The sequence below is a fragment of the Chryseobacterium sp. II3a genome, assembly GCF_057815135.1.
Genome location: NZ_JBYPZJ010000005.1, coordinates 115,343 through 346,028, shown reverse-complemented (window position 1 = coordinate 346,028; position 230,686 = coordinate 115,343). Strand labels below are relative to the sequence as shown.

Genomic DNA, 230,686 nt, shown 5'->3' with positions numbered 1-230,686 from the left:
TGTTGCTGCTTTATGACTTCAATAGGTTCTGTGTATAGGTTTGCTATGGACGATCAAAGATTATTGTGCAATGAATAATGAAAATTTTAGATTTATTTATTGGTATTCAATTATTTAATTATATTTAATATCACAAATAAATCACACAATGATGAGAATACTACTTCTGTTGCTCCTTTTCGGAGCAATAACGCCTGTTAGTTCCCAGATTGGAATTAACACACAGAAACCTACCGAAACACTAGATGTAAACGGTTCGGTACGCATACGAAACATCAAACAAACTGGTCCCGGTACTTCAGCAAAAGATTCTATTGTTGCATTTGACAATGGTGGTGTACTTAAAAGAGTAACCGCTGCACAGATTGTTGCTGAGGGAAATGGATTAGTTTCTGTCGTAACGGCAAGCCCGCTTACAGGAAATGGAACAGCTGCCAATCCTGTTATTCTAGGACAAAATGGAGCATCCAACGAACAACTTCTTCAATGGAACGGAACCACATGGGTTCCTGTTTCTGCTTCTGCTTTAGGAACTATATCATTGAATCTGGGAACTTCCGGCAGCAATATCAATGTTTCTGGTTCACCAGCTTCTTTAGGAGGAAGTGTAACGCTTAATATTCCGGATGCAAGTCCCACGGCAAGGGGAGTAGTTACTACAGCCAATCAGTCGTTTGCTGGGACAAAAATATTCTCAGCAGTAGGTGTAAATACTGCCGTCCCTAATGCATCTTCTAGATTAGATGTTAATGGTGCCTATAAGCTGGGAAATACAGGAACAGTTCATAAAAATATGATTAGTTTCTCAACAACAGTCAATAATTCCATTTCTTCTGGAGATTCAACATTCTTAGGCAATTTTAATTCTTCTGGAGTATTGGATGTCAATGTGACTATTCCTGCAGCAAACAGACCAGGTTCTTCACAGGCAGTAGTCGCTGTATCTCCAAGTTTTGACCTGCCCGGAGCTGTTTCAATAGCTTCCGCAAGACTTACTTCACCGTCCAATGTAAGAGTTCGCTTTATCAATACAGATAGAAATAATGCGCAGACCATATCCGGGACATTGCTTATTACGATCAGTGAATTTTAATTTGACTTTTTAATTATTCCCAGATAATTAGGGAGCTTTTCTTATCATCTTCCTCTTGGGAAATAACTTGTAAAAGTATGATCCTTCTGAGAGGAAGATGAATTTTTCTTTTCTATACATAAAAAATGCCCCTAAAAAGTGTCTAACTTTTTGGGGGCAGTCCATACAATGGATTTTTAAATTCTAATGAGAATCTTGATTAGGAATATTATTGTTTTTCTTCTTTTTATAGAAATAGTATCCAATACCTCCAATCAGAAATACAGGCCATAATGGAAGAAGAAAAAGAAAAATAGAAGTAATCACATCCCAGCCTGATTCAATAGCGGCCAATGATTTTCCGCCAAAAGTTTTAGGCTCTTTTTCTGCTTCTGTTTTATCGGTGATGTTGATATCAATGCTACAGATGGTATTGTCTGTATAATTACGTCCACTAACCTGAATATCTCTGGTTTCAATCTCTCCAATATTAGTACTCAGAGCTTCTATTAAGCCATCGAAATGCTGGATAGGAACTTTAATATTCAGACTGTAAACCTTTTGATTTTCATCACGTGGATTGGCTGATTCAATATAAGATTGGTTTTCACTTTTAACATATCCATTGTTTTTGATAGCCTCTTCTCGGATGATTTCTTTTACCGTTTCAGCATTATCTGCTTTTACAACAAGATATCCTGTTTTTACCATTTTATCTTTTGGCATATTCAGTTCATAGCTGTCATTCTTAGGCTTCTCTTTGTATATGATTTTAGTTTCCTTGATAACTTTAGGAGCTGGGACATTGGTCGCAATTTTCTCAGATTTCTTGGTGGCAGAATCCTTTTTTTCAACCTTTGATTCCAGTTTGGTAGACGCAATCTTATCAGATAATGAATCTACCATTTTGGAGGTACTTTCTATTTTATCCTGAATATCGTTTTTGGTTCCTTCAATATCTTTTATTCTTATACTTGCTGAATCAAGAGCCTTGTTTGCTATTTTGCTCGCATTATCAATAGCATCTGAAGCAACAGAAGCTGTGCTGTCTATACTGTTAACAGTTTCTTCCATTTTAGATTGAGAAACTCCTCCTTTTTTACAGGCAATAAAAGAACCTGAAATAGCAATAAGTAAGATGAACTTTTTCATAATATTATTTTTTTGATGAAGTAAAATTAGAAGAGAAGTTCTTGTAAAGATTGTAAAGGAGTTGTTTTGCTTGTGTAAATTTATAATGGATTGATTTGTAGTTTTTTGTAAAATAGAAATAAGGTGATTTTACAATTGTTTTTGTAGTGAATTGAGTGGTGTTTTCTGATTCAATATGATAAACCGAACTATTATTTTACGAAAAAGACCTCTTTTAATGGAGGTTAAAAAAGGTCTTTTAAATTATGGATAGTATTTGGAAATGTAATAGGGTTTATTTCTTCCAGTCTTGATTGAACCGTAGATCAAACAACAGACTATAGATTCTGTCCAAACCATAGGTTCCAATCAGTCCGTAGTCGTTTATTTCTTTTACCTTTCCGTTATTATAAGTTATTTTCAATCTTGATGAATGATCATCAGTCCAATTTACAGAGTACTGATCTTGCAGTTTCGGAAAATCAATATAATTTAAAAGATGTATGATTTCATCGTAATTATTTTTTGTGACTAGAGTTTTGAATGTACCCACGATCTCTTTGTTGCTTTTAGCTTTATTGGTATTATAGTACTCTGCTTTAAATAATCCATTCCTGTTTTGATCAATTGAAATATAAAATTTTGGGCAGGTTCCGAAACATGCACCTGTCTCATATTCAATTTTTTCAATACTATAAGAATTGGGATTTGAATTGTATTCGATAAAGTCTCCAAATTTAAGAACCAGATCCTTTTTCATTAGTTTGGGCTTCTCTATATCATCTGAATCCAAATCAGGTTCCGACATATAATAGTATTGGATTATGGAGTCGTTTTTAATCTTTGGAAAAGTGCAGTTTTGAAAAGATCTTCGGGTGAGCCTATTGACCTTTAATGAGTCTTTACCGTAATTCATAACGATAAAAATGCTAAAGTCATAATGATCCCCGAAAGCCATTAAGTCTGTATAGCCATTGTGGTCAAAGTCTGCTGTATAAAATGACTGTTTAATATCTAAGGAATCTGCAATTCTTTTGCAAAAATTATTGGATCCATTTTCTTCCTGAAAGTCAGCTATTTTTTTTATTGTGATAGGTTTCTGCTCATTCATTATTGAATTGATGAGGTTTTCAACCTCTTTCTCTGTTTTCAGAGAATCGATGCGGGAAGGAAATTTTTGAGAAAAAGAATTTTGATGAATCAATAGGATGAGAAGAATAAAAAATAATTTTTTCATTTGGAAAAAAGCTATGGTTAAAAGTTTACTGAAAATGGGGATCAAATATAATAAGTTTTTAGAATAACAAAAATACATTAATTGAATTTTGAAGATGTCCGAAATTAAAAAATCCGCAGAAATTTTTCTGCGGATCTATTATATTTTAGCTGTTTCAGTTTTTAATTATATTTCTCTGAACTCACTGATGAAGTGAAGCTTCACATTCGGGAATTTCTCCTGAGTCATGTGAATCGTGAAAGAAGAATCCGCTAAAAATACCAGTTGATTATATTTATCTCTGGCAAGGAATCTTTGCTTTAATCTTGCAAACTCCTTAAACTCTTCTGATTTCTCATCAGCTTCCACCCAGCAAGCTTTGTGCATGGATAGAGGCTCATAGGTACATTTTGCACCATACTCGTGCTCTAAACGGTATTGGATAACCTCGTACTGAAGGGCTCCTACAGTTCCGATGATCTTTCTTCCGTTCATTTCTAAGGTAAATAGCTGGGCAACTCCTTCATCCATCAACTGATCAATACCTTTTGCCAATTGCTTAGCTTTAAGAGGATCGTTGTTGTTGATATAACGGAAATGCTCCGGAGAGAAGCTAGGAATTCCTTTAAAGCTTAGTTTTTCACCACCGGTCAAAGTATCACCAATCCTAAAACTTCCAGTATCGTGCAGACCAACAATATCACCAGGGAAACTTTCCTCTACCACCTCTTTTTTATCAGCAAAGAAAGCATTCGGAGAAGAGAACTTCATTTTTTTGCCTTCTCTTACCAATAGATAGTTTTCATTTCTTTTGAAAGTTCCGGAAACGATCTTTACGAAAGCAAGTCTGTCTCTGTGCTTAGGGTCCATGTTAGCATGGATTTTGAAAATAAATCCTGTGAAAGTACTTTCTTCAGGTTTTACTAGACGGGTATCACTTTCTTTAGGCTGTGGCATCGGAGCGATATCGATGAACGCATTCAATAACTCACGAACTCCAAAATTATTCAATGCAGAACCAAAGAATACTGGCTGCAGATCACCTTTCATATAATCTTCACGATTAAATTCAGGATAAACAGACTGGATCAGATCAAGCTCTTCTCTTAAAGTAGTGGCTGCTTTCTCACCAATAACATCATCTATTGAAGTATCGTTAATATCATCAAATTTGATAGAATCTCCAACTTTTTGCTTTTTCTCTTCTAAGAACAATTGGATATTGTTTTCCCAGATATTATAAATTCCCTGGAAATCACTTCCCATACCAATCGGTAAAGAAAGTGGGCAAACTGTTAGTCCTAGTTTCTGTTCCACTTCATCCAAAAGATCGAAGGCATCTTTACCTTCACGGTCAAGCTTGTTGATAAATACCAACATCGGAATGTTTCTCATTCTACAAACCTGAACCAACTTTTCAGTTTGTTCCTCAACCCCTTTAGCAACGTCAATCACAACAATTACTGAATCTACAGCCGTTAATGTTCTGTAAGTATCTTCAGCAAAATCCTTGTGACCTGGAGTATCAAGAATATTGATTTTGTGGTCTCTATATTCAAATGCCAATACGGAAGTCGCTACCGAGATCCCTCTCTGTCTTTCGATTTCCATAAAGTCGGAGGTAGCTCCTTTTTTTATTTTGTTGGATTTTACCGCACCTGCTTCCTGAATTGCACCCCCAAAAAGAAGTAGTTTTTCTGTAAGGGTAGTTTTTCCAGCATCCGGGTGGGAAATGATCCCGAAGGTCTTTCTTTTTTGTATTTCTTTGATTAAGTCTGACATATCGTATTTTGAAGTTGCAAAAATCGTGATTTTTTGCGAGGTTTTCAAATTTAAATTGCGACAATATGGATCAGTTGTAAAGAGACTTTTGATAATTGATAAATAAAAGATGAAATCACAAACAAATTTCTCATTTGGTGATGGTTTGTTTTATTTTGTAATTAGAAGGTGTAATAGATAATTCAATATCATTTTATTAACGCAATACGAGTATTGAAACAGAATAAATTAATGCAAGAATAGCAAAAGTGACAAGAAATGCGATAAGATATTCTAATAGACGGGGATCTTTTACCGGCGGAAAGTCTGGAGTAAGACTATATTGCTCAATTGTTTGTGGGTTTATCCTCAGATCAGGCCGAAAACACTGGATTCCTCTTAAAAACTGACGGTACATTTCAAATTGATTACTCAGAATAACATACTCAAAATTGAAATCTATACGGTTCATTGCAGTTTCACCTGATGGATTTTTAAGATGTATATTCAAATATGTTTTGGGATACTTTCCACCTGTGCTGTATATATAGGTGTCATATGATCCGTTTTTAACCCGTTGCAGGTCATGATATGAAATGGTATTAATAATATTACCCAAATTACTATAAAAAGTAACCCCTCGTTTATCTATAACAGCAGTCCGAATATGTTCTTTTTTTCGATCTGTTAAAGACATAAACATAGCTACAAAACAGAACGCTAATAAAAACTGGGCAAAAATAAGAATGAAAAAAGTCCCGAGGTCATTTAGTAAATAGTCTTTAAAGTGGCTGTACATATTTTCGAAAATAACTCCGATAATGACAACAATAATGAGGACGACTACCCACATCAGCCCCATCAAAAGATAAGTGATGGGTTTATTCACTTTAGAAGTAACGGTTTGAAACTTTTCTGTCATATCAGTTTGCTATTTAGGTAATAAAAATGAGATTCCTATAATAACACCACTTATAATAAGTGCTGTCAGAATTAGAAGCCAGCCGCCTAATGAAACTCCTTTTCTATTGTTAATATGCCAGGTATTTGGGTCAATGGAAAAGCTTTTAAGAGCTATTGGATCTATTTTTAAATCTTGACGAAAAACCGAAACTCCATGCATGAAGTGGGCATATAAAGTAAATTTATTCTTTAGAACATGAAGAGGAAGATTCATATCAAGACGTCTGGTTTCTTCACCTTTTTTCTCTTGCTGTACAATGACTTCTAATAACGGAGCCATACTTGAACCTACGGGTGTTACTGTGTAGATATCAAAATTTTGTTTTGAAGGCTGAAGCTCTGTATATAGTACCTGCTGTACGATTTCATTTTTTGAATTGTAAAATAAAAGCCCGGTATTATCAACAACGATCTTTCTAGAGAGATTCTTCCTTTTTATGATATAGTAACGAATAACAGGGATCAAAATCAGCAGTGAAAGAGTCCAGCACACTAAAGCCGCCGAGAGCATGGCATCCCATCCTCTTTTATAAATCCCGTAAACAGGACCAAGAACAAAAAGACAGAAAAAGAACAAAAGGATTCCAAAAAATGCTATCTGCAGAATGGAAGTAGCCCACCAGTTGATCTTAGATTCAACGCTGGGGAAAGGAATTTCTGTATTTGTTTTGGTAATATTCATGGCAATGGGGCTAAATTAAGTATTTTCTTTTTTAGTTGCCTGTGGCATTCAAAAAAATTATCTTTGTTTCCATAAACTTTTACAGAGAAAAAGAATGGAAAATAGCAGGTATCCGAAGTTTACTTTCACATGGCTGGGCGCTGTTACTTTAGTGGTTGGATTGTTTGTGGGAACGATGGCTGTGTCTTTATTCAGTACCTTTTGGAAAGTAGTTTTCAAGGAGAATCTGGAATTAAAAGATTGGTTTCTGATGGTTGCCAATTCTGTAGGATTTGTTACAGCTATTGCCTTCTTTGATTTCTTTATTGTAAGACGAACGACTCAAAGGAAACTGAGTTTTAATCTTTCCTCTGTTAACTTATCTACTTATCTCCTTATTTTCCCTATGATGGCTGGGATGATGTTTATTTCAGAGTTTACCACCACATTGATCCCTACATCAGGACCCTTTTTCGGAGATTTCTATGAATATTTTACTCAGCTTATGAGCCAGTTAACCGATAATCCTGTAGTGATGATTATTATGACAGTGATTATGGCTCCTATTTTTGAAGAAATTATTTTCAGAGGAATTATTCAGAAAGGATTAATTAATAAAGGAGTAACACCTTGGAAAGCCATCTTATATGCGTCCATTATTTTTGGGGTTGTTCATGGGAATCCGTGGCAGTTTATCAGTGCAGTAATGCTGGGATGTGTTTTAGGATTAGTATATCATAAAACCAAGTCTTTATTGATGCCCATATTGTTACATGCATTTAATAACCTAACGCTGTCCTTATTGGTGCTGTATGCTAAAGAGGAAAGTTTTGCAAAAGTTTTTCATGTTTCAGAATGGCTGATTTTGGTGGTAGGGATTGTACTTTTTTCTTTGTTCTACTATCTTTTTATGAAGAAATATAAAGTACATTATGCTGAAATGTAATCAACAGCAGTTAAAAAGTAAAATTGAAAATGAATATAGAAATGGAATTATTGGTAGCTACGCACAACGAGCATAAAAAAGAAGAGATTCAGCAGATTTTAGGAAATGACTGTATCGTTAAAAGTCTTACAGATTATAATATTCACGAAGAAATTATAGAAGATGGAGATTCTTTTCACGCCAATGCTTTGATCAAAGCTAAATACTGCTTTGAGAAAACTGGAGTTCCAAGTTTGGGAGATGACAGCGGACTTGTGGTAGAGTCTTTAGACGGAAGACCTGGGATATTTTCTGCCCGTTATGCCGGAGATCATGATTTTGCTAAAAATATTGAAAAAGTATTGGAAGAAATGCAGGGAATAGAAAACAGAAAAGCTTATTTTGTTACGGTTTTATGTTATTATGATGAAAATGGAGCCCAGTATTTTGAAGGAAGAGTTCACGGAAATCTATTGACAGAAAATAAAGGTTATAAAGGATTCGGATATGATCCGATCTTCGTTCCTGAAGGATATGACAGAACTTTTGCAGAAATGGAGCCGGCAGATAAAAATAAGATCAGCCACCGTAAGCAGGCACTGGATCTGTTCATGGGCTTTTTAAAAGTGAAGTAAGCCATACTGTAGATACGTATAAAACCATTTCTCTCTTATGAAGAAGTGGTTTTTTTATGCTTTTCGTGCTTAAATTTAGAAGCAAAATATACGTTTTAAAATTTCTGTCGTACATTTGTTACAATAAATAATTGATTTGAGTACTTATTTAACAATATTAGGTTTTAATTCAGCGATCCCTACTATCAATACCTCACCCACAGCCCAGCTGCTGGAAATGGAAGAAAGGCACTTCCTGATCGATTGTGGAGAAGGAACGCAGGTGCAGCTCAGAAAGGCAAAAGCCAGATTTTCAAAAATCAACCATATTTTTATTTCTCATCTTCATGGAGACCATTGTTTTGGGCTTCCGGGGCTTATTGCTTCTTTTCGTCTTTTGGGAAGAGAAAACCCATTGCATGTCTATGGTCCGAAAGGAATCAAAAAGATGCTGGAAACTATTTTTCAGATTACAGAAACACATCGTGGTTTTGAGGTGGTGTATCATGAATTGGATAAAGATTATTCCGAAAAAATCTATGAAGACAATAGGGTAGAGGTCTATACAATTCCTCTGGATCACAGAATTTACTGTAATGGTTATCTTTTTAAAGAAAAACCAAAAGACAGGCATTTGAATATGAAGGAAATTGCAAAGTACAGTGAAATTGAAAGTTGTGATTATCACAACATAAAAGCAGGAAAAGATTTCGTACTAAGCGATGGTTATGTTCTAAAAAACGAAGTGTTGACTGTTGATCCGGCTCCATCAGTGTCGTATGCATTCTGTAGTGATACACGCTACCTTGAAAGCGTAATTCCGATCATTAAGAATGTAACGGTTTTATATCATGAATCCACTTTCCTGCATGATCTTAAGGAAATGGCCGATTATACCGGACATACTACTGCGTTAGAGGCTGCAACCATTGCACAAAAAGCACAGGTTGGGAAATTGATTTTAGGACATTTCTCTAACCGATATGCAGATTTAACTGTATTTACCGATGAAGCCAGAAACATTTTCCCCAATTCTTTCCTTCCAAAAGCTCTGGAAAGTGTAAAAATTTAAAAAAATATGTTGAAGTTTGAAGAGCTTAGAAGCTTTCTGGATGAAAAGGCAGATCAGTATAATGCTCCTGATTTTATAGAAAATGACCCGATACAGATTCCGCATCGTTTCTCATTAAAACAAGATATTGAAATTGCGGGATTCCTGGCGGCAACTATTTCCTGGGGGAACAGAAAATCAATCATTAATTCTGCTAATAAAATGCTGGATATTATGGGAAATTCTCCCTATGATTTTGTGATGAATTATTCCGAAAAAGATTTAAAAGATATTCAGGATAAAAGTATTCACAGAACATTTAATGGAGAAGATTTTTCTTATTTTATTAAGCAGTTCAACAGAGTTTATAAAGAAAATGAAAGCCTGGAAGCCTTGTTTAAGGTAAAAAAAACTGAAACCAATTTTCAGCATGCAATAGAACGTTTCAGAAGCGGTTTTCTCGAAACGGAAAAACATAGAACTCATAAACATATCAGTTCACCTTATAAGAATTCTTCAGCCAAAAGAATTATTATGTTTCTGAGATGGATGGTACGTAAAGATAAACGCGGAGTAGACTTTGGAATCTGGAAAGATATTGATCAGAAATACCTGTCTATCCCTTTAGATGTGCATACCGGAAATATTTCAAGAAAATTAGGATTACTGGAAAGAACACAGAATGACTGGAAAACAGTGGAAGAATTGGATATAGCCATCAGAAAATTTGATGCTAAAGATCCTGCAAAATATGACTTTGCCCTGTTTGGATTAGGGGTAACGAAAGAACTGTTGTAAAAAAATAAAGGATGAAAAAATATAATGAAAAAACAGAAGTTCTTGAGAGAATAGCAGACAGTATTACCTCATGGATAGGATCTATTCAGTCTCTGATTGTGCATACTCTGTTGTTTGTTACTTCGTTTTTGCTTCCCATGCTGAATATCGTTGACTTTGATAAAATGCTTCTGATTCTGACTACGGTCCTTTCGCTGGAAGCTATTTATCTGGCTATATTCATTCAGATGTCTGTGAATAAAAGTCACGAAAAAATTGAAGATATTCAGGAAGACATTGAAGAGATCAGTGAAGATATCGAAGACATTCAGGAAGATATTGAAGAAATCAGTGAAGACATTGAAGAGATTAGCGAGGATATTGAGGAAATTAATGAAGATATCGAAGATATCCAGGAAGATATTGAGGAAATCAATGAAGACGAAGATGATGAAGATCACAATGAAAAGGCCAAAAATGTCATACTCAAAAGCAATGTAAGTTCAAATAAAAATGAAATTAAAGCATTGAAAGACATTATTGCTCAGTTAAAAGACGAGATTGATCAATTAAAAAAAGAAGAGTAAATAATCTTTGAAGAAAAGTAAATAAATATATACAATTTGAAATTGATTGTAATCAATCGGAGATGATCTCCTTTCGGTTATTGAATGGTATTTCGGCATAGCCAATGACAGCAATGTAAAGTAGTATATAGTTCCAGATATTATAAAGACAGGTCAATATGTATTGATCTGTTTTTTTATGCTCGAATTTCTGATTATTTACAATTAGTTTAAAAATAAAATGTATTTATTATTGATTTTTATGAAAAAGAGAAGAATAAGTGTCTGGAATGCTGATTTGATATCGTTATTTTTGCTACATTTGAACAAAATCAAATAAAAATGTTGTATTATAGATTTAAACACTACTTTTTTCTTTTAACGTTTTTACTGACTTCTACTTCTGCATTCTCACAGGTGAGTCCTGATAGAAAGCAGACGAAAATAAAACCTACTGGAGCAAGTGCAAAGGCAGGGAACTTTATAGATGTAAATGTTCCACCTTATCCGGCTACAGGTTTTTTTCCAGAACAGTTGGTAAAAGACATCCTGATTAATGGGGGAAGTACCTGTACAACGGCAAATATTTCCAATGTTACAGTATCTCCTAACCATACAATATTTGACACCAATAGATTTTGGGGGTATTTTAACAGAGGAACAGCCAATTTTCCTTTTAAGGATGGGATTGTACTCACTACCGGCTATGCAAAAGATGCAGGGAATGCTTTTAATAGTGATATGAGTAAAGAGCCGGCTGGTGCAGGGAGTGATCCTGATCTTGTGGCGGCTACTAATGCTACTGTAGAATTGAAAGATGCAGTTGCACTTGAATTTGATTTCGTTCCTAATTCTACTCAGGTAAGATTTAATTATATATTTGCTTCTGAAGAATATTCTGGTGGATATCCATGTACAGGTTTCTCAGATGCTTTTGCACTCTTACTGAAAAAAGTAGGTGATCCTACCTATACGAACTTAGCAGTATTACCTGGGAATGCTGGTCCTGTGAGTGCTACAAATATTGTTCCTAGTGGATCTGGATTTTCTTGTGGACCTATTAATGAAGCATATTTTGGCGGGATTAATGTGCCGCATCTGGGAATTAATTATGCAGGGAGAACTATCCCTTTGACAGCTATTGCGACAGTAATTCCTGGAGAAACTTATCATTTCAAAATGGTTATTGCAGATGCTAAAGATCATAGCTTAGATTCTGCTGTTTTCCTGGAGGGCGGGTCATTTGATATTGGAGTTAAAATTGTAGATGAAACCGGGGCAAACCTGCCATCTACTATTAATATGTGTGATAATGCTCCTAAGACATTAAAAGCACAGCTGGAGCTGGTTCCGGGGATGACCTTTCAGTGGTACAAAGATGGTGTTGTAATTCCAGGAGCAACTAATGTCGCTTATGTTGCCACTGAGCCGGGAGTGTATTCCATAAAAGTAATGGTGCCGGGAAGCCAGTGTCCGGGAGAAGCTAAAATTACCGTTATAGGAGGAACAAGTCCTACGGTACAGGATGCTGTCCTTAAGCTTTGTACAACACCTACGGTGACTACTTTTAATTTAGATGCTGCAAAACCTATGATTACGACTACACCAGGTGCTGTAGTTAGTTTTTATACCAAGCTGTCAGATGCACAGGCTCAAAATAATAATAATATTAAAAATACTACCAGTTATACCGGAAATGATGGTGATGTTTTACATGTTCTTGTTACTAACGGAGGATTCTGCAGCAGGATCGCTACTTTGACTTTGAATAAGGAAGCAACACCTACTGCTGGTCTTAATGTAGCAAAACTGAAAATATGTTTGGGAGAGTCTGTATTGATGACTGCGACTGGTGGAGTAACATATCAATGGAAAGATACAGCTTCTGTGACAGATGGAACAAGAACTGTAACTCCAACCAAAACAACAACCTATTCTGTATATGCTATTGGTACACAAGGATGTAAGTCTCTAGTTCCGGCAGAAGTTACTGTAGAGGTAGTACCTGCTATTGTTTCTACATTGAAAGGAGGTCATATTTGTGAAGGAGATAGAATCACTTTAGATGCAGGTTCTGGTCCTTCATATACTTACGAATGGAGTACTGGTGAGACTACACAGACTATTTCAGTTAATAAACCGGGAGAATATACAGTAACTATCAATAATGGAGTGTGTTCTAAAGAATTTAAAACACAGGTTATTAAGGCTGTTGTTCCTGAGATTATCAAGGTTGATTATAATGATAGAGGAACTATGATTCTTACAGCAAGCAATCCTAGTAATGGAGTGCTGGAATATTCTGTAGATAATGGGCTTACATGGCAGGCTTCCAATACATTTACAAACGTGCCTAAAAACGAAATAATTTCTATTCGTGTAAGAGTGAAGAAAACAAGTTGTGTAGGATTCCTTGAATACTTTACTTTTGTAATGAAAAATGTAATTACTCCAAATGGTGATAATATCAATGATATTATTGATTTCAGAGGAATTGTAGGATATAAAGGCTTTAGTGGAAGTATCTATGACCGTTACGGAAAAGAAGTCTTCAAAGCTGAGAGATTTAGACCTTATTGGGATGGTTACTTCCAGGGTAAACGATTACCATCTTCATCATATTGGTATCAGGTTACTTTTGAAGATCCTGCGAGCAAATTGCCAACAGTGAAAACAGGTTGGATCCTTCTTAAGAATATAGAATAATTAAAATCATAATTGAAAGACTGGCTGTTTTGTCAGTCTTTTTTTATGATATTAAAATAAATAAAGTTGATATTCTACGATTAATAAGTTTGAATTAGTAATAATGTAAATAATGTTAAATTGAATTTCAATCAAAAAAAATAGTATTTTTGTTTAAAATAATATAAAATGTTAAATAGGAGGAAAGGAAGTTTATTTTTAGTGTTATTTTTTGTTTTTATAGGAAGCTTTATTTTTGCCCAGAATAGAGTGGTGAAAAAAAGCATGCCCTCAAAAAATACCGGTGCAGCGGCAAAAGCTGGTGCTTTTATAAATATAAATACTTCTAATTATCCTGAGTCTTCTTACAGTATTACTCAGTTGGTGAAAGATGTTCTTATATCAGGCGGAGGATGTGCCAGTAATAACGTAAGCAATGTCGTGGTATATCCGAATTTACCACCAACCAATCAGAACCGTAGCTGGGGATACTTTAACAAGGGAACGACAAACTTTCCATTCAGTAAAGGAGTAATTCTTTCTACCGGATTTGCTAAAAATGCTGGAAATTCTTTTATAGCCGATCTCAATGATGATTTGGGAACAGGAGGAGACAATGATCTGGCTGCTGCTTTGAATATACCTAATGACAAGCTGGCTAATGCAACTTATATAGAATTCGATTTTGTGGCAGTTTCTTCTGAAATAACTTTCAACTATTTATTTGCTTCGAAAGAATATCAGGATAATTTTCCGTGTAATATCACAGACGGTTTTGCTTTGTTATTAAAGAAAGCTGGGGATCCTACTTATACCAATATGGCGGTGCTTCCAGGAGGAGCAGGACCAGTAAGTGTAACGAATATCCGTCCAGCATATCCTAATTGTGGGCCTAAAAACGAGATTTATTATGGCGGAACAAATACAGCTCAGATCGAAACCAATTTTAATGGCCGTACCATTCCTTTAACAGCAAAAGCAACGGTAATTCCTGGGCAGACTTATCATTTTAAAATGGTGCTGGCTGATTTTCAGGATCCTAATTATGATTCAGCTGTATTCTTAGATGCTGGGTCATTTGATTTAGGAGTAAGCATTCTTGGGCCTGGTGGAGTGAAGCTGCCAAACTCCGTGAATATGTGTGATAATACACCTCAGACTTTTACAGCTTCTGTTCAGGTTCCTAATGTAACCTATCAGTGGTTTTTAAATAATAACCCTATATCAGGGGCAACTAATGCCAGTTATACGGCAACACAACCAGGTGTGTATACTGTTAAAGTGTATATACAAGGAAGTTCGTGCCCCGGAGAAGCAACAATCACCGTAGTAGGAGGAACTTCACCTACTGTGCAGAATGCTACATTAACAGCTTGTTATGTTGCTGGAAATGCTACATTTAATTTACCTGTCGCACAGCCTGCAATAAGTACAACAGCAGGAGCCGCTTTTGCTTATTATACCACTTTAGCAGATGCAAATGCTGGAAATGCCAATACAATTCCTAATCCGGCTGCTTATCAAAGTGCAGGAGGAACAGTATATGTGAGAGTGAGTAATGGTTTCTGTGCTAAAGTGGCTGAGCTGACACTAGTGAAAGCTCCACAAATGACTGCATCTATTGTACCTCCTTCGGTATTGACATGTGCTAACTCTCAAATTACACTAGATGCTTCTGCTTCAGTGTATCTAACAGGAGCCACATTTAATTGGACTACCACCGGAGGAAATATTGTTTCAGGAGGAACGACTCTAAATCCTGTAATCAATGCACCCGGAACATATACATTAACGATATCACAAGTATATCAGCCTGGAAATATTAGTTGTACAACAGCGGCAACAGTAACGGTTACAGGAAATAGTGCACCCCCTAACCCATCTCTTACAGCTCCTAAATTAAAAATTTGTAAAGGAGAAGCAATAGTATTGACCGCTTCAGGAGGAGCGACTTACAATTGGGGAGGAGGACTTCCAGGAAACGGAAATACTCAAACAGTTTCCCCTACAGTGACTACTACCTATTCTGTTACTGCTATTGGTGCTAACGGATGTGCTTCTGCTACACCAGCTACAATCACTATTGAGGTATCAGAGCCATTTACAGCTAAAGATGCCATTCTTCATAAATGTTATCAACCAGGATTAACCTATAATCTTAAAGAATCAGAAGGACAGATTACTACAGCTGCGGGAGTTACATTTACCTATTACGTAAATCAGGCTGATGCTAATGCTGGTAATGCTAGCTTTATTGCAACTCCTACTTCCTATACCCCTATTTCAGCCAATCAGATAGTTTATGTAAGAGTAAGCAATGGAGGATGTACTTATGTTGTATCTCTGCAATTGTTGAGAACAGCAGAAATAACTTTAACCATTGCTGCACCACAGACGATTACCTGTACAACTCCTCAGATTACACTTAATGCATCGGCATCGGTAATCCCGGCAGGTTCTACTATTGTATGGACCACAGTAGGTGGAACTATTGTTTCAGGAGGTAATACTCTTACCCCTGTAGTGAGTGCAGGGGGGACATATACATTAACTGTTACCAATGTGTTTCAGCCTGGAAATCTGCAGTGTTCATATCCTGCAACGGTAACGGTAGTTCAGGATACAGTAAAACCAGTAGCAGGACTTGTGTCATCCGAACCTCGTATCTGTGAAGGAGAATCAGTGACTCTGACGGCTTCTGGCGGGGTTACGTATGTTTGGGGGAATGGGCTTACAGGAACTGGAAATACCCAGACGGTATCTCCAACAAGTACTACCGTGTATACCGTAACAGCTATAGGAGCAAATGGATGTGCTTCTGCTACACCAGCAACTGTTACTGTGTTAGTAGGGCCTCCAATAGCAGGCGTTTCGGCAGATAAAGTGAAAATATGTGCTGGGGAGTCTGTTACTCTTACTGCGACGGGGGGAGTTACTTATAATTGGGTAGGTCTTACCGGAAACGGGGACACACAGGTAGTGACCCCTACGGTTAGTACAGAATATTCTGTATTTGCATTGGGTGGCAACGGATGCAGCTCTCTTGCTCCGGCTAAGATAAAAATTGAAGTAGTCCCTGCTATTGTTTCTACATTGGAAAATGTATATGTATGTGCAGGTGATGATGGAATACTCGATGCAGGAGCAGGACCTAATTATACCTATTTATGGAGTACTGGAGCTACTACACAGACCATTACTACAAAAATTACAGGAACTTATTCTGTAACCATTAGTAATGGAGTGTGTTCTAAAGTATTTACTGCACAGCTTATTAATCCTGATCTTCCTGAAATTACCAATGTTGTATATAATAAAGATATTTTGACACTTACGGCAAGTAATCCGACAGGAGGCGCCTTAGAATATTCTATCAATAATGGAGTAACCTGGCAGGAATCTAATGTATTCAATGGGGTTATGGAGAACACAATGTATCATTTAATGGTCAGAGTAAAAAATGCTAAATGTGGAACCTCAATAGATTATTTCACGTTTGTACTTAGTAATGCTATTACTCCTAATATGGATGGGATAAATGATACAATAGACTTTAGCGGAATCAGCGGATATAAAGATTTTGCGGCTTCTATTTTTGATAGATATGGAGCGGAAGTCTTTAAAGCATCAAAAGGAGATGTTATATGGCGCGGGTCTTTAAAAGGAATTAATTTACCTACAGGGACGTATTGGTATAGAGTTCAGTGGGAAAATCCGGCAAACAAGAAATTGGAACAACGTTCAGGCTGGATTCTGTTGAAAAATAGAAACTAAAATTATTTTAAATATAAAGTAAACAACAAAACTCTTCAGAAATGAAGAGTTTTGTTGTTTATAATCTTTTATGTTGTGGGTGTTTTTGAAATATTATTAAGGAGTAGAGAATTTTATAAATTGTATTTTGAATTTGTATTATCATTTTATTAAAAACATTTTAATTACTGGTAAATGCGTATTGTTGGTTAAAATGTTATAGTTTTTTTATAAAAAATATAAATATGTGTATTGTATATTTAAAAAAAAATTAAATTTGTTGAAACAAAAATATTATGATAAGATACCTACCGATTTGTTTATTATTTTTATTTATCTCGAATTTTTCGTTTTCTCAAAATCACCAACCCAGACCTATCATAAAAAGCCAGGCAAGTGCCCAGTCTAAAAAAGCAGGAGCCTTTATTGATGTGAATGCTCCCGGGTATCCGGAATCCAATTTTACGATTGAAAAATTGGTGAAAGATGTTTTAATTTCATCAGGAACCAATACTTGCGTTACTCCTAACGTAACCAACGTAAAAATTACTCCAAATCATGCTGTAGGAGAAGCTGACAGAGCTTGGGGTTATTTTCATAAGGCAACAACTAATTTTCCGTTTAAAGATGGAATTGTACTTTCTACAGGGTATGCAAGAAAAGCCGGGAATAGTTTTGAAGCCAGTAATAGTGATGTCAATGGAGGAGGAACAGATTCTGATCTGGCACAAGTTATTGGAGTACCAGCAGATGATTTAAATGATGCAGTACTTTTGGAGTTTGACTTTGTACCTACCACTTCTCAAATCAAATTTAATTATTTAATTGCATCTGAGGAATATACAGGGACTTATCCTTGTAAATATGCAGATGCGTTTATTATATTATTGAAACCTACAGCAGGTGGCCCTTATACGAATATGGCCGTATTGCCTGGAGGAGCCGGACCAGTAAGTATCACTAATATTCACCCGGCAATCGGAACCACTTGCGGAGCGGTTAACGAACAGTATTTCGGAGGGTATAATAATCCTAGTGTTGTAACCAATTTTAATGGAAGAACAGTACCGCTTACGGCAGTTGCTGATGTAGTAGCTGGACAGGAGTACCATTTTAAAATGGTGATTGCAGATTATCTTGACCATGGTTTCGATTCTGCAGTATTTTTGGAGGGAGGATCTTTCAATATAGGAGTAGATCTTTTAGGTCCTGGTGGAACCAAATTGCCTAGTGATATTAACGTCTGTGATAACGTACCTCAGGTACTTACCGCCTCTGTAAATGATCCAAACTTATTATACCAATGGTATTATAACGGAACTTTGATTCCTAATGCGACCACCAATGTAGTGACTGCTACACAGCCTGGGACCTATACCATCGAAGTAAGTGTTCCTGGAAACCCATGTCCAGGTAAAGCTTCTATAGAAATTCATGGTGGATTCACTCCTGAAGCACACGATGCCACATTGTTGCTTTGTAGTACACCGGATATTACCACTTTTGATTTAAGTACAATTAAGCCTACTATTAGTACAACTCCGGGAGCTGTATTTAAATTTTATGAAAATCAGGCTGATGCTTTAGCGGAAAATAATAATTATATCCAAAATATTCTGAACTATGATGGGACTGATGGGCAGATTCTACATGTAGTTGTTTCAAATGGAGGGTTCTGTAGAAAAATAGTTGAATTAAAATTATTTAAAGAAGAGACACCTGTTGCTAAACTTAAAACATCAGCGATACAAATATGTCCGGGAGAAAGTGTAACGCTTACGGCTGAGGGAGGAGATACCTATCTATGGAGCAATTTCCCGGGGACTGGCAATATGCAAACCGTTACCCTGCATCAAACCACTGTATTTACGGTATATGCAATAGGAGCAAAAGGATGTAAATCTCTTAATCCTGCAACCATAAGAATTGAAGTGGTTCCTGAAATTAAAAGCCCACTGGCAGACGTTGAAATGTGTGATGGAGACCGTGTAACCCTGGATGCCGGAGCCGGACCTAAATATAAATACAAATGGAGTACAGGAGCAACCACTCAAAAAATAGAGGTGGAGAAATGGGGAATCTATACTGTTGAAATTGATAATGGATTCTGTAAACAAATCTTCTCGGCTAAAGTATTGGGAGCAGCCATTCCTTATGTAACCGGAGTAGATTATCAAACATCTAAAAAAACTTTGACAATTACTGCCGTAAACCCTCCGATGAATAATACTCCAAGCAGTCTTGAATATTCTATTGATGAAGGGATTACATGGCAGGATTCTAATGTGTTTTCAGGGCTTTTAGATAATACGAACTATACCATTTTGGTAAGAAGAGTAGGAACTCATTGTATAGGAACTTTTGACTTCTTTACATTACAGATCAGTAATTTTATTACGCCTAATAATGATGGAATCAATGATGTTTTGGATCTGAAGTCTTTGGGACAATTTAAAAACTTTACAGGTTCTGTCTATGACAGATATGGAGTAGAGATGTTCAGGTTTACTAAAGAAACTCCAACTTGGGATGGTACATTGGTTGGTAAGAGATTACCTTCTGCAACCTATTGGTATAAGTTTACTTACGAATATCCGAAATCTAAAACTCAAATGAGCTGGTCCGGTTGGATCATGTTGAAAAACAGAGAATAATAAAGAAAGCCTTTCATCTGAAAGGCTTTCTTTTTTTGAATACTATCAAAACTCTTTTGATAAATAGCTTTTGTTATATATCTTATTGGTTTTCTTTCCAAAGATTGGCGAAGTGGATGAAATCAGATACGCTGAGCTCTTCCGCTCTTTTATCTAAAAACTCATGACCTTTTAAAGCTTCAGGAATATTTAAAGTTTTCAAAGCATTGGACAGCTTTTTTCTTCTTTGGTTGAAACCGGTCTTTACAATCTGTTTAAAAAGAACCTCATTACCGGCTAAACCTTCTTTAGGGTTTCTTGTAAGACGGATAACCCCTGATTTTACTTTTGGTGGTGGGTTGAAGACATTCTCATGTACCGTAAACATATAGGATACATCATAATAAGCCTGAATAAGAACAGACAGAATTCCATAATCTTTAGTTCTTGGAACTGCAGCAGTCCTTTCAGCTACTTCTTTCTGGAACATACCTACCATTTCAGGAATCATCTCATAATGATCAACGATCTGAAATAATATCTGAGATGAAATATTATACGGGAAGTTTCCAATAATGGCAATCTGCTCATCTTTGATAAAATTAAAGTCCTGTTTCAGGAAATCTCCTACAAAAGTATTTTCCGTAACCTTAGAATAGTTGTTTTTCAGATATTCTATAGATTCCGTATCAATTTCGGCAAGATAAATATTCTGATCTTTTTCAAGAAGATATTTGGTCAGAACTCCCATTCCAGGACCTACTTCCATGATGTTATTATAGTTCTCAAAACTAAGACCTTCTACAATTTTTCTTGCGATGTTTTCATCTGTCAAAAAGTGTTGACCAAGATGCTTTTTTGCTTTTACACTCAATGTTTTTTATGATTTTATTAACAGTGATTTTCTCTTTTTCGTTCCCAAATTTCGGAAGATTTTTTCTATTTTAGCCAAAAATTTTAATATTAATGGCTAAATCTGTAGATGAGTTTAATAAGAAAAGGCTTCGGTCCAGCAATATTACAGTAGTGATAAGTATTGCCTTAGTGTTATTTTTGTTAGGATTAATGGGGCTTATTTTAATTAATGCCCAAAAGTATTCTGACTATATCAAAGAGCAGTTGGTGGTGAACGCCTACTTTGATGAAAACTATGACGCTAAAGATTCTGTAAAAATTGCAAAACTAGAGGAAGAAACTTTTAAAAAGGTACAGACGTTAGCTCCTGTAAAAAAAGCAACCTATATTTCAAGAAGCATGGCTGCCAAGGAAGCTAAGAAGAGTATGGGGATTGATAGTGATGCATTGTTTGAAGAAAATATCTTCCCGTCATCTATTGAAATTGCTTTAAAACCTGAATATGTAGATCCTGCGAAAATTGATGAAGCAATCAAAGTCATAAAATCAGTTCCGGGCATCATTGATGTGAAGAATGACAGTACTTTGATGGTAGATGTTTATAATAACCTAAGCAGAATTCTAAAATGGATTTTTGGATTTTCATTGTTGTTCTTAGTATTGGCTGTAGTGTTAATCAACAACTCCATCCGTCTGAAAATTTTCTCCAAAAGATTTATTATCAAAACAATGCAGCTGGTAGGGGCAAAAAGAAGATTTATTCTTAAACCTTTTATCATTGAAGCTGTTGTTTTAGGGGCTATTGGTTCTGTTATTGGTCTTCTTGCTTTAGGAGGAGTGTGGTATTATTTCACAAGCCAGATCGGATCAGCTTTTGTACAGGATAATAATCAGTATTTCTGGTTGGTAATTTTAGTATTGGGAGTAGGAATATTTATTTCCGTATTAAGTACTATTTTTGCAACATGGAGATTCTTAAAATCAAACGTTGACGACTTATATTACTCTTAACAATGAGCAAAAAAACAAATAAATTTTCTGCTTCAGACTTCGGAAGTGAAGCAGAAGTACCACAAGAAAACGCATTCTATTTCGGAAAGCAAAACTTTAAATGGATGCTGATCGGGCTGGCATTTATTGTGGTTGGATTTCTTTTGATGATGGGACCTGATGCCAATACAGTAGATGGTAAGTTTGATCCCAACTCATGGAATGACGATATCTTTTCCATCAGAAGGATCAGAATTGCTCCGTTATTTGTTGTGATTGGCTTTGTCATAGAAGTCTACGCTATTTTAAAAAGAAAATAAATAAAAATTTATATTTAGAGATTAAGAGATTAAGGCATTTAAAGTCCCGTACTTTAAATATCTCAATCTCTTAATCTTTTAATTTTTGTAAAAGAATATGGATTTAATTAAAGCAATTATTATTGCCATTGTAGAGGGATTAACGGAGTATCTTCCTATTTCATCTACCGCACACATGGGATTCACTGCCAATCTATTGGGAATGCCAGATGATGAATTTTTAAAAATGTTTCAGGTTTCCATTCAGTTTGGAGCAATCTTATCGGTTGTAGTAGCTTACTGGAAGAAATTTTTTGATCTGAATAATATTCAGTTTTATTTTAAACTTGCTTTTGCAGTAGTTCCTGCACTGGTATTGGGGTATTTATTCGATGATAAAATTGAAGCTGTTCTGGGAAACCAGATTGCTATTTCCTCAGTATTGGTATTAGGCGGAGTGGTTTTATTATTTGCCGATAAATGGTTTAAAAACCCTACGATTGACGATGAAAAGGGAATTACGATAAAAAAAGCTGTAACTATTGGGTTCTGGCAGTGTCTGGCAATGATGCCGGGGACCAGCCGTAGTGCTGCTTCCATTATTGGAGGGATGGCACAGGGACTTACAAGAAAAGCGGCTGCCGAATTTTCTTTCTTCCTTGCAGTACCTACAATGCTGGCAGTAACAGTGTATTCTGTTTTTGTAAAAACATGGGGTAAGGAAACTCCAAATCCTCAGAAAGGATATGAAATGATTATGGCTTCACAGGATCACATTATGATCTTTGTGATTGGGAATGTAGTGGCATTTATTGTGGCACTTATCGCGATCAAAGCATTCATTGGAGTACTTAATAAATATGGTTTCAAACCTTGGGGATGGTACCGTATTTTTGTTGGAATTGCCTTATTAATCTATTTTTATTTCTTTAAATAGTGAAAGATAAATTATTTAAAAATAAGTTTGTTGATACACTTTGTTTGATGTTTTTTATCATTGGTGGCTTCATATTTATTCCTTTAAATATTCATCCTTTTGCTTATAATATTGGTTTGGAACATGATATTTTTGTAATAAGTATTCTCATTTTTGCAATTATAATTCTCATTTTCTTAATTAATAAAAAAAGAATAACAATACGACTAATAAATTTTTATCTCATACTAGTTTTATTAATAAATATTAAATCTTTTATAGCTTTATTTTTTAATAAGTATTATGATTACTCTCATTATTATTATAAAGCTGTAATAACTATATTTTTAATAATTCTTCTTTATATCGTAAATAAATATAAAGTAAGTTTAAAACAAGTGGGAGAAATAAACAATATCGGAAAAGAATGACGGCAGAAGAACTGAAATCAGGATACATATTTTTATTGGACAAACCTTTGGACTGGACTTCCTTCCAGGCGGTCAATAAAATGAAATATAAGTTGAAAAGGGAGTTTGATCTTCCTAAAAAATTTAAAATCGGACATGCAGGAACCCTGGATCCAAGAGCAACAGGGCTTCTGATTGTATGTTGCGGAAAATTTACCAAGAAAATCCCTGAAATTCAGGATGCACCAAAAGAATATTGGACAGAAATCAAAATAGGAGTTCAGACAGAATCCTATGATACTGAAAAACCGGAAATTCTTCAGCAGGATATCTCGCATATCACAGAGGAGCAGGTAAAAGAAGCCTTGGAGAAATTCGTTGGAGAAATTGAACAGAAACCACCTGTTTACTCTGCTATAAAAATTGATGGTGAAAGAGCCTACAATCTGGCCAGAGCAGGAGAGGAAGTAGAAATGAAATCAAGAAAAACTACGATTCATTATCTCAATGATATCAAAATAGATTTTCCTTTGGTAAGTTTCACCGTTGGATGTTCAAAAGGAACCTACATCAGAAGCCTTGCTCATGATATAGGACAGGAATTGGGAGTAGGAGCTTATTTGACTCAATTGAGAAGAACAAAGATTGGAGATTATAAAATCGAGGATGCTACAGATCAGTTTTTAAATAATGATTTTAGATTTCAAGGTGAATGAAAAATCATACCAACTATGGTAGAAACAAATGGAAAAGACACGTATTAATAAATATTTATCGGAAGTAGGTTACTGTTCAAGAAGAGCAGCAGATAAGCTGTTAGAAGAAGGAAGAATTAAGATTAACGGTAAAATTCCTGAATTGGGAACCAAAGTTTCTGATGAAGACTTGGTAGAAGTAGATGGGAAACCTATCAGAGAACCACAGGAAAAACCAGTTTATATTGCTTTCAATAAGCCTGTAGGAATTGTATGTACTACAGATACCAAACGTGAAAAGAACAATATTGTAGACTATATCAATCATCCCAAAAGAATTTTTCCCATTGGAAGACTTGATAAACCTAGTGAAGGGCTTATTCTTTTAACCAGTGATGGTGATATTGTCAATAAAATTCTTCGCGCAAGAAATAACCACGAAAAAGAGTACCTGGTCCGCGTAGACAAGCCGCTCACTCCAAGATTTCTTGAAAAAATGAGAAACGGAGTTCCTATTTTGGATACCGTTACTAAAAAATGTGAAGTAGAGAAAATTGATGAAATGAATTTCAGAATTATTCTTACTCAGGGACTTAACAGACAGATCCGCAGAATGTGCGAATATCTGGGCTACGAAGTAAAAAAGTTGAAAAGAATTCGTATCATGAATATCAAACTTGATCTTCCAATCGGAAAATGGAGGGATCTTACTGAAGATGAGCTTAATGCATTAAATGATCTGCTAGCAGATTCAAGCAAAACAATCGATTAAATACTATTTTTATAATACACTAAAAAGGCAAGTAGAGAATTTTTCCCTGCTTGCCTTTTTAATAAGTGAGTGTTTTTATTAATATTCACATATTAGTGTAATATTTTCGGTTTTTATTGTAAATTATGTTATATTTATAATGTAAATAATTAAATAACTGAAAATCATGAAATTAAAATTTAATCAAGTTCCCTTATTTATTGGTATTCTGATGATATTTTCGCATTGTCAGGATGATAATCATTCAGAGATTCCACACGATACAGCCTTTTATATTGACTATAGAAGTCTGAATGGGCAACCAGATGGGATTGCAGTGATAGAACTCGACCCTGAAGCTCCCAATTTTGGAAATATCAGCAGCAAAATTGAGTTAGGTGTTGGTGTTTTGCCTCATCATCTTTATTACAACCAGAGTGCCAACAAATTATATTCAACGGCGTTGGGAGGAAGCTATCTCTATCAGGTAAAAACGGCAAAAGATAAAAACGGTCAGCCTATATTAGTTGGCGCAACACCTATTGATACAGGAGAGAATACAGTGGGTGAAAATTTATTCTTTACCAACGATGGAAGATTTTTTATGACCTTTATGGGAGGGGCAGGAGGACCAAAAGATGGCAGTATAGGTGTTTTTAATGCGAATACCAATCAGCTCATTAAGACCATTAAGGCTCCAATTCAGGATAATCCCAATAAATTTATCATGTATCCACACGGTATCTCTGTAAATGAAGAAAAAGGACTTATGATGGTTACTTCAACCATTCACCCGGATCTTACCAGTGGTTTTGGAAATACCTGTACTTTATTAGATCTCAACACTTACGAATTAAAAGAAACTTATCAGGTTGCAGATTCACCAACGGATTTATCGAGCCCTGTTGAGGTTTTACTGCTTCGTGGTAAATTTCCACAATATGCTCTAGCTACAACGATGCTTGGAGGAGATATCTGGATAGCACCATACAATACTGCAACTAAGAAATACGATGCTTTTACTAAAATATTTGATGGGAGTACGCAAGGTCTTGGCTGGACTCTGGAAATGTACATTGATGATAACAATAGGCTGTATGTGAGTTTTGCAGATCCGGGAAAAGTTCTTGTTTTTGACATTAGCAATCTTCCTCAGCTCAAACTTTTAAAAACACTTACCGCAGATAAAGGTGCTCATCATATGGTTTTCTTTAAAACTAAAAAAGGAAAAGAAGTCGTAGCTGTACAAAATAATCTGCTGGATCTCCCTAATATCAATTCAGGAACCATTAGTGTCATTGAAATTGAGACCGGAAAAACCCTGGGAACCGTTAATTTACGCTCCAAATATGGAATTCTTCCTGAATCTATTGAAGGAACCAATGGACCAAGCAATTATATGCATCACTAAATTGTAAGTAATCTTTCAGATAAGAAACAATCCAGAATAGGAGATTCTGTTTTGGATTGTTTTTAGGCACCTACATACAATGTTACACCAACTATTTTTCAATTTTTTGACTTCTTTCAATATTGTATTATAAGCATCCGAAACAGAAATTTTGTTATCAAAATATTGATGTAATAATACAGTATTAAAACCATTTGATATTTCTTGTGATTGAGTTTTAACATATAAATATAGTCGGAAATAATCTGCATATTTTTCAAAAGTTTCAGGATTACTTTCAAAATCTGAAAACTCTTGTAAAAACTCCATTAAATTTTGGTCATTTATTATTAAATAGGCAATTTATTTATGTAGAGTTAATGTTTTTTTAGTCAATTTTTAATTATTTATATATAACAATAAAATATTCAGAAAATGGAAAATAACGAAAGACTTATAACAGTAGATATAAGGGATGAAAATGACAATATCAAAGCAAAATGTTGTTTATTTAATACTGTTGAAGAATTAATCAAAGAAATTAATGACTACATTGTAAATGAGTTAAAATTGCAAAGTGTAGAGATTTACATTGACTAATATAATGAAATTTTTTCTGATGAAGAGAAAAAGATTTTAACTGATAATACTATCATTTTGAGTAAATGTAATCTATTCTTGATCTTCGATATATTTATTGCATATAGTCTTCCCAATGGAAGACTATTTTTAATCATGAGCAAATCCATTAAAATCTTTTTCATCAGTACCAATATCAGCACATACAAATGAGTGTGTTAAAGTCTTATTTGTAATAATGATATTGTCTTTTTTAAATAAGATACCCTGCATGCCTGTTCCACATATATTATTACTATTTTCTGCACCAAATGTTTTTCTATCATCTTTTGTTGCCATGTTTCCAAGAATAACTAAAGTATGCTTTACTCCTACATCTGGATAAGAGTAGTTCTCAATTTTATTTTTCTCCCGTCTTAAAAAATAACATGGAGGATTAATTTTTATATCACCGGATAAATTATATTCTTTGGAATTAATCTTTAATTTAGCTTTTCCATTGTCATTTATTAACTCCAATAATACTCCATCAATATTAGTTGTATCAGTCACTATCACTGTACTTTTTTTAGTAATTAGTTGAGTGTCTCCTTTTTCTTGATTCTTTTTACAAGAAAAAGATATTAATGATATTATTATTATAAAACAAGTATTTTTCATAGTAGTTAAATTAAAGCCCAAAACCAAATTTCTGTACCTCTCCCTAAATAATCAAAAGCATCCCCACCTTTTAAAGACATCCCATTCCAAATATCTATGTGATCTGTACCTTCAGACCATCCATCTTTAATAAAAATTATTCCTTTCCCATTTTTGAAGGATTTGTGGTCCATTTTTGGGTATTTTTTTCTCTCAAGCTTTAGTCGATTTCCAAATATTTCGGGATGCATATGCATCCAATCAGCTAGTTCTTGAGCTCTTAATATATGCCTAAATCCATCTTCATGTTTCTCCCAACATCTTACTTTCTTAAAGGACATCAAATCAACACCTGATTTATGAAGAGCTTCACTCATTCTGATAGCACACTGGTTTGGAAATAACGCTGCATTACAGGGCTGAGATCCTTTTCCAGGATGATTTTTCCACAATTCGTCAAATCTTACCATAATAAAAAACATTTGATTTAATATCAAATATAGAAATATAAATCAAACATTGGAGATAAATTTTTATATTTATAGGTGGGTGCGTTTTTATTATTTTAAATATAGCTTCATCCTTTCTTCATATTCAGGTTTTAATTTCAAAAACTTCCAGATCTTCTTGTCATCAGGGTAAGTGATCCGGTAGAAGATAATCTTATCTGCAGAATATTTAAAATAGGGATGATCTTTCAGCCATTCTTCAGGAGCATCTGCTAATGTATATTTGGGAACATTGGAAGTATCCAATGGAGCAATAGATATTAATTTCTGAACTAGTTCTTTATCAATATTATAAGTGTCCAGAATCTGTTGCTTATTGACAAAACCTCTCAGTTTTTTCCTGAAACCAATCATAGAGCCGGCACTTTTTTCATCCAGTCCAAACTCTATAAGCTGCTTGAAAGTAATGCTATTGAGATCTGTTTTTGAAAAATCTGTTTTTTCCTGCTGCTTCTCTTCTTTCTTTAGAATTTCGGGATCGAGTTTGATAAAGGGTTTCATCTCTTGAAATTTCTCTGTGGAAATAACAAAACATTTTTGAATGTCCTCAATTACTTTAAAACTGCCTTTAAGATTTCGGTCGCGGTAATTGACAATAGTCTGAGCCTGTTTCTCTGAAAAACCAAGCGCCTTCCATCCTTCAACATCCAAACGGTTAGGATCGAATGTACGGTATTGTACTTTTATTTTTTCCGGGTAACTGGTTCTGACTGTCCTAAAATTTTCAGGAGTTTTGGCAGGTAATAGTAAATAAGGCTCCAGTTTATTGTAATTTTCCGGGGAAATGATAAAACATTCTTTAAATTTCTCCTTGCTGATAAAACTTCCGCCAAGGTAATTTTTATATTTCATAATTGCTTCAGACTGTTTTTCACTGAATCCCATTTGAGCCCAGTCATAAGCCGTTTTTACATCAGGGTTGAATTTTCCGGAAATTCTGATTTCTTTCTTATCAAAGCTGTTAAATTGTTTGACAGTATTTTTTTCAGCTGCTTCAGGAAGTAGGATGAAAGGTTTCAGATCTTCAAATTTTTCATCAGAAATAGCATAACATTTTTTCAGCTGTTCTTTTGAGGTAAAACTTCCGCCTACAATGTCTTTATATTTAAGAATTGTAGAGACCTGTTTTTCAGAAAAGCCGAGCATTTGCCACTGTTTCGAAGTTAAAACATTCGGATCAAAATCTGTTAGATTAGCTGTACTTGAGGACGTGGCAATAAATTTTATTTCAGGAAAAGGTTCCCTATTCCTGCTTGTATATTGCTGGAAGATCAATAGAATAGCCAGTAAAATGACCATAAAGGCCAGTTTTTGGTAATAGTTTTTTCTCATCATGTGTATAAACATATTGATAAAAACCATACATGGCAATAGCGAAGATTGAAATGGTTGATTTTAGAATATAAAAAGTTATAATCTTTTAAAAATTAAGATTTTATATCTCTTTGTATAGAAATATTTAAATAAAAACTGAAGAGATTATTCAGTATCCTTGTCTCCCAAAGATTCTTTTAGTTTTAAAAGCTCAGCTTTTACAAATTCTAGACGGTCTATAATCGTAATGGTTTCTGAAATTTTGCTATTGGTTGTCAACGCAACACGAGCTCCATCAAGTGTGTAACCCTTTTCTTTTACCAGGTGATAGATCATCTGCAGATTCTTGATGTCCTCGGGAGTAAAGTAACGGTTTCCTTTTTTATTCTTTTTAGGTTTAATGATAGGAAATTCCTGTTCCCAATAACGTATTAATGAAGTGTTTACATCGAATGCTTTAGCAACTTCTCCTATAGAATAATACAGTTTGTCAGGTAAATTTATTTTCATTTTACAGCTCCTAAACTTCAAAGATAAAAATTTTTTAAAGTTTCATCCAAATATATCTTGCAAAGTACTGTCATTACATGAATTTTTTTTAATAGTAAGAAAATATCATAGTATTGTGAAAAAAATAAAAAACAAAAGTATTTTTTTATAACTTAGTGAAACACAAAAACCTATAATGATATGAAACATTATTTCTTTATTATCGCACTGATGATTCCTTTCCTGGGATTTTCACAGTGGAAAAAAACCGAGCTTAGAGCTCAAAAAGTTAAAAAATCTCAAGAAAAGCTTGAATTTTCAGGACTTTATTCACTTGACGCTAATCAGCTTCGTCAATTGTTAAAAAATGCTCCAGCCCGCTTTTCAAGTCAAAAAGGAGCGGTCATCTCTCTTCCTACTGCTAAAGGAAAGATAGAAAAATTTCAGGTCTGGGAATATTCCAATATGGCGCCAGAGTTACAGGCAAAATATCCTGATATTAAATCCTATGTAGGGACGGCATTAGAAGATCCCAGTGTGTATTTAAGATTTAGCTTATCACCAGTCGGGTTTTCTTCGATGATAAACCGTTCCGGGATGTCAGAATTTATAGAACCTTACACTGAAGATAGAACAGTATATGCTGTATTTGATTCCAATGCAAGAAGAGGACAGGATAAAGAGCCTTTTGAATGTTCTACAATGGATAAAGCTATGGATGATCATATTGAAAAAAAAAACAATGCTGTAAATAAAAAAACGGCAGGATTTAATACTTTCAGGCTGGCTATTGCTTGTACCCATGAATATGCAGAGTATCATATAACTGGAGCTGGTCTTCCTGGTACAGCTACAGAAGCTCAAAAAAAAGCAGCAGTACTGGCTGCAATGAACGCGAGTCTTACCCGTATGAATGGTGTTTTTGAAAAAGATTTATCTCTTCATTTCAATTTGGTTGCCAATAATGATCTGATTATTTATACAAGTGCGGCTACAGATCCTTTTACGCAAGGTGACGAAATATCAGGTATACAAAACGATATTGATACCAAGATAGGTTCCGAAAATTATGATATGGGACATATCTTTGATAAAGAAGATGGAAACGGCTATGCTCCGGGGGATATTTGTGATAATACTTCAAAAGCCGAGGGATGGACTGCCAGCAACTATCCTGAGGGAGATAATTTTGATATAGATTATGTCGCTCATGAAATGGGGCATCAATTAGGAGCTAATCACTCGTACAGCTACCAAAACGGATCCAATGATCCAAACTCTTTAGTAGAACCGGGAAGTGGTTCAACGATTATGGCTTATACCGGAATTACAAATCGTTATGATGTACAGTTTAATTCTGATGCTTATTATCACTCTTTTAATGTTACTGAAATAAAAAATAGAATCAACAGCATTACATGTGGTGTTAATACCCCTTTTACGGGAGCTGCTCCCTCTGTAAATGCAGGAGCAGATTATAAAATCCCTAAATCCACAGCTTTTGTATTAAAGGGAACAACAACGGATGCAAATAATGCTTCATATACATACACATGGGAACAAATGGATCCGGCCGGAGGCCAGTTTGCAAGTAACTCGATTCCTTACGCTGCAAAACCTTCCGGACCTACTTTTAGATCTGTGAAACCTATGAGCTCGCCCACCAGATATTTTCCAGATTTTAATACGGTGTTGGCAGGAGTTTTAACTACAAAATGGGAAACAGTATCCAGTGTAGGAAGAAATCTTAATTTTGATCTTATTGTTAGAAACAATAATCCTCTAGACCCACAAACAAGTAAAGATGCAGTGGTTGTAACAGTGGATGCAGCTTCAGGTCCATTTAAGGTGACTGCTCCTATATTTGGACAATCATTGGCTTCGGGAAGTATATTTACTATAACTTGGGATGTTGCCAATACCAATCAGGCTCCTATTAATACAGAAAATGTTAATATTAAACTATCTAAGGATGGTGGGCAGACCTTTACTGTTATCTCGGCCAATACACCCAATGATGGTACTGAACAAATCACAATTCCTGCAGGTTCTACCTCAGCCAATGCATTTATTATGGTAGAAGCCGTTAATAATATCTATTATGCAGTAAGTCCTAGCTTTGTAATTGATTATGCTGTGACAGGAGAAACTTGTACAACCTATACTTATAGTGGAGGTCCGGTAGCAATTACAGACGGTCCTGGTGGAGAGGCTGCTATTGCATCTCCTATGGTTTCAGTTCCTTTAATGGTTAATAATACAGGAATCATTACCAAAATTAAAGTTACTCCTTCTATTACACACCCTTATGTAAAAGATCTGTCATTAGGAATAGAAGGACCAATGGGTACCTCTGCTCTTTTTTGGAACAGACAATGTGGCTCTCAAGATAATATTTTAGCTACTTTCAGTGATGCAGGAGCAGCAGCTACATGCACAACTCCAATCCAAGGAGAAGTAAAGTCTAACGAAACATTAGGAATTTTTGTTGGGCATCCCGCACAGGGCCAATGGAAATTATTTGCATCTGATAACTTTACTGGTGATGCGGGAACTATCAATGGATGGAGCCTTCAGGTTTGTACCCGCCAGACAGGAACTTTGTCAACCAAAGAAATATCTTCATCTCCATTAGCGGATGATATTAAAGTATATCCTAACCCAAGTGATGGTAATTTCTTTATCAAATCTCAGAATATAAAAGGGGAAGTGAAAGTTACTTTATTTGATTCAAGCGGAAGACTAATCCATTCATCAGCTTATCAAAGCGAAGGAAATAATACCAAAGAGATGAATGTTAATGTACCTAAAGGAGTGTATGTAATCAACATCAGCTCTTCAAAAGGAGTATACAACAGTAAACTGGTTATAAAATAGTAATCATTAAATAAGATGAAAAGGATCGGCAATAGTCGGTCCTTTTTTATATTGAATTTGTGGCTTGGCTTTATTTATAGTACTTTTATCATCCATTTATTTATAGGATGAATTCTATTTCCGTACTTCATATTGATCTTTTTCAGGGTAAAAATCCTTCGGATTTTTATTTTAATACCATGAAAAACCATTTGATCGTGGGGCATCAGCATATAGAAAAACCTCACAGGCATGATTTTTATGCTACGGTTCTTTTTACCAAAGGAAGCGGTATTCATGAAATTGATTTCCAAAGATATGAAGTTTCAGAAGGAAGTTTGTTTTTTCTTTCACCAGGACAAATTCACAGCTGGGAGCTTTCAGAAGATATAGATGGGTATATTTTCTTTTGTTCTCAGGAATTTTATGAAATGCACTATGTGAACCAGAAACTCAGAAATTTTCCTTTTTTCGGATCAGTGTCTTTTCCAAGGAAACTGCAGCTAGATGCTGTGGAATTAGAAAAAAATATCTATTTGTTTCAGGAATTAGGAAGAGAGCATCTGTCTAATAATCTGATGAAAAACGGACTTATCTTATCTTTAATGTCTCAGGTTTTTATCAACTCAACCCGTTTGTTTTCAAAAGATTTTGATACGCTGACCTCTTCTGCTGGACTTTCCTATTTTAAGCACTATCAGGATTTTGAAAGCCTTGTTGAACAGTATTTTACAGCACACAAATCAATTGCTTACTATTCTTCTTTGTTGGGTATTTCGTCAAAGCATCTTAACAGAACTGTGCAGGCTGTAGTACAGAAAACGGCTACAGAAGTTATTACAGAAAGGGTGGTGCTGGAAGCTAAAAGAATGCTGATGTATCTGAATGAAAATCTCGTAGAAATTGCTTTCAGATTAGGCTACGAAGAATATTCTTACTTTGTAAGAGTATTCCGGAAAAATTCCGGAATGACTCCTACTCAATTTATGAGGAAATATAAGGCCTAATTTGGTTTGATATTCAAAGTTTAAAGTTCGAGGTTTGAATTTAATAGCGATGGTTATCAGTTAAAGATTGTATAATATCTAATCAAACCCCGAATCTCCTATTACATTATTACAGTGCTAACTTAAATGGTCCTTCAAAAGTGGTCTCAAATGAATCTACCATTTTTCCTTCTTCATCAAAAACACCAATGACCATATTTTGTTTAGAGAATTTGATTCTATCTTCCGGGAAAGAAATGTTGATATTTCCTTTTAAGATCTGGTCTCCCTTCAGGATAATTTTTTCAGATCCGAAGTAAGTGATTTCAGCATCTTCAGGGCTCACGACTTTAATAGTAAGTATCTTTTTCTCATTCGATTTATTCAGAAGGGTGTAAATGAATGTATTAGTTATTTTCCCATCTTTAATAAAGAATGTAGAACCGGCTGGTTTGATAAACTTTGCTTCCATAGAACCACGGTCATACATTAAAAAGCCAAGGAAACCAACTAACAGAGCCAGAATGACCGTGGTAGCTTTCATTCTCGAAGTAAATTTGAATTTCTCACGATTTTCAATTTCAGATTCAGTGGCATAACGGATCAAACCTTTAGGTAGGCCTACTTTATCCATTACTTCATCACAGGCATCAATACATGCTGTACAGTTTACGCATTCCAATTGCTGTCCGTTTCTGATGTCAATTCCCGTAGGGCAGACTACAACGCATTGATTACAATCTATACAATCTCCTTTACCAGCCGCTTTTCTGTCTTCATTATTTCTCCATTTTGAACGGCCTTCGCCTCTTTTAAAATCGTAATATACGTTGATCGTCTGCTTATCAATTAGAACTCCCTGAAGTCTTCCGTAAGGACAAACCAGAGTACATACCTGCTCACGAAGCCATGCAAAAACAAAATAGAAAGTCATCGTAAAAAAGATCATCGTAATAAACTTTAAAGGATGTTCTGCAGGTCCCTCAATCATAATCTGGAATACTTGTTCATAACCTACGATATACATGAACATAAAAGTAGAGATGATCATAGAAATCAAAATAAATACAGACCATTTTGTAACCCTTTTTCTGATCTTTTCAGCGTCCCAGTCCTGTCTGTCGAGCTTCATTTGTTTGTTTCGGTCACCTTCAATCAAGTATTCTATTTTACGGAAAACCATTTCCATGAATAAAGTTTGCGGACATAGCCATCCACAGAAGATTCTTCCGAAAACTACGGTAAACAGCATAACAAAGATAACAGAGGTAACCGCTCCAAGAGCTAGGATAAAAAAGTCCTGAAGATAGAATGGTTGTCCGATAATAAAGAATTTCCTGTCGATAACATTAAATAGGAAAAAAGGATTATTATTAATCTTTAGAAAGGGCAACCCAAAGAAAAGAGCAAGTAATGCATAGCTGGTATAGTTCCTGTAATTGGTATATTTTCCTTTTGGTTTTCTGGGAAAGATCCATTTTCTTTTTCCAGTCTCATCCATTGTTCCTACCGAATTTCTAAAATCTTCATTTTCAATTTCCAGGGATTTGATGTTGTTGGACTCTGCGCTCATTATCGTATGCTATAAAAGTATTTTGGTAATATTTTTCATCCGGATCAACACCTGTTTGTCAAACTTATTTTCTATAGATAAACGGTATTGATTCCTCTACTGCAAAGCTCTGAATTATATCCATCGGCTCCTAATATGATCTGCTTCAAAAATAGGACAATTGGGACATTTTGAATTCCGGATAATAATGTATCAAAATGGGAAAATATTTTTGAAACAGCCAATTCAAGTTGTAAATTGCAGATCTAAAAATGAAGTATGAAGAATATCAGTAAAGCAGGTCTGATTGGTTTGGTTTTCGCATTAGTAAACTGTCAATCAGTAAATAGTAGTAAAATGTTTTATGAAGGTGTAAAACCTCAGATGGTTTCTGATAAGTTTAGCTTTACAGAAGGTCCGTCAACAGATCAAGAAGGAAATGTATATTTTACCGACCAGCCTAATGATAAGATTTATTACTGGGACTGGAAAAGCAATCAGGTCATAGAATTCTTAGATAAAACGGGAAGGGCAAACGGAACTCACTTTGATAAAGATGGTTTCCTGATTACCTGTTCTGATGATAACGGAGAGATGTGGAAGATCTCAAAAGATAAAAAAGTAGAAGTTCTGTTCAAAGATTTTGAAGGAAAAAGGTTGAATGGGCCTAATGATGTGTGGAACGATATTTTTGGCGGAATGTATTTTACAGACCCTTTATATGAAAGAGATTATTGGATAGATTTCAAGCAGGAATTACCTAATAAAAGCCTTTATTACAGAAATAAGAATGGAAAGATTAATCAATTAGATACCTTCACCCAACCCAATGGGATTGTAGGAAGTGAAAAGTTGAAAAAATTATACCTTTCAGACATTGATGCAGGAAAAACCTATGTCTATGATATTCTGGGTGAAGGAAAACTTTCTGAGAAAAAATTATTCTGTGAAATGGGTTCAGATGGGATGACTCTCGATAAACATGGAAACCTTTATTTAACCGGAGATGGAGTACATGTTTTTAATCGTGAAGGAAAGAAGATTTATCATATTTCCATTCCTGAAAAATGGACATCCAATGTAACATTTGGAGGAGAAAATAATGATGTTTTATTCATTACCGCTTCAAAATCGGTGTATACTTTTCCAACAAGAGTAAGAGGAATAAAATAATTTTTGTGTCATTGCGAGGAGCATAGCGACGAAGCAATCTCTTATCATTAAACATGATTATAAGGGTGAGATTGCTTCACTTCGTTCGCAATGACATAATATTGAGCAGAAATTTAGTAAGCAACTTCCATCTTCACTTTTTTCCCTTTCAGTTTTTCATTCTGAAGTTTTCTTAGGACAGCATTCACTTTATTTCTGGAAACCGCAACATAAGAAGTAGTGTCTTTTACTTCAATAACCCCTACATCTTCTTTTTGTAATTCTCCTTTTTTAATGAGATATCCAACAATATCTACTTTGTTTACTTTATCTTTCTTTCCAGCGCTGATATAGATAGTCTGGAAAGGTGTTTTTTGAGGAACTTTAGTAAATCCGACAACACTTTCTTCAGGTACATCATTTTTGATGAAAGGGAAGTTATCATCTTCATTCATGATCAGGTACACAAAACCTTTGGCATTCATCCTTGCAGTACGTCCGTTTCTGTGAATGAAAGCATCTTCTTTTGGAGGCAGTTGATAATGTACAATAGATTCCACTTCAGGAATATCAAGTCCTCGGGCAGCAAGATCGGTTGTGATAAGGATTCTTGCAGAATCATTTCTGAATTTAAGTAATGCACGTTCTCTTTCGTCTTGTTCCATTCCACCATGGAAGGTTTCTCTGTCGATTCCCATTTGGTGAAGAAGCTCAGAAATGCGGTCTACCGCATCACGGTGATTACAGAAAATCAAAGTTCTTTTGTTCCCGATTTTGCAAACCAGGTTAAATAACGTATCTAGCTTTTCTTCGGGAATTGTCATTACTTTTCTCAGCTGAAGATCCGGTTTTACGTCATTTTCTTTAAGGAAACTGATGATCTTTTCATCTTTTAAGCCTGTAAATGCAGGAATCTCATCCATTGCTGTTGCAGAAGTTAAAACCCTTTGGGAAAGTCCTTTTAAAGAATTACAGATGAACTCCATATCATCATGGAAACCCAATTCCAAAGCTTTATCAAACTCATCCAGAACCAAAGTCTTAATTGTCTTCGGATCAAAATTATTATTTCTTACATGATAAGTAACCCTTCCCGGAGTTCCGATTAAAACTGCGGGAGCTTCAATTAAATTATTGACTTCAATCTTTTTATCATGCCCACCATAACAAACGGAAACCTTAAAATCTGTTCCCATCGATTTGAAAACCTGTTCAATCTGTAATGCCAGTTCTCTGGCGGGAACCAATATTAATGCCTGAACGCCCTGAACATCTTTTTTTAGATTTCTGAGAACTGGAAATAAAAAGGCAAGGGTTTTTCCTGAGCCGGTAGGAGAGAGCAGGACAATATCTGTATTGTTTTCAGACGCTTTATAAGTAGATTTCTGCATCTGATTCATATCCTGAATCTGCAGCTTTTGATAAATTGATTGTAGTTCCATGGGTGCAAAGGTAGTGAATTTTAGGGTTTGAGAGTTCTAGAGTTGGAGGGTTTGAGAATGATAGAGTTTGAGAGTGAGAATGAATTATTCCTGTTCTTTTAATTTGGAGTTGCTGTCATTCTGAACAGAGCGTAGCGAAGTGAAGAATCTCAATTTTTAATAAAGCGAGATGCTTCGACTCCGCTTAGCATGACAACTCTAATATTGTGTTGTTAATCTATATACTGTCAGGCTGAGCGGAGTCGAAGCCTTTTTACTATAGATTCAACAGATTTTAAAAGATGAATAGTTAACTTACTGAACTGGTGATTTTTCATACTATGCTAAGTGATGATTCTTAATTATTCAATGTGTATTGAAAATCAATTGTTTACAAGGTAAATGGATTAAAGAGTAACTATTGCTTATCTCAAATAAAAATCATATCTTTGCACCCACTTTTTGTGGTAAAGGTCTAAGAAAGTAAAATATTAAATATTAATAACTTCCGTATTTTTCAGTCACATTGATTAAGACCGTTGGAAGAGAAGGAATACAAATTTATTTAGAATTATGTCAAAAGAGACAAATTCAGCAGAATTATTATTAAACCAAAACGTAGCACCTGAACAATTTGACTGGGATTCTTTCGAATCTGGTCTTGACGCTGATGCTAGAAAAGAGAAAAGCGATTTAGAAGAGATCTACAACGGATCATTAAACAACCTAGACGATAATGACGTTTTAGTTGGTAAAGTTGTAAGATTAACTGATAAAGAAGCTATCGTAGACATCAACTTCAAATCTGAAGGTGTTATTTCTCTTAACGAATTCCGTTACAACCAAGGCCTAAAAGTAGGTGACGAGGTAGAAGTAATGGTTGACAAGAGAGAAGACAAAACTGGTCAGTTACAATTATCTCACAGAAAAGCTAGAACGCTTAAAGCTTGGGATAAAGTAAACGAACTTCACGAAACTGGAGAAATCGTTAACGGTTTTGTTAAATCTAGAACTAAAGGAGGTATGATCGTTGACGTTCACGGAATCGAAGCATTCTTACCTGGTTCTCAAATTGACGTTAAGCCAATTAAAGATTACGATCAGTTCGTAGGAAAAACTATGGAGTTCAAAGTTGTGAAAATCAACCCTGAGTTCAAAAACGTAGTTGTATCTCACAAAGCATTGATCGAAGCAGATATCGAAGGTCAGAAAAAAGAAATCATCGCTCAACTTGAAAAAGGTCAAGTTCTTGAAGGTACTGTTAAGAACATCACTTCTTACGGTGTATTCATTGACTTAGGTGGTGTAGATGGATTGATCCACATTACAGACCTTTCTTGGTCTAGAGTGAACCACCCATCTGAAATCCTTGAGGACGGACAAACTGTAAAAGTGGTTATCCTTGATTTCGATGACGAGAAAACAAGAATCCAATTAGGTATGAAGCAATTAGAAGCTCATCCTTGGGATGCTCTTTCTGCTGACTTAAAAGTAGGTGATAAAGTAAAAGGAAAAGTAGTAGTTCTTGCTGACTATGGTGCATTCGTAGAAATCGCTCCAGGTGTTGAAGGATTAATCCACGTTTCTGAAATGTCTTGGTCTACTCACTTAAGATCTGCTGGAGATTTCGTAAAAGTAGGTGATGAAGTTGAAGCTGAAGTATTAACTTTAGACAGAGAAGAAAGAAAAATTTCTCTTGGTATCAAGCAATTATCTAAAGATCCATGGGAAAACATCGAAGCTAAGTATCCGGTAGGATCTCAGCATGTAGGAACTGTAAGAAACTTCACTAACTTTGGTGTATTCGTAGAGTTAGAAGAAGGTATCGACGGATTAATCTACATCTCTGATCTTTCTTGGACTAAGAAAATCAAGCACCCATCTGAGTTCTGTGCAGTAGGTGATAAATTAGATGTTGTAGTTCTTGAATTAGATATCCAAGCTAGAAGATTATCTCTAGGTCACAAGCAATTGACTGAAAACCCATGGGATAAATTCGAAACTAAATATGCTGAAGGAACGATCCACGCTGGTAAAGCTGTAGAAGTTCACGATAAAGGAGCTTCTGTACAATTCGAAGATGCTGAGGTTGAAGCTTTCTGCCCTTCAAGATTATTAGAGAAAGAAGATGGATCCAAAATCAAGAAAGGTGAAGATGCTCAATTCAAAGTAATTGAATTCAACAAAGAATTCAAGAGAGTTGTAGTTTCTCACACAGGTATCTTCAGAGACGAAGAAAAGAAAAACGTTAAAGAATCTGCTTCTAGAAACGTATCTTCTTCTTCAAACAACGAAGAAAGATCTACTCTTGGAGACATCGATGCATTAGCAGAGTTGAAAAGAAAAATGGAAGAAGGTAAATAATCTTTGAACCATTGATAAATAAGGAGCCGCTCATTTGAGCGGCTTTTTTTGTGCTTAATTTTCAGGAGCTATTTCCCGCTATCCACTCATACTCCTCGCGCCATACCCTCCAACGCTTAAACCTTCCGGCTCTCCAGCTCTTGCTGTGGGGTAACGTTCCTATCGGGGCTAGGAATGTGATCATAATAAGAAAAAGTTTGTTGTAATATAACAGTAACCGGGAATAAACCTAACAGGTTTCTAAAACCTGTTAGGTTTTGTTTTTTTTATGTATGTTTTTCTTTAATTTAATTAATTTTGTTAAAATATTTCACATAATAAAGAAAAAGTGTTATTTTCATCACACTAAATTTAAAATATTTAACCATGAAAAAAACATTTTTATTTTTCTTCATGACCTTTCTGATGTCATGGACTTCTTTTAAAGCACAGCAACCCCATGATTATATTATCATGTTGGATAACGGAGCTTCTACTACTGAGCAGGAATATGCTTATATGAAGCGTGGAGCCATTAAACTGATGGAACAGCTGCTGGCATGTAATAACAGAAATAGAATAGCGGTAGTGCAGTATGGGGTAGGTAAGTATGGGAGCAATCCTAGTGTATACGAACCTTTAATCTATATTGAAAATGATTTTACGAATGATCACTATGCACTTACTATAGAAAACCTGACAAGACGTCTGGATTACGGAGATCTTTTTAATGAGTCTTTAGGAATGGTGGGTAATGCTTTGGATGGTAATTCCAATGCAGGTATTATAAGTCCTCAGACAACATTAAATAGCTTTCAGCCGCTGAAGGTTATTGTATTTACTGATGCGGAACGAAATACAGGTGGACTTAATGGGTCTTATCTTGTAAATTATACTTATCCTGCCCCAAATCTTAATGAGACTTTTCATAATGTAATGAATTTTAAAATTGGAAGAGGTGCAGAATTTACCATACTTCATACTAATACAAATACTTTGGCAAAAGAGGCTGCTGCATGTATTGCCAGTTCGGGTACTTCATACTCAGGGAATGTAGAATATAATTTTGTTGATCCAGATGTAAATGCTCCAAGTAGATCATATTACAATAGGCCGAATGGTTTTTTTATTGGTCAGCCGGATATGGATTATTGGCAAAATATGGCTGCAGGTATTTGTAATTCTAATGATCAGGGGACTTTTAATTTTTGGTACGAAAAAAGTTGTCAGAATCTGGTAAATATTGGTGGATATTATAATCTTCCGCAAGGAGCAACTTTGCAGGGGATAAAAGCAGAGCTGATAAGCTTAACGAATGGAGCAGTATATCAGGTAGGATTTAATCCGGTGTGGTGGCCTAATAACTTCTTTAATTATAATTTTCAGCCTTCGGATTTAAGTGATTTGACTAATGCAGGGGCAACAGGAGATTTTAAATTCAAATTAACTATGTTTTATCAGTATAATGGCCAGAATTTCCGTGCATTCAGCTGGAATAATTATCCATTTTTTGATTATGATTTTACTACAAAATGTCCAGCACTAAGGAATACTCAATCATTGGCAGAAGAAAAACTCTTCAAACTGACGCCAAATCCTACTAACGGATTATTTAAAGTAATAATGAATAAAGAAATGAAATCAGGAACATTGGAAATCAGAGACCTTATTGGAAATACAGTATATAATAAAGTGCTTCGTGGAGAAAAAGAAATAGAAGTGGATCTGAGCTCCCGAAAAGAAGGAGTGTATATTGTCAATATATCAACAGGTAAAAACGAATTCTATTCAGAAAAAATTATCAAAAAATAGATAAGAGGCTGTCTCAAAAGTAACCCCTCTCTTGGACTCCTGTCTGACAACTTTTGTCATTTAGAAGATTCTCAGAGCATTAGTTTACCTTTTGAGACAGCCTCGTTTTTATATCAATATTATTTTAACAGAGCTAAAGTTAAAACTTTTAACTATGAAAAAAACATGTTTATTATTACTCATGGCATTCATCATGTCATGGAGTGAATTTAGAGCACAACAGGGGATCGACTATATTGTAATGCTGGATAATGGAAGTTCAGTTACAGAGAAAGAATATGGTAGGATGAAACGAGGTGCAGTAAAGTTAATGGAGCAGCTTTTGGCCTGTAATCCATCACACAGAGTAGCTGTTGTACAATATGGAACAGGGAAGTATGGGGAGACTAGCAGTATGAATAAACCGATAATTTATATTGAGTCTGATTTTACCAGTGATCAGTTTACTGCTCAGAATTTTGAAAGACGGCTTGATTTCGCAGATCATTTGCATGGGTCATTGGGAATAGTGGGGGATGCTTTAGATGGAAACCCAAATACAGATATTATAAGTAATCAAACAACATTAAAGCTTTTGCAGCCTTTAAGAGTGATAGTATTTACTAATGCAGAAAGAGGGACGGGAGGTATTGATGATTCGTATCTTGTAAATATTAATAATTCGACCTATGGTTCTTATGAGGCATTTTCTAATATGATGAAGTTTAAATATCAAAGATATGCTAGATTTACCATGATTCACGTTAATACAAGTCCCTCAGCTATACAAGCTGCAGCAGCTATAGCTAGTCATGGAAATGGAAACTATTCAGGCCAGATAGAACCTGTTTTGGCAGATCCTAATAATAGCATGGTCCCAAGAACATATTATAACAGACCTAATAGTTTTGAAATTATCTCAGGTGAAATGAATTATTGGAAAGATATGGCGATGGAAATATGTGATTATTATGATCATTCGGGATTTGTAGATTTCCTGTATGAACCTCATGACTGTATATATACTCCTTCTAATATTACTGGTCATTATCAACTTCCTACTTATGCTACTTTGATAGACTTTAAATTGGAACTGGTCAATTTGCAGACAGGAGATGCATATCCTGTTACATTTAATCCAACCCTTGGAAGTGGTAATACTTTCAGTTCTCAATTCCAGCTTTCAGATTTTGATACGATAGTGAATGCGGGAGCAACGGGATTGCATAAATTTAGGATAACGATGAATTATCTGGATGGTAATGATGTTAAAGTAGCTTATAGCTGGAACAATTATCCATTTTTTGACCATGATATTGATATGGATTGTCAGCCATTCTTTGCTGCAAAATCTTCACAGGAAGTAAAAAATATGAAATTAACCCCAAATCCTTCCAACGGACTGTTTAAAGTAATTCTGAACAAAGAGGTTAAATCAGGAATATTGGAAATCAGAGATCTGGTTGGGAATACTGTTTACAATAAAATATTACGTGGAGAGAAAGAAATAGTGGTAGATTTGAGTTCCCGAAAAGAAGGGGTATATATTGTTAATGTAACAACGGATAAAAATGAAATCTATTCAGAAAAGATGATTAAGAAATAACTAAGATTAAAACTGCTCGAAAGAGCGGTTTTTTTTATATCAAATTTAATGTTGGAAAATTTTTGGATGATGCTGAATATAATTTATTGAGAAATAGATAATATTAATCTAATGATTTTTTTAAAAAAAATATATTGAAATACTTTTATGTTTTATTTTGTTTTTTGTTATTTTATTTGTGAAATATTTGTATATTCGCGTCTTTAATAATGGATATGAAAAATAAAACTCTACCTATTTTGTTTGCGGTGTTTTCTGTATTTCCCACTATTGCATTCGGATAAGATAATGAAAAACTTATTAAAGATTATATTTCTCAAAATAAATTAAGAGAATATAAGAAATCTGATCTCAATAATTTTATTGTAGATAATGTGGATCCTTCAAAATCTTTAAATGGTAATGTTGTGAAATTTTTACAGACTTATAAAGGCTTGCCAATATATAATTCTGTAGGAACTGCGCTTATTAAAGATAATAAAGTAGCTTATTATACGGATAATTTTGTAAAAGATTATACTATATCTTCATAAGGAAATGCTGTTGTCAGCAAAACTGCAGCGTTGCATACCATTGCTGATGATCTGAAGAAAAATGATGTTAAAGACTTCTTTATTCGTGATTTTTCCGGAGAATCTACTGATAGCAAAAAGGTTGCAAAACAAAGACTTGTATATGTAGATCATAAAGGAAGTTTGAAACTTGCTTATGAATATCTATTAAGAGAACCAAAATCACCAAGTTATTGGAATTATCTGATTGATGCCAATACAGGTGAAATTCTAAATAAAACAGACCTGAATGTATCTTGTAGTTTTCATCCGGGAGCTTATTCTCATAGCCATACAGACATGGACTTTGTTCAGAATGATCTGATGGGGCCGTCTAAAGCTAATACTTATTTTACCCCTTTCCTGGTACCGGATAATGCCAGTTATAATGTTTTCCCTTTACCTGTAGAGGCTCCAACATTTGGCTCAAGACAAACTATTTCTAACCCATGGTATTTACCAGCCTCACCGGAAGGATGGCATTCTGATGGAGAGAATCATTATACCATTACAAGAGGGAATAATGTATATGCTTATGAAGATACAGCTGATATGGATCAGCCTGGCCTTTCACCGGATGGCGGAGCTGCTAGGAATTTTAATTTTCCATTCAGTATCAACGGAACCCCAGCCGCTAATCAGAATGCTTCTATTACCAACTTGTTTTATTTGAATAATAAAATTCATGATGTATTTTATAAGTTTGGATTTACAGAATCAGCTAAAAATTTTCAACAGAATAATTTTGGAAATGGAGGAGCAGGTAATGATTATGTAGAGGCAGAAGGACAAGATGGAGGCGGGCTTAATAATGCAAACTTTGGTACTCCTGCAGATGGTAGTAAACCATATATGCAGATGTATTTATGGTCTGCGGTAAATCAGCTGTTTTTTTATAATACGCCAGGAGCTGCAGTGGCTCGTACCCCGATTACCGGGACTGCTGAATTTGGTCCTGCATTAACGGGTACCGGAATAACGGGAAATGTACAGCTTGCATCAAACGTAAATGGCTGTACAGCATTACCAGCCGGATCACTTACTGGTAAAATAGGACTTATTGAAAGAGGAGGCGGAGCGAACTGCGGATTTGCTGTTAAAACAAAAAATGCTCAGGATGCAGGAGCTATAGCTGTAGTGATCTATAATAATGCAGCAGCTACAAATTTCCCATCAGGAATGGGCGGTACAGATCCTTCTATCACAATTCCTACGGTTTCCATTGAAAATTCGGAAGGAGAATATATCAAAACTCAGCTTGCAGGTAATACAACAGTAAATATTACGCTTAAAAATGATCCTGTTACAAGTGTTACTCCGGACGGAAGTTTTGATAACGGAATTGTAACTCACGAATATGGACATGGAATATCAAATAGATTAACAGGGACAGGATATGGATGTTTATCTACTTCTGCAAGTAAAGAACAAATGGGTGAAGGATGGTCTGATTTCTTTGCTTTGATGCTTACCAGCAGACCTGGAGATAATGCTTCTGTAGCAAGAGGTATGGGAACTTATGCAGGTGGAGAACAAATAACAGGTGGTGGTATTCGACCAGCAAAGTATTCTCCTGATTTTACAGTGAATCCTTTTACTTACGGAGCTACAAACCAAATGCAGTATACCAATGCAAACGGTGTTTTGGCTACCGATTCTCATTCTATTGGTTTCGTTTGGGCAACGATGTTATGGGATCTTCACTGGAATTATGTAGAAAAATATGGATATTCTTCAGATGTAATGTCAACTACACCGAATGGAAGTTCAAAAGTATTGCAACTAGTAACCGATGCTCTAAAGCTTCAAGGATGTAATCCTAGCTTTATTGATGGAAGAAATGCAATATTGGCAGCCGATGTAGCAACTACAAATGGACAGGATAAATGTCTGATCTGGAAGGTCTTTGCAAAAAGAGGACTTGGTGTAGGAGCTTCAGCAGGAGTTAAGAGTGTTATTACGGATCAGGTAGAGAACTTTAATATACCAGAAGACTGTGCTTCACTAGGTACTGATGAAGTTACTTCATTAAAAGACAATAAAATCTCCATTTATCCAAACCCTGCTAGAGATGAGTTTTATATTGATTTCCCAAGCAAAACTCTTGGTAAAGTAAGTGTAGAACTATATGATATGTCTGGAAAATTGGTTTCTTCGGAAGATAAAATTTCACCTGAAAATAAAAAAGCAATTTCTACAAGTCGTCTGATAAACGGTACTTATATCGTAAAAGTGAAAGGACTTGGTTTTGAAGCTAATTCAAAAGTGATTGTTAAAAAATAACTGACTATATAATCAATTGGAGAGATCGCCGCAAGCAAAGCTTGCGGCGATCTCATTTATCTATCATATCAATACTTCAAAATAATTTAATTTATATATTGTACCTTTGCAGGCTGTTAAAAAAATTATGAAGAAGAAAAATATACTAAAAGGTGTTTTATTTGTAGGGATTGGTGCTAGTATATACGGAATGTTAGCCACTTTTGTGAAAATGGCTTATCATGATGGTTTTACAACGTCTGAAGTGACGACCTCCCAATTTGTATTAGGTTTGACAGGACTTTTGATCCTGAATTTGATCCAAACCTTAACCTCGAAAAAGAAATTATCAATGCCCAGCTCCAAAGAGGTCAGAATGCTGATGCTTGCCGGAACTTCATTGGGGGGAACAAGTTTGTTTTATTATATAGCAGTTCAGTATATCAATGTTTCCATTGCTATTGTATTACTGATGCAGTCGGTGTGGTTTAGTGTAGTGGTAGAAAGTATTATTACTAAAAAGCTTCCGAATGCAAGGAAAATTGTGGCTGTAATTATTGTATTGCTGGGAACAGTTTTAGCGACCAATCTTATCAATATGGAGATCGAACTGGACTGGCATGGAGTATTCTGGGGACTAATGGCAGCCGCTTCATATACATTAACGATGTTTACTTCTAATACATTGGCTACCCATTTACCTGTTTTCAGAAAAAGTATTATTATGTTGGCAGGAGGTTCCATTGTGGTTTTTGCATTCCTGTTTTTTGCACAGATCGGACCTATGTATTTTGATGGATTAAAAGCTTTTTATTTGAATTTTACAGAAAATACAGAGCATATCCACTCTTTTAATTATTCGATATTTTTAACATATGGTTTTGTTCTGGCTTTATTTGGAACGATTATTCCTCCAATTCTGTTCAATGTTGGTTTTCCCAATGCAGGATTAGGGCTGGGAAGTATTGTTTCTTCCCTGGAACTTCCGGTTTCTGTAACCATGGCCTTCGTTTTATTAGGTGAACAGGTATTCTTAATACAGTGGGTGGGAATTGCATTAATTCTTTTTGCTATTGTTTTAATGAATCTTCCTTCCAAAAAAGAAAAAGAAGTTTCGATGGCAGAAGTATCTTAAAAAATAATATTTAACTAAAAATAACAGTTGAAAACCGTTCCTTTTGGAGCGGTTTTTTTAATTTTAAAAGCTTAAAGTAAAAGTACCATGAGATATTTCAGAAATATAGCAGCCGCGATACTATTGGTGACCGTGTCTGGAGAATTATTTTCACAAATCAAACCATTAGATGCCATGCTGTCGGATTATCAATATCCTTACGAAGTACATTTCAAGGATTTAAAATCACAGGATAACAATCTCAAGATGGCTTATATGGACGTAAAGCCTCAAAAAGCCAATGGAAAAACTATTCTGCTCCTTCATGGGAAAAACTTTAACGGAGCCTATTGGGAAAAGACGGCCAAAGATCTTTCTGCCAAAGGATTCAGAGTGATTATTCCGGACCAGATCGGATTTGGAAAATCATCAAAACCACACAGTTATCAGTTTTCCTTTTCGCAGCTGGCTGAAAATACAAAAGCTGTTCTTGATGAATTGGGTATAGATAAAATTATTGTCCTGGGACATTCAATGGGAGGTATGGTTGCGGCAAGGTTTACTTTGCTTTATCCTGAAAAAGTTCAAAAATTAATCCTTGAAAACCCTATCGGACTTGAAGATTATAAAACGTTTGCAGGGTATCAGAATATAGATCAGGCTTATCAGTCAGAGCTTAAAAATACAGCAGAAACTTACAAAAATTATCAGCTGAAATTCTATTATGACAACAAATGGAAGGCGGAATACCAGCCATGGCTAGACCTTATTGCCGGATGGACTCTCCATAAAGATTATCCGCAAGTAGCATGGAATGCCGCACTAACATCTGATATGATTTATAACCAGCCTGTTTGCTATGAATTTAAAAATATAAAAACGCCTACTTTATTGATCATAGGAACCAGAGACAGAACTGCAATAGGAAAGGACAGAGCTCCAAAAGATCTTCAGCCTAAAATGGGGCAGTATCAGGAATTAGGAAAGAAAACCCAAAGTGAAATCACCGGATCTAAACTGGTAGAACTAGATAATGTAGGACATCTGCCACATATTGAAGTCTATCCTAAATTTTTTGAGGCTTTATATGATTTTATTAAATAGTCAATACACGTTTTTTCGAAATGAATTAATGATGTCGGAGTTAAGATTATCCAACGATGTTCCTGTTTATTCATCATAATGTTGATAGAACTGCACTTCGATTGCCTGTCAGTTGTTTTATTCCAAAAGTGGAAATCAGGGAATTTCTTTGAAAATGATGAATGCACAAAGGGAGAGGCTAGTTGACTTTTCAAAATATAAGCAATTGACAAGATGATCGATGATTCACTGGTGTTGGGATTATAACTGATTAAATATAATATCAAACTAATAATCGGTGAAAAATAATAATTTACTTTTTAATATGAGCGAAAATAAAAGTTCCGGTTTTTTTATTAACACATTTTACATCTCTTTTATCTTTATCCTTCTTACATTAAGTACAGGAGGAATTTTTTATAGTGTCCAGAAATTAGGGGAAAATCTCAGTTTAGTGGTCTTTGGAAATAAAACACAAGGTAAGATTGTAGGTTATGAGGGAAGTTATTCCACTAATAGCAAAGGAGGCTCTACAAAAATGTATACACCGCTCATACAATATGAGGACAATAAAGGTATCATAAGAGAATATCGTTCAGATTATAGTAGCAGTAGTCAAGAAAATAATGATGAGGTAACAATATATTATAACCCTGAAAAACCTTTAAAAGCCACAAGAGGCAGTTTTCTGAATCTTTTCCTCTGGCCTTTTTTAATATTGGGGATTTCCGTTTTAATATTCTCCGTAGGTTGTTATTTCGGACAACCGATATTTGTTGTGATAAAAAAGTTTATGAAAAAAACCTTTAATTTATAATGAGAATCTAATAGCTAATGTATGTTTTATAAATACTCTTTGGAGGATAATTATTTAGTTCTTGAAAACCTTTTTCTTAAAGAAAAAATAGCCCTGAACTCAATTGATGATATTGTGATTTCTAGTCAGTTTCCTTCCAGAAAATATTCCCTGTATATGTTCTTTTTACAGCCTGTACAATATGAGCAAAAGAAAGGCTGGTGGAATAAACTGATCTGTGCAATCATTAATAATAACAATAATCCCTGTCAGATCAAGAAAACATATTATGATCATGAGATTGAACCTTTGCTTGCGTTGATAAAGAAAGGCTTGCCGGAAACTGAATCTATCAATCTGAAAGATAGTTTATTCTGGAGGACGGATCATGGAACAAATATCTTTTCGAAAATGAAGGTGATGTACAGCAGGCAAAGAATTCCATTAGCTGATATCCTTAGAAAGCATGGGATGATGAGAGAGTGATGTATTGTATTTAAACCACCAAAGCAAATGATAAAAACTTTTACAAAGAAAAATTTAAAGACTTAAAAAAAGAGTATGAAAAGAAATGATGCAGTAAATCAATACCGAATAGAAAAAAAAAGAGATAATCGTTTCATTGTTATTCTCGCTACTATATTTATACTTTTATTCCTGGCAATGGGGGTTGTAGGAGTCTATTACAATGGGAGCAAATTGTACAGACATATCAATTTAGTATCTGATGGAGTCAAAACGGAAGCAAGGATTACAGGATATAAAGAAAGCTGGTCGAAGGATGGTGACGAGATTAATTATACCAAAATGTATTCTCCGATTATCACTTATTATGATTCTTCCAATCATTCGTATATTCTTCATGCTGATTATAGCAGTAACAGCAAAGAATGGTCCAATGATGTAACCGTGTATTTTGATAAAAAAAACCCTTCCAAAGCCATTCTTGGTGGGCTTTGGAATCTTTGGTTCGGTCCATTTATATTCCTGTGTCTTTACATGATCCCATTAGTAATTGGATTGTTTGTTCTAATATATTACATTGGAACATTAAAAAAGAAAAAACCGTTTATAACTTAAACGGTCTTGTCTTTTGATTTGAATACCAGTAAAGTAATTACTCCAATTCCTGAAAAAACAACACATGAAATTCCCAGATTCTGAATAAACCCTATACTTACCAAACCACTTCCTATCAGTACATAATAAATAAGCCCCAGCAAGGCTCCCGCACTTCCGGTTTCATTTTTATAATGGATTAAAGCTGTGCTCAGGATATTTGGAATAGCCATACTGAAAGCCATTACAATAAAGAAGTAAGGAATAAGAAAATATATTCCATAACCTGTTAAGATCCATACAAAAATAGAAGCAGCAAATGAACCGATCACACTTGTTGTTACTAAAACCTTAGAAGCAATATTCCTTAAAAGCAGAAATCTGTTTAGTTTTGCTCCTGCAAAAGTTCCTGCAGCCAATATAATACTACTATATCCAAAAATATAAGATGAATACTGCTGCTCTTTGAAAATAAAAGGAGCCAGTGAATAATAAGAAAATAGCAGAACATTAAAACTCATCACCAATAAACAGCATCTGATAATATCACGGTCTCTCAACATTCGCATCAATAAACTGGACAAGATTTTAAAATTGATCTCTTTTCCAGAATGGTGAGTTTCAGAAACATTTCTTCTGGAAAGAATATAAAATACCACAGCTGTCAGATATAAAGTGATAAAAACTCCCTGATGACCTGCTGAAGAAGCCAAAACAGAACCCGTAGTCATTCCTATGATAGGACTTACGGACAAGCCAATCCCGATCCAGGAAAACACTTTGCTGATATGGTCCTTGTCATAAGTATCACGCAGAATCGTCTGTGTAACAATAGAACCTACAGCAATTCCAAAAGCGGAAATAATTCTTGCAGCAAGTAAAACCATTAAAGTAGGAGCGAAAATAGCAGCAAAAGTCCCAATTCCATAAGTAATTAATCCATACTCCAATGACTTTTTTCTCCCGATTCTGTCACACTGTACACCCCAGAATGCCACTCCTACAGCAAAAGCAATAAAATACACACTTATTGTTAAAGTTGCATATTCTTCATTCACTCCAAATGTTTCCTGAACCATTGGCAAAACAGGACTGTAAATGGTTTCTACAAACTGAGGCAGCATTACCAGAAGCGTCAATAGCCAAAGAGGATTTGTCTTTTTCATTTTTTCTGCAAAGTTTTGAAAAATTCCGTGTATATTTATAATGATATAAAAACAAGAAACATCAAAAATAGGACATGGCTATATTGAAACAGGAAGAAGAGTTTAATGCAGATGCTCTTCAAGAAAAAGTGATTGGAATCGCTTCCGATATGGTCATGCATGATTCCGGATTTCATAGGCATAAAACCAAAGCCCAGCTGCTTTACGCGCCTTCAGGGTGTATGACAGTAACGACTTCTGACAAACAGTTTGTATTGCCGCCATTCAGAATGTTGTGGATTCCGGCTCATGAAATTCATCGGGTCAATTTTCGGAATATTGTAGCCTACAGATCTATTTATTTTGATAGTGAGCATGCTGAAAAGCATATGAATTCCAGCCTTAAGGTTTTACATGTAAACTCTTTATTAAAGCAAATTATTGAAAGAATCTGTTTCTGGGAATGGACTGCTCCAAATACTGCTCAAGAGAATATTTTAAAAGTTTTTTGGGATGAAATTGGAAAAGCTCCTGAAGAAAAGCTGGAACTTAAAATGCCAGAGGACAGACGTTTTAGGAGAATAGTGGAAGATTGGACAACAAGAATATCTACACCTCCTATGTTAAAGGACCTGGCAGAAGAAATCGGCGCTGTTGAAAAAACGATCACTCGTATTTTTAAAAAAGAAACCCATCTTTCTTATCAGGAATGGAGGCAGCAATGGCGTCTTCAGCGATCCATTGAACTTTTGGTAGAAGGGAACTCAATAGGAGAGGTATCCCATATTTTAGATTTTTCCTCAGACAGTGCTTTTATTGAATTCTTTAAAAAACATACCGGCTCTACACCGTTGCAATACCTTATAAAGAATGAGTAAACTTATCATCTACTCCCAATAGCTCAGTTGAAGGGCTGTACATTCCCCTCCGCCAGGGGGGGCAAAAATTCAAAAATTTTTGACGGGGTGGTCAAACACATTTTATTTCTTGTCCTATGCAAAGCTTGTTGGTATTTAATTTCCGTAAAATTGTATAACCAAACTAAAGCAAATACCATGGATAATTACACCAACACAATAGAAGTAAAAGCCACTGCAGATAAAATATACAACGCTCTTACTAATCAGGTTCCGCTTTGGTGGACTGAAATGTTTGAAGGATCTTCCGCTCAAACTGGAGAGGGATTCACAATAAGATTCGGAGAAAACATTCACAAAACAATGCGGGTGAAAGAAGCAGTCCCTGCAGCAAAAATAATCTGGTATGTAGAAGATTCATTAATTGCTCTTCCGGAATTAAAGAACCAGACAGAATGGATTGGTACAACCATTATTTGGGAAATTCAGCAAACTGGAGAAAGTTCTCAAATAAAAGTTACTCATCTCGGACTAAATCCGGATATTGAATGCTATGATATATGTTCCAATGGTTGGGTAAAGTTCTTAGGCAGTTTAAAACTCTTCCTTGAAACTGGTAAAGGAACACCCTACAAAGAATAGCATGCACTGAATTTCTAGGAATATAGGAAATCTGTACATCTTATTACTTATTGTTCATTATGTATTACTTTTATTATTTCCCACAGACAGTACAGATTTTCACAGATTTGGATGGATAGATAGAAACTGAAATTTGTGACTGACCTAGGAATTAGGAGCGTTAAGAAAATTTCAATGTAATCCGTTAAAAAATTTCCACTGTCTGAGCATGGCTATTATTTTGAATCGAAGCAGCACCGAATGATCCATGCGAGTTTGGAAATTTTAGGAGTACATTTAAATTTTTAGTGGATAATTCCAGTCTTGAACTTTTGCATACTTTTGTTTCAAGACAAAAGTATAAATAAGAATCACCCATAAAAAAAGAAGCTGTTTACTCGTAAACAGCTTCCTTTTGCATTTATTGTTGTCTGAATTATTTCTTCTTGTAAGCAGCGTCTTTAATTCTCGCTTTTTTACCTCTAAGATCTCTGAAGTAGTAGATTCTAGCTCTTCTAACTCTACCTCTTCTGTCAACCTCGATTTTTTGAAGTGCAGGCATGTTGATAGGGAATACTCTTTCTACACCTACATCACCAGACATTTTTCTGATGGTGAAAGTTTTTGTAGAACCAGTACCTCTTAATTGGATAACTGTCCCTTTGAAGAACTGAGTTCTAGTCTTTTGTCCTTCTTTAATTTCGTAATACACAGTAATTGTATCACCTGCTTTGAATTCAGGGAATTCTTTTTTCGCAATGTACTTGTCTTGTACGTACTTTAATAAATCCATTATTAATAAAATAAAATGTTAAAGCTAAGCAACTTACACGTTGATCGTCAGAGGTTGAATAACAGGTTGCAAATGTACAAAATAGTTTTTGAATACACCAAATATTTAATGTACTAAAAACTATAATTTTTTCATTCCGGTTTCATCAAAAAATTAACAGATTCTTTAAGATTCCATCAGACTGAGTTTATATGGGACTTCTACTTTTGCCCGAAATAAAAATCAGAATGCTGGTTTTTTAAATTATTGATTCACAAATTAAAACTCTATATGTCATTTTAAAATTAAGCGATTATGAAACACTATTTCTTCTTTTTTTGTTTCGCGGCGCAAATGGCGTTTGGACAGGTTTTGTTCCCATATCTGCAAAATCCGACTCCGAATTCTATGATCGTCAACTGGAAGACTGCTTCCGACAACGAAACAACTGTGATCTACGGGGATTCCCCAACCAATCTGAATGTAACGGTAACCGGTACTACCAACATTTTTTCAGATACAGGATACAATAATAATTACTACTATCACACGGCAAAAATTGGAAACCTGCAACCGAATACTAAGTATTATTACAAGATAAAAACCGGAACTAATGAATCTGCGGTCTATAATTTCAGAACACTTCCTTTACCGGGGCAGCCTGTAACACCCAATGGAAAGATCCGCTTCCTGATTATGGGGGATAACCAGATCAAAGCAGAGCCGAGATATGACAGTCTTACTTTGAATGCTTTTAAAAAATTAAAAGAAAAATTCGGGGCCAATTCAGATCCATCAGATAATATTGCCCTTACTTTTATGGTGGGAGATCAGGTGGATGTGGGAACACTGGATCATTATGAGAATGTTCACTTTAAAAAGAATATCAAATTATCCCCGTATCTGCCAATTCAGACTACTGTAGGAAATCATGAAACGTATGGAAGCCTTGGGATGAGCTCTTACTATGCTCATTTTTATATTGATGAGATTAAATACAAAAACATTACTTCAGGAAACGAAAATTATTATGCTCAGCAGGCAGGGAACGTATTGTTTATCAGTTTAAGTTCTGAACATACAGGATCTGCTCAGCAAACATGGCTTCAGCAGATTTTAAATGAAGCAAATAATGATCCTACAGTAGATTGGATTATCTCATTAAGCCACAGACCTTATCAGGCGGAACAATATGTAGGAGACATTTCTACTTGGGTAAGAAATAATGCAGTACCACTTTTGGTGACATCTGACAAATATTTGATGCATGTTGGGGCACATCATCATTTATATCATAGAGGACAGTTGAAAAACACCCCTAATTACCAGATTATTTCAGGAGGAACGGCTTGGGATCAATATTGGGGAATGTCTACTGAACAGGATTTTGATGATGTTCAAAAGACACTGACGGACTGGACCTATCAGATCGTTGAAGTAGATATTCCAACAGGAAAAGTAGATATCGAATGTTATTCTATTGGGGGAAAGTATACGAAAAAGAATAATGAATTGGTAGACTCATTCCACAGATATAAAAATCAGCCGAAGCCGGCAAAACCATCGGTTACCAATACTTTCTCAGGGCCAATTACTTTGCCTTTAACGCTCAATGGAAGCGCCTTTTCATCATCTAATGGAGAACTTTTAAATACCACTCAGTTCTTAATCAGTAAAGCAGCAGATTTTTCTGTGATTGAAAAAGAATTCTACCGCGATTTTGAAAACTGGTTCGGAAAAGATGGTAATGGAACTCCGGATAAAACCAAGAATTTAAATGAAGGGATAGACATTACAAAAGCAACTTTAACTGCAAATTCAATCCCAAACGGAATTTACTATGTGAAAACCCGTTACAGAGACAGAAATCTGGAGTGGAGCGACTGGAGCGATGTAAAACAATTTGAAATTACAGGAAGTGTGGTTTCGAATCCTACACTTGCTTTAGATAAAACAGAATATGCACAAAATGAACCTATTGTGGCTACTTTCACCGGTGGTCCTGGAAATCAGCAGGATTGGGTAGGAATCTATAAAAAAGGGCAGACACCGGGAGGAGGTGCAACTGCACAGACGTATGTTTATACCAACGGACAAACAGCTGGAACAGCTACTTTCAATAATGGCCTGCCTAATAAAGGTCAATATTTTGCAGGATTTTTTGCCAACAACGGATATACGGATATTACTTCAAGAAAAAGTTTCTATGTGGGTCCAAAAGTACAATTGCAGGCTACAGCAGATACTTATCCGGTAGGAGGGACAGTAACCATCAATTTTACAAATGCTCCAAGTTTACAGAAAGACTGGATCGGAATTTATAAAATGGGTCAGACTCCGGGAACCACAAATTCCATAAAATGGAGCTATGTAACTACAGCATCCGGAACTCTTAATTTTACAGGACTTCCAAAAGGATATTATTATGCACAGTATTTACTGGAAGACGGATATAATGGAATTGGGGAAAAAGTATTCTTTAAAGTAGGGGATATCGTTACAGAGTTATGGATCAACAAGCCGGTGTATTCATTAGGTGAAAATATCACTGCTTCATGGACGGATTCTCCAGGAATTATTAAAGACTGGTTAGGAATCTATCCTCAGAATATCCAGACACCGGATGATAATTTTGTTTCTTATACTTATTTTGATGGAGTCACGCAGGGTACTCAGACTATTAAAGGAAATGTAAATGGCGTACCAGCCACACCAGGGAATTATTATATGGTAATGTTTACCAACGATTCTTATACTGAGGTTTCAAACAGGGTACAGTTCCAGGTGAGTTCGGGGTCTTTAGGTGTAGAAGAAGCGAAAAGTACAGAGAAAAACGTAATTCTATATCCAAATCCTACAAAACCGGGAGAACCTACCTTTATCAAGAGTGACTATCCGATCGAAAAAATAGAATTGGTGTCAGCAGCAGGAGAACTCCTGTATGAATCAAAAAATATTCATAACCAGCGTTTCTCTTTAGTGAATGAAAACCTTCCAAAAGGAGTATACTTTGTAAAAGTTCACGCAAGAAAACTATTTACTTTAAAACTGATTATCCAATAACAGAATTAAAGTAACCATAAAAAACAGGCTGTCAGAAATGACAGCCTGTTTTGCATTTGTAATAGAAAGGTTCCTGTAGATTCTTGCCTTATTTTATGTGATAATTTTAAATAGTATTTTTAATTCGGGTACTTAATATATAACTTTATCCTATTGGGATTTCTGAGCGAGGTTTACAAATCTGAAGTTTGTATCAGAAATTGAAAATTCGGCCTAGCCAATGACAGGGCGAAATAAGTAAATAACAATTTAATGTAAAGTTGTATATAATTACTTTAATTTAGATAAAAATTTTTATGAAGCTTGCTCTACTTATATTTTTTACCCTAAATTTTATGGGAAAAGCACAATCAAATGAGACTTATGAGCATCTGATTGGAAAGGCTGGTTTGTTTCATTTACAAGGGAATTCAAAGGCTGCAATAGATTGTTACGAAAAGGCTTTTAGGCTACAGTCCCCCGATTTTTTGCAGGCATATAAAGCTGCGGGAGCATATGCATTAAATAATAATTCAGGAAGAGCATTTAAATATTTGATAATGTCAATTAAATCTGGATGGACAGAGACAGCCTGGCTGATGTCTGATCCATATTTTGATAAGCTGAAAGCTGATCATCCGCAGAAATGGGAAAAGGTTGTACAGACTGCTATTCGGAAGGAAGAACAGTATACCACAACATTGGAAATGCCAAAATTGAGAAGTGAGATTAATTTAATGGCGTTGAAAGATCAAAGGCTAAGATATAAGAGGGCAAATAGCGATGGTATTTTAAACAATATTCAAAACGAAATTGAAAAAGCAGACTCCAACAATGTAATCAGGGTTAAAGAAATTATTAAACTATATAATTGGCCTAAAATTTCTCAAATAGGAAAAGACGGACAAAATAATTTATGGCTTATTGTCCAGCATGCGGATCATGATGTGCTTTTTCAAAGAGATGTTTTAGACAGGATGGAAAAATTATATGGTACCAATGAGATCAATACAGAGAATTATGTCTTTTTATTAGATCGTGTTCGCTGTAATTTAAATTATAAACAAATCTATGGAACACAGGTAATATGGAAGGATAAAGGGACGGCAGAAGGCTTCAGACCTATCGAAAATGAAGATACAGTTGATGATAGGAGAAAAATAAATGGATTGAATTCATTGGAAATATATTCACTAAGCTATGGTTTTGATTATAAAAAATTATCGAAACCAGAAATAAAAGATAGAGATTTGAATGAAAAAATAAAAGTAAAATCACTCATTGATAATGCGAAACAAGCTTTTTTAAAAAATGATTATCTTCAAACATATGATTTGTACAATACTGCCTCTACATTTCTGGGTGGGATGAGTAATGATGAAAATCTTGAAGCAGCGGTTATATTTTCAAGGATTGCAACAGTAGATAAAAATGCAATGTATAAAAATATAGCATTAGATTTCTTAAACTTATTATATCTTAGAAAAGAAGTGACAAAATCCCAATTGCTTAAAATTTCAGATTTTCAGATTCTTTATAATGAAAAGAGATGGGCTGATATAATTGGAAAACTGTAACTAGAGAATCTGTTTATATGTCAATTTGATACTATAAAAGCAATTCCAAAAATGAAACTGCTCTATATTCAAATGATTTGTTAATTAATCAACATCACTATACAACTGATCTTCCTGAATAACAGTATTGCTGTCACTAGATAAGTAATTATCACCGGTATCAGCCAGAATTTTAGAATCCTGAACAAGTTTTCCTTCTGCGTTATAAACCTTTAATAAGATCCATTTTCCATTACGTTCAAGTTCTTTTGCTCCATAATAGTCTTTTATTCTGATTTTTCCACTTTGAAGAATGCCGCTTTTTACAGAAGCCTTGTTGGCGGGTTTACCTTTTATATACTGCACAATCTGAGCAGTAAAGCTGTAGTCGTACTCTTCTTCATTTGCAGGTTGGTTATAAGTATATAAAATAGCTCCTTTATTGTCATAAATTGTAGCATCGTATGCGTTTTGTTTGGAATTCAATTTTTTCTCAGACTTCAGCTTATGATCTTCAAAATAGTTTTTGGTGTTCACTAAAACTCCCTCCTTATACTGCATTTCGGTAAGACCTTCATAGGAAATACCAGTGTAAGGCATATCATCCTTATAAGTTAATGTAGATTTTAGTTTTCCATCCGGAGTATAATATTTAATCTCCTGAGTTGAACCGTCTTTTAGAATCTTTTCAGTAGTCAGTTTTCCATCCTCATTAAATTCTTTATTAAGAACCTGTAATCCGCCTTTATAAATATCTATAGTTGAGATATGGCTGTAATCATAGGCGAACTGATAGTCTTCACCATCCATAGGTTTGTAGGTGTCATTCTCTTTATCATATTGATAAATAAGATCTGCTATTTTTTTTCCGGATTCGTCATAAGTAGTTTTAGAGCCATCTTTTTTACCTCTTTTCTGTTCCTGAAGAACTTTTCCATTTTTAGAGTAAATTATACTTTCTTTGATGCTTCCGTCACTTTTATACTTTTCAATTTTAGAAACCCTCATCGGATTATAGTAATAATCTACCTGAGTACTTTCGCTATTGGATTCAGAGTTACCACTGCCGATATATTTACCTTTTTCACCATAGTATTTACTTTCGTATCTGCCGTCTTTACCTATAATACTTTCGGTTCTGATTCCTTTGATATCTTCATCATAAATGATTGTTTGGGTAGGAGTAGAGTTTTCATATATGGTAAGGGTATTGTAATAATACTCGTTTTCCGGATCTTTATAACTGAATGATTTTCCTGAAAAAGTACCGTCAGCCTTATAAACCAGGTCTTCAATTAATTTCCCCTTAGTATCATAATTCTGAGAAACTCCAACTTGTTTACCGTTAGAATAGTTCACCACGCTCATTACTTTTCCTTCAGGAGTATACCAGGTTACTTTACCGTCAAAAACTTCGTTACTTGGAGTGGTATCAGAAGCCAGACCTTCCATTTGAAGGGTTCCGTTTTTATAAAAGTCTTTAATGAGTGTAAGTTTACCTTTAGGAGATGTTTCGCGGTAATACTCCATCTTTTCTTGGGTGGTTTTCTCCCAGTTTTCATCAAAATAAGTTTTTTCCTGCGCATATACGTTAATGCTGAGTACTAAGGCTAGCAACGCGGACGTAAATAGTTTTTTCATGTTGTATATTAAGTTCTGATTCTAAGTTTGTGATAATTTGCTTTAGTATACCATCCGAAGTAAGAGGTGAAAGCGTTGGAGAGGCAGCAGTTAAGCTGTCTGAAATAATTTTATACTAATATTGTGTTGATATCCGAAGATTAAAAATATGATGTTTTTTGATTTTAGAACCCCAAATATAACTCAATTTTACGAGATATATAGAAAAATGAACCGATTTGTTCGCTTTTAGCTGTAAAAATCTGACTGTGATATTTTTAAAGTGAAAAATAGATATTCAGATGGGATAGGGATTAGGATCTTTTTCCAATCATCGCAGATACGATAAATTTTTATTAAATTTAGCCAACAGAAAAATCTAATATTTCATGATAGATAAAAGAGTAAAAAATGCAAATGAAGCCATCGAAGGAATTAAAGATGGAATGACGCTGATGCTGGGCGGATTTGGACTTTGTGGGATTCCTGAAAATTCAATCAATGCTTTAGTGGAAAGTGATGTGAAAGATTTGACCTGCATTTCAAACAATGCCGGAGTAGATGACTTTGGCTTGGGGCTACTGCTTCATAAAAGACAAATAAAGAAGATGATCTCTTCTTATGTGGGAGAAAATGCTGAATTTGAAAGACAAATGCTTTCCGGAGAATTGGAAGTAGAGCTTACTCCACAGGGAACTTTAGCAGAAAAATGCAGAGCTGCTCAGGCAGGAATTCCTGCTTTCTACACGCCTGCGGGTTATGGAACTGAAGTAGCAGAAGGAAAGGAAGTAAAAGAATTCAAAGGAAAACCTCATATTCTGGAACATGCTTTTGATGCAGATTTTTCTATTGTAAAAGCATGGAAAGGAGATCATGCAGGAAACCTTATTTTTAAAGGATCTGCAAGAAATTTTAATCATCCGATGGCTGGTGCAGGAAAAATTACCATTGCTGAGGTAGAAGAGCTGGTAGAACCGGGAGAATTAGATCCCAACGAAATTCATATTCCGGGCATTATGATTCAAAGAATTTTCCAGGGAGAGAAATTCGAAAAAAGAATCGAGCAAAGAACAGTTAGAACTAAAGAATAAATTTCTGAAGAATACGATTGATAATAAAAAAGCGCTGAATATATTTTCAGCGCTTTATTTTTTATTGTTGTAGATTGTTTTATAATAACCTTTTTAGTGTCTATTTGATGCATTGTCATTCTGAATGAAGCAAAGCGAAATGAAGAATCTCAATATAAAATTTTCCGCAAATTCCCGCAGACCTTTATGCATAATCATCCGTGAAAATTTGTGCTATCTATAGGAGAAAAACCTGCCAGATAATGAAAAAATAAGCCTAGCCTTATTATCCAAATGAAATGGATGAAAAATTGTATCAGCCAATTATTACTATGGTTGTGGGATAGTAGGTTTTCTTTCTCCAATCTGCTGTCTCCACATCGCATAATAAAGACCTTTTTCGGCAATCAGATCATTGTGGGATCCTGTTTCTACGATTTGTCCGCGTTCCAATACATAGATTTTATCCGCATGCATGATGGTACTCAGTCGGTGGGCAATCAGTACTGTAATTTGTTCCCTTTCTTCTGAAATGCCTTTAATAGTAGAGGTGATTTCTTCCTCTGTAATACTGTCTAAAGCAGAAGTAGCTTCATCAAAAATCAATAGATGAGGTTTTCTTAAAAGAGCTCTTGCAATGGCAATCCTTTGTTTTTCCCCACCACTCAGTTTTAATCCACCTTCACCAATAACGGTTTCTATTCCTTTCTCAGCTCTTTCCAGTAATGCCGTACAGCTCGATTTTTGCAAAGCAATAGCAAGTTCCTGCTCTGTAGCATGAGGATTCACAAAGAGAAGGTTTTCTTTGATGGTTCCTGCGAAAAGCTGAGTGTCTTGGGTAACAAAACCAATCTGATTTCTCAGTTCATCAAAATCAAATTCCTTTCCATTAATCTCATTGTAAAAAATGTTCCCTTCCTGAGGTCTGTAAAGCCCAACCAATAGCTTCACCAAAGTACTTTTTCCAGATCCGCTTGGTCCTACAAAAGCAATGGTTTCTCCATTTTTTACATCAAAAGAAATATTATTCAATGCTTTATACTGAGCAGACTGATGCTTGAAAGAAACATGTCTGAATTCCAGTTCTTCAATAGCTCCGATTTGCTTCGGATGAAGGGGTTTTTCTTCCACGTCTTTTTTCATCAGACGGTCAAAATTCTGAAGAGATGCCTCTGCTTCACGATAGGAGATAATAATGTTTCCGATTTCCTGCATCGGCCCGAAAATAAAGAACCCATAAAACATCAGCGAAAGGTATTGTCCCGGAGTCACAATATTTTTAAAGATCAAATATAAAAGTGTCAGAGTAATCATCTGTTGAAGAAAATTAACCATCGTTCCCTGAATAAAGCTTAAAGAACGGATGCTTTTTACTTTTCTAAGCTCAAGTCCCAGGATTTTATAAGTATTGTTATTCAAACGGATAACTTCCTGGTTCGTTAAACCTAAACTCTTAACGATTTCTATATTCCTAAGGCTTTCTGTTGTACTTCCGGCTAATGCAGTCGTTTCTGAAACAATATTTTTCTGAATAACTTTGATTCTTTTACTCAATAAATTAGTGATAAAAGCAATCAGAAAAATTCCACAAATATACACAGGCATAATCGACCAGTGCAGGCGGATCGCATAGACTGAAACGAAAATGATACTTACCAGAATCCCGAAGAATATATTGATGAAATTGGTAATGAACTTCACAGAATCCTCTCTTACTTTTGTTAAAATAGATAAAGTTTCACCACTTCTTTGGTCCTCAAACTCCTGATAAGGTAACGCCATTGAATGCTTGAGACCGTCTGTAAAGATTTTAGCACCAAATTTCTGAGTAATAACACTCACTACATAATCCTGAAAAGCTTTGGCAATTCTACTCACCATCGCAGTTCCAATAAGTAAGCCTAAGAAATAGAAGGCTCCATGATACACTGAAGTTCCATAAAGATATTCATCTATATTTCTGGGCAAAAGTTTTTCCTTATCGAAAAAATTAGGATGGGTAACCAATTGGTCTAGGATATTCCCTGTAATAGCCGGAGCAAATAGAGAGAAAACCTGATTAATAGTGGCCAATAGTAAAGAAATAATAATTAGCCATTGATAAGGTTTAAGATATCTTAAAAGTATTTTCATTCTGTTAAATAAGGATACAAAATTAATGATATTATTTTTACTAACGATGTTAATTTTGAACGTTAACTCAGTATAATAATCTGGCGGTGAGTAAGATTAAAAATTATAGTTCAAGAGAATAAAACTATACAATACATAAGCTGTATAATCTTTTTTTAGCCTGTATCGAAAGATCAGCAATGTTTTTTCAGTCTAAAATGTATTCCAACTTTCAACCTTTTACCCTTAATTTCCTCTCCGAAAGCTCAATCTCAGAAATCCCTTTTGTATTCGGCTGAAAATAATTAAATTGCAATCTAAGTTTTAATTATGCTTACAAAAGAACAAATTGCCAAAAGAATTTCAAAAGAACTGAGAGATCGTTATTATGTAAACCTGGGAATCGGGATTCCTACTTTGGTTGCCAACTATGTTCCGGAAGGTATTTCCGTAGAATTCCAGAGTGAAAACGGAGTTTTGGGGATGGGGCCTTTCCCTTTCGAAGGAGAAGAAGATGCAGATGTCATCAATGCCGGAAAACAAACCATTACGATATTAGAAGGAGGTTCATTCTTTGATTCAGCTTTTAGTTTCGGGATGATCCGCGGACAGAAAGTAGATCTTACCATCCTTGGAGCAATGGAAGTTTCAGAAAACGGAGATATTGCCAACTGGAAGATTCCAGGAAAAATGGTAAAAGGAATGGGCGGAGCAATGGATTTGGTAGCTTCAGCAGAAAATATTATCGTTGCGATGATGCACGTAAATAAAGCAGGAGAAAGTAAAATCCTTAAAAAATGTACACTTCCTTTAACTGGAGTGAACTGTGTGAAAAAAGTAGTAACTGAATTAGCTGTACTGGAAGTCACTCCAAAAGGTTTCAAACTGCTGGAAAGAGCACCGGGCGTTTCAGTAGAAGACATTATCAAAGCAACAGAAGCAGACCTTATCATTGAAGGTGAAATTCCTGAAATGCAATTCTAAATACAATACAAACCTTGCAACCGCAAGGTTTTTTTATTTCAATTTCCATCATATTCCAGGAATAAAAGAGAATTTGAATTAGGAATATTTCTGTCATTCTGAATGAAGCAATGCAGAGTGGAGAATCTCTTAAAATCACATTTTTATCCCGCAGATTTTGGAGATTACGCAGATTTTTAATCGCCATGGATGCACAAATAACCTTATTCTATGTGACTATGTGGTGAAAAAAATTAAACCACATAGGTTTCACATAGGCTTGTCAAATATCTGTAATTGTTTTATTCGTGCATTGGTAGCCAAAGAGATCAAAAACAAAAAAGGTTGTTTCGTTTGTGAAACAACCTTTTTAGTATTTAGAGTTAACTTTTGATCTATCTATTAGCATCCTGCGCTCCGAAAACCTTCTGTAAAATACTTGTAGTTCTCATAGCCGGTGTATTTCTGATTCCGCTTTCCTTATCCGCAACCATTTTGAATACCCCATTAATGGTTTCTGTAGTTACATATTCATTAAGATCAGTGGTTACAGATTGTCCTGTAAATGTGTTGTATTTTGAAATCAGGTTTTTCCATACTGTGTCAGCCCCTACTTTTCCTAAAGATGCTTTTACTTTGGGCTGGAAAGCGGTAAATAGCTGAGATTGGGTTTTGCCCTGTAAATAACTTGTTGCAGCATTATTGCTTCCTAAAAGGATATTTTTAGCATCTGTGATGGTCATGGAAGTGATGGCGTTAGTAAAGATAGGTGCAGCTTCTGTTACAGCGTCTTCAGCAGCTCTATTAAGTAATTTTACCCCTTCATCAGCAAGGCTTCCCAATCCTACAGAACGTAAGGTAGCATCAACTTTTCTTAATTTTTCAGGCATTAAGATTTTTACAGCTTCATTTTTCAAAAAACCATCTGTTAAAGCCAGTTTCTTCACTCCATCCGTTACTCCAAGACTTAATGCTTCTTTCAATCCGGAAGAAATCTGAGAAGAAGTAAGATTTCCAACATTAAGAGGTGATGTTTTAGTTGAAGTAGAAGTGGGAACCGTAGTAGTGGTGTTCGTATTTGTCGTAGTAGTGGCAGTGGAACCTTTAGTTGCCTGTGGATTGTTGAGATCTATTCCAGTCTTGTCTTTAACTGTTGATTTTAAAATATCAAGAAGTTGTGCCTGAGTAGAAATGGAAAGGAATAATCCTGCTGCTATAAAAATGCTTTTTCTCATTGTATTTTTTTTACAAATTTAGATGTTTAATCTTTTGGTGACGTATGCTTATCAAAAAATAAACCATTATTTTTTTTCGATTTTGAAAAAGGTAATATTGTTTATTTAAGTATTTGATTTTTAGATTGTTTTAAAGTTAAAAAAACTACACATTAATTGAGTTATTAAAAACAGTTCAGAAAAAGCAATTGTATTTTTTTAGTGTAATTTTTAGTAATTAAATATAGAATCTGAACCATTTAAAAGTATTGGAAAATAAGTATATTAGCTAAAACTTTAACCCCTTCCAATGGTACGAAACCTTTTAGTATTTTTTGTATTGCTTTCAAACGTAATTTTTGGCCAGAATAAATTAAACTTAATTCCTTATCCCCAAAAAGTTCAAATTTTGCAGGGTGAATTTGTAATCCCTAAAACTTTCGTATTAAGTGGTGATCTGCCAAAAGAAGAGACTGAGTATTTCAAAAAAAGAATAGGCTCGCAGTTACAATTTCAATATGCTCAGAAAGGGAGTGAGATATATTTAACAAACTCTATCATTTCTCCTACTTCAGGGACAGATGCTGAACAGAAGAAGGAATATTATTCAATAGAAATTTCGCCAAAGCAAATTCATATTGAATCTTATACTAAACAAGGATATTTTCTGGCGCTTCAAACTTTAATTCAGATTATTGAGCAGTATAAAATGGAAAAGAAAATTCCTGCCATGAAGATTGAAGATCAGCCAAAATTTGCATGGAGAGGAATGCACCTCGATGTTTGCCGTCATTTTTTCACAGTAGATGAGGTAAAACAATACATTGATTATCTGGCGATGTATAAACTGAATACTTTTCACTGGCATTTAACCGATGACCAGGGGTGGAGAATTGAAATCAAAAAATATCCTAAGCTTACACAGGTTGGTTCCAAACGAAAAGAATCAATGATTGGAGCTTATGTAGACAATACCTTCGATGGAAAGCCTTATGGACCATATTTTTATACCCAGGAGCAAATCAAAGACGTTGTAAAATATGCTCAGGAAAGACATATAACAGTAGTTCCCGAGATTGAAATGCCGGGACATGCTTTGGCAGCCTTATCTGCTTATCCTGAATTGGCATGTACCAAAGGACCTTTTGAATCTGCTACCAAGTGGGGTGTTTTTGATGATGTGTTCTGTCCTAAAGACGAAACTTTTACATTTCTGGAAAATGTTTTGGATGAAGTTATGAAGTTATTTCCATCTCAGTATATTCATATCGGTGGAGATGAGTGCCCTAAAACAAGATGGAAAGAATGTGCTCATTGCCAGGAATTAATCAAAAAGAATAATTTAAAAGATGAACATGGACTGCAAAGCTATTTCATTCATAGAATTGAAAAGTATATTAATGGCAAAGGACGAAAAATTATAGGCTGGGATGAAATTTTAGAAGGCGGGCTGGCTCCTAATGCTGCTGTAATGAGCTGGACAGGAGTAAATGGAGGGATTGAAGCTGCCAAAGCAAAACACTTTGCTGTGATGACACCTGGAGCATACTGTTATTTTGACCATTATCAAGGAGATCCGCAATCTGAACCTAATGCATTCGGTGGGTTTACACCATTGGATAAGGTATATTCTTATTATCCGATCCCTGCTGAATTGAATGCTGATCAGGCGAAATACATCATGGGAGTTCAGGCTAATTTATGGACGGAATATATTCTGGATTTCAAGCAGGTACAGTACATGATTTTTCCAAGACTGATGGCACTGGCTGAAGTAGGCTGGGGAACTTCAGATTCCAAAAACTATAAAGATTTTGAAAATAGGGTCATCAACCATTTCAAAATTCTGGATAGGATGAATATTAATTATGCTAAAAGTATTTATAATATTTCAGGAAAAGTAATTCCTTCAAACAACGGCATTGCCTATGAACTTTCTACTTCACAAAATTCAGCAGGAATTCGATATACTCTGGATGGAACTGTTCCAACAATAAATTCTAGAATTTATCAGGGACCTATTTCCACATCCAATTCTTTAACAGTTAAATCGGCTTACTTTGAAGACGGACAATTGAAAAGTGCTGTTTCATCCCAACAATTTACCGTGTCAAAATCAACAGGTAAAGCAATTACTCTTGAGCAGCAGCCTAGTGAAAACTATTCTTTCGGCGGAGCTTTTACCTTAGTAGATGGCATTATTGGGAATGTAAAACAATTGGGTAAAACCTGGCTTGGGTTTCAGGGAAAAGATGTGATGGCAACGATAGATTTCGGGCAGAAAACAGATTTTTCGGAAATTTATTTTAATACCCTGGAAAATAAAGGAAGCTGGATTCATCTTGCGAAATCTGCTAAAATTTTTGTTTCTGATGATAATAAAGATTTTAAAATGATCAAAGAAATAGGAAAGGAAGAAATTCAAAATACCAAAGGAAAAATAAAATTGAACCTGGGGAGGCAAAATGCAAGATATTTGAAAGTGATCATTGAAAATGCAGGAATTATTCCGGCTGGAAATCCTGGTGCAGATTCAAAAGCGTGGTTGTTTGTTGATGAAATTGGCGTAAATTAGCCTTATTCAATCTTACACAATGCAGGATACGATACTTTCTTCAGAATTTTCTTCTTCACCAGATCTGGTTGAAAAGTTATATCAGTATGGAATCACAAAAAACTATCATGAAGGAGACATTATTTTAGACGAAAATGCCTCCATACGATCTATTCCCATTGTAATGAAAGGAATGCTTAAAGTAATCCGAACAGAAGAAGATGGGCGGGAAATTCTGCTGTATTACATCAAAGCAGGAGAAAGCTGTATTATGTCTTTTCTAGGAGGAATGCATAACGAAAAAAGTATTGTAAAAGCAGAGATAGAAGAAGATGCAGAGATTCTTTTCCTTCCCGTGGATAAAGTTTCTTTATTCATCAAAGAACATCCGGAATGGCTGGATTATATCTTTAGACTTTATCACAAACGTTTTGAAGAATTACTGGATATTATCAATGCAATCGCTTTCAAAAAAGTAGACGAAAGATTACTGAATCTTCTCCAGAAAAAATCAGAACTTACTAATTCCGATATCATACAGACCACACACGAACAGCTTGCTAATGAATTAGGAACAGCTAGAGTAGTAGTGTCCAGACTTCTCAAACAGCTTGAAGAAGATGGAAGAGTAAAACTAGGAAGAAATAAAATCACCCTTCTGAAAACTACCAATTAAATCAATTTCTCCTTGTATTTAATAAAAAACGCTCACATTCCCCTCCTCAGGAGGGGTGGCAAAGTTCAATGAATTTTTGACGGGGTGGTTAAAAAAGTAAACATAACAATATCTGCATTCAAAATTCTACTATGTAACAAAAGTAGCTGTACTTCTCTTCAAACAATTCCATTTTTGCATCAGAATAATTTGAATAATGGAAATCATAGGATATGCAGCATCTGTTTTAATTGGTGTTTCTTTAGGTTTAATTGGTGGTGGTGGAAGTATTCTGACGGTTCCTGTATTAGTGTACCTTTTCGGAATTGATGCTTTGCTGGCCACAGAATATTCGCTTTTTATTGTGGGGTTAAGCAGTGCCGTAGGTTCAATAAGTTATTTTAAAAAAGGACTGGTTAATTTCAAAGTGGCTTTGATATTCGGAATACCTTCCATTATCTCCATTTTTTTAACCAGAATGTATCTTCTCCCGCTGATTCCGGAAGAGCTGCTCAGTATAAAAGGGTTTACAGTAACCAAAAACATGTTTCTGCTGTTTATTTTTGCCTTTTTAATGATTCTGGCTTCTTATAAAATGATTAAGAATCCAACTTCTGAAGAAGTGAATGGTAATGATTTGAATAAAAATAAATCTTTACTGGCTGCCGGAGAAGGGACGATAGTAGGAATAGTAACCGGATTGGTAGGTGCTGGAGGAGGCTTTATGATTATCCCAGCATTGGTGAATCTCTTGAAAGTCCCGGTAAAAACGGCAATAGGAACTTCGCTGGTTATTATTTCTTTAAACTCTCTGATTGGTTTTTCGTCCTCTATCAACAATACAAGAATAGAATGGAGGTTACTTATATCCATTGCTGCTATTGCCATTATTGGAATTATCATAGGTTCACAAATCTCGAAAAAGATTGATGGCAAGAAACTAAAACCTGTCTTTGGATGGTTTATCCTGGTGATGGGAATCTATATTATTATCAAAGAAATATTTCTCTAAGCTTATAGAGTAAAGTAGAAAATATACTAAAATTTAAGTAATGCATAAGTTATTATGCAGTGCGCTTAAGTTTTTTATGAAGCGTGAAGTATATGTTAGTTACAATCAACTAAAGTGTTTAAAAAAATGTGCCTTTTGTGTTTAGAAAAAATAAATACTAGCCTGCACTCAAAGTTTTGTTATGTAACAAAAGTAGCTGTAGGGAAAAACAGAAACAAGGAAATTTGTATCAGAAAATAAAATATATAAGATGAAAATAGAACAGATATATACAGGATGTTTGGCTCAGGGTGCTTACTATATTACCTCAGCCGGAGAAGCCGCTATTATAGACCCTTTGAGAGAAACTCAGCCTTATTTGTATAGGTTAGAAAAAGACGAAGTAGAATTAAAATTCATTTTTGAAACTCATTTTCATGCTGATTTTGTGAGTGGGCATATTGATTTAAGCCAGAAAACAAACGCTCCCATCGTCTATGGACCTACAGCGAACCCTGAATTTGAAGCTGTCATTGCTGAAGACGGCCAGGTTTTTGAGATCGGAGATATTAAAATAAAGTTGATTCATACTCCAGGACATACTTTGGAGAGTTCTTGTTATGTGTTGATTGATGAACAAGGGAATGAAAAAGCCCTTTTCAGTGGAGATACTTTATTTCTGGGGGATGTAGGTCGTCCCGATCTTGCTCAAAAAGCAGCAGATATGACGCAGGAAGAACTCGCAGGACTACTGTATGATAGTTTGTATACTAAGATTTTACCCTTACATGATGACATTACGGTATATCCGGCTCATGGAGCAGGTTCTGCCTGTGGTAAAAATATGCAGAAGGAGACTGTTGATACATTAGGGAACCAAAAGAAAATAAATTACGCGCTTAATCAGAATAGTAAGGAAGGCTTTATTAATGCTGTAACGGAAGGCCTTTTTCCACCACCTGCCTATTTTGGAATGAATGTGATGATGAATAAAAAAGGATATCACAGCTTTGATGAAGTATTATCGAAAGGAATGCAGGCTTTTACTCCGGATCAGTTTGAGAAAATCGCAGAAACTTCCGGAGCCTTGATGCTTGATGTTCGAAATAATGGCGAATTTGCCAAAGGATTTATCCCGCAATCGGTCAATATAGGATTAGATGGGGATTTTGCACCTTGGGTAGGAGCGTTGATTGCAGATGTGAACCAACCTATCCTATTAATCACAAAACCTGGCGATGAAGAAGAAGCGGTAACCCGATTAAGCAGGGTAGGATTTGATCATATTTTAGGCTTTTTAAAAGGAAGTTTTGAATCTTGGAAGAGCATTGGAAAGGAAACAGATGCCGTGAATCGCATTTCTGCTGAACAGTTTGAAAAAGAAATAGCAGGCAGCGGTGTGAAAATTATTGATGTAAGGAAAGAAAATGAATATGCAGCAGAACATGTCAATGAAGCCTATAGCAAGCCTTTGGCTTATATTAATGAATGGATTAATGAAATTCATGCCGAGGAACATTTCTACCTGCATTGTGCTGGAGGATATAGAAGTATGATGGCAGCCAGTATACTTCAGGCAAGAGGATTCAGAAACTTTACAGAAATTGAAGGAGGTTTTAAAGCCATTGCTTCTACAGGGGTTCGCAAAAGCGATTTTGTATGCCAGACTAAAGTTTTAAAATAAAAGTATAAAAATATGTTGGAGATTATAAAAGAACCATGGCCGTGGTACATAGCAGGCCCTTTGATTGGATTAACTGTTCCTGCTTTATTGATATTGGGAAATAAATCCTTTGGAATCAGTTCTTCATTGAGGCATATCTGCGCTGCCTGTATACCAGCTAATATCAATTTTTTTAAATATGATTGGAAAAAAGAAGCCTGGAACCTGTTTTTTGTATTAGGAATTTTTATCGGAGGAATGATTGCCGCTAATTTTATGCTTAACCCGGCTGAAATTACAGTCAATCCCACTCTGAAAGCTGAGCTGGCAGGCTACGGAATTACAGATTATACCCATCTTGTTCCGGTACAGCTTATGAACTTTGAGAGTCTTTTGACTGTAAGAGGATTTGTCATGATGGTTGTGGGTGGATTTCTGGTGGGTTTTGGAACCCGGTATGCCGGAGGATGTACCAGTGGTCATGCTATTATGGGACTTTCCAATTTGCAGTGGCCATCTTTGGTGGCTACCATTTGCTTTATGATCGGTGGATTTTTCATGGCCAATCTTATTTTGCCTATGATCCTTTCTCTGTAGTATAATTGTTAAGAATAAAATCAATGATAAAAGAACAAGAACAAAATATCAGGCATCAGGATGCAGTTTGTACCAATGAAAGTACACTAAAACATTCCTGGTATCACAACTTAAAATATCTGGCAGCAGGAATTATATTTGGAATCATTTTCGTAAAAGCTGAGGTCATCAGCTGGTTCAGAATTCAGGAAATGTTTCGTCTGCAGTCATTTCATATGTATGGAATTATTGGGAGTGCTGTTTTAGTAGGCATGATTTCTGTGTGGTTGATTAAAAAATTCAAGATCAAAACAATTTATGGTGAACCTATAACGCTGGCTCCTAAGAAATTCAATAAAGGGCAGATTTATGGAGGATTGATCTTTGGTTTTGGTTGGGCCATTACCGGAGCCTGCCCCGGACCGCTTTTTGCCCAGATTGGAACAGGAGCTTTAGTGGTATCTGTCACCCTTTTAAGCGCAATTACCGGAACCTGGTTATATGGCTATTTTAGAGATAAACTGCCTCATTAATATTGAGTTATAAAACAATAAAGACTGCTGAAATAGAATCAGCAGTCTTTATTCAGTATAAAATTATGAAAATATGAAGTCTTTTGCTCCCAGGGCCATATAGAGGTTGATGCGTTCCATTCTGTTCTGAAGTTCCAGATTGATGAGATTCATCTCATTTTTTAGAAGATCCCGTTGCTTCCGGATCAAAACAAAACTGTTATTGGTTCCCACTTTTATTTGTTTTTGAGTGAGGCTAATATTATTGTTCAATTCATGAATAGCCTTTTGGTTGAAATTACTTTGCTTTTCAATAGAATTCAGATTAGCTGATGAGGATTCCACTTCATTCAACGCATTCAAGACAGCCCTTGAATACTCTTCAACAAGCTGCTTTTGCTGTGAATTTTTGATTTCCACATTCTTTTTAAGCTTTCCATTATTGAAGAGAGGAGAAACCAATCCACCGCCTACTCTAAGCAATGGGTTTGAGAATAAAGAGTTGATTGCTTCTACATTACTTCCCGCAGTCCCTAAAGAAGTATTTATATTAAGAGAAGGAAGCCTTGCTGCTTTAGCCTGTTGTACTTCATAAAAAGATTTTTCTATCTGAAAATGATATGCCTGTATATCAGACCTGTTTTCCAAAAGCTCTAATGGAAAAGAAGAAGGAATATTATTTTGTACAGGATTGAAAAAATTCTGTGTTTCCAGCTTTCCTTCAGGATATCTTCCAGTTAGAAGTTCAAGAGATCTTCTAGATTGGATATTGGCATTTCTGATCTTTTCAAGATATCCTTCCAGAGAAATAATTTCGGCAGAGATATTAGATAGATCCAATGCGTTAGCTGTTCCTACTTTTTTCTGAACCATATACAATTTCTCAAGTTCTTTTGTTTTCTGAATATAACCTTCAATCATATCCTTCTGAATGTTTCCGGCAATATTGAGATAATAGGCTTTAGCAATCATTGCAGCAATAGACTGATGCAACAGAGTATTTTTATGTTTGGCAGAAAAATAATCACTTGTACTCGCCATTTGTGCTGATTTATTTTTACCCCATAAATCAATTTCCCAATTGGCTTTCAACCCAATGCGCCGGATTTGGCTTTCGCTTACCAGATTATTAGATGTATTGGCAATCGCATTTACGCTTGGATAAAGATTACTTCCTGCAATTTCCATTGCCAGTTCAATTTGGTTAAGCTTTTCTTTAGCAATAATAATATCCGCATTATATACCATTCCTTCATGGATAAGTGCATCCAGTTGAGGCGTTTTAAGATCTTTAATCCATTCATAAGAAAGAGACCTTGCATTAGCATTTCTGTCAAAAATCCAGTCATCAGGAATGGTAATATGAGAGACCACTTCACTTTTTTCCTTGAGTTGATCAATATTCTCTTTCGTAGGCTCCTTATAACCTATGCATGAACCTAAACTTAAAGAAAGAATCCCTGCCAGTATTAATCTTTTATACATATTAATGAAGTTTAGGGATAATGAAGTTGATTTTACTGTTGATTCTTACCATTACCTTTCGGATAAGATGTAAAGGTTTGATATGATCTGAATAAATTACAGCCGTTCCTCTGGCTCCCACGGTCAATTGTTTTTGATCATCTTCCAGTATAAATTTAGCAATCAGTTTTCCATCTGTTTCCGGAAGCTGTCTTGCTGTATCCGGAAGTCCTGCTGTAGAGCCATTTCCACCCAGCATTCCACCTGCATTATTCATGATTCCCTGGCTGGTAGCATCAATCACATATTCAAGTTTCGCTTTAACGACTTTTCCCGGTTCTGTTTTAAGAGCAAGCTCCACTTCATCTCCGTTTTTTACAGACTCCAGTTCATTTTGTGCAAAAAATCCAATAACAGATTGTTGTTTCTGGATCAGGACAAAAGCAGATTTAAAAGGAGCCATGATAGCCCCTTCATTAAGCTGTACATTGGGAATAATACCATCTGTAGGAGCCAAAACTACAGTTTGAGACAGATTCCATTTCGCCTGATCAAGTTTTGCCTGAATCTCAGATACAGAAGAATTTTCTCCATTATAAGACGCATTAGATTTAGTTTCCAAAGATTGCCGCTGTGCTTGAGCTGCACTGATTCTAGACTGAAGGTCATTGACATTAGTTATTGCCTGTTCAAGATCAAACCTGTTAGCAGCACCAGCATCTACTAGTTCCTTATATTGAGCCATTCTTTTATTAGCGAGAGCCAACTGTGATTGCAATCCTGCAATATTTTTCTGATAGGCAGAAATATCCGCATTGTAAGAGCTTACAGTAGCTTTCATATTGCTGAGTTTTGCTTCCAGTGACTTAATTTCCTGTAGATAAGGCTCTCTGTCTAATACAAATAAAGTATCACCTTTTTTTACTTCCTGGTTGGTCTTCACATATACTTTTTTTACCTTTCCCAGCACCTGAGTGGTAATATCCACACTTCTGTTCCCAACTTTTACATCGGAAGTAATAGGACAATAGTAGTTTAGGCTTAATATTAAAGCAATAGATCCAAAAATAGGGAGAGAGTATACCACAACCTGAGTGGTGAATGTCCAGGGAATTAGTTTTAATTTTTTAATAAGCAGCCAGCAAATTCCGGCATATATAGCGATGAGTAATTCTAGCATAGGAGGTTAATTTTCAATTGTGTTAAGTGCTTCTTCAGATTCAGTATCATCTGAATCTTTTTTCTGTTCATTTTGATTGCCGTAATCATAATTCGCCCAGATTAAGGCAACCGGCCATAAAAGGCCTCCAAAAACAAGGGAAAGGAGGCACATACTTTTTATGGCGTTGAGCTGAGGATGCTTCTTTTTTTCGGCTACTTTCTCCGGATAAATGTGAACTTTCCAGAAAAGGTAAATCCCGGCAAAAGGTAAAACAAGTAGAATGAGCCAGGATGCAACATCAGCTATATGGTCTTCCATTCTGCCTGTAGATGCCTGAACAAAATTGCATGAAAGGAACAGGCAGAGAAGTACGGTTATTCTTTGCATAGTATAATTGTAATAGGATATAATAAAATGTAAAACAAGGTTGTAGCCAAGTCATTAATGAATGTTGGTCAGCCACTTTAGATTAAAAATAATTCTATACTCGTCAATTTTTTGTGAGTGATATTTTTCTCATTTTTGCTTTTAATTATTTGTGTAACAGTATTTTGAGTAAGCAAAAATAGACCGAATAAAGTGAGGAAAAGTATTCCTAAGTTATTTTTTTCTTTCGTTTCTTTTTTTATGAACTCTTGCAGTCATCCTTGAAAGAGAGTTGGGAGTAATACCCAGAAAATTAGCAATATACTTTCTATTGGCATTTTGAGAAGTGAAAGGGCGGGTTTCCAGAAAATCTTCATACCGTGAATGAGGAGAAGTGGAGCAAAATTGTTCAGTACGTACCTTTAGTGTGTTAATAATCTGTTTTAAAGATTTCAGATAGGCATTATAAATTCCTCTGTGCTGGAATGCCGCTTCTTCAAATTCAGTTTTGTTGAATAAGAAAATCTGTGATTCTATAACAGCTTCGATTGTATACTTTCTTTCACTTTCTCCTGAGAATGATTCCGGACTTTCCATAATGGCAGCCTCTTTTTCTGAGGGTAAAAAAAGATTCGTTTCAATACCGTTTTCATCATCAAAGAAAAACCTTAGTAATCCGTTGGAAAGGATAAATAATTGATTAAAAGACTGTCCTGGTCCTGCTAGTGTTTCTTTTTTTCGAAGAAGTCTGGGAGTGCTGATGCTTACCAAAACATTAATTTCCTCATCAGATAAATCCTGAAAGAAAACAATATTCCTGAAAGTTTTAAACGCATCCATTACAGCAGTAAAGATAACTAAAAATAGGATATCAATATTCGTTAAGCCAGACTAAGGATTTCAGAGAAGTTTTTTTTAGATTTGTTCATACTATAATTTTGATATACAATGAACAATAACCGAAGAACTTTTATCAAAAAACTGGGAATCGCTACAGCAGCACTGGCTGTAAATCCTTTGGACCTGATGGCTAAAGAATTACCTGAAAACAATACAGTTACCAATCAGCCTATCGTTCTGTCAACCTGGAATTTTGGACTCAAAGCGAATGAAGAAGCATGGACTATCCTTGGAAAGGGAGGAAAAGCATTGGACGCGGTTGAAAAAGGAGTTCGCCTTGTAGAACTTGATCCCAAAGAGAGAAGTGTTGGTTACGGTGGACGCCCAGACAGAGATGGTAGAGTAACATTGGATGCCTGTATCATGGATGATAATTACAATATCGGTTCAGTAGCTTGCCTTGAACATATAAAAAATCCTATTTCCGTAGCCAGAGCAGTAATGGAAAAAACACCTCATGTAATGCTCGTAGGAGATGGTGCTTTACAATTTGCCCTTTCTCAAGGCTTCAAAAAAGAAAATCTTCTTACCGAGGAATCTGAAAAAGAATGGAAAGAATGGTTGAAAACAAGTCAATATAAACCCATTGCCAACATCGAAAATCATGATACCATAGGAATGATTGCTCTTGATGCTCACGGAAATCTTTCCGGAGCTTGTACTACCAGCGGAATGGCTTTTAAAATGCATGGACGGGTAGGCGATTCTCCTATTATCGGAGCTGGTTTATTTGTAGATAATGAAGTGGGAGCAGCAACAGCAACCGGACATGGCGAAGAAGTGATCAGAACAGTAGGAACACATCTTGTAGTGGAATTGATGAGACAAGGAAGAAGTCCACAACAAGCCTGTAAAGAAGCGGTAGACAGAATTGTAAAGATCAACCAGAGAAGAAATAAAAACCTTAAAGATATTCAGGTAGGTTTTATCGCCATCAATAAAAAAGGAGAATACGGAGCATATTGTATCCAGGATGGATTTAACTTTGCCGTATACGACCAGAAAGGAAACCGCCTGGAAAAACCTGAATTTGCAGTGAAATAATAGGTATAGAAATAGAATATGAAAAGAATGATGATCGCCTCCCTGTTTTTAATAATAGGGTGTAAAGAAGAAAAGAAAGATGCACTAGCAACTCAACCAGAACCTGAAGTGAAGGAAAATGTTGTTACGGAAGCTAAACTCCAGGCAAATGAAGCAGAAGAAGTGGAAAAATGGCTGGAAAAAAGCATTGAAGACTACTTTAAATCAGATCTTGGTAACCTGGATAAGAATATGCAGAAAATAACCACCAAAGAATATTACGATTATAAAGGTGATGCCATGGGTGTTGATATGGACGTTGATGGAAGTCTTACAGAACAAGAGTTCAATGATAAATGGAAAGGAAAGTTTGATGCCAAAAAGGCAGGTGTAGGAGTAGGGTTCTTAATTGCAGGTCAGGATTGGGATAAAGTACAGGTAACAAAATGCCAGCTGATTTTTCAAAATGAAAATAGCTATTTGTTTGATGTAGTTCTTAATGATAAAGCACTAAAAGCTGTATATCCTATCAAAGTTAAGGTGAGTAAGGATCATAACTCTTTCTTGATTGCCGATGTGCTGCAAGATACTCCGGAGTTTAATTAAAATATAAGAAGAATGTCAAAAGTAGAAATAGCATGCTTTAATCCAGAATCAGCAATAATTGCCTTTGAAAATGGAGCGGATAGAATAGAACTTTGTTCAGGATTAAGTGAAGGAGGAACTACTCCTGATTTTAAAATTACAAAAGAACTAAGAGAGAAAATAAATATTCCAATATTTGTTATGATCCGCCCAAGAGGAGGTGATTTTACCTATTCGGATACTGAATTTGAGCAGATGAAAACCGACTTAACTACATTGAAATCATTGAATATTGATGGCTTCGTATTTGGTATTTTAGATGAAAATGATGAGGTGAATAAGGAGCAGAATAAGACCTTAGTTGAATTGGCTTCACCACTTCCTTGTACATTCCATCGTGCATTCGACAGGGCAAAAGGCCTGGAAGAATCTTTGGAAAAAGTTATTGAATGCGGTTTCACAACCATTCTCACTTCAGGTCAGAAGCCTAATGTATCTGAAGGAAAAGAAAATCTAAAAAAGTTAGTTGCTCTTTCCAATGGAAGAATTGAAATTCTTGTAGGTGGCGGGCTGAGGTCTTCAAACGTTGAAGGTATCAGAGAGGCTACAAAAGCGGGTTATTTTCACTCTTCAGCAATTACAGATGGTGGATCTTTTGCAAACCCTGATGAGGTGGTAGCCTTGAAGAATAAATAATTATGATGTACTTCATTTGTCGTTTCTCGGAATTACAAAATGATTGTTTTATAGAAATTAATTAAACGCAAAGTTTTTATCTAATAGGCTGTTATATTTTAAGGATGCTAAGTAAGGCGGCAAAGCCGCTGAATAAGCAGGTGGATAACATTCGCTTCATCAAAATCGATTGCAAATCGATTTCCTCTTAGCTCACTTAAAAGTAACACGTAATCAATATGAAAACTTTGCGTTTCAATAAAAATAAAACACACAAATGACCGAAAAACGAATTATCCTACAAAATAATAGGAGCGGCTATAGAAGTTCATAAAAACTTAGGTGTTGGCCTATTAGAAAGTGCATATGAAACAGCTTTAGCTTACGAATTAAGAACTTTAAACCTTAACGTAAAACAACAAGTTGCTTTACCATTACAATATAAAGAAATCTCGATAGAAAATGCATATAAAATTGATTTGATTGTAGAAGATAAAGTAATCATCGAAGTTAAGGCTGTCTTGGAATTACATTCTATTTTTAAGGCTCAGCTATTGACTTATTTAAAACAAACTAATATAAAACTCGGACTTCTTATTAATTTCAATAGTGAACTTATTAAATATGGAATCCACAGAATTGTAAACAAAATCATTGATGCGTAAAACTTTACTTTTTGCTTTCCTTTTTATTCAGAATATTCTTTTTGCACAGTACTCTGAAAGAAGCTTGTCTTCAGAAAACTGGCAGTTCAAAAACTCAAAAGATAAAAACTGGCTTCCGGCTAAGATTCCCGGGACGGTTCATCTGGATCTGATGAACCATAAGCTTATTCCGGATCCTTTTAAGGACGAAAATGAAAAAAAAGTTCAATGGGTGGAAAATGAAGATTGGGATTATCAAACCAATTTTGATATTTCATTCAAAGAATTTGATTACGACAATATTGATCTTGTTTTTAATGGATTAGATACCTTTTCGGAGATTTATCTTAATGGGAAATTGCTGAAGAAAACAGATAATATGTTCAGAACCTGGGAAATTCCAGTGAAAGAATATTTGAAACAGGGAACAAATTTATTACAGGTAAAGTTTAAATCTGCGGTCAATGAAGGAAAAGAGCTGGCAAAAAAGGTTCCGTTCGCTATGCCGGAATCACCGCGAAGCTTTGTAAGAAAAGCACAATATCAGTTTGGCTGGGATTGGGGTCCAAGATTAGTAACAGCTGGAATTTGGAAAGATGTAAAACTGGCATTCTGGAGAAATGCAAAGGTTAATCATATTCAGGTTGAGCAAAAGTCATTTACTGATTCTTTGGCTCAGGTATCATTTAATATGAACATTTTCGCTGAAGAAGAAGGAGAGTACTTTACATGGTTTAACCTCAATAGAGGCATGCATAAATTTCATCTTAATAAAGGTTTTAACACAATTAGACTTCCTTATAATATCAAAAATCCCAAGAGATGGGAGCCTAATGGAAGAGGAAAACCTACTGTATATGCCACGAAGATTTCCTTATACAAGAAAGGAGGACGAATCATTAGAGATATCAATGTTACGTATGGTTTGAGAGATATTGAACTTATTCAGGAAAAAGATGAAAAAGGTAAATCTTTTTATTTTAAAGTTAACGGAAACCCATTATATATCAAAGGAACAAACTGGATACCTGCAGACAGTTTCTCTCCGAGGATTACGAAGGAAAAATATCAAAAACTAATTAAGGCTGCCAAAGAAGCGAATATGAATATGATCCGGATTTGGGGCGGCGGGATTTATGAAGATGAAGAGTTTTACAAAGCCTGCGATGAAAATGGGATTTTGGTGTGGCAGGATTTTATGTTTGCAGGAAGTTTTTATCCGGCAGATAATGAATTTCTGGAAAATGTAAAGGAAGAAGTGAAAGACCAGGTCAAAAGGCTTCAAAATCACCCGTCCATTGCATTATGGTGTGGAAATAATGAAATTGATGAAGCCATTGTCAATTGGGGATATCAGAAACAGTTTAAATACTCAAAAGCAGATTCTTTGCAGGTCTGGAAAGATTATAAAAAGCTTTTTCATGAAGTTATTCCTAATACATTGAAGGAAAATCTTACTTCAGATAAAAATAAATACTGGCCAAGTTCTCCATCCATAGGATGGGGGCATAAAGAAAGTCTTACAGAAGGAGATTCTCATTACTGGGGCGTTTGGTGGGGTGAGCAGCCTTTCGAAATGTATAATGAAAAAGTAGGTCGCTTCATGTCTGAATATGGTTTTCAGGGAATGCCAACTTTAAGCACTACAAAGTCAATGTTTTCCGGAGTTTCTGATTTGGATTTACAAAACCCGACTATTAAAGCCCATGAAAAACATGCAAGAGGTTGGGAGATCATCAATAAATATATGGAGCGGGACTATCCAATACCAACAGGTTTTGTGAAGTACAATTATATTTCCCAATTGCTACAGGCGAAAGGAATGCAGATAGCAATAGAAGCCCACCGTAGGGCAAAACCCTATAATATGGGAACATTGTATTGGCAGCTTAATGATTGTTGGCCAGTAGTATCATGGTCGTCCATTGATTATTTGGGGAATTGGAAAGCTTTTCACTATCAGGCAAAAAGAAGTTTTGAGCCTATATTGATCTCTGTTGCTGAAAATAGTAAAGCTTATGAAATCTATCTGATTAATGATGTATTGAAAGAGATAAAAGCTGATATAAAATTTGAGCTCATTGATTTTGAAGGAAAACAGCTATGGAAATCTTATATTAATAAAGAGTTGAAGGCTGATGTAAGTGAGAAAATTTTGAGTATTAAGAAAGCTGATCTGGTAAAATTTGATGTATCGAAATCTGTTTTGAAAATAAGTTCAGACAGTGAAGATGTGAAGCTTGAAAAGCTTTTCTTTCTCGCAAGACCTAAAGATTTGAAACTCTCAAAACCTAATATTACCATTAAAAAGATATCCTCAACAGAAATTGAAATCTCAACAGATGTTTTGGCAAAGGACGTATACCTGATCGGGGATACTCATTTCAGTGATAACTTCTTTGATTTGTTACCAGGTGCTTCAAAAAGAATTATCCTTTCGAAATCTTTGGATAAGGTTGAGGTAATGAGTTTGTTTGATACCTTTTAAAATATAGGAGAATAAATTATCCAAAAGAGGATATAAGTACATGAGTTTTACTATTGTGATTAAATATCTGCGAAATCCGAACAATCTGCGAGAGATTTTTTTACTTCTTTAGATTCGTATCTGGCAGAAACTCTACTCAAAAAAATATAAATTTTCCTATTCCCAACTCAAAAATCAGCCGTAACTTTGCAGCATATTTCTTTATAGTTATGGTAAATTTTGTTCTGATTGCAGTGTGCATTATTGCAGGAATGATATTCAAAGCAACAAAATCTATCCACCCGGATGCCCACAAGGGGATCAATACCTGGATTCTTTATCTTGCTCTACCGGCAGTTTCATTCAAATATCTGCCGAAGGTACAATGGACAACGGAAATGCTTTTTCCAATTGCAGCTACTTTCTTAGTCTCTGTATTTTGTTTCTTTTATGTAATGTTTTATAGTAAAAGTAGGGGATATTCAAGGCGTTCCAGAAGTACTTTAGAATTGGCCAGCGGTTACAGCAATACCTCTTTCATCGGATTTCCCTTGATCAGTGCTTTTTATGGTGAAAGCCTTTTAAGTATTGCTATTATTTGTGATCAAACCATGTTTTTTGCTCTTTCCACATTGGGTATTATTGCTGCAGTGAAAGGAGGAAGTAAGTCTGGAAAGGTGAGTGCTGCATTTATTTTTAAAAGATTAATTACATTTCCACCTTTAATTGGTTGTATTTCTGCTTTAGCGCTGTCTCAATTTATAGATCTAACCGTTGCAGAACCGCTTTTTGATAAACTGGCAGCTACTGTGAGTCCGCTAGCCTTATTTTCAGTCGGATTGCAGCTAAAGTTTAATGGCTGGAAAAAACTGATTCCGCAAATGTCAGCCTCTATGCTTTATAAACTGATTCTGGCTCCGGCAATTGTATTAGGAATGGCTTTATTATTTGGAATAAAAGGAAATGTCGCAAAAATTACCATATTTGAAGCGGCAATGCCAACATTAGTAACTTCAAGTATTATTGCAGAACAGTTCAGGCTGAATACGAAGTTAACCAATCTGATTATCGGTGTTAGTATTATTGTTGGGTTCTTTACCTCTGCGATGTGGTATGAGATAATAGATACTATATTCTAACTATAGATTTCAACTAAAAAAAGTTTTAATAAAGAAAACGATGGTGATCAGAAAATTGAAGAATATAATTCCGTTTCTTAACTTTACCGGATCAAGTTTTTTGGTGAAATGAGCGCCAAAGTATCCTCCTAGAATTGTAGCGACCATCATGGTACAGGTTTCCGGCCAATATATTTTACCTGCTGAAATAAATAAAATAACTGCCGCAGCATTAGCTATTCCTGTAAAAAGTGTTTTATTAGCATTGATAATTTTAATGTCTGATAGGCCGAATAATGACCATACAGCCATCATCATAATTCCTACTGCACCGCCAAAGTAACCACCATATATTCCTAAAATAAACTGAGCACCTAAAACCAATCCGGAACCAATCCTAATTCTTTTTCTAAGCCAGTTACCGGCTTGTTTCCCAAATGCAAATGCGAGAGAACCTAATAAAAGAAGCCATGGAACTATTAGCTTAAAATCTCCTGATGGCGTATATAAAAGAAGCAGGCCTCCTGCACATCCCCCCAAAAGAGTAAAAATAATCATTGCCGTTATTGAAATATTGGGAAAAGGCTGAATATACTCTTTGAATTTCCAGGCACTGGCTAAACTTCCGGGAAATAATGCTACAGTACTGGATGCATTAGCCTGAATCGGCGGAACACCCGCATAGATAAAAGCTGGAAAAGTAATGAATGATCCACCACCAGCTGCCGCATTCAGAGCACCAGCTATAAGCCCTATCAAAAATAATAAAATGTAATTTTCCATGAAAAAAATGGTGACTAAAGATAAGACAAAATAGGGGTAATCAATAACAAAAAATTGCAGTTCTCTTCAGAAAAATCTAATTTTACACTTTAAATATTTCCCTTGTCATACGCTCAAATTGTTTTACCGCTGAATTTAAAAGGTTCCTTTACGTATAAGGTTCCAGAAGAACTTATATCCGAAATTCAGTTGGGGATGAGGGTTTTGGTGCCATTTGGAGGAAAGAAGATCTATACCGGAATTGTTTTTGAACTTCATGACAATGCTCCGGATAATTTTGTAGCGAAAGAAGTGATCAGTATTCTGGATGAAAAACCGATTCTTCCTGAAGAACAACTCCGCTTCTGGAATTGGCTTTCCGATTATTATCTGTGTAACCTTGGTGAAATTTACAGGTTAGCGTTTCCATCTTCATTGAAGCTGGAGAGTGAAACGTATCTAAAATTAAAACCGGGAGTAGTCGTTGATTTTGAAAACCTGGATGTCAATGAAATGTATCTGGTTCAGGCGCTGGAAGTAAGACAGCTGGTTAATCTTACAGACATTGAAGCCTTTATTCCTAAAAAAGAAATTATTAAAACCATCAATTCTCTGATTGACTTGCAGTATATTGAGATTGATGAGAAAATTGCAGAAAAATATAAGGCGAAGGAAGTAGCTTATGTAAGAATTAATGAAAGTGTTTTAAACAATCAAAATCTTACAGAAATTCTTTTAAAGCTGAATAAAGCCCCTAAGCAAAAAGATCTGTTTCTTTTCATTTTAGAAAAGCAGACTGAAAATCCTGATCTTCATATTAAAAAAGCTGAATTGTTTGAAGACGGCTATTTTGGAAGTTCTCATTTCAAGGCATTGGCAGACAAAGGTCTTGTAGAGGAATATTATATGCAGAAAGATAGGATTGAAAGTTATGAAGGAGAAATTGAAGAAATTGAAGAACTTTCAGAAGAGCAGAAAATTGCAAAATCCGAGATTGATGAAGCCTTTGAGGAAGGGAAAAACGTACTGCTTCATGGCGTAACATCATCAGGAAAAACTCATATTTATCTAGAGAAAATTGAAGAATGCATCAAGGAAGGGAAAAATGTCTTGTTTTTACTTCCTGAAATTTCTTTGACAAAACAAATTACTCAGAGACTGGAGAAAAAATATGGCAGACAATTAGGTTTTTATCATCAGAAACTCACAGATTTTGAGAGAGTAGAAGTGTGGCGAAGAATCAAGCAGAATGATATCCGTATCCTTGTAGGAACCAGAAATGCTTTGTTTTTACCATACCAGAATCTGGGATTGGTTGTAGTAGATGAAGAGCATGATTCAGCCTATAAACCAAGAGAAGTTACTCCTTATTTTAATGCTAAAGATGCTGCATTAGTCTTGGGAGGTTTGTATAAATCCGGAGTTATTCTAGGGTCTGCAACGCCTTCTGTTGAAAGCTATTACAGAGCCAGAAAAGATAAAATGAAATACATTTTCCTGAATGAAAGATTCGGGAATGTGAACCTTCCTGAATATGAATTGATAAATTTCAAAGAAGCTCAGGAATCTAAAAATGTATCCGGAAATTTTTCTACAAGGCTTATTGAGGCCATTAAGCATACAATTGATGAAAAGAACCAGGCCATAGTTCTTCACAACAGGCGTGGTTATGCCAATGTCATAGAGTGTGAAACCTGTGGTTATGTTAATTATTGTTCCAATTGTGATGTGGTCATGACGTATCACAAGGCTGCCAATGAAATGAAATGCCACTACTGCGGACAAAGAGCTTCAAAGCCAAGAACCTGTCCGAAGTGTAATTCTGAAAATCTAAACGAAAGAGGAGTAGGAGTAGAGCAGATTCACGAGGAAGTTTCCAAACTGTTTCCTGAAAATGAAGTAGACAGAATGGATGTAGACTCCATGCGTAAGAAATTTGCCTACGAGAAACTGTATGAGAAAATTGAAGATGGTGAAACGGATATTGTGGTAGGCACACAAATGATTTCCAAAGGACTCGATTTTGACCATATAGAATTGGTTGCCATTCCTAAAGCTGATTCCTTATTATATGTACAGGATTTCAGAGCAGAAGAAAGAGCATATCAATTAATTACTCAGGTTTCAGGAAGAGCAGGAAGAGTTTCAGGAAAAGGCAAGATCCTGATTCAGACCTATAATCCGGATCATTCCGTATTCCAGCTGATTAAAATGAATAATCCTGCGAAGATCTATAAATATATCCTTACTGAACGCCAGAAATTCCATTACCCGCCGTTTACTAAACTTATTATGATCGAGCTGAAGCATCGAAGAGATGATAAAGTAGATCGCGCTTCTCAGTTTTTAGGTTCTATCCTGAGAAAATATCTTCCTGAAGAATGTATTTTAGGTCCGGAAAGAGCTCAGATTGCCAGGTTAAATAATTTATATCAGTTCCAGATTTTACTGAAATTACCTCGTGGGAAAAACTATGAGAAGTTCAAAAGTCTGGTTTTGATAAGTTTGAAAGAATTCGATGAAATTACTGCTTATCAAAGCATTAAAAAGGATGTTTTTGTTGATTTTTAACAATTTTTAACAAACTTTACACTCTTTTATAAGACGTCTGTGGTCTGTTTTATGACAATAATTTCTACTTTTGGTCGTTGATTAAGTGTTTGGCTTTTTAATTGAATGATTTAACTTATCATTTTTTATAGGCTCAAACTATAGAACAAAAAAAAGGATAGATGGTAAATTTCAGAAAATATGTTTCAAGTGCAGCGGTGTTGGCTTCCGGTTTTTTCCTGGCTCAATCTACCGTTTCTACTGTTCTTTACTCTCAGAATTACGACAATCAGAAAAACAGCTTAAATCTTCCGTCGCCAGCAAGCTCGATGGAGAGAAGCGTTTTGTCGGCTAAAGAACTTGTAGACATTAATGTAAACACAATGATGGCGGATCCTGTGCTGAAAAATGCAACCTGGGGATTCGTTGTGTATGATCCTAAAACGAAGAAGGTCATTTCTTCGTATAATGAAAACTCGCCGCTGGTTCCGGCTTCTACCACAAAATTACTGACTACTGAAACAGCATTGAATCTGCTGGGTGAAAACTACCGTTGGATTACTCAGCTTGAGTATGCAGGTACAGTGGATGAAAATGGTACTTTAAATGGAAATTTGTATATCGTAGGAAGTGGAGATCCTTCTTTAGGAACGAATAAAGCAGGAGCAGGATCTTATAGAGATATTATTTCAGATTTCATAGGTGGACTTTCACGTGAGGGAATCAGAAAGGTAAATGGTGATATTATCATTCAAACAGCGCTTTTCAAAGGCAATATTGCAATGCTTCCGGAAAATGTTGTATGGTTGGAAAACAATAACTATTATTTACCTGCAGGAACTACTCGCGCTATTAATCCGGCTAATGAAAAGCTGATTGTAAAGAAATCCGGCTTTTCTACAGAAAAGAAGTTCTTCTACGTTTCACCTTATGCTCACCAAATGGTATATGCTGAAAAGTATGACGGAGACGGAATTTTAACAACAAAACTTCCTGATGCACCAGCATATCTTGCCAATTCTTTCAGAACAACACTGGTAAAAAGTGGAATTCCTGTTACCGGAAAAGTATCTGCAAAAATGACAGATCCCACTCCGGAAAACAGAAAAATGATCTCAGCTTACAAATCACCAACATTAAGTGATATTGTGTATTATACCAATCAGCACAGCGATAATTCTTTAGCAGAAGCTTTATTAAGAACAGTTGGATTTCAGAAATTGGGAGATCAGACTTCAGAATCTGGAAGAATTGTAGTGACAGATCACTTAAAGGATGCAGGTTTTGATATGTTGGGACTTACTTATATGGACGGAAGTGGACTTTCAAGAAGCAATAATGTAACTCCCATTTCCCAGGTGAAATTTTTAACATCTTTAATGGATGAAAAATATTACAGATCTTATTTAACGTCATTACCTATCGGCGGACAATCCGGGACATTGAAAAGAATGTTCCTTGGGACTGGAAACGGACAGGTTTTTGCGAAAACAGGAACTTTAAATAAAGTGAAAACATTAGCGGGCTATCTGAAAACAAATTCCGGTAAAACCTTAGTTTTTTCTCTGATGGTGAATAACTATTCAGGATCAGTGGATATGGTGAAGAAAAGAATGGAAAAGATTCTTGAGCCGGCTCTGGATCTTTAGAATCTGTTTGTTTTATATATTATAAAAACCTTTTAATCAATGATTAAGAGGTTTTTTTTTATATTTGAATACTGCAATATTTCTAATATATGAAAAAAATTTACCTTCTGATGCTGTGTTTTTTAATTACTCAGCAGGTTTATAGTCAAAAACAGGATCATCAGTATATTGAAATGAAAGGATTGGCTGAAAAAGAAATGAAATCTTTCACCCAAAAAATGGGAATTGGAAGTGTGAATCCGAATACTCTGAATTATGATTTACAATATCAGAGAATGGACATAGATATTGATCCTGCGGTATATTATATTTCCGGATCTGTGACTTCGCATTTCAAACCCAATCAGAATATGGGAAGTATTTATTTTGATCTTACCAATCTTCTAACGGTTTCCCAGGTACAATACCATGGCAGTAATATCCCATTTCAGCAGCTTTCTAGCCAGGAGATTAAAATTGATTTTCCGGCTTCTCTATCAGCCAATGTTTTGGATTCATTAACCATTCATTATTCCGGGGCTCCTGCAAACAATACAGTGAAGATTGGAACTCAGGGACCTAATATACCTGTTTTCTCCACTTTAAATGAACCTTATGGGGCACAGGATTGGTTTCCTACCAAACAAAGTCTAAATGATAAGATAGAGAAATTTGATTTTAAAATCACCACACCATCACAATATAGTGTAGCAGCCAATGGAAAATTGATGTCTGAAATCATTTCGACAACAACCGGAAAAAAACTGACTTTCTGGAGAACAATGTATCCTACTACTGCTTATCTTGTCGCGCTATCTATTACAAACTTTGCAAAAATGAATAGCACGATTGGAAACCCTCCTTTTCCATTTGTTAATTATATTTATCCATCAACAGCCGGAGATCCGATAAAAATATCCAATATTGAATGGACAAAACAGATCATGGATATTTTTGAAACGTATTTGGGACCTTATCCTTTCCGAAACGAAAAATATGGGCACATGGAATACCTTAATGGGGGTGGAATGGAGCATCAAACGATGTCTTCTATGAGTGGTTGGACTAAGTCTCTGATTGCCCATGAACTTGCTCATCAATGGTTTGGAGATAAAGTAACTTGTGGAGCATGGAATGATATATGGCTGAATGAAGGTTTCGCAACCTTTGGTGAACATATTGCCAATGAAAAATTGATTATGACTCATGATGAGTTTATGGATTATCTTGTCAATCAAACAAATTTAATTACCAATACTGTAGATGGAGCTATTTATGTTCCCGATTCGGGATTAAATAATATCTACAGAATTTTTGACAGCAGGTTGTCCTATGCAAAAGGAGGTTATGCTTTAAGAATGATAAAATGGATAGTAGGTGATGATGTTTTTTATCAGGCTCTTAAAGATTATCATGGAAGACCTTCTTTGGCCTACAACTATGTGAGAACGGCAGATTTTAATAGTTCCTTACTTCAGTCTACCGGAAAAGATTTTACAGAATTTTTTAAAGACTGGATTTATGGAGAAGGATATCCAACCTATATGATAAAGTGGAAGCAAGCGGGAAATCAGATAGGGTTTGTTGTTTCCCAGACACAGAGCAGTCCTACAGTCAGCTTTTTTGAGATGCCACTTCCTGTAAAAGTAACAGGAACAGGAGGACAAACTGCTTATTTAGTTCTTAATAATACTTTTAATAACCAATATTTTGTTGAAAATATATCGTTTCCTATAGCGAATGTTGAGTTTAATTATGAACATCAAATTCTGGAAAATAATTCTACTGTGGTTCTGGATAATACTTTACATGTATCTTCTGTAGAAAAGGAAGGTTTTGGATTATACCCTAACCCTGCCAAAAATGAGCTTTATCTCAAAGGTATTGATAAAGAAACAGAATATTCTATTCATGGCATTGATGGCAGGCTGATAAAGAAATCAGTATTCAAACCGGGAAAAGCGATACAAATCGGAGAACTTATTCCCGGATCTTATGTGATTACTGTGCATGAAAAACATATTAAGTTCATTAAAGATTAAGTTTATACATAACAGAATATAAAAAAGCTTTCATATGAGAAAGCTTTTTTGTTTTTTGAAAGCTTTTGTACCCCTTCTCTTTGCTGCTTTGACCTTATACCTGAACCATTTTTCTTTAAAGATATTTCGCATGATATTATCAAAATTTCTTGTAATAACAAGGTTTTTAAAACCACGCCATTTTTCAAGAAAACTTGAAGGTAATGCCCTTACCGAAACAGAATATCCTCCGGTTTCATACTGTATATAATGCCACCATCCGGACGGAATATAAAGTGTTTCACCAGGATGTAGGACTGCTTCATATCCATTTAAATAGAGTAACGCAGGATATTGTCTGTAGTCTGGAGTCTTTATATTAGGCAGACTATGGAAATTATAGGGTAATTTATACATCAGATCAGATTGTTCCCAAGGGAAAAGCCAGATTCTTTTAATTCCCTCGAACTGGGTGATGAAAACATGAGACATGTCAATATCAATATGATTTCGGGTAGCAGAACCCTGTCCCCCAAAGAACATAAAAGGCAGCCATTTTACTATTTTACCATTGGTAACATCATTATAGATGAGATCATTTTTCAGTTCAGGCTTTATGCTGAGTAAATTAAATAGAAATAATCGATGTTCAGTAGGAGTGGAGTCTATCAGGTCAAGATATTCAGAGAAAGTAGTCTGTGCAATAGGCTGGCTGGCCACTCTGTCCATAGAATCCATTTCATTGCCGTATATATCAACCTTTTGACTGCCTGCTATTTGCTTGAAGTATTCATAGTCCCACTTTTTGAAAGCCGGGCTTTCAGGATCTATAAAGTCTTCGATAATAATAGGAATATGAGGTTTCATATGGTTGTTTATAAAGCTTCTTGAAATGAGTTTCTTTGTTTTCTTTACCGGAATCAATTGCATATTCAGAAATTTTAAACAAATATAAATATTATCCTACTAAATTAGTAGACTAATAATGTTAAAAATGAAATTAAAGATCAAATTTTAGAATTAAGGAGAGAAAAGGTTTTATTTTACTGCCTTTTTAGTAAATTAGCACATCTAAAAAATTACTAAAAATGATTTCTGAAAAATATCTTCAACATTTACAGAACGAACTTCAAAATATTGAGAATGACGGTCTTTTCAAAAGAGAAAGAATCATCACTTCTCAACAAAGTGCAGAAATTGAAGCCAACGGGAAAAAGCTTTTGAACTTTTGTGCCAATAATTATCTTGGGTTATCCAACAATCCGGAGGTAATGAAGGCTTCTCAGGATATGATCCAGTCTCACGGTTACGGAATGTCATCTGTACGTTTTATCTGTGGAACTCAGGATATCCACAAAGAGTTGGAGAAAAAAATCGCTGATTTCTTAGGACTTGAAGATACTATCCTTTATGCAGCGGCTTTTGATGCTAATGGAGGTGTTTTTGAACCTTTATTTACAGAAGAAGATGCTATTATTTCAGATGAACTGAACCATGCTTCAATTATTGATGGTGTGCGTCTTTGTAAAGCGGCAAGATATCGTTATAAGAATAATAACATGGCTGATCTTGAAGCTCAGTTAATTGCTGCTTCAGAAAAAAATCACCGTTTCAAAATTATCGTAACGGATGGGGTTTTCTCAATGGATGGTATTGTTGCAGATTTGAAAGGAGTTTGTGACCTTGCGGATAAGTATGATGCTTTGGTAATGGTTGATGATTCTCATGCCACAGGATTTATTGGAAAAACAGGAAGAGGAACTCATGAGGCTAATGAAGTAATGGGGAGAGTAGATATTATTACGTCTACATTAGGAAAAGCTTTAGGTGGAGCTTTAGGAGGATTCACTTCCGGTAAAAAAGAGATCATGGATATGCTGAGACAGCGTTCTCGTCCTTATTTATTTTCCAATTCATTGGCACCAGGAATCGTGGGTGCTGCTTTGAAGGTGTTAAATATGATTTCTGATGATACTTCACTTCGTGATAAGGTCATGGAAAATGCAGAGTATTTCAGAACAGAAATGAAAGCAAAAGGCTTTGATATTCCTGATGGAGATGCTGCTATTGTTCCGGTAATGCTGTATGACGCACCGCTTTCTCAGAAAATGGCAGAAAAATTAATGGACGAAGGAATCTACGTAATTGGATTCTTCTATCCGGTAGTACCAAAAGGAAAAGCAAGAATCAGAGTTCAGTTATCTGCCGCTCATACTAAAGAACATTTGGATAAAGCAATTGCTGCTTTTGAAAAGGTAGGAAAAGAATTGGGAGTGATCTCTTAATTTCTGAATTGAATACGATCAATGAAATATAGGCTTCGGCTCGGGCGGCTTTGCCGCCCCGAGCCGAAGCATTTTTTTATATAACTGTATTTTTTTAAGAATTTTGATCTGAATAGTAGCTTTTCCTGATCAAAAGAAAATTATTTTTAAAAATTATATAATAAGCTTATCTTTGCTGTTAATTTTTTCTGAATGCTTTACACAATCATCAAAGCGCTGCACATTATTTTTATGGTAAGTTATTTTGCGGGAATTTTTTATCTCGTAAGGCTCTTTGTTTACTATAAGGATACCGATGAATTTCCTGAAGAAAAAAAGAAAATTCTGAGGGAGCAGTATACATTTATGGCCAGAAGGCTGTGGAATATTATCACCGTACCTGCGGGAGTTATCATGGCAGTATGCGGACTGGTTATGATCTTTCTGAATCCGGGGCTAATGAAAATGGGATGGTTCCATTTGAAGCTGACTTTCCTGATTGGGCTTGCCATGTATCACTATTGGTGCTGGAAAAAGGTGTTGAAACTAAAAGCATTGAACGGAAATACTTTGGAAACAGCCAATATCAAACTTAGACAGGCCAATGAAATTGCTACATTTATTTTGTTTCTTGTAGTGTTTACCGTAATCCTGAAATCTATGGCAATTGAATATTGGTGGCAATTAATTGCAGGATTTTTCGTTCTTGTATTTCTGATTATGATGACTGTAAAACTTGTTAATAAGAATAAAAAAAATAAATAATTGTTAAAGTAAAAGAATAAGTGTGCCTTATACTTTGTTACTTTTTACATTTTACTAAAAAACTATGATTGCAATTTTAAAGAAAGAACTTTGGAGTTACTTTGGAAACTGGAGTGCATGGGTGATTATTGCCGCTTTCAGTTTAATAGGGACTCTGTTTCTGTTCTTTTTCGACAACGATTCCAATATTTTTGAGATCGGGGCAGCTTCGCTGCAAAGCTATTTTGTGTTGGTTCCATGGCTTTTAATGTTTATTATTCCGGCACTTTCCATGAAAACTTTTGCTGAAGAGCAACAAACAGGAACTCTAAACTGGTTGTTTTCACAGCCATTAAAAGTCTCAGAACTGGTAACAGGAAAATTCCTGTCTGTATGGATTGTTGGTATTTTATGCCTGATTCCATCACTAGTATACCTTTATACTGTATATGTTCTTGGAGTTCCGGAAGGCAATATTGACCTGGGAATGACTTTCGGAAGTTATATTGGGCTGATTATTTTAATCGCAGCTTTTTCGGGAATTGGAATTTTAGCTTCTTCATTATCACAGAATCAGATTATGGCTTATCTGCTAGGTGTTTTCATGTGCTTTATTATGTATTTTGGAATCGAACAGCTGGCTAGCTATAAATTATTAGGCGGAGCAGATTTTATCCTCCAGAATATAGGGTTTTACCAACATTTCCTTGGGTTTACAAGAGGTCTTATAGATCTGAAAGATGTTGCTTATTTTATTCTGGTCATCAGTGCGTCATTAGTATTGTCTAATCATTTTATTAACAAAAAGAAGTAGAGTATGAAGAAGATCAATGCTAAATCTCCGTTGGGAATTTTCTTAATTGCGATTATCCCTTTGGTTATTATTCTTACCTATTCAGGAATAAGACTAGACCTAACAAAAGAAAAAAGATATACTCTTTCTGAAAGTACCATTAAAGTACTGGAATCCGTTAAAAAGCCTTTGACTGTAGAGGTTTATCTGGAAGGTGATTTCCCGGCAAGCTTTAAACAGCTCCAGGGAGAAACGAAATTCATGTTGGAAGAATTCAGAAAAATTAATCCAAAAATTGATTTCAAATTCATCGATCCATTAAGACCTAAAATCCCGGAAGACAGTTTAGCTGCAATGGGAATGCAAGCATCTTATCTGCCGGATTCTAAGGATGGGAAATTCACTCAGATCACGATTTATCCGTATGCGGTAATCAGGTACAATAAAACAGGAGTTTCTCTTCCTTTGATTGTACAGCAGACAGGGATAGATGCAGATCAGCAGCTTACTAGATCTATTGAAGGATTGGAATACAATCTGGTTTCAAATATCAAAAATATTGCTGCCGATAAAAGGAAAAAAGTAGGAGTTCTGATCAATCAGGATGAATTAAGTCCGGATGAGTTCCAGGGTTTTATGCAATTAGCATTAGAGAATTATGATGCAGGTCCTATTATTCCTAAGAACCAGGTGGAACTTAGTATTGAAGACGTGCCTTTATTGAAGCAGATGAGCGCTTTAGTGATTGCAAAACCAAGAAAAGCCTTCACGGATAACGAGAAAGTAATCCTTGACCAATATATCATGAATGGCGGGAAAACGCTTTGGATGATTGATGCTGTAAATGCTGAAATGGATACCCTGACAAGATCTAAAAAAGTAATGCCTTTCCCGGTGGATATCAATATGACTGATTTCTTTTTCAATTACGGATTAAGAATCAATAATGCATTGGTGAAGGATGTAAAGAAATATGCATTGCTGAAGCTGGTAACAGGAGAAGTAAGTGGAAACCCTCAGTTTACAAGCCTGCCTTGGCCTTATTTTCCTCTTGGAATTGCTGAAAATAATAACCCGATCACCAGAAATATCAACCCGGTAAAATTCGAATTTCCGACTTCTATTGATACATTGGGTGGAAGAAAGAATATTAAAACAAAAGTTCTTTTCGAATCCAGTGAAAGAACATTGCTGAAGCAGGTTCCAAATTATGTTGATCTGAAAGAAATTGCCACTGTAGACAGTCTTGGACAAATGGAGAAACCAAGCACTCCGAAGATCTTTGCCGTAGCATTGGAAGGGAAATTTAATTCAGCATACGCTTCAAGAATTGAAAGAAAATCGTATCCCGGCTTTAAAGCAGAAAGTCCTGAAAACAAAATGATTGTGATTGCAGACGGAGATATAGGACGAAATAAAGTCATCAAAGGAAAACCGCTTCCATTAGGAGTAGATATGCTGACCAATGAACAGTTTGGAAATGAACAGTTCCTTAGAAACGCTTTGGATTATCTGTTGGATGACAGTAATCTGATGGAATTGAGAAACAGAAACATCGAAGAAAGACTTCTTGACAGACACAGAATAGAAGAAGAGAAAACCAACTGGCAATGGCTGAATTTATTGCTCCCATTAGTAGTTATTGGTCTTATCGGAGGATTATTCTTCTGGCTAAGAAAGAAGAAATTCGGATAACATAAAAGAGAAGTATTTTGCTTCTCTTTTTTATTTGATACCTATTGCAGTTTATCATTCATAATGCCAATATCTACATTTTTTCCTCTTTCATTTGCCTTCCATCCATTCAAAATTCCATATTCAATAACTTTTCTTACAACTTCCGGAGTGATTTGCGTATTTTTTCATTTTCTGTGATGGTCCAATAGTCGAAATGAGCAAATAGTTTTTGTCCGGAATTTTCTTTTAAAGTAATAATCAGATTGATAATGTCATCATTTCCTGATGCTATCCAGGAATATTCAATATCATCGACTACGATATTTCTTGAAGTCTTTTTTGGAAGTCCCATTCTAATTATTTTTTCTTATTTAAATGTAATTGATATTTTTCCAAGACATTCCAAATTCCATAAAAAGCATCATTCCCTTTCTTATCTGAAAAATTAGTATTGAAAATCATAATTCTCCCCAGATTATTTTTAGGATCGAAAAACATCATCGACATGACTCCCGGATCTCCGCCTGTATGACCTATATATCCTGTATAGCCAAATCCCATGAATATTCCCACATTATAAGATTCACTGTAAGGGTTTTGTGTATTTCTTTCAGTAAAATTAGCGGCACTCAATTGAGGAGTAAAGTATTCCTTATAGCTTTTCTGACTCAAAATTCTGCCTTTTCCATTGTATCCTTTGATTAATTCAGTTAAATATTTACTTAAATCAGTAATGTTGGTGATAAACCCGCCGTCAGGGTAAGTAGCAGAAAGGTAATAAGGCAGAACCGTTTTAGGATTTTCATAAAGCTTTGAGAATTTAGAAAACTGAATCTCTTCAAATTTCCATCCTGAATCATTCATTTGTAAAGGTTTCAGAATATATTCTTTGGTAAACATACTAAACTCCTGTCCGGTTGCTCGTTCAACAATAAAAGCGGCTAAAGCAGTTCCTACATTGGAATATTCATACATAGTTCCCGGTGAATGAGTGGAAAAACTATTTTTATTCCATTTTCCGTGTTCTGCAAGAACATTTTCTAAGAAAGCAGACATTGTAATGATAGAATCTGACGGGTTGAATATCTGTTCATCATCAAAATTAAGCTTTATTCCACTCAGATTTTGATTGGGCTTTAGAAAATAGTTTTTAGATAAATAAAACTCATTATCCAGAATAGAAGAGGTGTGAGAAGCCAGTTGACGAATGGTTATGGAGTTCTGAGGAAAATTAGGATTCACAATTTTAAATGGTAAATACTTCTGTATGGGATCATCCAATTTCAGTTTACCCAATTCCTGTGCTTTCAAAAGAGCGATTCCAACCAATGTTTTAGAAACAGAAGCAATATTTTGAATAGTATTAATAGTGTAGGGCTTCTTTTCTGCAACAGCTGAAAAACCAAATCCTTTTTGGTAAAGAGTGGATTGATCATTAACTATAGCCACTGAAAAACCATTGAAATTCCCTTGTTGGTATATTGTATTGATTTCCCTGTCTAAAGAATCCCTTACCTCATGAGAAACAGAAGGTGAATTGTTTTTCACAATTTGGCCAGAAATCAACAAAATAGAACCTATAAAAAAGAGCAATGTTTTTCTCATAAGATTTTAATAATAAGACATTTGAATCATATCTTTTGTTACACTATGATTTGGAAATAATGAGAGAAGTTAGGAAAAATATTAGTCTTATTATCAAAATTAAGTAAATATACCCGAATTCAAAAACAAGTATTTATACGCTATGAATGCCCTTTAATTCTATATAATTTTGTCTGGCAGGATAGAGAAATCTATTGCTTTTTTATAAAATATTAAATTAAATCACCATATCATGCCAACAAAACAACACAACAGGTTTCTTCTCCAGATGATGGATGGAGTAAGTAATTTAAGAATGGTCATTACAGATCACAGCATCTCTTCGGGACAGCCTTGGGAAAATACACCGGATATTATTCAGAAATCAGGGAATACCTGGGAAATAGACGTTCAGGCTGGAAGACATGGGACAGATACAGTTGCTCAATGGTTCAAAAGTAAAATATCGGGAGGCGATGCCATAGGCTGTAGCTCCAATGATGCTTTGCCGGGGAAACTGAACTTTGCATTTACCTGTACCTTATCATTTGATTATCACAATAGACACTGCGAACTTCACGATGTACAGATTGGACAGGGACATAATTCAAAATCAGAGAACAACTGGTGGATCGGAAGCCGGAATCTTAAAAAAATATCGGGAACCTATGTCTTAAAAACTGATGCAAATACACATTTTAACTGTAATGTTTCAGTATCTGGTGTAAACCAGTTTTATCTTAAATTAAATGGCTCAGAGTGGATGAGCAAATTGGAACCCAATGTTTCGCTGAAAGCTTTAAGCATACCGGGAACACATGATTCAGGAACGTATAAAATTTCTTCTGCCTCATTTGGAGCAAGATGTCAGAATTATGACATTAGACAACAGTTGGAAAATGGGATTCGTTTCCTGGATATCAGGCTCGTGAATTCATCTAATTCTTCTGATCCGTTAGATCTTTACCACGGTATTATTTCCTGTGGAGTTACTTTCGGAAATGTATTGGATGCTTGCCAGTCATTTTTAAGAGATCATCCGTCTGAAACTGTTTTAATGTCTGTAAACAATGAAAAAAGCGGACAGGATATTTCTGATAATTTTATCAAATATCTTAAAAAATACAATACTCTTTATTTTCAGGGAAATGCCCTTCCTAATTTAAATGAAACCAAAGGAAAAGTACTCTTTTTATACAGATTTGATCTGAATGTGGGAAATTCAGGGATTGATAAAAACAAAGTAGGAGTGAGGTTTGGAACATGGCAGGATAATACTACTTTTGAAACGACGAATGCCAATGGGCAGAAATTCTATCTCGAAGACAATTACGAAAGTTATGATACTCACAAAAAGGTAAAGTACGTACAGGAGAATTTGGAACGCGCTATGCAGAAAAATGCTGATAATGGTGCTGTTCTGTATGTTAGCTTTAACAGTATTGCCTATGGAGTATTTCACCATACGCCTTACCAATATGCGTGGGGAGGTTCGGGAGTTGATCCGGCCATGAATCCTTGGCTGAAACAGTATACGCAGTATTCAGGAAAGAAAAGATTGGGAATCATTCCGCTTGATTTTTATAATAATGGAGGAGGAAATCCCATTGAAAATGGTTTGGTTGACAATATCATTCAATCCAATCATTAATTTTTTGAAACACAAAAAATATACAATAAAAAGAGAAACTTTATGGCTTCTCTTTTTATTGTATGTAGTATTCTTCTAAGTTTTTACTCTTATTTATTATGAATAATTTTCCAGTACCGGAATAATATGTTCCCAATTCAGTTGTTTTGCATAATCCAGAGCGGTCTTTCCAGCTTTAGACTGCACTGTTTTATCAGCTCCGGCTTCCAGGGCAGCTTGTACTGTAGTTAGGTTTCCTGCAATGGTTTCCCGGTGCAAAAGAGACTGGCCGTTTTCATCAATAAGCTTAATTTCATCCGGATATTCCTGTAAGAATTTAGCAAAATCTTCTTTCATATTTCTGCTCATCGGATGTTCGATAAGGTTTTGAGGTTCTTCTTTTTGGTTATTAACCACTAGAATGTCGTTAAAATCCCCGAAATCCAGCTGCCAGGCATTGTCATGATCTTTTCTTTCTGATGATGACATATCCGAGCGCATCTTTTGTATGGTAAACCCACCATATGCTTTTGGAAGAGGTTCAGCTGATGAAGAGAATAGCTTGGAAAGTCCTGTTGGTTTCTTTATACTAGGGGTGATGGCAAAAAGCCAGTCACTGATTTCAGTAAGAGGAATGTCAATGTAATCGCCTACCTGAACATTTCTTAATATATTAGGCTCGTTGATCAGATATCCTGTTACCCTGCTGCCATCAAAACCAATATCATTGATCCACATATGTTCAACATTGGTTTCTCCTGTTTCTGTCTGCTCTGAAAACATCACTTTTACACATGAAACATTAAGCCCCGGGATTATTCTTCTGTATTCCCAGGATTGCTCACGCCAAAAATATTTGAATGTTTCCTGTGCTTTTCTGTAGGCTTCAATCATTTGCGGATCATCCCCATCCGCCCAAAATATAGGATTGTCTTCCATATCAATAAATTGTGGTTGTTTGATGTATTGTTGATTTTTTTTAGCTCTGATAGGCTTCCTTTGGAAGTAGTGCAGCAGTTTTGTAATAGCTTATGTCCACCGGAAATCGTTTCTGAAGCTCCTGAAATGTTTCATAATCATAATGGGCCCAGTTCTGTTCATGCTCAGGATCTGTTGTTTTATCTACAGCAAGCTCCAGCTTTCCATCTTCCTGGTAGCTGCATTCTATAGCGGCATATTTTTCTCCTTTTTCATCAGAAGTATACCAGCATTTCACTGTTCTTTCAAGTTGCGGTTCCTGGGTTTCATTGTCAATGACCTGTGAGCATATAAAATTTTCGGGGTCGTCAGTTTTAAAGACGGTTTTAGAAATTAAGGGGAGATCATCTACAGATAATGAATACAATTTATTGGTGGTAATAATAAATCCGTCAGCGGTTTCCTTTTTTTCAATATCAAAAAAATCAGATTTTTCTTTCAGATATTCTATAATTTCATCTTCATTGTCACCTTCATCTAAAAAATAATTGATGTTATATATATTTTCTTCATTGATGAACTCAATCTCTTTTAGTATATCAGAATCACTTTTGTAATAATACAGATGATATTCATCGAGCTTCATAGCTTTGCTTTTGGAGATGACTTCTCCAAAAATGTTTTTGTACACTTTTCTCATTGTTAATCATATTTAGTTTCATCTATTAGTTTAAGTGGTATAGAGCAAAGATAGTTTTCTTTTTTATCTTAACCTAAAGTGTAAAACGATAATTATTTCATAATTATTTTATATGTCCTTTATAAAATCCTCATATTCATAATAAAATCTTTCGAATCTATCCATTTTTTCATAAAAGAATTCAAAAATTTCCTGCCATGTATTTTTATTGAAGATGGAAACTCCATTTTTTTCCACCCAAATCCGGCTGATAACCTTGCCGTTTTCCAGGGTAAAGTGCTCTTCTTTTTGGAAATCTCCAATAAAATCTTTTAAAATATCTTCCAAAGACCATATTTTTTCATAATAAGCATTACGAAAAATTTCATCTTTCATTTCGATATCAAGAGAAACCTCTACCTTTTTATTATCTGCAGAGAATTTAAATGCCATATCCTTGACCTTAGTGCCATACAGGATCCATTTTCTTGGAAAAGATTTGCCAAAAGCTGTCCAAAATTCCTTTTTGAGTTGCTGCGCTTCTTGTTTACTGAACATAGGGCAAACATAACGATTTAATAGGAGAAAGGCAAAATTGTGATACCACAAAAAGATAAAAAACAAAGCCATTAATGAGCTATTTTGTTATTTTGTCTTTTAGTTTAAACATATAAAACAATTTTCTTATTTTTGCTGTAATGCTATCCAAAAAATCTCAATATGCGTTTAAGGCACTTTCATATCTTGTAGAAAAAAGAAATGAAGGTCCGGTTCTTATTTCCGAAATAGCGGAACACAAAAAGATACCTTTAAAGTTTTTAGAAAATATCCTGCTTGAACTGAAAAAGGCAGAGATCCTTGACAGTAAAAAAGGAAAAGGTGGGGGATATTTTCTAAGAGAAAACCCCGAAGAAGTAAAGCTAGCCAAAATTATTCGTCTGGTAAATGGCCCCATTGCTATGCTTCCCTGTGTAAGTTTGAACTTCTATGAAAAATGTGATGACTGCAATGAAGATCACTGTGGCTTGCACGATGTATTGATAGAGGTTAGGGATGCTTCCCTTAATATACTTGAGAAAAAAACTTTAATGGATCTGGTCGACTGACCTGATCCTTTTTTTTGAAATAATAGTCTACTTGTTTTGTAGGATAATATTTTTGTTAGATATTTGCATGACTTCAAAAGAATAAATTATGGTTCCAAAAGAACATGCAGATCGTATGAGGCTATTAAGGGCAGGTAAGATGTTGAGTAATATCATTGTTTGGAAAATCAATAGTAAGAATGCTAAGGAAAATAACCCTACAATATCAAACTTATGGTGATTACAAGAAAAATTCAGACAAGGCTTAATATATTGTTTATCACAATTGCTCTGGTATCAATAGCTGTCTTTTCTCTATATGAACTGGGTTACTTTGATGAGCTGCAGCAGACTTTGGCGAAGGATCATTATATTTTTTACTGGATGCTTCTGGTGGGTGTTTTTGCAGAAATTGTTGCCGGATCAATGGGGATGGGATATGGTGTAATCTGTACCACCACGCTGATGTTTCTGAATATTCCTCCACATATTGTAAGTGCAAGTATTCATTCAGCAGAAAGTTTTACGACGGCTGCAGGAAGTCTAAGCCATATTAAACTTAAGAATGTAAGCAAAAGTCTGGTCAAAAAGTTAGCCATTCCTGCTGTTATTGGAGCAATTATCGGAGCGGTTAGCCTTACTTATTTTGGAGAATATTACGCAAAGATTACTAAAACGATCATCGCATTTTATACTTTGTATCTTGGATTTCAGATTCTGTCCAATGCCTTTAAAGATAAACAGAGTAAAGCATTGAAAAGAAAAACCAATTTAACAAGGCTTGGGGTAATTGGCGGTTTCATAGATTCTTTTGCAGGAGGAGGCTGGGGACCTTTGGTTACCGGAACCCTTATCAAAAATGCTTTTACTCCAAGATTTGCTGTAGGAAGTTCTACTGTTGCCAAATTTATTCTGACCATTACAGCTGCTGTTACCTTTTTCCTTACCCTCGGAATTCAGCATTGGAATATTATTCTGGGGCTTTTAATAGGAGGAATTATTACAGCACCTTTCTCTGCAATGCTTACTGCAAAGCTTCCGGTGAAGAAAATGTTTCTGGTAATTGGGGTTTTGGTGATCGTGATGAGTTCTATAACTATTTATAAATCAGTATTCAGTTAAAAATATACTACGTATGTGAAAAATAATGGGATCAAAAATAAATTTGATTTTGAAATTATTTTACTTTTACACCAATAAATATTAGAATATGAACCTACACATCATTGCACTTTTTAAGTTTAATGAAAATTATCTGATGGAAGCGGTAGAGCTTTTCCAAAACCTGGTAAAGGAAACAAGAAAAGAAGAAGGCTGCCTGCAGTATGACCTTATTGAAGATAAAGATAACAAAGGAACATTTTTCCTGATTGAACTTTGGGAAAGTGTTGATCATCACAACATACACAATGGGCAGGATCACTTGCTGGATTTCCGCAAAGACGCTTCTAAAATGATGGAAAGTACAGTGGAAGTTTACAAAGGATTTAAGATATACTAACAAAAATAAAAGGCGGTTCCAGAATTCTGAAAGCCGCCTTTTTATTAGAAAAAATAGAAAGTATTTTGAGTAAAATATTATTTCACGATAAGTTTTTTCGTTTCCGAAGTTCCTCCATAGTTAATTTTTACCATATAATTTCCTGAAGGAAGCTGAGACAGGTTCAGGTCTTGTCTATAGAATCCTGCCTGATTAGTTAATTCAGCAGCATGTACTTTTTTTCCAGTTAGGTCGTATACTTCTACACTCCCTTTATTACTTGCTTTTTCTTTAACATCGAATAAAATAGTTACCTTTTTATCTGCTGTTGTTGGGTTAGGATAGATACCGAAAGAAGCCTTTTTACTTACTTCTGTGATTCCCAGAGATCCTGTAATCTTTTTGTATTTGAAGTACATGTTTCCAGTGCTGGAACCATCACTTTGAGTAAAATACATTCTGTAATAATCATCTCCTTTTTTCACATAATAAACAACATTATTCTTTAAAGTTGTAATCACTTTCCATGAGTGTCCGATAGAAGTGATATTAGATGAAAAGTTATTAGCAGCAGGAATATTTCCATTAGCAACTTCCTGCGTTTCCGGGTCTACCATTGCAACTTTAAGGCCTGGACTTTGGATTGCCCCTGCCACAGGGTACATCTGAACACCGTTATAGAATGTAAAATATTTTGTAAATACTAAGTCCCATGCAGTTTTTGAAGGCTCCATGTTAGGAACTTTTGCTCCGGTATCAAATGAAAAATAGTTGAAATAAGCATCATCATTTCCATTAGCTAGTGTTCTTGTTTCTGTTGGTCCCCATGCAGTACCGTCCCACTTTGAATATTTAAAAGTATATCCTGCAAACGCATCTTCAATAGCAAACTTAATATACGTTCCTGAAGCATATTTCAGAACAAAAATTGCTTTTCCATTAACATGGTGAGTCACTGTATTGTAAACTCCCCATCCTGTCGATGGAATATTAGGGTTAGGGGCTGTAATAGGCCCTTGTTCAAAAGCTCCCTGGCTCCAGTCCGTAATTTGGTCCGGATTATAAAGGGGTGCTCCCCAAGAACTTTCATTACTGATATTGATATTATCCCATTCAGTTAAGCTGGTAGCAGCTGTATATACTTCAATATTTTTAGCATCATTAATTCTTGTTCCTGTTGTATAAGGAGAAGTTCTGTAAAATGCTACATCCCATGTGTTGGCAGGCTGAGAAATAATATTCCCATCTGTGAAATTAAAGAATGAACGATTTTGATACCCGCTTCCCAACGTCATATTTGCTTGTGTGTATCCTAATGCATCGGTCTGTGCTAGCACAGTCTGTTGAACAGTAAGAGCAAGCACCGATGCCAATAATAGTTTTGTTCTCATAATTTATTTTTTACATTATTATTTAGAATGATTCCACAAAATTATATAATTATTTTTAATCATTCTAAATAAAAATATGATTTTTATCGTGTTTTATTATTATGATCTTAGAACTTGGCTATAAAAAAAGCCGAAAGGAATGGTCCCTCCAGCTTTATTAAGGCAAATAATAGTCTAATAAACCTTATTTTTTAATGAACTTTGATTGAATGGTTTTCCCTTCAGCTGTATCAACAGCTATAATGTATACCCCCGTCTGAAGTTCATTGATATTAAATTTTTGTCCGTTCAGTTTTCCTTCTGCTACTTTTTGGCCTGCAGAAGAATAGATTTGGATATTTTTAGGGGTTTTACCTCTGAATTCCAACGAAGTATTATCTGAATTTACAGCAAAAGTAACCTGGTCTTTTGAGACTGTGTTATCGTTTACTCCTAATGAAGAAGTTGTATCATAAACTACATCATCCATTTGAATTGCAGTATGCATATTGCTTCCAATAATTTTAAAGGCAATATATTGTTTAGTGGAAGCCGGTACAGGCAATGAATATTGTACGTTATCTGCGGTCAGATTAATAATATTGCCAATAGGGGTGAATGTACCCATTTCAGTAGTATTATCTACCAAGCCTACTTCTATTGTCCCGGTTGCTCCTGACGTAGATCCTGTGGTAAGAGCAGCTTTGAAAGTTATTGTTTTATTTCCGTCTGGTGCAATGATTTGCGGAGTAATCAGATAACCTGCAGTATTAGCTGCCGAAAAACTATAATACTGAATCAGTTTATTCGTTGTTCCGGAAGCATACACCCAAGGGCCGGATGTTGTATTTTGGATATTTGACCAGTTTTGCTGTGGCCATGGAGCTGTATTTCCTGTAGTAAAAGATTGAAAGTTTTCATTAATAGTCGCTAATTGAGCATTTACTGTAACTGCTGTAAACATCAAAGTTCCAAGAAGTAATTTTATTTTCATAACTTATTTATATTTAGAATTATTCTACAAAAATATATATTTATTTTTAATTGTTCTAAATAAAGCATTATATTTGTCGAAAATTTTTGCCCCCCTATGAAGAAGAAGGTACTTTCAATACTATCTTTGTCCGCGATCTGCTGGATCAATGCACAGGAACAGGATTCTCTTAAAAATAAAAAGATAGAAGAAGTTGTCGTTACAGGACAGTATATACAGCAATCCATCAATAAATCCATCTATAAAGTTGAAGTGATCAATGCGGCACAGATAAAGAATATGGCTGCAACCAATGTTGCTGATGTTTTGAATCAAAGCTTGAATGTATTGATTACTTCAGACCGTAATTCTGGTAATTCTACAGCCAGCTTAATGGGGCTTGGTGGAGAATATACTAAAGTTTTGATTGACAATATTCCGGTAGTGGGTGATATAGGATTGGGAAATAATATTGACCTTACCAAGCTTAATATCAACAATGTAGAAAGGATAGAAGTAGTAAGAGGTTCAATGGGGGTAGACTACGGAAGCAATGCTGTAGCAGGTGTTATTAATATCATTACAAAGAAAAACAGTCAGAAAAAACTTACGTTAAATGCTTCTGTGCAGGAAGAAACGGTAGGAAAAGAATATGATATTAAGAAAAAAGGTGAGGGAAGACATATCCAGACTTTAAATATTGGCTATAATATTAATGAAAACTGGTATGTAGGTGCTCATATTAACCACAATGATTTCCAGGGGTTCAAAGGATCACAGGAAGGGTATAAGTACTTTGAGCAAGATGGGAAAAGAGGCTATCTGTGGCAGCCTAAAGATGTAATGAACGTTGATGGAGTTGTAAGGTATAATAAGAATAAAACTTCCATATTCTATAAATTCGGTTTCGTTAATGAAAAGCTGAATTACTATAATCCAATTGTCAACGAGTATTTTTATAATGTAAAAGACAGAACTTACTCTTCCAATGATCGAGATTATTATACTACAAGATATCTTCATCAGCTTAATGTACAAGCGAAATTAGGAACTATAAACTATACCGGAGATTTTTCTTATCAGACCCAAGATAGAAAATATAGAGATTTTAAATATGATATTCCGAATAGAAAAGTAATTGGCAGTAAAGACAATTACCAGTCTTATAATAAAGCTGATGTTCTTTATTCAAGAGGGGTTTTCAGTAATTTTTTAGATAATAAAAAGATTGATTTCCAATTAGGGTATGAGTTGGATCATACTTCAGGCTTTGCAGGAAATATTGCCGGAAGCTTCAAAGGGACAGATAATGTAAACAGAAAAATATTCAATTATGCCAACTTTATGTCTGTTGAATGGAATGCTACAAACTGGCTGTCATTGCGTCCCGGATATCGTTTGGCACTGAGTGATAAGTTTGATATACAGCATAACTATTCCTTAACAGCAAGAGCGAAAGTTACTGATAACGATAATTTCAGATTAGTAGTAGGAAGTGCTAACCGTTTTCCAAACTTTGATGAACTATATACCTATATGGTAGACAGCAACCATGATATCAGAGGAAATGAAAACCTTGTTCCAGAAACGGGAATGACGGCTTCTTTAAACGGAGAAAAGACATTCACAACGAGCTCAGGATGGAACTTGGGAATTGGTGCAAGTGCTACTTATCTTTATGTGAAAGACAGAATTGAATCGGTAACGGTAAGCAGACAGCCTTTGAAATATCAATATCTTAATCTGGATAAATATAGATCTTACCTGTTTGAAGCTAATTTTAAAGCACAAAAAGACCAGCTTTCCGTGGCTGCCAATGTTGCTTATTATGGGATTTCAAAAGAGCTTACAGATCAAATCATCACTTCTCCTACCGACTTTTTTTATACGCTGGAAGCAAGTGCAATGGTGAACTATACTATTCCGAATGTAAATACAACCTTATCACTATTCTATAAATATACAGGAAAAACACAACAGTTTACTTTGTCTCCTGATCTTAAAAACCCAACATATGTACTTGGAGAAAGAGGGGATTTTCATATGATGAACTTCATCGTTACACAACCTTTCTTTAACCAGCATCTGGAAGTAGGTCTTGGGGTAAAAAACATTTTTGATGTGACCTCTATAAGAGATACTACTCTTACAGGAAATGCACACAGTACTGCAGATCCAAAAATTAATTTATTCTATGGCAGAAGCTTCTTAGCTCGTTTAAGCTATAATTTTTAAAATTCTAACAATGAAAAAAATACTATTCTATCTATTAATAGGAACATCATTTATTGTTCAATCCTGTATTAATGCTAATGAAGATCCTGTATCGGTTATTCCTTCGGAAGGAGTCTCTGTAAATCCTTTTGTGAATGGTTCAGCACAACCTAATCAGGTGTGGATAGACTTGAGTGATATAGTAGATGAGCAAACTGGACAGCCTAGACAAACCACAAATAAAAGAACAGACTGGGATCTGGCATTTTATTCAGGAAATGAATTTAAAGTGGTCTTGAACACTTCTATTATGATGGCTGCTGGTAAAATTCCAAATGTCACTGATATTGAAAACGTAAAAGAATCTGATGTTGCCAGCTTGAAGGATGATGTGCAGGTGGCCAACTTTAACCCTGATAATGTAAACTATATTGATGATGTAAAAGGTAATTTTCCAACTAGCCCTACAGCAATAGAAGAAATAAAGGCCAATGCATCTGAAAATGCAGTCTATCTTGTAAATCTTGGTAAAGAACTTTATACCGGGACTATTGCTACAGGTTCAACTATTACAGGAGGAGATGACCGAGGTTGGATGAAAGTACAAATAGTAAGACAAGGAGATGGTTATAAGGTAAGATATGGACAGCTGAATGCTACAGGAGCTGGGATTAAAACAGTAGAGGTGAAGAAAAATAAAGCTTACAATTATACCTTCTTTAACTTAAAACAGAACAAAGAAGTACTTATTCAGCCTGAAAAAAATAAGTGGGACATTTGTTTTACGGTATTTACCAATATTATCCCAAGTGTAGGAAGTTATATTAATGCAGATTTTGTGACAACCAATAATGTAGGTAATGTAGGAGCTTATGAAGTGAAGGTGGCAGCTAGTTCAATGGTAGATACCTTTAATAAATTTAAAAAGGAGAATGTAGATGATTCAAAATTTGTATACAATGATCAAAGAGTCATTGGAGGAAACTGGAGAGAAGTTGGACCGGAAGGATCTAAAGTAAAGGGAGATATCTTCTATGTCATTAAAGATGCAGCAGGAGCTTATTATAAAATAAGATTTGTGAAAATTGTTAATGATAAAGGAGAAAGAGGACATCCAACATTTATGTACAAAGCCTTATAATAAATCAAATAATAGTATATCATGAAGAAATTTATCCTTGCAGCTTCTGTTCTTGTAGCAGTATACTCTTGTAAAAAAGAAGAAGGTGCTAAGAAAGAAAATACAACGGAAGCTACTTCTGAAGCTCCAAAAAGCAATAATAAAATTGTAACCTTAAGCGGAGGAATCACAGAGATTGTAAGCGCTTTGGGACATGAAAAAGAAATCGTAGGAACAGATGTTACCAGTACATATCCTGCAAGCTTAAAAGCTACCGCTGAAAATCTTGGACATGTAAGATCTATAACGATTGAGCCGATTATGGCAGTAAAACCTACTTTAATTCTAGCTTCAGATAAGGACATCAACCCGGAGCTAATGGGGAAAATCAAATCATCCGGAATCAAAGCAGAGGTCTTTAAGCAGGAATATACTGTTGATGGCACTAAAAAGCTGATTGAAGAGGTGGCAAAAGCTATCGGAAATACAGATTATAAAAAATTAACTGATAAAATAGATGCAGATCTGAAGCAGGTTCAGCCAACAGCTAAAAAACCTAAAGTATTATTTATTTATGCAAGAGGAAACATGTTGATGGTAGCAGGTAAAAATACTCCAATGGCCGCTTTAATTAATTTGGCAGGTGGAGAAAATGCCGTGAATGAATTTGAAGATTTCAAACCATTAACTCCGGAAGCAGTGGTGAAAGCTAATCCTGATGTATTGTTTTTCTTTGAAACAGGACTACAGGGAGCGGGTGGAAACGAAGGAGCATTGAAGATGCCAGGTGTTTCCCAGACCAATGCCGGAAAAAATAAGAAGATCATCGCAATGGATGGAGGGTTAGTTTCTGGTTTCGGACCGAGACTAGGAGAAGCAGCAGTTGGATTAAACAAACTTTTAATTGAGAACACAAAGTAAATTATACTTTTACATGACAATAAGTATCATACTGCTTGTTGCTATAGCAGTATGGTCTATTAATACAGGAGTTTACGATTTTGGTGGTAAATCTGCATTTAACGTTTTAGGAAAAGTAATACAGGGAGATTCCAGTTTATCATTGAGTGATAAATATGTAGTTTGGGATGTGCGGGCAGCCAGAATTATTATGGCTGTTTTAATTGGAAGTATGTTGTCTGTTTCAGGAACAAGCTTGCAGGGACTTTTTAAAAACCCTTTAGCTACGGGAGATTTAATAGGTCTTACATCAGGTGCTACATTATTGGCTGCCATAGCCATTGTTTTGGGAGGACATTTTAAAGAATACCTTCCTGAAGCCGTACAATTTTCGCTCGTAGGAATTTCTGCCTTTATAGGATCTTTCTTATCCATGATGCTGGTATATAGAATTTCAACAAGCGGCGGAAAGACCAATGTGGTTATGATGTTGTTGACAGGTGTAGCTATTACGGCAATAGGCTTTTCAATTACAGGTTTCTTAATCTATGTTTCAAAAGATGAACAGCTTAGGGATCTTACATTCTGGAATTTGGGAAGTTTAGCTGCTGCAACATGGACGAAGAATATTATTCTAGCTGTTGTAATGATTGGAGCCTATGTTATTTTACTGCCTAAAGGAAAAGCCTTGAATGCCATGATGCTGGGAGAGAAAGATGCTCAGCATTTAGGGATCAATGTAGAAAGACTGAAGAAGCAGATCATTATCATTGTGGCATTGATGGTGGGAAGCTGTGTAGCATTTTCAGGAACTATTGGTTTTGTAGGTCTTATAGTACCTTATATCTTAAGACTATTATTCAAATCCAATTATACTTTTATTCTGCCTTTGTCTGCCGTATTTGGAAGTATCTTACTCCTGACGGCCGATACATTCAGCAGAAGTATTGTAGAACCTTCAGAATTGCCAATCGGGATTTTGACCGCTTTAATGGGAGGACCTATTTTTATTGCTATTTTGGTTAAATTTAAAAAATCATTGTAATGATCAAAGCACATCAAATTAACTATAGGCACAAAGAATTCCGTATTCTGGATGGGGTAGATGTCTCATTAGAATATGGTGAGTTTTTAGCCATTGTAGGTCCCAATGGAGCAGGAAAATCAAGTCTTTTAAGTGTTTTGGCTCATGAAGTGAAATCTGAAAAGCGAAAAGTATTATTTAAAGATAAACCTATTGAAGACTGGAATGTAAAAGAACTTTCTATACATAAAGCCAAATTTTCACAGCATAACAGCAACGATATTCCTCTTGAGGTGAAAGATGTAGTGATGATGGGAAGGTATCCTTATTTTGATGCACAGCCTGGAAAAGTAGACCTTGAAGCCATGAACAATAAGATGTATGAAACAGATATTTTTCATCTTAAAGAAAGGGAGTACAACTCTCTTTCAGGAGGAGAAAAGCAACGTGTACATCTTTCAAGAGTAATGGCGCAGCTGGAAAATGATATTGCCCACAAATTGGTTTTTCTGGATGAACCTCTGAATAATCTGGATATTAAACATCAATATAAGGCACTTGAAATTATCAAAAATTTTACCAAGAAAGCAAACAGTGCGATTGTTGTTCTCCATGATCTGAATCTTGCAGCTCAGTTTGCAGATAAAATTTTATTAATGAAATCAGGACAGGTTTCTGCTTATGGAACTCCACAGGAAGTTTTTACAGCTGAAAATATCAGCCATGCTTATAACTTTCCATGTACCATCTGCGAACACCCTATTACGAATAACCCAATGATCATTTTCGGATAACCATGGAAAAAGACGAATTAAAAATCCTTGCCCAGCATCTTGCCAATCCCGAAGGAGAAAAAGGTATTGAGATTGGTGAAATGATGAATGCTACTAATATCAGTATGACATTAGAAAGTATCAGAGCTCTTCTGATAGAAGATGATGAACGAATTCTTGAAATAGGACACGGAAATGCAGGACACCTGAAGAATATCTTTAGTTTGGCAAAAGGACTGAAATATACAGGAATTGATATTTCGGAAACCATGCATAGGGAAGCTAAAAGATTGAATCAGGAATTTGAAAGCCAGGCAGAATTTGTTTTATATGAAGGAACAAAACTTCCTTTTGAAGATGAGACCTTTGATAAAATATTTACAGTCAATACCGTTTATTTCTGGAAAAATCCAGTTGATTTTTTAAATGAAATCTTCAGGGTTTTAAAGGATAACGGAACATTTGTACTGACGTTCGGACAAAGAGATTTCATGGAAAAACTACCTTTTACAGCATATGATTTCAATCTTTATAACAATGACGAGATGGAAGAATTGGTTTCAAAAAGTCATTTTAAAAGAATGAAAACTTCTGAAAAAGAAGAGCAGATAAAAAGCAAAACAGGAAACGAAACGATACAAAGAATCTATACAATTTTAACAATAAAAAAATAAAATAATGAGCATATTAGTGAATGATTTAAAGGAAAAATGGGAGGCTCTGAAAGCTGAAAATCCACATGTGAGAATAAGAAATGCAGCAGCACAGTTTGGTGTAAGCGAAGCTGAATTACTGGCAACTGGGATTGGAGAAGGAGTAACTGTGCTAAACCCAGATTTTCCGGGAATTCTTACAGAAGTAGAAAAATTAGGAAAAGTAATGGCCCTTACCCGCAATGATGAGTGTGTTCATGAAAGAAAAGGAATTTACCAGAACGGAGATTTCAGCAGCCCTCATGCTCAGCTATTTGTAGGAGAAGATATTGATCTTAGAATTTTCCTTAATCACTGGAAGTTTGCATTTGCAGTGGTAGAAGGGGACAAGAAAAGTCTTCAGTTTTTTGGAAAAGACGGATTGGCATTGCATAAGATCTATCTTACAAAGAATAGTGAAGAAGCTGCTTTCGATGCAGTTGTTGAAAAATTCAAGACAGAAGATCAGAACCCAGCATTTAACTTTGAAGCAGTAGCTCCAAAACAACCAGAAAAGGCAGATACTGAAATCGATGTTGAAGGATTTAAAAAAGCGTGGACAGAATTAAAAGATACTCACGATTTCTTCATGATGACCAGAAAATTCGGAGTAAGCAGAACTCAGGCCCTGAGACTGGCTCCGGAAGGTTTTACTCAAAAAATTGATAACTCAAAAGTAGTTAATATTCTTGAAGAAGCTTCAGAAAAGGGTACACCCATCATGGTTTTCGTAGGAAACAGAGGAATTATCCAGATTCACACAGGAAATGTCAAGAAAACACTTTGGCACCAGCAATGGTTCAATGTAATGGATCCTGATTTCAACCTACACTTAGATGTAACGAAAATTGCAGAAGCATGGATTGTGAAAAAACCGACTGAAGACGGAGAAGTTACAGCGATTGAAGTATTCAATAAAGAAGGAGACTTCATTGTTCAGTTCTTTGGAAAAAGAAAACCTGGAATTCCTGAACTTCAAGAATGGAAAGATCTTGTAGCAACTCTTGAACAATAATAATTAGATGATTTTAAGAGAGACCGTTTTGTTTGTAAAATTCAAGGCGGTCTTTTTCTTTTGGATTTTGGCCGGCATTGTAAAAAGCCCCAGAATATTATGTAATTTGTAGCTAAATTAAAATACTAAAGATAAAAAATGAAGAATATTTTCATAGCGATTTTGCTGGCGGCCTTCTGTTCACTCAATGCACAGAACTTTAAAGCCTATCAGTTTTATGACCAAAAAGGGAAAGAAGTAAAAACGGATAAATTGGTGAAGGAATTGGCAGATTATGATGTTGTTTTCTTTGGTGAAAATCATAACAGCTCCATTAATCACTGGCTGCAGCTTAAAATAACAGAAGCTTTATTTGAAAAGAAAAATGGTCAGCTTATTTTAGGCGCTGAAATGTTTGAAAGAGACAACCAGGCTCAGCTGAATCAGTATCTGAGTGGAAAATTTGATGCTAAAACATTGAAAGATTCTGCCCGTTTATGGAATAATTATGCAACAGATTACAAACCGCTGGTAGATTTTGCAAAGAATAAAAAGCTGAACTTCATTGCCACCAATATTCCGAGAAGATATGCCTCACAAACCGCAAAAGAAGGTATAGAATCTTTGAATACATTAAGCGATAAAGAAAAGACATACATTGCCCAATTACCAATCAAAGTAACCTTAGATACTCCAGGGTATCCTGAAATGAAAGCCATGATGGGGGACCATGCAGAAGGGACCAAGGTGATGAACTTTATCTCAGCACAGGCGGTAAAAGATGCAACAATGGCTGAATCTATCATAAAAAATATACAGGCTGGGAAAACCTTTATCCATTATAATGGTAATTATCACAGCAAAGAGTTTGGCGGAACGTATTGGTATATCAAACAGAAAAACCCTACTCTGAAAATGGCTGTAATCTCTGTTTTTGAATCTGAGGATCCTGAATTGAAAGTACCTGCTAAAGATTATATTCCGACGGAATTTAACCTGATTATTCCTGGGGATATGACGAAAACTTTTTAATTTGTGTCTCGCAGATCACACAGATTTCGCAGATTTTTTAATAATCAGAACAATATCAAATTCAATAGGAACGGGTAAAATCCTGAGCGTAGTCGAAGGATAGCCCGTTCTTCTTTTATATGAAGATTCGAATGGCTTTAGCCAAAATCTACAAATAAAATGTGTATAAATATTTAAATGTTGAACAATAACATCCAGCTTTCCTCTCTAAAATTCCAACACAATGATCCATTTTTATATAACAATCTCTACCTTTGTAACACATTCAATTTGTATGAAAAAACTATCCATTCTATTGATTCTTTTTGTAGGATTCTGCAATGCTCAAAAATTTACTTCAGAGGAAGTTTCCTTAATCAATAAAGGAGATATAAATGCTGCTTTACCTATCTATCAGACTACTGATGATCATCAGCATAAAACCTTGCTGAACCTTTCCTCAGAAATTAATCCAACGGATCCCAATACTGCTGTTTTGGTGAAAAGAATGAAAGAATCTCTTCTTTCAACGGATGGCGGAGTAGGAATTGCTGCCCCACAGGTGGGAATCAACAGGAAAGTGATCTGGGTACAGCGCTTTGATAAAGAAGGAACTCCTTTGGAATATTTCATTAATCCGGTGATTGTATGGAGATCCGATTTGCAGAACCTTGGGCCTGAAGGGGATTTGTCCATTCCTGATTTCAGAGATCAGTTTTACAGAAGTAAAGTCATTCAGTTAGAATATTTAGATTTGAAAGGACAGAAATATTCAGAAATAGTAGAAGGTTTCACAGCTGTTATCTTCCAGCACGAAATAGATCACCTATTCGGAATTCTGATTTCGGATAAAAAAGAAAAAGAGAAAAACGATTCCTATAAAAAGGTCGATGCTTATCAAAAAAGCGATTTGAATAAAAGATAAGGGTAATGGGTAATGAAGCGTCAGCTAAAATATCGCTTCATCCAATCGATATATCGATTAAGCCTTTGCTTGCTCAAAATAAAGCATAACCAAAATAAATCTTTGCGTCTAAGAAAACCAAACATCGCAAATTATTTTTTTAAGTATCCACAGCCATCTGTGCCCATCTGAGAAATCTGTGGTTAAAAATAAAAATGAGCTGTTTTCATTACGAAAACAGCTCATTTCAAATATAATTATAAAAAATTGGATTAATCGTTGTTGGTTACAGAAAGCTTAACCTCAATATTGTTTCTTGTAGCATTAGAATAAGGGCAGATCTGGTGGGCCTTTTCTGTTAAAGATTGTGCTTCTTCAAGAGAAACTCCAGGAATATTCACATCCAATTCCACAGCCAGTCCGAAACCTCCGTTTTCAATCTGTCCGATGCTCACTTGAGCAGTAACAGTTGTTTCTCCGGTTTTCACTTTACCTAGGTTGATCACTCTGTTCAAAGCACTGTCAAAGCATGCAGAATATCCCGCTGCAAAAAGCATTTCAGGATTGGTGAAGTCATCATTCGCACCTCCTAGCGCTTTAGGCATTTTTACTTCAAGATCCAACACTCCGTTTTCACTCTTTACATGTCCGTTTCTTCCGCCTGTAGCAGTAACTTTTGTTGTATATAACGTTTTCATTTATTTTTCTATTTTGTTTAATATTTTTAATACTGTTTCTTTAAGTTCCAACAGTTCTTCAGGCTGTATCCCGATTTTTTCCTGGATTTTACCCGGAATTTCGCAGGCCTTTTTCTGAAGCTCTTTTCCGGCTTCATCTAAAAATACTTCAACAACTCTTTCGTCTTCTTTTTTACGTTTTCTTGCAATAAACCCTTTTGCTTCCAGTCTTTTGAGAAGGGGAGTTAATGTTCCGCTATCCAGAAACAGTTTTTCTCCGATATGGCTTACAGTAAGCCCGTCACCATTCCATAATACCATCATAACGAGATATTGTGGATAGGTAATGTCCAGCTCATCAAGGAAAGGGCGGTATAATCCGGTAATTTCTTTGGCAATTACATATAAGGGAAAGCAGATCTGGTTTTCTAATTTGGGTGTATTTGAATGTTCCATAAGATAAAGTACGAAAGATTCGTGAAGGTATTACTTTTTAACGATAAATTCATCCATTGGGATACGGACTTTTTTCATTGAAGACAGCCAGTCATTGGCTTCGTCACGGTATCCAAGGTATAAAAGGCTTACACTTTTTAAGCCTAATTCTTTTAATCCAAGTACTTCATCCACTACTGCATTATTGAAGCCTTCTGCCGGTGTACTGTCTATTTTAAGTTCTGCAGCCTGTGCAAGAGCAATTCCTAAAGCAATATAAGTCTGGCGGGCTGTGTGCGCAAAGTGCTGTTCAGGAGTTTGTGCTCCGTACATTTCTTTGATCTTATCTGTGTAGCTCCCGAAACGACCTCTTGGAAGTTCTCTTACATCAGTATGATGATCGTATACCTTGTCTATCTTTTCATTGGAGTAGCTGTCCCATGCAGCAAAAACTAAAACATGAGAAGAGTCTCTCATCACTTCTGGATTTAAAGCCCCAGCAACCATTTGTTCTTTTAAGTCCTGATTTTCTACTACGATAATACGGAAGGGCTGTAATCCCGATGAAGTAGGAGCTAATCTTGCTGCTTCCAGAATGGTGTTCAAATCTTCAGTTGATACTTTTTTAGTTGGGTTATAAGCTTTTACAGCATGTCTCCAGTTCAAGTCTTCTATTAATGACATTTTCTTTTATTTTAAATTAAACTATTCTACAATTGTTTTTTCTAAATTTTACTTTGTGATGAATTAACAATGCAAATATATAGACAATTAAATTGTATGCAATTTAATTTTGAAAGATTTTATTGATGACTATTATTTATTTTATAAAAGAAAACGAATTTTATATTCAGCATGATTCGGATTTTTTTCCATCATAAGGATTCTAATCTTTGCCATAGAATTTTAAACCAAAAAATAATGCAGAGATTTAAAAACAAAACAGCAATCATTACAGGTGGAACAAATGGGATGGGATTAGCTACCGCTCAAAAATTTATAGAAGAAGGGGGGCGTGTCATTATCACGGGACGCAGTGAAGAAACTGTAAATAAAGCTTTGGAAAAATTAGGAGAACATGCTTTTGGAATCGTTTCTAATGCTGGAAATATGCGAGATCTATTGAATTTACAGCAAGAGGTTAGAAAATATACTGAACATGTTGATGTTATTTTTGCCAATGCAGGCTATGGAAAATTTGCTCCCGTAGAAAATGTAGATGAAAGCCATTTTGATGAACTTTTTAATGTATTGGTAAAAGGTCCTTTTTTTACTGTTCAGCAGCTGCTTCCTTTGATGAAAAATGGAAGTTCGGTTATTTTTAATACTTCTGTGGCTACAGAAATTGCGATGAACAGCTTTTCTGTGTATTCAGCAGCGAAATCAGCAGTGCAGTCTTTTATTAAAACATTTGCAGTAGAGCTTACAGAACGTGGTATCCGTGTGAATGGAGTAAGCCCAGGTCATATCAAAACCAATATTTTTAATAATACTGGGTTAGCTCCTGAACAAATTGATGCTGCAGTGGAGGATATTATTCCTACGATACCTTTTAAAAGACAGGGTGATCCTGAGGAAATTGCCAATGCGGTTCTGTTTCTAGCTTCAGACGAGGCATCCTATATCCATGGTGCAGAAATCAGGGTAGATGCCGGAATTTCTGTCATAAGGTCATAGAGTGAAATCTGATAATAATTTTACTTATTTCACCTCATTAATCTCCTTGATCATATTGGTTTTATTTTCAATCCCAATATTGTAGGTTTTGCCTTTTTTAAAACTTAGATTAGCCTTTTCTATTAAGGTTTTATAGTCAGGAGATTTTTTTGAAATATAAAAAACCTGTGCACTTATTCCAATAGCCACACGCACCACTTCTTCCGGTTTATCAGGATCTTCAAGAATATTGTTGATGACAGCATTATTATACCAGGTTAGTTTCTGGGATTCAGAGTTAGAAGAACAGGATGTGATCATGGCAAAGAGTAATAATAAATAAGTCCAGACTTTCATAATAATAAATTATTGATTAAAAAGCTCCTGCAATATATAAATAAATGCAGGAGCTATATAATAAAGTTAGTTAGAACCCACAGTGTGCGGTACTAGGTACAGGTGCAGAACAACCTGAAAGAGCTGAGAATGCTGTTAATGTACAATTGGTATTTACCAGATTGTTATCATATAATAAAGATCCTGACGGACTTCTGTAATAAACATTTCCGGCTGTGTTAGCATAAGAAGAAACAGAAGTAGAACCACAGGTAGAATTGGTACATGCAGCTCTCCATGCAGTATCAGTAATAGGACCTGTTGAATTTAGAGAAGGATCAATGATTCTTTTTTCAACCACTCCGGATGCATTTTTAAAGCTTACAAGAATAGCAACGTGATATACCCAAGACACACAGCAAGTTCCTGTGGAAGCTCTTAGATTACCATATACAAATTGTTTTTCACATTCATATCCGGCATTGTTTAAGATCTGTCTCATTTTGTGTGCTCTTGCATAGCAGCCATCTACAGGATATCTGAAAGTGATACACGGGCTAGATGCTGTAGAAGTTCCGCAAGATTGGTTTTTGATTTGGGTAAACAAGCTGTTTAAAGTAGCCAGATCAGGAATAACACTGGTTAATTTTCTTGATGCTTCATTGCCTGTTTTTTCTTCTTTTGTTAAAGCCGATTTAAAGAATCTGATATCTTCCAGGGTTGGGCTTTCTACCTTCGCAATTTCATTGGAATTAGCTTTAAGGAAAACATGAACCGGAGATTCATTTTTTACAGCCTGATTAATCATAGAAATATAAGACGCATTTTCCTCAGTATCCTTAATTACGTAAGGTTGTGCTGAAAGAATAAAGGAGACTTTGTAGTTTCCGTCTTCTTTGTCAATACTTACAGGAACAGTTCTTCCGAACTCTTTCATTGCAGTTTCTTTAGTTTGTTGATTTACGGTTTCCTGATTGGCATTGGAATCCGAACAGGAGTTGATGGAAAGTACGGAGACAAATACCATCAGGGATAACAAAAATTTTTTCATAGTTCTTATATTTTGGTGGTTAATAATTTTCTAAATAGCATTCTGTTATTCACTATTTAGTGATATTAAAATTATGAAAAATTCAAATATATGCAAGTAATTTTTTCAAAAAATAATTAATATTTAAAAATGATTCATAAAAAAATCCCTATACATCAACTGTATAGGGATTATGATATTTGAAATTTAAATTTATTTGTAAATTAATTCAGCCTGGAATACATCAGCAAAATGCTTTCTGATTTTTGCTTTGATATCTTCCATTTCTTCCGGTGTCAATTCTCTTTCAAGTTCTCTTTTTAAAGAAGTAACCTGTTTATCTTTGATGCCACACGGAATAATGTATTCAAAGTAACGCATGTCAGTATTCACATTCAAGGCAAAGCCGTGTAAAGTTACCCATCGGGAAGCTTTAACTCCCATTGCACACATCTTTCTTGCATAAGGTTTTCCAACATCCAGCCAAACGCCGGTTTCTCCGGGAGAACGTTCTCCTTTCAGTCCATATTCAGCAATCGTTCTGATGATCACTTCTTCAAGATTTCTCATATACAAATGAATATCTGTAAAGAAGTTCTCAAGATCTAAAACAGGATAGCCCACAATCTGACCATAGCCATGGTAAGTAATATCCCCACCACGATTGGTTTTTACATAAGTGGCTTCTAATTCCTTAAGCTTATCTATTCCTGCCAGCATATTTTCTTCGTGTCCGCTTTTCCCCAGTGTGTATACATGAGGATGTTCTACAAAAAGAAGGTGGTTCGGGGTAGTGATATGCTGTTCTGCAGGCAGATCGCGATTCTTAATTTTAGTATCAATAATATCTTTCATCAGTTTCTCCTGATAATCCCATGCGGGCTGATATTCTTTAATTCCTAAATCTTCAAATTCTACTGCTTTATTTTGATTTGTATTCATTTCAATTTTTGATATACAAATTTAGTGAATTTTAAGCTTTTATGGAATGGATAAAATCTATGGCACTTTTCTTCCAATCTTTATCCTGAAGTAAAACATTCACAAAGGCTGTCCCAATGATTCCGCCAGCTGCTTTTTCAGTTACATTTTCAAAATCTTCTTTTGATTTTATTCCGAAACCGATCATTACCGGATTTTGAAGAGGTAGATCTGCTAATCGACTCAGGTAGTTTTCATTCTTTAGAACTGTATTTTCATTTCCGGTTGTAGAAGATGAGCTTACAGCATATAAGAATCCTGAACTTAAGGAATCCAGATACTGTATTCTATCATCTGATGTTTCCGGAGTCACTAAAAATGTGAAATTAAGGTTATATTTTTTCAGAATATGTTGATAGTTTTTCTCAAATTCAATAGGAGGAAGGTCTGGAAGAATAAGTCCTGAAACTCCGCTTTCTGAACATTCTTTACAGAAATTTTCAAAACCAAAACTCAATACAGGATTGATATAACCCATTAAAATAATCGGAACTTTTATTTTATCTTTCATCGTTTTTAACTGAGAAAAAAGCCTTTCAATAGTCATCCCGTTTTGAAGGGCAAGCTCATGGGCTTTTTGAATCACAGGTCCGTCAGCTACAGGATCAGAATAAGGCATTCCAATCTCAATCATATCTGCTCCTGAATCCTGGATAAGTTGTATAATGTCTGCAGTATCTTCCAGCTTTGGGATTCCTGCAGTGAAGTATATATTTAGTTTCTTCATTTCTTTATAGTATAATATATAATGTACAATTCCGTATAAATAGAATAATAAATGATATTGTTTATAAATTTTTCAGATAGGTTTCCATATCCTTATCTCCACGGCCGCTTAAACAAATCACAACAATATCATCTTCTTTAAAACTTTTTTTGTCTAAAACAGCCAAAGCGTGAGAACTTTCCAAAGCAGGGATAATTCCTTCAAGCTTTGTGAGGTCAAAAGCACATTTCAAAGCTTCATCATCATTGATGCTGAAAAATTCTGCTCTTTTTTCTTGAAATAAGTTGGCATGAAAAGGTCCTATGCCAGGATAATCAAGTCCGGCAGAAATAGAATGAGGTTCAATAACCTGTCCGTCTTCTGTTTGCATCACCAAGCTTTTGCTTCCATGAAGTACCCCAAGCGTTCCTAAGAATGTTGTAGCAGCAGATTTTCCCGAATCAACACCTAAACCTCCGGCTTCAGCAGCAATAATTTTCACTTCTTTTTCATCTACAAAATGGTAAAATGTTCCGGCAGCATTACTTCCACCTCCCACACAAGCAATCACATAATCTGGATTTTCTCTTCCTATTTTCTCTTTAAGCTGCTCCTTGATTTCTTTTGAAATAATACTTTGGAATCTTGCAACAAGATCTGGGAATGGGTGAGGTCCCACCACACTTCCAATCACATAATGGGTAGTGATAGGATTGTTGATCCAGTCTCTTAACGCTTCATTTACAGCATCTTTAAGGGTTTTTGATCCTGAAGTAGCTGCTACCACTTCTGCACCAAGCATTTTCATTCTCGCTACATTCGGTGCCTGTCTCTGAATATCAATTTCACCCATATAAACAATGCATTCAAGACCAAGCAATGCACAGGCAGTTGCTGTAGCTACACCATGTTGCCCAGCCCCGGTTTCTGCAATAATTCTTGTTTTTCCAAGGCGTTTTGCCAGAAGAACCTGCCCCAGAGCATTATTAATCTTATGCGCTCCGGTATGATTAAGATCTTCTCGTTTTAAATAGATTTGTGTGTTGTATTTTTTACTTAGGTTTTTAGCAAAGTACAATGGGGTTGCTCTGCCCACATAATTTGTAAGCAAATCCTGATATTCATTCTGGAAGTCTTCCGACTCAATGATTTCAAGATAATTCTTTTGTAATTCTTCTACATTCGGATAAAGCATTTCGGGGATAAAAGCTCCTCCAAATTCTCCATAATATCCGTGCTCATCAGGGTTTTTATAATTCATTTCTTTATTCTTTAGTAATTAAATAAGCGTTATGTTGGGGGCTCAATGTATTGAGCTGTTCTTTTTCTTTTTGAGAAACATGAAAAATTAAAATATCATCATCTTCCGAATTTACCCACTCGGAACCTTCATTCTCTTTAATGGACTTTGCCTTATCATAAAGGATTTCAATATTGCATTTTTCATAAAACGGACGAAGATCAGTATGGCAAAAGCCAATTGTGTTTATATTTCTTTGGATAACATTTTCCTTAAAATACTGAACCAACTGAGCTCCATATCCTTTTTTCTTATGGGCAGAAACCAGTCCTACGGCTTCTGCAAAAGCATATTGTGACCCTGATATTTCCAAAACAAAGTCAAAATTAAGACGGAAAATGGCCAGAATTTCTGAATGAGAATCCAGCAGTAAATGAAACTCCGAATCTTTAAAAAAAGTGCGAAAGTGGTTAGGATCCATTGTATTCCATGCAGAAACCTCCCAGAGATTTAAGATAATATGAATCTCATTGTCTGATAATTCGCTGGCTTGTTTAATATGATATTTCATAGTTATATTAAATAATAATCAACATTTATAATGAGTCCCGAAGGGACGATTTAACCCTAGCCAAGGATGCAATCCTTAGGTTATGAAATATTTGTTTAATCCCACAAAAATTTTTCATCATAATCCATTTTATGTTTTTCCAATATTTCCATAAGTTCATTTTTAAAATCCTGTTTTTGATGATGCTGGCGTTGGTTTTTAATATATTTTGTCACAATATGAACATCTTTTTCACCCACTGAAAATGCACCGTAGCCATCCTGCCAAAAGAAATTCTCATATTTCTTACCTTTTGTTTTGATCCATTTTGAGGAATGTGCCTTTATTTCCTGGACCAATTTCATTAATGCAATTTTCCTGGATAATCTACAAAGAATGTGGATATGATTGTCTGTTCCGCCAATCTGTAATGCATAACTTTCGAAATCCTTACATAATGTTGTGATGTAGGCGTACAATTCTTTTTCTATTCTTTCATCGATAAAATCATTCCTGTATTTGGTGCTGAATACAATGTGGATGTAATTTTTGACTAATGATTGTGGCATTTCTGTGTTTTTTGGTGGTTGTCATTAATGGGTTATTATTAATGTGGTGGTTGTTTATATTAATTGGAATGTTTCCAATTCTGGGTTAAATCGTCCCGTTGGGACTCATGGGATGATGGTTTTAAATTTTTTAATTCTGTTTATTTCCTTATCACCTGGTGCTATTTCAAATTTTGAATTGATATCTAAGGCAAAAGGCTGTTGTTTCAATGTTTGGATATTTTTGATATTCTCTTCTGAAATACCACCACTTAAAAAATAGGGTAATGGAATTTCAAATTCATTTAATATATTCCAGTCAAACTGTTGTCCTGTTCCGCCGAATGCTTTACTGTCTGTGTCAAATAGGTAGTATGTAATAGGTAATAGATTGTAGGCTGCAGGTTGATTACTGAACGTTTGTGCTATTTTCTTTTGGTTTTCAATAATATCGTTTCCGATTCTTATTACTTTGATTATTTTAACCTCAGGAGGTAATTGTTTTTTTAATTCAATAATAAAATGGTGGTCTTCATCACCATGTAACTGGATCAGGTTAAGCTTTGCTCTTTGAGTGATTTCTACTATTCTTTCCGCCATTTCGTTAACAAAGACTCCAACTTTTCCCTGATGGTTAATTTTTGCAATATCTTCCAAATCTAAATGATTAAGAACATATCGCGGTGATTTTTCATAAAAAATGAATCCTAAAAAATCGACCTTCATCGAAATCAATTCCTGTATCTGACTGGGCTTAGTAAGGCCGCAGACTTTGAGAGCAGGATGGATATTACTGAATGTTTGATGCTGGTTCATAATAGTAATATTAAGAGATAAACTCATTTTCAAATTCTCAAATTCTCAAATTCTCAAATTTTCAAATTTTCAAATTAATAAAGAAAACTCTTCAAAAGCTTTTGCCGGCTCTGAATTTTTCATGAAATATTCTCCCATTAAAAATCCGTCAAATCCTTTTTCTTTTAAATATTTAAAATCTTCGAGGCTATAGATTCCACTTTCTGCGACAGATAGTGTGTCTTTTGGAAGCTTATCTTTAAGCTGAACAGAATGTTGTAAATCCACTTTAAAATCTTTAAGATTTCTATTATTAATTCCCACCAAATCAATTTTAGAATTAAAATGTTTCAGCTCTTCTTCAGTATGAATTTCCAAAAAAACTTCCAAATCCAGTTCATGAGCCAGCTCGGTAAATTCATAAACCTGATTAGGTGAAAGACAGGCTGCAATCAGTAAAATAACATCAGCTCCCATGCTTTTTGCTTCATAAAACTGGTATTCGTCAATCATGAAATCCTTTCGCAAAATAGGAATGTTGATTTGATTTCTCACGTTCAGAATATCCTCAAAGCTGCCCCCAAAAAAGTCTTTATCTGTAAGAATGGAAATTCCGCTCGCTCCAAAAGCCTCATAAGCTGAGGTAACGTCTAAAGGATGAACACTATTATTAATGATTCCTTTAGAAGGAGATTGTCTTTTAAACTCAGCAATAATTCCGTTTTTATTTCTGATAGATTCTTTTAATGAAGTACTCTTCCTTCCAAAAAACTCAGTGCTTTTCAACTGATCGATGGAAATATTAGCTTTTGAAGCTGCAAGCTCTTCTTTTTTCCTTTCAATAATTTTATCTAGTATGGTCATTTCTGTATTTGTAAGTTAAAAAAGTTGGATAACTCAATTTTCAATTAATTAAAAGGTCAAATGTTTTTAATGCCTTTCCACTTTCCAAACTTTCTTGAGCTAATAGAAGGCAGTTGTCATAGGTTCCGAATTTGCGGGTGTGATAAAGCGCTACAGATGCATTGGCCAGAACTACTGAGTTTTGCTGTTCCGTTCCTTTTCCTTCAAGAATATTCATGAAGATTTTTGCTGTTTCCTTGATAGAACCTCCGGCTTTAATATCTTCTAAAGTAACAGGGCTGAAACCTAAATCTTCTGCAGAATAGATTTCTTCACCTTTTTTAGTGATGATTTTACTGTCGTGGGTAAGGCTGATCTCATCATAACCATCCAATCCATGAACCAAAATAAAGTCCTGTTTTTCCTTTTGTAAAAGATATTGATAGATTCTTGCAATTTCCAGGTTGTACACTCCAATCATGGAATATTGAGGTTTGGCAGGATTCACCAAAGGTCCAAGAAGATTAAAGAAAGTTCTTAAGCCTAATGATTTCCTCAATAATCCAACTGATTGAAGAGCAGGGTGGAAGTAAGGAGCGTGTAAAAAGCAAATATTTGCTCTTTCAAGATCTTCATTCAGCTGCTCTGAACTATTCTTGAACTGATACCCAAGTTCTTCCAGAACATTGGATGAGCCTGTAGTAGTTGAAGCCCCATAATTTCCATGTTTTGTTACCTTCTGCCCGGCTCCGGCCACCACAAAGCTGGCCAATGTTGATATATTGATTGTGTTTTTTCCGTCACCTCCCGTTCCTACGATGTCAATAGCATCACTGGCATCAATCTGGATAGGAACAGCCATTTGTAAGAGAGCTTCTCTAAAGCCTTCAAGTTCTTTTAATGTGATATTTCGCATCAGAAAAACACTGATAAATGCTGTAACTTCTGCGGCATTGAATTTATTCTGAGCAATTTCAATCATCATGGCCTTTGCCTCAGACTTCGATAAGGTATTGTGATTGAACAGGTATTGCAATATTTCTTTCATTTGAGGAGTTTTTAGGGTTGATAGATCTTGTGTTGTTGTCATATTTGGCTTACTTCATTAAACTTTTACTGAAATGGTAATCTATCCATTTTACTGATTTAAAAAGTTTCGGATAATCACTTCTCCGTCGGGAGTTAAGATACTTTCGGGATGGAATTGTACTCCATGTACATCATAAGTTTTGTGCTGTAAGGCCATAATCATCCCATCTTTATCAACGGCTGTAATTTCCAAGTCATCTGGGAAATTTTCAGGGTTCACAGCCCAGCTGTGGTATCTTCCTACTTCAAGTCCGGATTCTAAGTCTTTGAAAAGCTTGGTGTTTTCCTTTACTAAATCAGTTGTTGTAGCCACACCATGGAAAATTTCAGATAAATTGATCAGGTTCCCTCCAAACGCTTCTGCAATGGCTTGTTGTCCTAAACACACTCCTAAAATACTTTTAGTAGGCGCATATTCTTTAATCAGATCCAGTAAAATTCCAGCTTCTTCAGGAATTCCCGGGCCAGGAGAAAGGATGATCTTATCATATTTTTCTATTTCTTCCAAAGTGATCTGGTCATTTCTTACCACATCTACTTTTTGATTCAGGATTCTTTCGATGATCTGGACAAGGTTATAGGTAAAGCTGTCATAGTTATCAAAAACGAGAACGTTAAGCTGTGATTGTTGATTGTTGATATTGTTGTTCATTTCTTTTTTGTTGAAGGTTAATTTTTTGTTGATTGGATAGTTTCTAGCTTTCTACAACTATTTTTTCAGCTTTTTCTACTGCTTTTTTCAGAGCGTTTAATTTGTTATTAACCTCCTGTAGCTCGTTTTCCGGAATGGATTTGGCAACGAGGCCAGCTCCTGCCTGATAATAAAGAGTGTTGTTTTTGCTTAAAAAGGTTCTGATCATGATGGCCTGGTTACAGGTTCCGTTTAAACCGACAATTCCTATACAACCTCCATAATATCCACGGGAATCTTTTTCATATTGATTGATAAGTTGTAGAGCTTTATGTTTAGGGGCTCCACTTAAGGTTCCCTGCGGGAAAGTGGCCGAAATCATATCAAGAGGATTGATCTGTTCCGGAAGGTCAGCCGTTACTTCGCTTACCATGTGAATCACATGTGAAAAAAGCTGGATTTCTTTTAGTTTAGTCACTGTTACGTTTTTGCCCAATTTTCCAAGGTCGTTACGGGCAAGGTCTACCAACATGGTATGTTCAGCATTTTCCTTAGGATCATTCTTTAACACTTCAATAGCCTGAAGGTCAGTTTCTAAATTTCCTGTTCTTTTAGAAGTTCCGGCAATCGGGTGGATGATGGCTTTATTGTCTTTGATGATTAACTGGCTTTCAGGGCTTGATCCGAATAATTTGTAATTTCCATAATCAAAATAAAACAGGTAAGGTGAAGGGTTGATGTTTCTTAAAGCACGGTATACATTAAATTCATCACCTTTGAATTTCTGTTCAAATCTTCTGCTCAGCACCAATTGGAATACATCGCCTCTCATACAGTGTTTCTGAGCTGTTTTTACCAGTTCAATATAATCTTCATTAGTAATATTTGATGTTTCCTCGCCGTTTTTTTCAAATGGATATACTGGTGTATTTTGATTTTTGATGAGGTTTTCTAAAAGATGGAGTTCAGATTTTACTCCATCCATTTGGTTTTCTATGATATGCATTTCATCATTGAAGTGGTTGATGGCAATTACATATTGATAGAGTCTGTATCTTAAAATTGGAATTTCTACTTCCGGGCTTTGTGCTTTTAAGCTAACATTTTCAAAAAACTGTACCGCTTCAAAACTTGTATAGCCAAAAAGACTTTGTGCAGTTTCTTCAATAGAGTCATTGGTTTTTTCACAATCAAAAACTTTACGAAAATCTTCAAATATCTCCGTGATATTACGCTCCATTATGAATTGCTTTACTGGAGCAGAATCAGGGAATTTAATCTCAAATTCATTTAAGTTTTTTACCTCAATTCCTGCAACAGCATTGATCGCAATGAAAGAAAAGTTATTGTCAATACTTTTTGAATCGGAGCTTTCCAGAAGAATTGTGTCTCTGAACTTATCTCTGATTTTAAGATAAATATTCATGGGAGTATGAAGATCCCCAAGAGTTTTTTTCGAAACGGTTTTTATTTTAATTTTTTGAGTAAACATCTGCTGTTTTATTTTTTGGATTTAAGGAATAAAAAAAGGCTTTAACGGAATCCGTCAAAGCCTTATATTGTATATTGTTTTGTTTATATCTGCTGTTGTTTAGCAACATGACAATACCTTCAGACCCGACGAAGAGTTTGAAAGCCACCACCAAATATTGTTGCTCATTGTAAACATGGGACAAATGTAGAAAAATTTTTGATATAAAAAACAAAAACAATACAAAAAATATAAATTTAATATTTAATGTGTTTTATTTCAGTTGTTTAAGTTCTCTTTTGAGTTCCTCAAGCCTGATTTTATAGCTTTCTTCATTATACGATGCTGTATAGGCTTCTAAAGCTAGAATATACTCAGTAATAAATTCTTTATTGGTTCTGTCTGCTTCATATTTTATTCTTGCTGAGTTCACCGGAGCTAATTTTGAGTATTTAAGGACGGCTTTTCCTTCTTCTGATTCATTATAAAGAATAACAATATTTTTTTCATAACCTGGGATGTATTTTACTGGGAAACTTATTTCCATTCGGGGAATTCTAATAGTATTTTCAATAGGGTATATGGTGGCACTTGTTGTAGAAAAGAAGGTTGAAACATATTTCCCATCCTGTTTTTTTACAACCGCTTCATAATCGTGAATGTACATGTCATTCAAAGTAGAATTGGTTTCTACATCAGAAGTAATAATAGCAGTGCTTTCTACACCATATTGGTTCAGAAACCAGGCATTAAGAAATTGACCGCAAAATCCATTTAAGATAGACAGCGGGATGGCAAGAATGAAAAACCATATTTTTTTCGTGAGATAAGATAGCGTTCCTAAGATCAGAAAAAGAAGGATCACCGTATAAAAACCATGATGGCTGGTGAAAAATAGTATTTTTGAAATTAAAACCATAACTCTTATCTTTTTTAGTTAAAATTATAAAAAAAATTAAGAGTATTACAGTGAAGAGTAAAGATGTAATTTAGGTAAATGAAATAATATGTAAAGCTAAGTCCACAATAGATTTGTTAAGCAAAATAATTCTGAATACTCCAAAATAAGGTGGACTTAACATTTTAATAATTTAATGTACAGGTTCTGAAAGTGGGATATCAGGAGATCCGCAGTAGAAGACAATTAAAGTGGCCCCTTTATCTCCGGTTTTACCTCTGTGAGCAATGTTAACCATCTCCGGAAGCACCTCGCCTTGTTTTACCCATCGTGTTTTACCATCTTCTTTTTTTTCAATCTGAATTTCACCTTTTTCTATATACGCTGCATTAATCACCGGGTGTTTATGCCAGTCTAAAGCTTTATGAGGCGGAACAGAAATTTTAAGGACAGAAATTTCAGGCTGCCCGGTCGGATAGTTGGGATATTGTGTTCCTTCCCAGGACTTTGTGGCTTTTAATAAGGTTACTGATTCTATTTTATCAGAATATTCAGATGGTTGAACATCTGATGAGGAATTGTCACACGATAATGTGAGGGAAGTGAGTGCAGTAATTAGTGCTGTACTCGATAAATTTTTTTTAGTCATAAATTCAAATTAATAGGATTGTTTTTTGTTTAAATAATTAATAAAACAAAAATAATAAGTGATTTTTAATTTCCCTAGTATTTGAATTATTATTTTTTGCCTGCTGAACTTAAATAGTTATTATTAAAATATTATTCAAAGAAAACATTTGTCATAAGCTGAAACGTTTATTTTTTATATTTTTGCTTTCAAATTAGAAAAAAATGAAAAAAGTATTCGCAATTGCATTTATTGGAGGTTTATTATTAGCAAGCTGCTCAAAAAAAGCAGATCACTCATTACAGGATAGCAACACCATGCTTGAAGAGCCGGAAGCAACTACTGTGGTAGATTCTACAGCTAAGCCTGCTGCTCCAGCTGCTGCAACTCCAGCTCCTGAAGCTGCTAAAACAGATTCTACAGCGAAGAAATAATGAAAAACTTATTTTTGGCAGGAACTTTAGGTCTTCTGATCTTCTCCTGTTCTAAAAAAGAAAATACAACAGATGTAGCATCTTCAGATGGTGCACCAGTGTCTGCCCCAGCTCAATCTAATCTTTCCGGTGACCAGATCATGGAAACATTAGATTGTTCGGGGTGTCACTCTGTTAATGAGAGAATGATAGGACCTTCTTATCAGGAAATTGCCGCTAAATATTCAGATAAAGATATTGAATTGCTGGCTTCCAAGATCATAGAAGGCGGTAGTGGAGTTTGGGGCGGAGTCCCTATGGCTGCTCATCCACAAGTATCTAAAGAAGATGCTAAAAAGATGGTAGAATATATTCTAAGCCAGAAAAAATAAAGATGTCCACAGAAAAATTCAGTCTGCACACAAGAAATCTGCATCGTAATCCCTATGATTTTGATCTGCTTATTTCTTGTGTGCCAGAACTGAAACATTACGTCTTTGTGAATGTTCATGGGACAACCACTATTAATTTCAGCATTCCTAAGGCTGTAAAATTACTCAATAAAGCTTTATTATTACACTTTTATAGTATTAAGGGCTGGGATATTCCTGATGTCAATTTGTGCCCACCTATTCCGGGACGGGCAGATTATGTTCATTATATTGCTGACCTATTAGCAGAACAGAAAGGTAAAATTCCAACAGGAACTTCTGTAAAAGGACTTGATGTGGGAGTAGGAGCTAATCTTGTTTATCCTTTAATAGCCAATAAATCCTATGGCTGGAAGATGCTTGGATCAGATATCAATGAAGATTCTTTGAAAAATGCTCAGCATATTTTAGATGAAAATCCGGATTTGTCATCAGTAATTCAACTGAAGCATCAGCCAGAATCGAACTATATATTTAGGAATATCATATGTTCTGAAGACCGGTTTACATTTTCTATATGTAATCCTCCTTTTCATGATTCAAAAGAATCTATGATTAAAGGAAATCTTAGAAAAACAAAGAATTTAAACAGAGGAAAAACACCAAAAACATTACTGAATTTTGGCGGAGAGCAGTCAGAACTATGGTGTGAAGGTGGCGAATTGGCATTCATTACCAATATGATTAATGAAAGTGTTCAATATTCATCTCAGGTTCTTTGGTTTACCTGCCTGGTTTCTAAAAAAGATAATCTATACAAACTGACTACACTTTTAAAGAAGGTGAGAGCTGTAGAGGTAAAAACAATCGATATGGCCCAAGGTCAGAAAATTAGCAGAATCCTGGCTTGGACGTTTGTTCCTCACCAAAATAGGAAAAGCTGGTTTATTTAGGTCTAAAGTTCAACGTTTGAAGTTAATATTTCGTTACTTCATATCTCACATTTCGATACCCGTATCCCGTATCTCCACTCTATTCCTGCTGACATTTTAAAATTTCTAAAAAAATCAATTGACGGTCAACTCAAAAATGCCTAAATTTGTACGCTTTTAGAAAAATAAGAAATGCAATTATCAGAACAAGAAATCATTAGAAGAGAAAAGCTGAATAAGCTTACTGAAATGGGGATTAATGCGTTCCCTGCGGATGAGTATACCATTACAGATACTACAGAATCTATAAAACAGGACTTTTCTGAAAGTAAACAGGTGAAGATCGCTGGTAGATTAATGTCCCGCAGAATTCAAGGGAAGGCTTCTTTCGCAGAATTGCAAGATTCTAAAGGAAAAATTCAGGTTTACTTCAACAGAGACGAGATCTGTCCGGGAGAAGATAAAGAATTATATAATGAAGTGTACAAGCACCTTTTAGATATCGGTGATATTATCGGTATTGAAGGAGAATTGTTTACCACTCAGGTAGGTGAGAAGACGGTTTTAGTAAAGAACTTTACGCTTCTTACTAAAGCATTACGTCCGCTTCCTCAAGCAAAGACGGATGAAAACGGTGTTGTACACGACGGGTTTACGGATCCTGAATTAAGATACAGACAACGTTATGTAGATTTAACGGTAAATCCACAGGTAAAAGAAATTTTCGTGAAGAGAACAAAACTGTTCAACGCGATGAGAACTTTTTTCAACGATGCAGGATATTTTGAAGTGGAAACTCCAATCCTACAGTCAATTCCTGGTGGAGCAGCAGCTAAACCTTTCATTACGCATCACAATGCACTAGACATTCCATTATATTTAAGAATTGCTAACGAATTATATCTGAAAAGATTGATCGTAGGTGGTTTTGACGGAGTATATGAATTCTCTAAAAACTTCAGAAATGAAGGGATGGACAGAACCCACAATCCGGAATTTACAGCAATGGAAATTTATGTAGCTTATAAAGACTACAACTGGATGATGGATTTCACAGAAAAACTATTAGAATTTTGTGCGATGCAGGTAAACGGAACTACAACAGCTACATTTGGAGAGCATGTAGTAGATTTCAAAGCTCCTTATCCAAGAGTTTCTATGACAGAAGCAATCCTGAAATTTACAGGTTTCGATATCACTGGAAAAACAGAGAAGGAATTATTCGATTTTGCTAAGTCTATTGGTATTGAAGTGAACGAAACAATGGGTAAAGGAAAATTAATTGATGAGATCTTTGGTGAAAAGTGTGAAGGAAACTTCATTCAACCGACTTTCATTACTGATTATCCTGTTGAAATGTCTCCACTGACTAAGAAACACAGAAGCAAAGAAGGTTTAACTGAGCGCTTTGAATTAATGGTTTGTGGTAAAGAAATCGCTAACGCTTATTCCGAGCTTAACGACCCAATCGATCAGAGAGAGCGTTTTGAAGCTCAAATGGCTCTATCTGAAAGAGGAGATGATGAAGCAATGTTCATCGATCAGGACTTCTTAAGAGCGCTGGAATATGGTATGCCACCAACTTCAGGATTAGGAATTGGTATGGATAGATTAATTATGTTCTTAACGAACAATGCTTCTATTCAGGAAGTATTATTCTTCCCTCAGATGAGACCTGAGAAAGCAGTTCCTCAAATTGAATTGGGAGAAGATGAAAAAGTAATCCTTGAAATCCTTAACTCTCAGGAAGAAGCAATGTCTTTAGCTGAAGTAAAAGAAAGAAGCCAATTATCCGGTAAAAAATGGGATAAAGCTTCTAAGACCTTAACAAAAAATAATATTGTGAAAGTTGAGAAGATTGATGAAAATCTTTTGATGAAACTAGCTTAGTTTTATACAATATAATAATAAAAACCGGTACAGAATTACTCTGTACCGGTTTGTTTTTTCCATTTCCTCAATTGAATTCTAAAATTCTTAAAGGGTGCAACTGTATTGATATGTATCCATTTCCAAACGGGCCATTGGGCAGGTGTTGTTGCCCATTTTCTCTGTTCAGGAACAAATAGGGTTTCGTGGTCAAGACTTTCGATCCAGGATATGATTTCGTTGACTTGCTTTTTTAATAATTCTCTTTGATCAGACAAGGTATAAGAACCATATTGATCATAGAAAGATTGGTATAATCCTTTTAAATTATTCCATTTGTATTCAGGAGTAGGAGTTTTCACCTCAATTCCTTTCCTTTCATCAGCTTCCCATTGCAATAAAAGGTGTGTCCAGCCAATCTGATAAGATATATTTTGAGATGGAGTTTTATCAACACCAGATTTTAATAAATCCTTTTCATCTTCTTGAATGTCTTCGAACTCCTGATCATAAAGAAGGTATCTAGTTTTGATCTCTTCAATAAGCTCTGTTTTGTCCTTATAACTCTGCATATTTACTTTCTCAATTTACTAAATGAAGCCATCAGGTAAAATAAAAACGGAAGAATAAATAATGAACCCAGCATCAATGCCCAGCCCAACGCAGAGATAGTTTTAGGCGGTGCCATATGCTCTAACAGGGATAGATGCTGACCGTTCCCTAATAAAATAATATCTGGGTTATGCTGATAGGTGGCTGCTACAAGGATCATCACCATTTGAAATCCTGCAAGCGCTCTCACTGGAAGTAATTTTTGCGTATTCAGCGCTCTTAAAATAAGCAATAAAGCCACTGTAGCAAAAGCGATAGCCATGATCCCCAACGGTTTTGAAAATACCCACATCAAAAGAGGAATATCAGAAAGGTAAGCTGTAGCGAATACAAGAATTCCTGTAATGACAACAAAGATCATCGTTTGTTTAGATTTTCTGATCATCAGGAGTAGCTGCTCCTTACCACGCGTTTCTCTCAATGAAAAAATAGAGGCAAGATAAGCGCATAACGCTACTGTAAATAAACCTACAGAAACCCCAAACCAATTTAGCCAGCTGTAAATATATAAATCCTGAAATGTAGTAGCATCAGGATTGATAGAATATGAAACTGTTGCGGCTGCTATTAACCCCAGGAAAAATGGAGTTAAAAGACTTGCGTAATAAAAGATCTGAGTATATAAAACCTGCCAGTTATCCTTTACCGCATCATAATGTCTGAAAGTAAAAGCTGTTCCTCTTGCAATAATACCCACAAGCATTAAGACCAAAGGAATGTGAAGGTAAGTGGACATTGTGGTATAAATCTCAGGAAAGCCCACAAAAAGAATCACAATCGCAATAATCAGCCACATATGGTTTGCTTCCCAAACAGGAGCAATAGATTCATACATAATCTCATGGGTTTTATGGCGGGCTTTTTTATTCGTAAAAAGTTCTACAATACCTGCCCCAAAGTCAGCACCACCAAGAATAATATAAAGACAGATGGAAAGCCAGAGAAAGCCTATAACAATGTAGATCATGATTTTTTGTTTTTATCGTTAAACTGTGGGTCTGTTGGGTCGTAAAGTTTCGGGACCATTTGTACCTGTCTTCTTAATAGGAATATCAGGATCAATGATAATGATATAAAGATTGCGGTGAAGAAGTAGAAAGAATATTGTATTCCCGGCATTGGGGTTACAGCATCTATTGTTCTCATCACTCCATAAATAATCCATGGTTGTCTTCCCACTTCGGTAACAGTCCATCCTGCTTCAAGAGCAATATACCCAAATGGAGTAGCAATCAGAAATGTTTTTAACAACCAGTTTTTAGTCAGCCATTCCTTTTTAAAGAAGAAAGCATACAGATATACAGCTCCGATACAGATCATTACCACTCCAAAGAAGATCATGATCTGAAAAGCATAATGAGTGACAGCTATCGGAGGCCATTCATCTTTAGGAAAATCTTTAAGCCCTTTTACTTCAGCATTGAAATCATTGCTTACCAAAAAACTTAAAACCTTAGGGATTTTGATTGCATATTTTATTTCTTCTTTTTCCTCGTCAGGAATTCCACCAATTACAAATGCAGCTCCTTTTTCCGTTTCAAAGTGGGCTTCCATAGCTGCTAACTTGATAGGTTGTCTTTCTGCAACAGATTTTGCGGCCACATCACCGCTTAGAGGTGCTCCAAATGCTCCAATTAAGGCAAAGCCCACTGCAATTCGGAATGCTTTGGTATGAAACTCTACATTCTTTTTTCGCATAATTAAAAAGGCATGCACTCCGGCTACAGCAAATCCCGTTGCACAAAAAGCAGCGACGGTCATATGCAGGGCTTGTGGAAACCATGCATCATTGAACATTGCTTTAATAGGGTCTATATTAAGGTATTGTCCATTAATATAATCAAAACCGGTAGGAGAGTTCATCCATGCATTGGCGGCTACTACTAAAATACCGGAAGCCAATCCGCTTATACCTACAAGAAAACCACAGAACCAGTGGAACCATTTATTGAATCTGTCCCATCCATATAAAAAGAACCCAATAGCAATGGCTTCAATAAAGAAAGCAGTACCTTCCAATGAGAAGGGCATTCCAAAGATAGGACCTGCGTGCTTCATAAATCCGGGCCATAAAAGTCCCAGTTCAAAAGAAAGCATCGTTCCTGAAACAGCTCCCGTAGCAAATAAGATGGCAACCCCTTTACTCCATGCTTTGGTGAGTCCTTTATATACTTCATTATTGGTTTTTAGGTACTTCCAATGGGCAAATGCCATTAAGAAAGGCATTACCATTCCCACACAGGAGAATATGATATGGAAGCCCAGAGAAAGCGCCATCTGGGCGCGGGCAGCTATAAAATCATCCATAATATCAACTTTTCAGTAAATAAATTTACGCATAAATTATTGATGTAGAGTATGATTTAAAACAGTTGATATTTCATGAATACATTTTAATTTTGAATCTTTTATGGGTTGGCTATTCTGTATGTTTTTCCAAAGAAAACTCTACATTTTTTTGACACTTTTTAACTTTCATACCTCGAAAAAAATCACGATATTTGTAAGTCTTTGCATATAGCAAGATTTTTAATATTTAATATGAGTCAAAAACAATATACAGCTAGTAGTATTCAGGCATTGGAAGGAATGGAGCACGTACGTATGCGTCCTTCAATGTACATTGGTGATGTGGGATTAAGAGGTCTTCATCATTTGGTTTATGAGGTAGTAGATAACTCTATCGATGAGGCATTGGCAGGATTCTGCGACACGATCTTTGTTGCCATTAAAGAAGGAAACGGAATCGAGGTTAGTGATAACGGTAGAGGTATTCCTGTTGACTTCCACGAAAAAGAACAAAAATCTGCTCTTGAAGTTGTAATGACGAAAATTGGAGCTGGTGGTAAGTTCGATAAAGATTCTTACAAGGTTTCAGGAGGTCTTCACGGAGTTGGAGTATCGTGTGTGAATGCACTTTCCAATGAAATGATCACTACTGTTTATAGAGACGGGAACGTTTATCAGCAGATATATTCAAAAGGAAAAGCTCAAACAGGAGTTGAAGAAATTGGAAATAGTGATAAAAGAGGAACTAAGCAGTTCTTCCAGCCGGATGATACTATTTTTACAGAATTAGTTTATAACTACGATACTTTAGCAAGCCGTTTAAGAGAGCTGTCTTACCTTAATAAAGGGATTACTATTACCCTTACCGATGAAAGAGAGAAATTGGAAGATGGATCTTTCAGATCAGAAGTTTTTCATTCTGAGGGAGGATTAAAGGAATTTGTTGCTTATATTGATGGAAACCGTGAATCTATTATGGAGCATGTGATTTTCATGGAAGGAGAGAGAGATAATATTCCTGTAGAAGTAGCCATGCGTTACAATACTTCTTTCAACGAGAACCTTCACTCATATGTAAACAATATCAACACTCATGAAGGGGGAACTCACTTAGCAGGTTTCAGACGTGCTTTAACGAGAACTCTTAAGAAATATGCGGATGATTTAGGGATTCCACAAAAAGAAAAAGTGGAAATTACAGGAGATGACTTCCGTGAGGGATTAACAGCTGTGATTTCAGTAAAAGTAATGGAACCTCAATTTGAAGGGCAGACGAAGACCAAACTAGGTAACTCTGAAGTTTCCGGTGCTGTAGATAAAATTGTAGGAGAAATGTTAACGAATTTCCTAGAAGAAAACCCTAATGAAGCCAAACAGATCGTTCAGAAAGTTGTTTTAGCTGCTAAAGCAAGACAGGCAGCTAAGAAAGCTCGTGAAATGGTTCAGAGAAAATCTCCAATGGGAGGTTCAGGACTTCCTGGAAAACTATCTGACTGTTCATCTAAAGATCCGGCAGAATCTGAAATCTTCCTTGTAGAGGGAGATTCCGCAGGTGGGACGGCTAAACAAGGACGTGATAGACACTTCCAAGCTATTCTTCCATTAAGAGGTAAAATTTTGAACGTAGAGAAATCTATGCTTCATAAAGTATATGATAACGAAGAGATTAGAAATATCTATACTGCTCTTGGAGTTTCTGTAGGTACAGAAGAAGATAGCAAGGCATTGAATATGGCTAAGTTAAGATACCATAAAATTGTTATCATGACCGATGCCGATATCGATGGATCTCACATTTCTACCTTGATTCTTACTTTCTTCTTCAGATATATGAAGGAACTTATTGAAAACGGATACATCTATATTGCTCAGCCGCCTTTATATCTATTAAAGAGAGGGAACAAAAAAGTATATGCTTACAACGAGAAAGAGCGTGAGGAATTTACTTTAGAGATGTCTCCGGATGGGAAAGGAGTTGAAGTACAACGTTACAAAGGTCTTGGAGAAATGAATCCAGAACAGCTTTGGGAAACAACTCTAAATCCTGAACACAGAATTCTGAAACAAGTAACGATTGATAATGCAGTAGAGGCAGATAGTGTTTTCTCAATGTTGATGGGAGATGAAGTTCCACCAAGACGAGAGTTTATCGAGAAAAATGCGAAATATGCAAAAATTGATGCATAACCGTTTTTAAAATATCAAAAAAAAGCTTCTAATTATTTAGAAGCTTTTTTTATATTTGGATAAACCAATAAAAAAATAATAATATGTTAACTCTTTTACAAACAGACCCCTATAACGGGGCAGATGCGGTTTCTGGTGCAGCCGCTGCAGGATTAGGGATTGGATCAATGTTCATGAGTTTACTTGTGTACTTATTCTATGGATATTGTATGTTCAAAATCTTTAAAAAGGCAGGCAGAGAAGATGCATGGGCTGCTTTTGTTCCTATATATAATATTATAGTCTTACTGGATATTGTAAAAAAACCAATATGGTGGATTATTTTATTTTGTATTCCGTTAGTTCAGTTATATCCAATTTGGGTTGTCAATGATAGATTGGCTAAAGGTTTCAATAAAGAAACCCCTCTCTATACAATCTTACTATTTTTCCTTGGATTCATTTTCATTCCTGTCCTAGGACTTGGAAGCGATACTTACGACAGTAAAAGAATTCCGAATGATTAAAAAATAAAAAAAGACTTCAGAAATGGAGTCTTTTTTATTTGACATTATAATGGTGTGTAGAATTTATTGTACTTTACTGTTTAATTAATTCTACAGATTTTGAATTATATTAATAGCTATTTATCTTAATTTTGAAAATACAGACAATATGAAACCTGCCGTTTCATTTCCCTATTTTAATCTTAAAATGATTGAAAAGGAATATACATTCAAACTGTCATTTTTGTTTGTATAGAATAAACTTTTGATTATTTACAGCCTTATAAGGTAGATTTAGGATAGTGCTTTTAAATATTAGCTAAGGCTCCACATAGTGGAGTCTTTATTATTTCATTAATTTGGGAATTTTAATTTATAAAATATTGTAAATTAGATTAGTAGATTGATTATAGAATAGCATTGCTTTTTTAAATACTATTTTTTTAAGTTTTATTTAACATTTGTTAAGATTTTATTACTTTTGTCCAATTGTAATAATCATGATGAAAATATTATTTATTGGGGCATTGTCTACAGCCTCACTATACTTTGCCCAAATCTATCCGGTATCTTCAATTCCAGAAAATTTAAAGAAAAATGCTAACGCAGTCATCAGAAAAGATCTGACAACAGTTCAGATTAATAAAATTGATGAAATAAAATACCAATACAACACTGTAACCACAGTTTTAAATAAAGATGGCAGTGAAAAAGCTATTGCCTATATTCCTTATGATAAAGCAAGAAGTATTTCTGATGTTAAAGTGATCATTTATGATGAATTCGGGAAAAAAATAAAAAGTTATTCCAAATCAGATTTCAGTGATTTTGCCAATAATACACAAGGTATCTTTTATTCTGATAACAGGATAATGGTTCTATTATATAATTCAGTTCAATATCCTTATACCATTGACTTTTCATATCAGTCTGAGGATAAGAACACTATTTTTATTCCTGATTTTCTACCATTTTATTCAACCAATACATCTTTGGAAGAAGCACAGATGAAAATTATCAATACCTCAGGAATTGATCTTCGGACTAAAATTTATCCCTCAAAATATAATTATACTTCCGTAATTGAAGCAGGAAATGGAAACGAAAAAACTTATTCTTATAAAAATGTTCCGGCAATAGATGATGTTTCGATGATTCCGGAGCCAGTTAAAATATTACCTAAAGTAAGTTTTGCCCTTAAAAAGTTCAATCTTGCTGGAAAACAAGGTACTTTGAATAACTGGACAGATTTTGGTACTTGGTATTATAATAATTTGATTGAACCTGCTGCTGTATCTACTCCTGAAATTAAGGCTGAAGTTGCTGCTTTACAACTTCAGGGTTCTGTAGAAGAAAAGGTAAAGAAAATTTATCAGTACATGCAGACCAAAACCAGATACATTTATGTAGGATTGGGAATTGGCGGCTGGCTTCCTATGATGCCTGATGAAGTACACAAAAAAGGATATGGTGATTGTAAAGGTCTTACCAACTATATGAAAACCTTGTTGAATGAAGCGGGAATACCTTCCTATTATTGCGTGATCAATTCAGGGCTTTCTCAGGTTTCATTTGACCCCGACTTTCCTAAAATGGGCGGAAACCATGCTATTTTAATGATCCCTACAGAAAATGGAAATATCTGGCTTGAAAATACATCACAACAGATAGCATTTAATCATTTAGGATCTAGTACTACAGATAGGAATGTGCTTTCTGTAAAGAAAAATGGGATAGAATTAATTAATACTCCTACCTATTCTGCAGATCAAAATAGAGAAAAACAAAATCTGAAAATAAAGATAGGTGAAGATAACAGTATTACCGGGGAAGGAAATTTTTTCTACACAGGAAATCAATACGATTATAACCTAGGTTTGGCAAATCTTAATCCAAAAGAAAAGAATGATGCCATTAAAAAAAGGTTTGATGTTTTAAACTTTGAAAAAGTTGAAATGAAAAACTTTGTCAATGATAAAAACAAAGCTGTCATTACCTATGATTTAGATTTTAAAACCCCTAATTATTGCAAAAATGCAGGAAATAGTCTCATTTTCAGAGCTGTTCCTATTTCTTCAGATGGTGTTTACAAAACAGATGAAAACCGTGAGCTTCCTTTTGAGGTTAGACAGTCTTTTGAGGATGAATATGAAATCAGTTTTATCATACCTAAAGGTTATAAAACAGATGAAACTCCTGATGATGTCAATATAAACTCCGAATTTGGGAATTATAAGCTAAGTTTTGTTAAAAATGATGACGGAATAAAAGTGACTCGAAAAATGCTTATTAATAAAGGAACTTTCCCCAAAGAGAGATACAATGATTATGTAGGGTTCAGGAAAAAGATCATAAACATGGATAATTCAAAAATTTTAATCACAAAAATATAAAGATGAAAAAAATAATATTAGTGCTGATATGTTCAGCAAATGTAATGATGCTTAAGGCTCAGAAGCATGAGTTCTTGGACCCTCCAAAGTTTTCTGATACAGATCTTTCCAAGCCTAAATCATTATTAGATGAAAATGCTCCTGCAGAAATTTTGTATAAATCTGTCCATTTTATAGTGGATGCCGGCTCAGGAGAGTTTGCTAAAAAATACTTTTACAGAGTAAAAATCTACGACAAAGATAAGGCTGAAGATTGGTTGAATCTTGAAATTCCCCTTTATCAGACAAGTACATCCAGAGAAACATTGGGAAAGTTTAAGGCTTTCACCTACAATCTGGAAAATGGAAAGACCGTTCCTTTAAAAGTTGAGAAAAGCTCACAATATAAAAGTAAGGAAAGTAAATATGTAAATGTCAATAAGTTTGCCTTTCCTAATGTAAAAAATGGCTCAGTAATCGAATATCAATATGAAATACTATCACCATTTATATACATGATTCCGGAGGTTTTAATTGAAACAGATACGCCATCTCTTTATACAGAGTATGTATTTGATGCACCCATTAGTATTTCATATAATATTAACTATACAGGAAGTCTGATGCCTAAGTATAGAATGGTGGAAGAGAAAAGTTTTGCAAGCGGACAGTATAAAGTATATAGATTTGGATTTGAAAACGTAAAAGGATTCAAGCCGGAAAAATTTGTTAGAAACGACAGAAACTTTAGAACAAAAATAAGTGCAGAGCTTCATTCTACCTATTTTAGAGAGCTTAAGCTGTATTCTTCCTCGTGGGATCAGATCAGTAAAAGTCTTTATGAAAGTGAGGGTTTTGGGGATGAATTAAAGAAAACGAGATTGGCAAAGGATAATATGCCGGCAGGTGTTTTGGAAATGAAATCTGATTTTGAAAAAGCCAATGCTATATTTTCATATGTTCAAAAAACATTTACATGGAATAAAGGAAGAGGAATTTACACTGATGATGGAATCAAAAAGATGCTGGAGACCAAAACAGGAAACTCTGCGGAAATTAACCTTTTCCTTGTTATGCTTCTCCGTGAGGCAGGGTTAAAAGCAGATCCAATGGTTATCTCTACGGTTGATAACGGATTAATCAATCTGGCTTCACCTAATGTTTCCAACATGAATAATGTATTGGCATCTGTAGATATAAGTGGGAATTATCATACTTACGATGCTACCTCCAAACAGTCTTCTATGGATGAACTTCCTTTGAGAGATTGGAATCAGTTTGGGATTTTGTTAACTAAAACAAAAGCTGTACAGATCCAGCTGCAGAATATGAAACAAAGCAGCACATTTCTGACAGTGGATGCTAAGCTTAACGATGATGGCAGTATTTCTGGATCTTATTCCGATAAAGATACAGGAACCTTTGCCATGTATTTAAAAGACAGCTATGATGAAAATCCTGAAAAATATAAAAAGCAGTATAAAGAAAATTATTCGATCGATTTTACAGGAATTGATTCAAAAGTATTAGATAATGGAGCGTTTGAAAGTACGATGAAGTTTTCATCATCCAACTTAATCGATAGAGTAGGAAAGAAGCTAATCATTAATCCAATGCTATTTTTAAGCAAGAATTCTAATGAATTTGATCAGACAGAAGCCCGAAAGTATCCTATTGATTTTGGTGCACCTACTACAAAAGTTAAAAAAGTAACCCTTGAAATTCCTGAAGGTTATATCATTGAAGAAATGCCAAAGAATAAAAAAATTGTAACAGAAGATAAGGAGATTGCGTACAGTTACAACATCGAACAAAAAGGAAATAAGCTGGAAATAACTTCCACTACAAAAGTGTCCAGTGCCGATTATCCCAAAGAATATTACCCGGCATTCAAACAAATCTGGAACGTTGCTTCCAAACATGAAAATCAGGTTATCAGCTTAGTAAAGAAATGATTATGTAATACTTTTAAGCATTTTTTTATTTTTTTGAATAAATTTTTTAAAACCATTCATCTTTTGAATGGTTTTTGTATTGAATATCAAAAATTAAAATTATGAAAAATACGATTGCCGTTCTTGCACTTTCTTCGTTCTTTGTTTTTACTGCCTGTAAGAAAAATGAAACAGCAGAAACATCAACAGAGAAAACGGAAAATAAAAAGCCTGAAGAATTTGCAGTAGATTCAGTAATAGTAAAAGATTCTACAAAAATTACGGATTCATTAAAACTTACCTATACCTCCAAATTATTGGTATTTCCTACTATAAAAGATAAAACGCTGCTAGACAGTATCTATTTTCAGAACGATAAAATAAAAGATTTTTCCAAGGCAGGATTGCAAACTTATCTAGAGAGTGAGAAGAATAATTATTTCAGCTCTGTAAAGAATGATAGTAAAGATTGGGCTTCAGACATTACATATGCTCAGGATTGGTACTCAAGCTCCCATATGAATCTTGTATCCAATACCAATGGGTATCTTCATATTCAGTATACAGGAAGCGGCTATGAAGGAGGAGCGCATGATAACTATGGATTTTCTGAAAGAATCTTTGATCTTAAAAATAATAAAAAACTAGAACTAAAAGATATTACCTCTACTCCCAAAAGTAAACTTGAAACCATGTTGATGAAAAATATCAATAATATCAACAGTGGGACAATGGATGGGGACGGAAGTGTAAAAAATTCTGAAATGCTGTTGGTTGAAAAGATTCCTGCTTCAGACAATTTCTATTTTGATGATAAAAATCTGTATTTTCATTACAGCCCCTATGAAATTGCGGCATTTGCAGCAGGAGATATCACGATTCCTATTTCATGGGAAGAGCTGAAAGGGACCTTAAATGCAGAATTTAAAGAAAGAATGAAAATTAAATAACTTAATGCTTCCGGGTTCAGGAAGCATTTTCTATTTTTGCGGTAATGGAAAAAGTAGCTTTTATCATCAATCCTTTTTCGGCCAAAAAGAATTATCAGCCGTTTTTGAAAGAACTTAAAAATAAAGTCGGTAATCCTTTGTATTATGTCTCAGAATCTATTCCGGGAACAGACGAATTTATCAAAACCCATTTTGATGAGGTTGATATTTTTGTAGCGATCGGAGGCGATGGAACTATTTCTACCGTTGCCAAGAATTTGATTTCTACAGATAAAATATTAGCAATCTTTCCGGCGGGCTCAGGAAATGGATTTTCCAATGAAACCCGTTTCAGTAAGAATCTGGACGAGCTTTTAGAGAAAATAAAGGCTAAGCAGTCCAGAAAAATAGATACTTTTACAGTCAATGATAGGCTTTCCATTAACGTTTCAGGAACAGGATTTGACGGAAAGGTAGTTAAAGAGTTTGAAAAAACTAGCCGCGGTTTCAAAAACTACATCAAAGTTTCATTGAAAACGTTTTTCAATTATAGACCGATTAAGGTTACTTTTTTTGATGAAGAATACAAACAGTACAACGGAAGATACCTGATGCTGAATATTGCCAATACCCGCCAATTTGGGAATAACGCCTATATTGCACCACAAGCAAGCAAAAGTGATGGATTGGTAGATATGGTATTGGTGAAAAAATTCCCGCTGACTTATTCTGCATTGTTTGCCTTCAGAATGTTTACCAAGAGGCTAAAAGATGATGAATATGTTACATATCTTCCTGTTTCAGAAATTTCATTTAAAGTCAATACCAAAAACTGGCACTTGGATGGTGAATTTAATAAGATAGAATCACCAATTCATGTGAAAGTACAGCCAGCTAGCTTGAATATTTTGATATAAGGTTCAAGATTTGCTAAATGTAGGGTATACACTTTTTTTATTCACAATTCACTTGCAAAACAAATTGATCATTGACATTCATTATTGTCAAGATTACTGCTCCAGTTGTTTCTCAATCACATGAGGGTTATCCAGACAATAGTGAAGCTGATCTTTATCTAATTGTTTTTCCCAATTAGCCACTACTACAGTGGCTACAGAGTTCCCGATAACATTCGTTAAGGCACGGCATTCACTCATAAATTTGTCAATTCCCAAGATGAGTGTCATTCCCGCAATTGGAATCTCCGGAACTACTGCTAAAGTTGCTGCCAATGTAACGAAACCTGCGCCGGTAACGCCAGCTGCACCTTTTGAGCTTAACATGGCAACCAAAAGAAGCATGAGTTGCTTTTCAATAGGAAGATGAATATTGAGGGCTTGAGCTATAAACAGAGAAGCGAGAGTCATATAAATATTAGTCCCATCAAGGTTAAAAGAATATCCGGTAGGAACTACAAGACCTACTATGGTTCGCGAGCAGCCTGCTTTTTCCATTTTCTCCATAAGACCAGGTAGGGCAGGTTCCGAAGAGCTTGTCCCCAAAACCAGAAGAAGTTCTTCCTTAAGGTAAAACAGCAGTTTGAAAATATTGAAACCATTATACCAGGCAACAGCACCTAAGACCAAAACAACAAAAAGAAAAGAGGTAATATAAAAAGTCGCCACAAGAAAAAGAAGATTCAGAATCGAATGTAGTCCATACTTTCCTATTGTAAATGCCATTGCTCCAAAAGCTCCAACTGGCGCAAGTTTCATCAGAATATGAACGATTTTGAATACCGGAGCAGATAAAGCCTGTAGAAAATCAGTTACTTTCTGGCTTTTTTCTTTGGTTAATACCAATGCAACACCCGTTAAAATAGCAACGAGTAGCACCTGAAGGATATTTTCGCCTACCAAAGGGCTAAAAAGGGTTTCAGGAATAATATTCATAATGAATCCTGTAAGAGTAGATTCATGAGCTTTTTTCTGATATTCTGAAACATTTCCGGTAAGAGTAGAAGGATCAATATTTAAACCATGACCTGGCTGTAAGAGATTTCCAACTACCAAACCGATGATAAGGGCGAGGGTAGAGAAGGTGAAGAAATAAATCATGGCTTTTACGGCAATTCTTCCTACCTTTTTTAGATCGGTCATGTGGGCAATTCCCAGAGTAAGCGTTATGAAAATGACCGGAGCAATGATCATTTTTACCAATTTGATAAAGCCGTCCCCTAAAGGTTTCATTTTTTCTCCCAGTTCAGGGTAAAAGTTTCCAAGAAGAATACCTGCAGTTATAGCAATGATCACCTGAAAATAAAGCTGATTGTATATTTTTTTTGCTTTCAATGAACAGTCGTTTTGTTTTTTTAAGGGCGAAAATTAAGAATTTTCCTCTTAAAAACTGACAAAAGTCATGAAAATTAATCTATGGGATTAAGATCTGATAGGTATAAAAAGGATTCGGCTTCATTAGTTGAAGACAAAACTGTCCCCAGAATGAAGCCGAAGCTATATTGTTGATGAAGAGAATGATTATTCCACTGCTACAGAATCGTCTCCACGTCCGTCTGCCACGGCATGAATGTTTCCGTTTTCGTCAAGGACAATCACTTCTGTTTTACCAATCTGTTTTACCTTTTCAAAAGTATAATTTTTCTTTTTCAGTTCATTAATAGTGCTTTCAGGGAAGTTATTTTCCACTTTTATGGTTTCCGGCAGCCACTGATGATGGAATTTAGGAGCGTTAACTGCAATATTTGCATTTTGCTTGAAATCAACTACATTAACGATAGATTGGTATACAGAGGTCGGAATGGTAGTTCCTCCCGGAGTTCCCACTACCATATAAGGTTTTCCGTTTTTAAGCAGAATGGTAGGAGTCATGGAAGAAAGCATTCTTTTATTCGGCTGAATAGCATTGGCTTCTCCACCTACTGCTCCAAACATATTCGGAACTCCTGGTTTGATGGAAAAATCATCCATTTCATTATTTAAGAAGAATCCTGCTCCGGAAACCAAAACTTTGCTTCCGTAATATCCGTTCAGGGTAGTGGTTACAGATGCGGCATTTCCATCCTTATCAAGCACGGAGATATGGGTGGTTTGAGTAGATTCTTTAGGCTGTTCTATGATTTTTCCTACTTCCGAACTTGGAGTAGCTTTATCAAAGCTGAAGCTTTTCCATCTGCCTTTTAAATAGTCATCCGAAATCAGATAAGAAGTTTTATCCTGAATAAAATCCGGGTCACCCATATATTCTGCTCTGTCTGCAAAAGCTCTTCTTTCCGCTTCTGTCATGATCTGGACAGCCTGTGCTGAGTTTTGCTGATATTTCTCAAGATTTTCAAAGCTTGCCATTCTTAGCATCTGAGCAAGAAGTAACCCTCCGCTGGAAGGTAATGGCATTGATACCACATTGTTCCCTTTATATTCAAACTCCAGGGCTTTTCTTTCTGCAACCTTATAATTTTTTAGGTCTTCCAGTGTAATGATTCCGTTTCCTTTTTTCATTTCAGAAATAAGAAGGTCTGCTGTTTTACCTTCATAGAATCCTTTTGCGCCTAGTTTTTGGATTAGTTTTAAGGTTTCTGCCAGATCTTTCTGTATTAAAAGATCGCCAGCTTTCCATGGAGCATCCTTCACGAAAATAATAGAAGATTTATTATGTTTCTTGAAATGTTCCTTATTGTTGTTAAGCATATCAGCTTCCTGCTCAGTAATGGCAAACCCTTGTTCTGCAAGATCAATAGCCGGCTGAATTATTTTTTCCATCGGAAGTTTGCAGTATTTCAGCGTAGCAAAAAAACCAGCAACACTTCCTGGAATACCTACTGCCAGGCGTCCGTTTTGAGATAAATCAGTGTTGGCTTTACCATTTTTATCGAGATACATGTCTCTGGAAGCTTTTTTAGGAGCTGTTTCGCGGTAATCTAAAGTGAATTTTTCGCCATTATTTTTTACTCCTACCAGAAACCCGCCACCACCAATGTTTCCTGCCTGTGGATATACAACGGCTAAAGCGTACTGGGTCGCCGTAATGGCATCATAAGCATTTCCTCCCATTCTAAGGATTTTAGCCCCCGCTTCACTTGCTAATGGGTGTGCAGAGACCACTACACCTTTATTTTTAACCTTTACCTCCTTTACAATATTGATATCTGTAAACTGGGCCCAGCTAAGCTGGCTGGCTAATATAATCGAAGCAATTAAGATCTTCTTCATAATGATTGTTTTTCTTATAACAAAAATATGGAAATTAGATCAATAACCTGGGTTTGGAATAATGAAAGTCAGGAGGGGTGGTTGGGAAGCTGGAAGAGGGGAGCTGGAAGTTTCTGTTGGTTTTATAACCTATGTAAGGGTGCTCATAGGTTATATTGTTGATTTTTCAGGGTTTTAAGACTTTAATAGGTTCCTTCTTCAAGCGTCAGGCTTCCTGCTTTTCCCAGTATTTAACTTAGAAAATTTTCATGGCAATTTGGGAATACATTTTAAATTCACCTTTATTATTATGGTTGACATGTTTTTTTTACTTTTGTACAATTCTAAAAAAAATCTGAAAAATGGAATCCTATACGGAAAGAATACTAATTACAGGTGCCTTGGGACAAATCGGCACCGAGCTTACCAACAGACTTGTTGAAATTCACGGAGCGGAAAATGTTGTCGCTTCAGGTCTGGACAGATGGCAGGAAGGAATTACTTCAGCAGGTCATTATGAGAGAATGGATGTTACCAATACTCAATTAGTGAGACAGGTCATAAAAGATTATGACATTACTACAGTGTATCACCTTGCTTCCCTTTTATCCGGAACTTCGGAAAAACAGCCAATTTTTGCTTGGAAATTAAATCTTGAACCTCTTCTTCATTTTTGTGAAATGGCGAAAGAAGGGCTTCTTAAAAAGATTTTCTGGCCAAGTTCAATCGCGGTGTTTGGAAAAGGAATTCCAAAGCATGAGGTGGGACAGGATGTTGTGCTGAATCCAACAACAGTTTATGGAATTTCTAAGATGGCAGGGGAGAAGTGGTGTGAATATTACTTCGACAAATATGGAGTGGATGTAAGAAGTATCAGATATCCTGGATTAATCTCTTGGAAGACTCCGGCTGGTGGAGGAACAACAGACTATGCTGTTGAGATTTTCTATAAAGCAATTGAGGAAGGAAAGTATACAAGCTTTATTTCCGAGAATACAGGAATGCCAATGTTGTATATGGATGATGCGATCAATGCTACCCTGAAATTAATGGATGCTCCGAAGGAAAGTTTGACCGTTCGTTCATCTTATAATTTAGGTGGAATGTCATTTACACCAAAAGAATTGGCAGAAGAAATCAAGAAAGAAATCCCGGATTTCAGTATTGATTATAACCCGGATTTCAGACAGGCAATTGCAGATTCATGGCCGGCTTCTATTGATGATTCCGTTGCTAAAAAAGATTGGGGACTGACTTACGATTTCGGAATTTCCGAAATGTCAAAAGATATGATTAAGAATCTTAAAGTAAAATTAGCTAAGAATTAATAATATAAAGTAATACTTTAATTAAATATTATTTTAACATTTGATTTTTAATTAATTATAATTTTTATCTAAAATTTAATTTAAATGATATTATTGACTTTTAACATTGCAAAAATTGAAGCTGGAACGAAAAAAGGTTTCCAGATTACCGCTGATGAAAGGTTGAAAATAACAGAAGAGAATACAAAAGCGATTCTCAGAATTTTAGATATTCATGATACAAAAGCAAGTTTTTTTATAGAGATTTCTCTCACTGAAAAATTGCAAAATCTTATAAAAGCAATTTCATCCAAAGGGCATGAAATTGCTTTTTATAATCAAGGTTCAAATCTTGAAGAAATCGAAAACGCCAAGAAGAATATTCAGGATCTTCTGGAGAAACAAATCAGAGGAATTCGTCAGAAAGACGTAAAAATTCCACAGGAAAGTCTGAAGCTTTTAGAGTTTAACTATCTCTCTAATATCGACAATGCTAATATTCTTTTTCCGTTCAAACGTCTGAAAAGAGATACTGAAATTACAGAAGAAGACGGATTAAGTATTGTGCCGGAAAGTATCTCTCCATACAGCCAATTACCTTATAATGATTTTGTATTTCAGATTCTGCCTATGAAGTATTATCAGAATATGGTGATGGAGACCTTACAGAATGAAGAATTTGTACTGATTTATCTTAACATCTGGCAGTTTACAGATTTTAATAAATACCGTTTTGATATTCCTTTTTACAGAAAATTGTTTTCAGGCCGAAAAATGGAGGATAAGCTGGAGGATTTTCTTTCTTTTATCAATGAAAAAGAAATGGCCACTTCCCGTATGAAGGATTATATTTTTTAGGTGGCAGACGTTAGGTAGTAGGTTTCAGGTTAAAGGGATTAGGGATTAGGGATTTAGAGTTTGACGTTGTAGATAACAGGAGCAAAAACAATCCGTAACTCGCAACCAAACAACCAGCAACTAATAACTCGCATCCCAAAGCCCGGACCTTTAGCTCAACTCAAAAAGAGTAATTTCCGGCAATACTCCAACTCTTCCCGGATATCCCAATACGCCAAATCCTCTGTTGACATACAGTAATTTTCCTTCACTCTCATATAAATCAGCCCATTTGGGATATTTATACTGTACTGGTGACCATTTTATATTTTTAAGATCTAAGCCAAACTGCATTCCGTGAGTATGTCCTGAAAGGGTCAAATGGATGTTTCCCGGATGTTTTTTTACTACATAATCAAAATGGGTAGGGTCATGGCTCATTAAAATCTTAGTGGCTGATTCAGGAACTCCTTTTAAGGCATTATCAATTTTACCAAACTGAGGGAAAGGTTTAAGTCCCCAGTTTTCAACACCAAGGATGTAGATTTTCTCTCCGTTTCTCTCAATCACTCGATGTTCGTTTCTTAGCATGTCAAATCCAGCCTGCTTCTCATAATCGATCAGGGTGTCAAGGTTTTTCTTTTTGGCATCAGGAGAATTCCAGGTTACATAATCTCCATAATCGTGATTTCCTAATACAGCAAGTTTACCATCTTTCGCTTTAATCTTTGAAAACAAAGGAATGAAAGGCTTGAACTCATCTGCAACATTATTCACCATGTCTCCGGTGAATAAAACAAGGTCAGGCTTTTGTTCATTAATCAGATCAACAGCATGTTGTAGTTTGCTTGGGTCGGAAAAACTTCCACTGTGAACATCGGAGATCTGAATGATTTTATATCCTTTAAAGCTTTTCGGCAGATTGGTGAAATTTACTCTTACTCTCCTTACTTTATGTCTGTATTTTCCAAACGTAATACCATCTATGAAAAGAGCTGAAAGAACACCGCTCATTCCTAATCCAACAAGGCTCAGGAACTTCCTTCTCTCCGGGAAGAAATTCTCCGAAGGTTTTGCGAAACCAATCAGATAACCTCCGATTCTGATGAGATCATCAATTAATAAGAATAAAACAATAAATATTTTTGGAAGGATAAATACCAGAAATAGGGAGATCATGATCTGGGCTCTCACAGTACTTCGATCTGACTTCTGGTAGTGGGTGACTTCGTAAGCGAATATTCCGTATACGAGTAAAGAAATTACCCAATAGCTGGCTCTTATCCAGAAATTATCGGTCAGTGTTCTTACAGCCTGATAAATATAAACTTCCAGAAATAGGAAGATTCCGGCGATAATTAGAAAATTCTTTTGCATATTCTGATTCAAAAAAAGCACAAAAGAAGACTTCCTTTGTGCTTTTTATATTTTTAATTAAAATTATTTTTAAGGAAATCTGTAAACGATAGCATTGATGTTCATTCCGGCACCTACCGAAGTCATTACAATGTTACCATTCTCTTTAAACGATTGACCCTCCATTTTTCCTTTAATTATTAAATCATACATAGTAGGAATGGTTGCAACAGACGTATTTCCAAGGTCTTGGATTGTCATAGGAGAGATGGCGTGATCATATTCTTTCACTTCATAAAGTCTGTGAAGTCTTTCGATCATTGCGTAATCCATTTTTGCATTAGCCTGGTGGATAAGGATTTTATCGATATCTTCAATAGAAAGGCCAGCATCTGTAATGGTATCTTTGATGGCTACAGGAACATTTTTAAGAGCATATTCATAGATTTTTCTACCTAACATTCTTACATATAAACGTTTTTGATCTACTTCTTTGTTGATAGAAGGTTGATTTTCAAGATAGTTTAATTCAGGGCCGTTATCGCAAATTGTATTGTGAGCGATAATCCCTACATTTTCTTCATCAGTTGCTTTTACCACTACTGCACCGGCACCGTCAGCAAAGATCATTCTGTTTCTGTCGTGTGGATCTGTTACACGGCTTAAAGTTTCAGCTCCAATAATGAGAATGGTTTTGGCTACTTTAGCTTTGATAAGGTTATCTGCTAAAATCATACCTTCCACCCATCCAGGGCATCCGAAAATCATGTCATACGTTACACATTTTCTGTTTTTGATTCCCAGTTTATTTTTAACTCTCGCTGCCATTGTTGGCATAAAGTCCGCATATCCGTTCTCAGTAACTTCCCCGAAATTACTAGCGTAAATGATATAATCCAGTTCTTCACCGTCTACTTTTGCATCCTCAAGGGCAATTTTTGCGGCTTCATAACCGATCTGTGAATTGGAAAGATCATCCTCAATGAATCTCCTGTTTTCGATTTCTGTAATTTCTACAAACTTCGCAATGGTCTCTTCCACAGGCTTTTCAATCTTTACTCCGTCCTCAGTGTAGAACTCGGAATTCATAAAGTAATCTCTACCAATAACTCTGTTCGGAATGTAAGATCCAGAGCCAATAATGATCGTATTCGGCATTCGTTTATATGATTTTTTTAAAGATGCAAAGTTAATAATTAATATTAATAACGGAGAATTAAAAATATTATTAAATTTGCAAAAATTGTACTTTACAATCTATGAAAAACAACCCATCCTTAAAAGGCTTACTTATTGCAGGTGTGGCGTTTATCGTTGCCTTTGGGATCTACTTCCTTTTTTTAGCCAAGAAGAATTATTATGTGGTAGATAATCCTACCCCGAACACGTATTACTTTAAGATCAATAATGGTTCTGAAGGTATTATATCAGCGGGGCAGTATGTGCATGTGGATTTGAATAAGGGAAAAAACTCTATTCAGGTTTTCGATCAGAATAAAAAAATGCTTTACGATTCAGCATTTGAAGTCAACAAACTTCGTGGTCTGCTCAATATCGCGCATCAGGATTACTACGTGAATGATCAGTACTACGGGTATAACCTTAAAAAAGATTCGTTATTGACAGCGCTTGACAAGACTGTGATTGACGGAAAGGATTACTACGGAGGAGCAAAGCGTTTCAATAAGCTTTACACAGAAGATTTTTATTACAATGTAGATGAAGATTATGACAAGGTGATCAAGAATGTCCAGAAAGTGGAATCGAGATCAAAGGTCTTCAGAAAACAGGATTTCCTAAATTATTATAAAGAATATTACAAGTTTTAAGTTTTGACAAAAGATATCACTAAAGTTACTCCCTACAATTCTGAGGCTACAAAGAAAAGCCAGGTAGAGGATATGTTCGACAATATTGCGCCGAAGTATGACCTTTTGAACCATGTTTTATCCATGAAAATTGACGTTTTATGGAGAAATACATTGGTGAAATGGATGAAAAATGATAACCCGCAAGAAGTGCTGGATGTGGCTACAGGAACGGGAGATCTGGCAATTACTATTGAAAAAGGAACCGGTTCAAAAGTAGTTGGTTTAGATTTATCACAACAAATGCTCAATGTTGGCGTTATTAAAATAAAAAAACTTAAATTAGACGGCAAAATTTCCATGCAAAAAGGAGATGCAGAAAATTTACCTTTCGAGGACAATAGATTTGATGCTGTTTCCGTTGCATTTGGAGTAAGGAATTTTGAGAACCTTACCAAAGGTTTGGCAGAGTTAAGAAGAGTAGTGAAAGATAACAAGAGTGTTTATATACTGGAGTTTTCAAAGGTTGAGGGTTTCATGGGACCATTTTATATGTTTTATTTCAAAAATATATTGCCTGCAATAGGTAGGTTGGTTTCTAAAGATAATAGGGCGTATACATACCTTCCGGATTCTGTAAATGCTTTTCCTTTTGGGGAGAAGATGAAGCAAATTCTTTTAGATACGGGATTTAAGAAAGTTGAATATAAAAAACTAAGTTTAGGTATAGCCACAATTTATAAAGCAACAAAGTAACCTATGAATAAATTTCTATTAAAAGCACTGGTTTTAACCTCAGTAAATGTTGCCGTTTTTGCAAACGCGCAATTTAGAACCCGAAACAGAATGGATAAGTTGGAAGATTTCGACGAGCAGAAATTCAGTTGGGGTTTTTATTTGAACGGGAATAAACTGGGCTACCGAATCGTATTACATCCAACCTATGGGATGAAAGATAATCAAAATCTTGTTACCAGTACCAAGGAAAGTTACAGTTTCGGTGCCGGGCTTATTGCAAAATGGAGACTGAATGATTATCTGGATGTAAGAGCAGAGCCGGGGCTGCAGTTTGCACAAAGACAGTTGACTTTTAATACTCAATCCAATGATGCGTATGCAGGTGGGTCTGTAACTAATCCTCCTTTCACGCCAATCCCTTTACAGGAAAAAGATAAAGTAAGGGATATTAAATCTACATTGGTTGACATTCCGGTACTTTTGGAGCTTCACGGGCGAAGATGGTATAATTCAAGACCTTATGTTGCTGCGGGGGTGAACTACATAGTGAACCTACAGTCTAATTCCAGTTCTACAGATGACAATATGCAGCAGATCTTCAGATCTACTACCCACAACTTCGCATGGTCTGCAGAAATGGGAATTCAGTTTTATTTTAACAAATTTAAATTGACGCCTGCCATAAGAGGAACATTCTTCATGAATAATGAAAAAGTGGCTGATAATGCTACTACACCTCCTTACTGGGCTTCTGCAGTATCTACTTTACAGACCAGAGCGATAATGTTCGTACTGAAATTTGAATAAGAAATTATCCTATTAAAAATACTCAGGAGATGCTTTTGCATCTCCTTTTTTGTGGGGAGATCAAAATATACGACTATTTATTTTTGTTAGTGTTAATATTTTTTTATTTTTGCTTCTAGTTAGAATATACAAACCTGAAATGCTTCAAGATTTAGAAAACAATTTTTCAGAATTAGAGAGAAAAATTTTGGCTCTGCAAAAGAATTACAGAAATCTTACTGAAAAGTTATCAGAATTAAGTAGTGAGCATGAAGAGCTGAAGGTGAAATATGATGAGGAGAGAAGAAGAAATCAGGTATTAGCAGAAGAACAAAAAAATATAAAACTTTATTCAGCAATATCAGGAAATCCTGAACACAATAGGTTAATGAAAAACCATATCAACAGATTGGTAAAAGAAATTGATTTCTGTATTGCTCAGCTTCAAAACAGTGGATTATAATGGAGGTAAGGAGAATAACCGTCAACATTGCAGGAAGAGTATATCCGCTGAACGTACCGGCAGCAGAGGAGGAAACTTTGCGTAAGGTAGGGAAGCAGATCGAGAATATGATTAAAGATTTTGAACAAAACTTCGATGTAAGAGATAAACAGGATGCTTTGGCGATGTGTGCCCTGAAACTGGGAACCAATGCAGAAGTAGTATCTCTTAACTACGAGAAAAATATTAATTCAACCAACGAGAGATTGCAACAGATTAATCAATCGTTGAATGAAATCGGGAAATAGATTTTTTTTCCTGAACAAACTGCCTACAATAATTCTAACACATTAAAGGTAAACTCAACGCTAAACAATTACCGAACAAATGTCCTCTGAATGGCGTGCCGGTCTTCCGGATTACAGACAGTGGAAATCAGTTCAAATCGTGTTGATTAGGAGTTTACTCTCAATCTCTGGATTATTGTAGGCTTTTTTATTTTTAAAGGATATGAATACAATTAAAACTCAATATACATTATGATAGAAGTTATAGTCGGTGTTGTATGTTTAGTAATCGGGGCTGCTGTGGGGTTATTTTTCTCCAGGAGTTCTCTGAATACTAAAGCAAAATTTATTATAGATGATGCAAAGAAAAACGCCGAAAACCTTATAGAAAAAGCTAACGTACAGGCTGAATCCATAAAGAAAGAAAAGAATCTTCAGGCTAAAGAAAAATTCCTTGAACTGAAATCACAGCATGATGCTGATATCCAGGCCCGCGAGAAAAAAATGCAGGAAGCTGAAAAAAGAACGAAGGATAAGGAACACAAAGTGACTGACGAACTTAGTAAGACTGCAAAATTAGAGAAAGATCTAGACAGACAAATTGCAGATTACGCTAAGAAGAACGAAATTCTAGACAGAAAACAGCAGGAATTAGATATTGCTACTACTAAAAAAGTAGAGATCCTTGAAAAAATCTCTAATTATACCGCTGATGAAGCTAAAGCAGAATTGGTAGAAACCATGAAGGCTGAAGCTAAAACAAGAGCTCAGGCTCATGTTCAGAGCATCATGGAAGAAGCTCAGCTGAATGCTAAAAACGAAGCGAGAAAGATTGTTATCCAAACGATCCAGAGAATCGGGACCGAGCAGGCTATCGAAAACTCAGTATCAGTATTCAACATTGAATCTGATGAAGTAAAAGGTAGAATCATTGGTAGAGAAGGTAGAAACATCCGTGCTTTAGAAGCAGTAACAGGAGTTGAGATTATTGTAGATGATACTCCGGAAGCTATTCTTCTTTCATGCTTCGATCCGGTAAGAAGAGAAATTGCAAGATTATCACTTCACAGATTGGTTACCGATGGTAGAATTCACCCGGCAAGAATCGAAGAAGTTGTAGAAAAGACAAGAAAACAAATTGAAGAGGAGATCATTGAAGTAGGAAAAAGAACGATTATTGATTTAGGAATCCACGGATTACATCCTGAATTAATCAAGATCGTTGGTAGAATGAAATATCGTTCTTCTTATGGACAGAACTTATTACAGCACTCAAGAGAAGTAGCAAACATTGCTGCAACAATGGCTGCTGAATTAGGATTAAATGTTAAGTTAGCTAAGAGAGCAGGTCTTTTACACGATATCGGTAAAGTTCCTGAGCAGGAATCAGAATTACCACATGCTTTATTAGGAATGCAGTGGGCTGAGAAATATGGTGAAAACCCAGAAGTAGTGAATGCTATTGGAGCTCACCACGACGAAATTGAAATGAAGTCTCTACTATCTCCAATCATTCAGGTAGCCGATGCCATCTCAGGAGCAAGACCGGGAGCAAGAAGACAAGTACTGGAATCTTACATCCAGAGACTAAAAGATCTTGAATCTGCAGCATTAAGCTTCGATGGAGTATCAAGTGCTTATGCAATTCAGGCAGGTAGAGAACTAAGAGTAATGGTGGAGAGTGGAAAAGTAAACGACGAAGTTGCTTCTCAACTTTCTTACGATATCTCTGAAAAGATCCAGAATGAACTTACTTACCCTGGACAGGTGAAGGTAACCGTAATCAGAGAAACAAGAGCCGTGAATATTGCAAGATAATAATCGGAATAAGATATTTTATAAAAACCTTTCAAGAAATTGAAAGGTTTTTTATTTTTATCAAAACTTAACAATGCAAGAACTATCACTGTCCTCAAAACTAAAGTACATTTTCTCTATTCCCGTTATTATTTCGGCTCTTGGCTATTTCGTAGATATCTATGATCTTCTTCTGTTTGGGATTGTAAGGATTCCCAGTTTAAAAGCATTAGGGCTTAATCCGGATGCTGATGGAACATTCATACTGAATTGTCAGATGGTTGGACTTCTTATAGGAGGTGTATTCTGGGGAGTCTTCGGAGATAAAAAAGGAAGACTTTCCGTGCTTTTCGGTTCTATTCTTGTCTATTCCCTCGCAAATATTGCCTGTGGTTTTCTGCCTTATTTTCCAAAAGAGCATTTAGTGTATCAATATGCTGCTTTAAGGTTTATTGCAGGAATAGGTCTTGCCGGAGAACTTGGAGCAGGAATTACCCTGGTTTCTGAAAGTCTGCCGAAGAGTTTGAGAGCAATCGGAACTTCTGTAGTGGCCGGCTTTGGATTGATGGGTGCTGTTGTCGCCCAATTAACAGTAGAATTAGCCGGCGGATGGAACATTTCCTACATCATTGGCGGGGTAATGGGAATCCTGTTATTACTGCTGAGGATAAGTGTTTCAGAGTCAGGGATCTATAAAAATATTGAGCATAAAAATGTTTCCAAAGGAAACTTTCTGTCCTTTTTCACCAATAAGGACAGATTGATACGGTATCTGAAATGTATTGCTGTAGGATTGCCTACCTGGTATTGTATAGGGATTCTGGCTGTTTTAGCCAATCAATTTGCTCCTGAATTCGGAATAAAGGATCTCAGTCCCGGAAAAGCAATTATGTGGGCTTATGTAGGTATTTCTGTGGGGGATCTGATGAGTGGTTTTATTTCTCATGCTTTAAAATCGCGTAAGATGGCTATATTTTATATGCTTCTTTTTACTTTGGCAGGGGTAGGCATTATGTTGTTTGGAAACACCAATACGGAAACAAAATATTATTTATTCTGTGTATGGTTGGGCTTTGGTACCGGATATTGGGCGATGTTTGTCACTTTAGCAGCAGAACAGTTTGGAACGAATATCAGAAATACAGCTACCACTACTGTTCCCAATATGGTAAGAGGGTTGGTGCCTGTCATGATTCTGGGATTTGATTCTCTTAAAGGTAATTTTTCAGTAGTAGAAAGTGCTGCGATTGTAGGAGTGGTAGTATTCGGGTTGGCATTTTATTCTTCACTAACAATTTCAGAAACCCACGACAGGGATCTGGAGTTTACGGAATAAATGATATTTCATCCACTTTTATATCTATGAAATTGAGTTAATTAACATTTTTTTATGTGATGAATAATTTTTATTTATTTAATTTTAAAAATGAACTAACAAAATATATGTTTAATTAAAATCAAATCATCATGTCACAAAACATTTTTAAAAATGCCAAAAAGCTGGAAAGAGATTCTCTTAAAGATATTGTAGGAGGTGTTGGTGGTGTAGTCACCCCGGATCTTTCGAAATGTGGCTGTAGCTGTACAGGCGCAGTGACGGGCCCATCGTATTGTAAGGAATATAAAAGATGTCTGCAGGTCATGACTTGTTAAATGAAAATACTATTATTAATAAAAAACCTTTTGAGAAATCGAAAGGTTTTTTATTAAAACTTAAAAAATAGACCAGGATATTGACATTTCTTAGATAGCAGCTTTGGATTTATTTTCATTGATTTTACTGGCTGTTAAAGCTTATCTTATAAACTTTATTTTAATAGTTAGATTTAATTTGTTTAATAAATAAAGGTGGTTTTTTGTATTTTTTGATATATTAATTTATTTGTAATCAGTATTTTATTTAAAAAATTATTAAAATAAGTTGCGTGTAATTAATATTTGTTTAACTTTGGTAAGTAACTAAAACTATATTTTTTAATTAAAAAACTAAATCACATGAACATTTTTAAAAATGCAAAAAAGCTAAAAAAACAAGATCTTAAAAGTATTACAGGAGGAGTAAGCGGTAAACCGGATTTATCTCTTTGCGGATGCAGCTGTTCAGGTGCGGTGACAGGTCCTGACTATTGCTCAATATATATGGGTTGTCTGCAGGTTTATACTTGTGGTGAAGTATAGAAATTATTGAAATATGAAATAAACATTTCCACATTTAATAGGCAGCACCCTCCTGATTTCAGAAGGGTGCTGCTGCTTTTAGTGAATGATGTAAAGTAAACTTCCGATACTGATGGTCACCCACAACAATACAGCGGTAAGTAAAGGTTTAAAGCCTATCATTTTCAGGGTCTGGATAGAAAGGGTAGAACCAATAAAAAATAAGGTCAGGTTGAGTCCGGATTTTGCAAAAGAAGTAATTGCAGAGCTGAATTGATCCATAACAGGAAAATAAGTATTTAGCAGAATAGCCAGAATGAAATATCCGATGAACCACGGAATTTTAATTTTTGAATCTTTACTTTTAAAAATAAACATGGTAATAATGGAAACCGGAATAATCCATAAAGCACGGGCTAATTTAACGGTGGTAGCGATTTTTAAAGCTTCATTGCCATATTTACTGGCCGCTCCTACTACAGAACTCGTATCATGGATTCCCACTGCGCACCATAATCCAAACTGCTCCTGAGAAAGATGTAAAAGATGCCCGATAGCGGGATAAACGAACAGCGCAATGGAGTTTAATGTAAAAACAATGGCTAGTGCCAAAGAAATTTGCTTTGTGCTGGGCTTGATGATAGGAGAAACTGCAGCAATGGCACTTCCACCACAGATGGCAGTTCCGGCAGACAAAAGATAGGATAAAGGTCTTTCAAGTTTAAAGATCTTTCCTAAAAAATAGCCAAGAATCATTACACTGATAATACTTACAACAGTTAACATCAATCCTGTTTTTCCAGCATGAAGTGCCTCATCCAGCTTTAATCCAAAACCTAATCCGACAATAGAGATCTGTAAAAGCAGGTGAATATATTGATGTAAATGTTTTTCAAATGGATTTCCCATAAAAACAGCCAGAATAAAACCTAACGCCAGAGCAATGGGCGATGAAATAAGTGGAGTCAGACATAAAACTGACAGTCCAATGAAAATTACTTTTCGTGTTGTTTCATTAAGAATGAAATCTTTCATATTGTGAACTTTAATATGGGTCAAAATTCGGCAATATGTTATTATAAAGTAAATTGTATTTTGTTATATTGGATAACTATAAGTTATAAAGGATAAAGGATAAAGGATAAAGGATAAAGGATCTTGCCGTTAAACAACTATTAGCTATAACTATTACCCATTTGGATATCAACATCAATAGAGATGGGCTTTAGCCCATCTAAAAAAGTAATCCATCCATTTGGCTTTAGCCAAAACTTAAAAAATTAATGGGTTTTAATAAGTAAACTCCATATTTAAACTATCTATTGGCATAGTAAAAAATTATTCAGCAAATCTTAAAAACAGCTCTATCAATTCAGACTGTTCCCCTTTGGGAAGGATAAAATGGAAATCTCTTTCAATGCTGAAGTTTTTAATGTCAATCACTGTAAGAACATTATTTTTCAGTTCATTAAGAATGGTACTGATAGAAAGAAAGGCCATACAATCCGAATGAAGAAGATAATTTTTAATACTCTCACTGCTTCCCAATTGGATGACGGTATTCAGTTCATGGATGTTAATATCCTTTTCTTTTAACCGGTTTTGTATAAATTCAAGAGTTCCGGAGCCTTGTTCACGAAAAATAAGATTAATCTGATACAGGTCTTTTACTTGTAGTGTTTTATGAGCTAAAGCGTGGTCTGATCTGGCGGCAAGAACAATTTCATCAGGTTTGAATGTTTTATAATCAAAATAAGAAGATTGTGATTCCCCTTCAATAATACCCAAATCAATCTTTTCTTCTTTTAAAAGAGCAGAAATAGCTTCTGTATTTCCAGTCAGAAGCTCTATTTTAATGTCTTTATAATAGGCGTTGAACTTGGCCAGGATTTCAGGCAAAATATATTGGGCAACAGTGGTGCTGGCTCCAATAATAAGCTTTCCTTTATGCTGCTGATTGATCTGGCTGATCTCAAATTCCAGATCACGGTAGATGTTTCTGATCTTTTCAGCATATTCAAACAGGATTTTGCCACTTTGCGTCAATTGTATAGAAGTTCCTTTTCTGTCAAATAATTTGGTGCTCAGCTGTACCTCAATTTCTTTGATGTGTTTCGTAACTGCCGGCTGTGAAATGTGAAGCTCCTCAGAAGCCTTGGTAAAACTCAGTCTGGAAGCTACGGTATGGAAAACTTTTAACCTGTAATCGAACATATCGCAAAAGTACGGATTATAGTTGTATTTCGAGTAGGAGAGTTTATGATACCTGATGCTTGTTCTGAAATTGGAAAGTTTTAGAGCCTCAACGTTTGAGGGTGTGTTTTAACTCTTTTATACTTAATCATATTTGATGTGTGAAGGCTTTCCTTCGCTTGAGTGGAGGGAAAATTTAAAGAAGCTTTGGCAGGATGGTTAAAGAAATTCAGAAATAGATTTGTCCTGTTGGCTTTCATATCTTCTGTTTTTAGCTTCTCCGATTTTCTGTTTACTGTAAATACTGTTATGTCCCGAAAGAAGATAAGAAACCACACAGGCAATAGCAACATATACACCACATTCAGCCCCGAATAATTCAATTCCCATCAGCATGCAGGCTAATGGTGTATTGGTAGCTCCTGCAAATACAGCCACAAATCCCATGCCTGCCAATAACCCAAAAGGTAATGGGATAAACAGAGATAATGCACTTCCCAATGTAGCTCCGATAAAAAACAAAGGAGTAACTTCCCCTCCTTTAAAGCCTGCGGAAAGGGTAATGATCGTAAAAGCCATTTTCAGAGCAAAATCATACAATGGAAGCTGCTTTTCAAAAGATTCAACAATGACAGGAACTCCAAGACCAATATATCGTGTTGTGCCCATGAGCAGGACAGCCAGAGCAACAATAGCTCCACCAACAACCGGACGAAGCGGCGGGTATTTGATCTTTGATTTAAAAACAGAACCTGCCCAATGAATGGTTTTACTGAAAGCAGCCGCACAAATTCCAAAAGCAATTCCAGCTAAAATACTATAGAGAATCGGTAAAAGCTCTAGTTTAGGAATAAAATCAATATAATAATGAGTATGCTTTACATTCCATAGAGTTGTTGCCCAATCTGCTAGTATGGCTGATGCAAAAGCTGGGAATATTGCATTATACCGTATTCTTCCGATCAGGAAAACTTCAAGCCCGAAAACGGCCCCGGCTAATGGTGTTCCGAAAACAGAGCCAAACCCTGCGGCAATGGCAGAGATAATTAATATTCTTCTTTCATTCTGATCAAGCTTAAAAGGTTTACTGAACTGATCTGCAATAGCCGCTGCCATCTGAAGGGCTGTTCCTTCACGTCCTGCTGAACCGCCAAAAAAATGGGTGACAATGGTTCCCAAGTAAACAAAAGGAGCCATTTTAAAAGGTATAATTCCTTTCGATTCATGAATATTGTCAATCAAAAGATTATTTCCCGCTTCAACGTCCTTTCCCCAATAATAATAAATAAGTCCAATTAAAAAACCGGTAAGAGGAAGTAAAGCGATCAGCCATATATGACTTTCTCTGAAATTTGTAGCCCATTCCAAGGATTGCAAAAACCCAGCAGAAGCACTTCCAACCAGTGCCCCAATGATAATGCTGATGAGCAGCCATTTACCAATATAAGGAATTGCTGGAAATTTTCTGAAGAAAAATTGCGTGTGAAAAATTGCTTTTTGACCAAGTGTTCGTTGATGTTTTGACATAATAATCCTGATTAGTTATTCATTAATAATCTCTTAATCAGGCGTCATCAGCTTTTGTAAAGCGGTTGGGGAAGGAAGAACACCATTTCCTTTTGATGGAACAAAGATATAAATTAAGATTAAAAGATAAAAGATAAAAGATAAAAGATAAAAGATAAAAGATAAAAGATAAAAGATAAAAGATCTTGCCATTAAACAACTATTAGCTATAACCATTATCCATTCGGATATCAACATCAATAGGGATGGGTTTTAGCCCATCTGAAAAATTAACCCATCCATTGGCTTTAGCCAAAACTTAAAACATTTTAAATCTTTATATCATTTGGTATACCCTACGAAAACGAGATACCTAATTCTGAGATCTATTTCTTCATTCAATAGTCATCAAAATACATTTTACACCCACCTTAAATCTCAGTCTCCCTCCCTAAACTCCTACAAAAAAGGTTTCATCTCATCCTCAATCTGTGTTCGCAGCTCCATCAGACGTTTGGCATATTGTTCCTTTTGTTTCTCCTCTTCTGTTTCAGGAATCCATTTGGGTACTGGAAGCTTTTTACCGTTTTCATCTACCGCAACAAAAACGATAATACAGTGTGTCTTTTTATCAAAAGTAGGCTGCTTCAGGTTTCGGGAAAAGACATTGATAGAAATATGCATACTCGAGCTTCCGGTATAGATCACCTGAGCATCTACTTTTACCACTTCTCCAATTTTTATAGGTTCATAGAAACGGATTCCACCAACATACACCGTCACTGAATAATTTCCACTCCACGTGGTAGCACAAGCATAGCCTGCCTGATCAATCCATTTCATAACACTTCCGCCGTGTACATTTCCTCCATAGTTAACATCCGATGGTTCTGAAATAAACTGAAAAGTAATAGGTTTGTTCTGCATCTTTATAAAATTTGAATAAAGTTATTTAATAATTTCGAAAGTTTTAGATTAAATCCTACTTTTGAAAGACGAAATAATAATGAAGTAGAATTTTAACAAATAACTGACAAGAATAGCAATGAAGAAAGTATTTTATCTGAATACCTGTGATACCTGCAGAAAAATTTTAGCACAATTTGATCTTACGGACTGGGAGCTTCGTGAGATTAAAAAACAACCTATTACCAAAGAAGAATTAACAGAAATGCACAAACTGGCAAAGTCATATGAGGCATTGTTCAGTAGAAAATCTACTCAGATTAAGTTGAGAGGATTAGATGTAAAGTCTTTGGGAGAGAAAGATTTCAAAGAATTGTTATTGGATCACTACACCTTTTTAAAACGTCCTGTCTTCATAACAGACAAGGAAATTTTTATAGGAAATGATAAAACCAATATATCGGCTTTAAGAACATTCTTTGGAGTAGAAGAATAATGTTACTTAATAATTATAAGCTTGGGCTCCGTTTGCGGAGTCTTTTTTGTTTAAAACACTGATGTGTAGTGTTTTAAAGTTTTATTCTTATATTTAAATACCAAAAAATAGTATTATGAATCAAAACATTTTTAGAAGCCAAAAGCTTAACAGGGTAACATTAAAAGAAATTAAAGGGGGTGGAAAAGTCATTGTACCCAATTGCTATACACTTTGTGGTGAAGCAGGAGGTGTAGTTTCAAGCCATCCGGGAATAGGAGATATGTGTACCCCGGATAGATCGCTTTGCTGCTACTGCAGATAAGAAGAAAGAGATTGTAGAAATGCAGTCTCTTTTTGGTAGCAAAATGAAGGTTAAAAAAATCATCTTTACATAATTATTTTATTATGTTTTTTTTGTTATTTATGTTTTTTGGTGTTGTTATTTGATAATAATTTATTTTTTTATTGAAATGTGTTTTGGTTTTGTTTTTAAATTCTGTTTTTATTGAAATGTTTGTAAATTTGTTTTTGGTGAAATTATCAAATCTTTAAACACATTTAAACAACTCAATGATGGAAAAACAACTCAACCCGATCATTAAAGCGGTGCAAAGTCTAAGGAAACTTGCTGTAGACATTAAGACAACCAATAAAGAAATTCAAACCAATGATCAAAAAATAAGATCAAGAATCGAAGAATGCGGCAGGTTGATTGCAACAACGAAGGACAGCATGGTTATCAATTTATGGATAAGAGAGAAATCTAAGCTGACAGAAAATTCTGATACCCTTCTAGGTATTTTGGGAAAAATAGAAGAAAAATTTAGAAAAAAAGACACTACTGATCTGGTTCAAATCTGGTACTCTCATGAAGAGTATAAAACAATGGTATTGGATAACCTAATAGAAATGGAAAGGATAGGAATGGCCATTTTTGTAGATGATAATCTTCAAAAATGGGATGATAATTGGAAAGAAATCAAGAGTTCACTCGGTAAAATATTATCCATTTCTGAAACCTATCATCTCAAACTGAAAATGATGGAAGCACTGGAACCTAGTGAAATTGATCACTTAACGATGGATATTCTTAATCATATTCCCTGGAATTATTCGGATGATGAAGCTTGTAAATATGAACATGAATATCTTCTCGCTTACAATGAATTAAAAGAATCCCAGTCTAAGAAAAAAAATCTTTGGGATAAGATTTTAAACGTTTTAGCAGGAGGAATAGAAGAGACACCAGCTCATAGAGTTCAGATGAGAAGATGGATGGATGGAGAAGGAGGTACTGCGTAATCTGATATTGGTCTGTTCAAAAAATAATTGATAAAATAAAAACCGCAGAGAAATCTGCGGTTTTTATCTGTTTTTAGTATTTATACAAAAGGTGCTTTCACTACTTTTGCAGGAATATTCTTATTTCTTACCTGAATGAAGATTTCAGAACCTAATTTGAAATGAGGTTTGTCTACGTATGCAAGACCTAAACCTACTTTCTTCATTGGAGACTGAGTTCCGGAAGTTACTTTTCCGATTACATTTCCTTCAGCATCTACTACAGGATAGTCATGTCTTGGAACTCCTTTATCTGTTAATTCAAAAGCTACTAATTTTCTGGTAACACCTTCTTCTTTCTGTTTTGCGAAAGTATCTTTAGAAACAAAGTCTTTATCGAATTTAGTGATCCATCCTAAACCAGCTTCAATTGGAGAAGTAGTATCATCAATATCGTTTCCGTATAGACAGAATCCTTTTTCAAGTCTTAAAGTATCTCTGGCAGCCAATCCACAAGGAATAATTCCTTCCGCTTCACCAGCCTTCATTACTTCATCCCAAAGTTTTTCTGCATTGTCGTTTTTGAAGTAGATCTCAAAACCTCCGCTTCCAGTATATCCTGTATTGGAAATGATGACATCATGTACTCCTGCCACGCTTCCTACTGTAAAGTTATAGTAAGGAATTTCTGAAAGGTTTACTTCTGTAAGTTTTTGAAGGATTTCAGTAGCTTTAGGACCTTGAACTGCTAGTAATGACATGTCATCAGAAGCATTGGTCATTTTTGCTCCGAAAGTATTGTATTTTGAGATATGGTTCCAGTCTTTGTCAATATTGGAAGCATTTACCACTACGAAGTATTTGTCATCCTCTATTTTATAAACAATAAGGTCGTCCACGATTCCCCCGTTTTCGTTAGGAAGGCATGAGTACTGAGCTTTTCCGTTTTCAAGAGTATCTACATTGTTAGTCGTCACAAATTGTAAAAGATCTTTTGATCCCGGACCTTCGATGAAAAACTGCCCCATATGGGAAACATCAAACAATCCCGCTTTTTCTCTTACTGCAAAATGCTCTTCCGTTACTCCTGAATATTGTACAGGCATTTCAAAACCTGCGAAAGGTACGATCTTAGCTCCTAATGAAACATGTTTGTCGTACAAAGCTGTTTTCTTCATATTTAATTTTTATTTCTTTATTTTAAAACTGTTAAAAGTCTCATTAAATAGGGTCATATAGTTTCCGTTCCAGAATTTCTGGCCACAATTGATAGTGACCAGATACAAGTCTTTATCCTTTTGAAAAGCTCTTGTAACCCAGAAAAGTTTTTCTTTTTCATCAAAATATTCGTAGAAATATTCTGTATATCCTTTTTTACCTCTACTTTCCTTTACCTTTTTTTCCGCATCTTCAGATTTGTAAAGAGCCAGAATGAATTTTTTTGTTTCAGTCTTAGGAAGGTCCAGGTCATGGTATTCGGAAATGGTAATGGCGCCAATTTCACTTGTAGGGAAAATATTGATAATATCACTGTCATTGGTTGATTTCCACCCTTCAGGAACATTGATAGAGTAGTTGGCACTATCATAGGTTGCAGCCTTTTGAGCAAAAAACAAACTTCCTGATAGGATAGCAGTAAAGAGAAATATTTTTTTTATCATTAAAAATGGTGTTTGTATTCTTCAAGAATGATTTTAAACCACTCTGTAAAGTGTTCAGGATGTTCAGAAACCTCCTTGTTCAGATCTTCAAAAGAAATAAATCTTACTTCTTCCACTTCTTCTTTATTCAGATCAAAGCCAGACTCATAGCTGCCCACAAAAACATAATCAAGTTCATGCTCCCAAAGGCCGCCTCCTACATTTGCTTTATAAATAAAATTGAATTTTTCTGAAAGTTCCGCCTCTATTCCCAACTCTTCTTTTAATCTTCGTTGGGCTCCGGCCAGATAAGTTTCTCCGATTCTTGGGTGTGAACACACAGCATTGGTCCATTGATTGGGAGAATGGTATTTTCCGGAAGCTCTTTTCTGAAGAAGCATCTCTCCCTTACTGTTGAACAGAAATACGGAAAAAGCACGGTGTAATAGGCCATTAATATGAGCCTGTTGTTTCTCCATCAAGCCTAAAACGGCATCTTCAGGATTTACTAAAACTACTAATTCTTCCATTCCTACAAATGTAAGTGTAATAAATGTATTTTGGAAATTTTTAGGTAAACATTATATCATTTCGAATGGATAAAGAGAGAGAATAAAAAAACAACCTGAAAATCTATGCAGCATTCATTAGATTTCCAAATATTTTCTATTTCAATATCTAAACTAAAATTTAAAAAGAAAAATTTTAACTAGAAGTCATCAAATTACGAATAAAATATTTATATTATTTACTAAATAGCGATTTTTATAGTAAATTTTTAACTTAAACTCAAATTAATACACCTGATAGGTATAAAAGCCGTAACTTTGTTACTCAAATTTTCGTGATGGAATTAGAATACATAGAACACATCAGTCCTATTCTTAAGGATGGAGTTAAAAATTACTTAATTGATATAGACGGAACTATTACGGATGATGTTCCTAATGAAGAACCAGAAAGAATGGTTACCTGTGAACCATACCCGGATGCTTTGGAAACTATTAATAAATGGTATGATGAAGGGCATCAGATCTGTTTCTTTACCTCAAGAACCGAAAACCTGAAGCAAATTACCATCGATTGGTTAGATAAACACGGGTTTAAATACCACAGTGTACTTTGTGGAAAACCTAGAGGAGGAAATTATCACTGGATTGATAATCATTTGGTAAGAGCTACAAGATACAAGGGAAGATTTACAGACCTGGTAGAAAAGCAAGTAACCATTGAAGTGTTCAAAGAAGACGAAGAATAAATTTAATATAACGAAAGATTTAAAAATTGAATGGAGTATATCCTTTAATTTTTAAATCTTTCAACTTTTAAAACATAGTTGTATTTATGAAAGTTTTAGCTAATGACGGCCTAGACCAATCTGGAATTGATGCATTAACAGAAAAAGGATTCGAGGTGATTACTGCAAAAGTTCCACAGGAATTTTTAGTAGATTATATTAATGAGCACCAAGTTCGTACTTTATTGGTAAGAAGTGCTACGCAGGTGAGAAAAGATATTATCGATGGCTGCCCATCACTTGAAATCATCGGAAGAGGTGGTGTAGGGATGGATAATATTGATGTAGATTATGCAAGAGAAAAAGGGATTCATGTGATCAATACACCAGCAGCTTCTTCGGAATCGGTTGCAGAACTTGTTTTTGCACATTTATTTTCAGGAGCCAGATTCCTTCAGGATTCCAACAGAAAAATGCCGTTGGTAGGAGATACAGAGTTTGCTGGTCTTAAAAAAGCATATGCAGCGGGTATTGAATTGAGAGGAAAAACCATCGGAATAGTTGGAATGGGAAGAATAGGCCAGGAAGTAGCAAGAATTGCTCTTGGGCTAGGGATGAGAGTTGTTGCTGCAGATAATAATGTAGGAAGAGCAAGCATTAAAGTGAAGTTCTACAACAATCAGTTCATCAACGTAGATATAGAAACAGAACCTTTACAGGAAGTTTTAAAGCACTCAGATTTTATTACCCTTCACGTTCCGGCTCAGAAAGACGGGTATATGATCGGTAAGAATGAGTTTGAAATCATGAAAAATGGGGTAGCTATTGTCAACTGTTCAAGAGGCGGAGTGATTGATGAAGCAGCTTTGATTGAAGCGTTGGATTCCGGTAGGGTGAGATTTGCGGGACTTGATGTTTTCATCAATGAGCCAACACCTTCTAAAGAAATTCTGAATCATTCTAAAATCTCTCTGACGCCGCACACAGGGGCGTCTACATTGGAGGCTCAGGATAGAATCGGGCTTTCTTTGGCAGATCAGATTTCAAGCATTTTACAGATCCAGTAATTGATTAATAAGATAAAAGTAAAAGCACCTTCGCATGAAGGTGCTTTTATATTTTAAACTGTTAAATGAACAGGTTATATATTGTTTTTGCTTTTCAGTAAATCTCTGATTTCAGCCAATAGCTTTTGATCCTCGGTAGGCCCTGCAGGAGCAGGTGCCTCTTTTTTGTTCACTTTATTGGCACCTTTAATGATAAAGAAAAGAACCATAGCAATACACAAAAAGCTGATCACTGCAGACAGGAAGTTTCCATAAGCAACCCCATTCCAGGTAAGTTTAGCGATATTTTCTGCTCCTGCCGCTTTAAGTGCAGGATTTAAGATCAAAGGAGTGATAACATCTTCCACTAAAGATGAAACAATTTTACCAAATGCTGCACCAATGATGACACCGACAGCAAGATCGAGAACATTTCCTTTAAAGGCAAACTCTTTAAATTCCTTAACAAATCCCATAATTTATATTTTTTTAATTAGTATATACACAAAAATATAATTAAAAAATGTAAAAAACACTACTTTTTGTGGTTTTTTATTCTCTAAAAGTGGACTTTTATCCTAAATTCATATTATCTGTTTTTAATAGAAATCGTAACTTTAACCTTATATTTTATATCATTAATGATCGCCCTGTATTTTTGTTACCTGGGCTTTATCATAATGAAATATCTTTTGTAATTTATTTAAAAGCCAAATGCACGCATGAAAGTCTTCAGTGCTGAACAAATTCGAAGTTGGGATCAATTTACGATTACCCATGAGCCAATATCTTCTGTTCAATTGATGGAAAGAGCCTCAGTAGCTGTAGCTGATTGGATATCTGAGCATTGTAAAGTTCATAGAAAGGCTATGCTGTTTTGTGGAAATGGGAATAATGGCGGTGACGGGTTAGCAGTAGCAAGGATGCTTTATCTAAAAGGATTTGATGTAGATGTGTTCATTAATGATCTCAAAGGAAGGTTTTCCGAAGATGCTATTGTGAACCTTAAAAGATTAAGTGGGATCTCCGGAATTTCTGTCTGGAATTTTAATCAGCTTGAACAGTATAGCTTTGATGATAAAACGATTATTATTGATGCGCTTTTCGGAACCGGGCTGTCAAGACCTTTGGTTGATGAGTATAAAGAGTTAGTAGATTGGATCAATACAAAAGAAAATATTAAGATTTCAATTGATGTTCCATCCGGGCTTTCTTCTGATGGGCTTTGGGTTAATGACCCTATCGTTTTAAAAGCAAATTACACCCTAAGCTTTCAATGCTGGAAACGGAGTTTTCTCCATCCGGAAACAGGAAAATATTGCGGAAAAGTGATCATTCTAGATATTGGACTTGATGAAGATTATAATGAATCCACTGAAACAGATTATTTTGTAATAGATGACTCCTTTGCGGAAGTTCTTTTTAAACCCCGGAATGATTTTGCCCACAAAGGAAATTACGGTAAAGCTATGATTGCTGGGGGGAGCTATGGAAAGATTGGAGCTGCAGTATTGGCCACAAAATCAGCCTTGAAAACAGGTGCCGGACTTACTTTTGCATTGGCTCCTCAATGTGGATATGAGATATTACAGACATCTTGTCCTGAAGCCATGTTTATAGAAGGTGGACTGCAATTTATTAAGGATTTTGATATTGAAAAAGGTATAACTATAGGAATTGGTCCCGGCTTGGGAACGCATGAAGAAACGAAGAAAGGACTTTCGAATTTCCTTAAAGACTACCAGAATCCATTAATATTGGATGCTGATGCATTGAATATTATTTCTGAAGATCAGAAAAATCTTCAGCTAATTCCTGAAAAATCGATTATAACACCCCATCCCAAAGAGTTTGAAAGACTGTTCGGAAAGACTGAAAACTCTTTTGAAAGATTAGAGTTGGCGAGGGAAAAAGCGAAAGAACTCCATATTTATATTGTATTAAAAGATCATCATACACAAGTGGTGACTCCTGAAGGAAATGTTTATTATAATCTGACAGGAAATGCTGGGCTTGCCAAAGGGGGAAGCGGTGATATCTTGACCGGGATTCTGACCTCACTTCTGGCACAAGGGTATTCCGAAAAAGAGACTTGTATCCTGGGAGTCTGGCTCCATGGGAAAGCTGCTGATTTTGCAGCAGAAAAATATTCAAAAGAATCTATGCTTCCTACAGGTGTAATTGACGAATTAGGAAATGTTTTTATTGAATTAAACAGGAGAGCAGAAAGAAGGCTGTGAATTAAGCTTAAATGTAAAAAGGCAAATCTGTAATGAACAAATTTGCCTTTTTTATTTTTAAAACAAAGAGTTTTTATTACTCTGGTTTTTCGTTTTCTGCCTGCGTAATTTTAAATTTCTTGGATATAATCATGATGATCACCCCGGCAATCATAAATGGAATTGATAAAACCTGGCCGGTATTTAAACCTCCGATTTGGATAAACTCATCACCTTGAGGCTCTTTAAGGAATTCAACAAAGAATCTGATTGCCCAAAGAATGATGAAGAATAAGCCGAATAGCCATCCTTGCTGATATTTTTTATTCGTTTTTCTATAAAGGATCCATAACAAAACAAATAGGGTAACATATCCTACAGCTTCAAATAACTGGCTTGGATAACGGGGAACAGTAAGTCCATATTCACTACTTTGTTGTGGGAAAAGCAAAGCAAACGGAGAGTTAGGATCAGCAGGTTTTCCTACAATTTCGGAATTGAAGAAGTTCCCCATTCTTACAAAAGCACCTCCTAAAGCTACTACGATACCTAATCTGTCATATACCCAGAAAGGATTTTTTTTGATGATTTTATAAGAATAGTAAAGAGTGGTAAGAATTAAGGCAATTGTTGCTCCATGGCTCGCTAAGCCGGAAAACCCGGTGAATTTAATCCCGTTTTTGGTACTGATGGGTAAAAATACACTCCAGAAATCTTCTTTGAATAACTCAGGTTGATAAAAAATAACGTGTCCTAATCTTGCTCCAAGGATCGTTCCTATCAATGTCCACGTGAAAAGAGGTTCAAGATATTTCTGGTTAACATTGTCAATTTTAAAGATTCTGGTCATTAAAATATACCCGAAACCAAATGCAAAGACAAACATTAAACTATAAAAGTGTAAGGTAAAAAACCAGATATGAATACCTTTTGAAGGATCCCAGATTTTAAAAGAGGTTTTAAGTTTTACTTGATCAGTATCGGAGATTGGTTTTGCAGATTTTACCGCATATTTAAAAGTGGCAATATTGTCCTTGGTAGGCGGAGTATTAATCAGTTTAAAGTTTTTATCAAAGAACTGGTATTGTGATTCTTTAAATCTTGCCAATGTAGAAGATGCACCATAGCTGTAATTAGCAGGCTCAAAATTGGATTCATTAAGGATGACAAGGACGTTCTCTTTAATTTCTCTGTCCGGAAACGCTGCAAGGTCTCCTAATTCTGTGGTAGAATAGATTTTTACTGGAGTATTGTTTCCATTGATATCTAAAGTTCCGTCAGATAAACCCCCAGGGTATTCCTGTGCAAAAAGACATTGTGTAACCAATGCAAATATGACAAGGTAAATTCTGAAAAAAGTAGTACTCATTTTTCTATTGATTTAATAGTTTGTTTTTATTGATGCTTGTGTTTGGGTGGAACAGGGTCATAGCCGCTTCCTCCCCACGGATGACACCTTAAAATCCTTTTAAATCCCAGCCAAAAACCTTTGAATATACCATGAACCTGTAATGACTCTATCATATAATGAGAGCATGTAGGCTCGTAACGGCAATTTTTAGGAAGTAAGGGCGAGATGAACCATTGGTAAAATTTTATCAAAATTACCATAGGAAATGTAATGATTTTATTGAATGTTAGTTTCAAAACAATGCAAAAATAGGGTAAAAAAATGAAAATTAGTTTAATTTTGTTAGAAGTTTCAGAGCATAGAAATCTGAAATATTGATCTAAAAAAAATAAAAGTACTTTGAATCAAAATATTCCATTAGCCGAGAAATTAAGACCCAAAACCCTGGATGAAGTTTTAGGGCAGGAACATCTTACCGGTGAAAAAGGGACGATCAGGAAAATGATCGAAAATAATACCCTGAATTCCCTGATCTTTTGGGGACCTCCGGGAACAGGAAAAACCACGATGGCAGAAATTATTTCTGAAAGTTCAGGAAGGAAATTTTATAAGCTTTCCGCTGTTTCTTCCGGAGTGAAAGATGTTCGTGATGTGATTGAAGATGCTAAAAAGCAGAATTTGTTTTCCGGGAAATCTCCCATTTTATTTATTGATGAAATTCATCGTTTCAATAAATCCCAGCAGGACTCACTGCTGCACGCTGTAGAAAAAGGCTGGGTTGTTTTGATAGGAGCTACAACAGAAAATCCAAGCTTTGAAGTCGTTTCCGCTTTATTGTCCAGAAGTCAGGTGTATATTCTGAAAGCTTTAAGCTATGAGAAACTGGAAGAACTTATTGATATTGCATCTGGGAGATATAATAAAGATGAAGGAACTGATTTTGTCATTCTTGAAAAAGAAGCACTTATCCAGTACTCTGGTGGGGATGCCAGAAAACTCATTAATTCTGTAGAACTGGTTTTGAATCAGTATAAAAATACAGATACTAAGGAGATTATCAATTCGGATGTGCTGGAAGTTCTCCAGGAAACCATGGCCTTGTATGATAAGAATGGCGAGCAGCATTATGATATCATTTCTGCTTTTATCAAGTCGATGCGTGGAAGTGATCCTAATGGAGCTGTATATTGGCTGGCAAGAATGCTTGTTGGAGGTGAGGATATTAAGTTTATTGCAAGAAGAATGCTCATTCTGGCGGCAGAAGATATAGGGCTGGCCAATCCTAATGCATTGGTTATTGCTAATAACTGTTTTCAGGCTATTAATGTGATTGGAAATCCCGAGGCAAGAATTCTTCTAAGTGAAACAGCTGTATATCTCGCGGTTTCTCCTAAGAGTAATTCGACATATATGGCTATTAACGAAGCCATGGCTTTGGTGAAACAAACGGGGAATTTGCCTGTACCTCTTCATTTAAGAAATGCACCTACCAAACTCATGAAGGATCTGGATTACGGGAAAGAATATAAATATGCCCATTCCTATGAAGGTAATTTTGTAGACCAGGATTTTCTTCCTCAGGAGATCAAAGAGGTGAAACTGTATGAACCTGGAAATAACGCTACAGAAAAAAAGATTTATGAAGAACTGAAGAAGAAGTGGGGAAATAAATATTAAATAAAAAGGATAGCATGAAAATGCTATCCTTTTGGTATGGTTACAATTACTGTGTTGTGTAGATAAAGAAAGTTGGCTTTCCGTTGTAGTCCTTTTTCTCTGTTTTTGCAATAATGCTGGTAAATATTTTAGTAGATGAATCTGTAAATTCATGGTTGTCAATAAAAACAGAATTATCTGCAGGAATATCATTTTGCTTGTTCAGCTGTGCGAATGACATCCTATCAAGGCCATTCTTTTTATTAATTTTGTATACAGTAACTCCGTTAGTGAAAACAGAACTGTATTTTTGTAAACTGGCAGGAAGACTTGCTGCGCTATTATAGACTTTTAGGACCTGCGCATGAGCTTCTTTTGATTTGAACAGGTCTTCTGTTCCAATCATATTGTCAGCAACTGCAAGCTTTTTCTGTGCAAATAAGGTTGCAGATGAGAGTATTAAAAAAGAGTAGAGTAATTTTTTCATAATCAGAATATGTAACTGTTAAAAACGTGATAAATATAGTTATTTTTTATAAAATGTGAATTAAATATTGAAATGTTTTACATTTTATTTAGAAATAAAAACTTTTAATCTAATTATAAATCCTTGTTTTCATCCTTTTTTTCTTTATTGTCAACCATGTTTTTGATCACATTCTTAAGGCGCTGAAAAGTAAATGAACTTAATAGCAGGATCACTCCAAGAACAATGAAAGCACTGATTCTTGAAATATTGTCCATTTGCCAGACGTCATACCCGTACAGTTTTAGAACCATTAAGCCGATCAAAGCAAAACCAACCTTGTTATATTCCTGGATGTTTTTTCTTAATCCTGTATAAATAAATATACTGGCCAGAATGGTCCAAATGATTGGCAGATAAAGAATATTGAAATGGTTTTTTACCATATAAGAATCTGCTGCATCAGGAGATAAAGTTAATACATACAAATGATGAAGTTCAAAGCTTATGGAAACAATGAACGCCAGAGAAATAATCCAATATGATATTTTCGATTGATGGAATCTTGTGTCAGGAATTATTTTTAAAGATAGATATAGGAATGGGATCCATTGAAGGACATGTACAATATAAAAACTACTGTGAAGCTGTTTTGATAAAATAGCAGTAACAACTGATGAGGTAACAGCAGAAATGTTAATCATAATAAGGAAAAAGAACAGGTAAATCAATCCCGTTTGAAGATCATTGGCGATACTCAATTTTTTTCTGAAGATTAATAAGGTGAAGATATAATAAATGCTGTATAATAATGCTACATTGACTATTGCAGGCCAAGGCAAGCTGTTGATATGGTAAATGATTTCAAGAAGTATAGCGGTGTAGATCACTCCATAACTTGCGGCTGAAATAAGATCTTCAAAAAAAGTATTGGTTTCTGTTTCTGTTTTTTTGCTGGTGTTCTTTAATAAATATAAATTGATCCCAATAGAAACAATCGTTACCAGACTGGTTAGAAATACAGGATTGAATACAATACTAAGGCTTTTGGCATTGAAATATTCGCACCATGTAATAAGCTGAGCGAAAATAACCAAAGGGAAAAGAATATGAAAGCATGTTTTGAAAATTTTATGGCCCGTTTTTTTCCAAATAAAAAGAAGCAGGGTAGTTTCTATAGCCCAAACACTGGTAATAAGATGGGCTTTAAACTGTAAAGCAGTAGCTATTGTAATAAGGCTGACCGTTATTCCTGCGAAAACAGAAAAAGAAGTCCCGAAATTTCTTTTTCCATATTCCCTGAAAAGGAAAATGGTATTTACACAAGCGAAAATAAGTGGAAATATAATGACAGGTTCATATTGTAATTCATTAAAGATATAAGTAAGTCCTATAATGCTTGAACCATTAATAAAAGCAAGCATTAAAATATCTTGTACAGAAAGTTCATTTTTTCTGAAATAATCCTGAAGCGCGAAAATGTAGAAAATAATATAGCTGATAAGATAAAAAGTAATGCTTAAAAGTGCAGGCTGATCGGCGGTCCAGTAAAAAAGATAAATGCTGGTGAAGGTAAGTGCTGTCCAGCCAACACTTTTCCAGTGTTGAAGAAAGGCGGCAACAAGCATCCCGATATTTAAGAGGGTAAGGTAAGTAAAAAGAAATAAATAGTTGCTTTCTCCTGTGCTAATCATCAGAGGAGCTGTGAAACCGCCTATCAATGAAAAGATGATTAGAATTTCACTTTTGTAATAATAAGATAAGGCGATAGAAATAGCAGTAATTACTGAAGTAATGATAAATGCTGTATTTTGGGTAAAAAGATGATATTCTCTGAAAGCAATGGTGATGGTAAAATATAAAACAGCAATTCCTCCTCCGGTAATGATAGATGCGAATGTTTTATAGTTCTTTCTGAGAAAATGTCCTGTAAGTATTATAATTGCTCCGGTACAAAGACCAATTCCCGCTCTTGCAGTTTCTCCGATCCAGTTTTTATCAATGGCATATTTTACAAAATAGCCTATTCCTAATACTAAAGTAAAAATACCAATAACAGTAAGGATATTTTGCTTTAAAAATTCAAAAATGGGATTAAGCCAGTCTTTTTGAATGATGGAGGAATGTTCCGGGTTTTCATTTGAAGTTAGAACTTCCCTGCGAGGTTCATAGATGGATGTTTGAGATGGGGTAATATTTTCTTCAACAGAGGTTGCTTCCTGGGTTATCTCAGGTTGTACAGTCTTTTTATTTATTCTGGAGCTAAGATCTGATACCTCTTTTTCAAGTTTCCTGATTTTGGTGCTCAGGTTATTGAAAATAATGGCAATTATTATAATCAGGATAACCGCAAGATACTCATTCATTATATAGTTTTTATCAAATATAAAGAAATTTAAAATGGGGTTTAAAAATTAACCCATCGCAATATAGGCGATGGGCTAACGATATAGATAACTAACAATATGTCTGTGTTAATTGGATATTTTATAGATATAGAATGAGGTGGTACTAGAACTTAGCACATTTAAATCTAGCCCACCACCTACAACGCCAAATGAAATTTTATCTCCTGCCTGAAAAGAATAGATAGAAGATATATTTGATTCGGATATCGTTATATTGATTAAAGCGGCTAGACTGATACCGGTAAATGTGCGGGTGTCTATAATGGTAGTTACGCCACCTCTTGTTCTTCCTATTCCAATACCGGGAGCGTTACTTAGTAAAGATGCTACTAACCCTTGCCCATAACGGAGTGAAAATCCTATGGCATATACTCCGGTTGTGGGGATAGTATAGGTTCCATCAGAGTCATTAAATAAAGCTGCACTGCCTATGGTTCTTTCTGTAGTAAGAAAGTTGATAGTTTTAAATGTATTTACTGGGAATCCTATGTCGATCAGAGTAAGGCCAGATGTTTTTTTTGCAGAATAAACACTGGTGTTAACATTTGAAGCTGCTATTATTAATTGAGGATCCATGGCGAATACTTCAGTAGTTCCTGTATCTTGAGCTAAAAGCTTGTATCCTGTCACTGTATTTGCGGCTGGGGTAGTTCGAACTCTCATATTTCCATTAACATCCAGCGTTGCTGTTGGTGTTGACGTATTAATTCCTACTTGGGAAAACAATGGCAAGGTTGCGCATGCCAGTATTAAGCTGTAAAGATTAGTTTTCATGATCAAGATTTTTATTTAGTTAATAGCAAATATACAATAAATATTACACTCTGTATTGTGAAATCTTTACTTTTAATGTTAATATGATGTAATATATTTAAACATATGTTTATATATTGATATATATTATTACATATTTTAATTACGATTTATTTTTTATATTATTTGTATAAGTCGATGGATACGAGGGTTTTAGTAAATGAAATTATCTCTTTTGTGTGGGTTATTATTTTTGAGTTATAGGTAGTTACTGATCATTTTTTCAGTGATCAGGCACTCCTTTTTTTCATGAAAAAAAGCACAGTTGGAGTAACTGTGCTTTTTAATTCGATCGGTAAATCGGTTTATTTTTAGCTTTCTAAAAGAAATTCTTTATAATTTCCAAGGAAATCAACATCTGCATTGATGGATTCGAGTTCCTTCAAAGCATTCCCATGAAGTACTTCTTCCCAAGGGCCTTCTACATTAATGAAGAAGAAATAATTGCCCAATCCGGTCTTTAATGTTCTGGATTCAATTTTGCTGAGGTTCATCTTTCTCCATGCAAAAACAGACAAAACCTGGTGCAGTCCTCCCGGATGATCTTCAGGAAGGGTTATCAGCATTCCTGATTTTTCTCCAAGGGTTTCAAGCTGGCTGTTATCATACCGGTTTTGAAGCTTTGATATAACAATAAAACGGGTATGGTTTTGTTCAAAATCCTGGATATTACGATTGATGATTTTCAAACCATATAAATTAGCAGCAAACTGATTGGCAACCGCAGCAATTTTAGAATCTTTGTTTTCAGAAACAAATTTAGCCGCAGCAGCAGTAGAAGAAAAATCCTGCTTGGGAACTTCTTTATAATGCGTGTCTAAAAAATGAAAACTTTGAGCTAATGCTTGCGGGTGTGAGTAAATCCTTTCTATTTCCTCAATAGAATTGTCAGGATGAATCATAAGATGGTGGGCAATAGGCATTACTGCTTCTGCTTCAATTTTAATAGACGGTGTCTTATACAAGTAATCCAGCGTCATTGATACGGTTCCTTCTATGGAATTTTCCAAAGGAACAACGGCTTTAAGTGCCTCTCCGCTCTCTACTGCTCCAAAACAGTCCAGGATGCTGGCTTGTGGTAAAAGCTCATCATCAGGAAAAAGTTGTGCGGCAGCAAGCTGGGTAAAGCTGGCGTGAGGCCCCAAAAATGCAATCTTCATAAAGTAAATATATAAGGTATTATTATTTTTGAAAGACAAAGGTGCGAATTATAGTCCAAAATTCAAGAGGAACTTCAGGATTAATGTTCAAAGCTTGAATCTCCTGTCTCTGATCTTGATCATTATAAGTTGTCATCTGCTGGTTCTTTCCAATTCGCTTCGATCATGTCCATCAGAAAGTCTGGACATTTAATGATTTTATTGGTTTTGGCATCTAAAAAGAAGAGAGTAGTGGAGGCCTCAGTAATTTTAATATGCTCTTCATTGTAAATTTCATACTCAAATTCAATTCTTACACCAGGAATTTTTTTTACATAAGTATGAATTTCTAGTTTTTGATCATATAAAGCTGGACGGATATACTTAATTTTGTAGTCTGAAACAGGCAGCCAAATTCCTTGGTTTTCAATTTCATCGTATGAAATTCCGATGTTTCTGAAGAGCTCAACCCGGCCCACTTCAAAGTACTGAGCATAGTTACCGTAATATACATATTTCATGGGGTCTGTTTCAGCGTAACGTACTCGTATTGAGTGTGTTGTGTGTATCATTTTAGGTCTTAAATTATACATACAAATATATTTTTAAATAATCAATACCTGCAATATTTTTTTTTAAAAAGAAAAAATTGGACCTTTGTCTCCCTTCTAAAAACAGTACAAACAAAAGAATAATCAGGGCATAAAAATGGATGACAATTTAATGATGATATGGCAGAAGTGCCTTCAGTTTATGCGCGATAACTTGAACGCAGCTGAAGATAATTCTGACCTGAAAAAACTTGAAAAATCTTTCGATATGTTATTTGATAAGGTACAGCCACTTTCATTAGTGTCTAATAACCTTACATTGATCGTACCGAGCGATTTTTACAAGGAATATATAGAGGATAACTACTTGTCCTTACTTTCTGCTGCCCTGAAGAAAAATGTAGGAAAAGGAGTTAAATTATGGTACTCTGTAATGGAGAACAGACCAAAAGGTGAAGAAAAGCCGGTTACCATGAATATGAAGGGACAAAGTGTTCCTACTCCAAAAACACAGGAAACAATGCCACAAGGATTCTCAGCTAATATTGTAAACCCTTTTGTGGTCCCTGGAATTAGAAAAGTAAATATTGATTCTAATCTGAAACCAGATTATTCTTTTGATAGCTATGTAGAAGGAGAAAGCAACAAATTCGCTGCAACTGTAGCTAGATCTATTGCAAAGAGACCAGGAGCTACAGCATTCAACCCATTATTCTTATATGGAGGTTATGGAGTTGGGAAAACACACTTAGGCCAGGCAGTTGGTCTTGAAGTAAAGAATCAGTTTCCGGACAAGGTAGTTCTTTACTTATCTTCAGAAAAATTTATCCAGCAGTTTATTTCTGCAGCGAAAGCACATAAGCAGACAGAGTTTGCCAACTTCTATCAAATGGTAGATGTATTGATTATTGATGATATTCAGTTCTTATCAGGAAAATCAGCAACACAGGACAGTTTCTTCCATATTTTTGATCACCTGCATCAAAATGGAAAGCAGATTATCCTTACTTCTGATAAAGCACCTGCAGATATTATGGATATTCAGGACAGGATTGTTTCCCGTTTCAAATGGGGACTTTCTGCAGAAATCAAATCTCCGGATTTATCTACAAGAAGACAAATCATTGAAGACAAACTAAGCAGAGACGGGATTGTACTTCCTGGAGACATGCTTGACTTCCTTGCTGTTGAAACGAAAACAAACGTAAGAGAATTAATCGGGGTTATTAACTCGGTAATTGCATATTCTACAGTATATAAGAGAGATTTAAGTCTTGAATTATTAAAAGAAACCATCAACAGAATTGCAGCCAACCAAAAGAAGGTGATCAATATTCCTTATATTCAGGAAGTGGTTTGCGATTATTTTGGAATCAAAAAAGAGCAGCTTCTGTCCAAAACAAGAAAAAGAGAAATCGCTTTACCAAGACAATTGGCCATGTATTTCTCTAAAGAGTTTACCAACTCTACATTCACTAAAATTGGTGAAGAAATGGGTGGAAAAGACCATTCTACAGTAATGTATGCTTGTGACACGATCAAGGATGTGTCTAAAATAGATAAAGAAATCAAGAAATACGTTAAAGATCTTACCGAAAGAATTAAGCAGTAGGATGATCTTAAGCTAAAATATTTAAAAATGAAGAATAGTTGTATTCTTCATTTTTTATTTAGTTTTGTTGAAGCAATACATATTGATTGCAGTTTAATTTATTAAATATCAGATTATGAATATCCTGATGGTTTGCCTTGGAAATATATGCAGAAGCCCTTTAGCAGAAGGAATTATGAAATCAAAAGTACCAGAAAGCTTTATGGTAGATTCTGCTGGAACAATTTCTATGCATGAAGGTGAACATCCGGATAAGAGAGCCATTAAAACTGCGGCCAACCATAGTATTGATATTTCCAAGCAAAGGTCAAGACCTATTACTAGAGCAGATTATGAAACTTTTGATAAGATCTACTGTATGGATATAGATGTGCTTGAAGATGTTGTTTCCAAAGCTAAAAATGAAGAAGAACGCCAAAAAATATCATTATTTCTGGAGGTATTGGGAGATCATAACAATGCTGAGGTTCCGGATCCTTATTGGGGAGATATGAATGATTTCGAAAATGTTTTCCAGCTTTTGGAAAAGGGATGTGATGCTATCAGAAACCAAATCCTAATACCATAACCATGAAAAAACTACTATTATTACTTATTGTAAGCTTTAATTTTTGTTTTGCACAAACCAAGGATGAAACAGAAATACGTAAAGTAATGAATGACTTTATGGAAAGCATTAAAACCAGAGATGAAACCAAGTATCTGTCTTTATTCCAGGAACCAGTGCTCTGGACGGGAATTTATAAAGACAGAACAAAGGCGAAACGTCTGGAGAAAAATCCCAAGGCAGAATATTATTTTGCTGATGATTATAAAGCTTTCATCAAAGGCTTTAAAGATGATAAATCCGAAGAAAAATTTGACAATATTAAAATCGTTGAAGATGGAGCCGTAGCTTCTGCCAATTTCGATTACAGTTTTTGGTATGACGGTAAAATGGAAAACTGGGGAAAAGAAATCTGGACATTGATGAAAATCAATGGAATCTGGAAAATAACCTCTGTTACATTTTCTATGGATCTTGCAAAATATTTCCCACAACCATCACTAAACGAAAGAACTAAAAAATAAAACAATGCTTTTTTTACTCCCTGCTTATTTATCAGAAAACACTTCTATTACCCATTTTGCACCTGTTATTAAGGAATATATCATGCAAACGGACTATTTCTTCGTGGAAAATGAAAAAACGGCCAGAAAGGTTGTTAAATTCTTTGCTCCCGAAAAAAAGCAGGCAGATTTGAAACTGTTTTTACTGGATAAGTATACCGAAAATGCCGATATCAAAGAAGCTCAACAGCTGATGTTGAAAGGGCAGGATTTCGGATTGCTTTCAGAAGCAGGACTGCCATGTATTGCAGACCCGGGAAATCTGATGGTGAAATGGTGTCATGAGAAAAACATTCAGGTAGTTCCTATTTCAGGACCTTCATCTATTATTTTGGCTTTAATATCAAGTGGGTTTAACGGACAAGAATTTACTTTTAACGGGTATCTTCCGATTGAGAAAGGAGAGAAAAAGAAGCAGATTCAGCATCTGGAAAGCCTGGTACAGAAAACAGGATATTCCCAGATTTTTATGGAAACTCCTTACAGAAATAATCAGCTTATTGAAGACCTTACTAAGTTCCTGTCTCCTAATACCAAGCTTTGTATCGCTGCCAATATCAATGATCCGGAGCATGAGTTTATCAAGACAAAAACGATTAAAGACTGGCAAAAACAAAAGCCTGAACTCCATAAAGTGCCTGCTGTATTTGTATTAGGAAAATAAAAAATCAATAATGAAAAATAACCCGTTTCTTACTGTTTTTCTATTGTTTTGTATTCAGATATTGCTTATCAATTACTTGGATTATGTAGATTTTGAGATGGGAGGAGGTTTATCCTTAGCCTTTATGTGTTTTTTGATTCCAACTGTTTCTATTGTTCTTAACCTGTTTCTCGGAGAATCCAGTTATAAAAAATCGTTCAGGTATTTTACGTTCTTTATTGTAATCATTTCCCTTTTGGTATTTGTAGCATTGTCTTATTTGGGCGCTCTGGGAAGAGCTTATCAACACTAAGAGTATGAAGAAAACAGTTATAGATTATCTGAATTTTTGTCTGGTAGGCGTTTTTATTGTGCTGCTCTTTATTTATGGAATTACCCTATTGAAAAAAAAGGAATTTAATAAAGTGAGCTGGACAGCGAAGATTGTAAGTAAAGCCCCGAATTCAAAAGATCAAAAAGCAAATATGCTTAAGATCCTTGATGCTGTTTTTATCAATACGTTTAATCATTCTAAAAATACATTACATTTTGATTCTCCAAAATTAATTGTTTCAAAAGGAGTTGATTCTGCCTATTTTTGGTCTCAAAATAATCTGTTGCCAGATTCTTTATCCATTAAATATTTTTCTGTTGAGGAGAAGAAGTTTTATCAATTGAATACAAGGCTTCCCTTGGAAAAAATGCAGAATTCTTTGGAAAGCAAGAACGAAGGAACAGATATAAAGATGGAAATTCAAACGAAAGGTAAGATCTCTTTAATGATTGAACAGCAGGGAAATAGGAATTTTAGATCAAAACTAATTCAAAGTTTTCAAGCAAAAGAAGTTCAAGGAACGCTGAAAATGTTGGTATATCGTAAATATGAAAAAAAGGAATATAATGATTTCCCTTCTTTGAGAGGAGTCTCAGAGTATTCTGATCTTTTTACTCAAAAATATTCGTGGGCAGTGAACATTGAAACTGAAAACTCCGAGAAAATTTCTGAAATTTCAGCCTATGCTTTTGATGGCAAATCAATGAAAGTTGACGATGAAACTTTTAAGGATGTGAAACTAAGAAATATCCCGGATAGAATATTAGTAGACTGGGGAAATACACAGAGGTACGGAAGCAGTTATTCTTTTGACAGCCAGGAAATTTTAGATGCTTTTAAAGCCCTGAATCAGATAAAAGATAGTGAACCTATAGTTATTACTTTTAAATTGTTTAAAAATGCTTTTCCGAAAGCTGAAATATCCAAGGCCGGAAAAACAATTCCATTAAAAGATGTTTATCCGGATCTTCCGACAAAATATGCCCAATAAAATAAAAGCCGAATCGCTATTGAGATTCGGCTTTCTTACGTATGTTTATATTGAAAAAATTACAACTTTCTCTTTTTCCATTTTTTCCATAGGAAAATAACCAGAGGAATTATCAAGAAGAAAGGCCAGAAGGAAATGATGCCTAATATAAAGGCTACAAAACTGTTCCAGCCTTCTGTCAGGGAATCTATAAATCGGCTTCCGAATCCAATTTTAGAGGTAGCAGAACTTCTTACCTTTTCTTTATATAAGCTTAGATTTAATGTGCTGTAATTCACTCTGTCATCAATGAAACGAAGTCTTCCTTCGGCAACATCAATTTCATCTTCTAGACCACGGATTTTTTCCTGGATTTCCAACATATCCTTTGTAGTTTTGGCACTTTTAAGCATATCCCTATACTTTTCAAGATATATTTTTTTGTTAGCTAGTTTTATAGAGATATCAGTATATTCCTCTGTTACGTCATCTGATGAAATATTTTTTGATAACACTGAACCTATCCCATCCGAAAATGAATTAACGAGTGTGTCAAAATTTTTATGAGGAACACGGATAGTGAAATCAAGACTTTCATCTACATCTGTATTTTGAAATTCTTCTTTTTGGATATAGGCATGGTTCTTTTTTAAAATTTCATTAACCAGTGTTTGTGCTGTCTTTACATCACCAACCTGAATTCTCATATTCCCATTTTTGATGATTTTGCGGGATATCGTATCTTTTTTAATTTCAGTAGATGTGGAAGATTTGTTATCAGAAAGTAGCTTTTCAGAAACGGATGCAGGAGGAGGTGGAGCCTTTTCTTCTACTATCATTTCTGCAAGGTCAGCATTAACTGAATGATCACCACCACCAGACTTGCTGCAATTGATAAAGGCAAGAAAAAGTAAAAATAACAGTATTGTTCTCATGAAAATTAATTTTTCATGAATACTATCAAAAACCATGCTTAGATAAACAAGTGTACTGTAATTATTTAAAAGAAGTTAATATCGGATCCCGGTCTTTTTAAGAATAAAGCTTAAAAGCCATATCGGCCCGATTAGTAAAAACTGAATATCTTTAAGAAAAGAAGGCTTTTTACCTTCAATTTTATGACCAATAAACTGAAGGATCCAGGTAATGACAAAAACGCTGAGATAAACGATCCAGGATCGCTTACCCAAACTAATATTGGTCAGATAAATAAAATGTTCAGCAAGAAGCATTATAAAAATCATAATCAGTCCAATAAGGAAAGAAAGTCTTATATAATATAAACTGATAAATATTATTGCCATAAAACTGATGATACTGATGCATCCAAAATAAGAAATACAGAAATGTGGTGAAGGAATAAGGGAAATAAACCCTAGAATAGAGCAAAAGATTAAAGGTACACAAAACCAATGAATGAACTTGTTAGTCGCATTTCTATGGCTCTTACTATATTCTGCAAATAATAAATCAACCTTTCTCATACTGACAGGAATTGGATGAATGCTAAAATAATAAAATTTTGTAATCGGTGGTAAGATTGCTTACATTTGTCTTATGTCTGCCTTAGAAAAGTTCGGAGTAGAAATTTCTACAGAACGTAATATTTTTGAGAGAATTGCCGTTGATAAACCCTTCCGGCCCGAAAATCCGGCATTTATTTTTATTAAATCAGGAACCATAAAACTTCGCCAGCACTTCAGTGATTTGGAGGTGTCTGCCAATATGTTTATGGTAACTGACCCGCAAACCATTTATGAAGTAGTGGCGGTAAGCGATGATTTTCAGTCCAGAATGGTTTCCTATAAAAGAGAATTCATTTCTGCTTTGTCTTTAAAATTCAACAGACTGATTACCTATCGATATTTCAGGCAGCAGATGAATAAAGGAGTGCCTTTTCCGGAAGATGAAATGGAAGTGGTATGGAAAAGCGTTAATTTTCTGAAATACATCCTTGATTCTGAAACGGAGATGCTGTACAAAAAAGAAATGGTGGAACATCTGTTTTCTGTTTTCTGTTATCAGATGGCGGGTATTATTTCGAAAGAAGATAACAATTCAATGAACCAGATGTCCAGACAGGAAGAGATTGTTTTTGTTTTCCTCACAGATCTTTCAGAATATCATCTTACAGAAAGAACCGTAGAATTCTATGCCGAGCGGCAATCTATTACAACCAGACATCTGTCATCCGTGGTCAAAGAAGTTACAGGGAAAACAGCAAGTCATATCATCGCTTTGATTGTAATCAATGAAGCAAAAGTGCTTTTAAACTCTTCCAGTAAACCGGTTTCTGAGATTTCATCAATCCTTGGTTTTAGCGATCAGTATGCATTTTCTCACTTTTTTAAAAAGCATCTGGAAGTGAGTCCAAGACAATACAGACATCAGTTCGAAAACTAGAATCTTACATTTGAACATCTTTTTCCAAAAATCAAACATTTGATTGATTTTGTTGTTGCCCTAACTTTGCATCTGTAAAACAAGGTACAATGACAAAGAAAATAAAAACAGCACTATCAGTTCTGATAGCAGCTTTTCCTGCGCTGTTTTTTTCACAACAGGTAAAACAGATGACCGCAGGTGAGGTTGCCGAACTGGCAGTCCAGAATCATCAGCAGTTGAAAGTTTCAGCTCAGAATATTGATATTGCCAAACAGAATATCAGTGTTGCAAAGCTTCAGAAGCTTCCAACCATCACGGCTTCTACAAGCCAATTCTATTTAGGAGATGCAGTAGCCATCGATAAAGATTTCTCTAATTCTACAAAAGTTCCGATGCCCCATTATGGGAGTTCATATGCCGTTCAGGCAACACAACTGATCTTTAAAGGCGGATTGGTGAATAAATCCATTGAAATGGCAGGGCTTCGTGAGCAGCTTTCTGAACTGGATCTGGAAAAGAACAAGCAGGATGTGAAATTTTTAGTGATTTCAAACTACCTGGATGTTTATAAGATTATCAACCAGGAAGAAGTTTTTCAAAACAACAAAAAGTTAGCTCAGGAGCGTCTTAAAAATATTCAGAAGTTCTATCAGCAGGGTATGGTAACCAGAAATGAGGTGATTCGTGGTGAGCTTGCCCTTAAGAATCTTGATCAGGGAATTCTGACGCTTTCTAATAATAGAAAAATCCTTAATTATAATTTAAATGTAGCTTTAGGTTTATCTTCTGATACAGAAATTGTTCCTACTGAAAGCCTGGAAAACAAGGAATCGGGAATCGGAATGGATTATTATATGACCCTTGCGCATGACAGCAGTCCAATGTTGAAATCAGCACAGAAAAATATTGCGGTAGCCGATAAGAATATTGAGATTATTAAAACGGATAATCTGCCTACCGTGGCAGGATTCGGTGGATATACCTTACAAAGACCCATTACTACAAGAAATCCTGTCTTGGATATGTATTCAGGAGGATGGCAGACAGGTGTTTCTCTTAGTTACAATATCGATACCCTGTATAAAACAAAAGAAAAGGTAAAATTAGGAGAACTGCAGAAGAATCAGGCGAATGATGCCATGACCTTGGTACAGCAGAATGTAGATATGAGTGTGAATGCTGCCTATACAAAATATCAGGAAGCGATTCAACAGGCAGATATCCTGAATGATTCCAAAAGACTGGCGGAGGAAAACTACAAAATTACTGAAGCCAAATATCTGAACCAATTGGCTGTGCAGGCAGAAATGATTGATGCACAAAACCAGAAACTACAATCAGAACTGGATTATGCCAATGCGGAGATCAATGTTTTGTATCAATATTATAACCTTTTGAAATCTACGGGAACACTTTAATTTTTAAAACTGAAAATCAACACAATGGAAAACAAGGAACAAACTACTCAAAATACAACACCTGCTCCAGCAAGACCAAGCGGAGAGGGCAAAAAAAAGCAGAATAAAAAGAATAAAATCAGAGCAATCATTTCCAATATTATCGTTTTTCTGGTGATCGGATTCGGACTATTCTGGCTGATCCGTGAATACTTCCATATCGGAAACAAGACGTATACGGAAGCGGCACAGGTAGAAGAATTCATCAACCCGATCAATACAAGAGTTTCTGCTTATATCAAAGAGATTAAATTTATTGAACACCAAAGAGTAAAAAAAGGAGATACACTGGTGATTTTGGATGAACGTGAAATCCTGACACAACTAGGACAGGCTGAAGCAGCTTATCAAAATGCAATGGCTCAAAAAAGTGCAACAAGCTCTTCGGTAAACACGGTTTCCAATAACGTCAATGTAATGGAATCTAACATAGCAGGGGCAAAAGCAAGACTTTGGAATGCTGAACAGAACCTGAACCGATACAAAAATCTTTTATCTGCAGAAGCCGTAACGAGACAACAATACGATCAGGTAAAAACAGAATATGATGCTCAAAAGGCAGCTTATGAGACATTAGTCAATCAAAAGCAATCTGCCAATCTTTCCACGACAGAAGTGAAAAGCAGATTAGGTATCAATGATGCAGAGATCAAAAGAACAAAATCTGCTTTGGATATGGCAAGAATTAATCTTTCTTATACCGTAATTACTGCGCCTTATGATGGAGTAATGGGAAGACGAACCATTTCTGAGGGGCAGTTGATCCAACCAGGCCAGCAAGTGGCAACTATCGTATTGAACGGGCAGAAATGGGTAACAGCCAACTTCCTTGAAAGCCAGATGCCTAACATTAAAGTAGGAGAGAAGATGATGATGACAGCAGATGCTTTGGGCGGAAAACAATTTGAAGGAGTAGTAACTGCGGTATCAGCAGCTACGGGATCAAGATATTCAAACGTCCCAACAGATAACTCTACCGGGAACTTCATTAAGGTACAGCAAAGAATCCCTGTAAGAATTGAATTTACAGCTTCTAATAAAAAAGAAGATCTGGATAAGCTAAGTGCAGGTATGAATATGAATGTGAACATTAATAAAGACTAAAAGATATCAGAGGTCAGATTCCAGACTTGATATGTGGAATAAAGATTAAAGGCTGAATTGGTAAAGTCTGTTATCTGATATCTGTAATCTAACATCTAAAATATGTACAACAAAGGATTATATAACGACTGGGTTCCTAAACCTGTACAACTTCTGCTGATTGTATTGCTGCTTGCCGTGGTAATGCCGCTTGGCGGGGTATATACGGGGAATATCAGCTCTTTGGTAAGTGGTACCGGAGCGATGACAGAATATTTTATGTGGGCCAATTATGCAACCACAATCGGGATGGGAGCCTGTATGCCTGTAGTTCTCAGAATTAAAATGAGATTCAAAGTTAGGGACAAAATGGTACTTCTGTTGGTACTATTAGGTTTGATGAGCTATATCAATGCGACGACATTACAGCCTATGATCTTCGTATTTACTTCTTTGCTTATCGGATTCATGAAAATGATGGTGACCATAGAACTGTTTCTTCCATTAATGGTCATGATCGGAAACCGTGGAATATTTTATGGAGCATTTTATACATTTGTTCTGGTAATGAACCAGGTGGCAGTGTATTATGCCGCTGAGTTTTCACTACTATACAACTGGCAGCAGTTCTATCTTTTTACTTCGGTTTTATGCTTTATTTTAGCATTGATACACTGGATTTTCATGCATAACAAATACTTTGCCCTGAAAGTTCCATTGCATTATATCGACTGGCTGAGTATCCTGCTTTTCATTTCAACCTTTATGTTTTCTGCGTACGTGTATGCATTCGGAAGACAGCAGGATTGGTTGAATTCAAAGAATATCATTAATGCGAGTATTGCAGCTTTTGTGAGTTTTGCATTGCTTTCTATTCGGCAATTAACTTTAAAAAGACCTTATCTTTCATTTAAAATTTTCACAAAAAGTAATGTCCAGAACGGTTTATTTATGTTGTTCTGGCTGGGAATGTTCTTAGGAACAGCTACCCTTCAGAATACTTTTGCCGTAGGAGTTTTAGGATATGACCAGCTAACCAATGCGAAACTGAGCATGATGATGATTCCAGGAATCGTTTTGGCTGGAATCATTGCTATATTCTGGTTTAAAAAAGAAAAACCATTGAAAATGTATATTTTTTCAGGGTTTGCAGGGATGATAGGCTATGCAATCATTATGTATTTTTCCATGGTATTGGAATTCAATTATGATAACTGGTATCTGCCTATGTTTTTAAAAGGCTATGGAATGTGTTCATTGTTTATTTCCGTATGGTTTTACACGCTGGATAAACTTGAAATGGACGAAATGCTGGCTGCTATCGGATTGGTATTAGTTTGGAGAACCTTTTTAGCGGTAGGCATTTTTTCAACATTGTTTTCATGGCTTCAGTACCGTTTTCAGGTTACAGCGATAGGAGATCTGGCTGTCTATATGGATGGAATGACTGTAAATCCTCAAAATGTAATGGCTAATATGAAAGCCATTCAGCTCAATGCTATTATTATAGCCACTAAAAAGATATTCGGATTTATCATTCTGATTGGTTTTGGGGTTTTGATTTATGTATTCACACATCATTTCGGGGCCAAGCGATTCCAGTATTTCAGATTTATCAGAGTACTTGGTGGTAAATCTGTTATTGCCAGAAGAAGACTTCGTGAACGCAAAAAATTATTAGAAGAAATAAAAGACGCAGCTGGGCCTGCGATGTAAAGATACCTTGTTTTTCACAGTAAGATCCTGGTCCTTCGTTGGGCTGGGATCTTATGATTTTTAGGCGGGAAGCTGGAGGCTGGATGAGGGAAGTTATGATAGACGGTCAACAGCTATTGCTCAACGTAAGAAAATTGCCACAAAGAAGTTTTGATAACTTCTAGCTGTATTCATGACATAGATAACTTCCAGCCCCCAGCCCCCATCTTCCTACCTTTTTATAAAAAAAGAAAAATTTCATCTTTTATTATTTTTATTAGTTCTAAATAAGATTTATCTTTGCGGGATTATAAAACTTTGATTTGCAGGAATGAAAAAGCAGTACGCATTCATAGGTCTATTAGCATCGGGATTGATGTTTTCCCAAACTGTTAAGGATTCTGTAGCCTCTAAAGGCATAGAAGATGTTGTTATCGTAGCATCAAGAAAACCTACCAAAATTTCTGAAATTCCCGGTACCGTTTGGGTAGTGCAGAAAGAAAAAATTCAGGAACAAGCCAAAAGTGGAGTTCCAATTAAAGAAATGTTATCCATTTTAATTCCAAGTATGGATATCGGACCACAAGGAAGAACAAACTATGGACAGAACATGAGAGGACGTTCTGCACTGGTAATGATTGATGGAGTTTCTTTGAACAGTATCCGTGCAATCAGCCGCCAGCTGGATGCCATTGATCCGTTTAATATTGAAAGAATAGAAGTGCTTTCCGGAGCAAGCTCTATCTATGGTGGAAATGCAACAGGCGGGATCATTAATATCATTACCAAAACACCATCCAAAAAAGGAATAAGCGGTGAAACTGAATTGGGAGTACGTTCAGGTTTTATGGGAAAAGATGATCATGATTTCCGTGCTGCACAATCCATTTCAGGAAAAGGAGAGAAGTTCTTCGGTAGATTGGGAGTTGCTTACCAGCAAAATGGTGGAGTATATGGAGCAGATCAGAAGCAGCTTTTTACAGATATTACCCAAACCGATCTTCAGTATAACCAATCGATTGATATCTTGGCAACAGGAGGGTATCAATTCAATAATAAACACAAAATAACAGCTTCCCTTCAATACTACAATTCAAAATTTAATGGAGACAGAAGTTTGTATTTAGGAGAAAACCTGGGGGCCTTTATTAAGAAAGACGGGAGTTTACTGGAAATGAGAGATGGTTTCTCTTCCGATAAAAATGTGGGAACAGAACGTTATATGGGAACAGTAGCTTATACAGGAAATAATATTCTTGGTGGGCAGGATCTATATGTTCAGTTGGCTACCCGTACCGAAAAACTTGGATTCTATCCATTCCCAGGAAATTTAAAGCTGGAAAAAACAACAATTCCTTATATGTCTTCTTCACAACAGGATACCTATTATTCAGGATTGAAGGCCTTGTTATCTAAATCATGGAGAGGGTTAAATGTAACCTATGGAGTAGATGTTGACTTTGAAAAATTTGAAGGAACCCAATCTGTTTATGATGTTGCTAAAACAATGTCAAGCGGAGGGCTTATCAATGAAACCATTTTTAGTCTTGGCAGGTATCCTACCAACCGTTCACAAAGTTATGCAGGATATGTTCAGGCAAAATATAATATTCTTTCAAAATTACAGCTTAACGGAGGAATTCGTTATCAGAATATTAAAGTAAAAGTAGATGATTTTGTGGGATCAGAACAGCAGACTCAGATTGCAGCGGGATATGGGCAGTCAGCATCTGCGATTCCAGGCGGTGAGAGTTCTTATAATGTAACTTTGGCGAATGCCGGGTTGCTATATAAATTCAACGAACATCATCAGGCTTGGGGTACATTCTCACAAGGAGTAAGCTTGGCAGACCCGGCTAAATATTATGGAATAGGAACTTATAAGTTAAATGGAACACATTGGGATGTTGTCTCCAGCATTAATGTTAAAGATCAACCCCTGCAAGCCATTAAAACCAATCAGTTTGAAGTAGGGTACCGTATTAATAAAGGCGGCTTGAGAGCTCAGATTGCAGGGTTCTTAAGCAATTCAGATAAAACCGTTACCGTAGACAGAAAAACATTCCAGATTCTTGTGAATGATCTGAAATTAAGAAATATGGGAATCGAAGCTGAGATTTCTTATGCTATGAACAATGGCGTTTATTTCGGAGCAAGCGGATTATTAATCAAATCTGAAGTAGACAATAAAGGAGAATGGCAGAAACAGGAAATTTACAATGCTTCACCTTCGAAATTGGTAACCTACATTGGATATAACGTAAAAAACTGGTCATTCAGATTCCAGTCTTTACAGAATTTCAAGCAGAAGGATGAACTTAAGAATGAGATTGAAGGATACAATACATCAGACCTTATGATAGGCTACAGATTCCAGTTTGGAAAATTGAACCTCGGAATTCAGAATCTGTTCAATACAGACTATCAAACCATCTGGAGCAAGCGTTCTCAGGTTTTATATTCAAGCTACGGAATACCTGCATTGTTTAATTATAAAGGAAGAGGCAGAACATTTAACCTGTCTTATACTTTTGAATTTTAAAAAAGAGGATTAGGGTTATCATGCCTTAGTCTGAATCAAATACTTTCTACAAATCCGGTTTCTGATATTGATCGGAAGCCGGATTTTAACTTAAAAAATTAATTCAGTTATGGCTCAAGTTTCAACAGGGCAGTTCATTGCCGAAGTCACCAGAAAAGAATACATTACCGATCATTATATCAGAGTGTATCTGTATTCTCCTGAAGTTCATTTGTTTAAAAATACGACGATTGGAGATAATAATAAAATTGCGATTCCTCCGGCGGGATTAAACGAAGTGCACTTTCCAACTATAGAAAATGATGAATGGGTATATCCGCCCAAAGAAGTGGCTCCATCTATCAGAACCTATACCCATAGAGGGATTGATCTGGAAAAAAATGAAGTGTTCATTGATTTTGTAGATCATGGAGACGGAGGTCCGGCCTCAAAATGGGTGCGGGAAGCAGAAGCAGGAACAAAACTTGGAGTAATGATGCGCCTGGATGGAAAAGAACTGTATCCTGAAGCAGAGTGGTATTTATTGGCAGGGGATGCTACGGCAATTCCTGTTTTGAGTGCTATTTTAGAAACCCTTCCGGAAACGGCAAAAGGAATTTGTATTATTGAAGTCCATGGAAAAGAAGATGAACAAATATTGGAAACAAAAGCTGATATTGAGTTTAAATGGCTTCATAATTCCCAACCGGAAATCAGTAGTGAAATTGCTGAGGCAGTAAAAAATATTGAAATTCCCGAAACATCAAAATTCGGGTATGTGGCTTGTGAATTCTCAAGTGTTAAAGAAATACGTACTTATCTTCGAAAAGAAAAGAACTGGACGTCCAAAGAGCTCTACGCTTTTTCTTACTGGAAGGCAGGGAAAGCAGAAAACGAGTCACAAGCAGACAGACACGAGGAAAAGGAATCAATAGCATAAACTGAGTTCTGGTAAGGAAATTTTCCAATATTTTTAACGCTGAGATCGCAAAAGATTTTTATTAAACTTGAAAATGATTTCGTTCGCAGAGGCATTTCATTCAGCTAAGATATAAACTTAAACTGTTTCATTGCTGAGTGGAACACCTTTGCGATCTTAGAAAAAGCATGAGCATTTTCAAAGCATTGCGATCTATTGCGTTATAATAATGCATATAATGAAGATCTGAGAAAGAGTTATAATGAAAACATTACAAACCTTACAAACCTTGCAATTTTAAACTTTAAATCCTGAACTCTGAACCATGGGCTTTGAACATTACCCCCTGAAGCCGTATCTTTGCACTATGAAAGATTTAATGGGCCAAGCCATCTGGGATTATTATCATGATGAGAATTCTGAAGACCTACAGACGGAAACATCAATTTCTGAGTTAGATGAACTTCCTGTAGACTATTTGTTCAGGGATTTTGAAGAGATGAATGATATTGAGCAAAAAGCATTACAGCTATCCAAAGGAAAAGTGTTGGATATTGGTGCCGGAGCCGGTTCACATGCTTTGTATCTTCAGAATGAGGCTGATCTTGATGTTACGGCATTGGATATTTCTCCGAAATCTATTGAAGTTTGTGGATTAAGAGGCGTTAAAAAGGCTGTTTGTAAGAATATCCTTGATTTTTCAGAAGAAACATTCGACACTATTTTACTATTGATGAATGGGACTGGAATCTTTGAGGGATTATCCAAAATTGATATTTATCTTCAAAAATTAGGGACATTACTGAATGAAGATGGGCAGATTCTGATCGACAGTACGGATATTCTCTATATGTTTGACCGTGATAAAGATGGTGGAGTATACATTCCTGCCGGCGGATATTACGGAGAACTGGAATATGTTGTTCATTATAAAGGTGAATCTGAAAATCCTATCACATGGCTTTACCTTGATTTCAATACCTTGAAAAATGCTGCCACAAATAATGGTTTCAAAATAGAAAGAGTATTGAAAGACGAAGATTCTTATTTAGCAAAACTGACTAAGAAATAAAATATTTTTAACGAAATTTAATGGAAACGGGCTTTAGCCCGTTCTATTTTTTGCATCCTTTCCATTGGCTTTACCCAAAACTTATTTCGGAATGATCTGCGAAATCTGTGGGATCTGCGAGAGAATATAAAACTATTCTGCTCGCAAAAAAGAAGGCTGCTTCCTATAGAAACAGCCTTTATCCTTTATTGTAAATGAGAAATTATCCGATCTCAATACCGTTTTCAACATTGCTGTCATCCGGTGTTACGAAAGATAATTTACCATCCGGTTTAGTCGTTAATAACAACATTCCCTGTGATTCAATTCCTCTGATCTTTCTTGGAGCAAGGTTTAGCAAGATCATTACCTGCTTTCCAACTATTTCTTCAGGCGTAAAGCTTTCTGCAATACCTGAAACTACAGTTCTTACATCTACTCCCGTATCCACAGTAAGTTTTAGTAATTTATCTGCTTTTTCTACTTTCTCAGCCTCTAAAATAGTAGCTGTTCTAAGATCTATTTTGGTAAAATCATCAAAAGTGATTTCTTCTTTCATTGGATTAGCGTTAGGGTTGGTTTTCTTATTATTTTGTTTGGTGTCTTCAAGCTTTTGAATCTGAGCTTCAATTACATTGTCTTCAATTTTGTTGAATAGTAAAGGAGCTTCTTCAATCTTATGTCCAGCTTCGATATGGATCTCAGTATTTTTTAAATCATTCCAATCTTTTTTCTCAATATTGAAATATCCAAATAATTTTTCTGCTGAGAACGGCATGAATGGTTCGCATAATTGAGCGACAACTGCTGCAATTTGTGCTCCAACGAACATTGCTTGCCCAGCCTCATTGGGGTCGTTCTTTATTGTTTTCCAAGGTTCAGCATTTTGAAGATATAAGTTACCGTAATCTACAAGTCTCATAAATGCACTTAAAGCATTTCTGAATTCGTATTTTTCTAGATGATTACTTACTTCTGCTATTCCATTTTTAATTGCAATTTTGCTTTCTTCATCTAAAATTCCATTTGGAACTTTTCCTTCGAAATTCTTATTGGTGAAAGAAATAACTCGATTAATAAAGTTTCCGAATTTATTAACTAATTCGAAGTTATTTTTAGCCTGGAAATCCTTCCATGTGAAGTTATTATCCTTCGTTTCAGGAGCTGATGAAAGCAATGCATATCTTAAAACATCTTGCTGGCCAGGGAAATCCTCTACATATTCATGAGCCCATACCGCCCAGTTTCTTGAGGTTGAGATTTTATCATTCTCAAGGTTCAGGAATTCAAAAGCAGGTACGTTCTTAGGCATGATATAATCTCCGTGCGCTTTCATCATCGCTGGGAAGATGATACAGTGGAATACAATATTATCCTTTCCGATAAAGTGTACAAGGTCACTGTTTTCGCTTTGCCAGTAATCTTTCCAGTCTTTTCCGTTTTTCTCGGCCCATTCTTTAGTAAAAGAAATATATCCGATGGGAGCATCAAACCATACATAAAGAACTTTTCCTTCGGCATTAGGAAGTGGAACCGGAACACCCCAGTTCAGATCTCTTGTCATGGCACGAGGCTTTAACCCATCATTTAACCATGATTTAACCTGACCGTATACGTTAGGCTTCCAGTCATCTTTGTGGCCTTCAATGATCCATTCATTTAAGAAGTCTTCATATTCATTAAGAGGAAGATACCAGTTCTTCGTATCTTTAAGGATAGGAACGTTTCCACTAAGCATTGATTTCGGATTGATCAATTCAGATGGAGAAAGGGTAGAGCCACATTTCTCACACTGGTCACCATAAGCATTCTCATTACCACAGTTCGGACATGTTCCTACAATATAACGGTCTGCAAGGAACTCTCCTGCCTGCTCATCAAAATATTGTTCAGAAACCTCTTCCGTAAATTTTCCTTTTTCATAAAGAACTTTGAAAAAATCCTGACTGGTTTCATAATGGTTTTGTGATGTTGTTCTGGAATATTCATCAAATGAGATTCCCAAATCAGCGAAAGATTTTTTAATAATCCCATGGTATTTGTCCACAATATCCTGAGGGGTAACTCCTTCCTTTTTAGCTCTTATGGTAATAGGAATGCCGTGTTCATCTGAACCACAGATAAATGCTACATCTTTCCCTAATCTTCTCTGAAATCTTGCGTAAACATCCGCAGGAATATAAACACCTGCCAAATGTCCTATATGAACCGGACCGTTTGCATAAGGCAAAGCTGCCGTAATCATCTTTCTGTTTGACATTTATAGTAAAGTTTTGACTGCAAAGATAAGGATTATCTCTTGAATACCGCTATTTGTGGTGTTATTATGAAGAATGTTGTGGTTTTAGGGAGTTGAATATGAAATTAAGTTAAACTAGTGTTTAACTTTTTGTTAACTCAAAACAAATATTATGCATCGCATACTATCGTGTAAGATCTTGAAGCGTAAAATTTTAACTAAAAACGGTTTCGTAATATACATAATTTTTTCATAATTTATATTAAAATTATGATAATTCTAATTTTTTTTTAAATTGCAACACTGGCGATAGGCCAGAAACAGGACTGAAAAACGAAACTATAAAAATAAAATTGTGAAGAATTTTACAACGGCATTAAAAATAGCGCCTGCTTTTTTACTGGCAAGTACAGTAATGCATGCGCAGACTAAGGACTCCGTTCCTCAGGAAAAGAAGATTGAAGAAGTTGTATTGATCGGGTATGGTAAACAGAAAAAATCTGACCTTACTGGTTCTATCACTTCCGTTACCGCGAAGGATTTTAACGGAGGGGCAACCTCAGCAGGACAGCTTATCCAGGGCAAGACACCGGGAGTGCAGGTTACCAATAATAGTGGTGCCCCTGGATCGGGTACAAAAATCAGAATCAGAGGAACATCTTCTTTAAGTGGTGAAAACTCTCCACTTGTTGTAATTGATGGAGTACCACAGGATTTTGTGGGAGTAAATGGTGTTTCAGATCCATTGGCTCTTATCAATCCTAATGATATTGAAACCTTTGATATCTTAAAAGACGCTTCAGCTACTGCAATTTATGGTAACAGAGCTTCTAACGGGGTTATTTTGATAACTACTAAAAAAGGAAGTGCAGGAAGATTTAAGGTAAATTTCTCAACGGTAGCTTCTGTGTCTACAAAAATGGGAAATGTAGATGTACTTAATGCTGATGAATTCAGAGACTTTGTAAATGCTAATGCATCAGAGAGTTATAGAAAAAGGCTTGGGGAATCAAATACCAATTGGCAGGATCTTATTTATCAAAAGGCTTGGGGAACCGATAATAATGTCGCTTTTTCAGGCGGAATCAAAGGGCTGCCTTATCGTTTATCTATAGGATATAATGAACAGAATGGTATTGTGAAGACAAATTCCTTTAAAAGAACTTCTGTTGGTTTGAATATTAACCCTAAATTATTTGATAATCATTTAACTGTAAACATTAATGCTAAAGGAACTTTTACGGATAACAGATTTGTAGATGGCGGAGTGATTAAAGCTGCTACTTATTTTGATCCTACACAATCTGTTTATGATAATGTAAATGCAGTACCAGGGAATGGAGGGTATTATGAATGGTTCTTAACAGAAAACAAAGATAATGTTCTAACCAATAAACTGAATGGTAATGCCAATGCCAATCCAGTATCTATGCTCAACGCCATTCGTGATATCTCTTCTGTAACCAGAGGATTAGGGAACATTCAGTTAGACTATAAATTTCACTTCCTTCCGGATCTTCGCTTTAACGTGAATGCTGGATATGATTACACAAAGAGTGAAGGACATAAAGTGAAGGACGGAAATTATAAATCCGGTTATGATGACAGAGGAAGCTCCAATTTTTATTCTATGGAAAAGAATAATAAGTTATTGGAAACTTACTTCAACTATGTGAAGACTATATCAGCCATTAACACTGGGGTTGATATTACTGCAGGGTATTCGTATCAGGATTTCAAGATTTCTATTCCAGGGGCAGTAACCTATAGAGGAAACGGAAATAATGTAACAGATCTAGATTTTGCCAGCCGAAATACATTAGTGTCTTTCTATGGTAGAGCAATTTTCACAATAGATAATAAATATGTTTTATCTGGATCTATCCGTAAAGATGGTTCATCAAGGTTCTTTAATGGGACAAGAGATAATGTATGGGGTGTTTTCCCAGGAGTTTCTGCTGCTTGGAAACTAAATGAAGAAAGTTTTATCAAAAATATATCCTCGATCAGTACTTTAAAACTGAGAGCAGGATGGGGTAAAACAGGACAGCAGGAATTACCAGCGCTTGGTATTAATGGTAATAAACCTAATAACTATCCTGCATTTGCTGCTTACAATCCCAGTTATCCAGGAGCAGGCTATCAATTCGGAAATGAATTCTATTTTATGTTCAGACCAGCCAACTACAATCCAAATCTTACTTGGGAAACGACAACAACGAAAAACCTTGGATTAGATTTTGGCTTTATTCAGAATAGAATTACAGGATCAATAGATGTCTTCAGAAAAGATACCAAAGATCTTCTTGTATATGCTGACGAAGCAGCTGGAGGTTTGAGTAATGCAAGCTGGCAGAATGTGGGCGATATGAAAAATGAAGGGATTGAAGGAAGTATTACGGTAATTCCGGTAAAAAATCAAAATACAACCTGGGAAGTAAGTTTTAATGCTACCCATTACAAACCGGTAATTACTAAGCTTAAAGACAGAGCTGATGAATTCTTCAATATGGAAGTTGGAGGAATAGAAGGAGCAGCAGGAAATAGGATTCAGGCTCATGCTGTGGGATATGCTCCTAATGCATTCTGGGTATATCAGCAAGTTTATGATGCTAATGGTAAACCGGTTGATGGAGCTTATGTAGATAGAAATGGAGATGGGAAGATTACTCAAGGAGATATGTATTATTACAAATCCACTACTCCAGATGCTATTTTAGGTTTCTCTACTAAGGTTTCTCACAAAAATTGGGATTTTGCATTAAGTGCAAGAGCCGTGCTAGGAAACTATGTATATAATAATGCTGCTTCAAACAGTTCTTTACAGTCTGCATCTACAAACGAATATCTTCAAAATGTATTTGCTACAGCACCACAGTATAGATTTTCTGTTCCTCAGTATAAATCAGATATTTATGTTGAAAATGCCTCATTCCTGAGATTGGATAATATCAATATCGGATATAATTTTGGGGAGATTTTCTCTAAGGGAAGTAATCTGAAAGTATATGGAATGGCTCAGAATGTTTTTGTGATCACTAAATATTCAGGAGTAGACCCTGAAGTTTTTGGTGGGATAGACAATGGTTATTATCAAATGCCTAGAATTTATTCTTTAGGTTTTAATTTCCAATTTTAAATAAGAATAAAATGAAACTAAATAGAATCAAACTTAAAAATATAGTATTGCCTCTTTCTGCAGCGTTTTTGTTAACTGCTTCCTCTTGTGTTAAAGATCTTGAAAGAGAACCAATAACAGATGTTACTTCAGTAAGTCTTTATAAAGATTTTGCTAACTATAAAAATGTTCTGGCAAAGCTTTATGGAGGCCTTGCGATGGGAGGTCAGATCAGTGGGGACGGAGACCAGCCGGATAGTGATATTAATGGAATCAATGGTGGTTTTTCCCAGTATACCAGATTATTGTACAACCTGAACGTAGTGACTACTGACGAAGCTGTGATTGGGTGGAATGATGGAAACCTTCATACACTTCATAAAATGACATGGGATTCTTCCAATGAGTTCATTGCCGCCATGTATTACAGAGTTTTTACTGAAATTGCATTTTGTAATGAATTTTTAAGAAATGTTACAGATGAAAAACTGGCATCCAACGGGATTACCGGAGATAATATTACACAGGCGAAATTAATGAGAGCGGAAGCTCGTTTCTTGAGAGCTCAATCGTATTTTCACGCGATAGATATGTTCGGAAATGTTCCTTTTGTGGACGAATCCTATTTGCCGGGCTCTAAAAATCCCCCGCAAAGAATTGAGAGAAAAGCATTGTTTAACTTTATCGAATCAGAATTGTTAGCTGTTGCTGGAGAATTAAAAGATCCGAAAACTAATGAGTACGGAAGAGCAGATAAAGCAGCTGTATGGGCATTGTTGGCAAAGCTATACTTAAATGCTGAAGTATATACGGGAACACAGAGAAATACAGACTGTATCACATACTGTAATAAAGTAATTGCAGCAGGTTATTCATTGAAACCAAAGTATGAAGAATTATTCCTTGCGGATAATAATATCAATAACCCCGAGCAGATTTTAAGTGTGAATTTTGATGGGATCAATACACAAACCAACGGAGGAACTACCTATATGGTACACGCAGCAGTTGGAGGAACAATGCCTTCTTCTGATTTCGGAATAAATGTTGGATGGGGAGGTCTTAGAGCTACTAAAGCTTTTGTAGGGCTCTTTCCGGCAAATGGCAGCGATAAAAGAGGAAGATTCTATACATCCGGACAGAATTTGGAAATCAATGATCTTGGTTCTTTCAACGATGGATATGCATTTATTAAATATAAAAATATAAAAAGCAATGGGTCTCCTGGAGCTCATACCAACTGGGTTGAAGCTGATATCCCTTTATATCGTTTAGCTGATATATACTTGATGTACGCTGAGGCTGTTCTTAGAGGAGGAACTGGTGGAAGCCAGGCTACTGCTATTGATTATGTGAACAAACTGAGAGAACGTGCTTATGGCAATACAAGTGGTAATGTGTCTTCTATAAACCTTGACTTCATTTTAGATGAAAGATCAAGGGAGTTATCTTGGGAGTTAACCAGAAGAAGCGACTTGGTGCGTTTCAATAAATTTACAACAGGAGATTATTTATGGCCATGGAAAGGAAATGTAAAAGATGGAAAAGCTGTAGAAAGCTATAGAAATCTTTTCCCAATCCCAGCAAAAGATATCGTTGCAAATCCTAATCTGATTCAAAATCCTGGATATTAATTAAAATATTGCTTAAAAATGAAAAATATATTTAAAATACTGGCAATAGCTTTTATCGGAACTTGGCTTATATCTTGTGAGAAAGATGAAGATCAGGCTGTTATTAATGAAACAGCAACAGGTAAAATTTCTTCTGATAAAAATGCAATAGTTCTTAACGAACTTAATGCAAATGTCCCTGTAATTACATTTACCTGGACAAAACCAACATTTAATATTGCTGTCGTTCCTAATCAAAAAATAGAATTTGGACTAAAGGGAGATAACTTCAAAAAAAGTTCAGTAATAGATTTTTCCAATGATTTAACATCTGTTCCCGTTACTCATGCGGCAATAAATACTGCAATGTTTAATATTGGAGCAGTACCGGATCTTGTCAACGATATTGAGGTAAGACTGAAAACTTCTGTAGGATCAGCGGTTTTTTATTCCAACGTAATAGCACTTAAGGTAACCCCTTATACGCCTAACCCGGATTTGGTATATCCAAAAATCAATGTACCTGGTAGCTATGCTGGTGCAGCAGGTTATGTCAATTGGAATCCAGCTAATACTCCTAATTTGTATTCTCCTGAAAAAAATGATAAATACAGAGGATTTATATGGATCAATACGGTTGCTGGTGTTGAAGATGGGAAATACAAGTTTGCTATAAATCAGGATTGGCCTGGGAATAAAGGTGATGATGGTTCCAATTCCGGAAAATTAAAACTGGATGGAGATAACATAAAAGCATCCGCAATAGGGACTTATTATATTAAGGTAGATTGGGCTGCCAATACTTATACTTCAGTACTGGCCAACTTCGGAATTATAGGGGATGCAACTCCTACAGGATGGGGTTCAGATACAGATTTTGTTTACAATCCTACTACAAAAACTTTTGTAATCAATTCCATTGCCCTAAACAGTACAGGTTTATTCAAATTCAGAGCTAATGATGACTGGACAATGAAATTCCAGCCTAGTAAAAATGATGAGACTTTAACTTCAGGAAAAGGGGTGCAAACCTATTTTAATGCTGAAGGAACAGTAGCTGATGATCCAGGTTATAAAGTCTCAGAAGCAGGTAACTATAAAATTGAATTGGATTTACATAATTCAGCATATTATAAGTTAACCATTACAAAATTGTAAGAAACATTAAGTTTATAAAAGCAAAGTGCTGCTTTACCGCAGCACTTTATCTATTTTTTTAAGTTAATAAATAGTCATTATGAGGAAAATTACAGTTGGAGCACTCTTGCTCTCAATGATGTTTACAGGAGTAAAAGCACAATCTTTAAAATCGCCGGACGGTAAATTTGAAATGAACTTCCAGTTAAAAGACGGAGTTCCTTTCTATAATCTGAAATACAACGGTGCGGTGGTTGTAGAAGATTCAAAATTGGGATTGAGATTATTTAAAGACACAGCCATAAAATTTGCTTCTGAAATTGCCAAACCAGAAGATGCAAAATACGACCTTAACAACGGTTTTGCAAAGGTAGATGAAAAAAGAGACTCCAAAAATGAGACCTGGCAGCCGGTTCTTGGAGAAAAGAAAAATTATATCAACAACTACAATGAATTAGCAGTTACGCTAAATCAAGCTTCTACAGAAAGAAGTATTGTAGTGAAGTTCAGATTGTTCAATGATGGACTTGGATTCAGATACGAATTTCCACAACAGAAAAACCTTAATTATTTCGTTATCAGAGAAGAAGATTCTGAAATTGATTTTCCAACCGATATGAAGGCTTGGTGGATGGTAGCAGACTATGATTCTCAGGAATATCAGTATCAGGAAACAAAAGTTTCTGAAATTCCGGCAAAATGGGATAAAGCATTTGATGCCAACGCCTCTCAGACATTGGTAAAAAATGCAGTTCAGTCTCCATTAATGCTGAAAAAAGAAGGTAAAACACCTTTATATATCAACGTTGCAGAAGCTGCCGTATTAGACTATCCAGCTTCACATCTTGAAGTAGATGCTCAGAACTTTAAGTTCAAAACACACCTGACTGCTGACAGACAGGGAGCAAAAGGATATATCCAAACTCCATCAGTAACGCCTTGGAGAACAATTATTGTTGCCCCAAAAGCAGAAGAGGTGATGGATTCCAAAATGATTTTTAACCTGAATGAACCTACAAAATATACAGATACCTCTTATATTCACCCAACAAAATACATGGGAGTTTGGTGGGAAATGATTATTGGGAAATCTCAGTGGGCGTATTCTACAGCTGAAAATGTTCATTTAGGTAAAACGGACTTTGCAAAATTAACTCCAAACGGAAAACATGCAGCTAATAACACAAAAGTTAAAGAATACATTGACTTTGCCGCTGAAAATGGATTCCAGGGACTATTGATCGAAGGCTGGAACATTGGTTGGGAAGACTGGTTCGGGCACTCTAAAGAGTTTGTTTTTGATTTCATTACCCCTTACCCGGATTTTGATATCAAAATGCTGAACGATTATGCACATTCAAAAGGAATCAAGCTGATCATGCACCACGAAACTTCAGGTTCAGCAACGAACTATGAAAGATGGGCAGATAAAGCATTCCAGACAATGAATAAATATGGGTATGATGCTGTGAAAACAGGATATGTAGGAGATATTATTCCAAGAGGTGAGCATCACTATTCCCAATGGACGATTAACCATTACTATAGAATTGCTGAAAAAGCCAACGACTATAAAATTATGGTTAACTCTCACGAGTCTGTGCGTCCTACAGGAGAAAGCCGTACCTATCCTAACTATATTTCTGCTGAAGCTGCACGTGGAACAGAATATGAAGCATTCGGAGGAAACAAACCAGATCACCAGACGGTACTTCCATTTACAAGATGGATGGGTGGTTCTATGGATTACACTCCCGGAATTTTCCAAACGAAGCTAGATTATTATTTCCCTGGAGATAAACGTTTCGTGAAAACAACATTGGCAAAACAACTGGCTCTATATGTAACAATGTATATGCCGCTTCAGATGGCAGCTGACCTTCCTGAAAACTATAAAAAGCATATGGATGCCTTCCAGTTCATCAAAGATGTAGCCGCTGATTGGGATGATACGAAAATCTTATCTGCTGAGCCGGGAGATTATGTGATCACTGCAAGAAAAGCAAAAGGTACAGAGAATTGGTTTGTAGGAGGAATTACGGATGAAAACAAACGTGAGTACACTGTAGATTTCTCATTCCTGGATAAAGGACAGACTTACGAGGCAACCATTTATGAAGATGGAAAAGATGCTGATTATATCGATAATCCTCAGAGTTATCATATTTATAACAAAACAATCACAAGCAAATCAAAAATTAATTTTAAAATGGCTAGAAGTGGTGGTTTTGCAATAACAATTAAGAAAAAGTAATTATTTTATAAAAATTTCTTTTTCCGTTTGATAAAATATCTATATTTGGAGAATTATTATAATTATTAACCAAAACCATTTTATCATGAAAAAGAAATTAAAGATTACCAGTAACTTAGAACAAAAGGACATCCTTAAAAAAGCGATGCAGTCTTCTGAAAATGTAGATTTATACAAATCTATTTTTGGTGGTGGATCTACTATTATTGTATCACCAGACAACTGTAGCGTAACAGCCAGATCAGGGGCTTCTGCTGCTTATAATAGGGCTGATCAGTTCTTATTAGCAACGCCTAAATTGTAATTGCTACATTAAAATGTATAGTTCTCCGCTATTGCGGAGAACTATTTTTTTTCAATAAAATAAGATATGATTACTTCTTTTGTGTTAAAGGTTGCAAGCAGATGCAATCTCAACTGTTCGTATTGTTACATGTATAATTTAGGTGATAAAACATATTTGAAACAGCCTAAATTCATGTCAATTGATACCATAAAAGCTTTCGCTGCTAAGCTGGATGAATATTGCCTGGAAAATCATTTGAATACTATACAAATCGTTTTTCATGGAGGTGAACCATTATTGATATCCAAAGAGTTTTATCGTGAATCCATCAGGATTTTCAAGGAAATACTTCCAGATCATTACTTTGATTTTGTAATTCAGACCAATGGTGTTGGGCTGGATGATGAATGGTATCAGCTCTTCAATGAATTGGGTATCAGAGTTGGGGTAAGCATAGACGGTCCCAAAGAGTATCATGATAAATACCGTGTTTTCCATAATGGTAAAGGATCTTATGAGGAAGTAAAGCAAGCAATTACTCTGGGGCAGAATTATGGCCTTAATGGAGTATTGTCTGTCATAAATATTAAAATTCCTCCTCAGGAACTTTATGATGAGGTTAAAAATTTAAAAGTAAAAAGCCTTAGTATTCTTTTACCGGACGGTCATTTTGATCAGCTTCCGGAAGGAATGGACAAGGAACTTGTTAATACCAAAAACTATACTCCTTATGCAGATTGGCTGATAGAATTATTTAAAATTTGGAAAAACGACCATGATAGGATGAGTGTACGATTTTTTAAAACACTTATTGATCTTATTGTGGGTGACGATGAAGGCGACCAGATTTTAGGTAAAAATATCAATGGGGTTGCTGTACTGGAGACCAATGGCAATTTAGAAGTTGCAGACTTTATAAGAGCCTGTTATGAAGGAATTACCAGAAATGATATTAATATCCATACCCACGCTATTGGTGATGTTTTCAATGATAGACTTTTTGATGTTTATATGAATGCTCATTCCATGGTATCACAGAAATGTCTTAACTGTTCTGTTTATGATTTTTGTGGTGGCGGATTTTTAGGGAATCGCTATTCTAATGACCGGGGCTTTGATAATCCTACTATTTATTGCCATGATATGATTAAGCTCATTACCTATATTCAGAACGATATCATAGATGGAATCCCATTAGAAACACAAGAAGAAATGGAATTGTCAAAAGTTTCTTATGAAGATATAGTACATGAGTTGGAATTTGACAATGAAGAGATTATGATTGAATCCGGAGTGAAAGAAAAATTAATGCATTATCGTTTAGCATGAATCTGAAGAAAGGAATGTATTTAGCTGGAGATTCCGTTACCAACTGGAGAAGCCAGCTTAAAATCAATAAAGGAGTAGTGGCTGAAAAAGTAGTCAATACAGGAATTGAGTATTTTGATAATGCCTATTTACCTGATAATAAATGGCGTGATCTTACAGAAGCAGAATATAAAATGCTCTCTTATTCCGGAAAGCATAATAAAATGTTTAAGACCTTAGGATTGGGCGAGATTCCTGATGAATTAAAGAGCTTGTTTAAAGCCATAAAACTGGAGGAGTGCAAGACGCTTTTTGATGTTCAGCCTAAATTTCAGGAAGATGAGAAACTTACCTTAAAACTGAATAAAGTCTTGAATCAGTTTCTGAATCAAAAATCGGATACGCAGCGATACAATTTTCATCGGATTACAAGATGTCTTCCGGATATGCATACTACCACTTTTCATCTTCATAATAGAGAACATATAAAATATACAGGTCTGCATATTGATCAGAGTACAAAATTTACGCCCAATACTGCATATAAATCAGACAACAGAATCTCTATCAATATCAGTGAAGAATCCAGATATCTGTATTTTGTCAATTTAACATTGAAACAAATTTATACCGATGTTAAGAAGCATTATCAGGATATTTCTGTTACTTCAGATAATATTGTAGAACTATTTTTTGCCCTCTATCCTCATTATCCTGTGATCAGAATAGAAGTAAAACCATATCAGTATTATATTGCCCCAACGGATAATTTTATTCATGACGGAAGCACGCTGGGGAATAAAAAATTTGATATAACAATGGTATTTGTGGGAGAATTTAATAATTACTAATGACTATGAAACTAAAATCAGGAATCAAAATATATGGTGAGAACTTAGAAGATGTTTTAGAAATCAATTCCGGCCTTGTTCATCATTCAAAACAGGAGCCTGTAGAAATTGTATTCAAAGACATTAGGTTCAAAGCACAATATGAGCCCAATGCACATTTAGCAAAAAGAGACTGGCGGAAATTGTCTGACCAGGAACTTAGTACGGTAAAAGGGGATCATATTAATAAGAAAGATTATAATTCTGTTTTTATAGGAGAAATTCCTGAAAAACTTAAAAATATATTCCAAAAATTAAATCTTCATTCAGCAACTTCAGACGGTGATGCATTTCAAAAATTTGTTGAAAATAAGGATTTAGTTCAGGAATTAAATGCCCATCTTAATGGTGTTCTAGATGAAATTTCATTAGCACCATATAGATTTATGAGTGTGGCAACCAATTATCCGAATAGTGAGGTAGTCTCTTTAAATAAAAGAAAACTGCCAGAAAATTACACTTTTAAAGACATTCATTTTATAGGCGTTCATAAAGATAGTTCTAAAGACATGACTTTGCATACCTGTTATCAGTACGGGAATAGATTTACCATAAATTTAGGAGAACAGCCTCGTTATTTTTTATTTGTTAATCTTACGATGAAGCAGGCAAATAACATGCTTAAAGAAAAAAAAGAACTTAAAGATGTAGTGATAACGAATGAAAACATTACAGATTATTTTCTAAAGTATTACCCTGGCTATCCCGTGATTAAAGTGAAACAAGAACCCTATCAGTTTTACATTGCTCCCACAGATAATTGTTTTCATGATGGTACAACAATAGGGAATACGGCAATAGATGTTGTTATGACCTATTTGGGTAAATTTTGTATATAATTTAAATAGTATTGAAGTATGAAATCTTTTTTGTCTTTATTGATTGTCTCATTTTTCACTTCTTTTTCATGGGCTCAAAATAAATTACCTGTTTTGAAAGCAAATGGCCCTAAAGCAGTTATTTACGAAAAAGATAATGGCTTAAAAACAGATTGGAGTATAGATCCTAACATTAAAACGGATGTATATACCGTCTCCAAAATAGCAGGACCTGATAAACAGGTGGCTATAAAAACAGATATAGACTCTCTTGTGGTAACCCTTAAAAAAGGAGAAAAAAAAGATTTTATCATTCTGTTGAAAGATAAAGATTCTGCCCTTACAAGAATTGAATCCCTACCACCAAAAGACTTTAGTAAAATGTCTTTTAAAGACACCATGAAACTCCATATAAATGAGCAGAATACTATATTCGTAAAAACAGTACTCAATAAAGTAGATACCCTTTTACTTAATTTTGATACAGGAACAAGCGATCTGGTACTGACACAGGAGACCTTAAAGAATAAAATCAAAAGTTCATTAAAATCAGGAACCAATATCCTGCAAATCGGGAACAAAGAATATCAGGGGTTTAATATTTACCCCGCACAGCTTACAGGTCATGGAACAGATGGCAGGTTTGGCTGGGATTTATTTGATGGTATGATTGTAGAATTAAATCATGATAAAGGATTGATGGTGGTACATTCTCAGCTTCCTTCTGATGTGAAATCTCAATATTCTCAGCTTCCAATAAAGTATTTTAATAACGTCTTCCTGGTGCAGGTAGGCATCACGCAGGATAAGGTTAAAAACAAAGATTGGTATCTCTTTGATACAGGATATCAAAGAACAGCCATGCTGGATGGTCCTTTACTGAATGAACAGGGTTTTCCTACGGATAGAATGCGGGTAATAAAAAAAGTAATAATGAAAGGAGCTCAAGGAAATGAAATTCCTGTAATGACCTCCAATCTTCAATCCTTATCATTAGGAAAATCAAAGCTAAATGATATCCCGGTGCAGCTCTTATCACAAAGCAGATTGGTAACCGGTTCCAGAATGAATATTTTAGGGAATGAAGTCTTAAAGAGATTCAACGTATTTTTAGACTTTCAAAAAAACATTGTTTACATGAAACCTAATACATTGGTTAATGTTGCTTATATTGAAAGTAAATAACTTCTGAGTATAATATTTACAAGACATACAACAAAAAAATCCCCAAGCGAGTTTATCGCTTGGGGATTTTTTACTCTTTAATTTGGAGTATATTCTGGTTCAGTAACCTCTGTTTGTTCTGTCTGAACAACCTGTGGCTTGTTTTTAATTTTTTCCTTGTATTCTTTCTGAAATTGTTTTACTGTTTTTCCAGTTCCGTCATGTCTCCATCCCGGAGAATAGAAGAGATACTTCAGACGATCCCCGAAAGAAAGGCCTGGTTGTCTAAGGTCTTTTCCAATTCTTCTCCATTCGTAAAAAAGAACTGTGGCCGGATCTTTAGACTTCATTTTAGGATAAATTCCATATTTAACAGGAACTTCTGGATCTTCCTTTTCAAATGTTCCGAAGATTTTGTCCCAGATAATCAATCCCATTCCCATATTACGGTCCAGGTATTTGATGTTGCAGGCATGATGCACACGGTGATGAGAAGGGGTTACCAAAATATATTCCAGGAAGCCCATACTTTTAATAGATTGTGTGTGTACAAAGGTTCCATAAATCTGAATAGCAGAATAAGCTACCATAACATGCAGCGGATGGAATCCTACTAACGCCAGAGGAGAAAAGAACAAATATCTGTACAGTGGCTGAAATACAGGGCTTCTGAATCCTGTGGTGATATTGAAATAGTCAGAATTGTGATGGGTAATATGTACCGCCCAGAAGACACGGGAATGATGATCTACATAATGGTGAACATAGTAAGCAAAATCCTGGGCCAGAAATACTGCAATCCAATACCATATCCCAACTTCCCAATCAAAAATACGATGATAGTAAAAGAACATCATAACAAGCATAGAAAACCCTTTCATAATGATGTCCAGGCTATAATTTAAAAGTGCTAAAAGCACATTGGTAGCCACATCTTTGGTTTCATAAAGCTTTTCTTTATTGAAGTGGCTATAGGCCATTTCTATAAAAATAATGCCTGCAAACATAGGAATGGCCCAGGGGTAAACAATGTCCGGTCCATCACTTTCAAACATTTTACTAAAATCAAACATTTTTTCTGTAAAACTAAGCATTAAATAGATAAAATGGGAATTTTTTAGATTTAATATTTTGTTTTATGTGTTTTTTAATGAAAATTTAATAAAAAATAAGTTGCTGATTGTGAAATATTGTTGTTTTCTTCCAAAATGAGCTCTGAATATTGCTGTATTTCTGCGCTGAATTTTATCAAACCAATGAATCTCCATAAGATTGATGAATAAAAGATAATTCTACCTATAATATTGTAATAACTCTAAAGTTTTTTTGTAATTTGCTGATAAGTTGTTCATACTTAAATTGTTGTGCGCTTTGGTGTAACTTGCTGTTTTTTAATATGATGAACAATGCTCTTAATGAAGTTTCATAGCAAGAAACTGATGATTAAATAGAAGACTAAGACTAAGTTATGAGAAAAATATATGCATTTTTTGCCCTTTCTGCTGCTTCAATAGCTTTTTCACAATCAAAAACATTGGAAAAAGTAGAACCCGCTTTCTGGTGGAAGGGAATGAAAAATCCTGAACTTCAGATCCTTGTTTATGGAAAAGGAATTGCCAATAATGAAATCTCACTTTCAGATGGGGTTCAGATGAAAGGAATTCAAAAGGTAGAAAATCCAAACTACGTTTTTATTACAATCAATACCAATGAGATTACGGTACCAAAGTTTACCATCAATATTAAAAAAAATCAAAAAAATCTGGGTTCTTATACCTATGAATTAAAGCAGAGGAATTCCGGATCTGCGGATCGGGAATCCTATACTTCAAAAGATGTAATGTACCTCATTATGCCTGATCGCTTTGCCAATGGAGATGAAAAAAACGATTCTGTTCCGCAATTAACTGAAAAGGCAGATCGCAGTTTACCCAATGGAAGGCATGGGGGAGACCTGCAGGGAATTATCAATAATCTTGACTACATCCAAAATCTGGGGGCAACCGCTGTTTGGTTAACGCCCGTAAATGAAGACAATGAAAAAGTATATTCCTACCACGGATATGCCCAGACCGATCTGTATAAAATTGATGCGCGCTATGGAACCAATGAAGAATACAAAAAGCTTTCCCAGGAATTAAATAAACGAAAGATGAAACTGGTGATGGACTATGTTACCAATCACTGGGGTGTTTCTCATTGGATGATGAAAGATCTTCCCACAAAAGACTGGATTCACTGGTTTAAAGATGGAGAGGACGGCTTCAAAAGGTCCAATTATAAAACATCCACACAATTTGATCCCAACGCATCGGAGATTGATAAAAGATATGCGTTGGATGGATGGTTTGATAAAACGATGCCGGATCTTAACCAGAAAAATCCATTGGTATTAAAATATTTAACCCAAAATGCTATTTGGTGGATAGAATATGCTGAACTAGGTGGATTGCGTGTAGATACTTACCCTTATAATGATAAAGAGGCAATGGCAAAATGGGCCAAAGCGATTACTGATGAATATCCTAAATTTAATATTGTAGGAGAATCCTGGCTGTACACTGCAGGGCAAATTTCTGCCTGGCAAAAAAACTCAAAAACCGGGGAAGCCGCTGGATATAATTCAAATTTGCCTTCTGTAATGGATTTTATGCTCTTTGGAGACATGCCGAAAGCCTTTAAAGAAAAAGAAGGCTGGAATACAGGAATGATAAAGCTTTATGACTCTTTCAGCAGTGATTTCCTTTATCCGGATATCAATAATGTTATGGTTTTCTTCGAAAATCATGATACTGAAAGATGGAATGAGATCTTCGAAGCAGATCCTAATGTTTATAAAATGGGACTAACTCTGATCTCAACTGTCCGTGGAATTCCACAGATCTATTATGGCTCAGAAGTAGGAATGCGTGGAAATAAAGAAAAAGGAGGTGATGCCGATATCCGCAGAGATTTTCCGGGAGGCTGGAAATCTGACAAGCAGAACGCTTTCAACCTCGCATCACAAACCTCTGAACAAAAGGAATTCTATCAGTTTACTCAGAAATTATTAAACTGGAGAAAAGGAAAAGAGGTGATTCATACCGGAAAAACGAAGAATTTTGTTCCTAAAGACGGCGTCTTTACTTATTTCAGATACAATGATAAAGAAAGTGTAATGGTGATCATCAACAATAATAAAAAAGATCAGACGTTAGATTTACACTATTTTGAAGAATCTCTAAAAGGATTTTCAAAAGGTAAAGAGGTGATTTCAGGAAAAGAATTCCTATTGCAGAATACTTTGACCATTCCTGCAAAAACACCATTAATCATTGAATTGGAAAAATAAAGATAGATATGGAAAAACAATTTTTCTGCTTTATTTTTCTCGCTAAAACAGTTTTTTGTTCAGCTCAGGAAAAACAGATGAGAGAATATGGTGATGTCAATAGATTAGCTACAGTTAAGGATGCTTCACAAGCTTACAATGTGGGGGAAGATGAAATAAAAACAGTAAAAACTTATCAGGATAATTTTATTCAAATTTCACATCTTAAAAATGGAAAAAAAGACGGTGTACAGCTGGAATATTACAAAAATGGAAAATTAAAAGATAGAACCACTTGGAAAGATGGAAACCGGATAGGGGAGAGAACTAGTTATCATCCAAATGGTAATTTATCAGGGTTATTTTATTATAATGGATATGAAGTAATAGAAACAAAGGCATTTTATACCAATCAAATGGAAGACGGAACATGCAGAACATTTTATGAAAATGGACAGCCTCATGAAATTTATTCGTTAGTAAAAGGACTACATAATGGTTTAAATCAGGTTTTTTTTCCAAATGGAAAACTCTATAGAGAAGGATATTTTCTTAACGATCAGGCGATAGGAGAATGGGTGTTTTTTAATGAATTGGGAGAAAAAACAATTGGCGGTTATAAAAATGGTAACAGATCAGGAATTTGGAAAGAGTATTATAAAAATGGAAAAATAAAAACAATAAAAAAATTTGACGGAAATAATTGTTGTGAGCCGATTGAAGGATCTGTTATCAATTTTAACGAAAAAGGTCAACGGATAAAAAATGAAAAAAAAATAGAATATTTAAAATAACATTTTTTGTTATTTCTCAGAATTAATTATAAAAGAAATTCTGAGAAATTTATATGTGCTTATAAAGACAGAGTATGGAAATATTTTGATGAAAAAGGCCGCTTAAAACAAAAAATAAAATACAAGAGGGTAAGCGGTGGAAACTGAATCATTTCAGTAAATATGAGAACAAATCCCATATCATGGCTTTTTTAAATTTAAATCAAATATCATTATCAAATGAAAAGAATATCAATTGTTTTTACTTTAGTCCTATTAATAATAGGCTTTACAGGTGTTTCAGCCCAGTCAAAATCCGAAAAAGACAAAACTGAAATAGCCACTATGCTCGACGGTTTCAACACCGCTGCTGCCAATGCTGATTTCGCTGCCTATTTCAATTATTTTGCAGATGAATCTACATTTATAGGAACCGATGCCACAGAAGTATGGGACAAAAAAGAATTTATGGTTTGGGCTAAGCCTCATTTCGACAAAAAGAAAACCTGGAATTTTACAGCACTAAAAAGAAATATCTATTTCAGTAAAGATGGGAAATTAGCCTGGTTTGATGAATTATTAGATACTCAGATGAAAATCTGCCGTGGTTCAGGAGTAGTAGAAAAAATCAATGGACAATGGAAAGTGAAACAGTATGTGCTTTCTATGACGGTTCCTAATGATGTGGTAGATAAAGTAGTTGCTGAGAAAACAGCTCTTGAAGACGTTTTGATCAAAGAATTAAAAACAAAATAAGCATAAAGATAACAATGGCTGGAAAAATGAAACCTGATCTTTCACTTACTCAGATTATCAATATGAGTATGGGGTTCCTGGGAATCCAAATGGCATTCGGATTACAAAATGGAAATGCAAGCCGTATTCTTGCCAATTTAGGAGCAGATGTTCATGAATTGTCATGGTTTTGGCTGGTGGCTCCCATTACAGGGCTGATTGTTCAGCCTATCATTGGACATATGGGAGATAATACCTGGAGCCCGCTGGGAAGAAGAAAACCTTATTTCCTGATTGGAGCAGTTTTATGTGCCATAGGATTGGTTTTGCTACCTAACGCGGCTTCTGTAACTCAGATGTTTGCAGCTAATGCTCTTTTATTAGCCGTGATTTTCCTTGCAATGATGGATGCTTCTGTAAATGTTGCCATGGAACCTTTTAGGGCTTTGGTGGGAGATATGCTTCCAAAACATCAGGGTACAATAGGATTCTCAGTGCAAACCATTTTAATAGGCTTTGGTGCTGTATTAGGCTCTTATTTGCCGGATTGGCTGACGAAATTAGGCGTTTCTAATGTAGCACCTAAAGGTTTTGTTGCAGATAACGTTATTTATTCCTTTTATGTAGGAGCTGTATTACTGATTATTTCTATTCTGTATACGATCATTACCACTAAAGAATATTCTCCTGAAGAATTTGCAGCCTTTGAAGATGGAAAAGAAATAGAACATGAAAAATCTAAATTTTCAGATATTTTCAAGGATTTTGCCAGCATTCCGGCTCAGATGAAAAAGCTGGGAATTGTTCAGTTTTTCTCTTGGTTTGCATTATTTACCATGTGGGTGTTTACTACCAGTGCTTTGGCAACCCATCATTTAGGACTTTCTCCGGAAGATACCCATTCAAAAGCATTCAATGATGCCGGCGATTTAACCGGTAAATTGTTTGGAATGTATAATCTTTGGGCTATTCCATTTGCTTTTTTATTGACTCCTATTGCTAAATGGATTGGAAAAAAGCAAACTCATGCATTAGCCTTATTATGTGGAGGGTTAGGGTTAATTTCAATGTATTTTATCAAAGATGTAAATAACCTGTGGATTTCAATGATCGGATTAGGATTTGCCTGGGCTAGTATTTTGGCAATGCCTTACGCGATGCTGATTGAAGTCATCCCGCAAAGAAAAATGGGTGTTTATATGGGGATATTCAACTTCTTTATTGTTATTCCGCAGATCATCAATGGATTATTTGGTGGGCCTATCGTAAGCAGTATTTTTGGTAAACAGGCTATGGATTATGTTGTGGTAGGCGGTATCTGTATGTTGATTGGAGCTTTAGTGACGATGATCTTCGTGAAATCAGAAGATGAAACTCCTAAGGAGATTGAAGAAGAGATTAAGCAGGTGCATTTTTAAAATTAGCTTGTTTGCTGAGGAATAAAAAAGATAATAATAAATTCAATATAAGCGGGCTTTAGCCCGCTTATATTTTAAAATTCTTCCATTGGCTTTAGCCAAAACTTAATTTGTTTCTTATTATGCTAAAACCGTTTCAATTTCTGACACTGTTTTTGATAAATTTTCTTCTCTGATGGTAGGCAGGGACATTCCCTCACTTCTGAATACTTCAATATCTGTAATCCCGATAAATCCGAATAATGTTTTTAAATAAGACTCCATTTGATCAATAATAGTTGTATCCTCATACACTCCGCCGATGGCAAAATTCAGATACACCTTTTTGTTTTTTAAAAGACCTTTCAGAACACCATCAGCATAAGAAAATGTCTTTCCCGGAATCGAAATATGATCAATCCATGATTTTAAAGTGGATGGGAAGCTAAAATTGTAAAAAGGAACTCCTATTACAAGAATATCTGCTTCCTCAATTTCCTGTAAAGCTTGATCTGAATATTTGGAAGCTTCTTTCTGCTCATCATTTCTTTCTTCATGAGGAATTTCAAATGATAAAAAATGCGTGGTTTCCAGATGAGGAATAGGATCTGATGCAAGATCACGAACAATAACTTTAGCTCCAGGATTCTTTTCTAATAATTGACTGATAACAGTTTCTGAAAGTTGATTGCTGGCAGAGCCCTCCCCATTAATGCTTGTTTTGATATTTAAAATGTTAATCATTTTTGAATTTTTTGTTTTTACTGGTGACAAAATTATTGTAAATTCACTTTCCAAAGTATAGGAGTTACCTAAAGGAAAGTGAAAATGGATAAACAAAATAATCACAAAGAATGTTTGCAGGTTTTAAAGCCCGTCCGTGATACCCTGGATGTGATAAGCGGAAAATGGAAATTACTCATCATCGTTTCATTAAATGCAGGAAATAAGCGCTTTACTGAAATTGAAAGAAGTATTCCAAAACTGACATCCAAAGTGCTGGCAAAAGAATTAAAAGAGCTTGAACAAAACGGATTAGTGGAAAGAATCGTAAAAGATACCTATCCTGTGAGCATAGAGTACTATCCCACGCCTCATGCAGAAACATTAACAACCGTGGTAGAATCTTTAAAAGACTGGGGTGAAAACCATCGTAAACATATATTCGGAAGCCCCTCTGTAGAGAAGAATGAGGAATAATAATGGGTTTTATAAAATAATGGTCCTAAAATTCAATAGGAGCGGGCTTTAGCCCGCTTTCATATTTTAAATGGAGTCCAATGGCTTTAGCCAAAACTTATAATTTTTTAGAATATCCTTACAAATTAAGATTTTTAAATGTGATATCTGTGGATGTATGCCTAATAAAGCAGTATATAATTTTATCAGAGATAAAATCTTTGCACCTTTGCCTAGTCCAACAGAATAATCATTTTTTCAATCATCAATTTTCTTTCTTATCCTACATCAACTTTTTTTCACCTTCCCATCCCGTACATTTGTACCATAAATAATCACAGAAATGAAAACAGTATATCATAAAGCAGATTCAAGAGGCCATGCTAATCATGGTTGGTTAAACTCTTACCACACATTCAGTTTTGCAAACTATCAGAACAAAGATAGAATGAACTTTGGGGTATTAAGAGTATTGAACGACGATACCGTTTCTCAGGGAATGGGATTCGGGACACATCCACACAGAGATATGGAAATTATTTCGATTCCTCTGGAAGGAGATCTGGAACACAAAGATTCAATGGGAACTACTGCGGTGATCAAAAAAGGTGAAATTCAGGTGATGAGTGCCGGAACCGGAGTAATGCATAGCGAGTACAACAAAAATAAAGACGAAGAAGTAAAATTCTTACAGATCTGGGTTTTTCCAAAAGAATTGGACGTAGAACCAAGATACGATCAGAAAAGCATTAAAGAAGGTGAAAAGATCAATGGATTCCAACAGATTTTATCACCTAATAAAAATGATGACGGAGTTTGGATTCACCAGGACGCATGGTTTAATATCGCTAACTTCAAAAAAGGAAATGGTAAAAACTACATGCTGAACAAAAAAGGCAACGGAGTCTATGCATTTGTTTTAAAAGGAAGTGCTAAAGTAGGTGACCGTGTGCTGAATGAAAGAGATGGATTAGGAATCTGGGATACTCAAAGCTTTAATATCGAAGCAGTAGAAGATGCTGAAATATTATTGATGGAAGTCCCAATGGAATTACCTTCTTATCTTAAATAAAAAACTAAATTTGTATCCTTAAAATAAAAAAATAATACAGAATTACGATCAACAGAATCTTTAATAGATTGCAGTTCTGTATAACTTAAAAATAAATACTACATATGAAGATCTTAGCAATAGCAGGAAGTAACTCAGAAGTTTCAATGAACAAGCAGTTGGTAGCGTATGCATCAACATTATTTGATAAAGGAGAAGTAGAGGTGATTGATTTAAATCCTTTCGAAATGCCAATCTATAAACATGAAAGAGAATTAGCTGGCGGAGTACCTCAGGAAGCACATGATTTTGCGGCTAAAATTGATGGAGCAGATTTACTATTGGTGTCTTTAGGAGAGCATAATGGTACATATTCTACAGCATTCAAAAATGTATTTGACTGGGTATCGAGAATCAAAGACAGAACCGTATGGAATGAAGTACCAATGCTATTGATGTCAACATCACCTGGAGGTAGAGGCGGAGCCGGAGTTTTAGAAGCAGCATCCAAGCGTTTCCCTTTCCATGGTGGAAATGTGGTAGAAACTTTCTCACTTCCTTTCTTCAATGATAACTTTGATAAAGCTGAACAGAAAATTTCTAACGCTGAGAAAGACAGTGAATTAAAGGAAAAAGTAAAGAAGATTGCGGCTATTGAAACCATCCTTGAAAAATAGAATTTGAATATTCATTTAAAATTACTATTTTTGCAAAAAGAAAAAGAGATGAAAATTCAGACCTCCTATAAACAATGTTTTTCTCATAAAGGGAAAATTGTGGGCTCTGAAATTCTGAGATAAAATAACGGCCGATAATCTGAAAAGATTGTCGGCTTTTTTGTTTTCTAAATTTGAATATAAAAAGTAAATTGAAATATAAAAGATAGTAAGGTAACAGACACCAGAGCATCAATAATCTGAAATCTGAAAAAACGAATTATCTAAAAAATCTAAGCAGACACATGAGCAACACTTACAAATCAGCAGGAGTAGACAAAGAAGAAGGATACAAAACGGTTGACAAGATCAAAAAAGCAGTGGGTGAAACCCATAATTCCAATGTATTGAACCATTTGGGAAGCTTTGGCGCTTTCTATGAGATTGGAGGATACAAAAACCCGGTTCTTGTTTCAGGAACAGATGGAGTAGGAACTAAGCTGAAAGTAGCTTTAGATACCAAAAAATATGACTCTATTGGAGTAGATTGTTTTGCCATGTGTGCTAACGATATTCTTTGTCACGGTGCAAAACCTTTGTTCTTTTTAGATTATTTAGCTTGCGGAAAGCTGGATTCTGAAATTGCAGCGGAAATCGTTCTTGGAATGGTAAATGCTTGTAAAGATAACAACTGTGCATTAATTGGTGGAGAAACTGCTGAGATGCCGGGTATGTACCAGCCTGGAGATTATGATGTTGCAGGATTCTGTGTAGGAATTGTGGAAAAAGACCAGATTATTGATGGTTCCAACATCAAAGCAGGGAACAAAATTATCGCATTACCGAGCTCAGGATTCCACTCAAACGGATTCTCTTTAGTAAGAAAAGTATTCCCAAATTTCGAAGAAGAATTTGAAGGAAAACCATTGTACGAAACCCTTTTAGTTCCAACCAGACTATACTTTAAAGACATTCACAAAGTATTGGAAGAAGTAAAAGTAAGCGGAATTGCTCACATTACAGGAGGTGGTCTTTACGAAAACGTTCCAAGAATCATTCCTGAAGGACTTTGTGCTTCTATTGACGAATCAAAAATCAGAATTCCTAGTGTGATGCTTGAGCTTGAAAAGAGAGGTGAGGTTGCCCGTGAGGAAATGTACGGAACATTCAATATGGGTGTTGGGATGGTAATCGTAGTAGATGCTGAACATGCTGAAAAAGTATTGCACCTTTTAGATGATGCTTACGAAATCGGAGAAATCACTGAAGGAGCAGAGAAAATCAATTTAAAATTTTAGAAGCTTAATCCCGCTTTCCGCTATATCTTTTTCGCCAATGCTTTTTTTACAAAGCCATTTCAAAAAGGATGTCGCTTCAATCGGGGCTAGTTAATAACATTCAAAGCCTTGTCAAGGTTTTAAACCTTGACAAGGCTAATAAAATAAAAATGAAGAACATCGTTGTACTCGTATCCGGTTCAGGAACCAATCTGCAGAGAATCATTGATACCATTGCCACTGGAGAAATTCAGAATGCAAAAGTGTCTTTAGTCGTTGCAGACAGAGAATGTTTCGGATTGGAAAGAGCAAAGAATCACAATATAGAAAACATACTCATTCCAAGAGGGAAGAATTTCAGCAGTGAGTTGGTTAAAGTAATCCCACAGGATACAGACCTTATTGTATTGGCAGGATTTTTATCCATTTTAAAAGCTGAATTCTGTGAAAACTGGAACGGTAAAATAATCAATATTCATCCGGCATTGCTTCCGAAATTCGGAGGAAAAGGAATGTGGGGAATGAATGTTCATAATGCCGTTGTTGAAGCTAAAGAAACAGAGAGTGGAGCAACAGTACATTTTGTAACTCCAGGTATTGATGAAGGAGAAGCTATCCTTCAGAAATCTTTTGAAGTAACAGCAGAGGATACCCCTGAAATAGTAGCTCAGAAAGTTCACCAGATTGAATATGAAATATTTCCAATAGCGATCAATAAGGTCCTGGGAAATAAATAATTTAGCAATCTAACAATTTACCAGTTTACCAATATTGAAGACATTGTTACATTGCTAAATTGATACATTGTTATATTAATAAAAAGAAATCTAAGTAAAATAAAAAGTAATCCGGAGGTGAAAGACCCGGGTACAGTTTGAAATAACTGTGAAAAGTAAAAATTGAAAGTAATGAGTAAAAAGAGAGTTTTAATCAGTGTTTCTGACAAAAGTGGATTAATTGAATTCGCACAATTTTTGGAAGCTCAGAATTATGAGTTGATCTCCACAGGAGGAACATTCAAACATTTGAAAGACGCTGGTTTAAATCCAATTCAGATTGATGAGGTAACCAATTTCCCTGAAATGTTGGACGGAAGAGTGAAAACTTTACACCCAAAAGTTCACGGTGGATTGTTAGCGGTTCGTACTAACGAAGAGCACATGAAAACCGTTCAGGAGCACGGAATTGGTCTGATAGATATGGTGATCGTAAACCTTTACCCTTTCTTTGAAAATGTGAACAAAGACATTTCTTTGCACGAGAAAGTAGAGTTTATCGATATCGGTGGTCCATCAATGCTTCGTTCTGCAGCTAAAAACTTTGATTCCGTTACCGTAATTACTGATGTAGAAGATTATACAACAGTAAAAATCGAAATGGAACAAAACGGAGATACTTATATCGAGACTCGTAAGAAGCTTGCAGGAAAAGTATTTAACCTTACATCAGCTTATGATGCCGCTATTTCAAGAATGCTTTTAGACGAGGAATATCCAACGTATTTAAATGCATCTTACAAAAAAGTTTCTGATCTTAGATACGGTGAAAACCCTCACCAGTCAGCAGCTTATTACGTTTCTACTTTTGAGAACGGAGCAATGAAAGACTTTGAACAGCTTGGTGGTAAAGAACTTTCTTTCAACAATCTTCGTGATATGGACCTTTGCTGGAAAGTAGTGACTGAGTTCAAAGAAGAAATGGCTTGTTGCGCCGTAAAACACTCTACACCTTGTGGAGTTGCAATCGGTACTTCAGCATTGGAAACGTACCAAAAAACTTTCGAATGTGATCCGGTTTCCATCTTTGGCGGAATTGTTGCTATGAACTATAAGATCGATGCCGCAACGGCTGAGGAGCTGAATAAAACATTCCTTGAGATTGTAATGGCTCCGGACTTCGACGAAGAAGCTCTTGAAATTTTAAGAAAAAAGAAAAACTTAAGAATCATCAAAATCGTAAATCCTGTTTCTGATAAGAAGACTTGGGTGAAAGTAGATGGTGGTATCTTGGTTCAGGATAATGATCTGCATTTCTCTGATGATATCAAAGTAGTGACTGAAACTCAGCCTACGGAAGAACAGAAAAAAGCATTGCTTTTCTCTCAGAGAGTGGTAAAATATGTGAAATCTAATGCTATTGTAGTTTCCAATGGAATTCAGGCTTTCGGAATCGGGGGCGGACAGGTGAACAGAATCTGGGCTACACAGCAGGCTATCGAAAGAGCAAAAGAAAAATTCACAGGAGATTTAGTATTGGCATCCGATGCATTTTTCCCTTTCCGTGACGTGGTAGATTTCTGCGCTCAGGAAGGTATAAAAGCCATCATTCAGCCAGGAGGAAGTGTAAAAGATCAGGACAGCATTGAGGCTGCTAATGAGCATAAAATCCCAATGATGTTTACTGGGGTTAGACACTTTTTCCACTAATTAAAATAGAGTTAAAAAATAATTTTGGATGGTAATTTTAACATCCAAAATTATATATTTGTAGAATAAGACTAGATAATAAATAAAGTATGAGAATATTAATCATAGGTGAAGGCGGTAGAGAATCTGCTTTAGCAGCAAAGCTTCAGAATGACCCAAGAATTTCTAAAATGTTTTTTGCTAACGGGAATGCTACTACCGATGCAATAGGGAAAAATGTTCATTTATCAGAAATCAAAGAACTTAGAGATTTCGCTATTAAAGAAAAGGTTGATTTAACGATCGTTGGACCAGAAGCTCCATTGGTAGCTGGGATCAAAGATGAATTTAAAAAGCACGATCTTAAGGTTTTCGGACCTACGCAGAAAGTAGCGAGCTTGGAAGGAAGTAAGGCTTTCTCTAAGAAATTTATGCAGACCTATGATATCAAAACAGCTAAAGCGGTAGTATTTGATTCATATAACGAAGCAAAAGAATATGTGCAAACACAGCAATATCCTTTAGTGATCAAGGCAAGTGGTCTAGCAGGTGGAAAAGGAGTTGTTATCTGTGACAACCTTGAAGAAGCAGAAGCTACGATCCATGACTTCATGATCAGAAGAATCTATGGAGACGCTGGTATCCGTTTAGTAATTGAGGAATATTTACAAGGTTTTGAAGCTTCTATCATTGCTTTTTCTAATGGGGAAAAACTTTTCCCTTGTGTTGCTGCAAAAGATTATAAAAAGGCAGGAAACGGAGATACAGGACCCAATACAGGAGGAATGGGTTCAGTGGCACCAAGCCCGGAATTCACTCAGGAGCACTATGCTGATTTTGAACAAAATATTTTAGAGCCTACTATTAAAGGTCTTAAAGCTGAAGGATTCAGTTTCAAAGGAATAATTTTCTTCGGATTAATGGTAACTAAGAACGGAGCTTATCTTCTTGAATACAACATGAGATTCGGAGATCCTGAAACTCAGGTATTGATGGCACTTATGGAAAACAACCTTTTAGATGTGATCCAGGACTGTATGGACGGAAAAGATATTCAGCTTAAGTTTAAAGACGAAAAAGCAGTTTGTCTTGTAATGTGTTCAGGAGGATATCCAAGAAACATTGAAACAGGTTTTGAAATTACAGGAGAAGACAAAGTAAAACACAGTAAACTATTATATGCAGGAGCTATCACAAAAGGAGATAAAGTAGTTTCCAATGGTGGTAGAGTATTGAACATTGTAGCTACAGGTGCTACTTTCGAAGATGCCCGCAAAAAAGTTTACGAAGACGCAGGTCACGTACATTTCGATTACGGCTTCTACAGAGAAGACATCGGAAAGTTTTAATAAAAATCACGAAAAAAGATTTGGAGCCATTCCAAGTCTTTTTTTGTAAAACAGTTAAGTAAGCAATAAGCCTTAGGCTAAAGGCTGTAAGCATATTGTAATATAAAAAGCTTACTGCTTAAAGCTTATCGCTTGAAGCTTTTAAATTAATCATCATTTATCAATCATTACAAAATGAACAACGGTATTATTATTTTAGATTTCGGATCCCAGTACAACCAGCTTATCGGAAGAAGAATCCGTGAGATGGGAGTATATTCTGAAATCTTACCTTTCAATACACCTTTACAAGATATTATAGCAAAACAACCCAAAGGAATTATCCTTTCAGGTGGACCAAGTTCTGTAAACGCAGAAAATGCCCACCTGGTTGAAAAAGCATTATATGAACAGGGAGTTCCGGTTCTAGGAATTTGCTACGGAATGCAGATGACAGCTCACCTTTTAGGAGGGAAAGTAAATAAAGGAGAAAAAGGAGAGTATGGAAAGGCAAATCTTGAGATCGTTAAAGAAAGCTCTTTATTAAAAGGAGTAACTCAGAACTCTGTAGTTTGGATGAGCCACTTTGATGAAGTAGGAGAATTGCCTGTAGGATTTGAATTAAATGCAAAATCTGGAGTAATTGCTTCCATTTCCAACGAAGATAAAAAAATCTTCTGCGTCCAGTTCCACCCGGAAGTTTCTCACACAGAAGAAGGTGGGAAAATGCTTGAAAACTTCGTATTCGGAATTTGTAATGCAGAGAAAAACTGGAAACTGACCAACTATATCGAGAAAACAGTTGAAGAAATCCGTGAGAAAGTAGGAGATAATAAAGTGATCCTTGGTCTTTCAGGAGGTGTTGACTCTTCTGTAGCCGCAGTTTTAATTCATAAAGCAATCGGAGATCAATTAACGTGTATCTTCGTAGATACCGGATTATTGAGAAAGGATGAAGGGAAGAAAGTAATGGATCAGTATGGAGAGCATTTCCATATGAACATTAAAATGGTAGATGCTAAAGAAAGATTCCTTTCAAAATTAGCGGGAGTAGACGATCCTGAAGCGAAGAGAAAAATCATTGGAAACGAATTTATCCACGTATTTGATGAAGAGTCTCACAAAATTGAAGGAGCTAAATTCTTAGCTCAGGGTACAATTTATCCTGATGTTATCGAAAGCCAGTCTGTAAACGGACCATCTGCAGTAATCAAGTCTCACCACAACGTTGGCGGACTTCCTGAAGATATGGAATTCGAATTATTAGAACCACTAAGAGAGCTTTTCAAAGACGAAGTAAGAAGAGTAGGAGAAGAATTAGGAATTCCTCACCACTTAGTATACAGACACCCTTTCCCAGGTCCAGGACTAGGAATCAGAGTATTGGGAGCTGTAGATGCTGAAAAAGTAAGAATCCTTCAGGAAGCTGACGATATCTTCATTGAAGAGTTGTATAAAAACGACCTTTATGAAAAAGTATCTCAGGCTTTTGTAGTATTACTTCCTGTAAAATCTGTAGGAGTAATGGGAGACGAAAGAACTTACGAATACACAGCTGTAGTTCGTTCTGCTAATACGATCGACTTTATGACGGCAACGTGGAGCAGACTTCCTTACGAGTTCTTAGATACTGTTTCAAGCAGAATCATCAACGAAGTAAGAGGAATCAACAGAGTAGCTTACGATATTTCAAGCAAACCACCTGCAACTATTGAGTGGGAATAATTTTTGACTTGAATTTTAAATATAAATCCTGCCCGAAAACGGGTAGGATTTTCTGTTTACATTGTATATTTTGTTTCTGAAAAATAGTAATGCTTCTGTTCCAAGTTTTGTTTTCTGTAAACAAGAATGATAAACTTCCACATCATTTAAATGTATGATTTTGTCTGAGGTAAACGCTAAAGATAGGATAATATCATCACCTTCTTCCAAAGTTTTTTCACTTTGATTCAAAAAAAATATTGTTTTTTAAATTGATATTTTGGTTAATGTTTTGCATAGTAATTACCTGTTAAAAACAAATTTTCACTAAATTTAAGTAAAATTACACCCAATGCAAATAGATACAAGACCCCTGACTGTTCAGGATTATGATGAGTTGGCAGAAACAATGAAAAGAGCCTATCCACAGATGTCAGAATCCATATGGTCTAAAAAAAGCATAGAAAAACTGACAAGAATATTTCCAAATGGACAAATCTGTATTACTGTAGATGGGAAACTGGCAGCTGTAGCACTTTCTATCATCGTTAATTATGAAGAATTCGGAGATGATCATACCTATAGTGATATTACAGGCAATTATACCTTCAATACCCATTCATCCACCGGAAATGTTCTATACGGAATAGAAGTCTTTGTAGATCCGGAGTACCGCGAATTGCGTCTTGGTAGAAGATTGTACGATGCCAGAAAAGAACTTTGTGAACAGCTAAATCTAAAATCAATTGTTCTTGGAGGCAGAATCCCGAATTACCATAAACACAGCCATGAGCTCTCTCCAAGAGAATATATAAGAAGAGTAAGAGATAAGGAAATCTATGATCCTGTATTATCTTTTCAGCTTTCCAATAATTTTCTTCCGATCAGAGTATTGAGAAAATATCTTCCTGAAGATGAAGCTTCGAAAGAAAATGCTGTGCTTCTGCAATGGAATAACATCTATTACAGTAAAAGACCAAATACCATGCAGGATAGTATCATCCGTTTGGGATTGGTACAATGGCAGATGAGACACTTTAAAGACATAGATGCCTTTTACGAGCAGGTAGAATTCTTTGTAAATGTGATGGGGGATTACAAATCAGATTTCGTATTATTCCCGGAGTTATTCAATACACCTTTGCTGGCCCCTTTCAATAACCTTTCGGAAAGAGACAGTATGATAGAGCTGGCCAAGCTTACTGAAGATATTAAAAAGAAAATTTCCGAACTGGCTATCAGCTATAATGTCAATATCATTTCCGGAAGTATGCCTGTTTTTGATCATGATACAAATGATTTGTATAATGTAAGCTATCTTCTTCACCGTGATGGGCGTATGGATGAATACAGAAAAATTCACATTACTCCGAACGAAAAAAGATATTACGGAATGAAAGGCGGGAATGAGATCAAAGTTTTTGATACAGACTGTGGGAAAATCGGACTCGTTATCTGTTACGATGTTGAATTCCCGGAATTACCAAGAATTTTAGCAGATCAGGGAATGAAAATATTGTTTGTTCCTTATCTCACCGATACTCAGAATGCGTATATGAGAGTACGTCACTGTGCTGCAGCCAGAGCTATAGAAAATGAATGCTATGTGGCTATTGCAGGTTGCGTGGGTAACCTTCCGAAAGTAAATAATATGGACATCCAGTTTGGTCAGGCAGCTGTATTCACTCCTTCAGATTTTGCGTTCCCATCCAATGCGGTGAAAGGGGAAGCCACTCCTAATACAGAAATGACCTTAATTGTAGATGTAGATTTGAATTTATTGAAAGATCTTCATCACAATGGCTCTGTTCAGGTGATGAAAGACCGCCGTAAAGACCTTTATGAAACCTATCTTAAATAACAAAACAGAATGCGAAAGCATTCTGTTTTTATTTTACCTAAAATTTATTGAGCGAATTATTTATACTGTGGGCAAACTACCGCAGGACAAATTAATCCCGGGCATTTTGGAAGTCCGTCAGTAGGACAGCACTGGTAAGAACACTTACCGCCGATAATGATTCCGCTTCCTGAAACGTTTTTTAATTGTTCTCTTGAAAGTTTGCTGTTACGTAAATTTTTCATGTTGTAATACTTTTATTGGTTTGTTTTAATGTTTGTACTCTGTAAATATATAAATTATTATTATACATGACATTCTTTTTTCATTATGTTTGGAAATAATCATTTAAAATACTGATTATGTGATGAGAAATTTAATCTTTTTATAGTGATTTTCCGTCTGCTTTTTTATAAAATCAGCTAAGTTCATATCAGGATTTGTTACTGAAAATGAATCTGAAGCGGGCATTGAAAATCGTAATTCATAAAACCATCAGGAAGATATTTTATCTTTTTATAGTTTAATAAAAAAGTAACAATAAATAATGGTATGGCTAAAAGCAACTTCCAGTCTCATGCTTCCAACTTCCAACCACTTAATTCTGAATTTTTTACGCTTAACCTAAGACAATATAGCATTAGGAATAGTTTTTGGAGTAAATTGCACTTACTATTGATACACTATGTTTGACAAGCAGCAAAGAAAACTGAAAAGATCCGCAAGACTGATTTCCGTATTAAGCAAATACGGTTTTAAAGATATTCTTGCAAGAATGAATGGCGGAAATAAACAGGAAGAAGTTTCAGGAGATTCTGAAGAAATAATTTCAAAAGGGACCGTTTACGAAAGAATAAGACTGGCTCTTGAAGAGTTAGGACCTACTTTTGTAAAACTTGGACAGACGTTCAGTAACAGAGAGGACCTGCTGCCACCGGAACTGATTCAGGAATTGCAAAAACTACAGGATAAAGTGGAAACTGTAGATATGGATGTGGAAGAAACTCTGGAAAGTGAGTTTAATATCTCTGTAAAAGATCATTTCCTTGAAATCCAGAAAGAACCATTGGCTACAGCTTCCATTGCACAGGTGTATAAAGCTGTTTTGCTGGATGGAAGCCCTGTTATTTTAAAACTCAGAAAACCTGAGGTTCAGTCTGTCATCGAAGACGATTTGTTGCTGATCAAGGATATTGAAAAATTAATCTCAGCTTATTCGGAAATAGGAGAGAAGCTTAATTTAAAACAAGCCATTTCTACTTTTGAAAGGTCTTTATTAGAAGAAGTTTCTTTAATTAATGAAAAGAATAATATTCAGCAGTTCCGGCTGAATTTTAAGAATAATAAGGAGACTTATGTTCCGAAAGTGTATGAAGAATTCTCCAACAATAATATTCTTTGTATGGAGTTTATTGATGGTATCAAAGTAACCGATAAAGCTGTTCTTCTGGCCCATAATATTGATCCTGTAAAAGTATCTGAAACAGGGTTAAGACTCTTTGTTTCTCAGATTTTAGACTATGGTTTCTTTCATGCTGACCCGCATGCCGGGAATATTTTAGTGAAAAGAGATGGCAAGATTGTCTTTATTGATTTTGGAGCCGTTGGAAAAATTCAGCCAAATGATAAAGAGATTCTTGAAAATCTTATTGTAAGTTTTGTGGCTAAAAACCCGCATAAAATAGTTAGGTATCTCAAAAAAATGGCGGTGAGTTATGAAATTCCGGATGAAAGAAGATTTGAAAATGATGTGGAAGACATTCTGAATTTCGTTCACAGTTCCTCATTACAGGAAATCAATGTTCAGGTGATTATCAATAAGATGAAAGATATTCTAAAGGATAACAGGTTGTATATGCCTGATTATTTCTATCTTTTATTTAAAGGTATTAGCCTGATAGAAGGAGTAGGGAGGAATATCAACCCTGATCTTGATATTGTGAAAAGCCTTCATCCATACACAAAAAAGATATTTACAAAAAAGATAAGTCCGAAAAATCTTTTAAAAACAGGAATGGATAGAATGATGAATTTCACGGATAACGTAGATGAAATTCCCAAAGAACTCCGTTCTGTACTTCAGAAACTGGATGAAAATAAATTCACTGTCTCCAGTGAGATCAAAAATATAGAAAAGACCAACCAACTGATAAAATCGAGTGTTGTCAATCTTATTTTAGCCATGATTTTAGGGGCAAATATCATTGCTACGGCCATTGTTTTGGTTTCAGAATCAGGGCCAAGAATAGGGGAGCTTTCTGTGGTTGCTATTTTAGGCTTTACTTTTTCAGTTGTTTTGGTTTTAGTCCTTTTGCTTAGGATAACAAGGAAGTAAGACTATAAGCCAACCATTAATTCGCAAATATGACTAAAGAAAGCAGATATTTATGGTACATTCGTGGTGGAGCAGTGCTCACTATTTTTTTGATTTTACTTACAGTAACGTATTTTAAGATTTCAGAAAATAAATATTTAGAAAGTAATAGTTGCAAGACAATAGTAAAGTTAAACGGTCCTTGGAAATTTAAAACAGGAGATGATCCTCAATGGGCATTATCCAAGGTTGATGATTCCCAATGGGAAACTGTAGATTTTACTGCACCTCCTGGTGCAAGGGATGGTGATGTCGGGATT

The 230,686-nt window shown here is 35.4% G+C and carries 206 protein-coding genes, 2 pseudogenes and 1 riboswitch (1 of these 209 only partly in view); of the genes and pseudogenes, 133 read left to right on the top strand and 75 right to left on the bottom strand.

What is annotated here, in order from left to right; all coding sequences use genetic code 11:
• Positions 1 to 148: 148 nt before the first annotated feature.
• The gene (locus AC3HD6_RS14710) at positions 149 to 1,093 is read left to right on the top strand and encodes a hypothetical protein (RefSeq protein ID WP_488897025.1); all 945 of its coding nucleotides are present in this window, start codon (positions 149 to 151) and stop codon (positions 1,091 to 1,093) included.
• Positions 1,094 to 1,276: 183 nt separating this feature from the next.
• Here AC3HD6_RS14710 and AC3HD6_RS14705 read toward each other — a convergent pair whose 3' ends face one another.
• The 5 genes from AC3HD6_RS14705 to AC3HD6_RS14685 all read right to left on the bottom strand — a co-directional run bounded on the left by AC3HD6_RS14705 (position 1,277) and on the right by AC3HD6_RS14685 (position 6,825).
• Positions 1,277 to 2,224, bottom strand: a complete 948-nt coding sequence (locus AC3HD6_RS14705; RefSeq protein WP_488897024.1) for a DUF4349 domain-containing protein — start codon at positions 2,222 to 2,224, stop codon at positions 1,277 to 1,279.
• A 274-nt stretch (positions 2,225 to 2,498) separates the two neighbouring features.
• The gene (locus tag AC3HD6_RS14700; protein ID WP_488897023.1) at positions 2,499 to 3,440 is read right to left on the bottom strand and encodes a DUF6438 domain-containing protein; all 942 of its coding nucleotides are present in this window, start codon (positions 3,438 to 3,440) and stop codon (positions 2,499 to 2,501) included.
• Between the two features lie 165 nt (positions 3,441 to 3,605).
• Positions 3,606 to 5,201 carry a peptide chain release factor 3 gene (locus AC3HD6_RS14695; protein ID WP_488897022.1) on the bottom strand — a complete coding sequence of 532 codons (1,596 nt, stop codon included), beginning with the start codon at positions 5,199 to 5,201 and terminating at the stop codon, positions 3,606 to 3,608.
• A gap of 196 nt (positions 5,202 to 5,397) precedes the next feature.
• Complete coding sequence (locus tag AC3HD6_RS14690) at positions 5,398 to 6,102, bottom strand: hypothetical protein (RefSeq protein WP_488897021.1); 705 nt, start codon at positions 6,100 to 6,102, stop codon at positions 5,398 to 5,400.
• A gap of 9 nt (positions 6,103 to 6,111) precedes the next feature.
• On the bottom strand, positions 6,112 to 6,825 hold the full coding sequence (locus tag AC3HD6_RS14685) for a hypothetical protein (RefSeq protein ID WP_488897020.1): 714 nt from the start codon (positions 6,823 to 6,825) through the stop codon (positions 6,112 to 6,114).
• Between the two features lie 94 nt (positions 6,826 to 6,919).
• Between AC3HD6_RS14685 and AC3HD6_RS14680 the strand changes: the two genes are divergently transcribed.
• The 8 genes from AC3HD6_RS14680 to AC3HD6_RS14645 all read left to right on the top strand — a co-directional run bounded on the left by AC3HD6_RS14680 (position 6,920) and on the right by AC3HD6_RS14645 (position 19,829).
• Positions 6,920 to 7,750: a CPBP family intramembrane glutamic endopeptidase gene (locus tag AC3HD6_RS14680; RefSeq protein ID WP_488897019.1), complete on the top strand. Its 831-nt coding sequence runs from the start codon at positions 6,920 to 6,922 to the stop codon at positions 7,748 to 7,750.
• Between the two features lie 29 nt (positions 7,751 to 7,779).
• Complete coding sequence (gene rdgB / locus AC3HD6_RS14675) at positions 7,780 to 8,364, top strand: RdgB/HAM1 family non-canonical purine NTP pyrophosphatase (RefSeq protein WP_488897018.1); 585 nt, start codon at positions 7,780 to 7,782, stop codon at positions 8,362 to 8,364.
• 136 nt (positions 8,365 to 8,500) lie between these two features.
• Positions 8,501 to 9,415, top strand: a complete 915-nt coding sequence (locus tag AC3HD6_RS14670; protein ID WP_488897017.1) for a ribonuclease Z — start codon at positions 8,501 to 8,503, stop codon at positions 9,413 to 9,415.
• A 6-nt stretch (positions 9,416 to 9,421) separates the two neighbouring features.
• Positions 9,422 to 10,192 carry a TIGR02757 family protein gene (locus tag AC3HD6_RS14665; protein ID WP_488897016.1) on the top strand — a complete coding sequence of 257 codons (771 nt, stop codon included), beginning with the start codon at positions 9,422 to 9,424 and terminating at the stop codon, positions 10,190 to 10,192.
• An 11-nt stretch (positions 10,193 to 10,203) separates the two neighbouring features.
• Positions 10,204 to 10,758 (top strand): DUF1003 domain-containing protein, encoded by a 555-nt coding sequence (locus AC3HD6_RS14660; RefSeq protein WP_488897015.1) that lies wholly within the window; start codon positions 10,204 to 10,206, stop codon positions 10,756 to 10,758.
• 321 nt (positions 10,759 to 11,079) lie between these two features.
• A complete protein-coding gene (locus AC3HD6_RS14655) occupies positions 11,080 to 13,443 on the top strand; it encodes a choice-of-anchor L domain-containing protein (protein WP_488897014.1) in 2,364 nt (787 codons plus the stop codon).
• A 168-nt stretch (positions 13,444 to 13,611) separates the two neighbouring features.
• Positions 13,612 to 17,196, top strand: a complete 3,585-nt coding sequence (locus tag AC3HD6_RS14650) for a choice-of-anchor L domain-containing protein (protein ID WP_488897013.1) — start codon at positions 13,612 to 13,614, stop codon at positions 17,194 to 17,196.
• Positions 17,197 to 17,471: 275 nt separating this feature from the next.
• Positions 17,472 to 19,829, top strand: coding sequence for a choice-of-anchor L domain-containing protein (locus AC3HD6_RS14645; protein WP_488897012.1), 2,358 nt, complete (start codon positions 17,472 to 17,474; stop codon positions 19,827 to 19,829).
• Positions 19,830 to 19,911: 82 nt separating this feature from the next.
• Here the strand turns inward: AC3HD6_RS14645 and rsmA are convergent, their stop codons facing one another.
• Positions 19,912 to 20,682, bottom strand: coding sequence for a 16S rRNA (adenine(1518)-N(6)/adenine(1519)-N(6))-dimethyltransferase RsmA (gene rsmA / locus AC3HD6_RS14640; protein ID WP_488897011.1), 771 nt, complete (start codon positions 20,680 to 20,682; stop codon positions 19,912 to 19,914).
• Between the two features lie 92 nt (positions 20,683 to 20,774).
• Between rsmA and AC3HD6_RS14635 the strand changes: the two genes are divergently transcribed.
• From AC3HD6_RS14635 to AC3HD6_RS14605, 7 genes are all read left to right on the top strand, one after another.
• A complete protein-coding gene (locus AC3HD6_RS14635) occupies positions 20,775 to 21,674 on the top strand; it encodes a cell division protein FtsX (protein ID WP_488897010.1) in 900 nt (299 codons plus the stop codon).
• Between the two features lie 2 nt (positions 21,675 to 21,676).
• The gene (locus AC3HD6_RS14630; RefSeq protein WP_068942326.1) at positions 21,677 to 21,973 is read left to right on the top strand and encodes a DUF3098 domain-containing protein; all 297 of its coding nucleotides are present in this window, start codon (positions 21,677 to 21,679) and stop codon (positions 21,971 to 21,973) included.
• Positions 21,974 to 22,070: 97 nt separating this feature from the next.
• The gene (locus tag AC3HD6_RS14625; RefSeq protein WP_488897009.1) at positions 22,071 to 22,889 is read left to right on the top strand and encodes an undecaprenyl-diphosphate phosphatase; all 819 of its coding nucleotides are present in this window, start codon (positions 22,071 to 22,073) and stop codon (positions 22,887 to 22,889) included.
• 406 nt (positions 22,890 to 23,295) lie between these two features.
• The gene (gene truB, locus AC3HD6_RS14620) at positions 23,296 to 23,994 is read left to right on the top strand and encodes a tRNA pseudouridine(55) synthase TruB (RefSeq protein WP_488897008.1); all 699 of its coding nucleotides are present in this window, start codon (positions 23,296 to 23,298) and stop codon (positions 23,992 to 23,994) included.
• A gap of 28 nt (positions 23,995 to 24,022) precedes the next feature.
• Positions 24,023 to 24,745, top strand: coding sequence for a 23S rRNA pseudouridine(2604) synthase RluF (rluF, locus tag AC3HD6_RS14615; protein WP_488897007.1), 723 nt, complete (start codon positions 24,023 to 24,025; stop codon positions 24,743 to 24,745).
• A gap of 166 nt (positions 24,746 to 24,911) precedes the next feature.
• Positions 24,912 to 26,135: a YncE family protein gene (locus tag AC3HD6_RS14610; RefSeq protein ID WP_488897006.1), complete on the top strand. Its 1,224-nt coding sequence runs from the start codon at positions 24,912 to 24,914 to the stop codon at positions 26,133 to 26,135.
• Positions 26,136 to 26,549: 414 nt separating this feature from the next.
• Positions 26,550 to 26,714: a hypothetical protein gene (locus tag AC3HD6_RS14605; RefSeq protein WP_488897005.1), complete on the top strand. Its 165-nt coding sequence runs from the start codon at positions 26,550 to 26,552 to the stop codon at positions 26,712 to 26,714.
• Positions 26,715 to 26,843: 129 nt separating this feature from the next.
• On the opposite strand, the gene AC3HD6_RS14600 is transcribed toward AC3HD6_RS14605, so the two are convergent.
• The 4 genes from AC3HD6_RS14600 to AC3HD6_RS14585 form a co-directional block, all read right to left on the bottom strand.
• Entirely contained in the window at positions 26,844 to 27,353 is a 510-nt protein-coding gene (locus tag AC3HD6_RS14600; protein WP_488897004.1) for a hypothetical protein, read from the bottom strand.
• 5 nt (positions 27,354 to 27,358) lie between these two features.
• Positions 27,359 to 27,802, bottom strand: coding sequence for a type VI secretion system amidase effector protein Tae4 (locus tag AC3HD6_RS14595; protein WP_488897003.1), 444 nt, complete (start codon positions 27,800 to 27,802; stop codon positions 27,359 to 27,361).
• Between the two features lie 90 nt (positions 27,803 to 27,892).
• Positions 27,893 to 29,176, bottom strand: coding sequence for a helix-hairpin-helix domain-containing protein (locus tag AC3HD6_RS14590; RefSeq protein ID WP_488897002.1), 1,284 nt, complete (start codon positions 29,174 to 29,176; stop codon positions 27,893 to 27,895).
• Between the two features lie 144 nt (positions 29,177 to 29,320).
• A complete protein-coding gene (locus AC3HD6_RS14585) occupies positions 29,321 to 29,665 on the bottom strand; it encodes a MerR family transcriptional regulator (RefSeq protein ID WP_068942337.1) in 345 nt (114 codons plus the stop codon).
• 180 nt (positions 29,666 to 29,845) lie between these two features.
• Between AC3HD6_RS14585 and AC3HD6_RS14580 the strand changes: the two genes are divergently transcribed.
• Both AC3HD6_RS14580 and AC3HD6_RS14575 read left to right on the top strand, forming a co-directional pair.
• Positions 29,846 to 32,521, top strand: a complete 2,676-nt coding sequence (locus AC3HD6_RS14580; RefSeq protein ID WP_488897001.1) for a reprolysin-like metallopeptidase — start codon at positions 29,846 to 29,848, stop codon at positions 32,519 to 32,521.
• A gap of 107 nt (positions 32,522 to 32,628) precedes the next feature.
• Positions 32,629 to 33,507, top strand: a complete 879-nt coding sequence (locus AC3HD6_RS14575) for an AraC family transcriptional regulator (protein WP_488897000.1) — start codon at positions 32,629 to 32,631, stop codon at positions 33,505 to 33,507.
• 109 nt (positions 33,508 to 33,616) lie between these two features.
• On the opposite strand, the gene ccoG is transcribed toward AC3HD6_RS14575, so the two are convergent.
• On the bottom strand, positions 33,617 to 35,059 hold the full coding sequence (gene ccoG / locus AC3HD6_RS14570) for a cytochrome c oxidase accessory protein CcoG (RefSeq protein ID WP_488896999.1): 1,443 nt from the start codon (positions 35,057 to 35,059) through the stop codon (positions 33,617 to 33,619).
• A 258-nt stretch (positions 35,060 to 35,317) separates the two neighbouring features.
• On the opposite strand from ccoG, the gene AC3HD6_RS14565 reads away from it, so the two are divergent.
• Positions 35,318 to 36,211, top strand: coding sequence for an SMP-30/gluconolactonase/LRE family protein (locus tag AC3HD6_RS14565; RefSeq protein ID WP_488896998.1), 894 nt, complete (start codon positions 35,318 to 35,320; stop codon positions 36,209 to 36,211).
• A gap of 113 nt (positions 36,212 to 36,324) precedes the next feature.
• Here the strand turns inward: AC3HD6_RS14565 and AC3HD6_RS14560 are convergent, their stop codons facing one another.
• On the bottom strand, positions 36,325 to 37,632 hold the full coding sequence (locus AC3HD6_RS14560) for a DEAD/DEAH box helicase (protein ID WP_488896997.1): 1,308 nt from the start codon (positions 37,630 to 37,632) through the stop codon (positions 36,325 to 36,327).
• A gap of 552 nt (positions 37,633 to 38,184) precedes the next feature.
• Between AC3HD6_RS14560 and rpsA the strand changes: the two genes are divergently transcribed.
• From rpsA to AC3HD6_RS14510, 10 genes and pseudogenes are all read left to right on the top strand, one after another.
• Entirely contained in the window at positions 38,185 to 39,975 is a 1,791-nt protein-coding gene (rpsA, locus tag AC3HD6_RS14555) for a 30S ribosomal protein S1 (RefSeq protein ID WP_488896996.1), read from the top strand.
• A 366-nt stretch (positions 39,976 to 40,341) separates the two neighbouring features.
• Positions 40,342 to 41,766: a T9SS type A sorting domain-containing protein gene (locus AC3HD6_RS14550; protein ID WP_488896995.1), complete on the top strand. Its 1,425-nt coding sequence runs from the start codon at positions 40,342 to 40,344 to the stop codon at positions 41,764 to 41,766.
• Positions 41,767 to 41,920: 154 nt separating this feature from the next.
• Entirely contained in the window at positions 41,921 to 43,351 is a 1,431-nt protein-coding gene (locus AC3HD6_RS14545) for a T9SS type A sorting domain-containing protein (protein WP_488896994.1), read from the top strand.
• 374 nt (positions 43,352 to 43,725) lie between these two features.
• A complete protein-coding gene (locus AC3HD6_RS14540; protein WP_488896993.1) occupies positions 43,726 to 43,884 on the top strand; it encodes a hypothetical protein in 159 nt (52 codons plus the stop codon).
• Positions 43,885 to 43,905: 21 nt separating this feature from the next.
• Positions 43,906 to 46,185 (top strand): annotated as a pseudogene (locus tag AC3HD6_RS14535) (T9SS-dependent M36 family metallopeptidase); the annotation flags it as partial.
• A gap of 127 nt (positions 46,186 to 46,312) precedes the next feature.
• Positions 46,313 to 47,299 carry an EamA family transporter gene (locus AC3HD6_RS14530; RefSeq protein ID WP_488896992.1) on the top strand — a complete coding sequence of 329 codons (987 nt, stop codon included), beginning with the start codon at positions 46,313 to 46,315 and terminating at the stop codon, positions 47,297 to 47,299.
• An 87-nt stretch (positions 47,300 to 47,386) separates the two neighbouring features.
• Entirely contained in the window at positions 47,387 to 48,382 is a 996-nt protein-coding gene (locus AC3HD6_RS14525) for an alpha/beta fold hydrolase (RefSeq protein WP_488896991.1), read from the top strand.
• A gap of 304 nt (positions 48,383 to 48,686) precedes the next feature.
• Complete coding sequence (locus AC3HD6_RS14520; protein WP_488896990.1) at positions 48,687 to 49,178, top strand: DUF3592 domain-containing protein; 492 nt, start codon at positions 48,687 to 48,689, stop codon at positions 49,176 to 49,178.
• 21 nt (positions 49,179 to 49,199) lie between these two features.
• On the top strand, positions 49,200 to 49,643 hold the full coding sequence (locus AC3HD6_RS14515; RefSeq protein ID WP_488896989.1) for a hypothetical protein: 444 nt from the start codon (positions 49,200 to 49,202) through the stop codon (positions 49,641 to 49,643).
• A 75-nt stretch (positions 49,644 to 49,718) separates the two neighbouring features.
• Positions 49,719 to 50,237 (top strand): DUF3592 domain-containing protein, encoded by a 519-nt coding sequence (locus AC3HD6_RS14510; RefSeq protein WP_488896988.1) that lies wholly within the window; start codon positions 49,719 to 49,721, stop codon positions 50,235 to 50,237.
• On the opposite strand, the gene AC3HD6_RS14505 is transcribed toward AC3HD6_RS14510, so the two are convergent.
• The gene (locus tag AC3HD6_RS14505; protein WP_488896987.1) at positions 50,234 to 51,382 is read right to left on the bottom strand and encodes an MFS transporter; all 1,149 of its coding nucleotides are present in this window, start codon (positions 51,380 to 51,382) and stop codon (positions 50,234 to 50,236) included. The two genes, AC3HD6_RS14510 and AC3HD6_RS14505, sit on opposite strands and share 4 nt — an antisense overlap.
• 74 nt (positions 51,383 to 51,456) lie before the next feature.
• On the opposite strand from AC3HD6_RS14505, the gene AC3HD6_RS14500 reads away from it, so the two are divergent.
• Both AC3HD6_RS14500 and AC3HD6_RS14495 read left to right on the top strand, forming a co-directional pair.
• Positions 51,457 to 52,239: an AraC family transcriptional regulator gene (locus tag AC3HD6_RS14500; RefSeq protein WP_488896986.1), complete on the top strand. Its 783-nt coding sequence runs from the start codon at positions 51,457 to 51,459 to the stop codon at positions 52,237 to 52,239.
• Between the two features lie 177 nt (positions 52,240 to 52,416).
• Positions 52,417 to 52,860: an SRPBCC family protein gene (locus AC3HD6_RS14495; RefSeq protein ID WP_488896985.1), complete on the top strand. Its 444-nt coding sequence runs from the start codon at positions 52,417 to 52,419 to the stop codon at positions 52,858 to 52,860.
• A gap of 415 nt (positions 52,861 to 53,275) precedes the next feature.
• On the opposite strand, the gene rplS is transcribed toward AC3HD6_RS14495, so the two are convergent.
• Complete coding sequence (gene rplS / locus AC3HD6_RS14490; protein ID WP_002980648.1) at positions 53,276 to 53,632, bottom strand: 50S ribosomal protein L19; 357 nt, start codon at positions 53,630 to 53,632, stop codon at positions 53,276 to 53,278.
• A gap of 294 nt (positions 53,633 to 53,926) precedes the next feature.
• On the opposite strand from rplS, the gene AC3HD6_RS14485 reads away from it, so the two are divergent.
• A complete protein-coding gene (locus tag AC3HD6_RS14485; protein ID WP_488896984.1) occupies positions 53,927 to 56,674 on the top strand; it encodes a fibronectin type III domain-containing protein in 2,748 nt (915 codons plus the stop codon).
• 335 nt (positions 56,675 to 57,009) lie between these two features.
• Entirely contained in the window at positions 57,010 to 58,230 is a 1,221-nt protein-coding gene (locus AC3HD6_RS14480; protein WP_488896983.1) for a DUF6624 domain-containing protein, read from the top strand.
• Positions 58,231 to 58,314: 84 nt separating this feature from the next.
• Here AC3HD6_RS14480 and AC3HD6_RS14475 read toward each other — a convergent pair whose 3' ends face one another.
• Positions 58,315 to 59,850 (bottom strand): toxin-antitoxin system YwqK family antitoxin, encoded by a 1,536-nt coding sequence (locus tag AC3HD6_RS14475; RefSeq protein ID WP_488896982.1) that lies wholly within the window; start codon positions 59,848 to 59,850, stop codon positions 58,315 to 58,317.
• A gap of 368 nt (positions 59,851 to 60,218) precedes the next feature.
• Here AC3HD6_RS14475 and AC3HD6_RS14470 point away from each other — a divergent pair, with 368 nt between their 5' ends.
• The gene (locus AC3HD6_RS14470; protein WP_488896981.1) at positions 60,219 to 60,920 is read left to right on the top strand and encodes a CoA transferase subunit A; all 702 of its coding nucleotides are present in this window, start codon (positions 60,219 to 60,221) and stop codon (positions 60,918 to 60,920) included.
• 309 nt (positions 60,921 to 61,229) lie between these two features.
• Here AC3HD6_RS14470 and AC3HD6_RS14465 read toward each other — a convergent pair whose 3' ends face one another.
• On the bottom strand, positions 61,230 to 63,032 hold the full coding sequence (locus AC3HD6_RS14465; protein WP_488896980.1) for an ABC transporter ATP-binding protein: 1,803 nt from the start codon (positions 63,030 to 63,032) through the stop codon (positions 61,230 to 61,232).
• 309 nt (positions 63,033 to 63,341) lie between these two features.
• Here AC3HD6_RS14465 and AC3HD6_RS14460 point away from each other — a divergent pair, with 309 nt between their 5' ends.
• Positions 63,342 to 63,995, top strand: coding sequence for a CoA transferase subunit B (locus tag AC3HD6_RS14460; protein ID WP_068942400.1), 654 nt, complete (start codon positions 63,342 to 63,344; stop codon positions 63,993 to 63,995).
• 374 nt (positions 63,996 to 64,369) lie between these two features.
• Here AC3HD6_RS14460 and AC3HD6_RS14455 read toward each other — a convergent pair whose 3' ends face one another.
• Positions 64,370 to 65,209: a DUF4197 domain-containing protein gene (locus tag AC3HD6_RS14455; protein WP_488896979.1), complete on the bottom strand. Its 840-nt coding sequence runs from the start codon at positions 65,207 to 65,209 to the stop codon at positions 64,370 to 64,372.
• A gap of 289 nt (positions 65,210 to 65,498) precedes the next feature.
• Between AC3HD6_RS14455 and AC3HD6_RS14450 the strand changes: the two genes are divergently transcribed.
• The 6 genes from AC3HD6_RS14450 (at position 65,499) to AC3HD6_RS14425 (ending at position 72,160) form a co-directional block, all read left to right on the top strand.
• Entirely contained in the window at positions 65,499 to 67,763 is a 2,265-nt protein-coding gene (locus AC3HD6_RS14450) for a glycoside hydrolase family 20 protein (protein ID WP_488896978.1), read from the top strand.
• A 19-nt stretch (positions 67,764 to 67,782) separates the two neighbouring features.
• Positions 67,783 to 68,418 (top strand): Crp/Fnr family transcriptional regulator, encoded by a 636-nt coding sequence (locus AC3HD6_RS14445; RefSeq protein WP_488896977.1) that lies wholly within the window; start codon positions 67,783 to 67,785, stop codon positions 68,416 to 68,418.
• Positions 68,419 to 68,614: 196 nt separating this feature from the next.
• Entirely contained in the window at positions 68,615 to 69,409 is a 795-nt protein-coding gene (locus AC3HD6_RS14440) for a sulfite exporter TauE/SafE family protein (protein ID WP_488896976.1), read from the top strand.
• A gap of 250 nt (positions 69,410 to 69,659) precedes the next feature.
• Complete coding sequence (locus AC3HD6_RS14435; RefSeq protein WP_488896975.1) at positions 69,660 to 71,072, top strand: MBL fold metallo-hydrolase; 1,413 nt, start codon at positions 69,660 to 69,662, stop codon at positions 71,070 to 71,072.
• 12 nt (positions 71,073 to 71,084) lie between these two features.
• Entirely contained in the window at positions 71,085 to 71,648 is a 564-nt protein-coding gene (locus tag AC3HD6_RS14430) for a YeeE/YedE family protein (protein ID WP_488896974.1), read from the top strand.
• Between the two features lie 23 nt (positions 71,649 to 71,671).
• Positions 71,672 to 72,160 (top strand): DUF6691 family protein, encoded by a 489-nt coding sequence (locus tag AC3HD6_RS14425; protein ID WP_488896973.1) that lies wholly within the window; start codon positions 71,672 to 71,674, stop codon positions 72,158 to 72,160.
• A 63-nt stretch (positions 72,161 to 72,223) separates the two neighbouring features.
• On the opposite strand, the gene AC3HD6_RS14420 is transcribed toward AC3HD6_RS14425, so the two are convergent.
• The 4 genes from AC3HD6_RS14420 to AC3HD6_RS14405 form a co-directional block, all read right to left on the bottom strand.
• The gene (locus AC3HD6_RS14420; RefSeq protein ID WP_488896972.1) at positions 72,224 to 73,624 is read right to left on the bottom strand and encodes a TolC family protein; all 1,401 of its coding nucleotides are present in this window, start codon (positions 73,622 to 73,624) and stop codon (positions 72,224 to 72,226) included.
• A 1-nt stretch (position 73,625) separates the two neighbouring features.
• Complete coding sequence (locus AC3HD6_RS14415; RefSeq protein ID WP_488896971.1) at positions 73,626 to 74,783, bottom strand: HlyD family secretion protein; 1,158 nt, start codon at positions 74,781 to 74,783, stop codon at positions 73,626 to 73,628.
• Between the two features lie 6 nt (positions 74,784 to 74,789).
• Positions 74,790 to 75,152 carry a DUF3302 domain-containing protein gene (locus AC3HD6_RS14410; RefSeq protein WP_488896970.1) on the bottom strand — a complete coding sequence of 121 codons (363 nt, stop codon included), beginning with the start codon at positions 75,150 to 75,152 and terminating at the stop codon, positions 74,790 to 74,792.
• Between the two features lie 213 nt (positions 75,153 to 75,365).
• Positions 75,366 to 75,971: a Crp/Fnr family transcriptional regulator gene (locus tag AC3HD6_RS14405; RefSeq protein WP_488896969.1), complete on the bottom strand. Its 606-nt coding sequence runs from the start codon at positions 75,969 to 75,971 to the stop codon at positions 75,366 to 75,368.
• Positions 75,972 to 76,079: 108 nt separating this feature from the next.
• On the opposite strand from AC3HD6_RS14405, the gene AC3HD6_RS14400 reads away from it, so the two are divergent.
• The 6 genes and pseudogenes from AC3HD6_RS14400 to AC3HD6_RS14375 all read left to right on the top strand — a co-directional run bounded on the left by AC3HD6_RS14400 (position 76,080) and on the right by AC3HD6_RS14375 (position 82,564).
• Positions 76,080 to 77,075: an isoaspartyl peptidase/L-asparaginase family protein gene (locus AC3HD6_RS14400; protein WP_488896968.1), complete on the top strand. Its 996-nt coding sequence runs from the start codon at positions 76,080 to 76,082 to the stop codon at positions 77,073 to 77,075.
• Between the two features lie 18 nt (positions 77,076 to 77,093).
• Entirely contained in the window at positions 77,094 to 77,660 is a 567-nt protein-coding gene (locus AC3HD6_RS14395) for a hypothetical protein (protein ID WP_488896967.1), read from the top strand.
• A gap of 12 nt (positions 77,661 to 77,672) precedes the next feature.
• A complete protein-coding gene (locus AC3HD6_RS14390) occupies positions 77,673 to 78,335 on the top strand; it encodes a copper homeostasis protein CutC (protein ID WP_488896966.1) in 663 nt (220 codons plus the stop codon).
• Positions 78,336 to 78,616: 281 nt separating this feature from the next.
• Positions 78,617 to 78,979, top strand: a pseudogene (locus tag AC3HD6_RS14385) (GxxExxY protein); the annotation flags it as partial.
• Positions 78,972 to 81,446 carry a beta-mannosidase gene (locus AC3HD6_RS14380; RefSeq protein ID WP_488896965.1) on the top strand — a complete coding sequence of 825 codons (2,475 nt, stop codon included), beginning with the start codon at positions 78,972 to 78,974 and terminating at the stop codon, positions 81,444 to 81,446. The pseudogene AC3HD6_RS14385 and the gene AC3HD6_RS14380, both read left to right, overlap by 8 nt.
• 209 nt (positions 81,447 to 81,655) lie before the next feature.
• Complete coding sequence (locus AC3HD6_RS14375; RefSeq protein ID WP_488896964.1) at positions 81,656 to 82,564, top strand: AEC family transporter; 909 nt, start codon at positions 81,656 to 81,658, stop codon at positions 82,562 to 82,564.
• Between the two features lie 9 nt (positions 82,565 to 82,573).
• Here the strand turns inward: AC3HD6_RS14375 and AC3HD6_RS14370 are convergent, their stop codons facing one another.
• Positions 82,574 to 83,326, bottom strand: coding sequence for a sulfite exporter TauE/SafE family protein (locus AC3HD6_RS14370; RefSeq protein ID WP_488896963.1), 753 nt, complete (start codon positions 83,324 to 83,326; stop codon positions 82,574 to 82,576).
• A 102-nt stretch (positions 83,327 to 83,428) separates the two neighbouring features.
• Between AC3HD6_RS14370 and priA the strand changes: the two genes are divergently transcribed.
• The 3 genes from priA to AC3HD6_RS14355 all read left to right on the top strand — a co-directional run bounded on the left by priA (position 83,429) and on the right by AC3HD6_RS14355 (position 89,525).
• Entirely contained in the window at positions 83,429 to 85,876 is a 2,448-nt protein-coding gene (gene priA / locus AC3HD6_RS14365) for a replication restart helicase PriA (RefSeq protein WP_488896962.1), read from the top strand.
• Positions 85,877 to 86,037: 161 nt separating this feature from the next.
• Positions 86,038 to 87,504 (top strand): D-alanyl-D-alanine carboxypeptidase/D-alanyl-D-alanine endopeptidase, encoded by a 1,467-nt coding sequence (dacB, locus tag AC3HD6_RS14360; RefSeq protein WP_488896961.1) that lies wholly within the window; start codon positions 86,038 to 86,040, stop codon positions 87,502 to 87,504.
• Between the two features lie 89 nt (positions 87,505 to 87,593).
• On the top strand, positions 87,594 to 89,525 hold the full coding sequence (locus tag AC3HD6_RS14355; protein ID WP_488896960.1) for a M1 family metallopeptidase: 1,932 nt from the start codon (positions 87,594 to 87,596) through the stop codon (positions 89,523 to 89,525).
• 30 nt (positions 89,526 to 89,555) lie between these two features.
• Here AC3HD6_RS14355 and AC3HD6_RS14350 read toward each other — a convergent pair whose 3' ends face one another.
• A complete protein-coding gene (locus AC3HD6_RS14350) occupies positions 89,556 to 90,434 on the bottom strand; it encodes a cupin-like domain-containing protein (RefSeq protein ID WP_488896959.1) in 879 nt (292 codons plus the stop codon).
• Positions 90,435 to 90,592: 158 nt separating this feature from the next.
• Here AC3HD6_RS14350 and kbl point away from each other — a divergent pair, with 158 nt between their 5' ends.
• From kbl to gldG, 4 genes are all read left to right on the top strand, one after another.
• Positions 90,593 to 91,789, top strand: coding sequence for a glycine C-acetyltransferase (kbl, locus tag AC3HD6_RS14345; RefSeq protein WP_488896958.1), 1,197 nt, complete (start codon positions 90,593 to 90,595; stop codon positions 91,787 to 91,789).
• A gap of 192 nt (positions 91,790 to 91,981) precedes the next feature.
• Positions 91,982 to 92,533 (top strand): CopD family protein, encoded by a 552-nt coding sequence (locus AC3HD6_RS14340; RefSeq protein ID WP_488896957.1) that lies wholly within the window; start codon positions 91,982 to 91,984, stop codon positions 92,531 to 92,533.
• Between the two features lie 64 nt (positions 92,534 to 92,597).
• Positions 92,598 to 93,326, top strand: a complete 729-nt coding sequence (locus AC3HD6_RS14335) for an ABC transporter permease (protein WP_488896956.1) — start codon at positions 92,598 to 92,600, stop codon at positions 93,324 to 93,326.
• Positions 93,327 to 93,329: 3 nt separating this feature from the next.
• Positions 93,330 to 95,000 carry a gliding motility-associated ABC transporter substrate-binding protein GldG gene (gene gldG / locus AC3HD6_RS14330; protein WP_488896955.1) on the top strand — a complete coding sequence of 557 codons (1,671 nt, stop codon included), beginning with the start codon at positions 93,330 to 93,332 and terminating at the stop codon, positions 94,998 to 95,000.
• A gap of 136 nt (positions 95,001 to 95,136) precedes the next feature.
• On the opposite strand, the gene AC3HD6_RS14325 is transcribed toward gldG, so the two are convergent.
• Positions 95,137 to 95,334 (bottom strand): hypothetical protein, encoded by a 198-nt coding sequence (locus AC3HD6_RS14325; protein ID WP_488896954.1) that lies wholly within the window; start codon positions 95,332 to 95,334, stop codon positions 95,137 to 95,139.
• A gap of 5 nt (positions 95,335 to 95,339) precedes the next feature.
• Positions 95,340 to 96,587, bottom strand: coding sequence for a serine hydrolase domain-containing protein (locus AC3HD6_RS14320; protein ID WP_488896953.1), 1,248 nt, complete (start codon positions 96,585 to 96,587; stop codon positions 95,340 to 95,342).
• Between the two features lie 232 nt (positions 96,588 to 96,819).
• Here AC3HD6_RS14320 and AC3HD6_RS14315 point away from each other — a divergent pair, with 232 nt between their 5' ends.
• Complete coding sequence (locus tag AC3HD6_RS14315) at positions 96,820 to 98,217, top strand: phosphatidylinositol-specific phospholipase C (protein WP_488896952.1); 1,398 nt, start codon at positions 96,820 to 96,822, stop codon at positions 98,215 to 98,217.
• A 96-nt stretch (positions 98,218 to 98,313) separates the two neighbouring features.
• On the opposite strand, the gene AC3HD6_RS14310 is transcribed toward AC3HD6_RS14315, so the two are convergent.
• From AC3HD6_RS14310 to AC3HD6_RS14300, 3 genes are all read right to left on the bottom strand, one after another.
• Complete coding sequence (locus tag AC3HD6_RS14310) at positions 98,314 to 99,135, bottom strand: YegJ family protein (protein ID WP_488896951.1); 822 nt, start codon at positions 99,133 to 99,135, stop codon at positions 98,314 to 98,316.
• Between the two features lie 40 nt (positions 99,136 to 99,175).
• Positions 99,176 to 99,814 (bottom strand): hypothetical protein, encoded by a 639-nt coding sequence (locus tag AC3HD6_RS14305; protein WP_488896950.1) that lies wholly within the window; start codon positions 99,812 to 99,814, stop codon positions 99,176 to 99,178.
• Positions 99,815 to 99,922: 108 nt separating this feature from the next.
• Positions 99,923 to 100,351, bottom strand: coding sequence for a DUF4268 domain-containing protein (locus tag AC3HD6_RS14300; RefSeq protein WP_488896949.1), 429 nt, complete (start codon positions 100,349 to 100,351; stop codon positions 99,923 to 99,925).
• A 140-nt stretch (positions 100,352 to 100,491) separates the two neighbouring features.
• On the opposite strand from AC3HD6_RS14300, the gene AC3HD6_RS14295 reads away from it, so the two are divergent.
• From AC3HD6_RS14295 to AC3HD6_RS14285, 3 genes are all read left to right on the top strand, one after another.
• Complete coding sequence (locus tag AC3HD6_RS14295) at positions 100,492 to 100,899, top strand: RrF2 family transcriptional regulator (RefSeq protein WP_488896948.1); 408 nt, start codon at positions 100,492 to 100,494, stop codon at positions 100,897 to 100,899.
• Positions 100,900 to 101,112: 213 nt separating this feature from the next.
• A complete protein-coding gene (locus tag AC3HD6_RS14290) occupies positions 101,113 to 102,000 on the top strand; it encodes a sulfite exporter TauE/SafE family protein (RefSeq protein ID WP_488896947.1) in 888 nt (295 codons plus the stop codon).
• 88 nt (positions 102,001 to 102,088) lie between these two features.
• Complete coding sequence (locus AC3HD6_RS14285) at positions 102,089 to 102,379, top strand: putative quinol monooxygenase (RefSeq protein ID WP_068942462.1); 291 nt, start codon at positions 102,089 to 102,091, stop codon at positions 102,377 to 102,379.
• A 77-nt stretch (positions 102,380 to 102,456) separates the two neighbouring features.
• Here AC3HD6_RS14285 and AC3HD6_RS14280 read toward each other — a convergent pair whose 3' ends face one another.
• Complete coding sequence (locus AC3HD6_RS14280; RefSeq protein WP_488896946.1) at positions 102,457 to 103,749, bottom strand: T9SS type A sorting domain-containing protein; 1,293 nt, start codon at positions 103,747 to 103,749, stop codon at positions 102,457 to 102,459.
• A gap of 184 nt (positions 103,750 to 103,933) precedes the next feature.
• Positions 103,934 to 104,722, bottom strand: a complete 789-nt coding sequence (locus tag AC3HD6_RS14275) for a T9SS type A sorting domain-containing protein (protein WP_488896945.1) — start codon at positions 104,720 to 104,722, stop codon at positions 103,934 to 103,936.
• Positions 104,723 to 104,818: 96 nt separating this feature from the next.
• On the opposite strand from AC3HD6_RS14275, the gene AC3HD6_RS14270 reads away from it, so the two are divergent.
• The 9 genes from AC3HD6_RS14270 to AC3HD6_RS14230 all read left to right on the top strand — a co-directional run bounded on the left by AC3HD6_RS14270 (position 104,819) and on the right by AC3HD6_RS14230 (position 114,354).
• On the top strand, positions 104,819 to 106,936 hold the full coding sequence (locus tag AC3HD6_RS14270; RefSeq protein ID WP_488896944.1) for a TonB-dependent receptor plug domain-containing protein: 2,118 nt from the start codon (positions 104,819 to 104,821) through the stop codon (positions 106,934 to 106,936).
• Between the two features lie 10 nt (positions 106,937 to 106,946).
• Positions 106,947 to 108,056, top strand: a complete 1,110-nt coding sequence (locus AC3HD6_RS14265; protein WP_488896943.1) for an HmuY family protein — start codon at positions 106,947 to 106,949, stop codon at positions 108,054 to 108,056.
• Positions 108,057 to 108,077: 21 nt separating this feature from the next.
• Positions 108,078 to 108,956 carry a heme/hemin ABC transporter substrate-binding protein gene (locus AC3HD6_RS14260; protein ID WP_488896942.1) on the top strand — a complete coding sequence of 293 codons (879 nt, stop codon included), beginning with the start codon at positions 108,078 to 108,080 and terminating at the stop codon, positions 108,954 to 108,956.
• Complete coding sequence (locus AC3HD6_RS14255; RefSeq protein WP_488896941.1) at positions 108,940 to 109,980, top strand: FecCD family ABC transporter permease; 1,041 nt, start codon at positions 108,940 to 108,942, stop codon at positions 109,978 to 109,980. The genes AC3HD6_RS14260 and AC3HD6_RS14255 overlap by 17 nt, the downstream gene beginning before the upstream one ends.
• Positions 109,980 to 110,753 (top strand): heme ABC transporter ATP-binding protein, encoded by a 774-nt coding sequence (locus tag AC3HD6_RS14250; RefSeq protein WP_488896940.1) that lies wholly within the window; start codon positions 109,980 to 109,982, stop codon positions 110,751 to 110,753. Before AC3HD6_RS14255 ends, AC3HD6_RS14250 begins: the two co-directional genes overlap by 1 nt.
• A gap of 2 nt (positions 110,754 to 110,755) precedes the next feature.
• Positions 110,756 to 111,406: a class I SAM-dependent methyltransferase gene (locus AC3HD6_RS14245; RefSeq protein WP_488896939.1), complete on the top strand. Its 651-nt coding sequence runs from the start codon at positions 110,756 to 110,758 to the stop codon at positions 111,404 to 111,406.
• A gap of 4 nt (positions 111,407 to 111,410) precedes the next feature.
• The gene (locus AC3HD6_RS14240) at positions 111,411 to 112,439 is read left to right on the top strand and encodes a hemin-degrading factor (RefSeq protein WP_488896938.1); all 1,029 of its coding nucleotides are present in this window, start codon (positions 111,411 to 111,413) and stop codon (positions 112,437 to 112,439) included.
• Positions 112,440 to 112,577: 138 nt separating this feature from the next.
• Positions 112,578 to 113,450: a ChaN family lipoprotein gene (locus tag AC3HD6_RS14235; protein ID WP_488896937.1), complete on the top strand. Its 873-nt coding sequence runs from the start codon at positions 112,578 to 112,580 to the stop codon at positions 113,448 to 113,450.
• Between the two features lie 274 nt (positions 113,451 to 113,724).
• The gene (locus tag AC3HD6_RS14230; protein WP_488896936.1) at positions 113,725 to 114,354 is read left to right on the top strand and encodes a peptide deformylase; all 630 of its coding nucleotides are present in this window, start codon (positions 113,725 to 113,727) and stop codon (positions 114,352 to 114,354) included.
• A 251-nt stretch (positions 114,355 to 114,605) separates the two neighbouring features.
• Here the strand turns inward: AC3HD6_RS14230 and AC3HD6_RS14225 are convergent, their stop codons facing one another.
• The 3 genes from AC3HD6_RS14225 to AC3HD6_RS14215 are packed head-to-tail and all read right to left on the bottom strand — an operon-like array spanning position 114,606 to position 116,129.
• Positions 114,606 to 115,031 (bottom strand): organic hydroperoxide resistance protein, encoded by a 426-nt coding sequence (locus AC3HD6_RS14225; protein WP_488896935.1) that lies wholly within the window; start codon positions 115,029 to 115,031, stop codon positions 114,606 to 114,608.
• Positions 115,032 to 115,466 (bottom strand): MarR family winged helix-turn-helix transcriptional regulator, encoded by a 435-nt coding sequence (locus AC3HD6_RS14220; RefSeq protein ID WP_488896934.1) that lies wholly within the window; start codon positions 115,464 to 115,466, stop codon positions 115,032 to 115,034. It lies immediately after the preceding gene.
• A 30-nt stretch (positions 115,467 to 115,496) separates the two neighbouring features.
• Positions 115,497 to 116,129: an NAD(P)H-dependent oxidoreductase gene (locus AC3HD6_RS14215; protein WP_488896933.1), complete on the bottom strand. Its 633-nt coding sequence runs from the start codon at positions 116,127 to 116,129 to the stop codon at positions 115,497 to 115,499.
• 237 nt (positions 116,130 to 116,366) lie between these two features.
• Between AC3HD6_RS14215 and AC3HD6_RS14210 the strand changes: the two genes are divergently transcribed.
• Positions 116,367 to 117,122 carry an SDR family oxidoreductase gene (locus AC3HD6_RS14210; RefSeq protein WP_488896932.1) on the top strand — a complete coding sequence of 252 codons (756 nt, stop codon included), beginning with the start codon at positions 116,367 to 116,369 and terminating at the stop codon, positions 117,120 to 117,122.
• Between the two features lie 24 nt (positions 117,123 to 117,146).
• Here AC3HD6_RS14210 and AC3HD6_RS14205 read toward each other — a convergent pair whose 3' ends face one another.
• From AC3HD6_RS14205 to AC3HD6_RS14140, 14 genes are all read right to left on the bottom strand, one after another.
• On the bottom strand, positions 117,147 to 117,458 hold the full coding sequence (locus tag AC3HD6_RS14205) for a hypothetical protein (protein ID WP_488896931.1): 312 nt from the start codon (positions 117,456 to 117,458) through the stop codon (positions 117,147 to 117,149).
• Positions 117,459 to 117,528: 70 nt separating this feature from the next.
• Entirely contained in the window at positions 117,529 to 118,488 is a 960-nt protein-coding gene (locus AC3HD6_RS14200) for a protein-glutamine glutaminase (RefSeq protein WP_488896930.1), read from the bottom strand.
• A gap of 192 nt (positions 118,489 to 118,680) precedes the next feature.
• A complete protein-coding gene (lipB, locus tag AC3HD6_RS14195; RefSeq protein ID WP_488896929.1) occupies positions 118,681 to 119,409 on the bottom strand; it encodes a lipoyl(octanoyl) transferase LipB in 729 nt (242 codons plus the stop codon).
• Between the two features lie 31 nt (positions 119,410 to 119,440).
• The gene (gene trpA / locus AC3HD6_RS14190; protein ID WP_488896928.1) at positions 119,441 to 120,175 is read right to left on the bottom strand and encodes a tryptophan synthase subunit alpha; all 735 of its coding nucleotides are present in this window, start codon (positions 120,173 to 120,175) and stop codon (positions 119,441 to 119,443) included.
• Between the two features lie 61 nt (positions 120,176 to 120,236).
• On the bottom strand, positions 120,237 to 121,415 hold the full coding sequence (gene trpB / locus AC3HD6_RS14185) for a tryptophan synthase subunit beta (RefSeq protein WP_488896927.1): 1,179 nt from the start codon (positions 121,413 to 121,415) through the stop codon (positions 120,237 to 120,239).
• Between the two features lie 4 nt (positions 121,416 to 121,419).
• Positions 121,420 to 121,965: a GNAT family N-acetyltransferase gene (locus tag AC3HD6_RS14180; protein WP_488896926.1), complete on the bottom strand. Its 546-nt coding sequence runs from the start codon at positions 121,963 to 121,965 to the stop codon at positions 121,420 to 121,422.
• 95 nt (positions 121,966 to 122,060) lie between these two features.
• Positions 122,061 to 122,513: an IS200/IS605 family transposase gene (gene tnpA, locus AC3HD6_RS14175; RefSeq protein ID WP_488896925.1), complete on the bottom strand. Its 453-nt coding sequence runs from the start codon at positions 122,511 to 122,513 to the stop codon at positions 122,061 to 122,063.
• A 105-nt stretch (positions 122,514 to 122,618) separates the two neighbouring features.
• Positions 122,619 to 123,308: a phosphoribosylanthranilate isomerase gene (locus AC3HD6_RS14170; RefSeq protein WP_488896924.1), complete on the bottom strand. Its 690-nt coding sequence runs from the start codon at positions 123,306 to 123,308 to the stop codon at positions 122,619 to 122,621.
• A gap of 69 nt (positions 123,309 to 123,377) precedes the next feature.
• Positions 123,378 to 124,151: an indole-3-glycerol phosphate synthase TrpC gene (gene trpC / locus AC3HD6_RS14165; RefSeq protein ID WP_488896923.1), complete on the bottom strand. Its 774-nt coding sequence runs from the start codon at positions 124,149 to 124,151 to the stop codon at positions 123,378 to 123,380.
• Between the two features lie 40 nt (positions 124,152 to 124,191).
• Positions 124,192 to 125,178 carry an anthranilate phosphoribosyltransferase gene (gene trpD, locus AC3HD6_RS14160; protein WP_488896922.1) on the bottom strand — a complete coding sequence of 329 codons (987 nt, stop codon included), beginning with the start codon at positions 125,176 to 125,178 and terminating at the stop codon, positions 124,192 to 124,194.
• Between the two features lie 90 nt (positions 125,179 to 125,268).
• Positions 125,269 to 125,871, bottom strand: coding sequence for an anthranilate synthase component II (locus AC3HD6_RS14155; RefSeq protein WP_488896921.1), 603 nt, complete (start codon positions 125,869 to 125,871; stop codon positions 125,269 to 125,271).
• A 43-nt stretch (positions 125,872 to 125,914) separates the two neighbouring features.
• Complete coding sequence (locus AC3HD6_RS14150) at positions 125,915 to 127,342, bottom strand: anthranilate synthase component I family protein (RefSeq protein ID WP_488896920.1); 1,428 nt, start codon at positions 127,340 to 127,342, stop codon at positions 125,915 to 125,917.
• Positions 127,343 to 127,595: 253 nt separating this feature from the next.
• A complete protein-coding gene (locus AC3HD6_RS14145; RefSeq protein WP_488896919.1) occupies positions 127,596 to 128,240 on the bottom strand; it encodes a hypothetical protein in 645 nt (214 codons plus the stop codon).
• 172 nt (positions 128,241 to 128,412) lie between these two features.
• Entirely contained in the window at positions 128,413 to 128,868 is a 456-nt protein-coding gene (locus AC3HD6_RS14140; RefSeq protein WP_488896918.1) for a cupin domain-containing protein, read from the bottom strand.
• Between the two features lie 203 nt (positions 128,869 to 129,071).
• On the opposite strand from AC3HD6_RS14140, the gene AC3HD6_RS14135 reads away from it, so the two are divergent.
• The 4 genes from AC3HD6_RS14135 (at position 129,072) to lysS (ending at position 132,453) form a co-directional block, all read left to right on the top strand.
• Complete coding sequence (locus tag AC3HD6_RS14135; protein ID WP_068942523.1) at positions 129,072 to 129,281, top strand: hypothetical protein; 210 nt, start codon at positions 129,072 to 129,074, stop codon at positions 129,279 to 129,281.
• Positions 129,281 to 129,652: a c-type cytochrome gene (locus AC3HD6_RS14130; RefSeq protein ID WP_488896917.1), complete on the top strand. Its 372-nt coding sequence runs from the start codon at positions 129,281 to 129,283 to the stop codon at positions 129,650 to 129,652. Before AC3HD6_RS14135 ends, AC3HD6_RS14130 begins: the two co-directional genes overlap by 1 nt.
• A 2-nt stretch (positions 129,653 to 129,654) precedes the next feature.
• Positions 129,655 to 130,584: a 23S rRNA (adenine(1618)-N(6))-methyltransferase RlmF gene (gene rlmF / locus AC3HD6_RS14125; RefSeq protein WP_488896916.1), complete on the top strand. Its 930-nt coding sequence runs from the start codon at positions 129,655 to 129,657 to the stop codon at positions 130,582 to 130,584.
• A 171-nt stretch (positions 130,585 to 130,755) separates the two neighbouring features.
• Positions 130,756 to 132,453 (top strand): lysine--tRNA ligase, encoded by a 1,698-nt coding sequence (gene lysS / locus AC3HD6_RS14120; protein ID WP_488896915.1) that lies wholly within the window; start codon positions 130,756 to 130,758, stop codon positions 132,451 to 132,453.
• 35 nt (positions 132,454 to 132,488) lie between these two features.
• On the opposite strand, the gene AC3HD6_RS14115 is transcribed toward lysS, so the two are convergent.
• Genes AC3HD6_RS14115 through AC3HD6_RS14105 form a run of 3 tightly spaced genes read right to left on the bottom strand, consistent with a single transcriptional unit; the run spans position 132,489 to position 135,351 of the window.
• Positions 132,489 to 133,004: a ClbS/DfsB family four-helix bundle protein gene (locus AC3HD6_RS14115; RefSeq protein ID WP_488896914.1), complete on the bottom strand. Its 516-nt coding sequence runs from the start codon at positions 133,002 to 133,004 to the stop codon at positions 132,489 to 132,491.
• Between the two features lie 2 nt (positions 133,005 to 133,006).
• Complete coding sequence (locus AC3HD6_RS14110) at positions 133,007 to 134,011, bottom strand: cytochrome d ubiquinol oxidase subunit II (RefSeq protein WP_488896913.1); 1,005 nt, start codon at positions 134,009 to 134,011, stop codon at positions 133,007 to 133,009.
• Positions 134,008 to 135,351, bottom strand: coding sequence for a cytochrome ubiquinol oxidase subunit I (locus tag AC3HD6_RS14105; protein ID WP_488896912.1), 1,344 nt, complete (start codon positions 135,349 to 135,351; stop codon positions 134,008 to 134,010). Before AC3HD6_RS14105 ends, AC3HD6_RS14110 begins: the two co-directional genes overlap by 4 nt.
• Before the next feature lie 234 nt (positions 135,352 to 135,585).
• On the opposite strand from AC3HD6_RS14105, the gene gyrB reads away from it, so the two are divergent.
• The 6 genes from gyrB to AC3HD6_RS14075 all read left to right on the top strand — a co-directional run bounded on the left by gyrB (position 135,586) and on the right by AC3HD6_RS14075 (position 144,157).
• Positions 135,586 to 137,520: a DNA topoisomerase (ATP-hydrolyzing) subunit B gene (gene gyrB / locus AC3HD6_RS14100; RefSeq protein WP_488896911.1), complete on the top strand. Its 1,935-nt coding sequence runs from the start codon at positions 135,586 to 135,588 to the stop codon at positions 137,518 to 137,520.
• Between the two features lie 83 nt (positions 137,521 to 137,603).
• Positions 137,604 to 138,026 carry a DUF5684 domain-containing protein gene (locus tag AC3HD6_RS14095; protein ID WP_488896910.1) on the top strand — a complete coding sequence of 141 codons (423 nt, stop codon included), beginning with the start codon at positions 137,604 to 137,606 and terminating at the stop codon, positions 138,024 to 138,026.
• Positions 138,027 to 138,505: 479 nt separating this feature from the next.
• A complete protein-coding gene (locus AC3HD6_RS14090) occupies positions 138,506 to 140,398 on the top strand; it encodes a DUF3857 domain-containing transglutaminase family protein (protein ID WP_488896909.1) in 1,893 nt (630 codons plus the stop codon).
• A 2-nt stretch (positions 140,399 to 140,400) separates the two neighbouring features.
• Positions 140,401 to 142,332, top strand: a complete 1,932-nt coding sequence (locus tag AC3HD6_RS14085) for a transglutaminase-like domain-containing protein (protein ID WP_488896908.1) — start codon at positions 140,401 to 140,403, stop codon at positions 142,330 to 142,332.
• 101 nt (positions 142,333 to 142,433) lie between these two features.
• Positions 142,434 to 143,261 (top strand): RsiV family protein, encoded by an 828-nt coding sequence (locus AC3HD6_RS14080; protein ID WP_488896907.1) that lies wholly within the window; start codon positions 142,434 to 142,436, stop codon positions 143,259 to 143,261.
• Positions 143,262 to 143,305: 44 nt separating this feature from the next.
• On the top strand, positions 143,306 to 144,157 hold the full coding sequence (locus AC3HD6_RS14075) for a diacylglycerol/lipid kinase family protein (RefSeq protein ID WP_488896906.1): 852 nt from the start codon (positions 143,306 to 143,308) through the stop codon (positions 144,155 to 144,157).
• A gap of 93 nt (positions 144,158 to 144,250) precedes the next feature.
• Here the strand turns inward: AC3HD6_RS14075 and AC3HD6_RS14070 are convergent, their stop codons facing one another.
• Positions 144,251 to 145,531: a dicarboxylate/amino acid:cation symporter gene (locus tag AC3HD6_RS14070; RefSeq protein WP_488896905.1), complete on the bottom strand. Its 1,281-nt coding sequence runs from the start codon at positions 145,529 to 145,531 to the stop codon at positions 144,251 to 144,253.
• Positions 145,532 to 145,717: 186 nt separating this feature from the next.
• Positions 145,718 to 147,406, bottom strand: a complete 1,689-nt coding sequence (gene ggt, locus AC3HD6_RS14065; RefSeq protein ID WP_488896904.1) for a gamma-glutamyltransferase — start codon at positions 147,404 to 147,406, stop codon at positions 145,718 to 145,720.
• A 341-nt stretch (positions 147,407 to 147,747) separates the two neighbouring features.
• Here ggt and AC3HD6_RS14060 point away from each other — a divergent pair, with 341 nt between their 5' ends.
• Positions 147,748 to 148,713 (top strand): NAD-dependent epimerase/dehydratase family protein, encoded by a 966-nt coding sequence (locus tag AC3HD6_RS14060; RefSeq protein ID WP_488896903.1) that lies wholly within the window; start codon positions 147,748 to 147,750, stop codon positions 148,711 to 148,713.
• 84 nt (positions 148,714 to 148,797) lie between these two features.
• Positions 148,798 to 149,550, top strand: coding sequence for a polysaccharide deacetylase family protein (locus tag AC3HD6_RS14055; RefSeq protein ID WP_488896902.1), 753 nt, complete (start codon positions 148,798 to 148,800; stop codon positions 149,548 to 149,550).
• Positions 149,551 to 149,700: 150 nt separating this feature from the next.
• On the opposite strand, the gene AC3HD6_RS14050 is transcribed toward AC3HD6_RS14055, so the two are convergent.
• Together AC3HD6_RS14050 and AC3HD6_RS14045 are read right to left on the bottom strand one after the other, a co-directional pair.
• The gene (locus AC3HD6_RS14050) at positions 149,701 to 150,906 is read right to left on the bottom strand and encodes a metallophosphoesterase (protein WP_488896901.1); all 1,206 of its coding nucleotides are present in this window, start codon (positions 150,904 to 150,906) and stop codon (positions 149,701 to 149,703) included.
• Positions 150,907 to 150,975: 69 nt separating this feature from the next.
• Complete coding sequence (locus AC3HD6_RS14045) at positions 150,976 to 152,043, bottom strand: 3-oxoacyl-ACP synthase III family protein (protein WP_488896900.1); 1,068 nt, start codon at positions 152,041 to 152,043, stop codon at positions 150,976 to 150,978.
• 101 nt (positions 152,044 to 152,144) lie between these two features.
• Between AC3HD6_RS14045 and AC3HD6_RS14040 the strand changes: the two genes are divergently transcribed.
• The 9 genes from AC3HD6_RS14040 to AC3HD6_RS14000 all read left to right on the top strand — a co-directional run bounded on the left by AC3HD6_RS14040 (position 152,145) and on the right by AC3HD6_RS14000 (position 158,921).
• A complete protein-coding gene (locus AC3HD6_RS14040; RefSeq protein ID WP_045495171.1) occupies positions 152,145 to 152,714 on the top strand; it encodes a hypothetical protein in 570 nt (189 codons plus the stop codon).
• Positions 152,715 to 152,717: 3 nt separating this feature from the next.
• Entirely contained in the window at positions 152,718 to 153,449 is a 732-nt protein-coding gene (gene ubiE / locus AC3HD6_RS14035) for a bifunctional demethylmenaquinone methyltransferase/2-methoxy-6-polyprenyl-1,4-benzoquinol methylase UbiE (protein WP_068942560.1), read from the top strand.
• 3 nt (positions 153,450 to 153,452) lie between these two features.
• Positions 153,453 to 154,238, top strand: a complete 786-nt coding sequence (gene porT / locus AC3HD6_RS14030) for a type IX secretion/gliding motility protein PorT/SprT (RefSeq protein ID WP_488896899.1) — start codon at positions 153,453 to 153,455, stop codon at positions 154,236 to 154,238.
• A gap of 139 nt (positions 154,239 to 154,377) precedes the next feature.
• Complete coding sequence (locus AC3HD6_RS14025) at positions 154,378 to 154,680, top strand: hypothetical protein (protein WP_068942564.1); 303 nt, start codon at positions 154,378 to 154,380, stop codon at positions 154,678 to 154,680.
• A complete protein-coding gene (locus tag AC3HD6_RS14020; protein ID WP_045495179.1) occupies positions 154,680 to 154,967 on the top strand; it encodes a cell division protein ZapA in 288 nt (95 codons plus the stop codon). Before AC3HD6_RS14025 ends, AC3HD6_RS14020 begins: the two co-directional genes overlap by 1 nt.
• 231 nt (positions 154,968 to 155,198) lie before the next feature.
• Positions 155,199 to 156,764: a ribonuclease Y gene (rny, locus tag AC3HD6_RS14015; protein WP_488896898.1), complete on the top strand. Its 1,566-nt coding sequence runs from the start codon at positions 155,199 to 155,201 to the stop codon at positions 156,762 to 156,764.
• 73 nt (positions 156,765 to 156,837) lie between these two features.
• Positions 156,838 to 158,079, top strand: a complete 1,242-nt coding sequence (locus tag AC3HD6_RS14010) for an MFS transporter (protein WP_488896897.1) — start codon at positions 156,838 to 156,840, stop codon at positions 158,077 to 158,079.
• 131 nt (positions 158,080 to 158,210) lie between these two features.
• On the top strand, positions 158,211 to 158,396 hold the full coding sequence (locus AC3HD6_RS14005) for a hypothetical protein (RefSeq protein ID WP_068942570.1): 186 nt from the start codon (positions 158,211 to 158,213) through the stop codon (positions 158,394 to 158,396).
• A gap of 342 nt (positions 158,397 to 158,738) precedes the next feature.
• Positions 158,739 to 158,921, top strand: coding sequence for a hypothetical protein (locus AC3HD6_RS14000; RefSeq protein WP_068942571.1), 183 nt, complete (start codon positions 158,739 to 158,741; stop codon positions 158,919 to 158,921).
• Between the two features lie 78 nt (positions 158,922 to 158,999).
• Here the strand turns inward: AC3HD6_RS14000 and AC3HD6_RS13995 are convergent, their stop codons facing one another.
• The 4 genes from AC3HD6_RS13995 to AC3HD6_RS13980 all read right to left on the bottom strand — a co-directional run bounded on the left by AC3HD6_RS13995 (position 159,000) and on the right by AC3HD6_RS13980 (position 163,526).
• On the bottom strand, positions 159,000 to 159,935 hold the full coding sequence (locus AC3HD6_RS13995) for a YeiH family protein (protein ID WP_488896896.1): 936 nt from the start codon (positions 159,933 to 159,935) through the stop codon (positions 159,000 to 159,002).
• Positions 159,936 to 160,238: 303 nt separating this feature from the next.
• Entirely contained in the window at positions 160,239 to 161,114 is an 876-nt protein-coding gene (locus AC3HD6_RS13990; RefSeq protein ID WP_488896895.1) for a LysR substrate-binding domain-containing protein, read from the bottom strand.
• A 198-nt stretch (positions 161,115 to 161,312) separates the two neighbouring features.
• Positions 161,313 to 162,620: a voltage-gated chloride channel family protein gene (locus tag AC3HD6_RS13985; RefSeq protein WP_488896894.1), complete on the bottom strand. Its 1,308-nt coding sequence runs from the start codon at positions 162,618 to 162,620 to the stop codon at positions 161,313 to 161,315.
• Positions 162,621 to 162,651: 31 nt separating this feature from the next.
• Positions 162,652 to 162,719: riboswitch (Fluoride riboswitch) on the bottom strand.
• A gap of 339 nt (positions 162,720 to 163,058) precedes the next feature.
• Positions 163,059 to 163,526 carry an acyl-CoA thioesterase gene (locus tag AC3HD6_RS13980; protein WP_068942579.1) on the bottom strand — a complete coding sequence of 156 codons (468 nt, stop codon included), beginning with the start codon at positions 163,524 to 163,526 and terminating at the stop codon, positions 163,059 to 163,061.
• A gap of 118 nt (positions 163,527 to 163,644) precedes the next feature.
• On the opposite strand from AC3HD6_RS13980, the gene AC3HD6_RS13975 reads away from it, so the two are divergent.
• From AC3HD6_RS13975 to AC3HD6_RS13965, 3 genes are all read left to right on the top strand, one after another.
• Positions 163,645 to 164,001, top strand: a complete 357-nt coding sequence (locus tag AC3HD6_RS13975; RefSeq protein WP_488896893.1) for an arsenate reductase family protein — start codon at positions 163,645 to 163,647, stop codon at positions 163,999 to 164,001.
• A gap of 115 nt (positions 164,002 to 164,116) precedes the next feature.
• Complete coding sequence (locus AC3HD6_RS13970; RefSeq protein ID WP_488896892.1) at positions 164,117 to 164,305, top strand: hypothetical protein; 189 nt, start codon at positions 164,117 to 164,119, stop codon at positions 164,303 to 164,305.
• A 251-nt stretch (positions 164,306 to 164,556) separates the two neighbouring features.
• The gene (locus AC3HD6_RS13965; RefSeq protein WP_488896891.1) at positions 164,557 to 165,285 is read left to right on the top strand and encodes a hypothetical protein; all 729 of its coding nucleotides are present in this window, start codon (positions 164,557 to 164,559) and stop codon (positions 165,283 to 165,285) included.
• Between the two features lie 80 nt (positions 165,286 to 165,365).
• On the opposite strand, the gene gcvT is transcribed toward AC3HD6_RS13965, so the two are convergent.
• The 3 genes from gcvT to idi are packed head-to-tail and all read right to left on the bottom strand — an operon-like array spanning position 165,366 to position 167,434.
• Positions 165,366 to 166,442, bottom strand: a complete 1,077-nt coding sequence (gene gcvT, locus AC3HD6_RS13960) for a glycine cleavage system aminomethyltransferase GcvT (protein WP_488896890.1) — start codon at positions 166,440 to 166,442, stop codon at positions 165,366 to 165,368.
• A 9-nt stretch (positions 166,443 to 166,451) separates the two neighbouring features.
• On the bottom strand, positions 166,452 to 166,925 hold the full coding sequence (locus AC3HD6_RS13955; RefSeq protein ID WP_488896889.1) for a hypothetical protein: 474 nt from the start codon (positions 166,923 to 166,925) through the stop codon (positions 166,452 to 166,454).
• Positions 166,925 to 167,434, bottom strand: a complete 510-nt coding sequence (gene idi / locus AC3HD6_RS13950; protein ID WP_488896888.1) for an isopentenyl-diphosphate Delta-isomerase — start codon at positions 167,432 to 167,434, stop codon at positions 166,925 to 166,927. Before idi ends, AC3HD6_RS13955 begins: the two co-directional genes overlap by 1 nt.
• 317 nt (positions 167,435 to 167,751) lie before the next feature.
• Between idi and AC3HD6_RS13945 the strand changes: the two genes are divergently transcribed.
• Positions 167,752 to 168,162: an LNS2 domain-containing protein gene (locus AC3HD6_RS13945; RefSeq protein ID WP_066698346.1), complete on the top strand. Its 411-nt coding sequence runs from the start codon at positions 167,752 to 167,754 to the stop codon at positions 168,160 to 168,162.
• An 86-nt stretch (positions 168,163 to 168,248) separates the two neighbouring features.
• Positions 168,249 to 169,208, top strand: coding sequence for a D-2-hydroxyacid dehydrogenase (locus tag AC3HD6_RS13940; protein ID WP_488896887.1), 960 nt, complete (start codon positions 168,249 to 168,251; stop codon positions 169,206 to 169,208).
• A 74-nt stretch (positions 169,209 to 169,282) separates the two neighbouring features.
• On the opposite strand, the gene mscL is transcribed toward AC3HD6_RS13940, so the two are convergent.
• Complete coding sequence (mscL, locus tag AC3HD6_RS13935; RefSeq protein ID WP_123908262.1) at positions 169,283 to 169,663, bottom strand: large conductance mechanosensitive channel protein MscL; 381 nt, start codon at positions 169,661 to 169,663, stop codon at positions 169,283 to 169,285.
• A gap of 246 nt (positions 169,664 to 169,909) precedes the next feature.
• Here mscL and AC3HD6_RS13930 point away from each other — a divergent pair, with 246 nt between their 5' ends.
• Positions 169,910 to 171,427 carry an NAD(P)H-hydrate dehydratase gene (locus AC3HD6_RS13930; protein WP_488896886.1) on the top strand — a complete coding sequence of 506 codons (1,518 nt, stop codon included), beginning with the start codon at positions 169,910 to 169,912 and terminating at the stop codon, positions 171,425 to 171,427.
• Between the two features lie 76 nt (positions 171,428 to 171,503).
• Here AC3HD6_RS13930 and lgt read toward each other — a convergent pair whose 3' ends face one another.
• Both lgt and yidD read right to left on the bottom strand, forming a co-directional pair.
• Complete coding sequence (gene lgt / locus AC3HD6_RS13925; protein WP_488897056.1) at positions 171,504 to 172,352, bottom strand: prolipoprotein diacylglyceryl transferase; 849 nt, start codon at positions 172,350 to 172,352, stop codon at positions 171,504 to 171,506.
• 449 nt (positions 172,353 to 172,801) lie between these two features.
• Positions 172,802 to 173,017, bottom strand: a complete 216-nt coding sequence (gene yidD / locus AC3HD6_RS13920; protein WP_045502213.1) for a membrane protein insertion efficiency factor YidD — start codon at positions 173,015 to 173,017, stop codon at positions 172,802 to 172,804.
• A gap of 139 nt (positions 173,018 to 173,156) precedes the next feature.
• On the opposite strand from yidD, the gene AC3HD6_RS13915 reads away from it, so the two are divergent.
• Positions 173,157 to 174,434, top strand: a complete 1,278-nt coding sequence (locus AC3HD6_RS13915; protein WP_488896885.1) for a replication-associated recombination protein A — start codon at positions 173,157 to 173,159, stop codon at positions 174,432 to 174,434.
• Positions 174,435 to 174,480: 46 nt separating this feature from the next.
• Here AC3HD6_RS13915 and AC3HD6_RS13910 read toward each other — a convergent pair whose 3' ends face one another.
• The 5 genes from AC3HD6_RS13910 to AC3HD6_RS13890 all read right to left on the bottom strand — a co-directional run bounded on the left by AC3HD6_RS13910 (position 174,481) and on the right by AC3HD6_RS13890 (position 179,811).
• A complete protein-coding gene (locus AC3HD6_RS13910) occupies positions 174,481 to 174,900 on the bottom strand; it encodes a hypothetical protein (protein ID WP_488896884.1) in 420 nt (139 codons plus the stop codon).
• 113 nt (positions 174,901 to 175,013) lie between these two features.
• Positions 175,014 to 177,245, bottom strand: coding sequence for a DUF2339 domain-containing protein (locus AC3HD6_RS13905; protein WP_488896883.1), 2,232 nt, complete (start codon positions 177,243 to 177,245; stop codon positions 175,014 to 175,016).
• A 108-nt stretch (positions 177,246 to 177,353) separates the two neighbouring features.
• Positions 177,354 to 178,061 (bottom strand): hypothetical protein, encoded by a 708-nt coding sequence (locus tag AC3HD6_RS13900; protein ID WP_488896882.1) that lies wholly within the window; start codon positions 178,059 to 178,061, stop codon positions 177,354 to 177,356.
• Between the two features lie 350 nt (positions 178,062 to 178,411).
• Positions 178,412 to 179,260, bottom strand: coding sequence for a prephenate dehydratase (gene pheA / locus AC3HD6_RS13895; protein WP_488896881.1), 849 nt, complete (start codon positions 179,258 to 179,260; stop codon positions 178,412 to 178,414).
• A gap of 122 nt (positions 179,261 to 179,382) precedes the next feature.
• The gene (locus AC3HD6_RS13890; RefSeq protein WP_488897055.1) at positions 179,383 to 179,811 is read right to left on the bottom strand and encodes an acyl-CoA thioesterase; all 429 of its coding nucleotides are present in this window, start codon (positions 179,809 to 179,811) and stop codon (positions 179,383 to 179,385) included.
• 136 nt (positions 179,812 to 179,947) lie between these two features.
• Between AC3HD6_RS13890 and dnaA the strand changes: the two genes are divergently transcribed.
• The 6 genes from dnaA (at position 179,948) to AC3HD6_RS13860 (ending at position 184,480) form a co-directional block, all read left to right on the top strand.
• Positions 179,948 to 181,402 carry a chromosomal replication initiator protein DnaA gene (dnaA, locus tag AC3HD6_RS13885; protein ID WP_045495212.1) on the top strand — a complete coding sequence of 485 codons (1,455 nt, stop codon included), beginning with the start codon at positions 179,948 to 179,950 and terminating at the stop codon, positions 181,400 to 181,402.
• A 115-nt stretch (positions 181,403 to 181,517) separates the two neighbouring features.
• Positions 181,518 to 181,970 carry a low molecular weight protein-tyrosine-phosphatase gene (locus AC3HD6_RS13880; protein WP_488896880.1) on the top strand — a complete coding sequence of 151 codons (453 nt, stop codon included), beginning with the start codon at positions 181,518 to 181,520 and terminating at the stop codon, positions 181,968 to 181,970.
• A gap of 2 nt (positions 181,971 to 181,972) precedes the next feature.
• On the top strand, positions 181,973 to 182,473 hold the full coding sequence (locus AC3HD6_RS13875) for a DUF4440 domain-containing protein (RefSeq protein WP_488896879.1): 501 nt from the start codon (positions 181,973 to 181,975) through the stop codon (positions 182,471 to 182,473).
• A 4-nt stretch (positions 182,474 to 182,477) separates the two neighbouring features.
• Positions 182,478 to 183,176 carry an SAM-dependent methyltransferase gene (locus AC3HD6_RS13870; protein WP_488896878.1) on the top strand — a complete coding sequence of 233 codons (699 nt, stop codon included), beginning with the start codon at positions 182,478 to 182,480 and terminating at the stop codon, positions 183,174 to 183,176.
• A 10-nt stretch (positions 183,177 to 183,186) separates the two neighbouring features.
• Positions 183,187 to 183,468: a hypothetical protein gene (locus tag AC3HD6_RS13865; RefSeq protein ID WP_488896877.1), complete on the top strand. Its 282-nt coding sequence runs from the start codon at positions 183,187 to 183,189 to the stop codon at positions 183,466 to 183,468.
• Positions 183,469 to 183,472: 4 nt separating this feature from the next.
• A complete protein-coding gene (locus AC3HD6_RS13860; RefSeq protein WP_488896876.1) occupies positions 183,473 to 184,480 on the top strand; it encodes a hypothetical protein in 1,008 nt (335 codons plus the stop codon).
• Between the two features lie 59 nt (positions 184,481 to 184,539).
• Here AC3HD6_RS13860 and AC3HD6_RS13855 read toward each other — a convergent pair whose 3' ends face one another.
• Together AC3HD6_RS13855 and AC3HD6_RS13850 are read right to left on the bottom strand one after the other, a co-directional pair.
• Positions 184,540 to 185,394 carry a DUF4349 domain-containing protein gene (locus tag AC3HD6_RS13855; protein WP_488896875.1) on the bottom strand — a complete coding sequence of 285 codons (855 nt, stop codon included), beginning with the start codon at positions 185,392 to 185,394 and terminating at the stop codon, positions 184,540 to 184,542.
• Between the two features lie 75 nt (positions 185,395 to 185,469).
• Positions 185,470 to 185,943, bottom strand: a complete 474-nt coding sequence (locus tag AC3HD6_RS13850; RefSeq protein ID WP_488896874.1) for an Mpo1 family 2-hydroxy fatty acid dioxygenase — start codon at positions 185,941 to 185,943, stop codon at positions 185,470 to 185,472.
• 73 nt (positions 185,944 to 186,016) lie between these two features.
• Here AC3HD6_RS13850 and AC3HD6_RS13845 point away from each other — a divergent pair, with 73 nt between their 5' ends.
• From AC3HD6_RS13845 to AC3HD6_RS13815, 7 genes are all read left to right on the top strand, one after another.
• Positions 186,017 to 186,862 carry a helix-turn-helix domain-containing protein gene (locus tag AC3HD6_RS13845; protein WP_488896873.1) on the top strand — a complete coding sequence of 282 codons (846 nt, stop codon included), beginning with the start codon at positions 186,017 to 186,019 and terminating at the stop codon, positions 186,860 to 186,862.
• Between the two features lie 89 nt (positions 186,863 to 186,951).
• Positions 186,952 to 188,262, top strand: coding sequence for a TolC family protein (locus AC3HD6_RS13840; protein WP_488896872.1), 1,311 nt, complete (start codon positions 186,952 to 186,954; stop codon positions 188,260 to 188,262).
• A gap of 24 nt (positions 188,263 to 188,286) precedes the next feature.
• Positions 188,287 to 189,405 (top strand): HlyD family secretion protein, encoded by a 1,119-nt coding sequence (locus tag AC3HD6_RS13835; RefSeq protein WP_488896871.1) that lies wholly within the window; start codon positions 188,287 to 188,289, stop codon positions 189,403 to 189,405.
• Positions 189,406 to 189,507: 102 nt separating this feature from the next.
• Positions 189,508 to 191,100, top strand: coding sequence for an MFS transporter (locus AC3HD6_RS13830; protein ID WP_488896870.1), 1,593 nt, complete (start codon positions 189,508 to 189,510; stop codon positions 191,098 to 191,100).
• 310 nt (positions 191,101 to 191,410) lie between these two features.
• On the top strand, positions 191,411 to 193,621 hold the full coding sequence (locus tag AC3HD6_RS13825; RefSeq protein ID WP_488896869.1) for a TonB-dependent receptor: 2,211 nt from the start codon (positions 191,411 to 191,413) through the stop codon (positions 193,619 to 193,621).
• 109 nt (positions 193,622 to 193,730) lie between these two features.
• The gene (locus AC3HD6_RS13820) at positions 193,731 to 194,540 is read left to right on the top strand and encodes a siderophore-interacting protein (RefSeq protein ID WP_488896868.1); all 810 of its coding nucleotides are present in this window, start codon (positions 193,731 to 193,733) and stop codon (positions 194,538 to 194,540) included.
• A gap of 346 nt (positions 194,541 to 194,886) precedes the next feature.
• Positions 194,887 to 195,591 carry a class I SAM-dependent methyltransferase gene (locus AC3HD6_RS13815; RefSeq protein ID WP_488896867.1) on the top strand — a complete coding sequence of 235 codons (705 nt, stop codon included), beginning with the start codon at positions 194,887 to 194,889 and terminating at the stop codon, positions 195,589 to 195,591.
• Positions 195,592 to 195,793: 202 nt separating this feature from the next.
• On the opposite strand, the gene metG is transcribed toward AC3HD6_RS13815, so the two are convergent.
• Positions 195,794 to 197,830, bottom strand: a complete 2,037-nt coding sequence (gene metG / locus AC3HD6_RS13810) for a methionine--tRNA ligase (RefSeq protein ID WP_488896866.1) — start codon at positions 197,828 to 197,830, stop codon at positions 195,794 to 195,796.
• A 334-nt stretch (positions 197,831 to 198,164) separates the two neighbouring features.
• Here metG and AC3HD6_RS13805 point away from each other — a divergent pair, with 334 nt between their 5' ends.
• From AC3HD6_RS13805 to AC3HD6_RS13765, 9 genes are all read left to right on the top strand, one after another.
• Positions 198,165 to 200,948, top strand: a complete 2,784-nt coding sequence (locus AC3HD6_RS13805; protein WP_488896865.1) for a SusC/RagA family TonB-linked outer membrane protein — start codon at positions 198,165 to 198,167, stop codon at positions 200,946 to 200,948.
• Positions 200,949 to 200,959: 11 nt separating this feature from the next.
• Positions 200,960 to 202,561, top strand: a complete 1,602-nt coding sequence (locus AC3HD6_RS13800; RefSeq protein WP_488896864.1) for a RagB/SusD family nutrient uptake outer membrane protein — start codon at positions 200,960 to 200,962, stop codon at positions 202,559 to 202,561.
• An 18-nt stretch (positions 202,562 to 202,579) separates the two neighbouring features.
• Positions 202,580 to 203,698 (top strand): SusE domain-containing protein, encoded by a 1,119-nt coding sequence (locus AC3HD6_RS13795; RefSeq protein ID WP_488896863.1) that lies wholly within the window; start codon positions 202,580 to 202,582, stop codon positions 203,696 to 203,698.
• Positions 203,699 to 203,777: 79 nt separating this feature from the next.
• Complete coding sequence (locus AC3HD6_RS13790) at positions 203,778 to 205,931, top strand: glycoside hydrolase family 97 protein (protein WP_488896862.1); 2,154 nt, start codon at positions 203,778 to 203,780, stop codon at positions 205,929 to 205,931.
• An 85-nt stretch (positions 205,932 to 206,016) separates the two neighbouring features.
• Entirely contained in the window at positions 206,017 to 206,235 is a 219-nt protein-coding gene (locus AC3HD6_RS13785) for a hypothetical protein (protein ID WP_488896861.1), read from the top strand.
• Between the two features lie 66 nt (positions 206,236 to 206,301).
• A complete protein-coding gene (locus AC3HD6_RS13780) occupies positions 206,302 to 207,546 on the top strand; it encodes a radical SAM protein (RefSeq protein ID WP_488896860.1) in 1,245 nt (414 codons plus the stop codon).
• On the top strand, positions 207,543 to 208,376 hold the full coding sequence (locus AC3HD6_RS13775; protein ID WP_488896859.1) for a hypothetical protein: 834 nt from the start codon (positions 207,543 to 207,545) through the stop codon (positions 208,374 to 208,376). The genes AC3HD6_RS13780 and AC3HD6_RS13775 overlap by 4 nt, the downstream gene beginning before the upstream one ends.
• Entirely contained in the window at positions 208,376 to 209,254 is an 879-nt protein-coding gene (locus AC3HD6_RS13770; protein WP_488896858.1) for a hypothetical protein, read from the top strand. Before AC3HD6_RS13775 ends, AC3HD6_RS13770 begins: the two co-directional genes overlap by 1 nt.
• An 18-nt stretch (positions 209,255 to 209,272) precedes the next feature.
• Complete coding sequence (locus AC3HD6_RS13765) at positions 209,273 to 210,418, top strand: hypothetical protein (protein ID WP_488896857.1); 1,146 nt, start codon at positions 209,273 to 209,275, stop codon at positions 210,416 to 210,418.
• A 77-nt stretch (positions 210,419 to 210,495) separates the two neighbouring features.
• Here AC3HD6_RS13765 and AC3HD6_RS13760 read toward each other — a convergent pair whose 3' ends face one another.
• Positions 210,496 to 211,470, bottom strand: coding sequence for a sterol desaturase family protein (locus tag AC3HD6_RS13760; protein ID WP_488896856.1), 975 nt, complete (start codon positions 211,468 to 211,470; stop codon positions 210,496 to 210,498).
• Between the two features lie 395 nt (positions 211,471 to 211,865).
• Between AC3HD6_RS13760 and AC3HD6_RS13755 the strand changes: the two genes are divergently transcribed.
• The 4 genes from AC3HD6_RS13755 (at position 211,866) to AC3HD6_RS13740 (ending at position 216,633) form a co-directional block, all read left to right on the top strand.
• On the top strand, positions 211,866 to 213,728 hold the full coding sequence (locus tag AC3HD6_RS13755; RefSeq protein ID WP_488896855.1) for a glycoside hydrolase family 13 protein: 1,863 nt from the start codon (positions 211,866 to 211,868) through the stop codon (positions 213,726 to 213,728).
• A gap of 8 nt (positions 213,729 to 213,736) precedes the next feature.
• Entirely contained in the window at positions 213,737 to 214,501 is a 765-nt protein-coding gene (locus tag AC3HD6_RS13750) for a toxin-antitoxin system YwqK family antitoxin (RefSeq protein WP_488896854.1), read from the top strand.
• Positions 214,502 to 214,720: 219 nt separating this feature from the next.
• Complete coding sequence (locus tag AC3HD6_RS13745) at positions 214,721 to 215,236, top strand: nuclear transport factor 2 family protein (protein WP_488896853.1); 516 nt, start codon at positions 214,721 to 214,723, stop codon at positions 215,234 to 215,236.
• A gap of 14 nt (positions 215,237 to 215,250) precedes the next feature.
• The gene (locus AC3HD6_RS13740) at positions 215,251 to 216,633 is read left to right on the top strand and encodes an MFS transporter (RefSeq protein WP_488896852.1); all 1,383 of its coding nucleotides are present in this window, start codon (positions 215,251 to 215,253) and stop codon (positions 216,631 to 216,633) included.
• A 120-nt stretch (positions 216,634 to 216,753) separates the two neighbouring features.
• On the opposite strand, the gene AC3HD6_RS13735 is transcribed toward AC3HD6_RS13740, so the two are convergent.
• Complete coding sequence (locus AC3HD6_RS13735; RefSeq protein ID WP_488896851.1) at positions 216,754 to 217,356, bottom strand: FMN-dependent NADH-azoreductase; 603 nt, start codon at positions 217,354 to 217,356, stop codon at positions 216,754 to 216,756.
• Positions 217,357 to 217,440: 84 nt separating this feature from the next.
• On the opposite strand from AC3HD6_RS13735, the gene AC3HD6_RS13730 reads away from it, so the two are divergent.
• From AC3HD6_RS13730 to AC3HD6_RS13690, 9 genes are all read left to right on the top strand, one after another.
• Positions 217,441 to 217,812 (top strand): winged helix-turn-helix transcriptional regulator, encoded by a 372-nt coding sequence (locus AC3HD6_RS13730; protein WP_488896850.1) that lies wholly within the window; start codon positions 217,441 to 217,443, stop codon positions 217,810 to 217,812.
• Between the two features lie 322 nt (positions 217,813 to 218,134).
• Positions 218,135 to 218,863: a pirin family protein gene (locus AC3HD6_RS13725; protein WP_488896849.1), complete on the top strand. Its 729-nt coding sequence runs from the start codon at positions 218,135 to 218,137 to the stop codon at positions 218,861 to 218,863.
• Between the two features lie 104 nt (positions 218,864 to 218,967).
• Complete coding sequence (locus tag AC3HD6_RS13720; RefSeq protein ID WP_488896848.1) at positions 218,968 to 219,519, top strand: NADPH-dependent FMN reductase; 552 nt, start codon at positions 218,968 to 218,970, stop codon at positions 219,517 to 219,519.
• 284 nt (positions 219,520 to 219,803) lie between these two features.
• The gene (gene purM / locus AC3HD6_RS13715; protein ID WP_488896847.1) at positions 219,804 to 220,796 is read left to right on the top strand and encodes a phosphoribosylformylglycinamidine cyclo-ligase; all 993 of its coding nucleotides are present in this window, start codon (positions 219,804 to 219,806) and stop codon (positions 220,794 to 220,796) included.
• A 149-nt stretch (positions 220,797 to 220,945) separates the two neighbouring features.
• Positions 220,946 to 221,512 carry a phosphoribosylglycinamide formyltransferase gene (gene purN, locus AC3HD6_RS13710; protein ID WP_488896846.1) on the top strand — a complete coding sequence of 189 codons (567 nt, stop codon included), beginning with the start codon at positions 220,946 to 220,948 and terminating at the stop codon, positions 221,510 to 221,512.
• 171 nt (positions 221,513 to 221,683) lie between these two features.
• Entirely contained in the window at positions 221,684 to 223,201 is a 1,518-nt protein-coding gene (purH, locus tag AC3HD6_RS13705; RefSeq protein ID WP_488896845.1) for a bifunctional phosphoribosylaminoimidazolecarboxamide formyltransferase/IMP cyclohydrolase, read from the top strand.
• A gap of 89 nt (positions 223,202 to 223,290) precedes the next feature.
• Entirely contained in the window at positions 223,291 to 224,529 is a 1,239-nt protein-coding gene (purD, locus tag AC3HD6_RS13700; RefSeq protein ID WP_488896844.1) for a phosphoribosylamine--glycine ligase, read from the top strand.
• Between the two features lie 174 nt (positions 224,530 to 224,703).
• Positions 224,704 to 226,233, top strand: a complete 1,530-nt coding sequence (gene guaA / locus AC3HD6_RS13695; RefSeq protein WP_488896843.1) for a glutamine-hydrolyzing GMP synthase — start codon at positions 224,704 to 224,706, stop codon at positions 226,231 to 226,233.
• A gap of 331 nt (positions 226,234 to 226,564) precedes the next feature.
• Positions 226,565 to 228,073, top strand: a complete 1,509-nt coding sequence (locus AC3HD6_RS13690; RefSeq protein ID WP_488896842.1) for a GNAT family N-acetyltransferase — start codon at positions 226,565 to 226,567, stop codon at positions 228,071 to 228,073.
• Between the two features lie 56 nt (positions 228,074 to 228,129).
• Here the strand turns inward: AC3HD6_RS13690 and AC3HD6_RS13685 are convergent, their stop codons facing one another.
• Positions 228,130 to 228,297, bottom strand: coding sequence for a hypothetical protein (locus AC3HD6_RS13685; protein ID WP_167386988.1), 168 nt, complete (start codon positions 228,295 to 228,297; stop codon positions 228,130 to 228,132).
• Positions 228,298 to 228,737: 440 nt separating this feature from the next.
• On the opposite strand from AC3HD6_RS13685, the gene AC3HD6_RS13680 reads away from it, so the two are divergent.
• Complete coding sequence (locus tag AC3HD6_RS13680; protein WP_488896841.1) at positions 228,738 to 230,387, top strand: ABC1 kinase family protein; 1,650 nt, start codon at positions 228,738 to 228,740, stop codon at positions 230,385 to 230,387.
• A 29-nt stretch (positions 230,388 to 230,416) separates the two neighbouring features.
• Positions 230,417 to 230,686: the start of a hypothetical protein gene (locus AC3HD6_RS13675; RefSeq protein WP_488896840.1), read on the top strand. It continues 1,062 nt past the right edge of the window; only the first 270 of its 1,332 coding nucleotides appear in the window; its start codon is at positions 230,417 to 230,419; its stop codon lies beyond the right edge, outside the window.

Bases quoted from the DNA above. Each gene is read 5' to 3' on its own strand.
- AC3HD6_RS14630 (WP_068942326.1), top strand. From the start codon at position 21,677: ATGAGCAAAAAAACAAATAAATTTTCTGCTTCAGACTTCGGAAGTGAA.
- AC3HD6_RS13820 (WP_488896868.1), top strand. From the start codon at position 193,731: ATGGCTCAAGTTTCAACAGGGCAGTTCATTGCCGAAGTCACCAGAAAA.
- yidD (WP_045502213.1), bottom strand. From the start codon at position 173,017: ATGGTAATTTTGATAAAATTTTACCAATGGTTCATCTCGCCCTTACTT.
- AC3HD6_RS14285 (WP_068942462.1), top strand. From the start codon at position 102,089: ATGAACCTACACATCATTGCACTTTTTAAGTTTAATGAAAATTATCTG.
- AC3HD6_RS13725 (WP_488896849.1), top strand. From the start codon at position 218,135: ATGAAAACAGTATATCATAAAGCAGATTCAAGAGGCCATGCTAATCAT.
- AC3HD6_RS14005 (WP_068942570.1), top strand. From the start codon at position 158,211: ATGTCACAAAACATTTTTAAAAATGCCAAAAAGCTGGAAAGAGATTCT.
- AC3HD6_RS14400 (WP_488896968.1), top strand. From the start codon at position 76,080: ATGAACAATAACCGAAGAACTTTTATCAAAAAACTGGGAATCGCTACA.
- AC3HD6_RS14240 (WP_488896938.1), top strand. From the start codon at position 111,411: ATGAGCATATTAGTGAATGATTTAAAGGAAAAATGGGAGGCTCTGAAA.
- purD (WP_488896844.1), top strand. From the start codon at position 223,291: ATGAGAATATTAATCATAGGTGAAGGCGGTAGAGAATCTGCTTTAGCA.
- AC3HD6_RS14105 (WP_488896912.1), bottom strand. From the start codon at position 135,351: ATGGATGATTTTATAGCTGCCCGCGCCCAGATGGCGCTTTCTCTGGGC.
- metG (WP_488896866.1), bottom strand. From the start codon at position 197,830: ATGTCAAACAGAAAGATGATTACGGCAGCTTTGCCTTATGCAAACGGT.
- AC3HD6_RS14200 (WP_488896930.1), bottom strand. From the start codon at position 118,488: ATGAAAAAATTTTTGTTATCCCTGATGGTATTTGTCTCCGTACTTTCC.
- AC3HD6_RS13755 (WP_488896855.1), top strand. From the start codon at position 211,866: ATGAGAAAAATATATGCATTTTTTGCCCTTTCTGCTGCTTCAATAGCT.
- AC3HD6_RS14485 (WP_488896984.1), top strand. From the start codon at position 53,927: ATGAAACACTATTTCTTCTTTTTTTGTTTCGCGGCGCAAATGGCGTTT.
- AC3HD6_RS14210 (WP_488896932.1), top strand. From the start codon at position 116,367: ATGCAGAGATTTAAAAACAAAACAGCAATCATTACAGGTGGAACAAAT.
- AC3HD6_RS13845 (WP_488896873.1), top strand. From the start codon at position 186,017: ATGTCTGCCTTAGAAAAGTTCGGAGTAGAAATTTCTACAGAACGTAAT.
- AC3HD6_RS14500 (WP_488896986.1), top strand. From the start codon at position 51,457: ATGGCTATATTGAAACAGGAAGAAGAGTTTAATGCAGATGCTCTTCAA.
- gcvT (WP_488896890.1), bottom strand. From the start codon at position 166,442: ATGAAGAAAACAGCTTTGTACGACAAACATGTTTCATTAGGAGCTAAG.
- AC3HD6_RS14520 (WP_488896990.1), top strand. From the start codon at position 48,687: ATGAGCGAAAATAAAAGTTCCGGTTTTTTTATTAACACATTTTACATC.
- AC3HD6_RS14655 (WP_488897014.1), top strand. From the start codon at position 11,080: ATGTTGTATTATAGATTTAAACACTACTTTTTTCTTTTAACGTTTTTA.
- AC3HD6_RS14545 (WP_488896994.1), top strand. From the start codon at position 41,921: ATGAAAAAAACATGTTTATTATTACTCATGGCATTCATCATGTCATGG.
- AC3HD6_RS13770 (WP_488896858.1), top strand. From the start codon at position 208,376: ATGACTATGAAACTAAAATCAGGAATCAAAATATATGGTGAGAACTTA.
- trpB (WP_488896927.1), bottom strand. From the start codon at position 121,415: ATGAATTATAAAAACCCTGATGAGCACGGATATTATGGAGAATTTGGA.
- AC3HD6_RS14055 (WP_488896902.1), top strand. From the start codon at position 148,798: ATGATATTATTGACTTTTAACATTGCAAAAATTGAAGCTGGAACGAAA.
- AC3HD6_RS13965 (WP_488896891.1), top strand. From the start codon at position 164,557: ATGGAAAAACAACTCAACCCGATCATTAAAGCGGTGCAAAGTCTAAGG.
- AC3HD6_RS14605 (WP_488897005.1), top strand. From the start codon at position 26,550: ATGGAAAATAACGAAAGACTTATAACAGTAGATATAAGGGATGAAAAT.
- ccoG (WP_488896999.1), bottom strand. From the start codon at position 35,059: ATGAGCGCAGAGTCCAACAACATCAAATCCCTGGAAATTGAAAATGAA.
- AC3HD6_RS14650 (WP_488897013.1), top strand. From the start codon at position 13,612: ATGTTAAATAGGAGGAAAGGAAGTTTATTTTTAGTGTTATTTTTTGTT.
- AC3HD6_RS13780 (WP_488896860.1), top strand. From the start codon at position 206,302: ATGATTACTTCTTTTGTGTTAAAGGTTGCAAGCAGATGCAATCTCAAC.
- lysS (WP_488896915.1), top strand. From the start codon at position 130,756: ATGCAATTATCAGAACAAGAAATCATTAGAAGAGAAAAGCTGAATAAG.
- porT (WP_488896899.1), top strand. From the start codon at position 153,453: ATGAATAAATTTCTATTAAAAGCACTGGTTTTAACCTCAGTAAATGTT.
- AC3HD6_RS14135 (WP_068942523.1), top strand. From the start codon at position 129,072: ATGAAAAAAGTATTCGCAATTGCATTTATTGGAGGTTTATTATTAGCA.
- AC3HD6_RS13750 (WP_488896854.1), top strand. From the start codon at position 213,737: ATGGAAAAACAATTTTTCTGCTTTATTTTTCTCGCTAAAACAGTTTTT.
- AC3HD6_RS13990 (WP_488896895.1), bottom strand. From the start codon at position 161,114: ATGTTCGATTACAGGTTAAAAGTTTTCCATACCGTAGCTTCCAGACTG.
- AC3HD6_RS14660 (WP_488897015.1), top strand. From the start codon at position 10,204: ATGAAAAAATATAATGAAAAAACAGAAGTTCTTGAGAGAATAGCAGAC.
- AC3HD6_RS14405 (WP_488896969.1), bottom strand. From the start codon at position 75,971: ATGGATGCGTTTAAAACTTTCAGGAATATTGTTTTCTTTCAGGATTTA.
- gyrB (WP_488896911.1), top strand. From the start codon at position 135,586: ATGAGTCAAAAACAATATACAGCTAGTAGTATTCAGGCATTGGAAGGA.
- AC3HD6_RS14080 (WP_488896907.1), top strand. From the start codon at position 142,434: ATGAAAAATACGATTGCCGTTCTTGCACTTTCTTCGTTCTTTGTTTTT.
- AC3HD6_RS14250 (WP_488896940.1), top strand. From the start codon at position 109,980: ATGATCAAAGCACATCAAATTAACTATAGGCACAAAGAATTCCGTATT.
- AC3HD6_RS13765 (WP_488896857.1), top strand. From the start codon at position 209,273: ATGAAATCTTTTTTGTCTTTATTGATTGTCTCATTTTTCACTTCTTTT.
- AC3HD6_RS14455 (WP_488896979.1), bottom strand. From the start codon at position 65,209: ATGAGAAAAAGCATTTTTATAGCAGCAGGATTATTCCTTTCCATTTCT.
- AC3HD6_RS14280 (WP_488896946.1), bottom strand. From the start codon at position 103,749: ATGAGAACAAAACTATTATTGGCATCGGTGCTTGCTCTTACTGTTCAA.
- mscL (WP_123908262.1), bottom strand. From the start codon at position 169,663: ATGGGATTTGTTAAGGAATTTAAAGAGTTTGCCTTTAAAGGAAATGTT.
- AC3HD6_RS14610 (WP_488897006.1), top strand. From the start codon at position 24,912: ATGAAATTAAAATTTAATCAAGTTCCCTTATTTATTGGTATTCTGATG.
- AC3HD6_RS14415 (WP_488896971.1), bottom strand. From the start codon at position 74,783: ATGCTAGAATTACTCATCGCTATATATGCCGGAATTTGCTGGCTGCTT.
- AC3HD6_RS13740 (WP_488896852.1), top strand. From the start codon at position 215,251: ATGGCTGGAAAAATGAAACCTGATCTTTCACTTACTCAGATTATCAAT.
- AC3HD6_RS14300 (WP_488896949.1), bottom strand. From the start codon at position 100,351: ATGTTCAGTAAACAAGAAGCGCAGCAACTCAAAAAGGAATTTTGGACA.
- AC3HD6_RS13985 (WP_488896894.1), bottom strand. From the start codon at position 162,620: ATGTCAAAACATCAACGAACACTTGGTCAAAAAGCAATTTTTCACACG.
- AC3HD6_RS14495 (WP_488896985.1), top strand. From the start codon at position 52,417: ATGGATAATTACACCAACACAATAGAAGTAAAAGCCACTGCAGATAAA.
- AC3HD6_RS14585 (WP_068942337.1), bottom strand. From the start codon at position 29,665: ATGAAAATAAATTTACCTGACAAACTGTATTATTCTATAGGAGAAGTT.
- AC3HD6_RS13795 (WP_488896863.1), top strand. From the start codon at position 202,580: ATGAAAAATATATTTAAAATACTGGCAATAGCTTTTATCGGAACTTGG.
- AC3HD6_RS14395 (WP_488896967.1), top strand. From the start codon at position 77,094: ATGAAAAGAATGATGATCGCCTCCCTGTTTTTAATAATAGGGTGTAAA.
- rplS (WP_002980648.1), bottom strand. From the start codon at position 53,632: ATGGATTTATTAAAGTACGTACAAGACAAGTACATTGCGAAAAAAGAA.
- AC3HD6_RS13815 (WP_488896867.1), top strand. From the start codon at position 194,887: ATGAAAGATTTAATGGGCCAAGCCATCTGGGATTATTATCATGATGAG.
- AC3HD6_RS14635 (WP_488897010.1), top strand. From the start codon at position 20,775: ATGGCTAAATCTGTAGATGAGTTTAATAAGAAAAGGCTTCGGTCCAGC.
- AC3HD6_RS14230 (WP_488896936.1), top strand. From the start codon at position 113,725: ATGAAAAAACTATCCATTCTATTGATTCTTTTTGTAGGATTCTGCAAT.
- AC3HD6_RS14550 (WP_488896995.1), top strand. From the start codon at position 40,342: ATGAAAAAAACATTTTTATTTTTCTTCATGACCTTTCTGATGTCATGG.
- rpsA (WP_488896996.1), top strand. From the start codon at position 38,185: ATGTCAAAAGAGACAAATTCAGCAGAATTATTATTAAACCAAAACGTA.
- rdgB (WP_488897018.1), top strand. From the start codon at position 7,780: ATGAATATAGAAATGGAATTATTGGTAGCTACGCACAACGAGCATAAA.
- AC3HD6_RS14295 (WP_488896948.1), top strand. From the start codon at position 100,492: ATGCTATCCAAAAAATCTCAATATGCGTTTAAGGCACTTTCATATCTT.
- AC3HD6_RS14115 (WP_488896914.1), bottom strand. From the start codon at position 133,004: ATGCAGAGTTATAAGGACAAAACAGAGCTTATTGAAGAGATCAAAACT.
- AC3HD6_RS14425 (WP_488896973.1), top strand. From the start codon at position 71,672: ATGATAAAAGAACAAGAACAAAATATCAGGCATCAGGATGCAGTTTGT.
- AC3HD6_RS14220 (WP_488896934.1), bottom strand. From the start codon at position 115,466: ATGGAACATTCAAATACACCCAAATTAGAAAACCAGATCTGCTTTCCC.
- AC3HD6_RS14355 (WP_488896960.1), top strand. From the start codon at position 87,594: ATGAAAAAAATTTACCTTCTGATGCTGTGTTTTTTAATTACTCAGCAG.
- AC3HD6_RS13995 (WP_488896896.1), bottom strand. From the start codon at position 159,935: ATGAAAGATTTCATTCTTAATGAAACAACACGAAAAGTAATTTTCATT.
- AC3HD6_RS13835 (WP_488896871.1), top strand. From the start codon at position 188,287: ATGGAAAACAAGGAACAAACTACTCAAAATACAACACCTGCTCCAGCA.
- AC3HD6_RS13745 (WP_488896853.1), top strand. From the start codon at position 214,721: ATGAAAAGAATATCAATTGTTTTTACTTTAGTCCTATTAATAATAGGC.
- AC3HD6_RS13790 (WP_488896862.1), top strand. From the start codon at position 203,778: ATGAGGAAAATTACAGTTGGAGCACTCTTGCTCTCAATGATGTTTACA.
- rny (WP_488896898.1), top strand. From the start codon at position 155,199: ATGATAGAAGTTATAGTCGGTGTTGTATGTTTAGTAATCGGGGCTGCT.
- AC3HD6_RS14565 (WP_488896998.1), top strand. From the start codon at position 35,318: ATGAAGAATATCAGTAAAGCAGGTCTGATTGGTTTGGTTTTCGCATTA.
- AC3HD6_RS14705 (WP_488897024.1), bottom strand. From the start codon at position 2,224: ATGAAAAAGTTCATCTTACTTATTGCTATTTCAGGTTCTTTTATTGCC.
- idi (WP_488896888.1), bottom strand. From the start codon at position 167,434: ATGGAAGAATTAGTAGTTTTAGTAAATCCTGAAGATGCCGTTTTAGGC.
- AC3HD6_RS14110 (WP_488896913.1), bottom strand. From the start codon at position 134,011: ATGATCTACATTGTTATAGGCTTTCTCTGGCTTTCCATCTGTCTTTAT.
- AC3HD6_RS14505 (WP_488896987.1), bottom strand. From the start codon at position 51,382: ATGAAAAAGACAAATCCTCTTTGGCTATTGACGCTTCTGGTAATGCTG.
- AC3HD6_RS14225 (WP_488896935.1), bottom strand. From the start codon at position 115,031: ATGAAAACGTTATATACAACAAAAGTTACTGCTACAGGCGGAAGAAAC.
- trpA (WP_488896928.1), bottom strand. From the start codon at position 120,175: ATGAAGAAACTAAATATATACTTCACTGCAGGAATCCCAAAGCTGGAA.
- AC3HD6_RS13865 (WP_488896877.1), top strand. From the start codon at position 183,187: ATGAAAAATAACCCGTTTCTTACTGTTTTTCTATTGTTTTGTATTCAG.
- truB (WP_488897008.1), top strand. From the start codon at position 23,296: ATGACGGCAGAAGAACTGAAATCAGGATACATATTTTTATTGGACAAA.
- AC3HD6_RS14625 (WP_488897009.1), top strand. From the start codon at position 22,071: ATGGATTTAATTAAAGCAATTATTATTGCCATTGTAGAGGGATTAACG.
- AC3HD6_RS14205 (WP_488896931.1), bottom strand. From the start codon at position 117,458: ATGAAAGTCTGGACTTATTTATTATTACTCTTTGCCATGATCACATCC.
- AC3HD6_RS14645 (WP_488897012.1), top strand. From the start codon at position 17,472: ATGATAAGATACCTACCGATTTGTTTATTATTTTTATTTATCTCGAAT.
- AC3HD6_RS14460 (WP_068942400.1), top strand. From the start codon at position 63,342: ATGCTTACAAAAGAACAAATTGCCAAAAGAATTTCAAAAGAACTGAGA.
- AC3HD6_RS14320 (WP_488896953.1), bottom strand. From the start codon at position 96,587: ATGAGAAAAACATTGCTCTTTTTTATAGGTTCTATTTTGTTGATTTCT.
- AC3HD6_RS13775 (WP_488896859.1), top strand. From the start codon at position 207,543: ATGAATCTGAAGAAAGGAATGTATTTAGCTGGAGATTCCGTTACCAAC.
- AC3HD6_RS14390 (WP_488896966.1), top strand. From the start codon at position 77,673: ATGTCAAAAGTAGAAATAGCATGCTTTAATCCAGAATCAGCAATAATT.
- AC3HD6_RS14040 (WP_045495171.1), top strand. From the start codon at position 152,145: ATGAAAAACAACCCATCCTTAAAAGGCTTACTTATTGCAGGTGTGGCG.
- AC3HD6_RS14580 (WP_488897001.1), top strand. From the start codon at position 29,846: ATGAAACATTATTTCTTTATTATCGCACTGATGATTCCTTTCCTGGGA.
- AC3HD6_RS14260 (WP_488896942.1), top strand. From the start codon at position 108,078: ATGAAGAAATTTATCCTTGCAGCTTCTGTTCTTGTAGCAGTATACTCT.
- purH (WP_488896845.1), top strand. From the start codon at position 221,684: ATGAGTAAAAAGAGAGTTTTAATCAGTGTTTCTGACAAAAGTGGATTA.
- AC3HD6_RS14025 (WP_068942564.1), top strand. From the start codon at position 154,378: ATGCTTCAAGATTTAGAAAACAATTTTTCAGAATTAGAGAGAAAAATT.
- ggt (WP_488896904.1), bottom strand. From the start codon at position 147,406: ATGAAGAAGATCTTAATTGCTTCGATTATATTAGCCAGCCAGCTTAGC.
- AC3HD6_RS14315 (WP_488896952.1), top strand. From the start codon at position 96,820: ATGCCAACAAAACAACACAACAGGTTTCTTCTCCAGATGATGGATGGA.
- AC3HD6_RS13855 (WP_488896875.1), bottom strand. From the start codon at position 185,394: ATGAGAACAATACTGTTATTTTTACTTTTTCTTGCCTTTATCAATTGC.
- AC3HD6_RS14335 (WP_488896956.1), top strand. From the start codon at position 92,598: ATGATTGCAATTTTAAAGAAAGAACTTTGGAGTTACTTTGGAAACTGG.
- AC3HD6_RS13930 (WP_488896886.1), top strand. From the start codon at position 169,910: ATGAAAGTCTTCAGTGCTGAACAAATTCGAAGTTGGGATCAATTTACG.
- AC3HD6_RS14410 (WP_488896970.1), bottom strand. From the start codon at position 75,152: ATGCAAAGAATAACCGTACTTCTCTGCCTGTTCCTTTCATGCAATTTT.
- AC3HD6_RS14480 (WP_488896983.1), top strand. From the start codon at position 57,010: ATGGGAAAAGCACAATCAAATGAGACTTATGAGCATCTGATTGGAAAG.
- AC3HD6_RS14375 (WP_488896964.1), top strand. From the start codon at position 81,656: ATGGTAAATTTTGTTCTGATTGCAGTGTGCATTATTGCAGGAATGATA.
- AC3HD6_RS14475 (WP_488896982.1), bottom strand. From the start codon at position 59,850: ATGAAAAAACTATTTACGTCCGCGTTGCTAGCCTTAGTACTCAGCATT.
- AC3HD6_RS14305 (WP_488896950.1), bottom strand. From the start codon at position 99,814: ATGAGAAAAGTGTACAAAAACATTTTTGGAGAAGTCATCTCCAAAAGC.
- AC3HD6_RS13975 (WP_488896893.1), top strand. From the start codon at position 163,645: ATGAAGAAAGTATTTTATCTGAATACCTGTGATACCTGCAGAAAAATT.
- AC3HD6_RS14680 (WP_488897019.1), top strand. From the start codon at position 6,920: ATGGAAAATAGCAGGTATCCGAAGTTTACTTTCACATGGCTGGGCGCT.
- AC3HD6_RS14470 (WP_488896981.1), top strand. From the start codon at position 60,219: ATGATAGATAAAAGAGTAAAAAATGCAAATGAAGCCATCGAAGGAATT.
- AC3HD6_RS14465 (WP_488896980.1), bottom strand. From the start codon at position 63,032: ATGAAAATACTTTTAAGATATCTTAAACCTTATCAATGGCTAATTATT.
- AC3HD6_RS14075 (WP_488896906.1), top strand. From the start codon at position 143,306: ATGGAAAAAGTAGCTTTTATCATCAATCCTTTTTCGGCCAAAAAGAAT.
- AC3HD6_RS13720 (WP_488896848.1), top strand. From the start codon at position 218,968: ATGAAGATCTTAGCAATAGCAGGAAGTAACTCAGAAGTTTCAATGAAC.
- AC3HD6_RS13850 (WP_488896874.1), bottom strand. From the start codon at position 185,943: ATGAGAAAGGTTGATTTATTATTTGCAGAATATAGTAAGAGCCATAGA.
- AC3HD6_RS13860 (WP_488896876.1), top strand. From the start codon at position 183,473: ATGAAGAAAACAGTTATAGATTATCTGAATTTTTGTCTGGTAGGCGTT.
- rlmF (WP_488896916.1), top strand. From the start codon at position 129,655: ATGTCCACAGAAAAATTCAGTCTGCACACAAGAAATCTGCATCGTAAT.
- tnpA (WP_488896925.1), bottom strand. From the start codon at position 122,513: ATGCCACAATCATTAGTCAAAAATTACATCCACATTGTATTCAGCACC.
- AC3HD6_RS14665 (WP_488897016.1), top strand. From the start codon at position 9,422: ATGTTGAAGTTTGAAGAGCTTAGAAGCTTTCTGGATGAAAAGGCAGAT.
- gldG (WP_488896955.1), top strand. From the start codon at position 93,330: ATGAAGAAGATCAATGCTAAATCTCCGTTGGGAATTTTCTTAATTGCG.
- kbl (WP_488896958.1), top strand. From the start codon at position 90,593: ATGATTTCTGAAAAATATCTTCAACATTTACAGAACGAACTTCAAAAT.
- AC3HD6_RS13825 (WP_488896869.1), top strand. From the start codon at position 191,411: ATGAAAAAGCAGTACGCATTCATAGGTCTATTAGCATCGGGATTGATG.
- AC3HD6_RS14140 (WP_488896918.1), bottom strand. From the start codon at position 128,868: ATGACTAAAAAAAATTTATCGAGTACAGCACTAATTACTGCACTCACT.
- AC3HD6_RS14445 (WP_488896977.1), top strand. From the start codon at position 67,783: ATGCAGGATACGATACTTTCTTCAGAATTTTCTTCTTCACCAGATCTG.
- AC3HD6_RS14685 (WP_488897020.1), bottom strand. From the start codon at position 6,825: ATGAATATTACCAAAACAAATACAGAAATTCCTTTCCCCAGCGTTGAA.
- AC3HD6_RS14530 (WP_488896992.1), top strand. From the start codon at position 46,313: ATGAAGAAGAAAAATATACTAAAAGGTGTTTTATTTGTAGGGATTGGT.
- AC3HD6_RS14050 (WP_488896901.1), bottom strand. From the start codon at position 150,906: ATGCAAAAGAATTTTCTAATTATCGCCGGAATCTTCCTATTTCTGGAA.
- rluF (WP_488897007.1), top strand. From the start codon at position 24,023: ATGGAAAAGACACGTATTAATAAATATTTATCGGAAGTAGGTTACTGT.
- AC3HD6_RS13735 (WP_488896851.1), bottom strand. From the start codon at position 217,356: ATGATTAACATTTTAAATATCAAAACAAGCATTAATGGGGAGGGCTCT.
- AC3HD6_RS14560 (WP_488896997.1), bottom strand. From the start codon at position 37,632: ATGGAACTACAATCAATTTATCAAAAGCTGCAGATTCAGGATATGAAT.
- AC3HD6_RS13830 (WP_488896870.1), top strand. From the start codon at position 189,508: ATGTACAACAAAGGATTATATAACGACTGGGTTCCTAAACCTGTACAA.
- AC3HD6_RS14690 (WP_488897021.1), bottom strand. From the start codon at position 6,102: ATGACAGAAAAGTTTCAAACCGTTACTTCTAAAGTGAATAAACCCATC.
- AC3HD6_RS14235 (WP_488896937.1), top strand. From the start codon at position 112,578: ATGAAGAATATTTTCATAGCGATTTTGCTGGCGGCCTTCTGTTCACTC.
- AC3HD6_RS14130 (WP_488896917.1), top strand. From the start codon at position 129,281: ATGAAAAACTTATTTTTGGCAGGAACTTTAGGTCTTCTGATCTTCTCC.
- AC3HD6_RS13875 (WP_488896879.1), top strand. From the start codon at position 181,973: ATGAAAAAACTACTATTATTACTTATTGTAAGCTTTAATTTTTGTTTT.
- AC3HD6_RS14155 (WP_488896921.1), bottom strand. From the start codon at position 125,871: ATGAACAACAATATCAACAATCAACAATCACAGCTTAACGTTCTCGTT.
- AC3HD6_RS13880 (WP_488896880.1), top strand. From the start codon at position 181,518: ATGAATATCCTGATGGTTTGCCTTGGAAATATATGCAGAAGCCCTTTA.
- AC3HD6_RS14710 (WP_488897025.1), top strand. From the start codon at position 149: ATGATGAGAATACTACTTCTGTTGCTCCTTTTCGGAGCAATAACGCCT.
- AC3HD6_RS14325 (WP_488896954.1), bottom strand. From the start codon at position 95,334: ATGGGACTTCCAAAAAAGACTTCAAGAAATATCGTAGTCGATGATATT.
- AC3HD6_RS14340 (WP_488896957.1), top strand. From the start codon at position 91,982: ATGCTTTACACAATCATCAAAGCGCTGCACATTATTTTTATGGTAAGT.
- guaA (WP_488896843.1), top strand. From the start codon at position 224,704: ATGAACAACGGTATTATTATTTTAGATTTCGGATCCCAGTACAACCAG.
- AC3HD6_RS13785 (WP_488896861.1), top strand. From the start codon at position 206,017: ATGAAAAAGAAATTAAAGATTACCAGTAACTTAGAACAAAAGGACATC.
- AC3HD6_RS13910 (WP_488896884.1), bottom strand. From the start codon at position 174,900: ATGAAAAAATTACTCTACTCTTTTTTAATACTCTCATCTGCAACCTTA.
- AC3HD6_RS14700 (WP_488897023.1), bottom strand. From the start codon at position 3,440: ATGAAAAAATTATTTTTTATTCTTCTCATCCTATTGATTCATCAAAAT.
- AC3HD6_RS13840 (WP_488896872.1), top strand. From the start codon at position 186,952: ATGACAAAGAAAATAAAAACAGCACTATCAGTTCTGATAGCAGCTTTT.
- AC3HD6_RS14010 (WP_488896897.1), top strand. From the start codon at position 156,838: ATGCAAGAACTATCACTGTCCTCAAAACTAAAGTACATTTTCTCTATT.
- AC3HD6_RS14290 (WP_488896947.1), top strand. From the start codon at position 101,113: ATGGTGATTACAAGAAAAATTCAGACAAGGCTTAATATATTGTTTATC.
- purN (WP_488896846.1), top strand. From the start codon at position 220,946: ATGAAGAACATCGTTGTACTCGTATCCGGTTCAGGAACCAATCTGCAG.
- AC3HD6_RS14440 (WP_488896976.1), top strand. From the start codon at position 68,615: ATGGAAATCATAGGATATGCAGCATCTGTTTTAATTGGTGTTTCTTTA.
- AC3HD6_RS13905 (WP_488896883.1), bottom strand. From the start codon at position 177,245: ATGAATGAGTATCTTGCGGTTATCCTGATTATAATAATTGCCATTATT.
- AC3HD6_RS13955 (WP_488896889.1), bottom strand. From the start codon at position 166,925: ATGATAAAAAAAATATTTCTCTTTACTGCTATCCTATCAGGAAGTTTG.
- AC3HD6_RS13940 (WP_488896887.1), top strand. From the start codon at position 168,249: ATGAAAGTTTTAGCTAATGACGGCCTAGACCAATCTGGAATTGATGCA.
- AC3HD6_RS13900 (WP_488896882.1), bottom strand. From the start codon at position 178,061: ATGAAAACTAATCTTTACAGCTTAATACTGGCATGCGCAACCTTGCCA.
- AC3HD6_RS14435 (WP_488896975.1), top strand. From the start codon at position 69,660: ATGAAAATAGAACAGATATATACAGGATGTTTGGCTCAGGGTGCTTAC.
- AC3HD6_RS14265 (WP_488896943.1), top strand. From the start codon at position 106,947: ATGAAAAAAATACTATTCTATCTATTAATAGGAACATCATTTATTGTT.
- AC3HD6_RS14430 (WP_488896974.1), top strand. From the start codon at position 71,085: ATGTTGGAGATTATAAAAGAACCATGGCCGTGGTACATAGCAGGCCCT.
- AC3HD6_RS14350 (WP_488896959.1), bottom strand. From the start codon at position 90,434: ATGCAATTGATTCCGGTAAAGAAAACAAAGAAACTCATTTCAAGAAGC.
- AC3HD6_RS14095 (WP_488896910.1), top strand. From the start codon at position 137,604: ATGTTAACTCTTTTACAAACAGACCCCTATAACGGGGCAGATGCGGTT.
- AC3HD6_RS13945 (WP_066698346.1), top strand. From the start codon at position 167,752: ATGGAATTAGAATACATAGAACACATCAGTCCTATTCTTAAGGATGGA.
- AC3HD6_RS14600 (WP_488897004.1), bottom strand. From the start codon at position 27,353: ATGAAAAATACTTGTTTTATAATAATAATATCATTAATATCTTTTTCT.
- AC3HD6_RS14595 (WP_488897003.1), bottom strand. From the start codon at position 27,802: ATGGTAAGATTTGACGAATTGTGGAAAAATCATCCTGGAAAAGGATCT.
- AC3HD6_RS13730 (WP_488896850.1), top strand. From the start codon at position 217,441: ATGGATAAACAAAATAATCACAAAGAATGTTTGCAGGTTTTAAAGCCC.
- AC3HD6_RS14695 (WP_488897022.1), bottom strand. From the start codon at position 5,201: ATGTCAGACTTAATCAAAGAAATACAAAAAAGAAAGACCTTCGGGATC.
- AC3HD6_RS14380 (WP_488896965.1), top strand. From the start codon at position 78,972: ATGCGTAAAACTTTACTTTTTGCTTTCCTTTTTATTCAGAATATTCTT.
- AC3HD6_RS14180 (WP_488896926.1), bottom strand. From the start codon at position 121,965: ATGAAATATCATATTAAACAAGCCAGCGAATTATCAGACAATGAGATT.
- dacB (WP_488896961.1), top strand. From the start codon at position 86,038: ATGGTAAATTTCAGAAAATATGTTTCAAGTGCAGCGGTGTTGGCTTCC.
- AC3HD6_RS13970 (WP_488896892.1), top strand. From the start codon at position 164,117: ATGAATCAAAACATTTTTAGAAGCCAAAAGCTTAACAGGGTAACATTA.
- AC3HD6_RS14215 (WP_488896933.1), bottom strand. From the start codon at position 116,129: ATGTCATTAATAGAAGACTTGAACTGGAGACATGCTGTAAAAGCTTAT.
- AC3HD6_RS14510 (WP_488896988.1), top strand. From the start codon at position 49,719: ATGAAAAGAAATGATGCAGTAAATCAATACCGAATAGAAAAAAAAAGA.
- dnaA (WP_045495212.1), top strand. From the start codon at position 179,948: ATGGATGACAATTTAATGATGATATGGCAGAAGTGCCTTCAGTTTATG.
- AC3HD6_RS14590 (WP_488897002.1), bottom strand. From the start codon at position 29,176: ATGATGAGAAAAAACTATTACCAAAAACTGGCCTTTATGGTCATTTTA.
- AC3HD6_RS14245 (WP_488896939.1), top strand. From the start codon at position 110,756: ATGGAAAAAGACGAATTAAAAATCCTTGCCCAGCATCTTGCCAATCCC.
- purM (WP_488896847.1), top strand. From the start codon at position 219,804: ATGAGCAACACTTACAAATCAGCAGGAGTAGACAAAGAAGAAGGATAC.
- trpC (WP_488896923.1), bottom strand. From the start codon at position 124,151: ATGACCATACTAGATAAAATTATTGAAAGGAAAAAAGAAGAGCTTGCA.
- AC3HD6_RS13980 (WP_068942579.1), bottom strand. From the start codon at position 163,526: ATGCAGAACAAACCTATTACTTTTCAGTTTATTTCAGAACCATCGGAT.
- AC3HD6_RS14275 (WP_488896945.1), bottom strand. From the start codon at position 104,722: ATGAAAATAAAATTACTTCTTGGAACTTTGATGTTTACAGCAGTTACA.
- AC3HD6_RS14170 (WP_488896924.1), bottom strand. From the start codon at position 123,308: ATGAACCAGCATCAAACATTCAGTAATATCCATCCTGCTCTCAAAGTC.
- AC3HD6_RS13870 (WP_488896878.1), top strand. From the start codon at position 182,478: ATGCTTTTTTTACTCCCTGCTTATTTATCAGAAAACACTTCTATTACC.
- AC3HD6_RS14085 (WP_488896908.1), top strand. From the start codon at position 140,401: ATGAAAAAAATAATATTAGTGCTGATATGTTCAGCAAATGTAATGATG.
- trpD (WP_488896922.1), bottom strand. From the start codon at position 125,178: ATGAAAGAAATATTGCAATACCTGTTCAATCACAATACCTTATCGAAG.
- AC3HD6_RS14090 (WP_488896909.1), top strand. From the start codon at position 138,506: ATGATGAAAATATTATTTATTGGGGCATTGTCTACAGCCTCACTATAC.
- AC3HD6_RS14000 (WP_068942571.1), top strand. From the start codon at position 158,739: ATGAACATTTTTAAAAATGCAAAAAAGCTAAAAAAACAAGATCTTAAA.
- AC3HD6_RS13685 (WP_167386988.1), bottom strand. From the start codon at position 228,297: ATGAAAAATTTACGTAACAGCAAACTTTCAAGAGAACAATTAAAAAAC.
- AC3HD6_RS13890 (WP_488897055.1), bottom strand. From the start codon at position 179,811: ATGATACACACAACACACTCAATACGAGTACGTTACGCTGAAACAGAC.
- lipB (WP_488896929.1), bottom strand. From the start codon at position 119,409: ATGAATACAAATCAAAATAAAGCAGTAGAATTTGAAGATTTAGGAATT.
- AC3HD6_RS14145 (WP_488896919.1), bottom strand. From the start codon at position 128,240: ATGGTTTTAATTTCAAAAATACTATTTTTCACCAGCCATCATGGTTTT.
- AC3HD6_RS13800 (WP_488896864.1), top strand. From the start codon at position 200,960: ATGAAACTAAATAGAATCAAACTTAAAAATATAGTATTGCCTCTTTCT.
- AC3HD6_RS13690 (WP_488896842.1), top strand. From the start codon at position 226,565: ATGCAAATAGATACAAGACCCCTGACTGTTCAGGATTATGATGAGTTG.
- AC3HD6_RS14150 (WP_488896920.1), bottom strand. From the start codon at position 127,342: ATGTTTACTCAAAAAATTAAAATAAAAACCGTTTCGAAAAAAACTCTT.
- AC3HD6_RS14270 (WP_488896944.1), top strand. From the start codon at position 104,819: ATGAAGAAGAAGGTACTTTCAATACTATCTTTGTCCGCGATCTGCTGG.
- AC3HD6_RS13680 (WP_488896841.1), top strand. From the start codon at position 228,738: ATGTTTGACAAGCAGCAAAGAAAACTGAAAAGATCCGCAAGACTGATT.
- AC3HD6_RS14420 (WP_488896972.1), bottom strand. From the start codon at position 73,624: ATGTATAAAAGATTAATACTGGCAGGGATTCTTTCTTTAAGTTTAGGT.
- AC3HD6_RS14450 (WP_488896978.1), top strand. From the start codon at position 65,499: ATGGTACGAAACCTTTTAGTATTTTTTGTATTGCTTTCAAACGTAATT.
- pheA (WP_488896881.1), bottom strand. From the start codon at position 179,260: ATGAAGATTGCATTTTTGGGGCCTCACGCCAGCTTTACCCAGCTTGCT.
- AC3HD6_RS14020 (WP_045495179.1), top strand. From the start codon at position 154,680: ATGGAGGTAAGGAGAATAACCGTCAACATTGCAGGAAGAGTATATCCG.
- AC3HD6_RS14575 (WP_488897000.1), top strand. From the start codon at position 32,629: ATGAATTCTATTTCCGTACTTCATATTGATCTTTTTCAGGGTAAAAAT.
- AC3HD6_RS14310 (WP_488896951.1), bottom strand. From the start codon at position 99,135: ATGGAAGACAATCCTATATTTTGGGCGGATGGGGATGATCCGCAAATG.
- AC3HD6_RS14060 (WP_488896903.1), top strand. From the start codon at position 147,748: ATGGAATCCTATACGGAAAGAATACTAATTACAGGTGCCTTGGGACAA.
- AC3HD6_RS14045 (WP_488896900.1), bottom strand. From the start codon at position 152,043: ATGCCGAATACGATCATTATTGGCTCTGGATCTTACATTCCGAACAGA.
- AC3HD6_RS14515 (WP_488896989.1), top strand. From the start codon at position 49,200: ATGTTTTATAAATACTCTTTGGAGGATAATTATTTAGTTCTTGAAAAC.
- AC3HD6_RS14370 (WP_488896963.1), bottom strand. From the start codon at position 83,326: ATGGAAAATTACATTTTATTATTTTTGATAGGGCTTATAGCTGGTGCT.
- AC3HD6_RS13760 (WP_488896856.1), bottom strand. From the start codon at position 211,470: ATGTTTGATTTTAGTAAAATGTTTGAAAGTGATGGACCGGACATTGTT.
- AC3HD6_RS14525 (WP_488896991.1), top strand. From the start codon at position 47,387: ATGAGATATTTCAGAAATATAGCAGCCGCGATACTATTGGTGACCGTG.